Source organism: Collimonas arenae (assembly GCF_000786695.1).
Lineage (GTDB): Bacteria > Pseudomonadota > Gammaproteobacteria > Burkholderiales > Burkholderiaceae_D > Collimonas > Collimonas arenae_A.
In genome coordinates this window covers 1,786,014-2,016,699 of sequence record NZ_CP009962.1, presented here as the reverse complement: position 1 = coordinate 2,016,699, position 230,686 = coordinate 1,786,014, and the positions used below count along the sequence as shown (strand labels likewise).

The 230,686-nt window shown below is 58.0% G+C and carries 214 protein-coding genes, 3 tRNA genes and 1 pseudogene (2 of these 218 only partly in view); 93 read left to right on the top strand and 125 right to left on the bottom strand.

What is annotated here, in order from left to right; genetic code table 11:
- The 3 genes from mmsB to LT85_RS09165 all read right to left on the bottom strand — a co-directional run.
- Positions 1-731, bottom strand: the 5' portion of a protein-coding gene (mmsB, locus tag LT85_RS09175; RefSeq protein ID WP_038487728.1) for a 3-hydroxyisobutyrate dehydrogenase. It extends 163 nt beyond the left edge of the window; only the first 731 of its 894 coding nucleotides appear in the window; the start codon lies at positions 729-731; the stop codon falls past the left edge of the window.
- Between the two features lie 77 nt (positions 732-808).
- On the bottom strand, positions 809-2,317 hold the full coding sequence (locus LT85_RS09170; RefSeq protein ID WP_038487725.1) for a CoA-acylating methylmalonate-semialdehyde dehydrogenase: 1,509 nt from the start codon (positions 2,315-2,317) through the stop codon (positions 809-811).
- Between the two features lie 55 nt (positions 2,318-2,372).
- Positions 2,373-3,596, bottom strand: coding sequence for an ABC transporter substrate-binding protein (locus LT85_RS09165; RefSeq protein WP_038495628.1), 1,224 nt, complete (start codon positions 3,594-3,596; stop codon positions 2,373-2,375).
- Positions 3,597-3,768: 172 nt separating this feature from the next.
- Between LT85_RS09165 and LT85_RS09160 the strand changes: the two genes are divergently transcribed.
- Positions 3,769-4,689, top strand: a complete 921-nt coding sequence (locus LT85_RS09160) for a LysR family transcriptional regulator (RefSeq protein ID WP_038495625.1) — start codon at positions 3,769-3,771, stop codon at positions 4,687-4,689.
- A gap of 51 nt (positions 4,690-4,740) precedes the next feature.
- Here LT85_RS09160 and LT85_RS27110 read toward each other — a convergent pair whose 3' ends face one another.
- Positions 4,741-5,268, bottom strand: a complete 528-nt coding sequence (locus tag LT85_RS27110) for a hypothetical protein (RefSeq protein WP_253273705.1) — start codon at positions 5,266-5,268, stop codon at positions 4,741-4,743.
- A complete protein-coding gene (locus tag LT85_RS27105) occupies positions 5,261-5,917 on the bottom strand; it encodes a hypothetical protein (protein WP_253273704.1) in 657 nt (218 codons plus the stop codon). Before LT85_RS27105 ends, LT85_RS27110 begins: the two co-directional genes overlap by 8 nt.
- A 98-nt stretch (positions 5,918-6,015) precedes the next feature.
- On the opposite strand from LT85_RS27105, the gene LT85_RS09145 reads away from it, so the two are divergent.
- Positions 6,016-6,858 (top strand): GNAT family N-acetyltransferase, encoded by an 843-nt coding sequence (locus tag LT85_RS09145; RefSeq protein ID WP_081992195.1) that lies wholly within the window; start codon positions 6,016-6,018, stop codon positions 6,856-6,858.
- Positions 6,859-6,912: 54 nt separating this feature from the next.
- Here LT85_RS09145 and LT85_RS09140 read toward each other — a convergent pair whose 3' ends face one another.
- The gene (locus LT85_RS09140) at positions 6,913-7,485 is read right to left on the bottom strand and encodes a DUF1439 domain-containing protein (protein ID WP_038487712.1); all 573 of its coding nucleotides are present in this window, start codon (positions 7,483-7,485) and stop codon (positions 6,913-6,915) included.
- Positions 7,486-7,678: 193 nt separating this feature from the next.
- Here LT85_RS09140 and LT85_RS09135 point away from each other — a divergent pair, with 193 nt between their 5' ends.
- Together LT85_RS09135 and LT85_RS09130 are read left to right on the top strand one after the other, a co-directional pair.
- On the top strand, positions 7,679-8,023 hold the full coding sequence (locus LT85_RS09135) for a zinc ribbon domain-containing protein YjdM (protein ID WP_038495623.1): 345 nt from the start codon (positions 7,679-7,681) through the stop codon (positions 8,021-8,023).
- A gap of 141 nt (positions 8,024-8,164) precedes the next feature.
- Positions 8,165-9,463: a TAXI family TRAP transporter solute-binding subunit gene (locus LT85_RS09130; protein ID WP_038495620.1), complete on the top strand. Its 1,299-nt coding sequence runs from the start codon at positions 8,165-8,167 to the stop codon at positions 9,461-9,463.
- Between the two features lie 106 nt (positions 9,464-9,569).
- On the opposite strand, the gene LT85_RS09125 is transcribed toward LT85_RS09130, so the two are convergent.
- The 6 genes from LT85_RS09125 to LT85_RS09100 all read right to left on the bottom strand — a co-directional run bounded on the left by LT85_RS09125 (position 9,570) and on the right by LT85_RS09100 (position 16,488).
- Positions 9,570-10,232, bottom strand: coding sequence for an energy transducer TonB (locus LT85_RS09125; protein WP_038487710.1), 663 nt, complete (start codon positions 10,230-10,232; stop codon positions 9,570-9,572).
- A 148-nt stretch (positions 10,233-10,380) separates the two neighbouring features.
- Positions 10,381-10,710 (bottom strand): DHCW motif cupin fold protein, encoded by a 330-nt coding sequence (locus LT85_RS09120; protein WP_038487707.1) that lies wholly within the window; start codon positions 10,708-10,710, stop codon positions 10,381-10,383.
- Positions 10,711-10,731: 21 nt separating this feature from the next.
- Entirely contained in the window at positions 10,732-11,733 is a 1,002-nt protein-coding gene (locus tag LT85_RS09115; protein ID WP_038487704.1) for an XdhC family protein, read from the bottom strand.
- Positions 11,734-11,828: 95 nt separating this feature from the next.
- Positions 11,829-13,112 (bottom strand): c-type cytochrome, encoded by a 1,284-nt coding sequence (locus LT85_RS09110; RefSeq protein WP_038487700.1) that lies wholly within the window; start codon positions 13,110-13,112, stop codon positions 11,829-11,831.
- Positions 13,112-13,663 (bottom strand): (2Fe-2S)-binding protein, encoded by a 552-nt coding sequence (locus LT85_RS09105; RefSeq protein ID WP_038487697.1) that lies wholly within the window; start codon positions 13,661-13,663, stop codon positions 13,112-13,114. Before LT85_RS09105 ends, LT85_RS09110 begins: the two co-directional genes overlap by 1 nt.
- Complete coding sequence (locus tag LT85_RS09100) at positions 13,660-16,488, bottom strand: xanthine dehydrogenase family protein molybdopterin-binding subunit (protein ID WP_038487694.1); 2,829 nt, start codon at positions 16,486-16,488, stop codon at positions 13,660-13,662. The genes LT85_RS09105 and LT85_RS09100 overlap by 4 nt, the downstream gene beginning before the upstream one ends.
- A 323-nt stretch (positions 16,489-16,811) precedes the next feature.
- Here LT85_RS09100 and LT85_RS09095 point away from each other — a divergent pair, with 323 nt between their 5' ends.
- The gene (locus LT85_RS09095) at positions 16,812-17,936 is read left to right on the top strand and encodes a glycerophosphodiester phosphodiesterase (RefSeq protein ID WP_038487690.1); all 1,125 of its coding nucleotides are present in this window, start codon (positions 16,812-16,814) and stop codon (positions 17,934-17,936) included.
- Positions 17,937-17,988: 52 nt separating this feature from the next.
- Here the strand turns inward: LT85_RS09095 and LT85_RS09090 are convergent, their stop codons facing one another.
- From LT85_RS09090 to LT85_RS09065, 6 genes are all read right to left on the bottom strand, one after another.
- Entirely contained in the window at positions 17,989-18,840 is an 852-nt protein-coding gene (locus LT85_RS09090; RefSeq protein WP_038487688.1) for an ABC transporter permease, read from the bottom strand.
- A 211-nt stretch (positions 18,841-19,051) separates the two neighbouring features.
- A complete protein-coding gene (locus LT85_RS09085; RefSeq protein WP_052134948.1) occupies positions 19,052-19,897 on the bottom strand; it encodes an ABC transporter ATP-binding protein in 846 nt (281 codons plus the stop codon).
- 117 nt (positions 19,898-20,014) lie between these two features.
- On the bottom strand, positions 20,015-21,052 hold the full coding sequence (locus tag LT85_RS09080; RefSeq protein ID WP_038487685.1) for an ABC transporter substrate-binding protein: 1,038 nt from the start codon (positions 21,050-21,052) through the stop codon (positions 20,015-20,017).
- A 216-nt stretch (positions 21,053-21,268) separates the two neighbouring features.
- A complete protein-coding gene (recR, locus tag LT85_RS09075) occupies positions 21,269-21,865 on the bottom strand; it encodes a recombination mediator RecR (RefSeq protein ID WP_038487682.1) in 597 nt (198 codons plus the stop codon).
- A gap of 65 nt (positions 21,866-21,930) precedes the next feature.
- Positions 21,931-22,251 carry a YbaB/EbfC family nucleoid-associated protein gene (locus tag LT85_RS09070; RefSeq protein ID WP_014006791.1) on the bottom strand — a complete coding sequence of 107 codons (321 nt, stop codon included), beginning with the start codon at positions 22,249-22,251 and terminating at the stop codon, positions 21,931-21,933.
- 137 nt (positions 22,252-22,388) lie between these two features.
- A complete protein-coding gene (locus LT85_RS09065) occupies positions 22,389-24,557 on the bottom strand; it encodes a DNA polymerase III subunit gamma/tau (protein WP_038487678.1) in 2,169 nt (722 codons plus the stop codon).
- Positions 24,558-24,796: 239 nt separating this feature from the next.
- Between LT85_RS09065 and LT85_RS09060 the strand changes: the two genes are divergently transcribed.
- On the top strand, positions 24,797-26,443 hold the full coding sequence (locus tag LT85_RS09060; protein ID WP_038487676.1) for an isovaleryl-CoA dehydrogenase: 1,647 nt from the start codon (positions 24,797-24,799) through the stop codon (positions 26,441-26,443).
- Between the two features lie 181 nt (positions 26,444-26,624).
- Here the strand turns inward: LT85_RS09060 and LT85_RS09055 are convergent, their stop codons facing one another.
- The 4 genes from LT85_RS09055 to LT85_RS09040 all read right to left on the bottom strand — a co-directional run bounded on the left by LT85_RS09055 (position 26,625) and on the right by LT85_RS09040 (position 34,518).
- Positions 26,625-28,613, bottom strand: a complete 1,989-nt coding sequence (locus tag LT85_RS09055) for an alpha/beta hydrolase family protein (protein ID WP_052134945.1) — start codon at positions 28,611-28,613, stop codon at positions 26,625-26,627.
- A gap of 232 nt (positions 28,614-28,845) precedes the next feature.
- The gene (locus LT85_RS09050; protein WP_038487674.1) at positions 28,846-31,293 is read right to left on the bottom strand and encodes a penicillin-binding protein 1A; all 2,448 of its coding nucleotides are present in this window, start codon (positions 31,291-31,293) and stop codon (positions 28,846-28,848) included.
- Positions 31,294-31,411: 118 nt separating this feature from the next.
- On the bottom strand, positions 31,412-32,248 hold the full coding sequence (locus LT85_RS09045) for an alpha/beta fold hydrolase (RefSeq protein ID WP_038487671.1): 837 nt from the start codon (positions 32,246-32,248) through the stop codon (positions 31,412-31,414).
- 197 nt (positions 32,249-32,445) lie between these two features.
- Positions 32,446-34,518, bottom strand: coding sequence for a TonB-dependent receptor domain-containing protein (locus tag LT85_RS09040; protein WP_172656963.1), 2,073 nt, complete (start codon positions 34,516-34,518; stop codon positions 32,446-32,448).
- Positions 34,519-34,697: 179 nt separating this feature from the next.
- Here LT85_RS09040 and LT85_RS09035 point away from each other — a divergent pair, with 179 nt between their 5' ends.
- Positions 34,698-35,708: a helix-turn-helix domain-containing protein gene (locus LT85_RS09035; RefSeq protein WP_038495609.1), complete on the top strand. Its 1,011-nt coding sequence runs from the start codon at positions 34,698-34,700 to the stop codon at positions 35,706-35,708.
- An 8-nt stretch (positions 35,709-35,716) separates the two neighbouring features.
- Here LT85_RS09035 and LT85_RS09030 read toward each other — a convergent pair whose 3' ends face one another.
- From LT85_RS09030 to LT85_RS08985, 10 genes are read right to left on the bottom strand one after another with little or no spacing between them, the layout of a single operon-like run.
- Positions 35,717-36,493: a 2,3-dihydro-2,3-dihydroxybenzoate dehydrogenase gene (locus LT85_RS09030; protein ID WP_038487668.1), complete on the bottom strand. Its 777-nt coding sequence runs from the start codon at positions 36,491-36,493 to the stop codon at positions 35,717-35,719.
- A gap of 28 nt (positions 36,494-36,521) precedes the next feature.
- On the bottom strand, positions 36,522-37,358 hold the full coding sequence (locus LT85_RS09025; protein WP_038487664.1) for an ABC transporter ATP-binding protein: 837 nt from the start codon (positions 37,356-37,358) through the stop codon (positions 36,522-36,524).
- A complete protein-coding gene (locus tag LT85_RS09020) occupies positions 37,358-38,437 on the bottom strand; it encodes a FecCD family ABC transporter permease (protein WP_081992185.1) in 1,080 nt (359 codons plus the stop codon). Before LT85_RS09020 ends, LT85_RS09025 begins: the two co-directional genes overlap by 1 nt.
- Complete coding sequence (locus tag LT85_RS09015; RefSeq protein WP_216595053.1) at positions 38,434-39,492, bottom strand: FecCD family ABC transporter permease; 1,059 nt, start codon at positions 39,490-39,492, stop codon at positions 38,434-38,436. Before LT85_RS09015 ends, LT85_RS09020 begins: the two co-directional genes overlap by 4 nt.
- Positions 39,493-39,536: 44 nt before the next feature.
- Positions 39,537-40,448, bottom strand: coding sequence for an ABC transporter substrate-binding protein (locus LT85_RS09010; RefSeq protein WP_038487660.1), 912 nt, complete (start codon positions 40,446-40,448; stop codon positions 39,537-39,539).
- Positions 40,445-41,344, bottom strand: coding sequence for a siderophore-interacting protein (locus tag LT85_RS09005; protein ID WP_216595052.1), 900 nt, complete (start codon positions 41,342-41,344; stop codon positions 40,445-40,447). Before LT85_RS09005 ends, LT85_RS09010 begins: the two co-directional genes overlap by 4 nt.
- Positions 41,337-45,305, bottom strand: a complete 3,969-nt coding sequence (locus LT85_RS09000) for a non-ribosomal peptide synthetase (protein WP_038487657.1) — start codon at positions 45,303-45,305, stop codon at positions 41,337-41,339. The genes LT85_RS09005 and LT85_RS09000 overlap by 8 nt, the downstream gene beginning before the upstream one ends.
- Before the next feature lies 1 nt (position 45,306).
- The gene (locus LT85_RS08995) at positions 45,307-46,191 is read right to left on the bottom strand and encodes an isochorismatase family protein (RefSeq protein ID WP_172656962.1); all 885 of its coding nucleotides are present in this window, start codon (positions 46,189-46,191) and stop codon (positions 45,307-45,309) included.
- A gap of 25 nt (positions 46,192-46,216) precedes the next feature.
- Entirely contained in the window at positions 46,217-47,869 is a 1,653-nt protein-coding gene (locus LT85_RS08990; protein ID WP_038487651.1) for a (2,3-dihydroxybenzoyl)adenylate synthase, read from the bottom strand.
- Complete coding sequence (locus LT85_RS08985; protein ID WP_038487648.1) at positions 47,866-49,107, bottom strand: isochorismate synthase; 1,242 nt, start codon at positions 49,105-49,107, stop codon at positions 47,866-47,868. Before LT85_RS08985 ends, LT85_RS08990 begins: the two co-directional genes overlap by 4 nt.
- 357 nt (positions 49,108-49,464) lie before the next feature.
- On the opposite strand from LT85_RS08985, the gene LT85_RS08980 reads away from it, so the two are divergent.
- On the top strand, positions 49,465-50,592 hold the full coding sequence (locus LT85_RS08980) for a 3-deoxy-7-phosphoheptulonate synthase (protein ID WP_052135507.1): 1,128 nt from the start codon (positions 49,465-49,467) through the stop codon (positions 50,590-50,592).
- Positions 50,589-51,782 carry an MFS transporter gene (locus LT85_RS08975; protein ID WP_216595051.1) on the top strand — a complete coding sequence of 398 codons (1,194 nt, stop codon included), beginning with the start codon at positions 50,589-50,591 and terminating at the stop codon, positions 51,780-51,782. The genes LT85_RS08980 and LT85_RS08975 overlap by 4 nt, the downstream gene beginning before the upstream one ends.
- A gap of 135 nt (positions 51,783-51,917) precedes the next feature.
- On the opposite strand, the gene LT85_RS08970 is transcribed toward LT85_RS08975, so the two are convergent.
- On the bottom strand, positions 51,918-52,451 hold the full coding sequence (locus LT85_RS08970) for a metal-dependent hydrolase (RefSeq protein WP_038487643.1): 534 nt from the start codon (positions 52,449-52,451) through the stop codon (positions 51,918-51,920).
- 573 nt (positions 52,452-53,024) lie between these two features.
- Between LT85_RS08970 and LT85_RS08965 the strand changes: the two genes are divergently transcribed.
- Positions 53,025-53,651 (top strand): 3'-5' exonuclease, encoded by a 627-nt coding sequence (locus tag LT85_RS08965; RefSeq protein WP_038487640.1) that lies wholly within the window; start codon positions 53,025-53,027, stop codon positions 53,649-53,651.
- Positions 53,652-53,687: 36 nt separating this feature from the next.
- Here LT85_RS08965 and LT85_RS08960 read toward each other — a convergent pair whose 3' ends face one another.
- Together LT85_RS08960 and LT85_RS08955 are read right to left on the bottom strand one after the other, a co-directional pair.
- Positions 53,688-56,120: a DNA internalization-related competence protein ComEC/Rec2 gene (locus tag LT85_RS08960; protein ID WP_038487637.1), complete on the bottom strand. Its 2,433-nt coding sequence runs from the start codon at positions 56,118-56,120 to the stop codon at positions 53,688-53,690.
- Positions 56,121-56,142: 22 nt separating this feature from the next.
- A complete protein-coding gene (locus LT85_RS08955) occupies positions 56,143-56,940 on the bottom strand; it encodes a TatD family hydrolase (protein WP_038495595.1) in 798 nt (265 codons plus the stop codon).
- A 166-nt stretch (positions 56,941-57,106) separates the two neighbouring features.
- Between LT85_RS08955 and LT85_RS08950 the strand changes: the two genes are divergently transcribed.
- The 5 genes from LT85_RS08950 (at position 57,107) to LT85_RS08930 (ending at position 62,834) form a co-directional block, all read left to right on the top strand.
- Complete coding sequence (locus LT85_RS08950; protein WP_038487634.1) at positions 57,107-58,111, top strand: flavin reductase family protein; 1,005 nt, start codon at positions 57,107-57,109, stop codon at positions 58,109-58,111.
- 61 nt (positions 58,112-58,172) lie between these two features.
- A complete protein-coding gene (locus LT85_RS08945) occupies positions 58,173-59,123 on the top strand; it encodes a LysR family transcriptional regulator (RefSeq protein WP_038487631.1) in 951 nt (316 codons plus the stop codon).
- A gap of 269 nt (positions 59,124-59,392) precedes the next feature.
- Positions 59,393-60,676, top strand: a complete 1,284-nt coding sequence (locus tag LT85_RS08940) for an MFS transporter (protein WP_038487629.1) — start codon at positions 59,393-59,395, stop codon at positions 60,674-60,676.
- 73 nt (positions 60,677-60,749) lie between these two features.
- Entirely contained in the window at positions 60,750-61,436 is a 687-nt protein-coding gene (locus LT85_RS08935; RefSeq protein WP_038487626.1) for a DUF2848 domain-containing protein, read from the top strand.
- Positions 61,437-61,478: 42 nt separating this feature from the next.
- A complete protein-coding gene (locus tag LT85_RS08930) occupies positions 61,479-62,834 on the top strand; it encodes an amidase (protein WP_156117475.1) in 1,356 nt (451 codons plus the stop codon).
- Positions 62,835-62,868: 34 nt separating this feature from the next.
- Here the strand turns inward: LT85_RS08930 and LT85_RS08925 are convergent, their stop codons facing one another.
- The 6 genes from LT85_RS08925 to LT85_RS08895 all read right to left on the bottom strand — a co-directional run bounded on the left by LT85_RS08925 (position 62,869) and on the right by LT85_RS08895 (position 69,134).
- Positions 62,869-63,666, bottom strand: a complete 798-nt coding sequence (locus tag LT85_RS08925; RefSeq protein ID WP_253273703.1) for a DUF1223 domain-containing protein — start codon at positions 63,664-63,666, stop codon at positions 62,869-62,871.
- 84 nt (positions 63,667-63,750) lie between these two features.
- A complete protein-coding gene (locus tag LT85_RS08920) occupies positions 63,751-64,521 on the bottom strand; it encodes an SDR family oxidoreductase (RefSeq protein ID WP_038495589.1) in 771 nt (256 codons plus the stop codon).
- A gap of 11 nt (positions 64,522-64,532) precedes the next feature.
- Complete coding sequence (locus LT85_RS08915) at positions 64,533-64,832, bottom strand: 4a-hydroxytetrahydrobiopterin dehydratase (RefSeq protein WP_038487620.1); 300 nt, start codon at positions 64,830-64,832, stop codon at positions 64,533-64,535.
- 114 nt (positions 64,833-64,946) lie between these two features.
- A complete protein-coding gene (locus tag LT85_RS08910) occupies positions 64,947-66,002 on the bottom strand; it encodes a porin (protein WP_038487616.1) in 1,056 nt (351 codons plus the stop codon).
- A 326-nt stretch (positions 66,003-66,328) separates the two neighbouring features.
- Positions 66,329-67,672: an aromatic acid/H+ symport family MFS transporter gene (locus LT85_RS08900; protein ID WP_038487611.1), complete on the bottom strand. Its 1,344-nt coding sequence runs from the start codon at positions 67,670-67,672 to the stop codon at positions 66,329-66,331.
- Between the two features lie 292 nt (positions 67,673-67,964).
- The gene (locus LT85_RS08895; protein ID WP_038487608.1) at positions 67,965-69,134 is read right to left on the bottom strand and encodes a 4-hydroxybenzoate 3-monooxygenase; all 1,170 of its coding nucleotides are present in this window, start codon (positions 69,132-69,134) and stop codon (positions 67,965-67,967) included.
- Between the two features lie 136 nt (positions 69,135-69,270).
- Between LT85_RS08895 and LT85_RS08890 the strand changes: the two genes are divergently transcribed.
- Positions 69,271-70,191 carry a helix-turn-helix domain-containing protein gene (locus tag LT85_RS08890; protein ID WP_038487605.1) on the top strand — a complete coding sequence of 307 codons (921 nt, stop codon included), beginning with the start codon at positions 69,271-69,273 and terminating at the stop codon, positions 70,189-70,191.
- Positions 70,192-70,306: 115 nt separating this feature from the next.
- On the opposite strand, the gene LT85_RS08885 is transcribed toward LT85_RS08890, so the two are convergent.
- Together LT85_RS08885 and LT85_RS08880 are read right to left on the bottom strand one after the other, a co-directional pair.
- Positions 70,307-71,350: an asparaginase gene (locus tag LT85_RS08885; RefSeq protein ID WP_437177296.1), complete on the bottom strand. Its 1,044-nt coding sequence runs from the start codon at positions 71,348-71,350 to the stop codon at positions 70,307-70,309.
- A 377-nt stretch (positions 71,351-71,727) separates the two neighbouring features.
- Positions 71,728-72,540, bottom strand: coding sequence for an IclR family transcriptional regulator domain-containing protein (locus LT85_RS08880; RefSeq protein WP_437177286.1), 813 nt, complete (start codon positions 72,538-72,540; stop codon positions 71,728-71,730).
- Between the two features lie 178 nt (positions 72,541-72,718).
- Here LT85_RS08880 and pcaH point away from each other — a divergent pair, with 178 nt between their 5' ends.
- The 7 genes from pcaH (at position 72,719) to LT85_RS08845 (ending at position 78,077) form a co-directional block, all read left to right on the top strand.
- Complete coding sequence (pcaH, locus tag LT85_RS08875; protein WP_038487598.1) at positions 72,719-73,411, top strand: protocatechuate 3,4-dioxygenase subunit beta; 693 nt, start codon at positions 72,719-72,721, stop codon at positions 73,409-73,411.
- Positions 73,412-73,422: 11 nt separating this feature from the next.
- Positions 73,423-73,941: a protocatechuate 3,4-dioxygenase gene (locus LT85_RS08870; protein WP_038487595.1), complete on the top strand. Its 519-nt coding sequence runs from the start codon at positions 73,423-73,425 to the stop codon at positions 73,939-73,941.
- A gap of 21 nt (positions 73,942-73,962) precedes the next feature.
- Positions 73,963-75,384: a lyase family protein gene (locus tag LT85_RS08865; protein WP_052134933.1), complete on the top strand. Its 1,422-nt coding sequence runs from the start codon at positions 73,963-73,965 to the stop codon at positions 75,382-75,384.
- On the top strand, positions 75,381-76,643 hold the full coding sequence (gene pcaCD, locus LT85_RS08860) for a bifunctional 4-carboxymuconolactone decarboxylase/3-oxoadipate enol-lactonase PcaCD (protein ID WP_038487592.1): 1,263 nt from the start codon (positions 75,381-75,383) through the stop codon (positions 76,641-76,643). The genes LT85_RS08865 and pcaCD overlap by 4 nt, the downstream gene beginning before the upstream one ends.
- Positions 76,644-76,814: 171 nt before the next feature.
- Positions 76,815-77,069 carry a hypothetical protein gene (locus LT85_RS08855; RefSeq protein ID WP_038487589.1) on the top strand — a complete coding sequence of 85 codons (255 nt, stop codon included), beginning with the start codon at positions 76,815-76,817 and terminating at the stop codon, positions 77,067-77,069.
- 182 nt (positions 77,070-77,251) lie between these two features.
- Positions 77,252-77,791, top strand: a complete 540-nt coding sequence (locus LT85_RS08850; protein WP_038495580.1) for an NADPH-dependent FMN reductase — start codon at positions 77,252-77,254, stop codon at positions 77,789-77,791.
- Positions 77,792-77,876: 85 nt separating this feature from the next.
- Positions 77,877-78,077 (top strand): tautomerase family protein, encoded by a 201-nt coding sequence (locus LT85_RS08845; RefSeq protein WP_038487586.1) that lies wholly within the window; start codon positions 77,877-77,879, stop codon positions 78,075-78,077.
- A 59-nt stretch (positions 78,078-78,136) separates the two neighbouring features.
- Here LT85_RS08845 and LT85_RS08840 read toward each other — a convergent pair whose 3' ends face one another.
- The gene (locus tag LT85_RS08840; RefSeq protein WP_038487583.1) at positions 78,137-78,496 is read right to left on the bottom strand and encodes a DUF1304 domain-containing protein; all 360 of its coding nucleotides are present in this window, start codon (positions 78,494-78,496) and stop codon (positions 78,137-78,139) included.
- A gap of 76 nt (positions 78,497-78,572) precedes the next feature.
- Positions 78,573-79,223 (bottom strand): glutathione S-transferase family protein, encoded by a 651-nt coding sequence (locus tag LT85_RS08835; RefSeq protein WP_038487580.1) that lies wholly within the window; start codon positions 79,221-79,223, stop codon positions 78,573-78,575.
- A 362-nt stretch (positions 79,224-79,585) separates the two neighbouring features.
- Between LT85_RS08835 and LT85_RS25305 the strand changes: the two genes are divergently transcribed.
- On the top strand, positions 79,586-79,987 hold the full coding sequence (locus LT85_RS25305; protein WP_052134930.1) for a hypothetical protein: 402 nt from the start codon (positions 79,586-79,588) through the stop codon (positions 79,985-79,987).
- Between the two features lie 75 nt (positions 79,988-80,062).
- Here LT85_RS25305 and LT85_RS08825 read toward each other — a convergent pair whose 3' ends face one another.
- The 4 genes from LT85_RS08825 to LT85_RS08810 form a co-directional block, all read right to left on the bottom strand.
- Positions 80,063-80,278 (bottom strand): hypothetical protein, encoded by a 216-nt coding sequence (locus LT85_RS08825; protein WP_038487577.1) that lies wholly within the window; start codon positions 80,276-80,278, stop codon positions 80,063-80,065.
- A gap of 86 nt (positions 80,279-80,364) precedes the next feature.
- Positions 80,365-80,565 (bottom strand): hypothetical protein, encoded by a 201-nt coding sequence (locus LT85_RS08820; protein ID WP_038487574.1) that lies wholly within the window; start codon positions 80,563-80,565, stop codon positions 80,365-80,367.
- A gap of 152 nt (positions 80,566-80,717) precedes the next feature.
- The gene (locus tag LT85_RS08815) at positions 80,718-82,604 is read right to left on the bottom strand and encodes a S53 family peptidase (RefSeq protein WP_052134928.1); all 1,887 of its coding nucleotides are present in this window, start codon (positions 82,602-82,604) and stop codon (positions 80,718-80,720) included.
- Between the two features lie 1,197 nt (positions 82,605-83,801).
- A complete protein-coding gene (locus tag LT85_RS08810) occupies positions 83,802-84,719 on the bottom strand; it encodes a DMT family transporter (protein ID WP_038487568.1) in 918 nt (305 codons plus the stop codon).
- Positions 84,720-84,825: 106 nt separating this feature from the next.
- On the opposite strand from LT85_RS08810, the gene LT85_RS08805 reads away from it, so the two are divergent.
- Both LT85_RS08805 and LT85_RS08800 read left to right on the top strand, forming a co-directional pair.
- The gene (locus tag LT85_RS08805) at positions 84,826-85,779 is read left to right on the top strand and encodes a LysR family transcriptional regulator (RefSeq protein ID WP_038487565.1); all 954 of its coding nucleotides are present in this window, start codon (positions 84,826-84,828) and stop codon (positions 85,777-85,779) included.
- Complete coding sequence (locus LT85_RS08800) at positions 85,776-86,474, top strand: N-acetylmuramoyl-L-alanine amidase family protein (protein ID WP_253273702.1); 699 nt, start codon at positions 85,776-85,778, stop codon at positions 86,472-86,474. The genes LT85_RS08805 and LT85_RS08800 overlap by 4 nt, the downstream gene beginning before the upstream one ends.
- A 9-nt stretch (positions 86,475-86,483) precedes the next feature.
- Here the strand turns inward: LT85_RS08800 and LT85_RS08795 are convergent, their stop codons facing one another.
- Positions 86,484-88,067: an MFS transporter gene (locus LT85_RS08795; RefSeq protein ID WP_052134924.1), complete on the bottom strand. Its 1,584-nt coding sequence runs from the start codon at positions 88,065-88,067 to the stop codon at positions 86,484-86,486.
- A 112-nt stretch (positions 88,068-88,179) separates the two neighbouring features.
- On the opposite strand from LT85_RS08795, the gene LT85_RS08790 reads away from it, so the two are divergent.
- Positions 88,180-89,082 (top strand): LysR family transcriptional regulator, encoded by a 903-nt coding sequence (locus LT85_RS08790; RefSeq protein ID WP_038487562.1) that lies wholly within the window; start codon positions 88,180-88,182, stop codon positions 89,080-89,082.
- Between the two features lie 16 nt (positions 89,083-89,098).
- Here LT85_RS08790 and LT85_RS08785 read toward each other — a convergent pair whose 3' ends face one another.
- The gene (locus LT85_RS08785; protein WP_038487559.1) at positions 89,099-89,356 is read right to left on the bottom strand and encodes a hypothetical protein; all 258 of its coding nucleotides are present in this window, start codon (positions 89,354-89,356) and stop codon (positions 89,099-89,101) included.
- An 82-nt stretch (positions 89,357-89,438) separates the two neighbouring features.
- Between LT85_RS08785 and LT85_RS08780 the strand changes: the two genes are divergently transcribed.
- Positions 89,439-90,239, top strand: a complete 801-nt coding sequence (locus LT85_RS08780) for an AraC family transcriptional regulator (protein ID WP_253273701.1) — start codon at positions 89,439-89,441, stop codon at positions 90,237-90,239.
- Between the two features lies 1 nt (position 90,240).
- On the opposite strand, the gene LT85_RS08775 is transcribed toward LT85_RS08780, so the two are convergent.
- From LT85_RS08775 to LT85_RS08755, 6 genes are all read right to left on the bottom strand, one after another.
- Positions 90,241-91,587 carry an MFS transporter gene (locus LT85_RS08775; RefSeq protein WP_038487556.1) on the bottom strand — a complete coding sequence of 449 codons (1,347 nt, stop codon included), beginning with the start codon at positions 91,585-91,587 and terminating at the stop codon, positions 90,241-90,243.
- A 56-nt stretch (positions 91,588-91,643) separates the two neighbouring features.
- Complete coding sequence (locus LT85_RS08770; RefSeq protein WP_038487553.1) at positions 91,644-92,765, bottom strand: porin; 1,122 nt, start codon at positions 92,763-92,765, stop codon at positions 91,644-91,646.
- An 80-nt stretch (positions 92,766-92,845) separates the two neighbouring features.
- A complete protein-coding gene (locus LT85_RS26490; protein ID WP_156117474.1) occupies positions 92,846-92,986 on the bottom strand; it encodes a hypothetical protein in 141 nt (46 codons plus the stop codon).
- Positions 92,987-93,061: 75 nt separating this feature from the next.
- A complete protein-coding gene (locus tag LT85_RS08765) occupies positions 93,062-93,949 on the bottom strand; it encodes a sugar phosphate isomerase/epimerase family protein (RefSeq protein ID WP_038487550.1) in 888 nt (295 codons plus the stop codon).
- Complete coding sequence (locus tag LT85_RS08760) at positions 93,946-94,794, bottom strand: shikimate dehydrogenase family protein (protein ID WP_038487547.1); 849 nt, start codon at positions 94,792-94,794, stop codon at positions 93,946-93,948. Before LT85_RS08760 ends, LT85_RS08765 begins: the two co-directional genes overlap by 4 nt.
- Positions 94,787-95,671, bottom strand: coding sequence for a 4-hydroxyphenylpyruvate dioxygenase (locus LT85_RS08755; protein ID WP_038487544.1), 885 nt, complete (start codon positions 95,669-95,671; stop codon positions 94,787-94,789). The genes LT85_RS08760 and LT85_RS08755 overlap by 8 nt, the downstream gene beginning before the upstream one ends.
- 132 nt (positions 95,672-95,803) lie before the next feature.
- On the opposite strand from LT85_RS08755, the gene LT85_RS08750 reads away from it, so the two are divergent.
- The gene (locus LT85_RS08750) at positions 95,804-96,586 is read left to right on the top strand and encodes an IclR family transcriptional regulator domain-containing protein (RefSeq protein WP_038487541.1); all 783 of its coding nucleotides are present in this window, start codon (positions 95,804-95,806) and stop codon (positions 96,584-96,586) included.
- Positions 96,587-96,739: 153 nt separating this feature from the next.
- On the opposite strand, the gene LT85_RS08745 is transcribed toward LT85_RS08750, so the two are convergent.
- Both LT85_RS08745 and LT85_RS08740 read right to left on the bottom strand, forming a co-directional pair.
- The gene (locus LT85_RS08745) at positions 96,740-97,141 is read right to left on the bottom strand and encodes a VOC family protein (RefSeq protein WP_038487538.1); all 402 of its coding nucleotides are present in this window, start codon (positions 97,139-97,141) and stop codon (positions 96,740-96,742) included.
- A gap of 244 nt (positions 97,142-97,385) precedes the next feature.
- Entirely contained in the window at positions 97,386-98,006 is a 621-nt protein-coding gene (locus LT85_RS08740; RefSeq protein WP_038487535.1) for a TetR/AcrR family transcriptional regulator, read from the bottom strand.
- Between the two features lie 387 nt (positions 98,007-98,393).
- On the opposite strand from LT85_RS08740, the gene LT85_RS08735 reads away from it, so the two are divergent.
- The 3 genes from LT85_RS08735 to LT85_RS08725 all read left to right on the top strand — a co-directional run bounded on the left by LT85_RS08735 (position 98,394) and on the right by LT85_RS08725 (position 100,244).
- The gene (locus tag LT85_RS08735; protein ID WP_253273700.1) at positions 98,394-98,624 is read left to right on the top strand and encodes a hypothetical protein; all 231 of its coding nucleotides are present in this window, start codon (positions 98,394-98,396) and stop codon (positions 98,622-98,624) included.
- 62 nt (positions 98,625-98,686) lie between these two features.
- Positions 98,687-99,643 (top strand): 4-hydroxy-tetrahydrodipicolinate synthase, encoded by a 957-nt coding sequence (gene dapA / locus LT85_RS08730; RefSeq protein WP_038487532.1) that lies wholly within the window; start codon positions 98,687-98,689, stop codon positions 99,641-99,643.
- A gap of 7 nt (positions 99,644-99,650) precedes the next feature.
- Positions 99,651-100,244 (top strand): hypothetical protein, encoded by a 594-nt coding sequence (locus LT85_RS08725; protein ID WP_038487529.1) that lies wholly within the window; start codon positions 99,651-99,653, stop codon positions 100,242-100,244.
- Between the two features lie 100 nt (positions 100,245-100,344).
- Here the strand turns inward: LT85_RS08725 and LT85_RS26485 are convergent, their stop codons facing one another.
- Both LT85_RS26485 and LT85_RS08720 read right to left on the bottom strand, forming a co-directional pair.
- On the bottom strand, positions 100,345-100,515 hold the full coding sequence (locus LT85_RS26485; protein ID WP_156117473.1) for a PAAR domain-containing protein: 171 nt from the start codon (positions 100,513-100,515) through the stop codon (positions 100,345-100,347).
- Between the two features lie 35 nt (positions 100,516-100,550).
- Positions 100,551-101,042 carry an Hcp family type VI secretion system effector gene (locus LT85_RS08720; protein ID WP_038487526.1) on the bottom strand — a complete coding sequence of 164 codons (492 nt, stop codon included), beginning with the start codon at positions 101,040-101,042 and terminating at the stop codon, positions 100,551-100,553.
- Positions 101,043-101,658: 616 nt separating this feature from the next.
- Here LT85_RS08720 and LT85_RS08715 point away from each other — a divergent pair.
- The 14 genes from LT85_RS08715 to LT85_RS08650 all read left to right on the top strand — a co-directional run bounded on the left by LT85_RS08715 (position 101,659) and on the right by LT85_RS08650 (position 115,362).
- Positions 101,659-102,741 carry a calcium:proton antiporter gene (locus tag LT85_RS08715; RefSeq protein WP_038487523.1) on the top strand — a complete coding sequence of 361 codons (1,083 nt, stop codon included), beginning with the start codon at positions 101,659-101,661 and terminating at the stop codon, positions 102,739-102,741.
- A gap of 492 nt (positions 102,742-103,233) precedes the next feature.
- Positions 103,234-104,487, top strand: a complete 1,254-nt coding sequence (gene urtA, locus LT85_RS08710) for an urea ABC transporter substrate-binding protein (protein WP_038487520.1) — start codon at positions 103,234-103,236, stop codon at positions 104,485-104,487.
- Between the two features lie 459 nt (positions 104,488-104,946).
- On the top strand, positions 104,947-106,509 hold the full coding sequence (urtB, locus tag LT85_RS08705; protein ID WP_253273699.1) for an urea ABC transporter permease subunit UrtB: 1,563 nt from the start codon (positions 104,947-104,949) through the stop codon (positions 106,507-106,509).
- Positions 106,506-107,657: an urea ABC transporter permease subunit UrtC gene (gene urtC / locus LT85_RS08700; RefSeq protein ID WP_172656961.1), complete on the top strand. Its 1,152-nt coding sequence runs from the start codon at positions 106,506-106,508 to the stop codon at positions 107,655-107,657. Before urtB ends, urtC begins: the two co-directional genes overlap by 4 nt.
- Positions 107,654-108,508 (top strand): urea ABC transporter ATP-binding protein UrtD, encoded by an 855-nt coding sequence (urtD, locus tag LT85_RS08695; protein ID WP_052134917.1) that lies wholly within the window; start codon positions 107,654-107,656, stop codon positions 108,506-108,508. Before urtC ends, urtD begins: the two co-directional genes overlap by 4 nt.
- Position 108,509: 1 nt before the next feature.
- A complete protein-coding gene (gene urtE, locus LT85_RS08690) occupies positions 108,510-109,208 on the top strand; it encodes an urea ABC transporter ATP-binding subunit UrtE (RefSeq protein WP_038487516.1) in 699 nt (232 codons plus the stop codon).
- Between the two features lie 6 nt (positions 109,209-109,214).
- Positions 109,215-110,123: an urease accessory protein UreD gene (locus LT85_RS08685; RefSeq protein ID WP_081992177.1), complete on the top strand. Its 909-nt coding sequence runs from the start codon at positions 109,215-109,217 to the stop codon at positions 110,121-110,123.
- Positions 110,124-110,425: 302 nt separating this feature from the next.
- Complete coding sequence (locus tag LT85_RS08680; protein ID WP_038487514.1) at positions 110,426-110,728, top strand: urease subunit gamma; 303 nt, start codon at positions 110,426-110,428, stop codon at positions 110,726-110,728.
- A gap of 25 nt (positions 110,729-110,753) precedes the next feature.
- Entirely contained in the window at positions 110,754-111,065 is a 312-nt protein-coding gene (locus tag LT85_RS08675; RefSeq protein WP_038487511.1) for an urease subunit beta, read from the top strand.
- Positions 111,062-112,765: an urease subunit alpha gene (gene ureC, locus LT85_RS08670; RefSeq protein ID WP_038487508.1), complete on the top strand. Its 1,704-nt coding sequence runs from the start codon at positions 111,062-111,064 to the stop codon at positions 112,763-112,765. The genes LT85_RS08675 and ureC overlap by 4 nt, the downstream gene beginning before the upstream one ends.
- A 58-nt stretch (positions 112,766-112,823) precedes the next feature.
- Entirely contained in the window at positions 112,824-113,342 is a 519-nt protein-coding gene (gene ureE, locus LT85_RS08665) for an urease accessory protein UreE (RefSeq protein ID WP_038487505.1), read from the top strand.
- 14 nt (positions 113,343-113,356) lie between these two features.
- Positions 113,357-114,037 carry an urease accessory protein UreF gene (locus LT85_RS08660; protein WP_038495551.1) on the top strand — a complete coding sequence of 227 codons (681 nt, stop codon included), beginning with the start codon at positions 113,357-113,359 and terminating at the stop codon, positions 114,035-114,037.
- A gap of 46 nt (positions 114,038-114,083) precedes the next feature.
- Positions 114,084-114,713, top strand: coding sequence for an urease accessory protein UreG (ureG, locus tag LT85_RS08655; RefSeq protein WP_038487503.1), 630 nt, complete (start codon positions 114,084-114,086; stop codon positions 114,711-114,713).
- Between the two features lie 46 nt (positions 114,714-114,759).
- A complete protein-coding gene (locus LT85_RS08650; protein ID WP_038487499.1) occupies positions 114,760-115,362 on the top strand; it encodes a HupE/UreJ family protein in 603 nt (200 codons plus the stop codon).
- Positions 115,363-115,460: 98 nt separating this feature from the next.
- Here LT85_RS08650 and LT85_RS08645 read toward each other — a convergent pair whose 3' ends face one another.
- Positions 115,461-116,375: a hypothetical protein gene (locus LT85_RS08645; protein WP_253273698.1), complete on the bottom strand. Its 915-nt coding sequence runs from the start codon at positions 116,373-116,375 to the stop codon at positions 115,461-115,463.
- Between LT85_RS08645 and LT85_RS27100 the strand changes: the two genes are divergently transcribed.
- The 7 genes from LT85_RS27100 (at position 116,362) to LT85_RS08615 (ending at position 124,306) form a co-directional block, all read left to right on the top strand.
- Complete coding sequence (locus LT85_RS27100) at positions 116,362-116,619, top strand: hypothetical protein (protein WP_253273697.1); 258 nt, start codon at positions 116,362-116,364, stop codon at positions 116,617-116,619. The genes LT85_RS08645 and LT85_RS27100 overlap by 14 nt on opposite strands.
- 502 nt (positions 116,620-117,121) lie before the next feature.
- The gene (locus LT85_RS08640) at positions 117,122-118,291 is read left to right on the top strand and encodes a TolC family protein (protein ID WP_172656960.1); all 1,170 of its coding nucleotides are present in this window, start codon (positions 117,122-117,124) and stop codon (positions 118,289-118,291) included.
- A gap of 2 nt (positions 118,292-118,293) precedes the next feature.
- A complete protein-coding gene (locus tag LT85_RS08635) occupies positions 118,294-119,352 on the top strand; it encodes an efflux RND transporter periplasmic adaptor subunit (protein ID WP_038487490.1) in 1,059 nt (352 codons plus the stop codon).
- Positions 119,352-122,405 (top strand): efflux RND transporter permease subunit, encoded by a 3,054-nt coding sequence (locus tag LT85_RS08630; protein WP_038487488.1) that lies wholly within the window; start codon positions 119,352-119,354, stop codon positions 122,403-122,405. The genes LT85_RS08635 and LT85_RS08630 overlap by 1 nt, the downstream gene beginning before the upstream one ends.
- Before the next feature lie 152 nt (positions 122,406-122,557).
- Positions 122,558-123,430: a pirin family protein gene (locus LT85_RS08625; protein WP_038487485.1), complete on the top strand. Its 873-nt coding sequence runs from the start codon at positions 122,558-122,560 to the stop codon at positions 123,428-123,430.
- A gap of 189 nt (positions 123,431-123,619) precedes the next feature.
- Positions 123,620-123,988 (top strand): glutaredoxin domain-containing protein, encoded by a 369-nt coding sequence (locus tag LT85_RS08620; RefSeq protein WP_038495548.1) that lies wholly within the window; start codon positions 123,620-123,622, stop codon positions 123,986-123,988.
- Positions 123,989-124,057: 69 nt separating this feature from the next.
- Positions 124,058-124,306 carry a hypothetical protein gene (locus LT85_RS08615; RefSeq protein WP_038487482.1) on the top strand — a complete coding sequence of 83 codons (249 nt, stop codon included), beginning with the start codon at positions 124,058-124,060 and terminating at the stop codon, positions 124,304-124,306.
- 24 nt (positions 124,307-124,330) lie between these two features.
- Here LT85_RS08615 and LT85_RS25300 read toward each other — a convergent pair whose 3' ends face one another.
- Both LT85_RS25300 and LT85_RS08605 read right to left on the bottom strand, forming a co-directional pair.
- Complete coding sequence (locus LT85_RS25300; RefSeq protein ID WP_052134915.1) at positions 124,331-125,455, bottom strand: alpha/beta hydrolase family protein; 1,125 nt, start codon at positions 125,453-125,455, stop codon at positions 124,331-124,333.
- A gap of 117 nt (positions 125,456-125,572) precedes the next feature.
- Complete coding sequence (locus tag LT85_RS08605) at positions 125,573-126,478, bottom strand: DMT family transporter (protein WP_038487479.1); 906 nt, start codon at positions 126,476-126,478, stop codon at positions 125,573-125,575.
- A 132-nt stretch (positions 126,479-126,610) separates the two neighbouring features.
- On the opposite strand from LT85_RS08605, the gene LT85_RS08600 reads away from it, so the two are divergent.
- On the top strand, positions 126,611-127,054 hold the full coding sequence (locus tag LT85_RS08600) for an Lrp/AsnC family transcriptional regulator (RefSeq protein ID WP_038487476.1): 444 nt from the start codon (positions 126,611-126,613) through the stop codon (positions 127,052-127,054).
- Between the two features lie 26 nt (positions 127,055-127,080).
- Here the strand turns inward: LT85_RS08600 and LT85_RS08595 are convergent, their stop codons facing one another.
- Positions 127,081-127,986, bottom strand: a complete 906-nt coding sequence (locus LT85_RS08595) for a LysR family transcriptional regulator (RefSeq protein WP_038495543.1) — start codon at positions 127,984-127,986, stop codon at positions 127,081-127,083.
- A gap of 136 nt (positions 127,987-128,122) precedes the next feature.
- Between LT85_RS08595 and LT85_RS08590 the strand changes: the two genes are divergently transcribed.
- The 3 genes and pseudogenes from LT85_RS08590 to LT85_RS08580 all read left to right on the top strand — a co-directional run bounded on the left by LT85_RS08590 (position 128,123) and on the right by LT85_RS08580 (position 132,227).
- On the top strand, positions 128,123-128,989 hold the full coding sequence (locus LT85_RS08590) for a pirin family protein (protein ID WP_038487473.1): 867 nt from the start codon (positions 128,123-128,125) through the stop codon (positions 128,987-128,989).
- Positions 128,990-129,418: 429 nt separating this feature from the next.
- Positions 129,419-131,653 carry an NADP-dependent isocitrate dehydrogenase gene (locus tag LT85_RS08585; RefSeq protein ID WP_038487470.1) on the top strand — a complete coding sequence of 745 codons (2,235 nt, stop codon included), beginning with the start codon at positions 129,419-129,421 and terminating at the stop codon, positions 131,651-131,653.
- A gap of 65 nt (positions 131,654-131,718) precedes the next feature.
- A pseudogene (locus LT85_RS08580) lies at positions 131,719-132,227 on the top strand (GNAT family N-acetyltransferase).
- Positions 132,228-133,087: 860 nt separating this feature from the next.
- Here LT85_RS08580 and LT85_RS08575 read toward each other — a convergent pair.
- The 29 genes from LT85_RS08575 to LT85_RS08435 form a co-directional block, all read right to left on the bottom strand.
- Positions 133,088-133,163: transfer RNA gene (locus LT85_RS08575), tRNA-Gly, on the bottom strand.
- Positions 133,164-133,175: 12 nt separating this feature from the next.
- Positions 133,176-133,249 (bottom strand) — tRNA-Cys (locus LT85_RS08570).
- A 114-nt stretch (positions 133,250-133,363) separates the two neighbouring features.
- Positions 133,364-133,439, bottom strand: a tRNA-Gly gene (locus LT85_RS08565).
- 127 nt (positions 133,440-133,566) lie between these two features.
- Positions 133,567-134,163 carry a CDP-diacylglycerol--glycerol-3-phosphate 3-phosphatidyltransferase gene (pgsA, locus tag LT85_RS08560; protein ID WP_038487467.1) on the bottom strand — a complete coding sequence of 199 codons (597 nt, stop codon included), beginning with the start codon at positions 134,161-134,163 and terminating at the stop codon, positions 133,567-133,569.
- A 129-nt stretch (positions 134,164-134,292) separates the two neighbouring features.
- Entirely contained in the window at positions 134,293-136,161 is a 1,869-nt protein-coding gene (gene uvrC, locus LT85_RS08555) for an excinuclease ABC subunit UvrC (RefSeq protein WP_038487463.1), read from the bottom strand.
- A gap of 20 nt (positions 136,162-136,181) precedes the next feature.
- Complete coding sequence (gene nagZ, locus LT85_RS08550) at positions 136,182-137,261, bottom strand: beta-N-acetylhexosaminidase (protein WP_253273696.1); 1,080 nt, start codon at positions 137,259-137,261, stop codon at positions 136,182-136,184.
- Positions 137,258-137,650 carry a holo-ACP synthase gene (gene acpS, locus LT85_RS08545; RefSeq protein WP_038487459.1) on the bottom strand — a complete coding sequence of 131 codons (393 nt, stop codon included), beginning with the start codon at positions 137,648-137,650 and terminating at the stop codon, positions 137,258-137,260. The genes nagZ and acpS overlap by 4 nt, the downstream gene beginning before the upstream one ends.
- 11 nt (positions 137,651-137,661) lie before the next feature.
- The gene (gene pdxJ / locus LT85_RS08540; RefSeq protein WP_038487455.1) at positions 137,662-138,420 is read right to left on the bottom strand and encodes a pyridoxine 5'-phosphate synthase; all 759 of its coding nucleotides are present in this window, start codon (positions 138,418-138,420) and stop codon (positions 137,662-137,664) included.
- A gap of 58 nt (positions 138,421-138,478) precedes the next feature.
- Complete coding sequence (locus tag LT85_RS08535; protein ID WP_081992174.1) at positions 138,479-139,717, bottom strand: benzoate/H(+) symporter BenE family transporter; 1,239 nt, start codon at positions 139,715-139,717, stop codon at positions 138,479-138,481.
- Between the two features lie 58 nt (positions 139,718-139,775).
- Positions 139,776-140,615: a DNA repair protein RecO gene (gene recO, locus LT85_RS08530; RefSeq protein ID WP_038487453.1), complete on the bottom strand. Its 840-nt coding sequence runs from the start codon at positions 140,613-140,615 to the stop codon at positions 139,776-139,778.
- A gap of 32 nt (positions 140,616-140,647) precedes the next feature.
- Complete coding sequence (gene era / locus LT85_RS08525) at positions 140,648-141,574, bottom strand: GTPase Era (RefSeq protein ID WP_038487450.1); 927 nt, start codon at positions 141,572-141,574, stop codon at positions 140,648-140,650.
- Positions 141,571-142,605 (bottom strand): ribonuclease III, encoded by a 1,035-nt coding sequence (rnc, locus tag LT85_RS08520; protein ID WP_038487447.1) that lies wholly within the window; start codon positions 142,603-142,605, stop codon positions 141,571-141,573. The genes era and rnc overlap by 4 nt, the downstream gene beginning before the upstream one ends.
- Before the next feature lie 50 nt (positions 142,606-142,655).
- Entirely contained in the window at positions 142,656-143,024 is a 369-nt protein-coding gene (locus LT85_RS08515) for a DUF4845 domain-containing protein (RefSeq protein ID WP_038487443.1), read from the bottom strand.
- A gap of 39 nt (positions 143,025-143,063) precedes the next feature.
- Entirely contained in the window at positions 143,064-143,981 is a 918-nt protein-coding gene (gene lepB, locus LT85_RS08510) for a signal peptidase I (RefSeq protein ID WP_038487440.1), read from the bottom strand.
- Entirely contained in the window at positions 143,978-145,771 is a 1,794-nt protein-coding gene (gene lepA, locus LT85_RS08505) for a translation elongation factor 4 (protein WP_038487437.1), read from the bottom strand. Before lepA ends, lepB begins: the two co-directional genes overlap by 4 nt.
- A gap of 201 nt (positions 145,772-145,972) precedes the next feature.
- Positions 145,973-146,245 carry a glutaredoxin family protein gene (locus tag LT85_RS08500; RefSeq protein ID WP_038487434.1) on the bottom strand — a complete coding sequence of 91 codons (273 nt, stop codon included), beginning with the start codon at positions 146,243-146,245 and terminating at the stop codon, positions 145,973-145,975.
- 107 nt (positions 146,246-146,352) lie between these two features.
- Entirely contained in the window at positions 146,353-147,807 is a 1,455-nt protein-coding gene (locus LT85_RS08495) for a DegQ family serine endoprotease (protein ID WP_437177295.1), read from the bottom strand.
- Positions 147,808-147,858: 51 nt separating this feature from the next.
- Positions 147,859-148,857: a MucB/RseB C-terminal domain-containing protein gene (locus tag LT85_RS08490; RefSeq protein ID WP_253273695.1), complete on the bottom strand. Its 999-nt coding sequence runs from the start codon at positions 148,855-148,857 to the stop codon at positions 147,859-147,861.
- A 55-nt stretch (positions 148,858-148,912) separates the two neighbouring features.
- Complete coding sequence (locus LT85_RS08485) at positions 148,913-149,554, bottom strand: sigma-E factor negative regulatory protein (protein WP_038487429.1); 642 nt, start codon at positions 149,552-149,554, stop codon at positions 148,913-148,915.
- A gap of 67 nt (positions 149,555-149,621) precedes the next feature.
- Positions 149,622-150,224 (bottom strand): RNA polymerase sigma factor RpoE, encoded by a 603-nt coding sequence (rpoE, locus tag LT85_RS08480; protein ID WP_038487427.1) that lies wholly within the window; start codon positions 150,222-150,224, stop codon positions 149,622-149,624.
- 81 nt (positions 150,225-150,305) lie between these two features.
- Entirely contained in the window at positions 150,306-150,833 is a 528-nt protein-coding gene (locus LT85_RS08475) for a flagellar hook-length control protein (protein WP_253273694.1), read from the bottom strand.
- A 69-nt stretch (positions 150,834-150,902) separates the two neighbouring features.
- Positions 150,903-152,144: a beta-ketoacyl-ACP synthase II gene (gene fabF, locus LT85_RS08470; protein ID WP_038487425.1), complete on the bottom strand. Its 1,242-nt coding sequence runs from the start codon at positions 152,142-152,144 to the stop codon at positions 150,903-150,905.
- A 30-nt stretch (positions 152,145-152,174) separates the two neighbouring features.
- Positions 152,175-152,417 carry an acyl carrier protein gene (acpP, locus tag LT85_RS08465; protein WP_038487422.1) on the bottom strand — a complete coding sequence of 81 codons (243 nt, stop codon included), beginning with the start codon at positions 152,415-152,417 and terminating at the stop codon, positions 152,175-152,177.
- Between the two features lie 187 nt (positions 152,418-152,604).
- Positions 152,605-153,375, bottom strand: coding sequence for a 3-oxoacyl-ACP reductase FabG (fabG, locus tag LT85_RS08460; RefSeq protein ID WP_038487419.1), 771 nt, complete (start codon positions 153,373-153,375; stop codon positions 152,605-152,607).
- Positions 153,372-154,304 (bottom strand): ACP S-malonyltransferase, encoded by a 933-nt coding sequence (gene fabD, locus LT85_RS08455; protein ID WP_038487417.1) that lies wholly within the window; start codon positions 154,302-154,304, stop codon positions 153,372-153,374. Before fabD ends, fabG begins: the two co-directional genes overlap by 4 nt.
- A 92-nt stretch (positions 154,305-154,396) precedes the next feature.
- Positions 154,397-155,383: a beta-ketoacyl-ACP synthase III gene (locus tag LT85_RS08450; protein WP_038487414.1), complete on the bottom strand. Its 987-nt coding sequence runs from the start codon at positions 155,381-155,383 to the stop codon at positions 154,397-154,399.
- Positions 155,380-156,495, bottom strand: coding sequence for a phosphate acyltransferase PlsX (plsX, locus tag LT85_RS08445; protein WP_038487412.1), 1,116 nt, complete (start codon positions 156,493-156,495; stop codon positions 155,380-155,382). The genes LT85_RS08450 and plsX overlap by 4 nt, the downstream gene beginning before the upstream one ends.
- Positions 156,496-156,644: 149 nt before the next feature.
- A complete protein-coding gene (gene rpmF, locus LT85_RS08440; RefSeq protein ID WP_014006864.1) occupies positions 156,645-156,827 on the bottom strand; it encodes a 50S ribosomal protein L32 in 183 nt (60 codons plus the stop codon).
- Positions 156,828-157,050: 223 nt separating this feature from the next.
- Positions 157,051-157,551, bottom strand: coding sequence for a YceD family protein (locus LT85_RS08435; RefSeq protein ID WP_172656959.1), 501 nt, complete (start codon positions 157,549-157,551; stop codon positions 157,051-157,053).
- A gap of 124 nt (positions 157,552-157,675) precedes the next feature.
- On the opposite strand from LT85_RS08435, the gene LT85_RS08430 reads away from it, so the two are divergent.
- A complete protein-coding gene (locus LT85_RS08430; protein ID WP_081992748.1) occupies positions 157,676-158,317 on the top strand; it encodes a Maf-like protein in 642 nt (213 codons plus the stop codon).
- Positions 158,318-158,321: 4 nt separating this feature from the next.
- Positions 158,322-159,074 carry an SAM-dependent methyltransferase gene (locus LT85_RS08425; RefSeq protein ID WP_038487402.1) on the top strand — a complete coding sequence of 251 codons (753 nt, stop codon included), beginning with the start codon at positions 158,322-158,324 and terminating at the stop codon, positions 159,072-159,074.
- A gap of 463 nt (positions 159,075-159,537) precedes the next feature.
- On the opposite strand, the gene LT85_RS08420 is transcribed toward LT85_RS08425, so the two are convergent.
- From LT85_RS08420 to LT85_RS08405, 4 genes are all read right to left on the bottom strand, one after another.
- Positions 159,538-160,521: a S49 family peptidase gene (locus tag LT85_RS08420; RefSeq protein WP_038487399.1), complete on the bottom strand. Its 984-nt coding sequence runs from the start codon at positions 160,519-160,521 to the stop codon at positions 159,538-159,540.
- 43 nt (positions 160,522-160,564) lie between these two features.
- Positions 160,565-160,951, bottom strand: a complete 387-nt coding sequence (locus LT85_RS08415) for a Rieske (2Fe-2S) protein (protein ID WP_038487397.1) — start codon at positions 160,949-160,951, stop codon at positions 160,565-160,567.
- A 33-nt stretch (positions 160,952-160,984) separates the two neighbouring features.
- Complete coding sequence (locus tag LT85_RS08410; RefSeq protein WP_038487394.1) at positions 160,985-161,644, bottom strand: HAD-IIIA family hydrolase; 660 nt, start codon at positions 161,642-161,644, stop codon at positions 160,985-160,987.
- A 429-nt stretch (positions 161,645-162,073) separates the two neighbouring features.
- On the bottom strand, positions 162,074-163,180 hold the full coding sequence (locus LT85_RS08405; RefSeq protein WP_038487391.1) for an RluA family pseudouridine synthase: 1,107 nt from the start codon (positions 163,178-163,180) through the stop codon (positions 162,074-162,076).
- 600 nt (positions 163,181-163,780) lie between these two features.
- Here LT85_RS08405 and LT85_RS08400 point away from each other — a divergent pair.
- From LT85_RS08400 to LT85_RS08370, 7 genes are all read left to right on the top strand, one after another.
- On the top strand, positions 163,781-166,927 hold the full coding sequence (locus tag LT85_RS08400; RefSeq protein WP_038487388.1) for an Rne/Rng family ribonuclease: 3,147 nt from the start codon (positions 163,781-163,783) through the stop codon (positions 166,925-166,927).
- A 202-nt stretch (positions 166,928-167,129) separates the two neighbouring features.
- Positions 167,130-168,242 (top strand): GTP 3',8-cyclase MoaA, encoded by a 1,113-nt coding sequence (moaA, locus tag LT85_RS08395; RefSeq protein WP_038487385.1) that lies wholly within the window; start codon positions 167,130-167,132, stop codon positions 168,240-168,242.
- A gap of 117 nt (positions 168,243-168,359) precedes the next feature.
- Positions 168,360-168,917 carry a molybdenum cofactor guanylyltransferase MobA gene (gene mobA, locus LT85_RS08390; protein WP_253273740.1) on the top strand — a complete coding sequence of 186 codons (558 nt, stop codon included), beginning with the start codon at positions 168,360-168,362 and terminating at the stop codon, positions 168,915-168,917.
- Between the two features lie 11 nt (positions 168,918-168,928).
- Entirely contained in the window at positions 168,929-170,251 is a 1,323-nt protein-coding gene (moeA, locus tag LT85_RS08385) for a molybdopterin molybdotransferase MoeA (RefSeq protein WP_437177285.1), read from the top strand.
- Positions 170,252-170,281: 30 nt separating this feature from the next.
- Positions 170,282-171,574: an MFS transporter gene (locus LT85_RS08380; protein WP_038487382.1), complete on the top strand. Its 1,293-nt coding sequence runs from the start codon at positions 170,282-170,284 to the stop codon at positions 171,572-171,574.
- A 77-nt stretch (positions 171,575-171,651) separates the two neighbouring features.
- Positions 171,652-172,170: a GNAT family N-acetyltransferase gene (locus LT85_RS08375; protein ID WP_052134908.1), complete on the top strand. Its 519-nt coding sequence runs from the start codon at positions 171,652-171,654 to the stop codon at positions 172,168-172,170.
- Entirely contained in the window at positions 172,157-172,756 is a 600-nt protein-coding gene (locus LT85_RS08370; protein WP_038487379.1) for a nucleotidyltransferase family protein, read from the top strand. The genes LT85_RS08375 and LT85_RS08370 overlap by 14 nt, the downstream gene beginning before the upstream one ends.
- Positions 172,757-172,845: 89 nt before the next feature.
- Here LT85_RS08370 and LT85_RS08365 read toward each other — a convergent pair whose 3' ends face one another.
- Positions 172,846-173,109: a hypothetical protein gene (locus LT85_RS08365; protein WP_038487376.1), complete on the bottom strand. Its 264-nt coding sequence runs from the start codon at positions 173,107-173,109 to the stop codon at positions 172,846-172,848.
- Between the two features lie 423 nt (positions 173,110-173,532).
- Between LT85_RS08365 and LT85_RS08360 the strand changes: the two genes are divergently transcribed.
- Genes LT85_RS08360 through LT85_RS08340 form a run of 5 tightly spaced genes read left to right on the top strand, consistent with a single transcriptional unit; the run spans position 173,533 to position 179,789 of the window.
- Positions 173,533-175,776, top strand: coding sequence for a TonB-dependent hemoglobin/transferrin/lactoferrin family receptor (locus LT85_RS08360; RefSeq protein ID WP_038487373.1), 2,244 nt, complete (start codon positions 173,533-173,535; stop codon positions 175,774-175,776).
- Positions 175,777-175,803: 27 nt separating this feature from the next.
- Positions 175,804-176,901, top strand: a complete 1,098-nt coding sequence (locus LT85_RS08355; RefSeq protein ID WP_052134905.1) for a hemin-degrading factor — start codon at positions 175,804-175,806, stop codon at positions 176,899-176,901.
- Between the two features lie 56 nt (positions 176,902-176,957).
- Entirely contained in the window at positions 176,958-177,806 is an 849-nt protein-coding gene (locus LT85_RS08350) for a heme/hemin ABC transporter substrate-binding protein (protein ID WP_081992746.1), read from the top strand.
- A gap of 19 nt (positions 177,807-177,825) precedes the next feature.
- Positions 177,826-178,935, top strand: coding sequence for a FecCD family ABC transporter permease (locus LT85_RS08345; protein ID WP_038487367.1), 1,110 nt, complete (start codon positions 177,826-177,828; stop codon positions 178,933-178,935).
- 38 nt (positions 178,936-178,973) lie between these two features.
- Positions 178,974-179,789, top strand: a complete 816-nt coding sequence (locus tag LT85_RS08340; protein WP_038487364.1) for an ATP-binding cassette domain-containing protein — start codon at positions 178,974-178,976, stop codon at positions 179,787-179,789.
- Between the two features lie 29 nt (positions 179,790-179,818).
- Here LT85_RS08340 and rmuC read toward each other — a convergent pair whose 3' ends face one another.
- The 9 genes from rmuC to LT85_RS08295 form a co-directional block, all read right to left on the bottom strand.
- Complete coding sequence (gene rmuC / locus LT85_RS08335; RefSeq protein ID WP_038487361.1) at positions 179,819-181,294, bottom strand: DNA recombination protein RmuC; 1,476 nt, start codon at positions 181,292-181,294, stop codon at positions 179,819-179,821.
- A 21-nt stretch (positions 181,295-181,315) separates the two neighbouring features.
- Positions 181,316-181,765, bottom strand: a complete 450-nt coding sequence (locus LT85_RS08330) for a group II truncated hemoglobin (RefSeq protein WP_038487359.1) — start codon at positions 181,763-181,765, stop codon at positions 181,316-181,318.
- A gap of 60 nt (positions 181,766-181,825) precedes the next feature.
- On the bottom strand, positions 181,826-184,327 hold the full coding sequence (locus LT85_RS08325; RefSeq protein ID WP_156117655.1) for an ABC transporter permease: 2,502 nt from the start codon (positions 184,325-184,327) through the stop codon (positions 181,826-181,828).
- Positions 184,327-184,911: a DUF4126 domain-containing protein gene (locus LT85_RS08320; protein WP_038487353.1), complete on the bottom strand. Its 585-nt coding sequence runs from the start codon at positions 184,909-184,911 to the stop codon at positions 184,327-184,329. Before LT85_RS08320 ends, LT85_RS08325 begins: the two co-directional genes overlap by 1 nt.
- A gap of 271 nt (positions 184,912-185,182) precedes the next feature.
- On the bottom strand, positions 185,183-186,274 hold the full coding sequence (aroC, locus tag LT85_RS08315; protein WP_038487351.1) for a chorismate synthase: 1,092 nt from the start codon (positions 186,272-186,274) through the stop codon (positions 185,183-185,185).
- A gap of 146 nt (positions 186,275-186,420) precedes the next feature.
- A complete protein-coding gene (locus LT85_RS08310) occupies positions 186,421-187,524 on the bottom strand; it encodes a nucleoside hydrolase (RefSeq protein WP_052134904.1) in 1,104 nt (367 codons plus the stop codon).
- Positions 187,525-187,586: 62 nt separating this feature from the next.
- Positions 187,587-189,473, bottom strand: a complete 1,887-nt coding sequence (locus LT85_RS08305; protein WP_038487348.1) for an MFS transporter — start codon at positions 189,471-189,473, stop codon at positions 187,587-187,589.
- A 199-nt stretch (positions 189,474-189,672) separates the two neighbouring features.
- Entirely contained in the window at positions 189,673-190,092 is a 420-nt protein-coding gene (locus LT85_RS08300; RefSeq protein ID WP_038487345.1) for an NINE protein, read from the bottom strand.
- Positions 190,093-190,203: 111 nt separating this feature from the next.
- Positions 190,204-190,650, bottom strand: a complete 447-nt coding sequence (locus LT85_RS08295) for a CBS domain-containing protein (protein WP_038487342.1) — start codon at positions 190,648-190,650, stop codon at positions 190,204-190,206.
- Between the two features lie 251 nt (positions 190,651-190,901).
- On the opposite strand from LT85_RS08295, the gene LT85_RS08290 reads away from it, so the two are divergent.
- The 3 genes from LT85_RS08290 to LT85_RS08280 are packed head-to-tail and all read left to right on the top strand — an operon-like array spanning position 190,902 to position 193,482.
- Positions 190,902-192,233: an O-acetylhomoserine aminocarboxypropyltransferase gene (locus tag LT85_RS08290; protein ID WP_038487339.1), complete on the top strand. Its 1,332-nt coding sequence runs from the start codon at positions 190,902-190,904 to the stop codon at positions 192,231-192,233.
- A 1-nt stretch (position 192,234) separates the two neighbouring features.
- Entirely contained in the window at positions 192,235-193,110 is an 876-nt protein-coding gene (locus LT85_RS08285; protein WP_038487336.1) for an alpha/beta fold hydrolase, read from the top strand.
- Between the two features lie 51 nt (positions 193,111-193,161).
- Positions 193,162-193,482, top strand: a complete 321-nt coding sequence (locus LT85_RS08280) for a DUF962 domain-containing protein (protein ID WP_038487333.1) — start codon at positions 193,162-193,164, stop codon at positions 193,480-193,482.
- A 261-nt stretch (positions 193,483-193,743) separates the two neighbouring features.
- On the opposite strand, the gene LT85_RS08275 is transcribed toward LT85_RS08280, so the two are convergent.
- Entirely contained in the window at positions 193,744-195,057 is a 1,314-nt protein-coding gene (locus LT85_RS08275; RefSeq protein WP_052134902.1) for a YihY family inner membrane protein, read from the bottom strand.
- Positions 195,058-195,154: 97 nt separating this feature from the next.
- Between LT85_RS08275 and wrbA the strand changes: the two genes are divergently transcribed.
- From wrbA to LT85_RS08250, 5 genes are all read left to right on the top strand, one after another.
- Positions 195,155-195,784, top strand: coding sequence for an NAD(P)H:quinone oxidoreductase (gene wrbA / locus LT85_RS08270; RefSeq protein WP_038487330.1), 630 nt, complete (start codon positions 195,155-195,157; stop codon positions 195,782-195,784).
- Positions 195,781-196,221: a DUF2069 domain-containing protein gene (locus tag LT85_RS08265; RefSeq protein WP_253273693.1), complete on the top strand. Its 441-nt coding sequence runs from the start codon at positions 195,781-195,783 to the stop codon at positions 196,219-196,221. Before wrbA ends, LT85_RS08265 begins: the two co-directional genes overlap by 4 nt.
- A gap of 420 nt (positions 196,222-196,641) precedes the next feature.
- On the top strand, positions 196,642-198,054 hold the full coding sequence (locus LT85_RS08260) for an FAD-binding oxidoreductase (RefSeq protein WP_038487327.1): 1,413 nt from the start codon (positions 196,642-196,644) through the stop codon (positions 198,052-198,054).
- A 122-nt stretch (positions 198,055-198,176) separates the two neighbouring features.
- Positions 198,177-199,718 carry a DUF1800 domain-containing protein gene (locus LT85_RS08255; RefSeq protein WP_038487324.1) on the top strand — a complete coding sequence of 514 codons (1,542 nt, stop codon included), beginning with the start codon at positions 198,177-198,179 and terminating at the stop codon, positions 199,716-199,718.
- Between the two features lie 21 nt (positions 199,719-199,739).
- Positions 199,740-201,083, top strand: coding sequence for a DUF1501 domain-containing protein (locus tag LT85_RS08250; protein WP_038487321.1), 1,344 nt, complete (start codon positions 199,740-199,742; stop codon positions 201,081-201,083).
- 8 nt (positions 201,084-201,091) lie between these two features.
- Here the strand turns inward: LT85_RS08250 and LT85_RS08245 are convergent, their stop codons facing one another.
- Both LT85_RS08245 and LT85_RS08240 read right to left on the bottom strand, forming a co-directional pair.
- Positions 201,092-201,892, bottom strand: a complete 801-nt coding sequence (locus tag LT85_RS08245) for a LytR/AlgR family response regulator transcription factor (RefSeq protein WP_081992164.1) — start codon at positions 201,890-201,892, stop codon at positions 201,092-201,094.
- Between the two features lie 147 nt (positions 201,893-202,039).
- Positions 202,040-203,167, bottom strand: coding sequence for a histidine kinase (locus tag LT85_RS08240; protein ID WP_081992161.1), 1,128 nt, complete (start codon positions 203,165-203,167; stop codon positions 202,040-202,042).
- A 174-nt stretch (positions 203,168-203,341) separates the two neighbouring features.
- Here LT85_RS08240 and argH point away from each other — a divergent pair, with 174 nt between their 5' ends.
- The 6 genes from argH (at position 203,342) to LT85_RS08210 (ending at position 209,879) form a co-directional block, all read left to right on the top strand.
- Positions 203,342-204,736: an argininosuccinate lyase gene (gene argH, locus LT85_RS08235; protein WP_038487320.1), complete on the top strand. Its 1,395-nt coding sequence runs from the start codon at positions 203,342-203,344 to the stop codon at positions 204,734-204,736.
- A 529-nt stretch (positions 204,737-205,265) separates the two neighbouring features.
- Positions 205,266-206,423 (top strand): ABC transporter substrate-binding protein, encoded by a 1,158-nt coding sequence (locus LT85_RS08230; RefSeq protein ID WP_038487317.1) that lies wholly within the window; start codon positions 205,266-205,268, stop codon positions 206,421-206,423.
- Between the two features lie 169 nt (positions 206,424-206,592).
- A complete protein-coding gene (locus LT85_RS08225) occupies positions 206,593-207,474 on the top strand; it encodes a branched-chain amino acid ABC transporter permease (RefSeq protein WP_038487314.1) in 882 nt (293 codons plus the stop codon).
- A 40-nt stretch (positions 207,475-207,514) separates the two neighbouring features.
- A complete protein-coding gene (locus LT85_RS08220; protein ID WP_038495501.1) occupies positions 207,515-208,384 on the top strand; it encodes a branched-chain amino acid ABC transporter permease in 870 nt (289 codons plus the stop codon).
- Positions 208,384-209,145 (top strand): ABC transporter ATP-binding protein, encoded by a 762-nt coding sequence (locus LT85_RS08215; protein WP_172656958.1) that lies wholly within the window; start codon positions 208,384-208,386, stop codon positions 209,143-209,145. The genes LT85_RS08220 and LT85_RS08215 overlap by 1 nt, the downstream gene beginning before the upstream one ends.
- A complete protein-coding gene (locus tag LT85_RS08210) occupies positions 209,142-209,879 on the top strand; it encodes an ABC transporter ATP-binding protein (RefSeq protein WP_038487308.1) in 738 nt (245 codons plus the stop codon). The genes LT85_RS08215 and LT85_RS08210 overlap by 4 nt, the downstream gene beginning before the upstream one ends.
- Before the next feature lie 123 nt (positions 209,880-210,002).
- Here the strand turns inward: LT85_RS08210 and LT85_RS08205 are convergent, their stop codons facing one another.
- Both LT85_RS08205 and LT85_RS25295 read right to left on the bottom strand, forming a co-directional pair.
- Positions 210,003-210,584, bottom strand: a complete 582-nt coding sequence (locus LT85_RS08205; protein WP_156117471.1) for a hypothetical protein — start codon at positions 210,582-210,584, stop codon at positions 210,003-210,005.
- Positions 210,585-210,599: 15 nt separating this feature from the next.
- The gene (locus LT85_RS25295; protein ID WP_156117470.1) at positions 210,600-211,457 is read right to left on the bottom strand and encodes a hypothetical protein; all 858 of its coding nucleotides are present in this window, start codon (positions 211,455-211,457) and stop codon (positions 210,600-210,602) included.
- A 296-nt stretch (positions 211,458-211,753) separates the two neighbouring features.
- On the opposite strand from LT85_RS25295, the gene LT85_RS08195 reads away from it, so the two are divergent.
- On the top strand, positions 211,754-212,305 hold the full coding sequence (locus LT85_RS08195) for an AmiS/UreI family transporter (protein WP_253273692.1): 552 nt from the start codon (positions 211,754-211,756) through the stop codon (positions 212,303-212,305).
- Between the two features lie 3 nt (positions 212,306-212,308).
- On the opposite strand, the gene fos is transcribed toward LT85_RS08195, so the two are convergent.
- From fos to LT85_RS08170, 5 genes are all read right to left on the bottom strand, one after another.
- Positions 212,309-212,719, bottom strand: a complete 411-nt coding sequence (gene fos, locus LT85_RS08190; RefSeq protein WP_038487305.1) for a fosfomycin resistance glutathione transferase — start codon at positions 212,717-212,719, stop codon at positions 212,309-212,311.
- A gap of 12 nt (positions 212,720-212,731) precedes the next feature.
- Complete coding sequence (locus tag LT85_RS08185) at positions 212,732-213,109, bottom strand: nuclear transport factor 2 family protein (RefSeq protein ID WP_038487302.1); 378 nt, start codon at positions 213,107-213,109, stop codon at positions 212,732-212,734.
- 117 nt (positions 213,110-213,226) lie between these two features.
- Positions 213,227-213,733: a hypothetical protein gene (locus LT85_RS08180; protein WP_367379795.1), complete on the bottom strand. Its 507-nt coding sequence runs from the start codon at positions 213,731-213,733 to the stop codon at positions 213,227-213,229.
- A 20-nt stretch (positions 213,734-213,753) separates the two neighbouring features.
- On the bottom strand, positions 213,754-214,278 hold the full coding sequence (locus tag LT85_RS08175; RefSeq protein WP_038495491.1) for a hypothetical protein: 525 nt from the start codon (positions 214,276-214,278) through the stop codon (positions 213,754-213,756).
- Positions 214,279-214,472: 194 nt separating this feature from the next.
- Positions 214,473-215,042 (bottom strand): Spy/CpxP family protein refolding chaperone, encoded by a 570-nt coding sequence (locus LT85_RS08170; RefSeq protein WP_052134896.1) that lies wholly within the window; start codon positions 215,040-215,042, stop codon positions 214,473-214,475.
- Between the two features lie 233 nt (positions 215,043-215,275).
- Here LT85_RS08170 and LT85_RS08165 point away from each other — a divergent pair, with 233 nt between their 5' ends.
- Together LT85_RS08165 and LT85_RS08160 are read left to right on the top strand one after the other, a co-directional pair.
- A complete protein-coding gene (locus tag LT85_RS08165; protein WP_052134894.1) occupies positions 215,276-216,241 on the top strand; it encodes an ABC transporter ATP-binding protein in 966 nt (321 codons plus the stop codon).
- Positions 216,238-217,545: a hypothetical protein gene (locus LT85_RS08160; RefSeq protein ID WP_038487296.1), complete on the top strand. Its 1,308-nt coding sequence runs from the start codon at positions 216,238-216,240 to the stop codon at positions 217,543-217,545. The genes LT85_RS08165 and LT85_RS08160 overlap by 4 nt, the downstream gene beginning before the upstream one ends.
- Here LT85_RS08160 and tal read toward each other — a convergent pair whose 3' ends face one another.
- The 6 genes from tal to LT85_RS08130 form a co-directional block, all read right to left on the bottom strand.
- The gene (gene tal, locus LT85_RS08155; RefSeq protein WP_038487293.1) at positions 217,546-218,511 is read right to left on the bottom strand and encodes a transaldolase; all 966 of its coding nucleotides are present in this window, start codon (positions 218,509-218,511) and stop codon (positions 217,546-217,548) included. It abuts the gene before it with no gap.
- 42 nt (positions 218,512-218,553) lie between these two features.
- Complete coding sequence (gene xylB, locus LT85_RS08150) at positions 218,554-220,026, bottom strand: xylulokinase (RefSeq protein WP_437177294.1); 1,473 nt, start codon at positions 220,024-220,026, stop codon at positions 218,554-218,556.
- A gap of 43 nt (positions 220,027-220,069) precedes the next feature.
- Entirely contained in the window at positions 220,070-221,059 is a 990-nt protein-coding gene (locus LT85_RS08145; RefSeq protein WP_253273737.1) for a LacI family DNA-binding transcriptional regulator, read from the bottom strand.
- 72 nt (positions 221,060-221,131) lie between these two features.
- A complete protein-coding gene (locus LT85_RS08140; protein WP_038487287.1) occupies positions 221,132-222,070 on the bottom strand; it encodes an ABC transporter substrate-binding protein in 939 nt (312 codons plus the stop codon).
- 90 nt (positions 222,071-222,160) lie between these two features.
- The gene (locus tag LT85_RS08135; RefSeq protein WP_038487285.1) at positions 222,161-223,147 is read right to left on the bottom strand and encodes an ABC transporter permease subunit; all 987 of its coding nucleotides are present in this window, start codon (positions 223,145-223,147) and stop codon (positions 222,161-222,163) included.
- Positions 223,148-223,205: 58 nt separating this feature from the next.
- A complete protein-coding gene (locus LT85_RS08130) occupies positions 223,206-224,753 on the bottom strand; it encodes a sugar ABC transporter ATP-binding protein (protein WP_038487283.1) in 1,548 nt (515 codons plus the stop codon).
- Positions 224,754-225,231: 478 nt separating this feature from the next.
- Between LT85_RS08130 and cfa the strand changes: the two genes are divergently transcribed.
- Positions 225,232-226,395, top strand: coding sequence for a cyclopropane fatty acyl phospholipid synthase (gene cfa / locus LT85_RS08125; protein WP_038487281.1), 1,164 nt, complete (start codon positions 225,232-225,234; stop codon positions 226,393-226,395).
- Between the two features lie 71 nt (positions 226,396-226,466).
- Here the strand turns inward: cfa and pmbA are convergent, their stop codons facing one another.
- Complete coding sequence (pmbA, locus tag LT85_RS08120; RefSeq protein ID WP_038487279.1) at positions 226,467-227,831, bottom strand: metalloprotease PmbA; 1,365 nt, start codon at positions 227,829-227,831, stop codon at positions 226,467-226,469.
- A 76-nt stretch (positions 227,832-227,907) separates the two neighbouring features.
- Here pmbA and yjgA point away from each other — a divergent pair, with 76 nt between their 5' ends.
- From yjgA to LT85_RS08100, 4 genes are all read left to right on the top strand, one after another.
- Positions 227,908-228,525: a ribosome biogenesis factor YjgA gene (gene yjgA / locus LT85_RS08115; protein ID WP_038487277.1), complete on the top strand. Its 618-nt coding sequence runs from the start codon at positions 227,908-227,910 to the stop codon at positions 228,523-228,525.
- Positions 228,506-229,129, top strand: a complete 624-nt coding sequence (gene mog / locus LT85_RS08110; RefSeq protein WP_052134892.1) for a molybdopterin adenylyltransferase — start codon at positions 228,506-228,508, stop codon at positions 229,127-229,129. The genes yjgA and mog overlap by 20 nt, the downstream gene beginning before the upstream one ends.
- 42 nt (positions 229,130-229,171) lie before the next feature.
- Positions 229,172-230,206 (top strand): TRAP transporter substrate-binding protein, encoded by a 1,035-nt coding sequence (locus LT85_RS08105; RefSeq protein ID WP_038487275.1) that lies wholly within the window; start codon positions 229,172-229,174, stop codon positions 230,204-230,206.
- Positions 230,207-230,293: 87 nt separating this feature from the next.
- Positions 230,294-230,686: the 5' portion of an alpha/beta hydrolase gene (locus LT85_RS08100; RefSeq protein ID WP_038487273.1), read on the top strand. It continues 276 nt past the right edge of the window; the window shows 393 of its 669 coding nt (coding positions 1-393); it begins with the start codon at positions 230,294-230,296; its stop codon lies beyond the right edge, outside the window.

The window sequence follows — 230,686 nt, the reverse complement described above, 5'->3', positions numbered from 1 at the left end:
AGGTCAACGCCGAAGCCGCCGCTATAGCCTTTCGATGCGGGCGCATTTTCCATCACGCCGGGACAAGGGTTGTACACTTCCAGCGCCCAGTTACGCCCCGAGCTCTTGGCCATGATTTCCGACAGCACCTTGGGATCCATGCCGTTCGCCATACCCAGCCGGATCGCTTCCGAGGTGCCGATCATCAGTATTCCCAGCAGCATGTTGTTGCACACCTTGACGGTCTGGCCGCTGCCGTTGTCGCCTGCGTGAAAGATCGCCTTGCCCATTTTCTCCAGATAAGGCTTTGCCGCGGCGAAACCCTCATCCGAACCGCCGACCATGAAGGTCAGCGTGCCCGCCAGCGCCCCGCCGGTGCCGCCGGAAACCGGCGCATCAAGCATGGTGAACCCCTTGTCGCGGGCCGCTGCCGCGACCTTGCGCGCAGCATCCGGGGCGATGGTGGAACAGTCGATCAACAAGGTGTCTGGCGCGGCCTGCGCCAGGATACCGCTGGCGCCAAGATAGGCCGATTCGACGTGACGGCTGGCCGGCAGCATGGTGATGACAACCTTGGCAGCGCCAACCGCTGCAGCCAGGTCGTTGCCTGTGCTGCCGCCGCCAGCGGCAAATTTCTCGACGCTGGCGGCGACCAGGTCATGGCCGCTGACTTTATGCCCGGCCTTGACCAGGTTTAGCGCCATTGGCAGGCCCATATTGCCCAGGCCGATAAAAACGATTTCGTGATTCATGTCATGCCTCTCTTTTAGTGATCTTGTATCGCTTCGTTCAGCTGCCTGGGTTAGCTTGGCTAACCCAGGCTACGAAATCATTTCATGGAGATTGTCGTGTTGATTTCACCGCCATCGGCGTCCGGCGCAAACCAGCGCGCGGTCACTGTCTTGGTCTGCGTCCAGAATTGCACCGCCTGCTTGCCGTTCGGACCGAGATCGCCCAGCTTCGAAGCCCGTGAGCCTGTGAAACTGAAATAAGCAACCGGCACAGGAATCGGTACGTTAATGCCAACCTGGCCAACGTCGATCTCGTTCTGGAACTTGCGTGCCGACCAGCCCGACGAGGTGAAGATCGACGTGCCGTTACCGTTCGGATTGGCGTTGATAAAAGCGATCGCCTCGTCTAGCGTTTCCAACTCAACTACGCACATGGCCGGGCCGAAGATCTCTTGCGTATAAATATCCATTTCCGCAGTGACGCCGGAGAAAATCGTCGGGCCGACGAAATTGCCGTCGGGGTAACCGTCAACCTGACAGTTGCGGCCGTCCAGCAGCAGCTGTGCGCCCTGTTCCACGCCGGAACCGATCAGGCGCTCAGTGCGCGCCTTGGCGGCTTTCGAAACCATCGGACCGAGGTCGGCTTTGCGATCGCTGCCCGGACCGATTTTCAGGCCGCGCGAGCGCTCGACGATTTCCGGCAACCATGAGCGTGCCTTGCCGACCAGCAGCACCATCGAGTTCGCCATGCAACGCTGGCCGGCCGCGCCAAACGCCGCACCCAGCAGATTATTGATGGCTTGGTCCTTATTCGCATCCGGTAACACTATGCAATGGTTTTTCGCGCCCATCATGCATTGCGCACGCTTGCCGGCCTCACCGGCGCGGCGATAGATATGGGTACCGACATGGGTCGAGCCGATAAAGGAAATTGCCTTGATATCAGGATGGTCGCACAGCATGTTGGCCACATCGGGGCCGCCATGCACCACGTTCAACACGCCCGGCGGCAAGCCTGCCTGCTGCGCCAGTTCGACCAGGAACAGCGATGACGAAGGATCTTGCTCGGACGGCTTGAGGATAAAGGTATTGCCACAAGCGACCGCCACCGGGAACATGAAGCAAGGCAGCATCACCGGGAAATTGAACGCGGTGATGCCGGCGCCGACGCCGAGCGGCTGGTTGATGGTATAGACATCGACGCCGGTGGCTGCATTCTCAGCCAGTTCACCCAACTGCAGCGACGTGATGGAACAGGCGTGCTCAACCACTTCCAGACCGCGCATGACTTCGCCTTCGGCATCCGGCAAGGTCTTGCCGTGCTCACGGGTGATCAGTTCAGCCAGCGGCGCAATGTTTTCACGCAGCAGCTGTTGGAACTTGAGCATGATGCGCATGCGCTGCGCCAGCGATGTGTTGCGCCAGGTGGCGAACGCCTGCTTGGCGTTGGCTACCGCGTGGTCGACTTCCGCCTTGGTTGCGAACGGCACTCGCGCCACGACTTCCTGCGTGGCCGGATTGAGAACGTCACGCCATTCGGTGCTGGCGGATTGCACGGCTTTGCCGCCGATGTACAGCGGGACGTTTGGGATAGTTGCGGTGGACATGATCAAACCTCAGAAATGAAAATTCAACATCTATAAAATCGGCAAGGCCGAGTCCTTATTTCGCCAAGGAACAAGAAGCATCCATTGGCTTGAACGCTTGTTGCGCAGGGATTGTCGACAGCAGCTTGAGGTAATCCCAAGGCGCTTTCGATTCGGCCGGCGTTTTAACCTGGTACAAGTACATGTCATGGATCACCCGGCCGTCCGGACGGATCGAGGCATTGCGCATGACTGCGTCATGAATCGGGATCTCGCGCATTTTTTGCGTAACCACTTTCCAGTCATGCGATTTGGTGGCCGCCGCGGCTTTCAGGTAGTGATAGACGCTGGAGTAGACGCCGGCATGCACCATGGTTGGCTTGTTGCCTTTGTCCAGCGCTTCGAAGCGCTTGGAGAAAGCGCGCGTATCGTTGTCGAAATCCCAGTAGAAACCGTCGGTATAAATCAAGCCTTGCGCATCGTTGAGACCGAGCGCATGGACATCCGACAAGAACACTAGCAAGGCCGCCAGGCGCTGGTTCTTGGTGCCAACGCCAAATGAACGCGCCTGCTTGATCGCGTTGACCGTATCCTGACCGCCGTTCGCCAGGCCGATCACTTGCGCTTTCGAACTCTGCGCCTGCAGCAGGAACGAGGAAAGATCGCTGGCGTTCAAAGGATGGCGGATCGAACCGACCACGGTGCCGCCCAGGCTCTTGACGACGTCGCCCGCATCTTTCTCCAGCGACTGGCCGAAGGCGTAATCAACGGTCACGAAATACCATGACTTCTGGCCCATCTTGGTTAATGCGGCAGCGGCGCCCGCCGCCTGCGAGTAAGTGTCGAACATCCAGTGGAAACCGTTAGGCGCGCATTCTGCGTTGGTCAGTACTGTCGTGGCTGGGCCGCTGTACATGGCGATGCCGCCTTTGTCGCGGATCAGGCGTTGCACTGCCAGCGCCACCGAAGAGTTGGTCAGGTCGGCAATCGCATCGACCTTGTCGCGGTCTATCCATTCACGCGCCTTGGAAGCCCCAATATCGGCCTTGTTTTGATGATCAGCCGTTAGCAACTCGATTTTCATGCCCTTGCATTCAGCCTTCATGCAATCCTCGATGGCCATCTTGGCTGCCACTACCGAACCCGGACCACCCATCGCCGAGTACGGGCCCGACATGTCGGTCAGGATGCCGACCTTGTACACATCGCTATCCTGCGCCAGGGCATGCCCGGCCGCCGCCAAAGCCATTAACGAAAAGATCACAGCCGAACCACCTGCAAGCAGCTTACGCGTTGTCATCGTTGTCTCCTGTTTTTCAGCATAGGCCGTCAGGGCGGTCCGCATGCCGATTTTTATAAATTTTCTGTAGAGACATTCTGCATGTGCATTATTATTGGGACAATAGACATTAATTCACAACGGCTTTGCATTTATGCAAAGCGAGGACGGTCAGATGAAATCAACAAATGCCATGCTGGACTGGGACAACCTACGGGTGTTTCTGGAGCTGACGCGTAGCCAGGGGCTGGTGGAAGCGGCAAAGAAACTCGGCATCGACCACTCGACCGTATCGCGCCGCATGCGCCGCTTTGAGGAACAGGTCGGCAGCCAGCTGTTCGAACGCAACAACCAAGGCTACACGCTGACCGCGGAAGGCCACCGCCTGATCGAATATGCGGAAAAAATGGAAAGCACCGTGTACGCCGCCGCCGAGGAACTGAGCGGCCACAACCGCCTGCTCTCCGGCCAGGTCCGGCTCGGCGCCACCGAAGGTTTCGGCACCTTTGTGCTGGCGCCGCATCTGGCGCATTTCTGCGCGCGCCACCCGCACATTACCGTCGACTTGCTGCCGGTGCCGCGCTTTGTCAACCTGTCCAAGCGCGAGGCGGACATCGGCGTCACCATCGAACGCCCGCAAAGCGGCAACTACGTCGTCACCAAGCTGACCGACTACCTGCTCAAGCTGTACGCCACCCGTTCCTATCTGGAAACCCATGCGCCTATCAAGACGCTACAAGACTTGAACAGCCACGCTTTCATCGGCTATGTCGACGACCTGGTGTTCAGCGAAGAGCTGCGCTACAAGGAAAACGTCGCCCCGGCCGCCTTCCGCGCCTTTCGCAGCACCAGCGTCATCGCCCAATACACCGCAGCGCGCAGCGGCCAGGGGCTGGCGATCTTGCCATGCTTCCTGGCCCAGCAAAGCGAGGATCTGGTGCCGGTGCTGGATGGACAGGTCGACATAGAGCGGGCTTTCTGGCTAGTGGCGGCGACCGAAACCCGCAACGTGGCGCGGGTAGCCGCACTGTGGCGCTATCTGCGCGAGGTGATCGAGCCGAACCGGCCATTCCTGATGGGCGAATCGCGGGAGATGATTTATCAGCCGGATTAGTGCCTGTTCATATGCAATGTTCATATGCAAGACAGGTGGAGAACGATTGCGCTATCGATGCGGGGAAATACAGTTATTGATGAATGCGTGCACTTTTTGCGAAGCGCCGGCAGGAATATCCAACGGAAAACCGATGAAAACAGGTGCATCCCGCGCGGTCCTCATCGCGTGACCAATCGCATGGCTAGCGGCTATCCGGCTTGCCTGCGCTTGCGTCAGCGTGAAGAAGGTTTGAATCTCGCCTTTATTGGCAACCACGCTGTCAGGATCCTGCAAGGGCATCATATCGCCGTCGACAATCAACGAATGAACCAAGCCGCCGCCCGCCATACCCGCAGCCTGGTCGCCGACCTGATAAAAGGTGAACATCAGGATTTTGTCCTTGTCGCACATGAACGCAATCCTTCCTCGTCCATATGCCGTGTCTTGCGTGCCGCGTAGATATTCGCCGCCATCGGCCACTTCGAGCGCCCAATCGGCGGCTTGCCGGCCATTATTGACGACATTCAACGCCTTCAACTCCGCCTCGCTCAGCAGGTAGATCCCCTGCTCGCCCTTCTGCACCAGCAGGTCAAGCAAGCCCTGTCCTACGCCCATGCCTCGAATGTAGCGCGATCCCGGCCGAAACGATTTGCCCTGTGTCGAGATCGCCGGCAACCGGCCCGGAAGAGCGCGATACGCGATGCACGCCGTACTGCGAGCCCTCGCTCACATAGCGATAAACGCCGCCCAGAAAGGCCAGCGAACAGGCGCTATAGCAAACCCCGGCGGTAATCACAGGCGATGCCGGACGCGCGCCGTTTTGGCCATTGCGGCTCGCCACATAGCGCCCGATATGCGTGGCAGCACCAGCTTTCCGGAGAAGCTGCCCAATTTCCATGCCCGCCAATAAATCGCCGCCGGTTGAATCCAGGTAGACGTCAACGCCCGCCGACCCGGTCTGCCGCAAAGCGGCGGCGATGCGCTGCGGCGCGCCGACATCGATTTCTCCCTGAAGATTCATGATCCACGATGAATTCGGATTGCCCGCTGAGAAATCCGGCCTGTCCAAATGCACGGTCATGACGCCGGCGCTGACGCCGCCAGCGCAAAGGAATATGGAAACACCAACAAGATTGCGCAGTGTAGAAAACATGAATTCCATTCCATTTTTATGGGTTGTCCAGACATTTTGAATGGAATCATAAATCAGATTGGCGCTCAATCCACGACGGTGCGGTTCCATCACGAGAGCTTGGTCTTCTCTGCGCTTGCTTGAAATTCCGGCCCACCGTAATATCGCTTCACAGACATCTTAGGCTTTCCCGACTCCCACCTGTACCCGCCATGATCTTAACTGGACCTGAACTCGCTTCCGCACTTGAGCAAGCCGAAGCGAGCCATTTGACAAGGCAAGTCGAGACCTATCGCACATTGAGCGAACATGCCGGATCGCAGGTCGTTGTCGTCGCGGGCGGAGTTGCTGCCATTACCGAGCCGGCTTTCGGACGCAAGCTCAATCACGTTACGGGACTTGGCATGGGTATGCCAGTACTTGCCGGGGATTTGCAGGACATCGAACGCAGGTACGCTGCCCTTGGGCTGGAGACCCAGATCGACATTTGTCCACACACCCACGGCAGCACGCTAGCGATTCTGGCCGAGCGCGGCTACGCAGCCAACGCCTTCAGCAATACTTACGTAAGATACCTGACGCCGGCGGATACCGATACGGCCAGTGCCGGGATCGAGGTATGCAGCGATAAAGCGCTGGTGGGCGCTACGTTTGTCGCGGATTCAGTTGCGGGATTTTCAGTGCAAACGGTGAACCGGCCGCGCATTCTGCTGGAAGCGCTGGCGCAGATTGCACTACGCCGCAGCGATACATTGCTTTTTCCCGCGGCCCTGGATGGGCAGGTCGCCGGCACGGCAGGAATGAGCCTGATAGAGACGCCCGCCGGCTTGCTTGCGCATTTGTACATTGCCAGCACCCTGCCTGCATATAGAGGACGCGGGATTCAACTTGCGCTTTTACGCGCCAGGTTAACCGCGGCGCGCAACGCAGGTTGCACGCTCGCCAGCGTCACCGCGCGACCGGCCAATACAAGCGCGCGCAACACCGAGCGAGCAGGTTTCAGCCTGGCTTATACCAAGGTGACTTTTATCAAGCCCTTGAGTAATCAATCCTAAGGCTTGTTCACATTTGATTTGAGAGATGCGTTCAAACCAAAACGTGTGCTGGCACTAGGTTTCGTTAATCTGCACCGCGATGCCGTCCGTCTGCACGGTAATCTCGCCAGGCTCGAAGGTTTTGCCGTTCAGTCGCAGCTCATCGGCTGTAAAGGTATAAATCGGATAATCCTTCAGCACTTGCTCGGCAACCACAGCGCCAATCTGGTTCAATTGCTGCTTGTACTGTGGCGGTACGCTGCTGAAATCAATGGTGTCGACGGTCGGACTATCGAGGCGGATGGCGCGTGCGGCGCGGTCGTACTTCAAACGGCTGCTGAGGGTAATCGTTCCATTTAACGGCGTCGGCAATAGCAGCGGACTGACCACGCTGACATTCACCAGCGTCACCACGCGGTTCTGCGGAGAGTTAAGGCTCAATTGCGGACTCTTCAGGTCGACGTTGAACACCTCGGCGTAGCGCAGGCGCAATGGAAACTTGCGCGCCATTGTGGTCTGCAATTGCTGCTGCGTAAACGTGTACTCGTTGGACCAGATGTTATAACCGGCCCAGGCGCTGGCGGCAATACTCAGCGAGCTCAGCGCACCCAGCGCCAGTAGCGATTTGATCAACATGCGTCGTTTCATAGGGACTCTTGGCACTTTCAAACATGAAATGGCAGACGCCATTATTCTAACCAACCGAGCTTCGACCATTGTGCGCCAGAAAAAATCCCTTGTTTTATGTGCCGCCCACTGTGGAAAAACAGGCAATTTTGATGGCAGGCGGTATACTGGCAACCCTTTTTACGGTTTCAGCCTTATCCCGAAAGACAACACCATGAACGCTCTGCCAGCCTGTCCCAAATGCAACTCCGAATTCACCTATGAAGACGGCGGCCTCTATATCTGCCCGGAGTGCGCGCATGAGTGGTCGGCACAGGCGACTGCCGATGCAGGCGGCGACGGCGCCAAGGTTTACCGCGACGCGGTCGGCAATGTCCTGCAAGACGGCGATACCGTCACCGTCATCAAGGATCTGAAACTGAAGGGTTCAGGCGGCGTGGTGAAGGTCGGCACCAAGGTAAAGAACATCCGCCTGGTCGACAGCGATCACGACATCGACTGCAAGATTGACGGTTTTGGGGCGATGAGCCTGAAATCGGAATTTGTCAAAAAAGTATAACGCTACGGGAGCCTGGCCTGCTCAGGCTCTCTGCCGTAAATCCTGAAGTCGCAGTCTGGTTTTCCGAGTTGCCCAACCAAGCGCTTTCCATCGACCATGCCAAGACATCATCCAGCGCTGCATCGCATCCATAAACCGCCTATGACGCTGCGCCGCCTGCGCTTTCTTATATTCGGCGCGATCGTTTTGCTGGCCGTGGCGGGCTGGGGGCTGGTCATCGTTCTCAAACCTGCAATCCAGCGCACGATTGTCATCACCACCGGCGCCGACAAGGGTATCTACAGCGGTTTTGCCGCACGCTATGCGCCGCTGCTGAAGCGCGAAGGTATCAACCTGGATATCCGCAGCTCGTCGGGGTCTGTCGAAAATTATCAACGGCTGAAGGATCCCGACAGCGAGTATGAAGTCGGCTTCATCCAATCCGGCACCACCACGCCGTTGCCGAGCGACCAACTGCAAACTATCGCGGCCGTGTCGTACGAACCGATCTGGGTGTTTTATCGCGGCGACGTCGCTATCAACCGGTTGGCGCAACTGCGCGGCAAGCGGATTTCCATCGGCGTTCCCGGCAGCGGCTTGCTGACGGTATCGCGCGTGCTGCTTGGCTACAGCGGTGTCAACGGCGATAACGCTACCCTGCAGGAAATGGATGCAGACAAGGCCTATCAGAGCCTTGAAAACGGCCAGCTGGATGCCGCCTTCTTTATCGGCAGGCCAGACGCGCCGATGCAGCAAACGCTGCTCAACAGCAATCTGAAGCTGATGAGCTTTGCCCAGGCCGACGCGCTGGTGCAGAAATTTCCTTCGCTTTCTAAAATCGTCTTCCCGCGCGCCTCGACCAGCGTCGCCGATGACCTGCCGCAAGCCGACGTGACGCTGCTGGCTGCCACCGCACTGCTGGTTTCCAAAGACACCCTGCACCCTGCGCTGGCCTATCTGTTGCTGGAAGCGGCCAATTCCGCGCATGCCCGCGAAGACTATTTCACGCCACGTGGCGTGTTCCCCAATCTGAACACGGATGACTTTCCCATATCCGACGAAAGCACGCGCTACTTCAAATCCGGCCGCCCTTTCCTGCAGCGCTACTTGCCGTTCTGGCTGGCTAGTTTCATCGAGCGGCGCCTGCTGATCCTGCTGCCCTTCATGGCGCTGCTGTTCGGCCTTCTGAATGCGCTTCCACGCATGTTCGAAGCGCGCATGAAAAACCGGCTGATAGTCTGGTATCAGGAAATCAAGTCGCTGGAAGATGAGATATGGCAGAACCAGCAGGCGACAGCGGAGCAGATCGCGCAATGGCGCGAGGACATCGAAAACATCGACGCCAACGCCAGCCGGATCCAGATTCCACAGCGCTACTTCCGGGATGTGTACATGCTCAAGCAGGCAATCCGTGTGGTGCGTGACAGGATTTTGCAGGCAGCCGAAAAAGCCGGCAGATAAAGCCGGAAAGCAAACGCTACTACCGCTTCGGCGCCGCAATTTTCCAATAGCATGTTCCGCCAACCCGCCGTCGCCGGATCAACCGCTCCTTGCCTGCCCCCTTGGATCATTCCATTTTCCAGACATATTCCATTCTGGTAGCCGACTGCACCGGCTGGCCATCTGCCATGGCGGGAGTGAAATGGCACAGGCTCCAGGCTTTCAGCGTAGCCCGATCCAGTTCTTTGAAGCCGCTGCTTTTTTCAATCGTAGCGTCGACGACGCTACCGTCGGCGCCGATGATCAGTTTCACATTTACCGTACCCTGTTCTTCGTTACGCAGGGACGTCCGCGGATATTCAGGTTTTTCGCAATTCCCCGTGACGCGCGCACTGGTGTGCGCCGGTCCTGCGGGAGCTTGGGGCACCGCTGCCGGAGCAGGCTGGGCGACGGAAGTCGGCAGCTCGTTGGTCGGCGGCTTGACATTGGTGACAGCGGCAATCACGTTTTCCTGTGGCTGCGGCTGTACCTTGACCTCAGGCGGCGGCACATAAGGTGGCGGCGGTGCGGCCGATTTTGGCGGTGGCGACGCCGGTTTCTCGGGTGGCGGAGGTGGCGGGGGCTTGATTTCGGGGATGATCGTGGTGATGACCGGCTCCTGGATCACCTCGACGACTTTACGGGCCAGACCTGTCACCAATGCATATACGACGACGATATGCATGAGAAGCACTACGCTGAAGCCGACTAGCTTCCTGGTCGGCCGCTCCGGATTCATCGCGAAATCCATTGGAGGACTCCCATCTGTCCGCCTGGCGTTCCCTGTCTCGCCATGGTGACGGGGCCCAGACATCGACAACGCCCGCTTATGGCGGATTGTCTACTTTCATACTAGCAGCTTGGGCGCGACAGTAAAGGAAACAGCGCAAAATTACGGGTCAATCGACCACGAACAGCTTCGCGCCGGTTTCGGTAAAAGACCTATGCGGCTCCGCACCATCGGCGACCTGGTAGCTCATCCCCGGTTTCAGCAGGAATTTGCGGCCGTCCTCGAGTTCGGTGTGCAGTTCGCCTTCAAGGCAGAACAGCACATGGCCTTTGACGCACCAGTGATCGGCCAGGTAGCCCGGTGTATATTCCACCATGCGTACCCGGATACCGCCGAAATGACGGGTCCGCCAATACGCCATGCCGTTTTCGCCCTTGTGCTCGGTGCGTTCAACGCTTTCCCAGTCAGTGGTACCGAACGGGATATCAGTCATCTTCATGCTTTTCCTTTTGATACAGAATCAAGGCCGGTCGACCATTCGTAAATCATTGCCACCAATCGCGCAGCTGGAAAGCGAGGCCGGCACGCTGCCGCGATTGCGCAGCATCACCAGCTCTGCCAGCACCGACACGGCGATCTCCGCCGGTGAGCGGCTCCAGATCTGCAAACCGATCGGCGCATGCAGCCTGTCAATCTGTTCGCTGTTGACATCCAGCGTTAGCAATCTTTCCTTGCGCGCTTCGGTGCTTGCCATCGAGCCGATGGCGCCGATGTAGAAGGCGTCGGTTTTCAGGGCTTCCATCAGCGCCATATCGTCCACTTTGGGATCGTGGCTCAGAGTGACGATGACGGTCCGGCGGTCCGGCTTGAACGCCAGCACGACATCGTCCGGCATACCGTCCAGCCAAGTGACGCCGTCAGCTTGCCAGTTGCGGCGCTGCTCTTCCCGCGGGTCGCTCAGGTAGACCGAGAAATCCAGCGCCGGCGCCATCTGCGCCAGGTATTCCGATACCTGGCCGGCGCCAATGATTAGCAAGCGCCAGCGCGGGCCGAATACCTGCACCAGTTCCTGTTCGTCAAAACGTAGCGCAAAATCGGCGTCGGTGGCTTCGATATGGACCGCGCCGCTACGCATGTCGAGGCGGCGTTGTACCAGCCGGCGGCCGCTGACTGCTTCCAGCAACGGCGTCAGCGCGGCGGCATCGGCCAGCGGCTCGATCACCAGTTCCAGCGTACCGCCGCAAGGCAGGCCGAAACGGCGCATCTGTTCGGCGCTGATACCGTAGCGCACCAGCTCTATTTTTTCTGGAAATGCGGCGTTAAAACGTTGCATCAAGTCGTCTTCGATACAGCCGCCCGACACCGAGCCGGTAAAATCGCCGGCGTCGGTAATCGCGAACAGCGAACCGAGCGGACGCGGCGCCGAGCCCCAGTTGCGGACCACGGTCACCATGGCGACCCGCTTGCCTTGCTGTAGCCAGCCGGCGGCGCTCTTCAGTACTTGATAGTCGACTGCATTCATACCGCTGGATTCCTCTTTTAATTCTTATCAGTGTAATGAAAAACAGGATCGACCGCTTGCACGGTAGACCCTGTCAAAAGACCAGTTGCAAACGCTTAGTGCGCGGCAGTAGTCAGCCTCAAGGCTTTGATCTGGCCGGCGTCGACGTTGGCCGGCTGGCCGCCCCAGGTCGCGCGCAGGAAATTGGACAGCTGCGCCAGTTCCTTGTCGCTCAGCTGGCCGCCAAAACCAGGCATATCCTGCAGGCTTTCCGTACCGGGGAATTTTTGCGCTTCGATCCCGTCCAGCATCGCTACGATCAGGTTATGCGGATTCGCATTGCGTACCGTCGAATTGCCCTTCATCGCGACCGCAACGTGCGGCTTGCCGTCACCCTGGAAACCGTGGCAGCCGGCGCATACCGCTGTATACAAACGCTTGCCGGCGTCCAGTTCAATGGCGTCTGCGGCGATGGTCTTGACCGGTTCCGGCGGCAACGGCTTGTCGCCCATCAAATAAGTCGTGACCGCAGTCAGGTCTTCCTTGCTCAGATACTGCGTACTCAGATGCACCACCGGAAACATCTCGCCGTAAGCCGAACCCTGAGGCGCGATGCCGGTGGCGAAGAAAGTCTGCAAGTCTGCTGCAGTCCAGCCCACTACCGCCAGGCCGGCCGGCGTGATATCCGGTGCGGCGACGCGGCCGAGAGCCGAGCCGGTCAAGGATTTCGACAGATCCAGCTGGCCGAATTTCCCGCGTGGCGTATGGCACTCCGCGCAGTGGCCTAAGGCATTGCTCAGATACTGGCCGCGCAGCCACATGGCCGACTGGCCGCTGGAAGCATCGCTCAATTGATCTTTGAGGAAAGGCACATTCCAGAACATCATGCCAAAGCGCATGTTGTAAGGAAATTTCAAATCTGGATCACGGGTCGGCACCGCCACCGGCTTCTGCTGCATCAGGAAGGCGTAGATGGCGTCGCTGTCGGCGCGGGTCATCGAGCGATACGAGGTGTACGGCATCGCCGGATACAGATGCTTGTCCGGCGTGACGCCATCATGCAGCGCCTTGTAGAACTGATCGGCGCTCCAGTTGCCAATGCCATGCTGCTTGTCCGGCGTGATATTGGATCCGTAGAACTTACCGAACGGCGAAGCCAGTTCGACGCCGCCGGCGAATGGCGCGCCTGTAGCCGTAGTGTGGCAAGCGGCGCAATCCGCTGCCTTGGTCAGGTAGCGGCCAAGAGCAATCTGGTCGGCGCTGCCGGGCTTGACCGCGCTTTGACTGGTTGCCGAAGCGGCTGAACTGCTCCCGCTGTCACAAGCGCTCAACAACGCTGCCGCCAGCACCGGCGCGGCCAGGCCGAACAGTGCTTTACGAAAGGATGGGACCTTGGTCATCACTTGGCATCCTTTACCAGTCCCGGCGTGCTGAGCACCACTTCCTTCACAGCGTCGAAGTAGCGCACATAACCGGTACAACGGCAGATATGATCGTTCAATTCTTCGGTAATGGTCTCATCCAGCTGCGCCTTGGCGACCGGCTGGCGTTTGAGTTTTTCCATCAATACTGTCGCTGCATTGACGAAGCCCGGCGTGCAGTAGCCGCACTGGAAGCTGTAATGTTCCAGAAATTTCTGCTGGATAGGCGACAGCGCCACCACTTCGCCTTGTTCGTTGCGCTGGGCATGGCCTTCCACAGTACGGACTTTCTTGCCTTCGAAGAAATGCGCGCCGGTGATGCAAGAGCGCACTTCTTCGCTGCTACCGTCCGGTTTATCGAGAATCACCACGCAAGCGCGACAAAGACCTTGGCCGCAGCCGAGACGCGAACCGGTGAGGTCCAGGTATTCGTGCAGAAAGTCGATCATCATGATCCCTTCCGGCACCGGCACAGGACCGACCGGCTTGCCGTTGATATGCATGGTGATGGGGTGAATGGTCATGCTCATGCCAGAGCCTCCTGAATATGTTGTTGAGTTACCGGCAGGTCGGTGAATCGATGGCCGATGGCGTGGGCAATGCCGTTGACGATGGCGCCGACGACCGGAATCATCACCACTTCGGCGATGCCTTTGGGCGGATCGGTCTCGGTCAGCGGCGGCAATATGTCGCTGGTCTGGGTCCAGACTGCGACATCCTTGGCGCGCGGCAGCTGGTAGCGGTTGAAGTTCCAGCTGCCATTGCCGGGACCATCTTCGTATAACGGCAGAAACTCATGCAAAGCGTGGCCGATTCCCATCGCCAGGCCGCCTTGCAGCTGGCCGGAAACCAGTTGCGGCGACAGCATGTTTCCGCATTCCATGATCGAATGGTGGCTCAGCAACTCTACCTTGCCGCTGGCTTCATGCACGGCCAGTTCGACCAGCGTGCCGACTGCGCTGTAATACGTGACGGCAGCGTTGTTACGCTGGGTTGGCGGAATGAATACCTTTTTGCGGTTCAGTAAGTCGTAACCGCCGCCAGTCGTCTGCCTGGCTTTTTTCTCCTTGCTGGCGCCCTCGCCGTAACGCACCGACAAACCATCCAGCGGCACCCGCACTACATTGCCGAGAATCTCGAAATCGGCTTCAGTCCATTGCCAGCGATTGAAAACGTGCACCGTAGCGCCAGTCACCAGCCCCAGTTCATGGGCCTTCTTGACCAGTTGTTCGTAAGGCAGCGCCTCCAGGCCAGCGGCCGACAACTTGCCGTCGACCCAGCGGGCATCCTCAACCCGTATCACCAGCGGCGCCGCCTGGCCGCCGCCGATACCCTGGCTCCAGATCGCCATCGCTGCCGGCCACAAGCCGTGCATGAAGATCACTCGCGCCGCTTCGCGCGTGCTGTGGGTGAAATAAAAGGCCGAATTGGTGGCGCTGGACGGCGAAGAATAACTAGGCGACCAGCGCGGATTGGCCGACAGCTTATCTTGATCGGCCTGGCTCATGATGTAAGGATCGCCACTGGTGACAACCGGCAAATCGCTCCAGTCGGTGATCGAGGTACGCACTTCGTGCGCCGGCTTGCCCAGCCATTTGGCGCAAGCGATGGCTTGCGAAGTGGACATGCCGGTACCGATTTCTGCAGCGCTGTGCGACAAGTGGATCTGGCCGTCTGCGCTGATCTCGACCTTGGCGAACGAAGCCTCGGCGCCAGTGCCGAAATCCTTCTGCACGCAGGCAAAGCCGACGCCGTAGCGATAGCCCGGATGAGCCGCCTCGTATTCGGCCTTCTTCTTGCCACGATTGCTCCACAAAGGATGGATCTTGGCCTTTTGCAGGACTTCGTCGACCCGGATCGCACCGGCAGGTATCGCACCCTGGGTGTTTTTCATGCCGGAGCGCAGCGCGTTTTTCAAACGGAAATCGATCGGATCGAGATTCAGCTTTTCGGCCATTTCGTCGATCATCATTTCCGTCGCCGCCATGCTTTGCAAGGTGCCATAGCCACGTGCCGAACCGGCGTCAATTGCCCGGCTGGCGATGGCGACAGCGGCCAGGTCGTTCTTCGGGAAGTAGTAAATCGATTGCGCTGCAGTGGCACCCACCATCGCCACCGATGGCGAGAAATTGGCGCGGCCGCCGCCGTTGGCCTCGAACTCACCTTTGAACGATTGCAGCAGGCCCGTTTTGCGATCGACCGCAATCCGGTAATGCATCTTGAAGGCGTGGCGCTTGATCGATGTCTGGAACTGCTCGTAGCGGTCGTTGGCCAGCCGTACCGGCTTGCTATCCGCATACAGCGAAGTCAGCAGGCCGTAGAACGGGAAGTTGTAATGATCCTTGGAACCGTAGCCAACCGTATAGCACGGATGCAGGAATAATTTCTTCAGCGGGAACTTCGCTTTCTTCAGCATCTCGACAGTACTGTCGACGACTTCTGCCGGCGACTGCGTCGGCACCACCATGTGCAAGGCCTGATTGGCGCTGTCATACCAGCAGTTGGCGTTGTCCGGCTCAAGCGCTGCAGTATCCACCGACTGCGTGTTGTAGTTGCGCTCCATCACAAGCCAGTCAGCCGGCGGATGATCAAGCTGCTCCTGGATCTGGGCGGCATGGAACATGCCCTGCTCGCCCAGTTTGCCGTGCTCTTTGCCGTCCGGCCAGACCGGCTGGTGCTTACGCATCATGCTCGGGAATACCGGCGCATCCTTCAGGCTGGAGTACACATCGTCATCGAAGGAAGTGGCGCCGCCCACCCGCACAAAACGGAATGTGCCCCAGGGATCGCGCTCCAGCGGCCCTGTAACCGGACCGTACTGGATCACTTCATGCTTGAATTGCAGCTTGTCTTTGGCGAAACGGAATCTTGCGAAATCGTTATAGATCAGGATGGCCACGGCATGGCCCAGGTAGGCCGGAGTCTTGCCGGCCGGCAGCAGCATGTCATCGCCATAAAACGCCGGGAACGCCAGGCCGTCGCGCGCAAGGTCGGCGGCGGTGACCACGCGGTCCGGTTTCAGCTCATCGCCCAACAGGCTGAGATCGAAACCGAGGAAACTACGATCGGCCTTGGTGGCGCGCAGGATGAAGGCATGCGCCTGCTGGTTCGGCCAGTGCGGCATGTCGCGTGCGCGTATATCGCGCGCAAACACTTTGGCGCCGGTGACCTTGGCGATACCATCGATACGGAATTTAACCTGACCGCTGCCGCTGTCCCACTGGATGGGTGTCAGGATTTTTTCTTCGAACAGAGCGGCAAATGCCTTGCCGCCGATTGGCGCTATATATACCGATACCCCGGCCACCACGCTGGCCTTCAAAAAACCACGACGCGAAAGGTCGAGTTTTGTCATGTATTTCTCCTCAAAAACCAGGGAACACCCCCACCAACACAGCCGTTTTAGTCGCTGGCGGCGGTCGCGGATGTCCATAAGATCCATCAAAAGCCCCTGCCGGGCATTCATCTGGGGGTCGGCATTTTATTACATTGGAGAACAGACAACATAAGCACAATGACATGATGAGAATAGGTCATTTAGTGGCATGCGCAATCGGATTTGTATTTAATTGTTATAAAACATACTTTAGCGACCTGTGAGAGCTTGAAAAATTGTCATTTCATTGTCACAACTTACTTATAGAATCGGCCATTATTCCCAACCTATTCTGCCCAATCATGAACCCAATACACATCCTTAGCTTGCCTCTGGCGTTAGCCGCCGTGTTTTCCATCTCGGGCTGCGGTAGCGGCGGCGGCGAACTGTCGTCCAACAAGCAGATCCTCGTGATCGGCCATCGCGGCGCCAGCGCTCTGCGGCCGGAACACACCTTGGCCTCCTACACCAAGGCGATAGAAGATGGCGCCGATGTCATCGAACCGGACTTGGTCGCGACCAAGGACGGCTTCCTGATAGCCCGCCATGAGAACGAAATCTCGGGCACCACCAACGTTGCTGCTATTGCCAAATTTGCCGACCGTAAAACCAAAAAAATGATAGATGGCAATGCATTGGAAGGATGGTTCACGGAAGACTTTACTCTGGCCGAAATCAAGGAATTACGCGCCAAGGAAAGAATCCCCCAGATTCGCCCGAACAACACTCAATACGATGGCCAGTTCGAAGTTCCTACCCTGACGGAGATCATCGCTCTCGCCAAGAGCATGTCCGCCAAGACCGGCCGCACCATTCACCTCTATCCGGAAACCAAGCATCCAAGCTATTTCCAGTCGATCGGCCTGCCGCTGGAGGATCGCTTGCTGACGGTGCTGGAGCAAGACGACTACAGCGCCAAACGCGCTACCATCTTTATCCAATCATTTGAAACCGCCAATCTGAAATCGATACGCACGAAAATCGGAAAGAGCCACCCGAACTACCAGCTGATTCAATTGATGGACGACGCCAAGGTACAACCGCCAGACTTTGTGCTGGCCGGCAGCAAGCGTACTTATGGCGACCTGATGACTGCCGCTGGCATGTGGGAAGTCGCCGCTTACGCAGATGGCGTCGGTCCCTACAAACTCAGCATCATTCCGCAAGACAGCAAAGGCAACCTGGGCAAACCTACCGCGCTGGTGAGCAATGCGCACGAAGCCGGACTGCGCGTGCATCCTTACACCTTCCGCCCGGAGAACAATTTCTTGCCGGCCGACCTGAAAAGCAACGGCTTGCCCGCCACCCGCAATCCTGATGGCTTGGTCACGGAAATCCAGACTTACCTGAAAGCTGGCATAGACGGCTTTTTTACCGATGACCCGGCAATCGGCAGGCTTGCGGTAGATAGCTTCAAACGGAGCTGAGCGCTCCTTTCTTCTCCGTGTGCGGCCGCCAAGCGACTGCACAGGATCCGACTTACAAACGTTCTGTCTCGCCGCTCTTCGGCTGCCACTTCATCAGGCGCTTCTCGATCATCCCTACTACTGTATCCAGCACCAGCGCAAAAGCCGTCAGCACCAGGATGCCGGCAAACACCGTGTTGATGTCAAACGCCCCCTCCGCCTGCAGGATCAGATAGCCGACGCCACGTGCGGAGCCCAGGTATTCGCCGACGATCACACCGACAAAAGCCAGCCCGACCGAGGTGTGCAAACTCGAAAACACCCAGGATGTGGCCGAAGGCAGGTACACCGTGCGCAGCAGCTGGCGCTGGTTAGCGCCCAGCATGCGGGCGTTGGCCAGCACCACCGGGCTGACTTCCCTGACGCCTTGATAAACGTTGAAGAACACGATGAAAAATACCAGCGTCACCGCCAGCGCCACCTTGGACCAGATGCCAAGCCCGAACCACATCGCAAAAATTGGCGCCAGGATCACGCGCGGCATGGCGTTGGAAGCCTTGATATAGGGATCGAGAATGGCCGAGGTCAGCGGCGACAGCGCCAGCCACAAACCGACGGCGAGGCCAAAGACGGTACCGATGCCGAAGGCCAGCATGGTCTCAGTCAAGGTAACTAGCAAATGCGCATAAATCTCGGCGGGAAAAGTCAGCGTGAACCAGGTGTGATCGCCGAAGCCGATTTCCAATGTGCCGCTGCCAACCGTAAACCATTGCCAGACACGCTGCAAAACCTTGACCGGTTCGCCAAAGAAAAACGCGGTCTGCGGATTGCGCGTGGCCAGATGCCAGAGAGCGAAAAACAGCAGCAGCACCAGCAACTGATAGATCCGCAGGTTCCTGTAACTAGGTTTGAGGGCTTTCCACATGATTGCGCTTATCCTTGTCCTTATTATTGCTAAGAGGCTGTTGCGAACACACCTGGCGTTGTTGCCCTTGTTAGGCACGCCCGGGCTTGCAAGCCCTGGGCGTTCCGCAGGCAGACGACAGTGTCGTCCGAAATCCCTGCTACACCCTCCTGGCCTTACTGCTCGTACTGTCTTCGTCGGCGCGCCTAGCCATCTGTGTTCGCAACAGCCTCTAAGCGATTTTCTTTTGCTGCTGGTAACCCTTTAGCACTTCATCCCGCAGCACGCTCCATATTTGCTGGTGCAGCTCGACAAAGCGTGGCTCGTTGCGAATCTCAGCCACATCGCGCGGGCGCGGCAGGTCAATCACGAACTCCCCTATCGGATGGGTGCCCGGCCCTGCCGACAGCACGATCACCCGGTCCGACATGGCGATCGCTTCATCGAGATCATGCGTAATGAACAGCACCGCTTTACGTTTGGCGCTCCACAACTCCAGCACTTCGTTTTCCATCAGTTGCCGGGTCTGGATATCGAGCGCTGAAAACGGCTCATCCATGAGAATGATGTCGGGATCAAGGATCAGCGTCTGCGCCAGCGCCACGCGCTTGCGCATGCCCCCCGAAAGCTGATGGGGATAGCGGTCGCCGAAGCCCTGCAAACCAACCCGCGCCAACCACTCCTCACCCAGCTGACGGGCCTTGGCTTCGTCGGTTTCGCGATACTGCAAGCCGGCGATGACGTTTTGCAACGCACTGCGCCAGGGCATCAGCGCTTCCGCCTGGAACATGTAGCCGGCGCGGCGATTGATGCCTGCCAACGGCTCGCCGAACACCTTGACGCTACCCGACGACGGCTGCAACAAACCGGCGCCGACATTCAGCAAGGTCGATTTACCGCAGCCGGTCGGACCGACCACGGACACGAACTCACCCGGCGCAATCGACAAGCTGGTGTCGGCCACCGCGGTATAGCGTTGCGAGCGATCATCCTTGGAGACGAACGTGCAACTGACGTTATCGAGGAAAAGAGCCGGAGCCGGAATCGAAATCGGACTTGGAATTGAAGCGGAAGTCATAAGAGATACGGCCTGAGCCGAAGAAAATTTCAACGGGAGCCGTTCACAATGCAACATCGACGCTGCACGCCGTCCGTCACGCTACCTAGCGCACGGACAAACGCACAGCACCCTTGATTACTTGTATTTGGCGTCAGCCTTCTTTACAAACTCATTCGTATAAGTTTGCGACAGGTCGATATTCTTGCCAGCCAGTTCAGGATCGAATGCCTCCAGCGTATGCAAGGCGACTTTCGCCCCTTCGTCCGGGATCAGGCCGTCTGGCGAAAGCGCTTCGCGCACCTTCATGAACGCATCGATGTACAAGGCACGGTCGCCCAGCTGGTAGCTTTCCGGCACGACTTTAACAATGTCTTCCGGGCCAGCCTTCTGCAGCCACTTCAACGCACGCACCATGGCATTGGTCAGGGCCTGCGTGGTGTTCGGGTATTTCTTGATGAAATCGGCGGAAGCGTACAAGGTCGCCGCCGGCATCGGACCGCCGAAGACAGCGTTGGTGTCTTTCAAGGTACGTGTGTCGGAGATGATCCGGATCTCGTTATCCTGTTGCATCATGGTGATCAGCGGATCGAGATTGACAATCACGTCGATCGAACCGGAACGCAGCGCAGACAAGGCGCCTGCCGAAGCGCCGACGCCGATGTATGAGACATCGGTTGGTTTCAGGCCACCTTTGGCGAGCACGAAATTGGACATCATGCTGGTCGAAGAGCCCGGTGCGGTAACGCCGATCTTCTTGCCTTTGAGGTCGGCAATCGTCTTGTAGTTAGGCATGGTCTTGTTGGAGACGCCCATGACGATTTGCGGCGCCCGGCCTTGCAACACGAACGCAGTGATGCGCTGGTTCTTGGCCTGCATGCTGATAGTGTGCTCGAACGCGCCCGAAACCACGTCGGCGCTGCCGCCGATCAGAGCCTGCAAGGCCTTGGCGCCACCGGCGAAATCGGAGATTTGTACATCTAGGCCTTCATCCTTGAAATAGCCGAGCTGCTCGGCGATGGTCAAAGGCAGGTAGTAAAACAGGTTCTTGCCGCCGACTGCGATGGAGACCTTGGTCTTCTCGGGCGTCTGCGCAAAAAGATTGTTGTTGAATGTCAGGTAACCGGCCAGGAACAAACAAAGTGCAATAGCGAACTGCTTCCAGCTTAATTTCATGTTGTCTCCTCATGATACTTATTCAGGTTCAATGCTAATTGCGTTGGCAATATCTTTCGCCTAACCCAAGCAAAATAACAGAATTTTCGTTGTGCGGGGGCAAACTATGCTGACAGCCTGAAAACATTCTCCACGAAAGACACGGAAAGCACGAAATACACGAAAGAAACCTGCGGGTTTTTCTCGTGCTTTCCGTGCTTTTCGTAGACGATGGTTTTACGTAGAACGACGATCCAGCATGGCGCGGGCGATGGTGCCCGCGTCGACATATTCCAGCTCGCCCCCCACCGGCACGCCGCGCGCCAGACGGCTCACCTGCAGCCCCCGGGCTTTCATGGTTTCACTGATGTAGTGGGCGGTGGCTTCGCCTTCGTTGGTGAAATTGGTGGCCAGCACGACCTCTTTCACGACACCGTCTGTGGCGCGGCCCACCAGCTTTTCCAGCTGGATGTCTTTGGGGCCGATACCGTCCAGCGGCGACAAACGTCCCATCAGCACAAAGTACAGCCCCTTGAAGGTCAGGGTCTGTTCAATCATCAGTTGGTCAGTCGGCGTCTCGACCACACATAGCAAAGTCGGATCGCGTTCGGGATCGAGGCAGGTTTCGCAGACCTCGTTTTCGGTGAAGGTATTACATAACGCGCAATGGTGGATCTGGTCGACCGCCTGAGTCAGCGCCCGTCCCAACAAGGCGGCGCCGTCGCGATCGTGCTGCAGCAAGTGATAAGCCATGCGCTGCGCCGATTTGGGACCGACGCCGGGCAAGTGACGCAAGGCCTCAGTGAGTAAAGTCAGGCTGGAAGGAGCTTTCACAGATGGCCTTGGTTCATACAGCGCTCGGCAACGGGGGGATCAGAAGGGCAGCTTCGAATGGAAGCTTAGAACGGAAGCTTGAAGCCAGCTGGCATGCCAGCGGTCAGACCCGACATTTTTTCCGCCGACAGCGCTTCTGCCTTGCGCACTGCGTCGTTGAAAGCAGCAGCCACTAGGTCTTCCAGCATGTCCTTGTCGTCAGCCAGCAGCGAAGCATCGATCGCTACGCGCTTGACGGCGTTCTTGCACGTCATCACGACTTTCACCAAGCCTGCGCCCGATTCACCTTCAACTTCGATCAAGGCCAGTTGGTCTTGCATCTTTTTCATATTGTCTTGCATTGCCTGGGCTTGTTTCATCAGCCCTGCCAGTTGGCCCTTCATCATGGTATTTCTCCTAAAAAAACGAATAATTAAAACGAATAATTAAAACGAATAATTCGACGAATAATTCGACGAAAAATTTAATTGTAAAGAAGACAGCGGCCGCTACTCTGTACTCTGGCCGGCCATGCCAATCCAACCTACTTCGCTTCACCCAATGGTTTGATTGATCCCGGCACAATCGACGCCCCGAATTCACGCATCATGCTTTGAATGAAGGGATCGTTTTTCGCGGTCTGCTCCGCCAGGCGCTGACGCTCTGCCTGCGCTGCCATTGCTTGCGCGTTGGCAGTGTGACGCACCGTGCCTAGCTCGGTTTCCACTTTGACCGGACGACCGAAATGTTCGGTCAGCGCGGTCGCCAATTTATCAATACTGCCAGCCGAACGCAAGGTATCGAAAGGAATACGCAAATAAATCAGCGCGGCGACGCCGCTGCTGTCGCACTTGATCAGTTCGCTCTGCTGCGCCAGTTGATGCGCCACGCCGCGCACCGACAAACTTGATGCCAGCAACGGCCAGTCGCCATCCCAATTCAGATTGGCGTCGGGCTGCAGCACCAGCGGCGGTAAAGGTTCTGCTGGCGGCGTTTCCACTTGCTGCACCACAGGTTCCGGACGCGGCGTCTGGCGCGAGTTACCGGCGCCATTACCATTATTACCCGCTGCGGCGCGCGATGACGTCGCTTGCATCGATTGCGAATACGATTCAGTTTTTTTTTCAGCCGCCGAACTGGAAAATTCGGTATCAGGCAAATCCATAGGCAACGGGATCTCTTCCTCCCATGGCGGCACCGACGAATTTTGCGGTTCATAGGCGGGCGCTACAGGCCGCGGCGCAACTGCTGCCGGTGGACTTGCCGTCGCCACAGGCGCAGATGCTGCAGGTGCCGGGGCAACCGCAGGCTGCGCTGGAGCAGGACGAGCTGTTCCGCCCTTGCGCGACGAAGCGGCCGCACGCGCCGCTTCAAGCGCCGCCCTGGCCGGACTCATGGCGCTGGTGTCGGGACGCACTGCCGGTGCGCTGGTGCTGATGGTCTGCGGCGCACTACTCAAACGGGCGGCGGTAGCGGCAGGTGCGGCTACAGGCGCAGCCGCCGGCGCCGTGGCTTGCGCCATCGCAGTCGGCCTGGATGCCGCCACCTGGGCCGCAGGCGTTGCGCTAACCCGCGACCGGCTGGCCGATGGCGGCGTCACGATGCTGCCGTCGGCTTGCGGCCGGAAGGCCAGCATGCGCAGCAAGGTCATCGAGAAACCGGCGTATTCGTCCGGCGCCAAGCCCAGTTCATTGCGGCCGTGGACAGCGATCTGGTAAAACAGCTGCACTTCTTCGGCATCGAACAACGATGCCAGGCGAATCACTTCTTCGCGTTCAGGCAAATCTTCCGCAAGGGCCGCCGGCACGCTTTGCGCCAGCGCAATCCTGTGCAGCAAGGTACCGAGATCCTGCAGCGCGGCGCTATATGACAGGCTGCGGCTGGCCATATCGTCGGCAACCGCCAGCAAGCCGGGGCCGTCTTTTTGCGCCAGCGCATCTAGCACGCGGATCAGATAAGACTGGTCCAGCGCACCAAGCATGCCCTGCACCGCTTCCAGCGTCACCTTGCCGGCAGCATAGGCAATCGCCTGGTCGGTCAGCGACAGCGCATCGCGCATCGAGCCCTGGGCACCCTGCGCCAGCAAGCGCAAAGCGGGCGTTTCAAATTCGATTTTTTCCTGGCCGAGGATATTATCCAGATGACTGATGATGTGGCCTGGCGGCATCTGCTTCAGGTTGAACTGCAGGCAGCGCGACAACACCGTCACCGGAATCTTTTGCGGGTCGGTAGTGGCCAGGATGAACTTGACATGTTCAGGCGGTTCTTCCAGCGTCTTCAGCATCGAATTGAAGGCGTGGTTGGTCAGCATGTGGACTTCGTCGATCATGTAGACCTTGAAACGGGCGTTGGACGGCGCGTACACAGCCTGTTCCAGCAACTGCGCCATTTCATCGACGCCGCGATTCGAAGCGGCATCCATCTCGATATAATCAACGAAGCGGCCGGCATCGATCGCCACGCAGGCGTCGCATACGCCGCACGGTTCCGCAGTAATGCCGCCCTTGCCGTCGACGCCGATGCAATTCAGCGATTTCGCCAGGATCCGCGACAAGGTCGTCTTACCTACGCCGCGCGTGCCGGTAAACAGATAGGCGTGGTGCAGACGCTGTTGTTCCAAGGCGTGCGTCAAGGCCCTTACGACGTGTTCCTGGCCGACCAGCGTATCGAAACTTCTGGGGCGATATTTACGGGCGAGAACTTGGTAGGACATAGAGGCGAATAAGGTCTGCTTGTTGTGAAGTACAAGCAGCATTTTACCTGACAGACGAAGTAAACATGCTTTTTAAACTTGACGCCTTGCCGGCGGCAGCGATCGCTGCCCGGTCCGTCCGCCAAGGGATTGAACGCAGCCTCTAAATAATTGCAGAAAAGCAGCTACCCGCAGGCTTCGGCAAGGGGTAAAGTCAAGCGATACGGGGCAACATCCTCACTAAAACCAGGAGATCAGGCATGCAAGGGCACACCCACGAAGTCACCAATCAGGTCGCTGAACTGTATGGCAACAATCTCTATCTTGACGATACCATTCTGCAAACCGGCGTCCAGCGCCTGCACGGTGAATGGAAAGCCGCAGAACTGGCTCGCTACGGCGCCGAGCTGGGCAGCAAGGAAAGCTGGCAACTGGCTGAGCTGGCCAACCGTCATCAGCCCGAACTGCATACCTTTGACCGGACCGGCAACCGGATTGATTCGGTCGAATTCCATCCCGCCTGGCATGCCCTGCTAGGCATGCTGCGGCGCGAGGGGCTGCACGCCCTGCCCTGGATCAAACCGCAACCCGGCAGCCATGTGGCGCGCGCCGCCGGCTATTTCCTGCACGCCCAGTTGGAAGCCGGATCGCTCTGCCCGACCACCATGACCTTCGCCTCGATCCCGGTACTGCAGCAGGAGCCGGCGCTATTTGCCGCCCTGCAGGCAAAATTGTTGTCATGTGAGCATGACAGCCGCGATCTCTCCCTGGAATACAAGCATTCGATCCTGATCGGCATGGGCATGACGGAAAAACAAGGCGGCTCCGATGTGCGCAGCAATACCACGGTCGCCACCCCGCTTGAAGGCGGCGGCGGACGCGGCGCCGGCTATCTGCTGACCGGCCATAAATGGTTTTTCTCGGCGCCGATGTGCGATGCGCACATGGTGCTGGCGCGCACCGAGATGGGGCTGAGCTGCTTTTTCGTACCGCGCTGGCGGCTGGACGGCAGCAAAAATGCTGTACAGATCCAGCGCTTGAAAGACAAGCTTGGCAACCGCTCCAACTCCAGCAGCGAAGTCGAATTCCAGGAAGCTTTCGGCATCATGGTCGGCGAGGAAGGACGCGGCATCCCGACGATTATCGAAATGGCAAACCATACCCGCCTCGATTGCGTCATCGGCTCCGCCGGCCTGATGCGCCAGGCGCTGGTGCAGGCGCTGCATCATGCACGCCATCGCAGCGCTTTCGGCCGCAACCTGGCGGAACAGCCGCTGATGCAAAACGTGTTGTCTGACCTGGCGCTGGAAAGCGAAGCGGCGACCTTGCTGATGCTGCAGCTAGCCAGCGCTTTTGAACATCCTGACGATCCCTTGCAACGCGCCTGGCGTCGCATCGTCACGCCCGCCGCCAAATTCTGGGTCTGTAAACGGGCGCTGGAGTTTACCGGCGAATGCATGGAAATCTGGGGCGGCAACGGGTATGTCGAAACCGGGCCGATGGCGCGCTTCTATCGTGAAGCGCCGGTCAACTCGATCTGGGAAGGCTCTGGAAATGTGATGTGCCTGGACGTGCTGCGCGCGATTGAGCGTGAGCCGGATGGCTTTGGACTGCTGCTGGCGCAACTGGGGGAAACCGCCAGCAGCCATCCCGGCCTGCGCACCATGCTGGACGACTTGATGAAGGATCTGGCCAGCCCCGTGGAGCAACGTGAAATGCTGGGTCGCCGCTTTGTCCAGCGCCTGATATTGACGGTGCAAGGAGCGCTGATGCTACAACACGCGCCAGCGGTGATTGCCGAAGCCTTCATCGCCAGCCGCAGCGAAGCGATGGGCGGACGCGTATACGGCACCCTGGCGGCGCCGCATTTGCAGAAAATGATACTTCAGCGTACCTGGGCAAGCTAGTGGGCTGTCACGGTGAAATTAAGAGTGAAGGACGCGCAGGCGGCGTGCAGGGCAAGCGGATGGCCGCCCCGGGCACAGCGCAGCGATAGTGGGCTATCGTGAGCATGTGCAACGCCGCCATGCGCGGCGTATGCGTGGCAGGCACTCTCGATCTCACTGTGACAGCCCACTAGATTGCAGATTACGGCTTGCCGATTTGCTGGCCCAGGAATTTCTCGACGTGAGTCCAGAAATCGACATTGTTTTTCTGTAGCTGCCAGCCATGTCCTTCTTCCGGATACTCAAGCCACTCGACATTGGGGTTGGTGGCCTTGACCGCATCGCGGAATTTGGTGCCGTGTATTATCGGCACGCGCTGGTCGGAACCGCCGTAGGCAAGTAACAAAGGCTGTTTGATGCGCGCCGCATTCTCCAGTGGCGACGTTGCCTTCAATTGCGCGGCATCCTTTTGCTGATCGCCAACCAGGACCGGCATGCCATACTTCAAATATTCGTTGGACATATCGCTCCAGCTGACGTTGTACATGAGATTGATGTCGGTCACCCCCACCCATTCAAAGCCGCAGCGATACAGGTCGGGATCATTGATCAGTCCCATCAGTGTGGCGTAGCCGCCATAGCTGGCGCCTGCAATGCAAATCCGCTTCGGATCGGCAATACCTTGGGTGATCGCCCATTTTGTGCCGTCGGCGACGTCATCTTGCATCTTTAATCCCCACTGCTTCCAGCCGGCCCTGAAGTGGTTCCAGCCAAAACCGGTGCTGCCGCGATACTCGGGCTCAAGCACCGCATATCCACGCGATGCCAGAAACTGCACTTCGCGATTCCAGCGCCAAGCACCGTCGCGGACGTAAGGACCGCCATGCACCAACACCACCAGCGGCAGGTTTTTCTTGCCGGCATTGACAGGCATGGTCAGATACGCAGGGATTTCCAGTCCGTCGCGCGCCTTATAACGCACCATATCCTTGCCCGACATCTGCTGCGGATTGATCTGAGGCATGGAACTGCCCAGCATCGTCAGCTTTTTCGTCACGCTGTCATACAGGAAATACACCGTCGGCTGCACATCGGAAAACGATTGCACCAGCACATACGGCGCCTCGGCATGATCTGCAACGCTGATCTGGTTGACCGTGGACGGAAGCAAATCATTCACCGCCTTCTGCATTGCCTGCATTTGCGGATCGAACCATTTAGTGTCGTCGGCGTCGGTTTCAAAACGCACGCCCAGGAATTTTTTATCGTCATGCACGATGGCGCCGGAAAAATCATAGCCCTTGAGCGACACCAGCGGCTCCGGATCAATACTATTCTTGCTTAAATCGTAGCGATACAGCGACGTTTTGTCGGTGCCTTGGCGGGAAGTCACATACAGACTGCCGTCCGGCCCTAAAAAATACGGTGTGAAGCCGTGGCCGGTATAGGCATTGAACTCAATCAGCTTGCGCCAGCTTTTCTGTTCCGGATCGCGATAAAAAACCGCTTCCATATCGCCATCCAGGGTGGTGACAACTCGCGGCTCGCCTTGCCAGTCCATGAGCCAGCCGGTAGTCATGCCCGGGCGGTCGACCATGGTGGCATGCCCGGTGACAGTATTGAGCCGGAGCAGGTGCACGGGCTTGATATTCCCGCTACTGGGAACGTCGATCTGGCCGACATAGATATCCTCGGAATTGCGGATGGTCGCGTACAAAAAAGTATTCCACGGCAAGGCTCCGCGTACCGTGCTGCTTTGCTGCTGCCGGTCACGCAAAACCAGCTGGCGGAAATCCGTACCATCGCGATTGACCGCGTATAAGCCGTTGGCTTGGGTCCGCTCGCCCACCGCGATCGTCCTGTCGCCTGCATCGAACACCAACCGGTCGTTGTTGACCCAGCGGAACTGATGAATGTCGGCGCCTTCGAAGCTGGCGATCACTTTTGGCGTACGCTCGACGACATCCATCATGCCCAGCCGTACATAGCCGTTCTTGGTCGGCACCAGCATCGCCACATAGCGGCCATTCGGCGATAACTGGGCGCTGACAAGGGTCGGGTAGGCAAAGAAATTGTCAATGCCGGGCAAACCGGCCGCCACTTGTGCAACAGCCGTGCCGCAGAAGATAGACGTACACAACACCAGTAAAACGGGGAAACGGCAGATTCGGTGTAGGCGGCTGAAAAACATGAGGCATTCCTTCTGGCTGGCGATTGTTGAATAACCAAGAACAAGCAAAAAAACGCTTGATAAAAAGATAGCAAATACGGAACTGCCCGTAGTGTATTTGTCTTTTCCAAAAAACACTATATCTCCAAAGAAACAAATCCAGCATTCTTTGAGGATAGATTTTTCCCTAAAAAAAACCGGCAATACCCTCCAGGAGTATTGCCGGTTTACTTATCGTTCCCTCAATGCAGCGTCAGTGTCCGCTAAACAGTTTGAGAATATTTTGCTTCTCATCCTCTTGCGATGTAGTTGGCGCAGCACCCGGCGGTGCGGCTGGCGCCGGAGGCAGCGGTACGCCGTCCGGGCCGATCTCCACCGGCGCTGCGCTGGCGCCCAAGCCTATCGAGGCGATGAAGCCGTTGCCTGGCGTGAAATTATCAAAGTAGAACTCACCGTTGATGGTGCTGATACCAGGTGGCATCGGCATCTGGGTTTCCGGTACGCCACGCAAGGCGCGGCCCATGTATTCGGTCCAGATCGGCAACGCCAGTTGTGCGCCGAATTCACGGCTGCCCAGGCTCTTCGGCTGGTCATAACCCATCCACGCCACCGCAACCAGGCTATTTTGATAACCGGCAAACCAGCCGTCAAACGCATCGTTGGTGGTACCTGTCTTACCTGCCAGGTCGGTACGGTGCAGCACATTGGTGCCGGCGCCGGTACCGCGCTGCGCCACCGATTGCAGCAAGCTGGTCATGATGAAGCTGTTACGCGGATCCAGCACCCGCGTCGCATTCTGGCCGGCGATTTGCGGCTCGACCTTGGATAGCACGGTGCCGCGGGCATCGGTCACTTGCGAGATCAGATAAGGATTGACGCGATAGCCGCCGTTCGCCAGCACCGCATAGGCACCCACCAGTTGCAACGGTGTAACCTGCCCCGCTCCCAATGCCAGAGGCAGATAAGGCGGGGTTTTGTCGACGTCGAAGCCGAAATGGCTGGTGACGAATTCCTGTGCATATTTCACGCCGATCGAATCCAGGATGCGGATCGACACCAGGTTCTTGGAGCGCTGCAAGCCGGTGCGCATCGGCATCGGGCCGTCAGGCTGGTCGTCATCCTTAGGTTCCCACATAGGCTGACCGGGACCGCCGGGAAAGGATACCGGCGCATCGTTGATGATCGTAGCCGGACCGAAACCCTTTTCCAGGGCGGAGGAATAGATGAACGGTTTGAAGGTCGAACCCGGCTGGCGCCAGGCTTGCGTCACGTGGTTGAATTTGTTCTGGTTGAAATCGAAGCCGCCCACCAGCGAGCGGATTGCTCCGCTTTGCGGCGTCATCGACACCATGGTCGCTTCGACTTGCGGCAACTGCGTGATCTGCCAACCCTTGGCTGTGTTGATAACGCGGATCACCGAACCCTTCTGGATCTTCAAATTTTTGCTGGCTTTCGGGCTCAAGCCAGCAGCCGCGAGACGCAGGCCCTCGCTGCTGATAGTGACGGTGCTGTCATTGCGCAGCATCGCCTGCACCTGTTTAGGATCGGCGCTCAGCACCACGGCTGGCAGGATATCGTCATTGTCGGGCTTGTCTTGCAAAGCATCGTCGATCGCCTGGTCGCGCTCGTCGCCGGGAGCCGGCAGATCGATAGTCGCTTCAGGACCGCGATATCCGTGACGCCGGTCGTAATCCATAACGCCCTTGCGTACCGCATCATAGGCAGCGGTCTGGTCGGCTGAATTCAACGTGGTAATCACGTTCAGGCCGCGGGTGTAGGTATCGTCCTTGTACTGCGCGTACAACATCTGGCGCACCATTTCGATGGCATATTCGGCGTGCACGCTGTAGTTGTTACCCTTGGTCTTGACCTGGATATCTTCCGCGACGGCTTGATCGTATTGCTGCTGGGTGATGAATTGCAGATCGAGCATGCGCTTGAGGATGTATTGCTGGCGTATGTGCGCACGCTTCGGATTGACCACCGGATTATAGGCAGAAGGCGCTTTCGGCAAACCGGCCAGCATCGCAGCTTGCGCCAGCGTGATGTCCTTCAGGTCCTTGCCAAAATAAGTACGCGCAGCTGCCGCAAAACCAAACGAGCGCTGCCCCAGATAAATCTGGTTCATATAGACCTCAAGGATCTGGTCCTTGGTCAGCGCTGTCTCGATTTTGTAGGCCAGCAGGATTTCATAGATCTTGCGGGAATAGGTTTTTTCGCTGGACAGGAACACATTGCGCGCCACCTGCATGGTGATGGTGCTGGCGCCTTGCGAAGCGCCGCCATGCATGATGTCGGTCAGGCCGGCGCGCAAGATACCGATGACATCGATACCGCCATGCTGGTAGAAACGCGCATCTTCGATCGCCAGCACGGCATTCTTCATGTCGGCAGGAATGTCGTCCAGTTTGACCAGGCTGCGTCGCTCTTCGCCGAATTCGCCGATCAGGACATGGTCGGAGGTGTAGATGCGTAACGGCACCTTGGGCTGATAGTCTGTGATGGCGCCCAGGTCCGGCAGTTGCGGCGTCATGACCACCAGCGCGTACGTCAGCAACAGCCCGCCGATGACCACGCCCGCCAGGAACAGGCCGCCCAAAGTAAGCAGCAGCGCATTCGCTACGCTGCCCTTGCCGTTTTGCCTGGTATTGCCGGAGCGGGAGTTGTTTGGTTCTTGCTTGGTTCTGTTTGTTGATGACATAGCAATATTCGATGGAAATAGCCCTGTATCCTACAACAAGCTGAGCCTGAAACCTCGAATCTGCAGAAAGTCGGCTAACAAATTGCAGCTAACAGACCACTGATTGCGCTCTTGCAGGCTACTTCTGGTGACGCCGGTTTCGTACAGTACCGGAGGTTAACAGGGATTCAATCATCTGACGCGTGGTGGCCGCAGCAAGTTCCGGCGACTCCATCGGAAACAGGTGGCCGCCCGGGATTTGCTTGAAATACTTTCCGACCAGGCGCTTGGTCGCATCCAGCCCGGCCTGGCGGCATTCGACCGAATCGACGCCGCCGACAAAGCCGATCGGCACCGGAAAGCCGCTTTTGAGCACGCTGCCCATGTTGTGTGGCAGGGTGCGGTAGACCGCGGTTTCGATATCGCGCCGGAAGCGCAGCACCATATTGCCCTGCTCTTCTTCCAGCCCGTAAGTGATGTAGTCGCGCAAGACTTCCGGCGCCCAGTTGGCAAACACCTGCTTGCCTGCGAAGTGCTGATAAGCCGCTTCGGCACTAGGCCAGAGGTTGCGTCGTTTGACTGAAAATTTTGCCTGCGACACCTGATTATCCAACCCCAGTGCTTTGGCGCCACGCAGCAAGGTGGCTCGCCAGCCGACCACTACCGGCGTGTCCAGCATCACCACGCAACTCACGAGATCTGGCCGCCGTTGCGCCGCCAGCAAGGCCAAGCCACCGCCCATCGAATGACCGACCAGGATCACCGGTTGCGAATAACGCGCCGCCAGCTCGTCGATCAGTTCCTGCACCAGCGCCGGCCAACCGTCGGTGACTGGATATTTGGGATTGTGGGCATGAATATCGAGCGAACGAACGTCGTAGTCGCGCCGCAGAAAGTCCAGGAACTGGCGATAAGTACCTGCGGGGAAACTGTTGCCGTGAACAAAGTGCAAAATCGGGTGAATCGGATCAGTCATAAATAAGACAACAAACCTGTTTTGATGGGGTCTTATTTAAAACCGAAAGTTGCGATGCGACAAAGGGAATATTAGAGCCGCTGCTCGGCTCAGGAGGCTCAAAAAAAACATCCCCATGTCGTCCAGCCCATGGGGATGCCCTTACAGCGCAGATCACGGCAACAGCTATCATCGCGCCGATGCCTGTCTGGCGGCCATCAGAAACGCGCGTTCATGCCCAGCCACAGGCGCCGGCCTTCGTCCACCAGCCAGTTACCCTTGATGGTGGCGCGCGGCCTGCGGTCGACATCGACCACCTTGTCGGTCACGTTCAACAGCGAGGCATTCAGCGTCAGCATCTTGTTGACGACATAGGAAGTGCCCAGATCGAAGGTGGTAGTGGCCGGACGCGTGCGCACGCCGGCGCCGCCATTGCGGTAAGCCGCCCAGAACTGTTCGCTGACATAGTTGACGCGGGCAAAGGATGAAACTGCGTCGCTAGGCTGCCAGTCAAGCTTGAGGTTGGCGGCATGCTTGGGCGTCTTGTCTAGCGGCTGTCCCTTCAGGGAACTGCCGTTAAACGCCGTTTCGCCGTCGCTTTCGCGCTTGGAATCGGTGTAGGTGTAATTGCCCGACAGCTTCCAGGCATTCGACAAAGGCACTGTCGCACCGAACTCGACGCCGCGAATATTCACCTTGGCGATATTGTTGTAGGTGTACAAAGGCAATCCGGTCAGAGGGTCATTGCGGCCAGCATAGTCGCTGACGATCTTGTCCTTGAAGTCATTGTTGAACACCGTCACGCTGCCGCTCAGGCCGTCCGGGCCATCGTAACGCAAGCCGATTTCCTGGTTGACGCTGGTTTCGGCCTTCAGGTCCGGATTGCCATACAAGACGCCAGGCATCGAAGTCGGACCGCCGCTCGACATCACGTAGCCAGCAGAACTCTGACGCAGATTGGGCGCACGAAAAGCCTTGGCGACGCCGCCGCGCAAGGTCAGCGTCGGCGACAACTGATACACAGCATAAGCACGCGGGTTGAAATGCTGGCCATACTTGTCGTCGTGGTCCAGACGCAAGCCGCCGGTCAGCGACAGCTTGCTGGTGAGGAAATACTCATCCTCGGCGAACAACGCCCACGACTTGCGCGTGATCGAACCAGGATTGACATAGTTCAGCGTTGTCTTGCCAATCCGGGTCGGACTTTCAGCAGCAGTTCCGTCCAGCTGGTTATGCGTGTACTGGCCGCCAACTTTCAGGATATTAGTGGTAAACGGCAGCGTGGCTTGCGCATCGAGAATGGTGTTGGTGATCTTCGGGCTGGCCAGCGCTGCCTCCGGACCGGCCGGACCCGCGGTCTTGCTGCTGGTCTTGCCGATTTCCTGATACAGGCTGACGCCGGTGTTGCCGAAAGCCCAGCGGCCATCGTGCGTCGCCGCCCAATGGGTGCGCGTATCTTCCGAGATGGTCTGGCTGTCGTCGGTCGCCAGCGATTTGCCCGGCGTATAAGTACGTTTCAATGCTTTATGACCAGCTTCCAGCGTGATGTCCTGGTTGCTGGCCGGCTTGATGCCTAGCTTGGCGGTCAGCGCGCGGGTATCGGTCTGGGCGGTGCCGTCGACCACCCTGTCTTCTTCGCGCGTGTTCAGGTTGCCATACAACTGCAGGCCGACGACGTCGTCCTTGATCGGTCCCGCCAGATAGAAATCGCCCTGGTATTCATTGCCAAGGTTGGAGCGTCCTTGCAGGATGGTGCTGGCATTCAGCGCCCCGCCCCATGTCTTCGGTACTTTGCGCGTGATGATGTTGATCACGCCGCCGATCGCATCCGAGCCATACAGAGACGACATAGGGCCGCGCACCACTTCGATACGTTCGATTGCCGCCAAAGGGGGAATCAGGCTGGACTGGATGCCGCCCGTGCCGCGGGAGCTGGTTTCCCGCGTACCCTGGCGTTTGCCGTCGACCAGAATCAGGGTGTATTCGCCGGGCATGCCGCGAATCGAAATATCTTTGGAATTATTGTCGCCACCGACAATGCTCACGCCTTCCAGATGGCTGACGGCATCCTGCAGGTTGGCGAACGGTTGCTTCTCCAGCTGCTCGCGCGTAATCACGCTAATCGAGGCTGGCGCCTCCTTGATCTGCTGCTCATAACCGCTGGCGGTGACCACGACCTCTTTCAAGGTGGTTTCGGCGCAGGCCGTACCGGCGCTCAGCACAACCCCACCGCACAGCGCCGGGAGCGCCAATGCACATTGCATGGTGCTTCTTTTTAACTTCACATTCATGTCGTACAACCCCCTCGTAGTTTTCATTAGCAATTTTTATTGATAATGATTTGCATTAGCATTTAGTTTTTAGTATTCTGACATGAAGAAAAACGCATTACCTTTGCCGTAAGCACAAAGACCTTTGTGCAAACGGCATTTGTTACGGAATTTTGCAAACAACCTATGGACAAGCCACAGTGACCGCGCCTTCGGATACGCACCAGCAGTTGCTGACCCGTGAGCAACTCAGCGCCCGCAACCGCCAGTCGGCGGTTAATCATCAAATCCTCAATCCAGTGCTGGAGCCCGGCTCTGCCGTACTCAAGGGCAGCTTCGAAGTGACCCGCCTGCGCGCCGGCCTGGTGCTGCATCGCGCCGATGTCGAAGACCTGCATGCGATGACGATCCAGGCCACCCTCAGCCCGGGCATGACTCTGGCGCTGGTGATGGACGGCCGCGCCGATATTTCCTATGGCAAGCAACGCTTCCTGCTGGGTCCGCGGTGCGATGCCGGCGGCAATCTGCTGCGCGAAGGCGTGCTGACCTCTTTTGCGGAAACCGATTCCTTCAGCCGCCGTTCACAGCGTGGCGGCAGCGAGCGCACCGTCAGCATCGGCATGACGCCGGAATGGCTGGAAGACGGCCTGGCGGAATTCGCCAGCCACGCCTCCGTGATGGCCTTCAACCGCCGACATTTGGCATCCCTGACCTGGCGGCCTTCGGCCAGAGCGATTGCGCTAGCCGAACAGATGTTCCGGCCGCCCCGCCATGTCGGCAGCCTGCATCACCTGTATTTGGAAAGCCGGGTGCTGGAGTTCTTGATCGAAGCCTTGAACGCCTCGTCGCTGGCGCTCAAACCACAGCAGCACAAGGGCCTGCGGCTAAAGGAATATCAGCGCATCGATCGCCTGCGCGCCCTGCTTGACAGCGGCGAGGCCGATCAGATGTCACTGGAGCAGATCGCAGGCCAGGCCGGCATCAACGCCAACACCATGCAGCGTCAATTTCGCGCCATATGCGGCAGCACTGTCTTCGAATACCTGCGCGACCGCCGTCTGCAGCAGGCGCAACAGGCGCTGGAACAGGATGGCGCCAGCGTCAGCGAAGCTGCAGCGATTGCCGGTTACAGCAACCCGGCCAATTTCGCTACCGCCTTCAAGCGCAAATACAGCATTACGCCGAAACTGGCGCGCGCACGCTTGTCCTGATCCGCCACTCAGGCGCCAAGAGTAGCGCCGCCATCCACGCACAGTTCATGCATGGTGATATGACGGGCGCGCTCCGAGGCCAGGAAGATCACGGCATCGGCAATATCGGCGGCATCGGCGATACGGCGCAATGGAATCCCCAACCGGAACTGTTCCAGCGCACCGTTGATGACTGCCTGCTTGTGTTCTTCGCTGGTCCACAACTGGCGCTGCATGGCGGTATCGGTAGATCCCGGCGACACCACGTTGCAGCGGATGCCATGCACCGCCAGCTCCAGTCCGAGGCAACGGGTAAAATGCGCGGAAGCCGCCTTCGATGCAGCGTAGGCAGCCATGTGCTGGCGCGGGACTGCCGAGGCATTCGACGCCACAGTCACGATCACGCCACGTCCACGCGGCGCCATACGGTTGGCGACAGCACGGCACATACGGAAAACGCCGCCGACGTTGACATTGAAAGTCTGCTCCCAGTCGGCATCGCTGCAATCGAGCGCAGACCCGAGGCGCAAGATGCCGGCAGCGTTGACCAGAACGTCTATATGGCCTAGCTCTTGTTCTACCCGTTCTACTGCGGCATTCACTGCTGTGCTGTCGGTGACGTTGACGCCGATGCCCAGCACTTGCGCACCGTTGCTGGCTAACGCGTCTACCTGTTGCGCCAATGCTTGCTGCTGCACATCAAACAACGCCAGCTTGGCGCCCTGCTGCGCCATGGCTTGCGCGACAGCTGCGCCTATGCCCTGCGCTGCACCGGTAATCAACACTACTTTGCCTTGAAATTCCATATTATTTTCCTTGAATGATTAATCAGGTTTACGCAACAAGCGCGCTGTCGGCATTTGCGCGAGCCGCAATGACAGCACCATGCGCCGCCACTGGCACCACCACCGGCGCCCCATCGCCCGGCGCCGCCAGCACGTCGGCTTCGACTTCATACAGTTGCCGCACCAGCTCCGGCGTGACGATATCCCGCGCTGCGCCGCTCGCCAGGACACGGCCATTGCGCATCGCTACCAGGGTGTCGGCATAGCGCGCCGCCGCCATCAGGTCGTGCAGAACCATGACCACGCCACGTCCTGCCGCAGCCAGCAAGCGAATGCGGTTAAGGACATCGACCTGGTGCCCCAGGTCCAACATGCTGGTCGGTTCGTCCAGCAACAGCAGCGGCGTTTCTTGCGCCAGCACCATCGCCAACCAGCAGCGCTGGCGCTGGCCGCCGGACAATTGCTCCAACGGACGTTCCGCCAGCGACATCACGTCGGTCGCCTGCATGGCGTGGCGCACCGCTCGTTCATCGTCGGCCGACCATTGCTGCAACAAGCCTTGGTGAGGATGACGCCCATAGCGCACCAGGCCGCCGACGCTGATCCCTTCGGGCGCTTGCGGCGCCTGCGGCAACAAGGCCAGACGGCGCGCAGCCAGCTGTGGACGCAACTGCCACAGATCGTCGTCGCCGATTCGAACCACGCCCTGGCTCGGCTTGTGCAGACGCGCCATGCAGCGCAGCAGGGTCGACTTGCCGCAGCCGTTGGGGCCTACGATCACCGTGACTTTTCCCGGATCGATGCGCAAGTTGATGCCATGCAGTACCGGCATTTTTTGATGGCAGGCGTACAGGTCTTGCACCATCAGTGTCTGTTCATTGCGCATTACATTTCCTTCTTACGTTCACTCAGCAACAGCCACAGCAGGAAAGGCCCGCCCAGCAGATTGCAAATCACGCCGACCGGCAGTTCAGCCTTAGCCAGCAGCACCCGTCCCAGCGTGTCGGCGCCGACGACCAGCACCGCGCCCACCAGCGCAGCGCTGAACAAGGCGATGCGGCCGCCGCCAACCAGCCGCTCAGCGACAAACGGCGCCGCCAGAGCGACAAACGCTATTGGTCCGCAGACGCCGACCGCCAGCCCGGCCAGCAGCACCGCGCTCAGCAGCGCCTGCCATTGCGTGGCCCGTACAGGCAGGCCGAGGCCTCTGGCAATCTCCAGATCGAAGCGCAGCAGCGCCAGACGCCGTGTGCATAACAGCGTCAACGGCAACAAAATCAGCAATCCGACCGCCAACGGCGCTGCGGCAGCATAAGAGCGGCCATTCAGGCTGCCGATGCTCCAGGCGTACAGCGAACTGGCGTGCATCAGTTCCTGGCGCGACAGGGCCAGCTCGGTTACCGCGCGCAACAGACTGGACAAGGCCAGCCCGACGATCAGCAAGCGCTGCCCGCGCCGCCCGAGGTTGCCGGAAGCAATCAGCAGCAGGACTACCGCACCCAGCGCGCCCAAAGGTCCGACCCACCAGGGGCCGAACATACCGGCCGCGCTGCTGATCAGCGCCACGAATACGCCCAACGTGGCGCCGTCGGCTACGCCCAACAGATCTGGCGTCGCCAGGCGGTTGCGCGTCAAGGCTTGAATCAGACAACCTGCGAGCCCCAAGGCAACGCCCGCCAGCAGGCCGACCAGTATCCGCGGCAAGCGGAATTCCAGCACCAGCAATTGCAAGCCCGGCGCGCCCTGGCCGCGCAGCGTCGTCAGGACCTGCTGTGGCGAAAGCCAGCTCGAACCAGCCATCAGCGCCGCGCCGACAGCGACTATCAGCAACCCGCACAGGCAGCAACCGACCCACAAGGAACGGCGCGCATACATCAGGGAGAAACGACCACGGCGCCATAGCTGCACACCGCTTTCCAGCACCGCTGGCTGCGGGCTCTTTGTGGAAGGAAAGGAGGTACTCATAAGGCTGCTCCGTTTTGCCACGCCCTGGAGCGTGCCAGCCAGATCAACAAAGGTGCGCCTGCCAGCGCAGTCATCACGCTGATGGGCGTCTCGAACGGCTGCACCGCCAGCCGCGCGGCCAGATCGGCCGCCAGCAGCAACGCCGCGCCCAGCCAGGCTGCGATCAGCAATTGCGTCGCCAATCCCGCCTGGTACGAAGGCGGCATCAGGGAACGCGCCAGGAAACGCGACAAATAAGGCGCCAGCAAGCCAAGAAAACCGATCGGACCAGCCAGCGCCACCGCGCTTCCGGTGAGCAAGGTAACGCTCAAGGCCACGCCGAGCCGTACCGGCAAAGGCCGGTGTCCCAACGAACGGGCGATATCGTCGCCCAACAGTAATGCCGACAAGGGCCGCGCCAGCAACAGTGCAGAACACCAACCCGTCAGCACCACCGGCGCCGTCCAGCGCACCATATCAGGTGTGATACCGGCCAGCGACCCGAGCACCCAGAAACGGTACTGGTCGTAACCTGCCAGCTGCGACAGCAGGATAGCCGAGCTGATGCCGATAAAGGTGGCCCCCAGCGCAACCCCGGCCAGCACCAGCCGTAACGGCGCCGCCGCATGATGGCCAACCTGCGCCACTGCCAACACACACATATTGCCCAGCAAGGCGCCGAGCCCGGCCCACAGCAGATAGCCGGGGCCGTTCTCAACACCGGCCCAGGCAATGCCAATCACCACGCCCAATGCTGCGCCGGCATTCACGCCCAGCAAGCCAGGTTCAGCCAGCGGGTTGCGCGTCACGCTTTGCATCAGCATGCCAGCCACGCCGAGAGCGCCGCCAACCAGTACGGCCGCGACCATGCGAGGCAAACGCAGGCTCAGCAGCACCGTCTGCAACTGACCATCGCCGCGCGCAACCGCATCGCCCAGCAGAAAAGCCAGGGCCTGCCCCGGTCGTATCTGGCCAGCGCCGACCAGCATGGACGTCAGCGCCAGAAGCGGCACCGACAACAACAGTGACAGCAGCAATACCCGGCGCAGCGCCGGGCGATCTACAGATTCATGCACACAAACTCCGGGAAGTTGCTTCTATCGACATAGATATATTCAGCCTAGTGGGGCGTCATGTTTTTTTCGATATCGTTCAGGATTGCCAGCGCCGCCAACGGGCCGCCGGGGCTAGTCCACAAGGAACCGTCAACCGCCACCATGTGGCCCTTCTGCACCGCACCCAATTGGCGGAAAGCGGGGCTTTGGCGCGCAGCCGCCAAGGCGTCGTTGGCCTGGCTGGTATTCAGAGTGCCGACAAACAGCCAGTCGGCGTCGATGCGTGACAAGGCTTCCAGGCTCAACGGTGGCGAATGGGCAACACCAGCCTGCATCTGTGCCGCCGGCCGGCGCAATTTCACGTCTGCCAACACCAGGCTGGCGAAAGCGTCTTTCAACATATAGGCCGGCCCCTGCGGATTCCAACGCACCACGCTGACGGTCGCGTCAGCGTGGTCGCCGAGCTTGACGCGTACGCTGTCGGCGCGGCGCTGATAAGCGCCCAGCAGAGCTTCCGCTTCGGCGTTGCGGCCGACCACGGCGGCGATGCGGCGCAAGGCCGTTTGCCAGTTTTCACCCTGCTTGTAGCTGACCACGGTCGGCGCAATCTTGCTCAGCTGCCCTAGCAGTTCCGGATCCGGCAAGCTGCCGACCAAGATCAGGTCCGGTTGCGTACCGATCACCAGATCCAGTACCGGGCTGCCGAAGTTGCCGACGCTGGCGATGCCGCTGACAGCATTGCCCAGATAATGCGGCATGGCGCTCTGGCCACGGCCGTTGGTGGCGCCGACCGGTTTGAGTTTGAGCGCCAGCAGCGAATCGAGGTCGATTTCAGACAGCGCCAGCACGCGTTGCGCCTGCGCCGGCAACACGACTGTGCGGCCGGCTGCGTCAACCACGCTGCGTTCGGCGCCAAAGGCGGAAAATGACAGGCACGCCAGGGCGAGCAATACAATGCGAATAGTGCGCAAATTCATTGGGTGGTTTCCTTCATGTTGATAGCAGCCGGCTCAGAGCCGGCACCGTTTTCTTCGGCCAGTTCAAACGCATCCATGATGCGGTGCCGTTCGGTGTGATAAGCCTCTTCGGTATGTTCGTCCTTCCAGTAAGGCACCGCGTACATGACGCGGCGCGGCACCGCGCGTTCTTTCAGCAGGTACTCGCGCAGGGCCACCACTTGCGTGCTTTCGCCCGCTAGCGTCACCGATACGGAAGAAGATGGCCAAACCAGTTCACGCACGTGGTCCAGCAGCAGCGTGCTGCTGCCCGCCGGCGCACCCTGGCGCGACAGCCAGTGCACAGCGACGCCGGGAGGATGACGCAACGCCTGGATTTCGCTGCGGTCTGGCACTTCGATCAAGGCAGTGCCGTGGGCATGCTCAGGCAAGGCGCCCAGTACCGCGGCTACAGCGGCAAACGCGCTAGGATCGCCCAGCACCAGAAAATAGCCGGCGTCAGGCACAAAGCGTGGTGGCCCACCCGGTCCGGCCACGCCAACTGCCGTGCCGGTGACTGCATGCAAGGCCCAGCTGGAAGCCGGGCCGTTATCGCCATGTAAAACGAAATCGATATCCAGCTCGCCCGCCTCAGCGTCGTAGCGGCCAACCGTGTAGGTGCGCGCAATCGGCCGTACATCGTCCGGCGGCCATACCGGACCGTCCGGCCCAAGGGTTGGCAAGACCGGTTCGATCTGGCCGGGACGCGGCAGCAGCAACTTGATGTGCGCGCCGTTGCTGTCCGGCGGAAAGCCTGCCAGCGCCGCGCCGGCCAGAGTAATGCGGCGCATGTGCGGCGTCAGTTGCAGAGTGCGGCGCACGCGCAGCATGCGCGGCGGAGTACGCGGCGTGGCCGCAGAAACAGGAGTTTTACTCATGATCATTTTTCCTCATGGTTTGAAGGCTCAGACGCCTGGCCAGCTCGCGGCCGATATGCGCCAGCGGTGCCGGCTTGCTCATGCCGATATGGGTGCTGTCGATCTCGACCCGCTCCATGCGGCCTTCCACATATGGCTGCCAGCCGCGCCAGTCAGGTGCTTCCGGGGTGCGCCGCGAGGCATGGAAGAACAGCAAATCGCCTCGGTAGGATTCATGCCGCAGGTCACGGTATTGCAACATGCCATGCAAGGCCGTCTGCAACAGCCGCGCCATGCGCGCATCGTCGGCGTTCGCCAAGGTACTGTCCGGTTGCCGGAAGCGCGCCAGCATGGCCTCTTCGGACAGGGCATCGCCATTGGCGTCCAGCGGCGAAGCGCCGATCACATCCAGCAAGGTCAGCAAGGCATCGCGCTCCTGCGGCAACGGCTTGCCCTGCCAGATATCGCTGGGATAGGCATCCATCATCGCCAACATGGATACTTCCTCTCCTGCCGCCTGCAGCTTGACCGCCAGCGCATGGGCGATACCGCCGCCCGACGACCATCCCAGCAACCGGTACGGTCCCTGCGGCTGTACGCCGCGCAGCAACGCCAGGTAGCCAGCCACCTGCTCGCCGACCGACGCCGGCGCAACGCCGCTGATGCCTTGCGCCTGCAAACCGTAGATCGGCATGTCCGGCAGCTGCATGGTGAGGCCTAGGTAGCACCACGACAAGCCTTCCGCCGGATGTACGCAAAACAGGGCCGGGCCGACGCCGCGCTGGATGACCAGCAAAGGCGCAAACTCAGAGCCGGCTGCGGCCGGCGGCGGCGGATGGCCGGCCAGCGTACTGAGGGAATGCGCCAGCGCCGTCACCGTGCGATGGCGAAATAATGCCGACACGGCGATTTCCCGCTGCAGGACGATGCCGAGCCGGTTAGCTGCCTGGATCACCTGCAGGGACTTGCCGCCGAGTGCGAAGAAATCATCCGACAACCGCACCGTGTTCACGCCCAGCACCTCACGCCAGACTGCCATCACGGTTTGCTCCAGCTTGCTGGCGGCAACGTCAGGCTGCTCAACCTCGATCTCTGCAGGCAAGGCAGACAACGCCTTGCGATCGATCTTGCCGTTGGCGTTGCGCGGCAGCTGCGGCAAAGCCAGGTAACAGCTTGGCACCGCTACCGCCGCCAGACGTTCAGCCAGGAAAGCCTGCAATACTGCCGGCGCCGGCAAGGCCGGTTCGATCGCCAGGCAAGCCACCAGCCGCTTACCGCCATCTGCCAGCGCTTGCGCCACGACCGCCGCTTCGCGTACACCGGGGTATTGCAGCAAGGCAGCTTCGATTTCCAGCGGATCAATGCGGTGGCCGCTCAGCTTGAACTCATCATCCAGCCTACCCAGATAGCGCAGCTGTCCGTCATGGCCCAGCAACACGCGGTCGCCGGTACGGTAGGCACGGCAGCGGCCGCCCTGTTGCCCATCAGTTTCCAATTGCACGAAGCGCTGCGCAGTCAGCTGCTCACGGCCAAGATAGCCGCGCGCCAGTCCACCGCCCAGCAAACACAGTTCACCCGTTGCGCCGTACGCTACAGGACGCAAGGCAGCATCGACCACCGCAATCGCCACGCCCGGCAAGGGCTGGCCGATAGGCACCATGTCGCCTTCAAAATCAAGCGCTTCTGGACCAGCCAGTTGCGCAGTAGTGCAGATCACAGTGGCTTCGGTGGGGCCGTAGGTATTGAGCAACACGACATGCGGCGGCGCCGAATTGCGCCAACGCGTCACCCGCTCCGCCAGCGCCGCCTCGCCGCCGATGATCAGCAGCCGCACGCTATCTGGCAAGGCCGCCTCATGCTGGCTGATGCAAAAACTGAGTTCATGCCAGAACGCCGTCGGCAAGTCCAGCACACTGACCTGCAGTCGCGCACAAGCCTGCAAGAAGCGCGGCAGCGATTCCAGCATCTCGTCGTTGCGCAGGATCAGGCTGGCGCCGTTACACAGGCTCAGGAAAATTTCTTCGACGCTGGCGTCGAAATGCAACGGTGAAAACTGCAACACCCTGTCCCGCGCCGAGAGCTGATAACGTACCGTAGCTCCGGCCACAAAATGCGCCAGGGCGTCGCGCCCGATCATGACGCCGTTCGGCCGGCCGGTGGAACCGGAGGTGTAGATCACATACGCCAGCGCATCCGCGGCGACGGTGACAGGCTCGCTCAGGGGTGCAATGTGCGACTCGTCGCCATCGTCCAGGCACAGCAGCGGCAAACCGGCGTCGACCTTGCCGGCATGGCGACGCTGCGTCAGCACCAGCAACGGTCGGGCATCTTCCAGCACTGCGGCGATGCGCAGCGCCGGGCCGTCGGGATCGAGCGGCACATAGCCGGCGCCGGCCCACAGGATGGCTAGTAAAGCCACTACCGTATCCGGTGCACGCGGCAACAGCAACACCACACGGCTGTCCGGCTGCACGCCGCGTTCATGTAAACGGGCGGCCAGTTGCTGCACGCGCGCCAGCAGTTCCGCATAAGTCAGCGTCACATCGTCCTGCGCCAGGGCGAGCTGATCCGGCGTATTGGCGGCATGCCGGCGCAAGGCGTCCAGTACCGCTCCCGGCGGCTGGCCCAATACGGGGCCGGACAGCAGCGCCGGTTCGGCGGTATCCAGTGCAGCCAGCGGCAGCGTAGCATTTCGCGCCGGGTCTGCCAGCAGATCCAGCATCGCCAGCAGGCTGGCATGCAGCTCAGCCAGCGTGGCGCTGTCGTAAGCATCGGGATTGGCTTCGACATCCAGCCGAACGCCATCGGCGCCGGGCGCCACCACGATAGAGAGATCTTCCACCGGGCCGGCCGAGATGGGATGGGAATGCGCGCTCAGGCCGCCGAATGCCAGCGGCCGGTCGAACGGCATCAGGTTGATCACCGCGCCAAACAGGCGGCGGCTGCGCTCATTGAGGCCGAGATCTTGTTTCAGTTGTTCATAGCGATAACGCTGGTGCGGCCGCAAAGCGCGCATTTCAACAGCGACCTGCTGCGCCAGTTGGCCCAGTCCTACGTTGCGATCGATCCGCAGATGCAAAGGCACGATATTCATCACCATGCACGGCACGCTCAACGACACGGAATCAAGCCGTCCCATCACCGGCAAACCCAAGGTAATTTCGTTCGCGGCGGTCCGCTGCTGCAACCAGGCGGCGATGGCGGCAATCAGCCAGGCGCTCCAGTCGACCCCGGCAGCACTGGCGGCGGCCTGCCATGCGGCCAAGCTAGTGGCCGGCAGAGTACAACGCAAACGGCGCACGCTATGCGCTACCGGCTTGGCCGGCGCCAGCAGCACCGGCGCCGGGACATCCTTGAGGCGCTCGCACCAGAAATCGCGATCACGTACATAAGCAGAGGAAGCCTGGTAATCCCTGTCCTCCACCACCACCGGCGCCAGTGCACTGGAGCGCACCGGCGGCGGCACCTTGCCTGCGATGTTGGCCGAATACAGGTCGGCTACGCGCTGTGCCAGCAAGGCATAGCCGAAGCCGTCGAGCGCCACGTGATGAACACGCAGATACCACAGCGTGCGCGCGGCGCCCAGTCGCAGCAACGCGCTAGCAAACAAGGGGCCACGCTCCAGGTCTGCGATCTGCAACAGGTCGGCCTGCATCCAGCGTTGCGCCGCTTCAAACGGCGCGTCGGCAGCGCTGAAATCCAATTGCTCCAGCTGCCAGTCGCGCTCGATGGCCGGCGTTTGCCGGACCTGCGTACCGTCGCTGGCGTAGCGCTGATGCAAGGCATCGCACTCAGCCACCGCCTGCTGCAACGCCGCGACGAAGGTCGCCTGTTCCAGCGCACCATGTATTTCTACCGCTTCGGCGGTCCAATAAGCGGGACTCTCGGGGGCCAGTTGCTGGCCCAGCCAGATGCCGTACTGTGCCGCCGACAGCGGCAGCGGCGCCGCTTCATCCAGCGGCTCCTTGCGAGCGATATCCATCCTAGTTGCTCCGCGGCTGCGCCAGCAGGCCCCACCAGTCGGCCAGCGTCGGCTTTTCAGCCAGGTCGACGAAAGTGAGGCTGGACCCGCCACGACGCCAGCGCTCGACCAAACTCATCAGGCGGATCGAATCCAGGCCTGCGTGCAGCAGATGATCGTCAGAGTGCAGATCGGAGGCCGGCATCTGCAGCAACTGCGCAACCTCTGCCTGCAACGCGGCCAGGCTGACCGGCAAGATACTGGCGGGAGTCGGTTGCAACGCTGCAATCACATCCTGCGCACTGCTGACCACACCGCAGCGTTGCGATACATAATCCAGCGCCATGGCGTGCTGTTCGGCGGAGAAGTCGGCCAGCGCATCGCCCACCAGGAATGGCTGGATGTCGTTCATGAACGCGTCTGCACTAGTCATCAGGCAGCCGATATGGGCATACACGCCGCACACAATCAGCTGATCACGACCCTGCGCCTGCATGCGCTGCAGCAGGTCGCTGCGCACGAAGGCGCTATAGCGCCACTTGACCAGCACGGTATCCTGTTCGCGCGGCGCCAGCGGCGCCACCACCGGCGCCCGATACGGCTGCGCAGTCAAGCCGGGGCCCCACCAGTCTTGCAGCAGGCCGCGCTGTTGCGGCGCTTGCTGTGCAGGCTGCGCGGTGTACACCACCGGCACGCCGACGGCGTCGCAGGCGGCGCGCAAGCGACCGATATGTTCCAGCAAGGCCGGGATAGGCTCTGCCTGGTTATCGTAAAAATCGAGGAAATATTCTTGCATGTCGTGGATCAGCAGCACGGCGCGCGCCGCATCCGGTTTCCAGTCGACGCGGTTGGTGGGCATGGCGCCAGCAGTTGGCATTGGATAGGAAGCGATTCTTGGAATACTCATGATGATGTCTGGATCTGTTCAATGGTTAAGATTGGGAGCCGGCCTTGGCCAGCTGTTCTGCAATGCGTTCGCGCAAGACGCGCTTGTTGACCTTGCCTACGCCGGTCTTGGGAAAGCGGTCGACGAATTCAATGTGGTCTGGAATCTTGTAGTGCGCGATGCCGCGCTCGCGCAGGAAGCCGGTCAGTTCCATGGCGCGTGGCGTCTCGCCGCGCGCGATCACGAAGGCGCAGCTGCGCTCACCGAGGTAGGCGTCCGGCATCGCCACCAGGGCGACGTCGTGCACAGCGGGATGCGCCAGCAAATGGTTTTCGACTTCATCCGCGGCCACCTTGTCGCCGCCGCGGTTGATCTGGTCCTTGGCGCGGCCTTCCACCACCAGGTGACCGGACGGCAACTGCGACACCAGGTCGCCGGTACGATAGAAACCGTCGACGGTGAAGGCGCGCGCATTGTGCTCATCCGCCTTGTAATAACCACGGATGGTGTAGGGGCCACGCGTCAGCAAGTGTCCGATCGCGCCAGGTACGACATCACGGTCTTCGTCGTCCACTACGCGCACTTCGTCGGCAACGGAAATCGGCCGCCCCTGAGTCGAGGCGAGCAGCTCTTCGCTGTCATCGCGGCGGGTGTAGTTGACCAGCCCTTCGGCCATGCCGAACACCTGCTGCAATGCACAGCCCAATACCGGCTGCACGCGCCGCGCCACTTCTGCAGTGAATTTTGCACCACCTACCTGCAACAACTTCAGGCTGCTCAAATCGTGACGCCGATCGCCGTTTCCTACCGCGTCCAGCCACACCATCGCCAGCGGCGGCACCAGTGAAGTCAGCGTGACTCGCTCGGCTTCGATCAATGGAAAAGCGTCATCCGGGCTGGCGCGCCGCGCCATCACCACGCAACCGCCGGCATACAGGACGCCGAGCGTGCCGGGAGAGCTGAGCGTGAAGTTATGCGCCACCGGCAATGCGCACAGATAGACAGTGTCCGGCGTCAGGGCGCAGATGTCGGCGCTGGCGCGGATGCTGTACAGGTAATCGTCGGGCGTACGTGGAATCAGCTTGGGCAGGCCGGTGCTGCCGCCGGACAACTGTAGAAAGGCGACATCGTCGGCGCGTGGCTCGGGAAATGTAGCGGGATCGTCATACAGGCTGTCAAGCGCGCAAAACTCCTCCGCCTCTCCCACGACGATCACGTGTCGCAGGCCAGCCTGCTCGGCCTGGACTTGCCGCGCCAGCTGGCGATAATCGAAGCCGCCGTCAATATCGGCGATGATGTATGCAGTAGCTTCGCTGTGCGCGCAAAAATAGCTGATCTCGGTGCGCCGATGGGCCGGCAAGGCAAGCACCGGCACCGCCCCCAGCCGGAACAAGGCAAAGCATACGGCGAAAAATTCGGCGATGTTTGGCAATTGCACCACCACCCTGTCGCGCGGGCGGATGCCGAGCCGGTTGAAACCCGCCGCCAGCTGGTCGCTGCGACGATCCAGCTCAGGATAACTCCAGCGCTGCGCGCCGCATACCAGCGCCAGGCGCGCCGGAAATAGCTGCGCGCGCCGGCGCAGCATGGCGCCGAAGGTCTCTCCGGTCCAGTAGCCGGCGGTGCGGTAAGCCGCCGCGGCCTGCTCCGGCCAGGGTGTAAATCCCGGCAAATAGCCGGACTGGTCGGCTTTGCTCATGACGCCGCCTTGACCTGCTCGTCTTCCAGCATCAGTTCCAGATTCATCGCCGCTAGCATGGTGCGCAGCTTGGCCGAGGTTTCCAGGAGTTCCAGCTGCGGCTCTGAGCCGGCAACGATGCCGGCTCCGGCATACAGGGTCGCGCTGCCGGAGCCGACCTCGGCGCAGCGCAGGGTCACCGCCCATTCGCCATCGCCCTGGCTATCGCACCATCCCACCAGGCCGGCGAAATAACGGCGGTCGAACCCCTCCGTATCTGCGATGAACTTGGCTGCCGGCGCCGCCGGATGGCCACAAACCGCCGGCGTTGGGTGCAAGGCTAGCGCCACTTCCAGCGAGGTGGTGGCGAGGTCGGCCAGCTCGCCGCGCACCTCCGTACCCAGGTGCCACATGGTGGGCGTCGCCAGCAAACTTGGCGTCGCCGGTACTTTCAGGTTCTTGCAATACGGCCGCATGGCGGCCGCCACTGCGTCAACCACCAGCGCATGTTCATGCAAATCCTTGACCGATTGCAGCAAGCCATCGGCACGGCGGCGATCCTCGACCGGATCGGCGCTGCGCGGAATTGAACCGGCCAGAGGATGAGACACCAGTTCGCGGCCATAACGCGCCAGCAGCAGTTCGGGACTGGCGCCGATCATGGTGCGATGCGCGCCGTCTTTTTCAGCTTCGGCCAAATCGACAGCGAAGGTATAGCCGCGCAGGTTGCGCGCCGCCAACCGTTGTAGCAAAGCTGGAATGTCGATCTGGGCATCCAGCGTCAACGAGCGCGACAGTACGGTTTTTGCAAAGCGAGTATCGCGTATGGCAGCCAGCGCACTACGCACATTGTCGCGATAACCTTCTGGCGTCGGCTGCATCAATGGCGGCGTCGACAACTGGGCGCCAGTGGTTTGGCCCGCCGGATTCAGGGCCGCCACCGCACTGTCGACGCCAGCGCCGCTGGCTAGCTGCTGCGGCATGTACAGATAGGGCGAGGCTGAACTGCCGTCCAGACGGAATGGCAGCACCCCCATCAGCACGGCAGGCGGCAAGCCTTCGCGCCCGGCTTCCTTGAGCCAGGCTGCCGCATTGGCAGCGATCTGGCCAGGTTCGCATGGCGGCATGACCACCTTGACGCCGTGCGCCAACAGGGAACGCCGAGGCGATGCAAAAAATGTCGCCCCTGCCTGGTAGTGCTGAAGCAGATCCGCGGCGCTAGCCTGCTTTAAAAAACCATGATGAAGTCTGTCGTTCATGATGACGATCCTCGCAATTAACGGTGATGGCATGGCATTCCGCTAGCCGGATGAATGATTGCCCTGTTCGCCAGCAAGGCGAATGCCGCGTCCGCACGGGACTGTCCGGATTGCCTGCTGCGCGATGAAATCCGCGCTGTTTACCCGCCCCGCCCAATGCAGATCGGGCAGACGGGGGCCTTGCGCAAACGAGCCCTGTGTAACCAAATGTAATTCGGATTGTAAATGCAAATGATAATGATTTGCAATTGATTTATTAACCAAATGGAATTAATATCCATTCCAGACATGCCGTTCATCTCGCATCCAGCCCCGCAATTCGTGCTGCCACCGCAGCCGCACCTACTGAGCACCCTCATGAAAAGAGACCAACTTGTCGTCGACGAAGAAAATTTCCTCAACCTTGCCGGCATCGATCCCATGCCCTCGCCTGCCGAACTGCGCAAGCAGCTGCCGATTGATGCGCTAGCCGCGCAAACAGTCAGCATCGGCCGTCGCACGGTGCGCAATATCCTGGAGCGGCGCGATCCGCGCCTGCTGGTAGTGGTCGGCCCCTGCTCCATCCATGATCCGAAGGCTGGACTGGAATATGCGCACCGGCTGCAACAATTGGCGACGGAACTGGCCGATACGCTGTACATCGTGATGCGTGTGTATTTCGAAAAGCCGCGCACCAGCATCGGCTGGAAAGGCTTGATCAACGATCCTGACATGGACAACACTTTCCGCATCGCCGACGGCATGCAACACGCCCGCAACTTCCTGCTGGAAGTCAACCGGCTCGGTTTACCGGCCGCCGCCGAAGCGCTCGACCCGGTCTCGCCGCACTACCTGGGAGAACTGATCAGCTGGGTGGCGATCGGCGCCCGCACCACAGAATCGCAAACCCATCGCGAGATGTCGTCCGGCCTGCCGATGCCGGTCGGTTTCAAGAACGGCACCGACGGCGGTGTCGAAACCGCCGTCAACGCGATCTTGTCCACCTCGCGCCCGCATGCCTTCCTCGGCATCGACAGCGACGGCCGCGCCGCCATCATTCGCACCCGCGGCAACGCCCACAGCCACCTAGTGCTGCGCGGCGGCAGCAGCCGTCCCAACTACGACAGCGTCAGCGTCGCCATGGCTGAAGGCGCTCTGGCCAAGGCCAGGCTGGCGCCCAACATCATCATCGATTGCGCCCACGGCAATTCCAGCAAGGATCACCGGCGGCAAGCAGCAGTGCTGAGCGACCTGGTACACCAGATCCGCCGGGGCAACCGCAGCATCCTCGGCAGCATGATCGAAAGCTTCCTGGAGCCGGGCAACCAGCCAATTCCATCCGACCTGACACAGCTACGCTACGGCTGCTCGGTAACTGACGCTTGCGTCGACTGGGACGCCACCGCCGCCATGCTGCGCGATGCAGCCGCGCAACTGCGCGACGCTTTGCCGACCCGCATCAATACCGATACCGCTCCCCATACATGCACCACTGGAATGCAATGAAACAGCTGTCACCCACCCAGGCCATTGCCATCGTCGCCGCCATCCAGTTCATCTACATCCTCGACTTCATCATGCTGCTGCCGCTCGGCCCCGACTTGGCGCAGGCGCTGGCTTTCCCCAGCGACAAACTAGGCTGGCTGTCCGCGGCCTACACCTCTGCCGCTGTAGTTTCAGGATTACTCTCGGTACGTCTGCTGGATCGCTTCGATCGTAGATCTGTCTTGCTGCTGGCTTTCGGCGCCGTCGGCCTGTGCACGCTGGCGGCCACCTTCGCCAGCAGCCTGTGGACGTTAATGCTGGCGCGCGGCCTCACCGGCTTGTGCGGCGGCCCGGCGATCGCACTGGGAATGGCGATCATCATCGACAGCACGCCGCCGGAACGGCGCGGACGCGCCATCGGCAAGGTCATGCTAGGGTTTTCGGTCGCGGTCATCGCTGGCGTTCCGCTGGCGCTGGAACTGGCGCGCTGGGGCGGCTGGCGCTTGCCGTTTTATGCCGTCGCCGGACTGGCTGCGCTGGTTTGGCTGCTGGCGGCATGGCGCCTGCCCAGCTTGCGCGCCCACCTTACGCATCCGCGCAAACACCCGGTCTCGGCGCGGAGCTTGCTGGCCCAGCCTGCAGTCCGCACAGCTTGCCTGGTGCAGGCGCTCAGCCAATTCTCCGCCTTCCTGGTGATCCCGCAATTCTCCGCTTACCTGCTGCTGAACCTCGGTTTCCCGCGTGAGCGCCTAGGCATGCTGTACTTCGCCGGCGGCATCACGGCGATGGTGACGGTTCAGTTGCTAGGCCGCCTGGCCGACCGCGCCGGACCTATGCCAGCGGCAGCCATTGCCTCGCTCGCCTTCTGCGCCGGTCTCACGCCGTTTTTCGGCCTCGATGCGCTACCGCTGGTGCTACCCTTCGTACTGTTCATGGCAGGCAACGCCGGCCGCAACGTCACCCTGGCCGCTCTCACCAGCCAGGTGCCAGCTCCACATGAACGGGCGGGCTTCATGTCCTTGCAAAACATCGTGCAGGATCTGGCGATCACTGCTGCTGCAATAACTTCCAGCTTGATGCTGGGCGAGACGGCGGATGGTAGGCTGAGCGGCATGAGCGTGATAGCGTCATTGTCGGCAGTGCTGGCGCTTATGGTGCTGTGCGTATTACCACGCTTGCACAGGCCATTGGTCGCGGCTGCTTCAAAGTAATAGGAATCGGGTCCAAAAAAATCGCTTCGGCCGATAGTGCCTCAATGACGCCAGTAACGAATTCTTCGTCGTCTAAGGCACGAAGCCTGAACTAGCAGGGACAATATACCGTTCTGTCACGGATAAAATTTATGCCTACCTCATGGCTACCCGGGTCAGACCTTCGACATAGTGCAAGGCGACGGAGTGGAACCATGCTCGGTCCGCCACCGTTGCGGCGGCAAGCCAGGCGGCACTGGTAACAATCCAGTCGCAGCGGCCACTTTTCCATAGATTCAAGGAATGACGCCAGGATATCCACAACCACGGCACACCCAGCGGATTTGGCCAGTCTGCCAGGAGATGCATGATGCCGCCGACGGCAAAACCAAAAACGAGGGCCATCCAGTGAAAGTAAGGTAGCGCCTTGTATGACAACACTAGCAAGGCAATCCAGGCAATACCCCAGTGCGTGAGCGTCCGATGCGGAATCCATGAATAGCGGCCGCTGCCTGACCGCCACCAGGATAGCTCCATCCAGTCGGGAGCGCCGCCGCCGGAGTATCCCGTCAAGAGCGCCAGGAAGCTCCAAATATAAAATGGGCCTGCAATGCCTGCCTGGGAAACCATGGCTGCAGCAATGACCCCGGCAGCCCACCCGGTATGATCGTGTGCTGGTTTAGCGGCCATGGGATAGCTTTAAAGTGTTACGGTCGTCTTGCAAGTGTATATATCTAAAAGGGATTGATATCGGTAGACGCCAGCAGCGGTTTCGTCAACGCTGCCACAGTTTGTTGCCGTTCCAGAAGCCAACAGGCAACGCCATGTGAAACAGCGTCTATGGTGGGGGATCGATTGGGCAGGTATCGCCTTGGCGCCCGCAGTTTACCCGAGATTACCTACGCTGCGTGTCGCCGAACGTTCATCTGCTTTTATCGGTTCGCCGGCTGAATCAATAGAGGGAAACGTCAGGTTCATGATATCTTTCGCGCTGGACAAAGCGACTGGAACCAGGCTGCTGATGCGTGACAGTCGGACAGTGATTCAAAGTGGCCATATGCAATCAGTCTCAACCACTTTCAACCACTTCTGCTAGAAGCTCTTTCTCCTCAAGGATTGAATGAACACCGCGAGTAGCCAAGCTCTTGGAAAGGAGCGTCGTCAGTACACGCAGGACTTTGCCGCCCGCGTTGTTGGGAATGGAGTTCTGCTGATACATCTTGGGGAGCAGCCCAGTGAAATTAAGTTTAGAGGAAGAGGCGCATGGAAGTCGTTGCAGTAATCGATTTTGAAACAACCGGTTTGTCACCAGCACAAGGTGACCGCGCAACGGAGATTGCCGCTGTGATTTTGGAGAATGGGAAAGTCGTCGACCGGTATCAGAGTCTGATGAATGCAGGAGTTCGCATCCCGTCGTTCATTGAAGGACTGACGGGAATCTCTGATGCGATGATTCGTAAGGCGCCTCCGGCAGCAGAGGTTATGCAGGAAGTATCAGACTTTGTCGGCGACTACCCCTTAATTGCTCACAACGCATCGTTCGATTGCAAGTTTTGGGATGCCGAACTAGCGCGCATTCAGCGGAGCCGACAGCAGGAGTTCGTCTGCTCCCTACTGCTTTCGCGCCGGCTCTTGCCGCTCGCGCCCAGCCACAAACTTAGCGTTCTGGTTGAATACGCGAGTCTCCCGATTGCTGGCCGATATCACCGAGCACTGGCCGATGCGGAGATGGCAGCGAGTCTCCTTGTCCGGTTGCTGGAGGAATTGCAGGATCGTCACAAAGTGAACGATGTTTCAATTGAGCTGCTTCGCAGGATTCAACGTACTCCCAAGAATCAAGTGGACAAGTGCCTAGCACAGCAACGAGGCCAAGCGGTCGCAGTGCTGTAGCGCAGTCAGCCGGAATGTCGGTTACCAGTTTTCGGCTTAACGCCCATACCAATACCGGCGATGCTGGTTCCTGTAAGTATCCGCCATCACATCATCCCCGAATTTCAACAAAATCGCTCCTCCCTCGTCATTCCGGAAAGCCGTCACGCCGCGTTCCCGATAACGTTCCGCCACCTGCTGTTTAGGATGATGAAACCGATTGCGATACCCGACCTGGAACAATACGATTTCCGGATCGACCTCCGCCAGGAACGCCGCCGTAGATGACGTTCCGCTGCCATGGTGCGGGGCCAGCAGCACAGTGGACCGTAAATCCTCACCATAACGGGCGACCAACTGCCGCTCCTGCGCGGCTTCGATATCCCCGGGCAGCAAAATGGTATGCTGGCCATGGCTGACCTTGAGCGTGCAGCTGACCATGTGCGGCTTGCTTTTTTGTTGCGCTGCCGATGCCTGGTACTGTTCAATATTCGGATACAACATTTCAAACTTCATCTTCCCCCATTGCCACGCCTGCCCTTCGTGGCAATGTTGATGATCGGAAGCGGCCTTGACAATCGGGTGCCGCGGCGGCAGCGATGAATACACAACGCCGACCTTGACGGCATCCATGACCGACAAGGCGCCGCCGGCATGGTCGTTGTGGACATGCGAAATCACCATGGCGTCCAGCGCCGTGATGCCACGCGCTCTCAGGTAAGGAACAATGACGCGGCTGCCGGCGTCCGATCCGGGCGAATAATAGGGGCCGCTGTCATACAGCAAACGTTGATCTGCGGTTTCGACCAGTACAGCCATACCTTGGCCGACGTCGAGAGCGGTAACCCACATTTCGCCGGCAGCCGGACGGCTACCGTTATCCAGCAACAAAGGCAGCCAGCCGGCCAGCGCCAACCAGCGTAACGGCCAGCCGCGCGGCGCAAGTAACCACAGGGTAGCAAGCAGCGCCAGGGCAAATGTCCAAGTTTGCGGCGTCGCCGACTGCCACACGGCAAATGGCAACGTACTCAACCAGCCTAGCAGAAGTGCTAACTGCTCTACCAGCGTATGAGCGACGCGCCACAGCCAGACCGACAGCGGCGCCGGCAACATGCTCGCGATCAGCGTCAGAGGCGTGACGACCAGGCCTACCAACGGAATCGCCACGGCATTGGCCAAGGGCGAAATCAACGATACGCGGCCAAACAATAAGACCGTCAGCGGCAACAGGCCGATGGTCACCGCATATTGGGTAGCTCCGGCAGCACGCAATCCTCGCCACCATTTGGCGAGGATTGAGCCGGTGTCGCTGGTAACCGCTAGCCTGCGGCCAACGCTGGTATACAGGATCACGCCGACCGCACAGAACGATAGCCAGAATCCGGGCCACAGCACTGCCCACGGATCGATCAGCAGCACGACTGCGAGCGCAAAGCAGAGTACGTGCGAAACGCTGGCGATACGGCCGCTCCACAAGGCCAGCGCCACCACCAACAGCATGTAGAGAGTGCGTTGCGCCGGTATGCCGAAACCAGCCAGTAATACATAGACCAGGGCTGCTAAGGCGCCGCTCAATGCAACTACTTTTTGCGTCGGCAACAGCAGCGGTAAGCTGGCACGGGTGAAAAAGGAACGTCGCCATAAACTCGCCATGCAGGCGGCGAACATACCGGCAATCATCGTGATGTGTAAACCGGAAATGGCGACCAAATGGCTGATGCCGGTGCGATTGAATATTTCCCAGTCGGACTGATCGATGGCGCGCTGATCGCCAATGGCCAGCGCGACCAGCACGCCAGCATAACGATGTTCGGGCAATGCGTCCAGGATGCGCTCGCGCAAGCTCTCACGCAAGCGTTCGATCACATTTCCGACACTGAATACAAACGGCTGTAGCTGCTGATTCTTTGCACTCTGGTTGCGGTCGGAATAGACATAACCGGTGGCGCGCAGATTGCGTTCCAGCAGCCATGCTTCATAATCGAACGCGTAAGGATTTGCGTTGCCATGCGGACGCTTCAAGCGCACGGTCAATTGCCAGCGTGCGCCTGCAGTGAGTTGGGACAGCGGCGCTAGCGCCTGGTCGCCGTTACGATACCAGGCTAGCGCCAGCCGCCGAGGAATCACTGGCGACTCGCCATTCTGCCCCAGTATTTTTTCAACGGAAAAAGTGAAACGAACTCCCGTTTCAAAATGCGATGGCAAACTATCGACTGTACCAATCACGGTGACATTGCGCCCTTCCCATTCCGGCGCCAATTCTTGCTGCAAATAATAATGTGCGAACGATGCCGCCCAGACGATTCCAAATAGTATTCCCGCCAACATTCTGGCGAAAAACCTGAACTGCCAATAGGAGATTTTATAAGTGGCGAAAACCAGCGATATCGCCAACACCGTCAAACCACACAACAATCCGATCGCTGGCAATGCGCTCTGCATTTGCAAAACAACAACACCGATGACAAAGCCAATGATGACGCTTCGCATCAGGCGCGCATTCCTGCTGTGTTTAGATTAACGCAGCCAGACGCGGCAATGCCGCGCAGGCATTGGCGGCAGTTGCCTGCGCCAGTTCGGCCGGCGACATGCCGCGCAGTTCGGCCAGCACAGCGCCGATACGGGGAATTTCCTGGGGCTGGTTGGTGGCTGGGTGCAGCCACGCGGGGGACATGTCCGGTGCGTCGGTCTCCAGCACCAGGGCGTCGAGCGGCAGATCAACCGCCAACCGACGGATTTGCAGTGCACGCGTAAATGTCATGGCGCCGCCGAAGCCAAGCCGGAAACCCAGGCCGATGAACGCTTCGGCCTGCTGGAAACTACCATTGAACGCATGTGCAATGCCACCCTGTACTTTGATCCGGCGCAAATATTTGAGCAGGATGTCTTGCGAACGCCGCACATGCAGCAAGACCGGCAAACCGAATTCGCGCGCCAGCTTTAATTGCTCAACATAGAAATGTTCCTGCTTTTCGCGCAAGGGGCCACGGTCCATGCCCGGGACGAAGAAATCCAGGCCAATTTCTCCGATTGCCACAAAACGCGGATCGGCCATGGCGGCGCCGATGGCCTCGCGCAACGCCTGCAAGTCAGCATCATCCGCGTGTTCTACATACAGCGGATGTATGCCCAGCGCGTAGGTACAATTGGGTATTTGCGCGGCTAGCGCCGCAACTTTTCCAAAATTGGCGCGTTCCACTGCAGGGATCACGATCCACTTTACCTGCTGCTGCGCCGCAGCCGCAGCGATCTGCGCCTGTGCGCCGCCGAATTCAGCGGCATCCAGATGGCAATGCGTATCTATCCACATCGTACGACCCTTGGTATATGGCCAGGCATCGCCCGGCAAATTAATAGATTGATATCGTAGCATGTGAAAACCTTGCCACCTATAAGGCTAACCATAAACAATCCCTCGCGTCAGCGCAGAGCCTGATAACATGATGCCAAAAAGTATTCGTTAGAAAGCAACGTAGATGTCCATCGCAAATCAGCCGTCACCCTCGTTCGACCAACGTGAATTCCGCAACGCCCTGGGAACCTTCACCACCGGCGTTACCATCATTACTGCTTGCCAGGCCGACGGCAAACTGGTCGGCGTCACTGCCAACAGCTTCAACTCGGTCTCGCTCGACCCGCCGCTGGTGCTGTGGAGCCTGGCCAAATCCTCTAACAGTCTGGCAGCCTTCGAAGTTGCCGAATATTGGGCGGTGCATATCCTGTCGCACGACCAGGACCAGCTGGCCACCCATTTCAGCAAACGCGCCCACGATAAATTCGCCGGCCTGCACGTCGAATCCGGCATGGGCGGTGCGCCGCTGCTGGCCGGCTGCACAACTCGCATGGAATGCAAGACGGCCTATCGCTATGATGGCGGCGACCATATCATCATGGTCGGCGAAGTGATGCATTTTGAACATTCAGATATCGCTCCGCTGGTCTACCAGCGCGGTAACTACGCCATCGCCACACGCAAGGAACTGGCCGATGAGGCAGAAGCCCTGATCAAGGCCACTGCGGCATCGAGCAGTTTCGATGAAAATTCGATGAGCTATCTGCTTGGCAGCGCCTATTTCCATTTATACGGAAAGTTGCGCGAATTCGGCGCAGCCAAGGGCTTGAACGATGCTGAATTTTTCGTGCTGAACACGCTGGCAGCGCGTGACGGCCGGAGTTTGGCAGAGCTGAACCGGCTGTTCGCCTACGCTGGCCATACGCCGCTGATCAATGTCCTGGACGACATGACAGCACGCGGCCTGTTGGACATTGCAGTAGATAAAGGCGAACGCAACGAACGCGGCCTGTTTTACCTGACCGCAATCGGCCGCGACCTGGCGCAGGCAATCGGTGATAGCGGCAAACAGACCGAACTGGAATTGTTGAACAGCCTCGGCATGGTCGATACTATTGCCCTGCGTACCTTGCTCCGGCGCTTCATCGCCCTGACTGACGAGAGCAAGCTGCCACTGGATAACGAATAGGCCGGCTGGCGGCGATGCGCTACACTAAAGCCTGTTCCCTCACCGCCTCCCGGTATCACCGATGAACATCCGCTTCCTCGAAACCTTCGTCTGGCTGGCAAAACTCAAGAATTTCCGGCTGACGGCAGAAAAACTGCATACCACGCAAGCGGCGGTGTCCAGCCGCATCGCTACGCTGGAGCAGGATTTCGGCGTGCGCCTGTTCGATCGCGGCGCCCGTGAAGTAGCCCTGACCACCGACGGCAGCAAGGCGCTGGTATATGCCGAGCGCATCGTCAAGCTGATGCGGGAAATGAAGGACGACATGTCGGCCAAGGATAACTATTCCGGCGTGCTGCGGATAGGCGTGATCGAATCGATCGTGCATAGCTGGTTCCCGGACCTGATCGGCCGTATCCACAAGTTGTTTCCGCAGTTGGAAATCGAAATCGCCAGCGACACCACGATTCATCTGCGCGAACAATTCAGCAAAGGCGATCTCGACCTGGTATTGCAGGCGGAGCCGGTGATAGCGCCGAATATCCGCAATCTCAAACTGTGCGAATTCCCGATGCGCTGGGTTGGCAGCGCCAAACTCGATATCGGCAACGAAACCCTGAGCCTGTCCGATCTGGCGGCCTTCCCGCTGGTCAGCTTCGCCCGCAATTCCGGGCCGCACATGTTGCTCGAACAACTGTTTTCCGACAGCGAACGCGGTTCACTGCATATCAACTGCATCACCTCGGTGGCCACCATGATCCGGCTGGTCAGCGACGGTTTCGGCGTCGCCGTGGTGCCGCCGGCGATCATCCAGCGTGAACTCAACGACGGCAGCCTGCAACAACTGCGGGTTGACGCCGATTTTCCAGCGTTGCTGCTGATGGCCTCGTTCCGCAACGATCCAGAGAATGCACTAACCGAAACCATCGCCAGCATCGCCCAGGAAACCGCCTCTGAATTCGCACTGAATTGGGGACCGGAAATTGCCAGGTTGCCGGCCGAGCCGCTGGAACTACCGTTTCCAACTATGTAGTTTTCAGCCATGTAGTTTCCAATCATGTAATGCGCACTGTTGCAACAAAGCACCAATAATGCCCGCGGCCCTGCTGCGCGCCCCATTTTTGCTCATAAGATTTTTCAATCAATTGCGCTGACAATTTCTTGTTGGACAGCCGCCAGCCCCTTACGCATACTCGATTCATCCGGTACTTGCCTGCAAGCGCCGGTGACGGCCGTCATAGAAACGCCGCTTCATCCTTCACCGCCAGCGGCGAAGCAGAATCCATTATCGGGTGACATCCTATGAGCAATATCAATACAAGCGCTGCAGCGCTGGAAGAGACCTACAAGAAAATCGCCTGGCGATTGATTCCTTTCCTAGTCTTCCTGTTCGTGCTGGCCTGGATCGACCGGGTCAACGTCGGTTTTGCCAAGCTGCAGATGCTGCAAGACTTGCAATTCAGCGAAGCGGTCTATGGGCTAGGCGCCGGCATTTTCTTTATCGGCTATTTCCTGTTTGAAGTACCGAGCAACCTGCTGCTGGAAAAAATCGGCGCCCGCAAAACGCTGGCGCGCATCACCATCCTGTGGGGGCTGACCTCGATGGCGATGGTATACGTAAAGACGCCAACCGCGTTCTATATCATCCGCTTTTTCCTAGGCGTATTCGAAGCCGGCTTTTTCCCCGGCGTCGTGCTGTACCTTACCTACTGGTTTCCCGCCGAGCGCAGGGCTCGTGTAAATGGCCTGTTCATGACTTCATTCGCCATCGCCGGCGTAGTCGGCGGCCCGATTGCAGGATTCATCATGAGCACCATGGATGGCGTTGGCCACTTCGCCAACTGGCAATGGCTGTTCCTGCTGGAAGGCATACCATCGGTGATCGCTGGCATCCTCGTACTGATCTACCTGCCGGAAAAGCCAGTCAACGCCAAATGGCTGACTACCAGCCAGCAGCAAGCTGTGAGCAACGCGCTGGCGGCGGAAAATCACGGCGGCAAGCATGCTTCGCTGCGCGATGCTTGCCTGAATTCGCGTGTCTGGATCTGCGCAGCGGTGTATTTCTGCGTGGTCAGCGGCAATGCCACGATCGCCTTCTGGTCGCCATCGATCATCAAGGAAATCGGCGTGGTCGGCAATCTGCAGATTGGCCTGATCTCCGCTATCCCGTTTTTGGCCGGCACCATCGCCATGGTCTGGAACGGCATTCATTCCGACAAGAGCGGTGAGCGACGCTTGCATTGCGCCATTGCCACGCTGGTGGCCAGCATCGGGCTCATATTGACTGGATTTTTCCTTGGCAATGCAGTGCTGGCGTTGTGCGCACTGACCTTGGCGGCAGCAGGCATCCTTGCGGCGTTCCCCGTGTTCTGGTCGATTCCCGCTGCGTTCCTGACCGGCACAGCGGCAGCGGGTGGCATCGCATTGATCAACTCGATCGGCAACCTGGCCGGCTTTGCCGCGCCGTACATGATCGGCTCGCTGAAGACGACTACCGGCAGCCTGTCTGCAGGACTGTATTTCGTCGCAGCGCTGGAGTTCACTGCAACCGTGCTGGTCCTGGTGTTTATCAAAAAAGTCCGCTAATCCCTATTCCTCAGCGTGACGGCCGGCACATCGGCCGGAACCGTCACGTTCTATTTTTTAAGGTTGAATTTTCATGCACATCTCTTTTCAGGTAGAAACCGAGCAAGGCTCACGCCAACTCGATACCGACATCCATACCCTGATCGTGGCCGGCTGGGCCGGACGCGACCACGCCGCCATCGAGCATCACATTGAAGAACTGGCCGCGCTAGGCATCTCGCGTCCAAGCGCGGTGCCACTGTATTACCGCATCGCCAGCAATCAGCTGACGCAAGCGCCGCAGGTGCAGGTGGTGGGTCCGGATTCTTCCGGCGAAGTAGAAACCTTCGTCTTCGCCGCCGAGGGAGAACTGTACGTCAGCATCGCCTCCGATCACACCGACCGCAAGCTGGAGGCGCACAGCGTGGCGTTGTCGAAGCAAGCTTGCGTAAAGCCGGTAGCCACCAGCGCCTGGCGTCTGGCCGACGTCGCCGCATATTGGGACGAACTGGTGATCCGTTCCTATATCGAAGAGAATGGCGAACAAGTGCTGTACCAGGAAGGTCCGCTGGCATCCCTGCGCACGCCGCAAGACCTGATCGCCGGGTACACCCATGGCGCCGCGCTGCTGCCGGCCGGCAGCGGCATGACATGCGGCACCGTGGCGGCGATCGGCTGCATCCGTCCGGCACAGTCATTTACAATGGAGCTGTTCGATCCACGCCGGCAACGTACGCTGCGCCATCATTACGAGGTTGAAGTGCTGCCGGAAGTGGCGTAAGCCGCGGGGCTCCAACCTGCTTCATCTAACTTGCGAGAATCTATGACTACCAAGCTGCCTACTCTACACTCTCTGTCTGAAGCGCTGCGCAACAATAGCGTCAGCTCGGTGGATATCACCGAAGCGGCGCTGGCGCGCGCGCTGGATCCGGCCGGCGAAGGCCGTAGGGTATTCACCGAAGTGTATGCCGCTCCGGCGCGCGCGGCGGCGCAGGCGTCCGACCTGTTGCGCGCCAGCGGCCAGGTGCGCTCGCCAATCGACGGCTTGCCGATTTCGGTCAAGGATTTGCTGGATGTCGCCGGCAGCGCTACCCGAGCCGGCTCCGTAGCATTGAGCGATGCCGCGCCAGCCGGCGCGAGCGCGGTCGTCGTGCAGCGGCTGGTTGCTGCCGGCGCCGTCATCGTCGGCCATACCAACATGACCGAATTCGCTTATTCCGGCCTTGGTATCAATCCACATTACGGCACGCCGCGCAATCCTTGGGACCGCGCCACCGCACGCATACCTGGCGGGTCGTCCTCCGGTGCGGCAGTGTCGGTCAGCGATGGCATGGCGGTGGCGGCTATCGGTTCCGATACTGGCGGCTCAGTGCGTATCCCGGCCGCACTATGCGGCCTGACCGGCTTCAAGCCGACTGCGCGCAGGGTTTCACTGAAAGGCGTGCTGCCGCTCTCGGCGCAACTGGATTCAATTGGTCCGATCACAGCCAGCGTTAGCTGCTGCGCGGTGCTCGACGCCATCCTCGCGGGTGAATCGATACCTGCGCTGAAGCCATTCCCGCTGCGTGGACTGCGCCTGGCATTGCCGACCACGCTGGTGCTGGACGGGCTGGATAACCAGGTAGCGGCGGCATTTTCCCGTGCCCGTACAAGGCTGCAGGCAGCCGGCGCGCTGATTGAAGAGATAGAAATTCCGGAATTTGCCAGCGCATCGGCGATCAACGCAAAAGGCGGCTTTACCGCGGCTGAAGCCTACGCCTGGCACCGCGCACTGATAGCAGAACGCGCCGCCAGCTACGACCCGCGCGTGATTTCACGCATCTTGCGCGGCAAGGAAATCAGCGCGGCAGACCTGATCGACCTGTTTGCCGCACGCAAGCAATGGATCGCCGCAGTCGAGCAGCGCATCGCTGGCTACGACGCTCTGATCATGCCGACCGTGCCGATCATAGCGCCGGCGATTGCCGCGCTGGAGGCCAGCGATGAAGCGTATTTCGCCGCCAACGGCATGATCTTGCGCAATCCTTCGCTGATCAATTTCCTGGATGGCTGTGCGCTCTCGCTACCTTGCCACGCCGCCGGCGAAGCACCGGTTGGCTTGATGCTGGCGGGCGTGGCCAACCAGGACAGAAAAATCCTGGAAATCGGTTTGGCGGTTGAGACAGTGCTGAATCCTTAGACCGGACCAGCGAAGGCTGCATTCTTTCGGTGACTCAGTGATCTACCGGCAGCCTCGCCACTTGCAGCACTTCCCCGCTGCTTGCATTCTGGACGAAAGCGACAATACCGAAGCGATCGGCGCGCAAGTCCTTGGCGATACCGTCGAGCGCGATCTTTTCGTTGACTTGCACCATGCCGTTCTTGAGGGCGAACGGCCCCAGCCAGCGCCGCACCACGTAATCGTGATGCAAGGTCACGCCACCGTTCTCGCCGGCAGCCACATTCGACACCAGCTTGTTCTCATAGAGCGCGACATAGGCGTTAAGCGGATCTTTCGAGTCCTGCCGCAGTTTGATGCTGGTGGAGAGATCAAAATCACGCGCCGCAGTGCTCGTCAGTTTGATCGCGATATCGGCCGGCGACGGCTGCGCAGCGATTTTGTCGATGGCCGCGTCGAAAGCGCTGCCTGAACTCCAGCGCCGCAGTTCACGGCCACCGGCAAATATTTCCGGCGTATATACCACTTTGTTGTTGGTATATCCAGCGAGCTCCTGCTGCCGCAGGGTGAAGCGATGATCGCCAAAGCGGTCTTTCCAGCCGAGATTGTCCCAATAGTCGACATGCAGGGCCAGCGGCACCACGCGGTCCGGTTTGGCCTCGGCGCCAAGCCTGGACAACCACTGGTCGGCGGGCGGACAGCTGTTGCAGCCTTCGCTGGAATACAACTCAACCAGTGCCACCCTGTTGGCCGGACTCCGGGCCACGTATTCGGCGGCGTGGGTAGTTGATGAAATACCGAGCGCGAACGCGCTCAGTGCAAAAGTAGTTGCGATGTTGATAAAGATAGGCACCTGTGTCTCCCGGCTGGTCATGTGAAGCTTGGTCGCACTGCAAGCCATTTCCTTACACACGCTCCTGATCTTCGTTCCGGTTATCTATGGCGCCCGATAAAGATTGATCACATCCTTGTCAACCCGCACCAGGTTTTGCCCGGCATCAACGGTAAATTCAGCGCCGTTAAATGATTGCCTTGTCAACAACAAGATAGCGTCCGCGATTTCCGTGGTCGGCGCAATATAGCCAAGTGGCGTCGAGCGTGCCGAGGAGTACTCAAAATCGGCCTGGGTCTGGTCGCCGCTGGGCGTCATCAGGCCAGGATACAGCGCATTCACCCGCAACACCGGAGCTGCAGACATCGCCAGCATCGCAGTCAGGTTGCCGAGCGCTGCCTTGGCGACCGTATAGCTGAAATCTTCCGGATGAAAATTCGCCTGCACCTTCTGGTCCACCACATTAATCACCACGCCTTGCTGGGCGCGCTGGCTGGCTTGACGGTAAAAGGCCTGGGTCAGCAGCAACGGCGCACGGCAATTGACTTGCCAGGAGCGCTCCAGATCGTCCAGCGCAAAATCGGCCAGCGTATCCGGAAAGAAAATAGCGGCGCAATTGACCAGCACATCCAGCCGGCCAAAGCTGTCATAAGCGGCGGCCACCATCGCCGTCAATTGCGACGGCGACTGCAAGTCCGCCTGATGTACGATGGCGACGCCGCCTGCGGCTTCAATCGCTTGCACGGTCTCCAGCGCCTCCTGCTGCGAGCCGCCGTAGTGCACCACCACGGCATAGCCCGCCGCGGCGAAGCGCTCAGCGATCACCCGCCCTACCCGCTTGGCGGCGCCGGTGATCAATGCAACCGGTTGGTTCATGGCGGCCTGCTTCAATGCTTGGCGGCAGCGCCGGCGCCATCCATGAATTTGGCCAGACGGACATCGAGGTCGGTAACGCCATTGGCGTCATGCGTCGTCAATTGCACGACCACGCGGTTATAGACATTCGACCATTCGGGATGATGATCCATCTTATCTGCCAACAAGGCGACCCGGGTCATGAAACCGAAGGCGGCGTTGAAGTCGGCAAACAGGAAAGTCTTTTGAATCGCATCGCGGCCTTCAACCGCAGTCCAGCCGGGCAAATCTTGAATGGCGACGGCGGCGCCGATGTGGGTAGAGTGTGGCATGACAGTATCCGTTCGAGAAAACCATCATTTTATAACCGGAAGCCCCTGAATGAAAAAAAGATGCAATCCGGCGCCGGTTTAGATACCGATACCGCCGGATTCTTCATGCCTGGCCTAGAACTTGTGGCGAATCCCGACTATCAGCGCGCGCGGATCGGAGCCGAGGCCTGCTGCGGCGACCTCGCTGCCGTTCGCCGAACCGACGCCAAACCCGGCGCCGGCATCGTTATTGACCCTTGAATAACCGGTGTACAAGGTGGTGCGCTTGGACAGATCGTAGTCATACACCAGACCGTAGCTGCGCGAATTGGCGTTGGCTGCGCTCTTGTTTTTCAGGCTGCCGTAACTGAAATTCAGGCGGCCGCCGCCCAAGGGCACATCCATCGCCACGGACCAGAAGTCATAATTCGGAATAGCGGCGCTACTGAGATCGTTGCGCACCGTTTCCAGCAACAGATAGGGTTTCACCACCGAAAAATCGTAGGAGACAGCGGCCGCAATGTTTTTAGTGATGTTGTCCGGCGCTGCGGCGGTTTTACGTTTGGAGACGTAGCTCAGCGCCGCTGCCAGCGGACCATTGTCATAGTTGGCCTGGATGTTCAACAGGTTGCCGTAGGATTTGCTCGCCGCCGGCACCGTCGTGTTTTCGCCCAAAGCGTAGAACAGCGTCATGCTCACGCCATGGAAAACCGGCGATACATACTTGATCGAATTATCCAGCCGCACATCTTCAATGGCCGGCACATAAGCCGCCGGTCCATCGCCGAAACCCACCGCATGCGTAGTGAACTTGACGTACATCGAATGCAGCGGTTCGTATTGCCGTCCAAGCGTGACGGTGCCGGCGCTGGAACCCAGGCCGACGAAAGCCTGGCGGCCGAACAGCAAGCCGGTCTGCGCCAATGTACCGTTGTCGACGTTAAAACCATTTTCCAAGGTAAACAAGGCTCTCAGTCCGCCGCCCAAGTCTTCGCTGCCGGTGAATCCGATCCGGCTTTGCGCCAGGCTGCCGCTTTGCACGCGGCTCATACTGTCCTTGCCGTTATTGGCGAATTCGATGCCGCTATCGACGATGCCGTAGATGGTGACATTGCTGCTTTGCGCGTGCGCTGCGCCGGCCACCGCTGCAAGAACAGAAAGGGCAGAAAGGACAACAAGTGCTTTTTTCATGGTTTTGTCTCCGGAGTTTTTTATAGTGAAAGCGTGCTGCAGGAAAAAATGGCAATGCGCGTCCCGGCGAAGCCGAACTTCGCCATTGAATGCAGGACATGGAAGCCGGCTCGCAGAACGCAAGCGCGGCTAAGTAAGAGGCTGTTGCGAACACAGATGGCTAGGCGCTCCGACGAAGACAGTACGAGTAGTACGGCAAGGAGGGTGTTGCAGGGGTTTCAGACGACACTGTCGTCTGCCTGCGGAACGGCCCGGGCTTGCAAGCCCGGGGGCGCCCTGCAAGGGCAACAACGCCAGGTTAATTTCGCAACAGCCTCTAAGTGTGTTTAGCCGCTCATGCTGAGCTGCCCATGTGCACGCAGATGCAGATGCTTGAACAGCAGCGCTGCGGCGGCCACGAAGGCCGGCAAGGCCAGCAAGCTGAAAATGGCGCTCAGGCCCCAGCCGAATTGCAGCAGCTGGCCGCCGATCGCCGCGCCGAGAATTCCGCCGAGCCGGCCTATTCCCAGCATCCAGGCAACGCCGGTGGCGCGGCCCTGGGTTGGATAGAAGCCGGCCGCCAGCGCCGGCATCGAGGATTGCGCGCCGTTCATGCACAGGCCTGCAACAAACATCAACACGCCGAGCAGCACGGCGTCGCCGGTGCCGTGACCGATGGCATAGACGAAAATGCCTGTCAGCACGTAGGTGATCGCTATCGCCTTGTGCGCACTCATGCGGTCCATCAGCCAGCCCACCGCCAGCGTGCCGATCACGCCGCCGAGCGGAAACAAGGCGGTAATGGTACTCGCCTGCGCCAGTGAAAATCCGGCATTCTTGATCAGGGTCGGCATCCAGCTGGTAAGCAGGTAAAAAATCAGCAAACCCATGAAATAGGTCAGCCACAGCATGACCGTGCCAAAGCGGTAGCGCGCCGAGAAAATCACCGCCAGCACAGTCTTGCCGGCCAGCGCTACCAGTTCGGGAACAGTAAAACTGTCCTCAGTGGTGATCGAGCCTGGCGCGATCCGGTTCAGCACTGCGGCGATCTTGCTGTCCGGCCAGCGCCGCACCACCATGAAACGCGGCGATTCCGGCAACTGCAATAACAGCAGCGCCAGCAGCAGCGGCAGGCAGCCGCCGACAACGAACATGCTGTGCCAGCCGTAGCGCGGAATCATCCAGGCCGCCACAAAGCCGCCCAGCGCCGAGCCGAGGGTGAAGCCGCAAAACATGGTGTTGACGATCATTGAGCGCCGGCGTTGCGGCGCATATTCCGACATCAGGGTGACCGCATTCGGCATCGCGGCGCCCAGGCCCAGCCCGGTCAGGAAACGCAAGAAGGTAAGTATCTGGATCGAACCGGCAAACGCCGACATCAATGTCCAGAAACCGAACAGCAACACCGACGCCAGCAGCACCTTCTTGCGGCCGATACGGTCAGCCAGCGGCCCGGCCAGCAATGCGCCTATCGCCAGGCCGACCAATGCTGCACTCAGCACCGGCACCAAAGCAGCCTTTTCCACGCCCCATTCCTGGCTCAACGCCGGCGCCAGGAAGCCGATGATCGCGGTGTCGAAGCCATCGATGGCGATGATCAGGAAACACAGCCCCAGGATCAGCCATTGATAGAGAGAAAATGGTTTTTCGTCGATGAATTTCTGGACGTCGACAGCAGCCCGGGCGCTCATGTCGCGCTCCCGGAGAGTAAGTGAAAGATGCAAACGACACGAAGCTGTCGCGAACACATGGTGGTGCGCATTACGTTGTCTCCTGAATGTCCTATTCTTATATTTACGCCGCCGAAGCTGACCGCTTGTGCTTCAACGCCGCTTTTTATAACCGGTATGTCCCGCACAAATCCTTGCGTGCCTCCGGTTTGCTGAATACTAGGGCTTGCCCATGCGCGCATCAAGACGGCGATGTTGCGCGGCAAGCGTTTATCGCACAATCTGTGCGATAAACGCCCAAAACACTCCTGTTTTACATAGCCAAGCCAACATAGTTCTCCGCCAGCGCAGTCGCGGCGGCGCGTGAACTGACGACATATTCCAGCTCGGCTCGCTGCAACTCCTGCTGGAACGGCGAGGCATCGGCGAAAGTGTGCAGCATGCTGGTCATCCACCAGGAAAAATGCTCCGCGCGCCACACTCGCTTGAGCGCTGTTGCGGTGTAGCCGGCCAACAACTCTTGATTGCCCTTACCGTAAAACTGTTCGAATCCACGCGCCAGCAGCCGCACATCCGACACTGCCAGATTCATACCCTTGGCGCCGGTCGGCGGCACGATATGTGCGGCGTCGCCAGCTAGGAACAGCCGTCCGTATTGCATGGGTGTGGAAACAAAACTGCGCATGCCGATGATGTTCTTCTGGAATATCCGGCCTTCCTTCAACGCCCAGCCATCTTCACACGCCAGCCGCATGTTCAGTTCTGACCAGATACGGTCATCCGACCAGTTGCTCACGTCATCCTTGGGGTCGCACTGGAAGTACAGGCGCTGTACCGTCGGCGAGCGCGTGCTGACCAGTGCAAAGCCGCGCTGGTGCTGGGCATAGATCAATTCATCCGATGACGGCGGCGCTTCGACCAGTATGCCGAACCAGCCGAAGGGATAGCTGCGCTGGAAATCCTGGCGCGGATTCTCTGGAATCGCCGGCCGCGAAATACCATGGAAGCCATCGCAACCGATGATGAAATCGGCGCTGAGCACGCCAGGCTCGCTTTGATGCGTATAACGTACCGAGGGCGTCTCGTCATGGAGGTCGTGCAGACTGACATCGCTGACCTCGAACAGGATTTTTCCATCAGCGGCAAGACGAACAGCGACCAGGTCTTTGATCACTTCATGCTGCGCGTAGACGGTAATTGCACGCCCGGTCAGCGCCGTCAGGTCGATACGATGGCGGCGACCGCCGAAGGCCAGCTCTATGCCATGGTGCACCACACCCTCACGCTGCATCCTTGCGCCGACGCCACTCTCGGTCAGGATATCCATGGTTCCCTGCTCCAGCACACCGGCGCGGATAGTGGCTTCTATGTCATTACGGCTGCGGCTTTCCAGTACTATCGATGCGATACCGCTCAAGTGCAACAGATGCGACAGCAACAGGCCGGCGGGGCCGGCGCCGATGATGGCTACTTGCGTTTTCATTCGTCTTCTCCATGTTTATCAATTTTTTAAATCCCTGCTGGCTATAAATCCTAGTCCAGGCAGGCTTGGTAAAAAATGGATGAAAGGGAGAAAAACTTGTACTATTTTGACAGACACCTTTTCACAAGGACAAGATATGCGCGCCCGCCAGCCACTAAAAGAAGCCGCAGCAAGAGACATCCCGCAGTTCGCTTTGTATGGGGAAAACACGGCGATAACGAACGCTGAATTCGTCCATATCGAATTGATAGAAACCCGTAGCCGGCTGCACGACTGGCATATCCAGAACCACACCCACCCGGGCCTGTTCCAGATCCTGTTTTTATTCGCCGGCGAGGTACGCGCCGAGATCGACACCGCGCTCTGGGAATGCGAGGGGCCTGTGGTCATCACCATCCATCCTTCGGTGGCGCATGGCTTCGATTTCTCGAAAGAAGCACAAGGCTTTGTCTTGACGGTAGACCAGAATCTGCTGTTTGGCGACGAAAGCGGCGCCCATGCTGCGATGTTTTCCACCATCTTTGTCGAACCGCTGGCGCTCGATCTGAGCGCCAGCGACGAGACCCGGCAACGGATTGAAGCCCTGTTGCGGCAATTGATGACGGAAGCATCCTGGCCGCGTGAGGGACATACGCTGATGCTGGAATGGCTGGCGCGTAGCGTGCTGTTGCTGCTGGTACGCCTGCATTCCGATCACCGCTCGGCGGACCGTACCGGCCGTCACGATTTCGAACTGTTCAGCCGTTTTCGGGCTGCGGTTGAAGAGCATTACAAGGAGCAGTGGCAAGTCAGCCGCTTTGCTGACCGCTTGCACGTCAGCGAAAGCCGCCTGAACCGTCTGTGCCTCAGGCTCACCGGCAAATCGGCGTTCGACATGATCCAGCAACGCCTGATGCTGGAAGCCAGGCGCAAGCTGACCTACGTACCGTCAGGCGTGGCCAGCATTGCCTACGAATTGGGATTCCAGGATCCGGCATATTTCAGCCGCGCGTTCAAGCGATATACCGGGATGACGCCGAAACAATTCCGGCAGCAGGCTACTGATAATGGCCAATAAAGTCTGTACGAAGGGTAAAAATTTCGCGACAGCTTGGGCTTTCCCACCGCTGGATCAGAGACTCGGATGCAGACAAAGGTTGGCGGCCAGCCACCAACCTGCCAACCACTCCCGCTTAACGGTCGAACGCGGCCTGCAGTTCGCTTTTGCTGGTTTTTCCCTCGTGCAGCAACAACATGAGGAGCAGGCGCGCCTTTTGCGAACTCAGATCACCTGCCATCACGGCACCGGCATCAAAGGTCGTCTTGCCGCCACCAGGAAAACCGTATAGCGGTATGGTGCGTCCGTTATACACACGCGTCGAGATAACCACAGGAACATTCTTGGACAAGGCATATTTCACTGCGTCGAACATGGAAACATTCATGTTTCCCATGCCTACGGCCTGCACCACAATGCCCTTCGCGCCTTGGTCTACCGCGTAGCGCATCAACGCTCCGTCGGCGCCGCCAAACATAGGCAAGATTTCTACGCGCGGCATGTCGCCCGAGCCAATGTCGATGTGCTGACGACGCAACGGCGTACGTGAAAATACCACCTTGTCATCCCACACTTCACCCAGGAAACCGAAATCGCCGGACTTGAATGTCTCCACGTCGCCGGTATGGGTTTTGGTCACGCTGCGCGCAGCGTTGATCTGATTGTTCATTGCCACCATCACACCTTTGCCTTTGGCGTCGGGGCTAGTGGCAATACGAATTGCGTTGAGCAGGTTGCGCGGCCCGTCGAAGTCAGACTCCGACGCGTTGCGCTGGGCGCCAATCAATACAACGGGTTTATCGGACTTGACTGTCAGGTCGAGCCAATAGGCAGTCTCTTCCATCGTGTCCGTGCCTTGTGAAATCACCACACCCGACACTTCTTGCCTGGCAAGGGCGTCATCGACCGCCTTGGTCAGGCGCGACCACCATTTCGGCTCGACGTAGTTGGCCGACATGTTGGAGAAATTGTTGACCTCGATGGTTGCGTACTTGGCCGCATCGGGCACGGTTTTCATCAGGTCGTCGCCAGAAATTGCAGGGACGACTCCCTTTGTCACGGGATCGACTTTCATGGCAATGGTGCCGCCGGTAGCGATGAACTGTACGACGGGCTTGCCTTGCGCCAGCGCTGCGCCGGATACAAGACAACATGCCAGCAGAGCCAGAATGGGACGCATCGGCTTCGCCATGCGGCGCAATGCAGTTATCGAGTTATCCGGCTGTTGATTTTCGAGGGTGCTCATGAGGTCTCCTGATTGTGTGCTCACTGAAACGACTTGCAAATTTGCAAACGATGGGGTCAGCATGGACTTCTTCTTTTAGACTTACCCCAAGGCGGCATGTAGCAGACATCGTGCCAACCAAAGGGACACGCACCAAATGCTGCAAGATGCTGATTTGCTTTGCTTCTTTCCGTTGCCGTTGTCCGTCATTTGCGAAAATCCGGAATTTTGCGCCGGGCTCGTGCGGCTTTCCGCAAGATCAACGTGCCGGGACAGGCTTTGCCGACGCTAGTCTGCAAAACACGTTTGATATCGTCTTCAAGCCTGACAATCTAGAGTAAAGCCGCCAGCTCAACCTGTGCTTTTAGCAAGGGCGGCAAGCAGCGTTCGATGATTTCCTCGACCGGCATGCGCGCGGCATGCACGCTGATATTCATCGCCGCCACGGTATCGCCACGGAAGTTACGCAACGGCACGGCAATTGTCCGCAAGCCAAGTTCCAGTTCCTGGTCGACTATCGCGTAACCCTGGGCACGGGTGCGCGCCACTTCCAGCAATAACCTTTCCTTGTTGACGATGGTGAAAGAGGTGATCTGCTCAGGCTGCAGACGCGCCAGCAAGGCTTCGATTTCCTGCTGCGGCAGGCTGGCCAGCAGCACCCGGCCGTTGGCGGTGCAAAACGCCGGCACCCGGGTCCCCGGCTGCAAGGTCGCCGACACCACGCGCCCGGCGCTTACCGCAGCCACGCACACCAGCTCGTCATGATCCAGCACGCCGGCGGAAGCCGCCTCTTCCAGCGAATAAGCCAGGCGATACAGCAAGGGCTGCACGATGCGCGGCAAACGCGCTGAGTGCAGATAGGATTGCCCCAAGCGCAGCACCTTGGGTGTCAGCGAAAACAGTTTCTGCTCGTGACGGACATAGCCCAGATGCGCCAGGGTAATCAGGTATCGGCGCGCAGCGGCGCGAGTCAGGCCGGTGCGTTGCGCGACTTCGCTGATGGTGAGGCGCGAACGTTCCTGATCGAAGGCTTCGATCACCTGCAAGCCCTTTTCCAGGCCGGCAATCAAGTCGCGCTTTAATGGCCCTTCAGCCTCTGGCAAGTCAGTTTCAGGTGGCATATCAGCAGGAAGACGAGTGGTCATAGAATAAAACTGGATTTTGGGCGATTATCGCACAACAAGGGCGTTATGCGATTACAGCCGACATTCCACGGCTTGATCGCTCATTTTTCATTACCTATCATAGTCTCACCAGCTAACGAAACAAGCATTTGCGCGAATAACGCACAACATGCACCGCCAACCAACAAGGAATGCCTTCGTGAAATTCGACACCATCGCCAGCGGCGTCTATCCGGAATTGATTTACCCACCCTACCGTTCCACCGTCAAGCGCGGCCCGACCCAGCCGGCGCTACGCATCCACAGCGCCGATGCCGTGCAAACCAATCTGGCGATGCACGCCAGCCTGCTGCTGCCGCACGATATGGACCTGACCGCACAAGGCCAGGGGCAGCCTATTGGTGAAAAAATCGTCGTCAGCGGTCGCGTGCTCGATGAAGATGGCAAGCCGGTCCGCAACTCATTGCTGGAAGTCTGGCAATGCAATGCCGCGGGCCGCTATTGGCACAAGCGCGACCAGCATGACGCGCCGCTCGATCCTAATTTCTACGGCCTCGGCAAGATGCTGACCGGCGATGACGGCCGCTACCGTTTCGTCACCATCAAGCCGGGTCCTTATCCTTGGGGTAATCATGACAAAGCATGGCGGCCGGCGCATATCCATTTCTCCCTGTTCGGCAATGTCTATGCGCAACGCCTGGTGACCCAGATGTATTTTCCCAGCGATCCCCTATTCGACTACGATCCGATCTTCCAGAGCATTCCCGACCAGGCTGCGCGCCAGCGCCTGATCTCGCGCTTCAGCATGGAACAAACCGTTGGAGACCAGATGCTCGGCTATGAATTCGACATCGTCTTGCGCGGCCGCAATGCCACGCCCATGGGTCTTTAAGGAGCAACGACATGAGCAGCAATATCACCACCTCGCAAACCGTCGGCCCATTTCCGCATGAAGCCTGGCGCTGGGCTTTCGACGCTACCGCCACATTGCACGGCAGCGCAGCAACCATCGTCGTCAGTGGCGTCATCTACGATGGCGACGGCACACCCATCAACGACGCCATCATCGAAGCCTGGTTGCCGGACGCCGTTGCCGCCGAACAGGCGCAAGCGATTCCCGGTTTTCGCCGCGTACCCAGTGATGACGACGGCGCTTTCAGCATTGAGGTCTCGTTGCCGGCCGCCCCTGTCAGCGGAAAGCCGGTAATGTTCGTCACCGTGTTCGCGCGTGGGCTGACCAGGCACCAGTTCTGCGCCGTGTTCCTGCAGGACGATCCCGGCCTGGCGCAATCCGAAATCCTGCTGCAAGTCCCCGCCGAACGTCGCGGTACGCTGATTGCACATAAACAGGCGCAAGGCCAGTATCGCTGGGATATCCGGCTGCAAGGCGAGCAGGAAACCGTGTTCTTCGATTATGCTTGAGCGCACAACAACGGAGGCTCTGTGAGCGTTTCGATTTTCGACAGTTTCCTGACCACGCCGGAGATGATCGCCGTCTTCGACGACACCGAAATCGTACAAGGCATGTTCCGCTTTGAAGAAGCGCTGGCGCGCGCGCAGGCCGCCGAAGGCATGATTCCCGACACCGCGGCGCGCGCTATCGCCAGCGTCTGCAATGCGCAGTTGTACGATATACCAGCGCTGGTCAATGCCAGCCGCCGCGCAGGCAGTCTGGCGATCCCGCTGGTCAAGGAACTGACCAAGACGGTCGCGTTGTTCAATCCAGAATCCGCCAACTACGTGCACTGGGGCAGCACCAGCCAGGACGTGATCGACAGCGCCATGGCGCTCGCCACCGGCAAGGCGCTGGCATTGCTGGATCAGCGCTTGCAAAGCTTGATCAACCAACTGTTGCATCTGGCCGGGCAACATCTGGCGACGCCAGTGCTGGCGCGCACCTTGATGCAACCGGCGCAGGTCACCAGCTTCGGTTTCAAATTGTTGAACTGGACTGCGCCGTTATTGCGGTCGCGACTGCAATTACGCACCGTTGCCGCGCGCGCCCTGCGCGTACAGCTTGGCGGCGCAGTCGGCACCTTGGCGGTGATGGGTGCGCAAGGTCCGGCCGTGGCGCGCAGGGTTGCGCAAAATCTTGGACTAGGTGCAGCAGAACATGGCGCCTGGCATACCCAGCGCGATGAATGGGTGAGGCTCGGCCTGGAAATCGCGGTGCTGGCTGGCAGCCTGGGGAAGATCGCCACCGACCTCAGCCTGATGGCGCAAGGCGAGATCGGCGAACTGGCTGAACCTTCAGGCAACGGCCGCGGCGGCTCGTCCGCGATGCCGCACAAGCGCAATCCGGTTTCCGCCATGATCGCGCTGGCTGCGGCGACCCGTACGCCGCAGCACGCAGCGGCGCTGCTGGCCAGCATGGGCCAGCAGCACGAGCGTGGGCTCGGCAACTGGCAAGCCGAACTGGCGGAATGGCCAGCGCTATTCCTGAGTACCCATGGCGCCTTGTGTGCGCTGGATGAAGCCATGGCGGGCCTGCATGTGGACAGCGCCCGCATGCTGGAAAATATCAATGGCTTGCGTGGACTGATCTTCGCCGAGGCAGTGGCAGCCTATCTGGCTTCGGCGATCGGCCGTCCGCAAGCGCATGCAATGATGGAAGAACTCACGCAGCAGGTGATGGCAAGCGGCCAGGACTTGGCAACGCTGACGATTGCGGCCATCAGGAAAGATCCCGACCTGCGCGATAAAACCGACCTGGCTCACCTGCAAACGCTATTCGATCCTGTCACCGCCACCGCCGCAGCCGAGCGTCTGGCGCACCAGCAGTTACACGACTTGCAAGAAGCCGCTGCGGCGCTGGAACTGCGCGCAGAAAATCCCATCCCTTCCAATACCGAGGTGTCTCAATGAGCTACGATCCGATCGACCATGATTTTGAACGCGGGCTGGCGAATCGCCGCCAGATACTCGGCGACGCCTGGGTGGACCGTTTACTCTCCAACGCCACCGGTTTCAACGCGGAATTTCAACACCTGATCACCCGCTTCGCCTGGAACGAAATCTGGGGTCGCCCGGGGCTTGATCATAAAAGCCGCCGCATCATCGTGCTGGCCACCACTATCGCACTTGGCCGCTGGGAAGAGTTCGAGCTGCATACGCGCGCAGCCTTGCTCGGCGACGACGGCAACCGCCTGACGCCGGATGAGTTGAAAGAAGTGTTGATGCAAGCAGCGATCTATGCCGGCGTCCCTGCCGCCAATACCGCATTTACGCATGCACAGAAAATCTTGAGTGAAATCGGCGCGCAAATCGACTATGCGCCGATCCCATCGGCGCCTGCCGCCAGCAGCCATCCCGGCATCGGCAAACAAGGCAGGACCGGCAGCAAGCCGTCTTTACACTACACCGTGCGTGCGCCGCGCCACGGAAAAGCGCCGCGCCATACTGTCGTGCTCAGCCATGCCCTCGGCTGCGATCTCAGCATGTGGGACAAGCTTGCCAATCAGCTCGCCGCCGATTGCCGCGTGATCGCCTATGACCACCGCGGTCACGGCAGTTCAGACGCCCCGGCTGCTCTGTATTCCATTGTAGAACTGGCCGACGATGCAGCGCGCCTTTTGCGTGAGTTGGACAGCGGGCCGGTAGTATGGATCGGGTTGTCGATGGGCGGCATGGTCGGCCAGGAACTGGCGCTGCGCCATCCCGCCCTCGTCAGCGCATTGGTGCTGGCGAATACCACGTCAAGCTATCCCGATACAGCAAGGGCTGTCTGGCAGGAACGTATCGTGACAGTGCGGGAGCAAGGCTTGGAAGCGATCGCCGACGCCGTCATGGGGCGTTACTTCCACGATGCCTACCGGACTTCGCATGCAGCCGCCGTGGCGCGCTTCCGGCAGCGTCTTGTCAGTACCGACGTCGATGGCTATGTCGGCTGCTGCCATGCCGTCGGTAACGTGGAAATCACCGAGCGTTTGCCCCAGATCGCCGTGGCGACGCTGGTCATTGCCGGCGAACTGGACCAGGGTACGCCGCTGTCCATGGCGCAAGCGCTTGCCAGCGGAATTCCGCAGGCGCGCCTGCAGGTAATCAAGGATGCATCCCACCTGAGCGCAGTCGAACAACCGCAGGCCTTTGCCGACATCGTCATAGAGTTTTTGCGGACGCTGTGAATATGCCCCGGCACTTGATCTATTCCGCCAAAAGATCAACAATTGTTTCTGCCGGATGTTTTTCACAAGTTTGTCAACCGACCGCCCGGCCACTTGCGTTAATGAGCTGAACAATGAGTTGAAAACCGGCGCAAACGCCGCCATCAACCCTTGACGAAATAAGGAGACATCATGAACTCGAAAAGCATTGCTGTAATGTTATGCGCGCTGGCGCTGGCCGGCACCACCGGCGCAGCCAGCGCCAAGGGTTGCCTGAAAGGCGCCGCCGTAGGTGGCGTGGCTGGCCACTATGCAGGACATCACGCCGTGGTTGGCGCAATAGGAGGTTGTGTCGTCGGACACCACCTGGCCAACAAAAAGGCCGCCGACCAGGCTGCTGCCGCACATGCCGCCTCTCCTGCCGCGCAACCGGCCCCGGCCAAGTAAGCAACAGATAAACATTTTTGACTTGCCGGGCCGCAAGCAGGCTTTGGCGAAAACCTGACAGCAAGCCCGCGCCGAAGAAGATTCGCGCGGGCCTGTTTTTTATGCTGTAGAAAAGCCAGCCCTGCCAACAGCCGATGACGCTTGTTGGCATAATGAATGCCCTTGTACAGACTATGGGCACCATGAATTTCCTAGCAATCTCGGGCAGCCTGCGCGCCGCCTCGCACAATTCCGCCTTGCTACGCGCCCTGGCTCGCCTGGCCCCGGCCGGCATGCACATCGAGCTCTATTGTGGCCTCGGCGATCTGCCTCTGTTCAATCCTGACATTGAAGCCAGCGATCCGGCTCCGGTCGCAGACCTGCGTACCCGCATCATGGCCGCCGATGCGCTGCTGATCGCCAGCCCTGAATATGCGCACGGCATCACCGGCGCGATGAAGAATGCGCTCGACTGGATGGTCGGTTGCGAGGCTTTTGTGCTTAAGCCGGTGGCCTTGCTGAACGCTTCGCCACGGGCCGTACACGCGCAGGCATCCATCAGGGAAATAGTGACGATGATGTCGGCGCTGATCGTCGATGAAGCTAGCGTCACGGTACCCATCCTTGGCGCTAAACTCAGCGAAGATCAAATCGTAGCGCACCCGGAGATTTCTGTGACCTTGCGCGCCTCGCTGGCGGCGCTAAGCGACGCCGTGGCTGACAGCCGCGCAGAGCGCCGATAATTTTTACCTTGTATGATCGAATCCAGCTGTCAGCTATTACCGGCTGCATGCTCCTCCAAACGTCGTCTTATAAGGAAGCAACGACATGCCATACGTCAATATTCAAATCACCAAGGGCGCCAGCCGCCAGCAGAAGGAAGAACTGGTCAAAGATGTCACCGCCTCCCTGGTGCGCGTGCTAGGAAAAAAACCTGAACAGACGCACATCGTGATCCAGGAAATCAATGAAGACGACTGGGGCTTCGGCGGGATGCTGTCGGACGACTACAAGAAGCTGCACGGCTGAAGAGTGACCGGCTTCCCGGTTGCCGGGAAGCCGGGATACTACGCATGCCAACAACCGTTCTATCGCAGCGCCAGTAACAATCCCAACGCGATTGCGGCAGGCAAGGCCTGGATGAACAGGATCTTCCGGCTCACCGTGAGCGCGCCGAAAATACCGGCGACGATCACACAGGCCAGGAAAAATATCTTGATCGACAGACCCGCGCCGCCAAGACACAGCCCCCAGGCCAGGCCTGCCGCCAGAAAACCGTTATACAAACCTTGATTGGCGGCGAGCGCCTTTGATGCGGAAGCAAACTCTTGCGTCAACCGGAACGTCTTAAGGCCGAACGGCTTATCCCACAAGAACATCTCAAGCACCAGAAAATAGACATGCAGCAAAGCGACCAAGGCGATCAGCAGATTGGCGACAGTATTCAAAACGGACTCCCTTATTATTTAATTGATTAATTGATGAATGCGGCGCATGCGTAGCAAGCACTCTCGATACTGTCTACTATGAAGCCGATTCGGCCGGCTTGGTCTGTTGCGCTGCCAATTCTGCATCCAGCGCCGTCACCCTTTGCACCGCCGGGCGGGCGTTGACCCTGTCTATATACGCCTGGATCACCGGCGACATCGGCACGATCTGGAAGCCGGTAGTCCACGTCAGCGCGGTGCCCCACAGGACATCGGCGGCACTGAATTTATCTCCAAGGATGTACGGCCCCTTCTCCAGTTGGTCGGTCAAGGTCTTCAGCATGGTGTCGAAGTCGCCGTAAGGCAGCATCGAGGCCGCTGCCGGAGCAACCTTGCGCGCCCGATCGACCACTGCCGGTTCGAAACAGGAGCCGTAATAAACCATCCAGCGCAGATAAGGGCCGCGCAAGGGATCGTCAAGCGCCGGCGCCAGGCCTTTATCCATATACAGGTCAGCCATGTAAAGGAAGACGGCGGGCTGTTCGGTGATCAGCGCCTCGCCGTGCCTGATCGCCGGCACTTTGCCCATCGGGTTGATGGCCAGGTAGGCAGCGCCACGCTGTTCTCCGGCTTTCATGTTGAGGACGTGCAGTTCATAGTCTGCACCAAGCTCTTCCAACAAAATGCGTGCGCCCTTGGAACGCGTATTTGGGCAATGGAAAAGAGTAACGCGACGGCTTTGTGTCATGACGCTTTCCTTTTAGTTTTTTGTGCGGCGACTGGAATTCGTAATATATCTCAAGGATAGATGACACATTAAGAAACAAACCGTGAATATCTCCCTGCCAAGGTAGTCGAAAACCTCTATTTTCCTTCCACAAAAGCCTGCGTCATTAATCTATTGACAAGCAAATCCCGCCATCGCAGGGAATAGCGCAAATCGATTCTTCTTCATAGAGAAAACCCCGCAGAAATACCAGCTATTTCGCACGTCAGGGACAGCATTATTCTGTAAATGGGTAATGAAAATTGTAAGTAAATGCACAGGACACATTTTTATCGACCTGGCTTCGTACAATCGATAGCACTGAACTCATTCAGGAGCGCACTATGAAACAGCAACTCAGCATCGCAGCAATCATCGCCGGACGTTTTTCGTCTTTCGTGAAACCGCTGTCAAAGAACCAGGGCGATTCCAATGTCATCCTCAAGAATGCACCGCCTCCGGCCAAGCCGGAAGCCGCGCCGCACTCGCGCGCCGGACTGGTGTGGAGTCCTGGTTTCTGGGATTACGTCGATGGCTGGTACGTATGGGAAGCCGGCCACTGGGAACTCGATCGCACCGATCAGCAATACCTCAAGCCGGGCTGGCAAAAAGTCATCCATGGCTGGAAGTTGCAACGTGGCGAATGGCAAGTGAAATCGGTTAATTTCATCCGCAACGCGGCGACGGCCAAAGAGCAGGATGGCAATGCAAGTTCGCAATACGATCCGCTGGCGGCGTTCCGCTAAGCGCTGAAAAAACAGCACGGCAGTGACCGCAGACAAAAATCGCCACAATGTGGCGATTTATTTGTACCACCAGATCTATCCTACCCGCGTCACCAGCACATCACGGCGTGCCTGACTGCGTTCCTGGCAACGGAAGCAAATCCAACGTCGGGATTTATTGCGCATGACGAAATCGCCTTCAGTTACCGCCACTTCGCCCTGATGATGTGAGCAGAATCGTTTGCCTGTCACGTTCGCTGTGGCCTGGGTAACCAGCGCCAGCCGGTCTTGTCGTTGCAGATATGCGGTCATTGCTGATTCTTCCTTCTACAAATACTTGTCTGCCTGCCCGCGTGCAGAGCCCAGCACCCGGAACGCAGAATTTTCTAGTGCCGTCACTATTTCCCGAACGGATTGATATTGACGGCGTCTTTCGGCTTTTCCGACGTACCCGCTGCGTTGACGCCATGGTCTTGCGCCGCAACGACGGTCGCATCATGGTCGGCAGCGCTCGAATCCTCCGCTGCCCAAACGGCATAAATGCCGCCAAGGCCAAGTACCAGGGCGGCGATCAGCCAGGCCAGATTCGATTTGTTCATGTCAGTTCTCCGTACGCCATCGCAGTTCTGTCAAACCACTTTATGCCGCTCAGTCTTGCCACTGTCACTTCGTCACCGCTGCAGACCAGAATGGCCGCAGCGGCGATGTCATACACGCCTTCTACAAAATACCCGAGAGATTCATATGCGAATTAACGCGCAAAATCCGAAGTATTCTTGATGAAGGTATTCAGGTTGGCGATGTTCAGGCTACCGAAACCTGTCGTCGCGTCCCAGCCCTTGCCTGCTTTATAGCCATAGGAACTGCTGGCGCCGTTGGTGCCCGAAATGACGTCATGCAGCAAAGAGGCATTGGCAGCCAATGGGAAATACTTGTAGAAGCTGGCTGCCGGGAAGCCCAGCGCGTTGCCGTTGGCCGATTGCAGACGGGCCCAGGTGCCAGTGAAAATCGGCGCTGCAAGGCTGGTGCCGCCTACTGTTCCGGTTTGGCCGTTGTAGTAAATGGTGGCGCCGCTGGCGCTGGCTGCATCAAAAGCGATGTCCGGCAGGCCACGGGTAGTCTTGCCAGCTGTGATCACGCCTTTTTGATAACTAGGCGCAGCTTCGTATTTGCTGAAACCGCCGCCTGTTGCCCACAAGCGCTTGGTCGGATCGGAATCACCCTGGCTGTCGTAGACGCCGATAGGGCTCAGTCCTTCATTCCACACCGTTTCGCTGCTGTATGCACCGGCATTGGTATACAAGGTGGTGCCGCCGACGGCGATCACGTATGGCGAACTGGCGGGCTCGCTGACGTCATAGGTCGATTTGTTTTTCGGTACGCCAGGCGCTCCCGAAATCGAGCTGGTCTGGCAATTGTAGGTACCGGCGTCGCCTGTCGAAATCGAGAAGGTCTGGCCTTGCGCAACAGCTTGCTTGAACACATTATCGTCCGCAGCCTGGGTGCCGTCGCTATGCGTATCCGATTCGCAGCCGCCGAGCGATACGTTGATGACTTTCGCCACGTTGTCCGTCACCGCCTTGTTATACGATGTCGTGATGCTGCTGAACTGCATGTCTGGCGATGCGTAGAAAATCAGTTTCCTGACGCCGCCGGAAGTACCGGTGATGGTCTGGCTGTCCAGGTTCCATTCGACCTGGCCGGAAGTATCGCTATAGTCGCTGCCGGAAGGGCCGGTTTGCACCACCGAAGTACTGACAGTAGCGAGACCCTTGGCTGTCGTGAACGCCTTCAGGTCGGTAATGGTCGGCGTGATATCGCCTTCGGAAATGATGCCGACTATAGTGTTCGAACCGGTTGGCGTGCTGCCTGCGTTATAGATTGCAGGAAATTCCGCGGGGCTATGCGGTGTGGCCACCGGCGTCGCACTTGGCTTGGCCGTGGCTTGCAACCTCGCACTGCCTGCTGCATCCGGCACGAAACGATGGTGAGTCTGGGCGATAGCAACGTTTTGCAGGCCCAGCACCGAACCGACGATACCGCTAAGGGTTGCCGGTACTTGCGCTGCGTCTGTATTGGCGAATACTTTGCGGCCGTCTTGCTGGAAACGTTTCAGCGCAGTGCGAAAGCCGGTTTGCACCGTCGCGGCAGTGCCGTCGGCGGACACCAGCTGGCGATTCGGCGAAACCGAGATATTCACAAAACCGGCTTTGCTCAGATGCGCGACTACTGCGGCGACATCTTTTTCAGTCGGTGCGTATTTTTCAGCGAATTGAGCGGATGTCAGGAATTTTCCGTAGGAAGCGCTGCCTGGCGTACGCAGCTCTTGCAGGAACTGATCGAGCTGCGCTTCGTTGCGCAGGTTCAGGCTCAGCGTCACATGGACCGGCTCGCCTTGCGCCAGCTGCACGGCGGACTCTGCCGGCGTTTGCACGCTGGCGTCGGCAGCCACGCTTTTTTGATTGGCTTGCACCTGCGGCAAAAACGCCTGTGTCTTGGTAGCTACCCAAGTGGTGTTATCCACCACGGCTGCATGCGCGGCCATGGATGCAAACACCAGCGACAGCGCTAACGACAACGCCGTAACCTGGGGAATCTTGAAACTTCCTGCTACTTTCGCTGATGATTCCGATTTCATACTCTTATTCCTCTTGAAAAGAACAGATAAGGGACGCCGTGGCCTTGCATGGTGATCTGCAATGCAAAGATTGATTGGCGCTGGTGTCTGCATCACGGATGGTGATGCAGCGGATAACGAGACTAGTGCGTAACTAGTCCGTTAAGGGGTTGGCGGCAGCGTTAACGCTACCTGTGCCGGAAGATGGGGAAGCTGTACAGCAGCAAATTTCGTCTGGCGACGAATGCAAATGCGGTGATTTCAAATTGAGTCTGGCGCAAATCATGGGACTTCCCTCTTGAGGATAAACGCCGGCATCCATGACTCTTTTGGAGTGGACGCCGCGTGAAAAATCAAAGCTATGCAACCTGTTTCCACAACTTAAACATGTTTTTTCGATGAATCAGAGTAAATCATTTATTTCCAAGTGGCAATATAAAATGTTCTGATATTTTCTTCTATCGAAGCGCATATTTCGTTTGCGCCTTTCGACCGGTGAAAACTATATTTCATCGCGTGCATGGTGATCCATTGCACAAAAACACATCAGCGCCAGCAGCGCTGACAGTTGGAAAAAAAACGTTCCGCCCGCGCGAGCAGGCGGAACAAACGGCGGGAGCACCGAGGATATTGGGCCAGACAACGTCTCCATAAACGCTTGCTTTATTTCCGTAAAAAACCGGAAGGAATCTTCTCCTGAAGCAGATCCCAAGCAAACAATTTACTATTTAATATTTATCTATTTTTTAGGTGTCGCAAAAACACAAATCAGGTACGTAAATATCAAATTTATGTTTCTATAACATTTACAGCCCTATGAAAACCATCTCATAAACATACAGGTCTGTATAGTTTTGTTGGGCCAATAATATGACAGCTGTTTGCACAAGTAAACAAAATTTATTAGAACGTTTTATCTTCTTCAAATCATTTAGTTGGCATCTGATAAAGGATTAATGTGCACGCCGTCATTTGAATGTCAAATATTGCACCGGATAATTGATGCGCCTGGAATGCGGCCGCAGGATTGGAGGAATGCTGTTTTCGCTGATGATTCGATGGAATATGCCCGCGTTTTGAGGGGTTAATGCGGAATTGATGCGCGTTTTGCGGATCGGGATGAAATGGTGTTCCCGTATCCTATGGCTGATTATTTTGAAAACCAAATGTCATACGATGGCGGCAATCCGCTCGCACGTGTTACATACCGACAGCGATTTATTTTGCCAGCCGCGCAAAAAATATCGAGCGCGGCAAAGTCGCCCACAATGTCGCTCCGACAATCAGGCCGCCGCCGACCCAGGACAAGAAGCTGAGCTGCTCGCCCAGCCAGAATACGGCAAACAAAGCGCCGAATAACGGCTCGCTTCCCATCAGCAAGGAAACCCGCGTTGGATCACTTTGCCGCACACCATAATTCTGTGCAAAAAAGGCAAAGATGGTGCAAAACAGTACCAGGTACAAGGTGCAGATCCAGAAACCGGAAGCGCTCGGCAACGGCGGCAACCCATTCCGCATGAACAGGGCTGCAATCAGAAAGCAGCCTAGCCCGACCACACCCGATTGCACCGCCGTCAAGGCCAGCGTCGACATGCTCTTGTTGTGCGTCAGGCGCTTGGTCATGCATACCATCAAGGCGCGCAACAAAGCCGCGGCCAGTATCAGGCCGTCACCCAGGTTGAGTGCCAGACTACCGCCATAGGTGAGTAACCAAGTGCCGAAGAGCGATACGAACGCCATCAGGAAAGCGCTTCCGCTCGGACGCCGCGCCATCACCAGCCACTCGACGAAAGGCGTAAAGACAACAAACAAGCTGATCAGGAAAGCGGCGTTGGACGCCTTGGTTTGGGCCAGGCCAAAAGTTTCGCATATAAATATGGCAAGCAAGATCAGCCCCAGCGGCAGCCCGGCGCGCAACGCTGCCCTGCCTTGCGGTTGCGCCAGTTGACGCAAGCTCGGCAACAATAGCAAAAAAGTTATGCTGAAGCGCAGCGCCACGAAATCTAGCACCGGATAGAAAACCAGTGCCTGCTTGGCCACGCCATAACTGGTGCCCCAGACCACGGCGACCAGCAATAGCAGCAAGTCGGCGATCCAGATTTTTTTTGAGGAGAAAGTAGGGAGTGATTTTGTCACTTGGTTTTACGCGGACTGGTGTCGGGCATGGAGGCTTATTATGTTTTATTTGGACAAATACGATAATCTGTCAAATCGGAACAACTCTTGTACCCAACTGGAATAAATGAGCAATCATCGATACATCAAGCTGATGCCGGACATGGCCGTGTTTGTGCGTGTGGTCGAGACCGGCAGTTTCTCCGCTGCAGCGCTGGAACTGGGCATGACGCCATCGGCCGTCAGCCGCCAGGTATCGCGCCTGGAGCAGGCGCTGGCGGTCCGGCTGCTGGAACGCACCACGCGCAAGTTGCGCCTGAGTGAATCCGGCAGCGAGACTTTCCTGCGCTGCCAGGACATGGTCAACGCCGCCAGGGCGGCGACGGAAGTCGCGGATAAATTCGTAGCGCTGCCGCGCGGACTGCTTCGGGTCGGCATGCCGAAAGCGTTCGGCAAGTCGGTAGTCGCGCCACTGATACCCGGCTTTCTTGCGAAATATCCGCAAATCGATATGCAGTTGATCCTTAACGACCGACAGCTCAACCTGATCAACGACGATGCCGACCTGGTGATCCATATTACCCAGCACCCAACCGAAGGTTTGGCGGCGCGCCCGCTGATGTCGGTTGAACAAGTGTTATGCGCCACGCCGGCATACCTGGCGCGCCATGGCACCCCGCGCCAGCCGCAAGACTTGTGCGGCCATAGCTGCCTGTCGCTGGGAGAAAATCCAGGCGATGCCGACTGGCGGTTCTTGCGCAAGGGCGAGGCCACCATCGTCAAGGTCAGCGGCCGCTACGTCGTCAATCACAGCGAGGCGCGGCTAGCAGGCGTACTACAGCATCTGGGCATCGCTTGCCTACCTTATTTCACGGCACGCAGCGCGCTCGAACAAGGCTTGGTGAAAGCACTGTTGACCGACTGGGAATTTGTCTCCGCCTACCAGGGCACTGCGTATATACAATATCTGCCGACGCGCTATCTGGCCCCTAAAATGCGCGTCTTCATCGACTATCTGGTTCAGCATCTGGAAGCTGACCTGAAACCATCGGCCCGGCAACGGCTGACGGCAAACCCGTGAAGCGCTCTCATCGCAGCAAACGAATTCTGCTGCTGGCTTGCCTGTATGGCATCGCCAGCGCCTGCATTGCGCAACAGGTCGTGGTCGATACCGGCCACACTACCGAACATCCCGGCGCAGTCGGGCACTACGGCAAGCGTGAATTCGACCTGAACCGGCAACTGACGACCGCCCTGATCCAGGCCTTGCGCGTGAAAGGGTTGAGCGTGACCGATGTCGCGGCAAGCGGTTCGCCGGCATCTCTGCAAGCGCGCACCAAAGCAAGCAACGGCGCGGCGTTGTTCATCTCCATCCATCATGACTCGATGCAGCAAGCCTGGCTGGATGCCGGCAGGAGCCGTGAATTTTCGGGTTATGCGCTGTTCGTTTCCGCCAGCAAGCCGCACTATGCACGCAGTCTCGCTTGCGCAAAAGACATCGGCCACGCTATGCAGGCGATCGGCGAACATCCGTCGCTGTACCACGCGACGCCGATTCCCGGTGAAAACCGGCCCTTGATCGACCGCGCTTTAGGGATTCACCGCTTTGACGATCTGGTGGTATTGAAAACCGCGGAATCGCCGGCGCTGCTGCTTGAGGTCGGAGTACTGGCTAATCCCGACGAAGAGGCGCGCCTGGCGACGCCGCAATTTGCCGATCGCGCGGCAAATGCGATTGCCGACGGCATCCGGCAGTGCTTGCCGTCGCAGCAATAACACCCTGCTTCACGCGACTTCGGTTTCTTCAGCGTTGACGACAACCTGAGACTGACGCAATGCCGGTGCATGGTGACTACCGAGAAAGCCGAACACCACTGCCGCCGAGAGCACCGTGATCGCCGCCAGGATATACAGCAGGAGATGAAAGGCGTCGCCGTAGCTTTGCATCAGCAACGCACGGCTGGCATGCGGCAGCAATTGCAATGCGTGCGGCATATCTCCCATCGCCAGCCGCTGTGCTGCTTCGGCCATCTGCGGCGCAGCGGCCGGATTTGGCGTCAAGCCACGCAAACGGGTGTGTACCAGCGCAGCAAGAATTGCCGCCACTATCGCCAGCGCCACGCCCTCGCCTGCTACCCGCGTGGTGCTGAAAATGCCAGCGGCCATGCCGGCGCGCTCTTTCGGCACTACGCTGATCGCCAGGCCATCCATCAACCCCCACGGCAAACTGATGCCGAAACCTATGGTCAGCATCGGCAGCAGCAACAGAGCAGCCGGCTGGCCCGGCCCGAATTGCGCCAGCCATGCCAGGCCGGCGGCACAGATCAGCAAGCCTGCGCCGGAAATCACGCCGGCTGAAATCCAGCGCGTCAGCATGCCGGCGATAAACGGCACAATCAGCATCGACGCAGACAAGGCCACCATCATCTGCCCCGCCTGCATGGCGCTGTAGCCTTCAATGCCGATGAACCGGATCGGTAGCAATACTTGCAGCACCACATAGGAATAGGCGGGAGCCGCCGCCAGGAACTGGACGCCGACGAAACGCGGATAACGAAACAGCGACAAGTCCAGCATCGGCCGCCGCACCCGGTTCTCGATCATGACAAAGGCGACCAGTAACAGCAGCGCGGCGCCAAGCAGCAACAGCGTCAGGCGACTGCTCCAGCCGGTTTCGGGAATCCGCAGCACGCCATAAGTGAATAAGGTCAGGGCCGCAGTGAAGCTGATGGCGCCGGGCCAGTCAAGCCCGCTGGCGCCAGGGTCGCGCGACTCCCTGACGCAACGCAAGCCTGCCACCAGCGCCAGCGCCGCAATCGCCGCCACCCCCAGGAATATGGAGCGCCAGCCGAGACTGTCGATCATGGTCCCCGCCAGCACCGGTCCGAAAGCCAGGCCGACGCCAAAGGTGGTGCCCAGCAAACTGAAGGCGCGGGTCCGGGCATGGCCGTCGAATTCTTGCGCCAGTGTTGCCATTCCACCCGAAAAAGCCGCTGCGCCAGCCACTCCCTGCAGTGCGCGCAATACATCTAGCCAGACGATATCGGGAGCCAACGCCAGCGCCAGAGAACTCAGGGCAACGCCGGCAATGCCGCCGATGAACAAACGCTTGCGTCCATAGGTGTCGGCCAGCGCGCCAGCCGCCATAAGGCAACTGCCGAAGGCCAGCATGAAGGCATTAGTGATCCAGTTAAGCGCTATCGGGCTGCCGCCGAGCGCCTTGGCAATGGCCGGCATCGCTACCGCCGGACCGGTGAAACTGAGCGGCATCGCCAGGGCTGCCAGGCAGACTGCAGCCAGCACCAGAAATGGCTGGCTGGGCCGCTGAGCAGCGTATTGTGCGGTGAGTTCAGGGGTGGAATTGGTCATGTCGGCATCCTTTTCAGATCGAATGAGATGAATGATATAGTGGCTTTAATCATCGATAAATCATGCATATGTCCAATATATACGGACAAAATGTCGTCAATAAGGAGTCAAAATGGATAGCCTGAGTGGACTCGCCGCCTTTGTTCAGGCCGCCGAAACTTCCAGCTTTGTCGCCGCCGGCCGCCAGTTGGGCGTATCGGCTTCCGCTGTCGGCAAGAGCATTGCGCGGCTGGAAGCAAAACTCGGGGTGCGTCTGTTTCACCGCAGCACGAGGCAGATCCGGCTAACCGACGAAGGCACGCTGTTTTTCGAGCGCTGCAAAGGCATCCTGGACGATATCGAGGATGCGGAAAACGCGTTGCTGAAATCGACCGAGGCGCCACGCGGCCGCCTCAAGATCAGCTTGCCGGCGATCGGCTACCGGCTGCTGACCCGGCAATTATCGGCATTCATGCAAACCTATCCGGAAGTCGAACTGGATCTCGACTTCAGCGACCGCATGGTCGACGTGATCGAAGATGGATTCGATGCAGTGATCCGCAGCGGCAGCTTGCCCGACTCGCGCCTGATGGCGAAAAAGCTATGGCCATACAATTTTGTGGTCTGCGCCTCGCCCGAATACCTACGCCGCCACGGCCAGCCGGCACAGCCGCAAGATTTGCTGCAACATGCTTGCCTGCGCTACAAATTCCTGGCCAGCAGCAAGCTGCAAGACTGGGCCTTGCGTCAACCGCCTGGCGTTCCCGAGTTGCGAATTCCCGCCACCCTGACCTGCAATAACATCGAGGCCTTGCTATCCGCTGCAATCAACGGGCTCGGCCTGGCCTACCTGCCTTCGTTCGTGGTGCAAGATGACTTGATCGAAGGCCGCGTGCGCAGCGTGCTCGACGACTACGCGATTAGCCATGGAAGCTTCTCGATCCTGTGGCCGTCTAGCCGCCACATGCTGCCGCGGCTAAGAGTTTTTGTTGATTTCCTGAGCAAGAACTTACAGCAGCAGGACTCCGGAAAATAGCCAACGACAGCGGCGGCTACCCACGATGCCGCACTACGAAATCGCGCAAAGCCGGATCGCGCAGCTCGAACAAATCGAAGAGGCCAAGCGCATCGAGCGCCGCTAGCGCTCCAGCCATATGCGCCTCGGCTTCCTCGCGTCTGGCGACAGTTGCAGAGGGATCGAGGAAAACCCTGGCGTTCGCCAGGAATGCGCCGACCGTGCCTTTGCGCACGATAGTGCCGTTGAATTCGCCGCTGTCTAGATGATCGGGGAGTAAGTCTTCTGCGCGCATGATGGGCTTTCGTAAGGGAGGAGACATCAGTATCCGATATCTCCCTTGGCGCAGCTTGCTCGGCCAGGCCATAATGTATCGCATGCACGCCACCAATCAACCTCTGATAGATCCACACCGCAGCAATATGCATGACGGGCCGAGCGTCATCGCGATGGTTTGCCGTAGCGCCGATTTGCGCGATACGCCGCGTCATAGCCACGCTCGCGGCCAGCTCATCGCCGCCAACAGTGGCTTGCTTACCATCGATACCGATACGGAACGACTGGTGGTGCCGCCCAGTCATGCGGTCTGGGTACCATCCGGCAGGCTGCATAGCCTGCGTTCGCACGGTCCGTTTGATGGCTGGAGCGTCTACGTATCGCCTTCTGCGGACGTGGTTCTTCCAGGGCAAGCATTGGTGATGCGTATTTCGTTCCTGTTGCGCGCAGCGGTACTGCGCGCCGCCGGCTGGTCCGACACTCTCATGCCGGATGCAGCCCAAGCACGGGTGCTATCCGTGATCCTCGATGAAATCGCCGGCCTGCCAAGGGAAAGGCTGGCGTTGCCGTTACCCTCAGAACGGCGCCTGAAGAAGATCGCTCAAGCCATCGCCGACGATCCGGCTGACAGCCGCACCCTGCCGCAGTGGGCGGAATGGGCGGCTATCGCTCCCAGAACCCTGACCCGGCGCTTTGCTGCCGAAACGGGCATGCCATTTTCAGAATGGCGTCAGCGGGCTCGGCTGATGCGAGCGCTTGAATTGCTGAGCGCCGGACAATCCGTGACCAGCATCGCCATCGATCTCGGCTATGACAGCCTGAGCGCCTTCATTGCCATGTTCCGGCGCACGATGGGCGTATCGCCCAGTAAATACCTGGTGGACCGCGACCGTAGCTTGTAGCTCAGTACTTACCTAGCTCCGCCATCGGCGTGCGATACGTTTCTTTCGCCGTCGCCGCCGAAATCGCCGCGATCACGGCGGTAAGGCTGACGAAGACAGCCACCGGCATCCAGCCGTTTGCGCCCGCCCCCTGGATCGCCGCGCTGATGGTCGGCGCAAAACCGCCCAGGCCGAAGCCGATCTGGGTACCTATCGCCATGCCAGACAAGCGCACCCGCGTATTGAACATTTCACCGTAGAGCGAAGGCCAGACGCCATTGGCCGCGCTATAGACCACGCCGGACAACAACAAGCCGAAAGTGAAGATGAGCGCAATATCCGCCTGGTGGATACTCCACAGGTAAGGCCAGACCAGGACTGCCGAACCGAGCGCGCCGAAGATGAACACCGGTTTGCGGCCGATGCGGTCGGACAGGATCGCGAAAGCCGGGATGGCTGCCAGCGCCACCACGTTGGCCAGGATCAACACCGTCAGCATGGTGGCGCGCGGAATGTGCATGGTATTGACCGCATACGATAGCGTGAAAACGCTAAAGATCGTACTGACCACCGAGATCAGCGCTGCGAAGATCACCCGCAGCAAAGCTGCCTTATGTTCGCGGAACAAGACGGCAATCGGCAGCTCGTCCGATTGCTGGGATTTTCCGTCATTGAATGCGGGCGTTTCGGGCAAGGTGCGGCGCACCCAGATACCGACCATCACCACAACCGCACTGAGGAAAAAGGGGATCCGCCAGCCCCAGGACAACATCTGCTCTTCCGGTAATGCAGAAACCGGCAAGAACACCAGGGTCGCCAGGATCAGGCCGGCCTGGGTGCCGCTCAAGGTAAAGCTGGTGAAGAAAGCGCGGCGATGCGCAGGCGCATGCTCCAGCGTCATCGAATTAGCGCCCGCCTGCTCGCCCGCTGCCGACACACCCTGCAACATCCGCAATACGACCAGCATGATCGGCGCAGCGATACCGACCTGGCCGTAAGTCGGCAACAGGCCGACCAGGAAAGTAGAAACGCCCATCAGCAGCAGGGTAAACGTGAGCACTTTCTTGCGGCCGTATTTATCTCCTATATGGCCCAGCACCACGGCGCCGATCGGCCGCGTTATATAAGCCACGCCAAAGGTGGCGAACGCCGCAATCGCAGCGGTTGCCGGGTCGAATGAAGGAAAGAATATCTTGCTGAACACCAGCGCGGCGGCAGTGCCGTAGATAAAAAAATCATAATACTCGACAGCGCTGCCTATCCAGCTGGCCAAGGCCGCCTTGCGCGATGAGCGGGTCGACGTTGGGGTCGGAGCCGCTGCGGCAGCGGCCTGTGTGGAAATCTGTTGCGTTACAGTAGATGGTGACATGCGATCCTCGATGATCTATGGATGTATATGCGGTTTCTATAAAGAAGGCAATGCTCTTAGAACCGGTGCAGAATGCCGGCCTGCAGGCCGATCAGGCTCTTGCCGTTGATATCGGCTCCGGCAAGATTGGCCGTGGGTCCGGCTGAGCCGCTGAAACGAAAGCCAGCGTTGGCGTCGTTCTTCATGTAGTTGGCGAAACTGTAAAGCGTGGTGCGCTTGGATAAATCGTAGTAGCCGCCGACATTGCCGCCCTGCGCGCCCGCGCCGCCACCGGAACTATCCTTCATCACGCCGTACAAGGCTCCAATACGCAGTTGAGGGCTAAGGCGGTAATCGGCTGAAACCTGGTAAATGTTGTACATGCGTTGCACATTGGCGTTATTGCCGGAAAACGCATTGTTCGGAATACTGACGTTATTGAGAATCGCTGCGGCATTGTTGCCATTGGCGTTACCGGTGACGTTATTGCTGCGCACATAGGCGAAGTAAAGCTTGCCGCCGCCGTAATCGTAATCGGCATAGAGATTGTGATAGACCACCTTGTCGGCAAACGCAGCCTGCGCCGCCGGCTTGGCCCACAGGCCGGCATAACCGGCTCGGTAAGGCCCGTTGCTGTAGTCTACGGCGAGCTGATAAACGCCGCGCGCGCCTACGCTTTCACTGGCGGTTTCAGTCATCGCGTAATGAGCATCCAGCTGGAAGCCGGCCATGCGCGGCGACTTGTAGGAAATATCGTTGTCGTAGCGCGACGGCACGCCGAAACTGTTGATAAGCGAGCCGTAGGTGGTGCGCTCGGTATAGTCGATGGCGCCACCGATAAAAAATATCGCCGTATTCTGGCGTCCGACGCGGAACTCGCCGACCGGCGTGTTCATGCCGATCCATGCCTGGCGGTCGAACAGGCGGCTGGCATCCGCAGCTGCGCCCGTGTTGGCGTTTAAGCCTTGCTCTAGCGTAAACTTGGCCTGGTATCCATTGCCCAACTCCTCGACGCCGCGCAAGCCAAGACGGCTGCGCAGGATGGCGCCGTCGTTCAGACCGGTGACGCTGGCGCCGCTGCTGCTGTGGATGTAGCCCAGATACTGGTCGATATCGCCATACAAGGTAACGTTGGGCTCCGCTTGCGCAAAGACGGAACAGCCGGCAAGACTGCAGGCGGCAAAGATCTTTCTCTTCATGACATCTCCATATGATTTATTTTTATGTTTGACTGCAAGACGCGTCTCAGGTTGAGTGCGCCATGGTTGCTCCCGAGTGTTTAGCGAAGCGGGAGCTCTTCGTGATGCGTATCGACCGTATCGACGCTAGCCGCTTTACGCGCTTTGCCAAGACGCGCATTGGCCTGGCGGCGGGGATAAGCGCCATCAGAAAACAGAGCGGATTTCGGGTGTGAGGTCATGCTGTCTCCTTCTTTAAGCCGCATTGTTTTTTGTTATTCGCGGCTGTTTTTATGATTGTTATGATTGCCTGGCAACTACGCCATGGTCGGGTGATCCGCCGTCGGCTGTCGCACCTGCAGGCTGCGTCGCAGCACTTGATCGGTCACCCACTTGGCGGCACGATGCGCGCGGCGGGCAACGATCTCGGGCGACAGCTGCAAATAATCGTCATTGAATACTTCGAAGCTGTAATCGCCACGATAACCGCCGCGATCCAGCCGGCGCAGCAAGTCGGACAGCTCTTTCGAATGCGCGCCCTCTCCCGGAAATACGCGCAGATGGCGTGCTGTTTCCAGCCGCTCTTCGGCGCTGCGGATATCTCGCCACATGAAATCGGACAGCTGCACCATGGCGATCTTGTGGCTCGGTATGTCCGTCAAGCCATCAAAGTCGGCCTGATTGGCCAGCATGTGAAAGGAGTCGATCACCACACCCAGGTTGGCATGATCCGCCAGCTCGACCGCTTCCCAGGACTGCATATATTGATTGACGTGACGTCCCCAGGACAAGGCTTCATAACCGATTCGCACGCCAAGCGGCACCGCCAGCGTCGCCAGTTTGGCCAGGTGCTGCGCGATCAGCGGCAACTCTCCGCTGGCATGGCTCGACGTACTTGAACACACCATCAGCAGAGGCGCGCCGACGGCCCTGCACAGTTGCAGCAGATTTTTGGCGATATCGAGCTTGTACTCGTGCAAAGCGCCGGACAAGCCTTCAAAATCGCGCATCACCTGGATGCCGGTAACGCGAACGCCGCTGGCTTTCACCAGCCGCACCGCTTCTTCCAGGCCGCCCGCATGACCTGCCAAGTCCTTGGCCCACAACATGATCTGCGAAAATCCTGCCGCCCTGGAAGCCTGCAGTTTGGATTCCAGCGGACCCGCCATCGTAATGCTGTCCATACCGAAATGACTGAGATTCATATCGCCTCCAAGGCGCGGAACACATCCGAGGACACGCCCGGAAAACCGAATAGCTCCAGGTACAAAGGCGATTGTTCGATCATCATCTCCCTGCCTTTCTGGATACGGCAGCCGCGCCGCTGCGCTTCCAGCAGCAAGGACGTCATCTCGATTTTCATGCCGCAATCGGCAACGATGCAGGCGGGATCTATGCCTTGCAGGTCAAGCGGCAAGGGATCGCCGGCATACATGCCGAGCGGGGTCGAATTGACTATCAGGTCGTAGCCTTCGGCCTGCGGCTTGCCTATCACCACCCGGGTGACCGGGAAGGCCTGTTGCAAGCGTGTTTGCAAGGCAATCGCCTGCGATAAACGGTTATCGTAGATCGCCACATGGCCGATGCCGCGTGCAGCGAGCGCAGCCGCGACCGCACAGCCGACGCCGCCGCTGCCGACCACCAGCGCCCTGGCCCGCGGCCAGTCGAACGGGGTGTCGCCACAGGTGCGGTCGAAGGCGCGGATAAAGCCTTCGCCGTCGATCAGGTCGCCCACCAGCGCCTGACCATCCGCTGCCCGGTAAATGGCGTTGCAAGCGCCGGCCAGCGCTGCGCGCGTCGTTGGCAGGTCCACCGCCGCCACGCTCATCGGCTTGTGCGGGATCGAGACAAAGATGCCGCCGACATTCTCCGCCGCCATCAGCATGCGCACCGCCGCGATATACGCATCCGGCGCGATCTTGAACGGCACTACGCGGGCGTCGATGCCTTGCTGTTTAAAGTAGGCGTTGAACAGTGCCGGCGCCTTGACTTGCTCTACCGGCCATCCGATCACCGGAAAAATGCGGGTAGTACCCGAAATCTCAAGCATGTTGCGGCTCCCGCTGGCTGACCACCAGTTCGAAACTGACGCCGCCTTTGTAGAGCTGCGTCAACGCACCCTTGGCGCTGACTTGCGCCGATTCACGGTCGATGAAAACGATGCCGCGTTGCTTCAGTTGCCGCACTGCGTCCAGCACATCCGGCGTGCCGAGGCCCACGCGGATCAATTGCTCATCCCACTGCAAACCGGCAGCGCCGTCAGGCGGCTCCACCAGTTGCAGATAAAAACTGTGGCATGGACTTTCCAGCAAGACGCCCTTGGGCAGCACACCGAAATAACGGCCTTGCGGCAGCGGCCTGAAGTCCATCAGCTGCTGGTAGAAATCGATCCATTCGGGAGAACGATCGCGGCCGATGGCTTGCACCACGCCGAAGAAATGCATCCCGGCCAGCGCCGGAGGATTCGCAGGGGCGTTGGAGATCGGCTTGAAGTCGACGTCGTAAATGGAAAAATCGCGGAAACGGTCGACAAAATACAGGATCGAATCACCTGCTCCATGCACCCCCGGGATATTCAGTTCCATCACGCCGGCGCGGGTCTGGATCGCCCAGGCGCCACTCTCGATTGCGTGGCGATAAGCGGCGTCGGCGTCGCGCACCCGCAATGCAATTGCGCTGATAACGGTTGCCTGTACTTCCGCATCGCTCTGCGGCAAAGAAGCGGGATCGGCATTGACGATCACATTCATCGTCCCTTGCCGGTACAAGGTGACTTCGCGCGAACGATGGCGCGCAGTTGGTACGAACCCGATTTGCTCCAGCAAAGCGCCCAGCGCGAGCGGCTGCGCTGTTGCATATTCGATAAATTCAATGCCGTCTATGCCAAGCGGATTATTCGGTTCCGGATTGTGTTCTTGCGCAGTCATGCTGGTCCTTGGCTGAAATAGTCAGGCCCAGTATAGGAAGCCGCGCCAGTGAAAAACAGAGCGTAAAACCTGTTATATTGCGCTAATCGCGCATCCTGCGCGATTAGCGCGCATTTTTGACATTATCTGCAGATGAAAAAACCGGAATTGCTGGAAGTCGAAGTCGCCAAGCGCGACTTGATCGACGGCCTGATCAAAGGCATCGACGTCATCACCGCCTTCAACGACGACACCGTACGCCTGACCGCCAGCGAACTGGCGGAAAAGGTAGCGTTGAGCCGCAGCGCGGCGCGCCGCTATCTGCTGACGCTGGTGCATATCGGCCTGGCTGCGACCGACGGCCGCAGCTTCTGGCTAACGCCGAAAGTACTCAACCTGGGACGCTCGTACCTGGATTCGGCGCGCCTGCCGCGCGCCATCGTGCCCTTCCTGCAGCGCCTGACCTTGCAGTTGCAAGAGTCGACCAACTATTCGGTGCTGGAGGGCGACGACGTGGTGTACGTCAGCCGCGTCAATGCGCCCCGCCTGCTGACCACGGGCTTCGAACCGGGGACGCGTTTGCCTGCCTATACCTCGACCGCCGGCCGGGTGCTGCTGTCGGCGCTACCGGACGCGGAGTTGCAGGCCTACCTGGAACGCATCGAGCTGGTCGCCTATACCCACCTGACCATTCTCGACAAGCAACAGCTGCTGCGCGAATTGCTGGCAATTCGCGTAGATGGTTTCGGCGTTACCGAAAACCAGTATGAAATCGGCCTGCGCGGCATTTCGGTGCCGATCAAGAGCCGGCGCGGCACGCTGATCGGCGCCTTGAGCGTATCCATGATGATTTCCAACAGCTCGCGCGCGGAAGCGACGGCACGTTGCGTGCCGGCGCTGCAAGCGATCGCCAACACCTTGATGATGTGGGTCTGACAAGGGCACTGCACTCAGGTGTAAAGAGTCACTCTCGATGCACTGCTTGAAGAATGGCTGAGCCGATAAACCTGCAGTGCAGCTGACAAAGCTACGCATCATGCGGCCCTCCTCAATTTCTGTTGATGCTTGCAAAGATCCCTATCGCGGGTTCTATGAAAACAACTTTTCAAATTGATCCTTCTGCATATCCGCGCGGGTGGTCACCTCGACCTGGACGCCGCCAGGCGTGCGACAAAAGAATCGCGATCCACGTGAATTATTAAAGATCTCCGTCTCCATGCGGACGCCACCTTCCAGGAATTCCTTATAGAGAGCATGGACGTCATCCAGGCTGTCGACCTCCAGGCCGAAATGGAAGCCTTCCGGCCAAACCGGGATCTCTTCCGCCACGTGTTGCAGAACAATGTCAAAGCCATTCAGCTTGAGCAGGCAACTCTCTCCAGCAACGGCCACCTCGCAGCCGAGGTATTTTTCGAAAAACGCCGTCGTCTCGGCCACGTTGGTTGTGGGAAAACTCAGGTGGTTCAGCTTTGCTTCTGTATGGATATTCATGATGATCTCGCAGACGGGTTTAAATACGGAGTAGATGGAGATACCGCTGTCCGGCCCCTGCGACGCAGCGCCGATCGTGCGACTCTCCAGGGTTTTTATTTTACGAGTAATTACTCGTCTTCAAAACTCGCATTGAGTTCCCTGCCCGTCTGCAGCTCGCGCCATAGGAAAGGCGGAATATCTCCGCCGCACCAGCCTGGGCGATTACTCGCTTTTCGACACCGCCTTTATCTTTCCTGCGATTTCAAGGCTGACGATCCACGATCCCTAAGTATCCGAACAAGGCGCGGCCAACTCGGAACTCCAGAGCTTCGCGGTCTACTTCTCCGCGCTCTCCGGCTGCATCGACGATGGCGCGCACGATGGCGATGAGATCGCCAGCCGCTATCTCGATGTTCGGCTGCGGCGGAATATCCTCATGGGCCAGAAGCTGTTGAATCAATTCACTCATGGCAGTGATGAATGGCGCCAGTTCTTTGGCAATGGGAGGGCGGTTTTCCTCGAAGTCGAGCAAACGGGCGAGCGTCGGCCGACGCAGTTGCTGATGAACGGAGGCGGTAATCAGATGCTTCAATCCCCTCTGGCCCGTTGGCTCGTTCAGCGCGCCTTCAGCCTCTGCAAAAAACACGGCGCGCTCACGCTGGCAAAGAGCGACGATAATCGCATCCTTGCCGGGAAAATACTGATACAGGGAACCGACGCTAACACCTGCGCGCTGCGCGACGTAATTGGTATTGAGTCCATCCAGGCCCTTGGCTTCAAGAATGCGGGCTGCCGCTTCAAGGATCGTGGCAACGGTTTGTTCGGCGCGCGATTGCTGCGGAATCTTGCGCGGCTTTAATGATTGGCGTTTCTTTGTCGCCACGGAGTCACCTATTAAAAAGCGAGTAAGAGCTCATATTACACGGACTGCCAGATGGCGTATTTACAAATTTGTCTGCGCATCTGACTATCACGCTCTATGCCATGTAGTCGCCGCAGAATCGGTTGGAGCGTAAAAGCCGGCATCGATTTTTTACGTATTTTTTACATGCAGATCATTCCTTTTTAGAGAATCTTTACGTGTTGGCTGCTAATCTGTAACTACCAAAACGACCAGTAGAACCTATCTATGAATCCGGTAATTTCAGCAGCATCGACCTGGCATTTCTCATTGCTTCCAGAAACAGCATCACAAAAAGCGCAAGCACCTTCCTTGCCTTTCCCGCTCCGCCTCAAGCGTCACAAAAATCCCACTCCGCAAAAAGAATGCATGATGCTGATCACCGTCGATACCGCATCAGTTTCCGACTTGCGCCGTGTAATCGTCAGCACCTGCGGCGACCTCATGATCTACATGCGCGTCAAGCCGGTGGAACATGCCAGCAAAATGAAATTCTGGCTCTGCCTCAACAAAAAATCGATCGACTCCGTCATCGGCAACATCATGCGGGTTCTGCCGCAGGCAGAATTCGGCCGCATTACGCCGATGCTTCCGGCATAAACGCCACTCCCCCGCTTTCTATTGCGGAACACATTCTCAACTCTTATTGAAATCAGAACATCATGACCACCTTTGAAGGTATCTGGGTTCCTCTCGTCACGCCCTTTCGTCAAGGCAAGCTGGATCTCTACAGCGCACAGCAACTGGCAGTCAGCCTATCCAGCGCCGGCATCCACGGCCTGGTAGTCTGCGGCACCACAGGCGAAGCGGCGACCTTGAACGAGCATGAACAAGACAAACTGCTGTGCGGTGTGATGGAAGCGGTACAAGGCCGTTGCCCTGTGGCGATGGGCATCAGCGGCAGCGACACCCGCGCCGTCGCCGAAAAAATAAGCCACCTCAATGCGCTGCAACCGGCTGCTTTCCTGGTCTCGTCACCATCGTATGTGCGACCGTCGCAAGAAGGCCTGCGCTTGCATTTCGAAGCAGTCGCCGCCGCTGCGGATAGCCCTGTCATCCTGTACAACATTCCTTCGCGCACTGGCGTCAACATCGAACCGAGTACCGTAATCGCGCTGGAGCGCCAGCCAAACATCCTCGCCATCAAAGAATGCGGCGGCAACCTGGCGCAAACCATGGAACTGGTTCATCACAGCAGCCTGAAAATCCTGTGCGGCGACGACGCCATGCTGTTCAACACGCTCTGCCTTGGCGCCCACGGCGCAATTTCCGCTGCCGCGCATATCCGGACTGACCTGTTCGTGCGCTTGTTTGAACTCGTGCGGGCCGGACAGATAGAGCGCGCGCGTACCTTGTTCAAGCAATTGCTACCGGTAATACAACTGCTGTTTTCGGAACCGAATCCAGGGCCGGTGAAAGCCGCGCTGGCGCTGCAAGGCCACATCCAGGACGAATTGCGCTTGCCGATGACACCGATGTCGGCGGTAGGCCGCGTCAAACTGGCCCGCGCGCTGGATGAACTGATGGCGCTGCCGTTCGCAATGAAAATAGAAAAATCCGAATTTTCCGTCAGCAGCAAGGCCAGCGGAAAATCAAGGCAGCTGGGCTTGGTGAGATGAGCGCTTCATGATCCTGACTATCGCTTCTGAACATGTAGCCACCACATCCTCCGATATCGCCGATTCATTGGCGGCCTCTCTGGCGCGGCGGCGGGCGCGCGCTGGCCGTAATGTATTGCTGGTCTATCAAAATCCGGCGATGACGCCAAAGCAGGACACTACGACCGACTGGCTAGCGACGGAAATCAAGACCGGCGCGGAGATCCGTACGATCACCGTCAACGATATCGGCGTTGAACTGGCAGCAGCCAAAAGCCGCTATCACGACATCCTGGTCCATCTGCCGAAACGCCCCGACGCTGGTTCACATACCGTGCTGGCGGGCGCTGACCTGGCTTTGTTCGCCATCCCGGCCGATGAGTCGCATGGAGATAGCCAACTCACCGCCAGCGTCTATGCCGCCAGCATCCGCAATCCAGCCTTGCAATTGCTGGTGCTAACCGAAGACAATGCTGCCGGCCGCAGCATCATGTCGGCGCTGGCAAAAAAAATCGCGCATATCCGCTTCAGCAATCTTTCTGCGAAAAGACGCGACGACGTCACAATCAGCGCCCTGTACCACGTCATTTACGCAAACTGCGCGGCGACTTGCGCTTCATAAACGGTGGCTGTTTTCCACCGTTAAGCGCAGTGAATGATTCTCTTTTTGCATGTCAATTCGGCTTTTGCGACTGGGGAATTGTTCTTGCCTTGTTCTGTGATTAGCCGACAGATGCGCTACCGCTCCCAATCAGCTTGCAGCCGCATTCAGTTTGACAATCATCTACCGCCACCGGGACCCCGCCCACGGTAAAGGTAGGGTGATCATCAAGAATGATGCTTAGGTTGAATCTGCCATTGCATTCGAGACATACGCAAAAAAGCCGCAGCATCCAAATGCCACGGCTCTCACTGCCAAATCAAAGAATTACACGACCTTGTTGGTCGACAGATCCCAGCCGCCGGACGTGTTGCCGCCGGAGCCGCCACCGATTTTTTGCTGGGTGTACTTCCATTTGACCTTGGAGTATTTCAGACTGACGGACTCGTTGAGAACATCGCCTTCTGCGACGGATGGGGTCACGTCGGAAATCAGCACGTTGGACAGCTCGATTTCAAAATACTTGATGCGGTCGCCTTTGCCGTCGGCGCGCAGGAATTCGAACTTGGCGCTGTCGATGGTCTTGCCGGAAGAGCAGTTTTGCAGCAGCAGCGGCGAAGCCAGGTCAGCGATCTTGGTGATCACGATATCCTTGTGCTCGCAACGCTCGGCAGTGTGGCCGCCGCCGGTCGATGCCGTGGCCGATTTCGGTTGCAGCACTTCCCATTGCACCGATTTGCATTCGATCCAGTCTTTATGCGCGCCGTCGGTCGACTCGCCTTTGATGCCGCTAATTTGCAGATATACGTCGATTGCCATGGTGATTCCCCTTATTCAATTAAGTTGAGACATTGCGGCCGCCGGCCATAGCTGTGCATGGCAAAACAGAAGCTTCTGTCTAGAAAATAATACGAGTACGGCACTGCTATAGATACTGGCATGCCCTTCCTATACTGCGGAACAAGGACAGAGGGCAGTCGGAAGGTAATACGGATGACCGCAACAATAACTCTACACTCAACCTACTTGCCCAATTGCAAATAATTGTGAAGTTGGTTACGGCAGTCTGTTATTGCCAGAACGCAATATTATCATTATTCAAATCTGGCAATTGGTCAAATTTGGCGTCTGTACGGTTTTTTTACAAAATCCGCATACAGCGCATCCGGCGAATGCTTAGGGAGACAATGCACAAAATATCTTCATATTTAATATGTGGCTAAAAACAACGCTTGGCATCGAAAGTTGTCAGAAAATAGGCCATCAGCCGCATGTGCGGCGGCCGAATTAACATAACCACAACACAACGTGCACCGCAGCGGATAACAACAAGCTTGATGATCAAACCGCCTACTAACAGGTATTTTGTAAAATTAGCAATATTTCTACACATGCAACGCTTGCAAAAAAAGCTTGATACGTGTCCAATCGCCTTATGAAAATTTCCCCTGCACTCCCCATTTGGTCCATCGCGGCCCCGATCGCCGGCTGGCTCTTGCTTGGCGGCGCCAGTTTTAATTTCGGTGGCTTCTACACATTATTACTGGTTGCAGGCTTGCTCGGCAGCGTATTGGCGGCCGTGTACCACGCCGAAGTCGTAGCGCACAAGGTCGGCGAACCTTACGGCACGCTGGTGCTGGCGTTGGCGGTAACGCTGATCGAAGTAGCGTTGATCGTCTCGCTAATGCTGGCCGGCGGCGAAGAAACCACCGGACTGGCGCGCGACACCGTATTTGCCGCCATCATGATCATCCTTAACGGTATCGTCGGCATCTGCCTGCTGGTTGGCGCCAGCCACCATAAAGAGCAGAGTTTCGGCTTGCTGGGGGTGAGCGCCTCGCTGGCGACGCTGGCGGCGATTGCTGTGTTGACGCTGGTGCTGCCCAATTACACGTCCAGCGCGCTGGGGCCGTTCTACAGCAAGAGCCAGTTGGCGTTTATCGCCATCATCTCCCTGATCCTGTACGGGACTTTCGTGCTGGTGCAGACCGTGCGGCATCGCGATTATTTCCTGCCGCAGGAAGCGGTTGCCGACGAAGACGTGCATGCGCCGCCGCCATCTGGCAAAGTGGCGGCCGTCAGCGCCGGTCTGCTGCTGGTATGCCTGGGCGCAGTGGTGTTGTTGGCCAAGTCGCTGGCGCCTGCCCTGGAGACCGCGGTCGCCAGCATCGGCGCTCCCAAGACGCTGGTTGGCATCATCATCGCTGCAGTAGTATTGTTGCCGGAAGGTTTGGCGGCAGTGCGGGCGGCACGCGCCAACCGCTTGCAGACCAGTCTCAACCTGGCGCTGGGCTCTGCGCTGGCGAGTATCGGGCTAACCATTCCGGCGGTAGCGATCGTTTCGCTGACCACCGGCCTGACCTTGTCGCTCGGCCTGGACATCAAGTCGACCGTGCTGCTGCTGCTGTCATTCATCGTCGCCACCCTGTCGCTGGGTACTGGCCGTACCACTGTGATGCAAGGTACCGTGCATCTGGTGATTTTTGCGGTGTATTTGTTTACAACGATTGTTCCCTGATTAAACAAAGAGCTTTGCTCTTCGCGCTATCGCGGCTTGGATTGATACAATCCAAGCCGGCTGGCTTGCAATGCCCTGAAACAGACCAAACCTCTCCGCCCGGCCTTCCGACCTTCCCGATTTCTGCACTAACTCGCAGCATCAACGCGACAGCCTTGGGCTTGTTTCTTTTCTAGCACCAGTTTGGTGCTCAGCTTCCGCACCAAAATCAGATCTCACCAAATTCGGGCGCAAACCCGGGGCGCGAACCTGCGCCAGCATTATTCAAATCCAAATTTCAGCGGCGAAATCGACGCCACGCGCCTTGCCATGCGATTGGCATGCATTCTGCTAAAGGGATGCTGTAGTCGCTGCATCCCGGCCCCATGCCTGCTGCCCTGAGGCGCGCTGCTTTCTTCATTCGTTTGTTTGTACTGATTCTGTAGTTTGCTTTACTGCTAACGCATAGTTCAAAGAGTCTAAATAGTTCATCATCCACAGGGAGAAAAGATCATGTCACGTCGCACCATTTTGAAAGCCACCGCACTCGGCGCTTTCGCCCTTGCCGCCAGTTCCTGGCTGCCATCTGCGTTTGCTGCGGACACCATCAAGGTCGGCATCCTGCACTCCTTGTCCGGCACCATGGCAATTTCCGAGACCTCGCTGAAAGACGTCGCCTTGATGACCATCGCCGAGATCAATGCCAATGGCGGCGTACTGGGCAAGCAACTGGAACCGGTGGTGGTAGATCCAGCCTCCAACTGGCCGCTGTTCGCCGAAAAGGCGCGCCAGCTGATCTCGCAAGACAAGGTCTCGGTGGTGTTCGGCTGCTGGACTTCCGTATCGCGCAAATCCGTCTTGCCGGTATTCAAAGAGCTCAACAGCCTGCTGTTCTACCCGGTGCAGTATGAAGGTGAAGAACTTGAAAAAAACGTCTTCTACACTGGCGCCGCGCCGAACCAGCAAGCGATCCCCGCCACTGAATACCTGATGTCGAAAGAAGGCGGCGGCGCCAAGCGCTTCGTGCTTCTCGGCACCGACTATGTCTATCCCCGCACCACCAACAAAATTCTGCGCGCCTTCCTGCACAGCAAGGGCGTCAAGGATAGCGACATCGACGAGGTGTACACACCGTTCGGTCATTCCGACTATCAAACCATCGTCGCCAATATCAAGAAATTTTCGGCAGGTGGTAAAACCGCAGTGATCTCCACCATCAACGGCGACTCCAATGTGCCGTTCTACAAGGAATTGGGCAATGCAGGCCTGAAAGCCACCGACGTACCGGTAGTGGCCTTCTCGGTCGGTGAAGAGGAATTGCGCGGGGTCGACGCCAAACCGCTGGTCGGCCATCTGGCGGCCTGGAATTACTTCGAATCAGTCAAGAATCCGGTGAATGCGGCTTTCATCAAAAAGTGGAAAGCCTATGCGCTGGCCAAGAACCTGCCTAACGCCAGCACCGTGGTCACCAACGATCCGATGGAAGCGACGTATGTCGGCATCTACATGTGGAAGCAGGCAGTAGAAAAGGCCAAGTCGACCGATACCGACAAGGTGATCGCCGCCATGTCCGGCCAGAAATTCAAAGCGCCGTCAGGCTATGAACTGGAGATGGACGCCACCAACCATCATCTGCACAAACCGGTGATGATTGGCGAAATCAAGGCAGACGGCCAGTTCAACGTGGTCAACAAAACCAAGACCACGATCCGCGCCCAGCCATGGAGCCCATACATCCCTGGCAACGAAAGCAAACAAAAACTTTAAAACCGACCAAGCCAGGGCCATTGAAGTTGCCGTTGCTTTTGAAGTTGCCGTTGCTTTTGAAGCCCGCATGCGGACGTTGCCAAATGTGGCGCGTGACAGTCGGGAATTATGGGACACATGTTTGAGCGAAGCGAGTTTGTGTTCCATCCGACTGGCAGGCGCCCATTTGGGGACCTGACCGAAGGCAACGGCTGTGCGGTCGCCTTTCTTTGCTTACTTTCTTTGGCGAAGCAAAGAAAGTGAGCGGCTGCCGGGCCGCCCCCGGCTTGCATCCACGGAGTTGCAAACGTTTTCGAATGCTACCGAACGTACTCAGTGGCCCGTTAATTGGGGTCAGAGTAATTTTCGGCGATAAGACTGCCGAAAAAAAACTCTGACCCCAATTAACTGCTTCTTCTGGTGGGTCTAAAAAGACTAATGAAAATCTCGAGAAAAATTCTTTTCGCCGTAGCTCTCTGCATGCAAGGCATACTCGCCCATGCGGCGATCGACCCCGCATTGCTCAAGCCACTGGCCGGCGACGATCCCGACGCGCGCATCGCCGCCGTCAACCAGATCTCCGCTCTCGCCAACGACGATGCGCTGAAAATCCTCAACGCACTGAACACCGATGCTCTCTACGCCAGGCCAGACGGCACGGTGCTGATTATCGACGACACAAAAGCATTCAATCCAGCCAACGACCAAACGCTAGCCACACCCGACGACGCCGAGGGCATCAGCGTCAACAACCGCCTGCGCGGCGTGGTGGAAGGCGCGCTATCGGGACTCAAGCTGTTTTCCAGCAACCGCAAATTGCGCATTGCCGCAGCAACCGACCTGATGAAAAATGCCGATCCGGCGCAAATTCCGCTGATCAGCAAAGCGCTGCACAAGGAAAGCGATCCCGAGATCCAGGACATTCTGCAACAAGTCATCGCCACCGCCAACCTGCACTCGCCCGATGCAGCTATCCGCAAGGCAGCGGTGCAAACGCTGGCCGCCAGCACCAACGCCAATATCCGCCCTGCCCTGCAAAACCTGCTCAACAAGAATTCCGACGGCAGCTATGTCGAAACCGATCCCGCGGTGCGTATCGAAGCGGTGCGCACGCTAGGCGTATTGGACCGCCATCTGGCCACCGTCGATTTCATCGGCAAGGTGTTCTACGGCATCTCGCTTGGCAGCGTGCTGCTGCTGGCAGCGCTCGGGCTGGCGATCACCTTCGGCCTGATGGGCATCATCAACATGGCGCATGGCGAACTGCTGATGATCGGCGCCTACACTACCTATATGTGCCAACTGCTGTTCCGCCAATATTTTCCGGCGGCGCTGGACGGTTACCTGCTGGTCGCCCTGCCGGCGGCGTTCATCGTCACTGCCGCCGTCGGTATCCTGCTGGAACGGCTGGTATTGCGCTGGCTGTATGGCCGGCCGCTGGAAACCTTGCTCTGCACCTGGGGCATCAGCCTGATCCTGATGCAAACGGTGCGGTCGATTTTCGGCGCGCAAAACGTCGAGGTCGCCAATCCGAGCTGGATGTCGGGCGGCGTTACCGTGCTCGGATCGCTGGTGCTGTCGTATAACCGCATCGTGATCATCTTCTTTGCATTGTTTGTTGTGCTGGCAGTGTGGCTCATCCTGAACAAGACCAGACTGGGACTGTTTGTCCGCGCCGTCATGCAAAATCGCCGTATGGCGGCCTGCGTCGGCGTCTCCACCGGCAAGATCGACATGATGACCTTCGGCCTCGGTTGCGGCATCGCCGGGCTGGGCGGCGTCGCGCTGTCACAATTGGGTAACGTCGGCCCCGATCTGGGGCAAGGCTATATCGTTGATTCCTTCATGGTGGTGGTGCTGGGCGGCGTCGGCCAGCTGGCCGGCACAGTGATCGCCGCCTTTGGCCTGGGCGAAGTCAATAAATTCCTGGAGCCGATGGCCGGTGCGGTGCTGGCCAAGATCGCGATCCTGGTGTTCATCATCGTCTTCATTCAAAAACGTCCGCAAGGCCTGTTTGCGCTGAAAGGCAGGAGCGTCGAATGAAATCCGCATCCATGCAAATTTCCATGGCGAAAACGCCGCTCTTCTCTCGTCTGGCCTGGACCGGCATCGTGGTCTGCAGCGTGATCCTGGCCATGCTCCCGGTACTCAACCTGGCGTTTCCGAACGGCCATACCTTACACATTTCCGGCTACACGGTAGCGCTGGTCGGCAAATTCATGTGCTATGCGATGGCGGCGCTGGCGCTGGACCTGGTGTGGGGTTATACCGGCATCCTGTCGCTCGGCCATGGCGTGTTCTTCGCACTGGGCGGCTATGCCCACGGCATGTACCTGATGCGCGCCATCGGCCGTGACGGCGTCTATCAAAGCAACCTGCCGGACTTCATGGTGTTCCTCGACTGGAAAACCTATCCCTGGTTCTGGTCGTTGACCGATCATTTCTGGTATTGCATGGCGCTGGTGGTGCTGGTGCCGGGCGTACTGGCGTTCGTGTTCGGTTACTTTGCCTTCCGCTCGCGCATCAAGGGCGTATATTTTTCGATCATCACGCAGGCCATGACCTTCGCCTTCATGCTGCTATTCTTCCGCAACAATACCGGCTTCGGCGGCAACAACGGCTTTACCGACTTCAAGCGCATCCTCGGCTATTCGATTACCGCGCCGTCGACCAAGGCAGTGCTATATCTGATTACGCTGGCCTTCCTGCTGGCTGCGCTGGTATTGTGCCGCTGGATCGTGACGTCGAAACTGGGCCGGGTCTTGCAGGCCGTGCGCGATTCCGAATCGCGCCTGATGTTCATCGGCTACAACCCGCTCTGGTTCAAGCTGTTTGTCTGGACCTTGTCAGCAATATTGTGCGGTATCGCCGGCGCCTTGTACGTGCCGCAGGTGGGCATCATCAACCCTTCGGAAATGTCGCCGGCCAATTCGATCGAAATGGTGATCTGGGCGGCTGTCGGCGGCCGCGGTTCACTGGTAGGACCGATCATCGGCGCCTTCTCGGTGAACGGCTTGAAAAGCTGGTTCACGGGCGCCTTTCCCGACTTGTGGCTGTACGCGCTTGGCCTGATCTTTATCCTGGTGACGCTGTTCATGCCGCAAGGAATTCTGGGATTGGCAGAGAAAGTAAAGAACAAGTTGAAAAACAAACCAGCTCCCGAACCTGACGGCAGCAAGGAGGCGGCATGAGCCAGATCTATAACCCGGCGCAGCCATCGGAAAACGTCGACAACACGCATCACGCCGACTACGGCACGTCGTACGCACGGATCAAACCGGAAGGCGTCGACACCATTCACGGCGCCATCCTGTATCTGGAAAACATCACGGTCTCGTTCGACGGTTTCAAGGCGCTGAACAATCTCAACCTGGATATTTCGGTAGGGGAACTGCGCTGCATCATCGGCCCCAATGGCGCCGGCAAGACCACCATGATGGATGTCATCACTGGCAAGACCCGTCCGACCGCAGGCACCGCGTTCTTCGGCCAGAGCATCGACCTGACCAAACTGACAGAATACGACATCGCCCACGCCGGCATCGGCCGCAAGTTCCAGCGGCCGACGGTGTTTGAGCAACACACCGTATTCGAAAATCTTGAGCTGGCGATGAAGATGGACAAGCGCGTCAAGACCACGCTGTTTTTTCGGATGAGCTCGGAGCAGGTCGACAAGATCGATGCCTGCCTCAGACTGATCCGGCTCAACGGTAACGAACGACGGCTGGCCGGTTTGCTGTCGCACGGACAGAAGCAATGGCTGGAAATCGGCATGCTACTGATGCAGGAACCGCAATTGCTGCTGCTGGATGAACCGGTGGCAGGCATGTCCGACGCAGAAACCGCGCGCACTGCGGAATTGCTGAATGAATTGCGCGGCAAGCATTCGATCATGGTGGTCGAGCACGACATGGGCTTTGTGGCTGAGATCGCCCAGCAGGGCAAGGTCACGGTACTGCACGAAGGTTCGGTGCTGGCGGCCGGCAAGATGTCGGAAGTCCAGGCCGACGAACGGGTAATCGAAGTCTATCTTGGACGCTAACATGCTCAACGTTGAACAACTGAACCAGTACTATGGCTCCTCGCACACGCTGCGCGGCATTACCCTGTCGCTGGAAAAAGGCAAGTGCCTGGCTCTGCTCGGCCGCAACGGCGTCGGCAAAACCACCTTGCTGAAATGCCTGATGGGCGTGCTGCCCAGCGCCAGCGGCAAAGTAACGCTGGAAGGCCGCGACATCACCAGCCTGAAGCCGCACCAGCGCGCAGCGCTAGGAATTGCCTACGTGCCGCAAGGCCGTGAAATATTCGCCCGCCTGTCGGTGGAAGAAAACCTGCTGATGGGAATGGCCACCAAATCCGGCAAGAAGGCTTTGCTGATCAAGGATGAGGTCTATGAGCTATTCCCGGTGCTCAAGGAAATGCTGCACCGGCGCGGCGGCGATCTCTCCGGCGGCCAGCAGCAGCAGTTGGCGATCGCACGCGCATTGCTGGCAGAACCCAAGCTGATCATCCTGGACGAACCGACCGAAGGCATCCAGCCCTCCATCATCAAGGATATCGGCCGCGTGATCCGCTTGCTGCGCGAGCGCGGCAATATCGGCATCCTGCTGTGCGAACAGTATTTCGATTTTGCCCGCGACCTGGCCGACAACTTCGTGGTGCTCTCACGCGGTGAGGTAGTGGCCGCAGGCAGCCAAGAAAGCATGGATGACGAGAGCGTGAAACGACACTTGGCGGTATAGTGCCGCATGGATAATTTCACGGCATCGCCGCTACCGGCCTCAAATAATCTATCCCCTGCTCCTGTGCTCGCCGGACAAAACCAGAGCGGCGCCAACCAGGCCTGGCTGTCGCTGCGCTTTGCCGACGACCAGGGCACCACGCGCTTGCTGGACCGTGCTCATTACGGTCCCTTGCGCGTGCAAAAGGCCCTGTATCCGGAGCACGTTTCGATCTGCCACGCCATCATCGTCCACCCACCCGGCGGTGTTGTGGGTGGTGACGAATTGACAATCAAGGCCAGCGTCGGCCAAGGCGCACATGCTTTCCTCACCACGCCCGGCGCCGCCAAGTGGTACCGGGCCAACGGCAAGGTATCGCAGCAACACGTGCAGCTGCAGGTTGCCGATGCGGCAACCCTGGAATGGCTGCCGCAAGAAACGATTTTTTTCGACCAAGCCGAGGTTGCGCTAGAACACCAGGTCGAGCTGGAAGGCGACGCTCGCTACATCGGCGGCGAGATCCTGTGCTTCGGCCGCACCGCCTCGGGGGAATCGTTCGACAGCGGCCGCATTTCGCAGCAGATTAGTATCCGCCGCGACGGCAAATTATTATGGTTTGAACAAGGCGTGCTGAACGGCGGCGGCACGGCCATGCAAAGCCGCCTGGGACTGACGGACTGTACCGTCTGCGCCACCCTGATCGTGGCTGGCAAGAGCTTCCCTGCCAGCGTGGTGCAGCAATTGCGCGACCTCGCCAGCCAGCTTTCCGACGGCAGGGCCAGCGTCGGCGCGACCCAGATCAAATCGCTACTGGTGTTGCGCCTGCTGGGGCATTCGAGTGAACTGGCAAGACAATGGATGATGCAGGCGTGGCAAGTCATTCGCCCCGAACTACTTGGGCATGAAGCGCATATACCGCGTATCTGGAACACTTGATGATCGGGCGCTGTGGAACATGATAGAACGGAGCATTAAGCGGATCACTAAGAGGCTGTTGCAAACACAGCTGGCTAGGTGCGCCGACGAAGACAGTACGAGTAGTACGGCTAGGAAGGTGTAGTAGGGGTTTCAGACGACACTGTCGTCTGCCTGCGGAACGACCCTGGCTTGCAAGCCCGGGGGCGCCCTGCAAGGGCAACAACGCCAAATGTGTTTGCAACAGCCTCTAAGCACTGCAACACCCTCCAGCGCCGTTATTTGAAGTCATCGCAAAAGAAGAACAAGGAAGAGAGAACGATATGGACCTGACGCCAAGAGAGAAGGACAAACTGCTGATATTCACTGCCGCTTTGCTGGCTGAACGGCGGCTGGCACGCGGCCTGAAACTGAACTATCCGGAAGCCATCGCTTTGATCAGCGCCGCCATCATGGAAGGTGCGCGCGACGGCAAAAGCGTGGCCGAACTGATGTCCTATGGCAGCAAGATCCTGACGCGCGCCGACGTGATGGACGGCATCCCCGAAATGATCCCGGATATCCAGGTTGAAGCCACTTTCCCCGACGGCAGCAAGCTGGTCACCGTGCACCATCCGATTCCATAAAATAATGAGATAACTGGAGAATGTCATGATCCCAGGAGAAATGCTGATCCAGCCGGGCGACATCGAACTCAATGTCGGCCGCCGCTGCAATACCGTGACAGTGGCCAATAGCGGCGACCGGCCAGTCCAGATCGGCTCGCACTTTCATTTTTACGAGGCCAATCCGGCGCTGCTGTTCGAGCGTGAGGAAGCTTACGGCATGCGCCTCAACATTGCCGCCGGCACCGCGGTCCGTTTTGAGCCCGGTCAGAAGCGCACAGTGGAGCTGGTTGAGCTGGCGGGCGAGCGTGTGGTGTATGGTTTTAATGGCAAGGTCATGGGAGCATTGAAGAAATGAGCAAAATCTCGCGCCACGCTTATGCAGAAATGTTCGGTCCGACCACCGGCGACCGTATCCGCCTGGCGGACACCGAACTCTTTATCGAGATTGAGAAAGACTACGCAATCTACGGCGAAGAAGTGAAATTCGGCGGCGGCAAAGTGATCCGCGACGGCATGGGCCAGTCGCAACGCATGCACAAGGATGTGATGGACACGGTGATCACCAATGCGGTGATCGTCGACCACTGGGGCATCGTCAAGGCCGACATCGGCATCAAGGACGGCAAGATCGCCGCCATCGGCAAGGCCGGCAATCCGGATATCCAGCCGGACGTGACCATGGTGATCGGCGGCGCCACCGAAATCATCGCCGGCGAAGGCAAGATCGTCACCGCTGGCGGCATCGATACTCATATCCATTTCATCTGCCCGCAACAGATGGAAGAGGCTTTGATGAGCGGCGTCACCACCATGCTCGGCGGCGGTACCGGTCCGGCGGCAGGTTCATTCGCCACTACCTGCACCTCCGGCCCCTGGCACCTGCATGCAATGCTGTCGGCAGCCGATGCCTTTCCCATGAACCTGGGCTTCATGGGAAAAGGCAACGTCAGCCTGCCCGGCCCGCTGGAGGAGCAGGTGCGCGCCGGCGCCATCGGCCTCAAGCTGCACGAGGATTGGGGCTCGACCCCGGCCGCCATCGATAATTGCCTGACTGTGGCCGACCGCATGGACGTACAAGTGGCGATCCATAGCGATACCTTGAACGAGGGCGGCTTCCTGGAGCACACGCTGGCGGCGTTCCAGGATCGCACCATCCATACCTTCCATACCGAAGGCGCCGGCGGCGGCCATGCGCCGGACATCATCGCCGCAGTCGGCAACAGCAATGTGCTGCCCTCCTCCACCAACCCGACCCGACCGTATACCGTCAATACGCTGGACGAGCACCTGGACATGCTGATGGTCTGCCATCACCTGGATGCAGCGATTGCAGAAGATGTGGCGTTTGCCGAGTCGCGCATCCGTCGCGAGACCATCGCCGCCGAGGATATCCTGCATGACATTGGCGCCGTCAGCATGATGTCGTCCGATTCGCAAGCCATGGGCCGGGTCGGTGAAGTCATCATGCGCACCTGGCAAACCGCGCACAAGATGAAAGTCCAGCGCGGCGCGCTGCCCGAAGACAGCGGCAGCAAAGCGGACAATTTCCGGGTCAAGCGCTACATCGCTAAGTACACCATTAATCCGGCGATCACGCATGGCATTTCGCATGTGGTGGGCTCAATCGAGGTCGGCAAGATCGCCGACCTGGTGCTGTGGAAGCCGGCCTTCTTCGGCGTCAAGCCCTCTACAATCTTAAAAAGCGGCATGATCGCCGCAGCGCAGATGGGCGACCCGAATGCCTCTATTCCGACGCCGCAGCCGGTGCACTACAGGATGATGTTCGGCGCTTACGGCGGTGGACTCAAGACTTCGCTGACCTTTGTGTCGCAAACTGCCTATGACGATGGCATCGGCGAGCGCCTGAAGTTGAACAAGCCAGTGGTGGCGATCCGGGATGTGCGCCATTTGCGCAAGCATCACATGATCCACAACAGCGCCACGCCGCACATGGAAGTCAACCCGGAAACCTATGAAGTACGGGCCGACGGCGAGCTGCTGGTATGCGAACCGGCTAGTGTGCTGCCGATGGCGCAGCGTTATTTCTTGTTCTGATTTCTCTTCTTTATCCTCTTATCGACTCTTATCGATTCTTATTTTTTCACGGCAAAAGATGTTAATCCTCAATACAAAAGTAGAACATGCCGACCTGGTCGAAGGCGAACTGATCCTGCCCTACGACTTGCGTGAGAAGAGCCGCCTGCGCGCCAACCTGAGCAACGGCGAAGAAGTCGGTGTGTTCACGGTGCGCGGCACGGTGCTGCGCCATGGCGACCTGCTCAAGGGCACGGACGACGCCGGCAGGCAGCGCGTGGTCAAGATATTAGCTGCAGCCGAAGTAACCTACCGCGTCGAATGCCAAAGCCAGCACGCTCTGCTGCGCTGCGCATTCCATCTGGGTAACCGTCATACGCAGGCGCACGTAGGGGACGGTTTCCTGCGGATACGCAAAGACCCCGTGCTGAAAGAAATGCTGGAAGGGCTCAATGCCAATGTGACCGAAGAACTGGCGGCGTTCGAGCCGGAATCCGGCGCCTACGGTGGCGGGCATCATCACCATGGCGACGGCTTGCTGGCGCCGGTGCCTCTGCGCCAGAAAATCCATCGTCCGGGCGATGAAACCGGCAGCTGAGCCTGATGCACGACATGCATGCCACCGAACTCATCCATCTGCTGCAGCTCGCCAGCCCGTCGCTGCCGATAGGCGCCTACAGCTATTCTCAGGGGTTGGAAACCGCTATCGATAAAGGCTGGGTCAAGGACCCGGCATCGGCCCGCGGCTGGATCCGCGACAACTTGCAGCAAGTGGTGGCGGTATTTGAAGCGCCGGTGCTCTGGCGTCTGCTGCAAGCATTCGAGCGCCGCGATGGCGCTGCGGTACAGCTCTGGACTGAACGCTTCATCGCCTCCCGCGATACCGCCGAGTTCCGCGCCGAAACCATCCAGATGGGATTTTCCCTGGGCAAGCTGGCGATCGAATTGCAGATCGGCGACGCTGCGCTGCTGGCCATCTTGCAAGCGCAGCCGGAACTGCCGCTGCCTACTGCTTTTGCGTATGCCGCAGTAGCGTTGCAAGTGCCCCATGAAGCGGCGTTACTGGGCATGCTGTTTTCCTGGGCTGAAAACCAGGTGCTGGTATGCGTTAAAACGATTCCACTGGGACAGGTGGCGGGCCAGCGCCTGCTGCTGTCTTTACAGCCAGAGTTGCAGATTGCGGCGGAGCGCGCGCAAAACCTGGCCGACCATGAATTATCCAACTGGGCGCCGGGGCTGTCGCTACTGTCGATGCAGCATGAAGAGCAGTACAGCCGTCTCTATCGCTCCTGAAACCAAACATTCACTATTTTTAAGCGAACCGCAAAGCGAGCCAAGAATGAGCACTTCCTCCACGTCAAATCCCCTCCGCGTCGGCATCGGCGGCCCGGTCGGCTCCGGCAAGACCGCCCTTTGTGAAATGCTGTGCAAAGGCATGCGCGATCACTACGACATGGCCGTCATCACCAACGACATCTATACCAAAGAGGATATGGAAATCCTGCTACGCGCCGACGCCCTGCCGGCCGAACGCCTGATGGGCGTCGAGACCGGCGGCTGCCCGCACACAGCCATCCGCGAAGACGCCTCGATCAACCTGGAGGCCATCTCCCGCATGAGCGCGGATTTTCCCAACCTCGACTTGATCCTGCTGGAATCCGGCGGCGACAACCTGGCAGCAACCTTCAGCCCGGAGCTGTCCGACCTCACCATCTATGTGATCGACGTTGCCGGCGGCGAAAAAATCCCGCGCAAGGGCGGCCCCGGCATCACCCGCTCCGACCTGCTGATCATCAACAAGACCGACCTTGCGCCCTATGTCGGCGCCAATCTCGACGTCATGGCGCATGACGCAAAACGGATGCGCGGCGAACGGCCGTTCATTTTCACCAATCTGCGCAGCGGCGACGGCGTGGAACAAGTGATCGCTTTTATCCGCAAGCAAGGCTTGCTGGATCAACCCAAATAAAAGCCTGGAATACACAACACCCATCACTTTTCCCAAGGAGCCCACCATGTCCCACTTCTCCGCCAGAACCTGCGGGCGCGCCACCGCATTGCTGATTGCTGCATTCGGCGTCACGTCGGCATTCGCCCATCCCGGCCACCCCGACGCCTTCGGCTTCAACGACGGCTTTACCCACCCGTTTTCCGGCATCGATCATTTGCTGGCCATGCTGGCAGTCGGTTTATGGGCGGCGCAAAACAAACGCTCTGCACAATGGGTGTTGCCACTGGCCTTTCCGGTGATGATGGTGGCTGGTGCGTTGCTGGCCTTTGCAGGCGTCATCATGCCTGGCGTGGAAACCGGCATCGCCGCCTCTGTCGCCCTGCTAGGTTTGCTGATCGCCTTCGCCATTCGCATGCCGGTATGGGCCAGCGCCAGCGTGGTATCGGTATTTGCCTTGTTCCACGGTTACGCGCATGGCAGTGAATTGCCTCACGGCGCCTCAACCTTGTTCTACGGCTTCGGCTTTGTGGCGGCGACTGCGCTCTTGCATTTGTCTGGCCTAATAATCGGCATCACTGCAGGTCGGAAAATGGCTACGCCGGCAGCGCGTGCGGGCGGCATAGCCATAGCGGCAGTTGGCGGCTATTTGCTTAGCGGAGCATTCTGAGGAACGGCATTGTCGTGCTCTCACAAGACCTCGCCGCACAGGCTTACATGGCGGCGAGGCCGTAATAGCACCTTTCAACATCTGCGCTGCCGGGTTTTTTACGGAACCACAAATGCGATGCCGTGAGGATCCTGCAGCGCGGACGCTACGCCGATTCCGACTACGACCGGTGTGAGATGGCCGGTAGTCTTGTCCAATTGCATGACCTGGCCTTGACCGGCGCTATAGGCATCACCCTTTTTAAACGCTGCGTCTACGCGATAAGTCGTATTTGCTGCATCAGTAAATAGCATGAAGGTATTACCATTGGTTCCGGCAGCGGGAACGAACCGCGTGTCATCGACAAATTCCGTCGGTCCGTCCTTGTCGTTATAGAGCGTGAGCGACAAAACGCTGACGGTTTGCGATGGGCCCGGATTGCTGATGAAGACCAGCTTGCCGTCGGCCTGGCTATCCAGCACGAGATTGCCGGAAGGATCGGTCTCCATGGAATCCGGATCGCTCAGCGCGAGCTGAACCTGCTTGCCGTAGCTGGGATTCGTGGCGCCGCCGACGGAGGGCGTGATATCGGTCGCCATGGCGTTGCCTGCCAATACGGGCGCCACGTCAAACGTAGTGCCATTGGCATTCAACGTGAGCGCAACCACCGTCGGCGCCGGCGTACCGGCAGTGGCGGGAGCAGAGGCACTGACGTAGACCACGCCATTGATCAATTGCATGTCGTCGAAGCCGCCGCCATGTGCGGTCGGATTGACCGTGGCGGTGTAGGTTTTCTGGCTGCCGGACGCCAGATCGATAATCGTCAGCATCGGATTGCCATCCTCGTTTGCCAGGGCCCACAAAGCATTCGTATCCTTGCGCCCCAGCAGGCCGTCGACGTGCCCTGGCGCAGTAAACGTTTTGACTGCACTCCCCTTCAAATCATACTGAACGATCGCATTGGTAATGCCAGGCACCGAACCATCTTTCACTTCTCCCGCATTTTGATAGGCAATATATATGCTGCTGCCCATCTGGATAATTGAATCGGGCTTGCTGGTGGCAGAAGGAGCTTTTGTGAAAACCGACAGCGTGAAGCCGGTTGCCGTCGCCGTATTGGGGACCGGAGCCAATGCAGGTGTCGCTGCCCCCGTTGAAAATGTATCACTGCCGCCACCGCCGCAAGCAGCCAGCGACAGAGAAATTGCGATCATCAAAACAGGATTCATTTGTTTAATTTTCATGGTGTTTTCAGCCTCGGATAATGAGTTAGGATGATATTTTCATTTCATCGCCGGTTTACGGTGAACCGATCGCGCGCCTTACCTGGATATCCAATATCGCTTCGTTTTATGACCTGATAGTTACAAGGAGGCTCCCGCGTCACACACTGGCAACACCGAACGATGAAAAGCTCAAGCTAAGCTCCAGCTAAGTATCAAGTGCTAGCAATTTTTGAACATTGCCATTTCTCATGCACCGGCAGCATTTGCGCGCCATCTAATTTCCAGCTAACTCTAATCGTCTAAGCTTGGCAGCAGGCTTGCTTTAATGGAAAGCGGCTGTTCTTTTGCAGGCTGACCAAGACATGACGAAAAAGTATGGATTAGCACTACTTCTCCCACTGGCATTGACCGCTTGCACCAGCTATCAACCCTTGCCCTTGGCAGATAAGCCGACCTGGACAACCGACCTTCCTCACATTGCAGTTGCGCCCCACCCTCTGGCGCTGCCGCCCTTGGCGGCACACCCTTTTGCGCCTGGTCCGGATGGGCTGGACATGACTGATGTTGCTATTCTTGCCGTGGTCAACAACCCTGACCTGAAACTGGCGCGCGACGATGTCCATATCGCCCAAGCACAAGCATTTTCCGCATCGCTGCTGCCCGACCCTCAGCTAGCCCTTTCGGCTGACTTCAAGCTTCATCCCGATCCCGGCTCATCGCGCGGCTATTCGATCGGACCAAGTTATGATTTCGGTAGTTTGCTGACACGCTCAACCATCCGTCGGGCGGCAGAAGCCGATGCCGGCAAAGCCGATCTCAACCTGCTGTGGCAAGAGTGGCAAGTCATTGCGCAGGCACGCATGCTTTTCATCAAACTGACGCAGGGTGCAAAACTGCAGGAGATATTGCAGCGGCATGACGACTTCCTGCAACTGCGCGCTTCACAAAGTCAGGAAGCCCTGAGGCAAGGCTTAATTACCTCCGACATCGCAACCGTCTTTTTGACCGCGTCGCAAGATCTCAAGCGCCAGTCGAACGAGCTGCAACGGCAGCAAAACCAGGCCAGGCACGATCTGAACGCATTACTGGGACTGGCTCCATCGGTCGCTGTCCGATTGCATGGAACTGCGGAGCTGCCGGCGCTGGACACCGATTCGATCAACCGCATATTGCCTTCCTTGGCTGCGCGCCGTCCAGACCTGATGGCGCTCAAAAGCGGCTATGCGGCGGAAGACCAGCGCTACAGGGCCGCCATCATCGGCCAGTTCCCAGCCCTTACCATCGGCCTGACGCGTGCGCGCGACACCAGCAATGTCAGTTCGCGCGGGTTTAACGTTTCCCTGTCGCTGCCGATCTTCAACAGAAACCGAGGAAATATCGCGATTGAACAGGCAACTCGTGAAAAATTGCATGACGAATATCAGCAACGGGTGAATCTCGCGTACTCGGATATCGACAAATTACTGACTGAACAGGAAATCAATCGGCAGCAGATGAGCCAGGTCATGGCTGGGCTGCAACAGTTGCAGCAGCAACGAGAACGCATGCTTACTGCTTTCCAGGCACGCAATGTCGACGCATTGATGCTGACCAATCTGGACACCGCACTGTTGGCCAAACAGACTGAAAAAAACGCGTTGGAGCAGGCCATGCTCGAACAACGGGTAGCGCTGCAAAGCCTGATTGGCGGCGAGCTGCCGACACAATCTCAAGGAAAGTCATAAGCATGAACAAGAAAATCATTTATATCTCCGCAGGTTGCGCCGCAGGCGTGCTGGCCGTCACCGCCGGTATTGCGCTCAGCGTCAGCCCAAAAGCCGCCGAGGTGGCTGCTCCCGAGCCGTCGGCCCAGGTCACTGTGCAAGCGCTGCAGAAAAAAAACATGTCCTTGATCTTGACGGCTTTCGGCGACGTTGCGCCGGGGCTCACGCAAACCATCAGCAGCGCCTTTCCTGCGCAGATAACGCGGCTCGCCGTATTGCAAGGACAACTGGTCAAGAAAGGTAGCCCTCTTGTGGAACTGGCCAGCGACCCCACCACCAGACTCGCCTATCAACAAGCACAAAGCGCCAGCACGCTGGCCGCCGCGGAATTCACGCGCATTGAAGCCTTGATGAAATTACAGTTGGCGACACAGTCGCAACTGGACGCAGCGAACAAAGCCCGGCAGGACGCCACAGCGGCGCTGGAAGCACAAAGAACGCTGGGTGGCGGCAGCGCGGCAGTAACGCTGACGGCGCCGGCCGACGGTATCGTGCTTGGATTGACTGCCGCGCAGGGAGACCGGATCCAGCCGGGCGCGCCAGTCATGCAATTCGGCGTCACCGCCAACCTGAAAATATTGCTGGGCGTCGATCCTGCAGATGTGTCGCGCATTAAGAAAGGCATGGCTGTGACGCTCTCGCCGCTAGCCGATCCGAAGACGAAAATCCAGTCGACAGTCAGCGAAATACAGAATCTGATCGATCCAAAAACCCAGCTCATCAGCGTCGTCGTCAAAGCGCCTGCCGATCCGCGCCTGGTCCCCGCCATGCGTGTACGCGCCGAGATCACGACAGAGCAGGAACAGGCGTTCGAAGTGCCGCGCCAGGCCGTGCTTACCGACGCACACGGCGCTTACCTGTATCAAGTCAAGGGACATCTGGCACATCGGGTTAACTTGCGCAGTGTGCTGGACAATCGCGAAACGCTTGGCGTCAACGGCGACATCGATCCCGCCGCACCGCTGGTGGTGCTAGGCAATTATGAACTGCAAGATGGCATGCCGGTAAGGGAGACGCGCTGATGAGCGTCGCTTCCTGGATCAGCAGTCATCGCCGTTCGATCTTGTTCTTGATGGCAGTATTGGCATTGGGCGGCGCGATCGCAGCGTTTCAGTTGCCAACTTCCTTATTTCCCACGGTCGATTTCCCGCGCGTAGTCGTCTCGCTCGATGCTGGCGACCAGCCGCCGCAACAAATGGAAATGCTGGTAACCCGGCCGGTGGAAGAAGCCGTGCGCCGCGTGCCCGGCGTGAAAAATGTCCGCTCTACCACCGCGCGCGGCTCAGCCGAAATATCGGTCAATTTCGACTGGGGCCTCGATATGGCCTCAGCCACCTTGCAGGTAAATGCAGCCACGGCGCAAATCATGTCGCAACTTCCGCCTGGCACCGTGGTGCAAACCAGGCGCATGGATCCGACGGTATTTCCGATCATCGCATACAGCCTGACCTCGGCCACGGTTTCTCCCGTCAAGCTGCGCGATCTTGCTGATTATCAATTGCGCCCCCTGTTATCCGGTGTGCCTGGCGTTGCGCAGGTACAAGCCATCGGCGGCGCGCTGGAAGAGTATCAGGTTGAGGTCGACCCGCAAAAACTGCTGGTCCGCAGTCTGACTGCGGACGATGTCGCGCGTACGCTGTCGGCCAACAATGTCATCAATGTCGTCGGCCGGCTGGAAGACCATTACAAGCTATATCTGGTGATGTCGGAAGCGCGTCTGCAGACTATAGAACAGATTCAGCAGACAGTACTCAGCAGCGGCGTCAACGGCGTGGTGCGGGTACAGGATGTCGCAACGGTCAAGCGCTCCACAGTGCCGGAATGGATCAGGGTTACCGCTGACGGCAGGTCGGCGGTATTACTGTCGATTTACCAGCAGCCAGGCAGCAACAGCGTGCAGATCGCCAACGACGTCAAGACCAAGTTGCGCGATTTCCAGTCGCAACTGCCGGCCGGAGTCAGTATCGCCAACTGGTACGACCAAAGCGAGCTGGTGACGGCTTCCGCCTCGAGCGTGCGCGATGCGATCCTGATCGGCATCGGCCTGGCGGCGCTGGTGTTGCTGGTATTTCTGCGCAATGTCAAGATTACCCTGATCGCCGTGATTGTCGTACCCGCCGTGCTGGCCACTACCGTAGTGGTGGTGTGGCTGCTCAACATGAGCTTCAATATCATGACGCTGGGCGGGATGGCTGCCGCAGTCGGGCTGATCATCGATGATGCCATCGTAATGATTGAGCATATTGTAAGAAGACTACACGGCAGCAAAGAGGCCGTGGCCAATAATGTGATGAACTCTGCATTGGAATTCTTCCGGCCTTTGCTGGGCTCCAGCGCTTCCACCTTGATTATCTTTGCGCCGCTGGCCTTCCTGAGCGGCGTCACCGGCGCCTTCTTCAAGGCTTTGTCGGTCACCATGGCGACCAGCCTGTTTATTTCTTTCTTGATTACATGGCTTGCTGTGCCGGTGCTGGCGTCAAAATTTCTTAACGAAAAAGATGCCAATGCAGATCAGAACGGCCGCATCACATTGTGGTTCCATGAAAAATATACGCGGATAATGCTGCGTTTGCTCAAACAGCCTGTGCTGGTGCTGCTGGCCGTCATCCCTCTGCTCGGCGCCGGATACATCGGCTTTCAGCATGTCGGCTCGGGCTTCATGCCATCGATGGACGAAGGCGGTTTCGTCCTGGACTATTACACCGAACCGGGAACGGCTGTCACCGAAACCGACCGGCTGGTGCGGCAACTGGAAGCCATCGTGCAACAAAATCCGAACGTGCAGACCTATTCGCGCCGCACCGGAACCGGCCTCGGCGGCGGTATCAGCGAGCCTAACCACGGTGATTTTTTCGTTCGCCTGAAACAAGGGAAGCGTCAGCCTGTGGACCAGGTCATGGAACAGATCCGGGCTCGCACCGAACAGGAAATCCCCGGCTTGCATACGGAAATGGCGCAGCTCATGGAAGACTTGATCGGCGATCTGACAGCAGTACCGCAACCGGTGGAGATCAAGATTTTCTCCGCTGACCCGAAAGCGCTCAGCGGCATCGCCACCAAGGTCGCTGCGCGCATTGCAAAGATCAACGGCGTGGTGGATGTCAAGAATGGCATCAATCCTGCGGGCGATGCATTACAAGTGCACATCGATCCGCTCAAGGCCGCCCAGGAAGGACTGGATCCGGCCGCCGTCACCAAAACGCTGTCCGATAGCTTGAGCGGCAACGTCACTACCCAAGTCATGACCGACGTCAAAACTATCGGCTTACGGGTAAGACTGCCGCAAGAGATGCGCCAGACTGACCAGGACCTTGGCTTGTTGACGGTACGCGCGCCAGATGGTCATCTGCTACCTTTGAAACGTATCGCCAGCATAGACAAGCTGACCGGGCAGGCAGAAATCAACCGTGAAAACCTGAAACAGATGATTGCCGTGACCGCCCGTATCAGCGGCAGGGATCTCGGTTCCGTGATCACCGATGTCAAGAAAGAACTGGCCCAGCCGGGCTTGCTCCCGCAAGGTTCCTACTTTCAACTCGGTGGCCTGTACGAACAACAGCGGATCGCCTTCCAGGGACTGATGACCGTGTTTGCCGCCGCCGCCGTGCTGGTTTTCCTGTTGCTGTTGTTTATGTATGAAAGCTTCCGCCTGGCCGGCGTCATCCTGTTTACGTCGCTGATATCTGTCTCGGCGGTATTTGTCGGCTTGTCGCTGACCGGCATCGATCTGAACATCTCGGCAATGATGGGGATGACCATGATCATCGGGATCGTCACCGAAGTCGCGATTTTCTATTTTTCCGAACAACAGGATCTGATGCGTTCGACAGACCGCATCTCTGCGTTGATTGAAGCCGGCAAGAATCGCATGCGGCCAATTGCCATGACCACGCTTGCCGCCATCCTCACCTTGCTGCCCCTGGCGCTTGCACTGGGTGAAGGATCGGAGATGCAGCAGCCGCTGGCGATTGCGATCATTTCCGGCCTGCTGGTGCAGTTGCCGCTGGTCCTGGTGGTGATGCCGGTGATTTACAGCACCTTGAAACGAGAGGATATAAAACGGCCTGGCGCCTGACTCCGCCAGAAACATTAATTTCTTGTCATGTCACGCGCGTCCGGCGTGCAATAGGATGTGCGCAGGCGCGATACCGTTACAATAGCCAGAGATAAATCTGGGACAAATCCCCCGTAGCGGTTTTTGCCCACTTGAACGGAACAGGACAAGATATGACTACATCGATTGCATACCGTATCCCCGGCCGCGCCCGCGATCTGGGCGAACTGGTGGTTCGCCGCGTGCTGCCGGCCGGCCACCACCAGAGCGTCGGTCCGTTTTTGTTTTTCGATCATATGGGGCCGGTAGAATTTGCCAGCGGCCAAGGCATCGACGTGCGGCCGCATCCGCACATCGGCCTGGCGACCGTAACCTATCTGTTTGAAGGTACGATCCGCCACCACGACAGCCTTGGCAATGACCAGGAAATCATTCCTGGCGACGTTAACTGGATGACTGCCGGCCGCGGCATCGTCCATGCCGAACGCACGCCTGCGGCGCAGCGCGCCAATGGCTGGCGCCTGCACGGTATCCAGACCTGGGTGGCGCTGCCGCTGGCCGACGAAGAATGCGCGCCGGCATTTGCCCATCACCCGGCTGCCAGCCTGCCTCTGATACGCGGCGACGGCTATCAGCTACGCGTGATTGCGGGTCGCGCCTTCGGCCAGGAAGCCCCGGTTAAAGTCAGTTCGCCAACTTTGTATGTCGCCGCTGAAATGACGGCGGGAGCGGAATTCATACTGGCGCCGGAATATCCGCAACAAGCCGTCTACGTCGCCAGCGGCAGTGTCGCCATCGATGGCGAAGCGCTGGAACTGGGCGTACTGGCGGTACTGGAACCAGGTGTTGCGGTAAAGATCATCGCTAGCGAAGCGGCCCAGGTCATGCTGCTGGGCGGTGCGCCGATCGATGGCCCGCGATCGATCTGGTGGAATTTCGTAGCCAGCAAACCGGAACTGATCGAGACCGCCAAACAGAACTGGCGCGAGCAGCGCTTTGATCCCGTCCCCGGGGACAATGAATGGATTCCGTTGCCGGAAGCTTGAGCAACATCCGGCGCGATCCGAAAAATCCATCTGTGTAGCGGCGGAAAACTGTCGAGGAACGAAAAAGCCTGATTGCCGCTGCAATCGGGCCTTTTTCATGGTTCTTCACGGATCGCCAGGATCGACGGATAATGTGCAATGATGCAGATCTTATGCAGCAATCACGCCACCACAACCCGGAAAGCCACCATGACCCGCAACGTACTCGACGAAGCCCATATTCATCCAGCGATCCGCCAAAGCATCGCCGACAAGCATGCCGATATCGTGCAGGAAGTACAGGCGGCTGTGGCAAGCAACAAGGTGGTCGTGGTCGGCATGACGCAAAACCCTTTTCCGCGAAAAGCGCGCAAGGCGCTAGAGGCGATAAACGCGCCTTTCAAGTATCTTGAATATGGCAGTTATCTCAGCCAGTGGAAGCGGCGCAATGCGCTCAAAATGTGGACCGGCTGGCCTACTTTCCCCATGATATTCGTGAAAGGTACGCTGGTGGGCGGCGCTACCGACCTGCAACGCTTGATCGACAGCGGAGAATTTGCAAGGATGACGGCGGATTAATGCCAGAGCTTCGCAGTTGTATTCTCAATTGTATTATTTATCACCAACGACTGAAAACCGGCCCATAACATGGACGAACTGAACCTGCTTCAATCCAGCGGCCTCTCCTTGCCAAGTCCGGCCTATCTTTTCGGCGCAATTATTTTCGGCATTATTGGCTTTGCCGCCTATCGCTACGGAAAAAAAACTACTCTTAGCTACCCGAAATGGATCGGTGTTGCGTTGATGCTTTACCCCTATGCCATTTCAAGAACGTGGCTGCTGTACCTGGTCGGCGCCAGCTTGTGTTCGGCTTTGTATTTCTTCAGGCATCAATAAGGAGTCCTGCCGCCAGCTATGCTGCTAAGGGACGCGCGCAAAACCTTTCTCGGTAAGCCATGCCGCCATGAGACTGAAATATTCAGGCGCTTCCGGCGCCTGGACGCTGAGCGCCTTCGGATCGACCTGGGATTCCGGCGACGCCGAAAGCATCATATCGTGGTCGGCGCCGGCGATCACGGCAGTATGGATGTTGGGGTATTTCGACGCATTCTTGCGCAAGATATCGGCAGATAATTTCGCCGGCACCCATGGATCGTTCGCGCCATACATGATCAAGGCAGGCGCACGTACGGCGTCGAGCGTTTTAAGCGGGTCGTGCGCCATTTCTTTCGCCCATCGCGATGTGTCGGGATCCTTGAATGTCTTATCGAGATAGATCAAGCCGAACCACGGTTTGCCAACGACCGCGTCGAGCCTGGCCTGCGCTGTCACCCGGTCAAGCTTGCCGCGCTCGAACTCGTCGACGGCAGTGCGGGCAGCGACGGCCATATCCACATCGGCTTGCGTATATCCTTTGATCCGCAATATATTGGCCACGGCGAAGTTCATCTGGACGTCGGGCGTGGTCAGCGGCGCCGAGATGGAAATGGCAAATGCGGTCTGCGGGCTGCGCGCGGCGGCGAGCAAGGACAACCATCCGCCCTGGCTCAGCCCCCAAAAACCGATGCGGCCAGGATCGATACGGGCATCGTGCGCCAGCATCCGTTGGGCCGCAATGCCGTCGTCCGCCAGGACGTTGTAGTCGCTGTCGGCGAGTGTGCCGCCCGATTTCCCGCTGCCGCGCCGGTCATAGACAAAGACAGCAATGCCAAGCGGCGGCAAGGCTTGAATCAGGTGGCGATAGAGCGCGAGGTCGCGCGTTGCCACCGATGCGGCATGGAGCACCACGACGGCGGGAACCTTGCCCGTCGCTTGCGGGGCGTAGAGCGTCCCGCTCAGTTCGACCTGGCCGTTGTTGAAATGTTTTTCCGAAACCGTTACCGTGGTTGAGGCCGGCGCGCTCCACAATTCCGGTTGAGCGGGCCGCGTGTCTTGTGCCTGCGCTCCCATCGTGGTGGTGGACGTTAGCAGCACGAGCAACGCAGTTCGGAACGCCGTCAAACCAACTGAAAAATTTCTCGATACAACTGTCTCGCGTGGCGCCATTCTGTGAACTCCTTTGCTTGAGATCGCAATATCATAATCGAAACACACAAACAAGGGCTTGCCCTACGCACATCGATCGCTTCAAGCAGCAAGCGCCTCCCGCGTGCACAAAGGATGTCAACGAACAGGGCGGGAATCTCCGGTATCAAGCCTGGACTTCCACAATGACCAGCCGAGGTTCATGCCGGCGGCAGCCACCAGGATGGCGGCGGCGCCAAGCAACTGGGTCAGTTGCAGCCGATGGCCGAAAGCCAGGTAATCGACCAGGATGGCGACAATGGGATAGATGAAGGACAGCGAACCGACCAGATGGGTCGGCAGTTTCTGGATCGCGCCGTAGAGCAGGATATACATCAGTCCGGTATGCACCACACCCACCGTCACCAGTATGCTCCACGAGCGGATATCGCCGGGTAATGTCGACAGATGGGCGAAAGGCGCGAGCATCACGATACCGACACAGACCTGGATCAAGGCAATCAGGTGCGGCGGCGTCCCCGCCAGCTTCTTGATGATAATGGCGGCGATGGCATAGAAAAACGCCGCGCCAAGCGCCATCAGGATACCGGCAAAATAATTACTGCCGCTGGACGCAGCGTCGGGTTTCGCCAGCACGATCAGCAGCATGCCGGCAAAAGCAATCAGCAGCCAGGTGAGCTTGGCGATGGTCAGGCGTTCAGAGAAAAAGACCGCGCCAAGCGCAACCAGCATGAAGGGCTGGGTGTTGTAGACCGCAGTGGAAATCGAAATTGACGCACGCGAATAGGATACAAACAGCAGCAGCCAATTGAGCACAATCGCCACGCCGCCAAGCGCCGCCAGGCCCAGCAAACGCAGATCAAGAACGCCGCGCAGCAATCCCAACGCCGCACATACCACCAACAAGGTCAACGCGCCGAACACGCAGCGCCAGAACACCACATCCAGAACCGCTTGACCCGAGACGATGACAAACCAGCCTATCGTCCCTGAAATCACCATGGCCGCCGTCATCTCGACTGTGCCGCTTACCTTCTTGTCCATGCATTGCTCCGGAAACCGTCAGGCATTGATCATCGCATTTTGCAAACGCGTTTTCCATGCCTTGCAAAAGGAAGTTCTGAGGATATGCCTTACTATATAAGGAAATATCGACAATTCCCTAAGGAATCGAAAATGCTGAACAATATCGACCAGCGCATCCTGGAAACGCTGCAAAGCGATGCACGCATTTCGCTGAAAGAGCTGGCCCTGCAAGTCGGACTTTCCTCGCCCAGCGTTTCTGAACGGCTGCAGCGCCTGGAAGAACGCGGCGTCATCCGCGCCTTCACCATCGACATCGATCCGCAAGCGCTAGGCTATCAGTTACAGGCCATCGTGCGCATCCGGCCTTTGCCCGGCAAACTGCAGATCGTCCAGAAACTGATTGAGCAGATTCCCGAGTTTTGCGAATGCGACAAGGTGACCGGCGAAGATTGTTATATCGCCCGCTTGTTCGTACGCTCGATCGCACAGCTCGACGAAATTATCGACCGGATTGCCGACAAGGCCGAAACCAACACAGCCATCGTCAAATCACAGCCGATCAAGAGACGGCCGCCGCCATTCGGCATAGCCTGAAACCACAATCGCAAGCGTCAAAAGCGTCAATTCTCGTCGAGCACAGCGAAGCGCTGCGCAAGATAATCAATCAGGCTACGCACTGACGGCAGCAAGCCGCGGCGGGATGGAAACACCGCATGGATGATCTCGTTGCGCGGCGCCCAGTCCGGCAGCAGGCGCAGCAAGGTACCCTGCGCCAGTTGGTCACGCACCATCGTTACCGGCAACTGCACGATGCCGACGCCTGCCCGCGCCGCATCGCGCAAGGCGATCATGTCGCCGGTAATGAAACGCGGCGTGTGATGCACACTGGCTTGCGCACCCTCAGGGCCGAGCAAATTCCAGACATGATTCTGTTGCGGCGCACCTAGCGCCAGGCTCGGCCAGTCATTCAGATCGGCCGGCGCCCGCGGCAACGCACGCCCCGCACACAGCAAATGACTGGCAACCAGGCATTGGCTGCTTTCCGCCAGCGCACGCATTACCAGATCGCTGTCGGGAATCGGCGGTGGCCGCACGCGAATCGCAACGTCTATTGCATCGGCCACCAGGTCGACCCGGCGATTGGTAGCTTCCAACTGCACGGTGATGCGCGGATGGCTAACCATGAAATCTGCCAGCATGACGCTGACATTAGCTTGTAGCAAGGTCACCGGGCAACTGATCCGAACCACGCCGCGCGGTTCGGCGCGGGTGACTTCGATTGCATCCTGGGCGCACTCTGCCTCCACCAGCATCGCCTTGCAATGCTCGTAGTAAGTCTGGCCGACTTCGGTGACCGAGAAATGGCGGGTAGTGCGCTGTAGCAAACGCACGCCCAGCCTTTCCTCCAACAGGGCGATGCGGCGGCTCAGTTTCGATTTTGGCATGCCGAGCGCGCGACCCGCCGGGGCGAAGCCGCCATGGTCGACTACCTGAACATAGTAGTAAAGGTCATTCAAATCCTGCATTGCATTTCCCATTGGATTCATTTCATTGTTCATTAAATAGAACGCTGAATATGAATTTTACACTCTACCGCCACCATCGTTCCTCATCTATCCTTCTTACATCAACAAATTTTGCAACCTTTGCAAGGAAATGGAAATGAAGAAAGTCCTCGGTGTCTATAGCGCTCCCCGCCCTCACTGGGTAGGCAACGGCTTTCCGGTGCGCTCCATGTTTTCCTATGACAGCCACGGCAAGCAACTAAGCCCGTTCCTGCTGCTGGATCATGCCGGACCGATTGATTTCGCCCCTGCCAACAAGCCACGCGGCGTTGGTCAACATCCGCATCGCGGCTTTGAAACTGTCACCATCGTCTATAAAGGCGAGGTAGCGCACCGCGACTCGACCGGCCAGGGCGGCCTGATTGGTTCCGGCGATGTGCAGTGGATGACGGCTGGCGCAGGTATCTTGCACGAAGAGTTTCATTCGGAAGAGTTCACCCGTACCGGCGGCGCGCTGGAAATGGTGCAGCTGTGGGTCAACCTGCCGGCCAAGGACAAGATGACGGCACCTGGCTACCAAGCCATCCGTAATGCCGACATCCCTGTGGTGGCGTTGCCGGACCAGGCCGGTACCGTACGCGTGATCGCCGGCAGCTTCGACGGCCACGCCGGACCGGCTCACACCTTCAGCGCCATGAATGTGTGGGACATGCGGCTGAACGCGGGCGGCATTACGGAACTGGCGCTGCCGGACGGCTGGAACTCGGCGTTGATTGTGTTGCGCGGCACGGTGCTGGTGAACGGCGAAACAGTGGGACGCGAGTCGCAAATGGTTCTGCTGGATACCAGCGGCAGCAAGGTCGCGCTGGAATCTAACAACGACGCCGTGGTGTTGCTGCTCAGCGGTGAACCGATCGATGAGCCGATCGTCGGCCATGGCCCGTTCGTGATGAACAGCGAAGAAGAAATTGCCCAAGCCTTCACGGACTTCAAGAACGGGCGGTTTGTGCCAGCGCCGCAATAGGCAGCTAGCCAAGTCGTACAATAAATATCCTGTCGGCCATTTTGGCTGGCAGGATATTTTTTTACCTATTGTTTTCACGTTTCCACTATGGGTAAAACCCGCAGCCAACAAAAAATATTTCCTCAAAGCCATTTTCAAACAAACGCATTACGCCGCTGTGCCCCACTCAGGTGCAGCACGCCTCCATAACTCTCCATTGCATGTCATTCGCTAACATTTTGTTGGTGCTAAAACCGAACTGCGAATAAACTTCATCCTTTGAGATGAAATTTCATCCCTTGGGATGGATCTAGCGTTCATCCAAGCACGTATTGCCCGCCAAAATTGGCAATCTGCAAACTAATTCAGCGCGTCCTTAAGTTTGGTGAAAGCAAACACCAATATCATGTGGCGGCACCAACCAACGCATCAACCGCTAGGAGAGTTACAGTGACTGCAAGTAAATCGACCATCATCTACACCCTGACTGACGAGGCGCCGCTTCTGGCGACGGCTTCTTTCCTGCCGATTATCAGGACTTTCGCCGCGCAGGCCGGCATCGACGTCGTCCAGAGCGACATCTCGGTAGCCGCACGTATTCTTGGGGAATTCTCCGACAACCTGAAACCCGAGCAGAAAGTGCCGGACAATCTGGCCGAACTGGGCCGCCTGACGCAAAATCCTGACACCAACATCATCAAGCTGCCGAACATCAGCGCTTCGGTACCGCAACTGGTTGCGGCGATCCGCGAACTCCAGGCTGGCGGCTACAACATTCCTGACTTCCCGGAAGATCCGAAGACCGATGAAGAAAAAGCGATCCTGAAGCGCTATTCGAAGATCATCGGCAGCGCAGTCAATCCGGTGCTGCGCGAAGGCAACTCCGACCGCCGCGCGCCAGCCGCAGTCAAACGCTTTGCCCGCAAGCATCCGCACTCGATGTCGAAGTGGAGCCCGGCATCGCGCACCCACGTTTCGCACATGCACGGCGGCGACTTCTACGCCTCTGAAAAATGCATGACGCTGTCCAAAGCTTGCGACGTCAAGATGGAACTGGTCACCAAAGCTGGTGAAACCATCGTCCTGAAGAACAAGGTATCGTTGCTGCAAGGCGAAATCATCGACAGCATGTTCATGAGCAAGAAAGCCCTGTGCGCGTTCTACGAAGAACAGATGGAAGATGCCCGTGAAACCGGCGTCATGCTGTCGCTGCACGTCAAGGCGACCATGATGAAAGTCTCGCATCCGATCGTGTTCGGCCATGCCGTCAAGATTTTCTACAAGGATGCTTTCGCCAAGCATGGCAAGCTGTTTGAAGAACTGGGCGTAAACGCCAACAACGGCCTCTCCAGCGTCTACGACAAGATCGCCACCTTGCCGGAATCCAAGCGCGATGAAGTCATCAAAGACTTGCACGCCTGCCACGAACACCGTCCGGAACTGGCGATGGTCGATTCGGCCAAGGGTATCTCCAACCTGCACGCGCCGAACGACGTCATCGTCGACGCCTCGATGCCGGCCATGATCCGCCTCGGCGGCAAGATGTGGGGAGCGGACGGCCGTCCGAAGGACACCAAGGCGGTGATCCCGGAAAGCACATTTGCCCGCATCTATCAGGAAATGATCAACTTCTGCAAGACCAACGGCGCCTTCAATCCGACTACCATGGGCACCGTGCCGAACGTCGGCCTGATGGCGCAAAAAGCCGAAGAATACGGTTCGCACGACAAGACTTTCGAAGTGCCTGCCGACGGCGTCGCACGCATTGTCGACTTTGACGGCAATGTACTGCTGGAGCAAAACGTTGAAGAAGGCGACATCTGGCGCATGTGCCAGGTCAAGGACGAGCCGATCCGCGACTGGGTCAAGCTGGCGGTTAACCGCGCCCGTTTGTCCGGCATGCCGGCAGTATTCTGGCTGGACGAGTATCGTCCACATGAAGCCGAGCTGATCAAGAAGGTAAAGACTTACCTGAAGGATTACGACCTGACCGGTCTCGACATCCAGATCATGTCGCAAGTCCGCGCCATGCGCTACACGCTGGAACGCGTGATCCGCGGCAAGGACACCATCTCGGTGACCGGCAACATCCTGCGCGATTACCTGACCGACCTGTTCCCGATCATGGAACTGGGCACCAGCGCCAAGATGCTGTCGATCGTGCCATTGATGGCTGGCGGCGGTATGTTTGAAACCGGCGCCGGCGGCTCTGCGCCTAAGCACGTCAAGCAACTGGTGGAAGAAAACCACCTGCGCTGGGATTCGCTGGGCGAGTTCCTGGCGCTGGCGGTTTCGCTGGAAGACGTCGGTATCAAGACCGGTAACAACAAGGCCAAGATCCTGGCAAAAACCCTGGACGACGCCACCGGCAAGCTGCTCGACAATAACCAGTCGCCATCGCCACGCACCGGCGAACTGGACAACCGCGGCAGTCAGTTCTACCTGTCCCTGTACTGGGCCCAGGCGCTGGCGGCACAGACCGAAGACGCAGAACTGCAAGCGCATTTCGCGCCACTGGCCAAAGCCTTGACTGAGAATGAACAGAAGATTGCTGCAGAGCTCAAAGACGTTCAGGGCAAGGCCGTGGATATCGGCGGTTACTTCCTGCCAGACCCTAAGAAGGTGGAAGCAATCATGTGCCCGAGCGCTACCTTCAATGCGGCGTTGAGCGCAGCGCGGGGCTGATAGTAGATGTAGTAAGCGAAGTAAAGTAACGCGGATCTGCACGATGCTGCAGATCCGCAGATGTCATGCATATAGAAATACGTCCCGAAGCACAGGCTGATATCTCAGCCATCGAACGGCTTACCACCACCGCATTCCTGCATGCTCCGCATGCCAGACATACTGAACAAAATTCATCGTAAATGCCCTGCGCATAGCAAAGCAGCTTTCAATTTCTCTGGTCGCCGAGAATGAGGCAGGCATTGTTGGCCATGTCGCGCTGTCGTCGGTTTCCATCTCGGATGGAGCAAGCGATTGGTACGGATTGGGGCCGATCTCCGTCTTGCCCACGTATCAAGGTCAAGGCATCGGCGCGGAACTGGTCAAATCTGCTTTGTCCGAACTACGGCGCATGGGCGCTGCCGGTTGCGTGGTGCTTGGCGATCCCGCCTATTATCACCGCTTCGGTTTCCTGGCAACGCCTGCACTGCTGTTCCCAGGCGTACCTGCCGAATACTTCCAGGCCATTTCACTCAACGACAGTTGGCCGTCCGGCAAAGTGAGCTATCACCCTGCATTCAATGCCCTCGCATAAAAAACGACCAAAGTGATTAATCAGTCCCGCCAGATACTGCGTGGACTGTCGCCGATTAAGACATCTGGATAAATCTTTTGATACGAAGCCCTGCACCAATGAAAAACGACCCGATCGCGTAAGCGAACGAGTCGTTAAATAAATCTGGTAATGATTGCGGGAACTGGAATCGTGTTGTTATATTTTGAAGAATGGCAGTTGCTGCCGGCATTTTTTATCGATAAAGGAGAAGACTCCCGAAACCCAGTCCTATCTGGAAAGTGGCCCCGGCGAAAGGTGAATCTGCTCGTTTATCGACTCTTCAAAATACTAAGCTCACGCTCAAAGAAATACGGTGGATACCGGCATTCTTTACCGATAAAAGAGAAGACTCCCGAAACCCAGTCCTATCTGGAAAGTGGCCCCGGCGAAAGGTGAATCTGCTCGTTTATCGGCTCTACGAAAGAATACGACTCAGTTCAAAAAAAATACTGCGAACACCAGCATTTCTTACCGATAAAAGAGAAGACTCCCAAGACCCAGTCCTATCTGGAAAGTGACCCCGGCGAAAGGTGAATCTACTCGTTTATCGGCTCGATGAAGAATACGGATCGGCTCAAAAAATGCTGCGGACGCCAGCATTCCTTACCGATAAAGGAGAAGACTCCCGAAACCCAGTCCTATCTGGAAAGTGGCCTCGGCGAAAGGTGAATCAACTCTTGTATCGGTTCCAGGAAGGAAAACGAAGTGTCACGTAGTGGCGACTCCAAGACAATCATGCAGACGTGAAAACACCACGTTGCACATCAGGAGAAAAATCAAGGTGGGATTTTTTTACTGAACCGGCAAGGAAGACATCATCATCTTCCTTGCCTGGCATTTGGAGCGGGAGAAGAGGCTCGAACTCTCGACCTCAACCTTGGCAAGGTTGCGCTCTACCAACTGAGCTACTCCCGCGTAAGGAGTTTTTGGAGGCGGGGGTCGGGATCGAACCGGCGTAAACGGCTTTGCAGGCCGCTGCATAACCACTTTGCTACCCCGCCAGGGGTGTTGCGCCAAAATACTAAATCAATATTGGTGTATCAACCTTCTACAACCAATACATCGTTCACACTTAATAAAAAAAGGAAGCTTTACCAGCTTCCTTTTTTTGAATCTGGAGCGGGAGAAGAGGCTCGAACTCTCGACCTCAACCTTGGCAAGGTTGCGCTCTACCAACTGAGCTACTCCCGCATTTGTTTCTTTTTTACTGCGCCGTTTTCTGCATCAACTACAGAGACGACATTATAGTTGATTTACAGAGTTTGTCAACAAATTTGAAATTTTTTAACTAACTTTTTTCAAATCACCGACTTTTACTTCACTGCTTGTTGTTTTCGCCGCTTACCGCCGTGCTTTCCTTGATCAGTGGCCAAGCTTTACGCAAATAGTAAAACATGGACCAAACCGTAAGCACCGCTGCAATCAACAACAGCACCTGACCCCAGAAACGGGTATCGACGCCAAGCAGATCGCCATAATACAACAACATTGGGATTGCCACCATCTGTGCGGTAGTTTTAATTTTACCGATGGAACTGACCGCGACCGATTTCGATGCGCCTATCTGCGCCATCCATTCACGTAAAGCGCTGATAGCAATCTCGCGGCCGATAATCACAAAGGCGATGATCGGATCTACGCGCCCCAGATGCACCAGCACCAGCAAGGCGCCGGCGACCATCAGCTTGTCGGCGACAGGATCGAGAAAAGCGCCGAAGGCCGACGTCTGGTTCCAGCGCCGCGCCAGAAAACCGTCGAACCAGTCAGTCACTGCGGCGACAATAAAAATGACGGTTGAAGCCAGGCCCAATTGCAATGTTGAAAAACCGAGATCCGGAAGATAGAAAACGCCAACCACCAGCGGGATTAACGCAACCCGTAACCAGGTCAGTAAAATCGGAATATTAAAGGGCATAAAAAGGCATAAATAGTTTTATTGGCAAGGAACCGGCTGTCCATATTCTAATTATCTAGGAGTATGACGCCGTTGGGAAATAAAACCTGCAAAAGCAACAAGCAGACGCTTAACATGCAACAACAGGTCCTAATGCAACTGTCGGTAGATTTCTTCCGCCAGTTGTCGTGATATCCCCTCAACCGACGCAATATCTTCGATGCTGGCGTCGGCTACTCCGCGCAAGCCGCCGAAGCGCGCCAACAGTTTCTGGCGACGTTTAGCGCCGACCCCTTCGATTTCCTCCAGCCGCGAACTCTGGCGCACCTTGGCGCGCTTGGCGCGCATGCCAGTGATAGCGAAGCGATGCGCCTCGTCGCGGATCTGCGCAATCAGCATCAAGGCGGCGGATTCCTTGCCGAGTTCGCGCGCCGCGCGGCCATCTGCAAAGATCAGCGTTTCCAGCCCGACCTTGCGCCCCTCCCCTTTGGCGACACCGACAATCAGGCTGATATCCAGACCGAGTTCCGCCAGTACCTGGCGCGCCATTTCGACCTGCCCCTTGCCGCCGTCGATGAGGACGATATCCGGCATAACGCCGTCGCCATTGGCTACTTTTTCGTAGCGTCGCATCAACACCTGGCGCATGGCTGCGTAATCGTCGCCAGGGGTGATGTCCTTGATGTTGTAGCGCCGGTATTCACCGTTTTGCATCGCATGGTGATGGAACACCACACACGAAGCCTGGGTTGCTTCACCGGAGGTATGGCTGATGTCGAAACACTCGGCGCGCAGGGTGTCGATATCATCGACTTCGAGCCCGAGCACCTCGACCAGCGCCCGCGTCCTGGCTTGTTGCGAGCCCTGCTCCGACAACAACCTGGCGAGCGAAATCTCTGCCCCCTTGTGCGCCATCTCCAGCCATTGCCGGCGCTGTCCCTGCGGCTGGAACAGGAGATTGATGCGGTGGCCGCACTGCTCCATTAGCGCCACCATCAGGGCCGGCTCATCAAATTCGGTATTCAGGATCAGAGTGCCGGGGATGAACGTGTCGATATAATGCTGCGCCATGAAGGCCCTCAGCACCGCCACCTCAATCGAATCGCCTGCGACCTCGTCCGGACTGGATAAAGCGCCATCGACGTGGCTAGGGAAATACGCCCGGTCGCCCAGATGCCGGCCGCCGCGCACCATCGCCAGGTTGACACAGGCGCGCCCACCCTGGACGATGACCGCGATAATATCGATATCGCTGTCGCCCACTGTTTCCATGCTTTGCTGGTGCAGAACGCGCGACAGCGAAGTGATCTGGTTGCGCACGCCGGCGGCCTGCTCGAACTTCAGTTCGTCAGCAAAAGCGTGCATCTTTTTTTCCAATGCCGACAATACTTCCGTCTGCCGGCCGCGCAAGAATTTGGCGGCGTTGTCGACGTCGGCCAAGTAATCCTCACGGCTGACCAAATTCACGCACGGCGCGCTGCAGCGCTGGATCTGATGCAAAAGGCATGGCCGGGTACGATTGGCGAAGACGCTGTCTTCACAGGTGCGCAACAAAAAAACCTTTTGCAAAATCTGCATCGATTCCTTGACCGCCCAGGCATTCGGAAAAGGACCGAAGTACTGGTTCTTTTTGTCGACAGCACCGCGATAGTAGGCCATGCGCGGATATTCCTGGCCACTGATCTTTAGATAAGGATAGGATTTATCGTCGCGAAACAGAATGTTGTAGCGCGGCTGCAAAGACTTGATCAGGTTGCTTTCAAGGATCAGTGCTTCGGCTTCACTACGCGTCACCGTAGTCTCCAGCCTGGCGATACGCTCTACCATCATGGCAGTGCGCGGGCTGGCCAGGTTTTTCTGGAAATAACTGGATACCCGTTTCTTCAGGTCGCGCGCCTTGCCGACATACAGGATATTGTCGGCGGCGTCGAAATAGCGATACACGCCAGGCAAATTCGGCAGCTTGGCGACGGTCTCTAGCACCACCGCACGCGGGTCGGGAATTTCAGCTTCGGTCATGATTCTGGATTCTCAAGCATTTACGCCAGCAGTGACTGTACCAGCGCCTTGGCCGCCAGATAGCGCGCATCAACTTGCAATGCCTGCCAGTCCAACGCTGCGGATTGCGGCATCAGTGTGGCGAGACGCGTGCGGGATAATGCTGCCCGGCGATCGTCGCGTGCAATACGCAACCCGGCCAGCAACTGGTCAGCCTTGTCCGGCGAATTGCAGATCAGGACCATGTCGCAACCGGCCTTCAGCGCAGCCTTGGCGCCATCCAGTACGCCACCGGCGGAACCGGCTGCTTCCATACTGAGATCGTCGCTGAAGATGACGCCATCGAAACCGACATCCTTACGCAAGATGTCCAGCCATTTTTTGGAGAAGCCGGCAGAATGCTTGTCTACCTTGGAATAGATCACATGCGCTGGCATCACCGCAGCCAGGCTCATGCCGAGCCAGTCATATGGCTTGACGTCTTGCTCCATAATCTGTTCCAGGCTGCGCTCGTCAACCGGTAACGACAAATGCGAATCGCCTTCGACAAAACCGTGGCCGGGAAAGTGCTTGCCGCAATTCGCCATGCCGGCCAGCGCCAGGCCATGATTCAGGCTCTTGGCCAACAAGGTCACCACACGCGGGTCGCGATGGAAAGCGCGTTCGCCGATGACCGTCGAACCGCCATAATCGAGATCAAGTACCGGGGTAAACGACAAATCGACGCCGCAGGCGCGCAACTCGCTCGCCAAGACGAAGCCGACTGCTGTGGCAGCCTTGGTCGCGGCCAATACATCGCGATCCCATTGCTGTCCCAGCACACGCATGGCAGGCAGGCGGGTAAAACCGTCGGTACGGAAGCGCTGGACGCGGCCGCCTTCATGGTCAACCGCAATCAATATGCCTGGACGTGCGACATGAATCGCCGCCGTCAGCGCCGTCAGCTGGGCACGATCCTGGTAATTGCGGGTAAATAAAATCACACCGCCGGTCAGCGGATGCCGGATGCGGCGGATATCGTCCTCGCTCAATACAGTGCCTACCACGTCCAGCATGACCGGACCGAACATCTGCTTGTCTACGGTGTGTCCGCTTGCCCCACCACTCAAACCACTACTCATTTTTTCTCCACGATGACGAAAGCGACCGCGTATTCCACTTCATCGGTAATCGACACCTGCGCGGTCAAGCCCTTCTGTTGCATGTATTCTTCCAGCGCGGGGTTCACCACCACGATCGGCTTGCCGCCGGGCGCATTTAATGTTTGCATGGCGCGCCAGGTCATCGGCATTTTCATTCCCAGTCCGAGCGCCTTGGAAAACGCTTCCTTGGCTGCAAAGCGCGTCGCCAGGAAACGGATGCCACGCGCTTCCACCTTAGCCTTGCGCTGTAAGTATTTCTCCATCTCTTGCGGGCCTAGGATCTTCTCTGCAAAACGATCGCCGTTACGCTGCAATGCCGCCGCTATGCGCGGAATCTGGATGATGTCGGTACCGATGCCATAAATCATTGCGAACCTCTTTATTTTCCCAAGCGCGCTTTCACCATCAGCGCCTTCATTTCGCTTACCGCCGCTTTCCAGCCGACGAACACCGCATGCGCCACGATGGCGTGGCCGATGTTCAATTCTGCGATATCGGGAATCGCCGCAATCGCCTGCGCATTGGTGTAATGCAGACCATGACCGGCATTCACCTTGAGGCCACGCCGCACCCCCTCTTGCACTGCTCGCTGCACCCGCTCCAGCTCGCTGCGTTGTTCCGTCTCGTCATGCGCTTCAGCGTAACGGCCGGTGTGCAACTCAATCACCGGCGCGCCAATTTCGGCTGCGGCTTGAATCTGATCGGCTTCCGGATCGATGAACAGACTGACGCGGATGCCTTCGCCTTGCAGCTGGCGCACTGCCGCTTGCACTTGCGTAAAATATTTCACCACATCGAGGCCGCCTTCGGTCGTCAGTTCATGACGGCGTTCAGGCACCAGGCAAGAATCCTGCGGTTTGATCTTGCAGGAGAAATCGATCATTTCCTGGGTCACCGCCGCTTCCAGGTTCATGCGCGTGTGCAACTGCGGACGGATCATTTCAACGTCTGCATCGCGGATGTGGCGGCGATCTTCGCGCAAATGCAAGGTGATGGCGTCAGCGCCAGCTTCTTCCGCCTGCAAGGCCGCTTGCAACGGGTCCGGATAGGTGGTGCCGCGCGCATTGCGCAAAGTGGCGACGTGATCGATATTGATGCCAAGGTCGATGATCGACGATGTTGGATTGAGATAGCTCATCGGATGCTCAGGTGATGGGTGGGTTTATCAAGTATCAGGTATCAAGATTGCATTAATTCTAGTGCGATGGCAATGCGGGCGATACGGTATCCGGCACTGTCATCGCCGGCGCCAGCTGCTTGTGCTGCTGCAGCAATTGATCATGACGCTTCCAGTTCAAGACAAAGAATGCCAGGGCGCCAGCCACCAACCCCCAGAATGCCGCACCGACACCAAACAACGTGACGCCGGAAGCGGTTACCAGGAATGTGATCAAGGCCGCTTCGCGCTGGACGTCGTTAGCCATCGCCATCGTCAGGCTGTTGGCGATCGTACCGAACAGGGCCAGTCCGGCAATCGCCAGCACCAGCTCTTGCGGAAATGCAGCAAACAAGGCGCAGACGGTAGCGCCAAAGACGCCCACCAGCAAATAGAAGCCACCCGCCGCCACAGCCGCCCAATAGCGTTTGGCCGGGTCTTCATGGGCCTCTTTGCCCATGCAGATGGCGGCAGTGATTGCTGCCAGGTTCAGGGAGAAACAACCGAATGGCGCCAGCACCAAAGTAGTCAGCCCGGTCCAGGTTATCAACGGTGAAATCGGGGTATCGTAGCCGGAAGCGCGTATCACCGCGACGCCCGGCGCATTTTGCGACGCCATGGTTACCACGAACAAGGGAATGCCGACGCCGATGATGGTCGACCACGAAAAGCTCGGCATGGTAAATACCGGCCTGGCCCAGGCGAAATGAAAATGATCGAAATGCAGCAGGCCGCGGCTAGCGGCCAGCGCAACGCCGATCAGCAACACGATAATGATGGCGTAGCGCGGCAGCCAGCGCTTGCACAGCAGGTAAGCGACAAACATCGCAAAAACCATCACGAATTGCGGTTTCATCGCCATGAATACATTCATGCCGAAATGGGCCAGGATACCAGCTAGCATCGCGGCCGCAATCGACAGCGGAATCTTGCCCATGGCACGCTCGAACCAGCCAGTGACGCCGCCTAGGGTAATCAGGGCGGCAGCGAACATGAATGCGCCGATTGCTTCCGACATAGGAATGCCGGACAAGCTGGTAATCAGCAAGGCAGCTCCTGGCGTCGACCAGGCGGTTACTACCGGAGCCTTGTAGCGCAGCGACAAACCGATGCAGGTCAGCCCCATGCCAAGGCCAAGCGCGAGCATCCATGAACTGATTTGCTGCGGTGTAGCGCCGGCAGCCGCGGCTGCTTGCAAAACGATGACTGCGGAACTTGTGAAACCGACCAACACTGTTACAAAACCGGCGGCAAGACTAGACCAAGGGAAATTTTTCATCGGCGATTGATGGCTATTGGTTAGCTGAAGACGGTATCCGCGTAGTTTATTAAATAAATTACAACTGCATCAGGTCAATCAGGATCTGGCGTGTGTTCAATGGCGCGCCACCCAGATGATGGGCCAGCAAGAAGCGCATCAGCACCTTGCTTTGCGCCTGCGTAGCGACATCGCTGTAATCTTCCTGCTCCATGTCCAGCAGAGTCTTGCCGGAAACCCGGGGCCAGGAATCGGCTGCTCGTGCAACGCGTGGCCCGCGCTCAGGATCGACCACGTAGCTTTCGGCTGGATCGACAGGCTGGCGGCTACTGGTACAACGCGTGAAATCGCCGGCAACTCCGGTCTGCTTGAGCAGCGCTCTTTCGAACTGGCGCAGCACAATAGGCGCCGGCTCCAGATGGGCCAGCTGATTAAGGGTTGTGACGTAATGATTGAACAAGGCAACATGCGGATCATCACGCGCGACCAGTTTCACCAGCAGTTCATTCAGGTAGAAACCACACAGCAGCGCCGATTTTTCCAGCGGCAGCAGACCGCCAACCCATTCGGCCGCGATCAAGGTACGGATTTCTGATTTGCCGCTCCAACTCAGCGACAACGGCTGGAAGGTTTGCAGAACGCCGCGCAACTTTGACATCGGACGCTTGGCGCCTTTGGCGACCAGCGCGATGCGGCCGTAATCGCGGGTGAAAACATCGATGATGAGGCTGGTTTCGCGGTGCGGATAGCTGTGCAGTACGAACCCGGGCTGTGCAGTGACACGCGTATCTTTTTCCGGTATCCGCGCCCGTCGCTTGGGAACGACGGCAGCAGTAGCAGCAGGGCCGGGAGCAACGCTGATCAGGACAGCGGCATCTTCCGGCAGCGCTTGCTCTGCATCAGCGATGATCGCATTCATGTGGGCGTCAGGTTGCGTGGGTTTCGGACGATTTACTCGTAGCCGTAGGCGCGCAATCCCGCTTCGTTGTCGGCCCAGCCGGATTTAACCTTGACCCAGATTTCCAGATAGACCGGACCGCCGAACAAGCGCTCCATGTCGAGCCGCGCCTGGGTGGAAATATCCTTGAGGCGCGCGCCCTTCTGGCCGATCACCATGGATTTGTGGGTATCGCGCTCCACCAGGATCGCCGCAAACACACGACGCAGATCACCTTCCAGCTCGAATTTCTCGATCAGGACGGTACTGGTGTAAGGCAGTTCATCGCCGACAAAACGGAAAACTTTTTCACGAACGATTTCAGCTGCGAGGAATTTCTCGCTACGGTCGGTAATGTCGTCTTCACCGAACATCGGCGGATTTTCCGGCAGGTGCTTGCGGATTTCGCCTTGCAGGTTATCCAGCTGGAAACGCAGCTTGGCCGAGACCGGCACCACTGCCGCGAAGTCACGCATGGCGGCGATTTTCTGGGCAAACGGCAGCAGCACGGCCTTGTCCTTGACGCGGTCCGACTTGTTGATGACCAGGATGCAAGGCACGTTGGCGGGTAACAAAGCCATTACCTGCTGGTCGGCCGGGCCGAAGGTACCGGCTTCGATAATGTACAGGATGACGTCGGCCGCGGTCAGCGTGGTGGTCACGGTGCGATTCAGCGTCTTGTTCAGCGCATTCGAGTGACGCGTCTGGAAACCCGGCGTATCGACATAGACGAATTGTGTATCGGCCACGGTCTGAATGCCTGTGATCCGGTGCCGTGTGGTTTGCGCCTTGCGCGAGGTAATGCTGACCTTGGCCCCGATCAGTTCGTTCATCAGGGTCGACTTGCCTACGTTGGGGCGACCGACAATCGCTATGTAGCCGCAACGAAAATCAGCTGCCGGCGTTGCTGCGGTCGATGCCTGGGGTGTAGAGTCTGTCATGCGGTTTTCGATTTACTCGTAGTATGAGGTGTTGCATTAGGGGTAGTTACAGCTGCGGCAGCGTTGGCTGCCGCAACAACGGTTTCGACGGCTTCTGTTGCAGTAGAACCTGGCTTTGGTGCGGCGGCTGTTTCAGCACCACCATTGGCCGTCGCGACATGCGCCGTCACATGGGCTTTAGCGGCAATCTTTGCCGGCGGCGCTTCAGCGACAATTTTTTCCTTGGCTGCAGCCGGTTTGGCTGCGACGGCTTCATCCGCCGCCGTTTCAGGCGCATCCGGCTGAATCGTTGCAATGCCGCTCAGTTTCAATTGCGCCGTACGCGGCTTGGCTTTTTTGGCTGCCCCGGGTACTTTGACAAAGGATTTTTGCACCGCTTCCAACGCCAGCTTGGCTGCGGCTTGCTCGCCAGCGCGACGGCTGCCGCCACTGCCGAACACCTGGATATCCAGTTTAGGCACCAGGCACTCAATTTCAAATTCCTGATTGTGCGCAGCGCCGTGTGTCGCCACCACGTTATATTGTGGCAAAGCGATTTTTTTCCCTTGCAGGTATTCCTGCAACAGGGTCTTGGCATCCTTACCCAAGGTCTTGGGATCGACCGTATCAAGGATTGGAATATACAGGGCGCGAATCACATCCCGTGCGGCATCGAAGCCGGCATCCAGGAAAATCGCACCGAACAAGGCTTCAAGCGTATCGGCCAAGATAGAAGGCCGGCGGAAACCGCCTGACTTCAACTCGCCTTCACCCAGCCGCAGGAACTGCGACAATTCCAGCCTTTGCGCAATTTCATATAACGATTGCTGCTTGACCAGATTGGCCCGCACGCGCGACAAATCGCCTTCATCGATCTTGGTATAGCGGTCAAACAACAAAGACGCGACGACGCAGTTCAAGATCGAATCGCCGAGGAACTCCAACCGTTCGTTATGCAAGGTGCTATGGCTGCGATGCGTCAAGGCCTGCTGTAGCAAGCTAGCATCTTTAAACGTGTGGCCTAGCCGATTTTGCAATAACATGAGATCCATTTTTTTCGTCGACACTTGCTGTCGTCGTCTGCTGCTGTTAATCGACTACCTTAAGGCTTGGCGGTACTACCGGCATAATCAATCAGCAGGCTGACTGGCCCGACCAGCGGGATTTTCTTCTGGTACGCAAAACTGATCTGGACATCGTCGCCGTTCTTGGTGATATCCAGATCCTTGCCAGCGATCGCGTCGATATAGCCCACTTCAGCCTGCTTGTTAAACGCATTCTGGATTTCCTGCACCGTGGTGCCCGCAGTCCTGGCGCTGGCAATTGCCTTTTTGATCGAGAAATACTCGATCGTGGTCGGCGTCACCTTCGCCACCAAGACACCAATACAGCCGAGTACCGCCAAAATTACAATCAAGCCAAATAATGTGACGCCTTGCTGCTTCCGTGGTGCTCCGGACATTCTTGTCATCCCTGACTCCGCTTTCGACTTAGTTAAAGTTTATAAAATTTACTTGAAAAAAGTACCGATACGTTTGAAATTACCCAGATTCATCCAGACCAGGAATGCCTTTCCGACAATGTTTTCATCCGGTACGAATCCCCAATAGCGGCTGTCTTCGCTGTTATCCCGATTATCCCCCATCATGAAATAATTTCCAGCAGGAACTGTACAGGTGAAACCTTCCGGATTATAAGAACAGGCATCCTTATTAGGAAAATCCATCACGCCTTCCAGCGAAATCGGCGGCCGGTTGCTACGCACTGCGATTGTATGTTGCACATTTGACAGGTTCTCCGTGTATTGCTGGGAGTAATCCAGACTGTCTTCATTCAGGTAATCTGGCAACGGCGCATAAGAAAGAGCTTGACCATTAATTGTTAAGCGCTTGTTTTGGTAAGTTATTTTATCACCGGGCACCCCTACCACGCGTTTGATGTAGTCGAGCGACATATCCTTCGGATATTTGAACACCATCACATCGCCGCGCTGCGGATGATTCATCTCGATCACTTTTTTATTGATGATCGGCAGACGGATACCGTAAGTGAATTTATTCACCAGGATCAGATCACCCACCAGCAAGGTCGGCACCATCGAACTGGAAGGAATCTTGAATGGCTCGTACAGGAACGAGCGTAAAAAGAAGACCATGGCGATCACCGGGAAAAAACTGCCCGAATATTCAACCCAGGTCGGTTGGCGCAACAGGTCTGCTTCCAGCGCCGCGCGTCCGCTGTTTTCCAGCTTGATGCCATCCGCGCTCAGCTTGGCGTTGCGCGCGTCGAATTCGGCCAGCGCAGCGTCGGCCTTGGCGCGCCGTTGCTTGCTCAGATAGAAGCGGTCAAAAAACCAAATGACGCCGGTGACAATCGTTAAAACAAACAGGATTAATGCGAAATTTCCTAAGATTGATTGCAATGTCATTTTTCATCCACTTGTAAAATTGCCAGGAATGCCTCTTGCGGGATCTCAACGGAACCCACTTGTTTCATACGTTTTTTACCGGCCTTCTGCTTTTCCAGCAATTTGCGTTTGCGGCTGATGTCGCCGCCATAGCACTTGGCCAGGACGTTCTTGCGTAGCGCCTTGACGTTTTCACGTGAAATGATGTTGGCGCCGATCGCCGCCTGGATAGCCACATCAAACATCTGGCGCGGAATCAGTTCGCGCATCTTGGCAGCCACGGCGCGGCCGCGGTACTGGCTGTTGGCGCGATGGACGATGATTGCCAGGGCGTCGACTTTTTCGCTGTTGATCAGCATGTCGACCTTGACCACGTCGGCAGAACGGTATTCCTTGAATTCGTAATCCATCGAGGCGTAGCCACGCGAGGTCGATTTCAGGCGATCGAAGAAATCGAGCACCACTTCGGCCATCGGGATTTCATAGGTCAGCTTGACCTGTTTGCCGTGGTAACTCATGTCGACCTGCTGGCCGCGTTTCTGGGTGCACAGCGTGATCACCGAACCCACATACTCTTGCGGCATATACAAATTGACGGTGACGATTGGTTCACGCACTTCTTCGATATTGGACGGATCCGGCATCTTGGACGGGTTATCCACCAACATGACAGTACCGTCGCGCTTCACCACTTCATAGATCACGGTAGGCGCAGTGGTAATCAGATCCATGTCGAACTCGCGCTCGAGTCGTTCCTGGACGATTTCCATATGCAGCAAACCGAGGAAGCCGCAACGGAAACCGAAGCCCAGCGCCTGCGAAACTTCAGGCTCATATTGCAATGCAGCGTCGTTCAGCTTGAGTTTTTCCAACGAGTCGCGCAACGCATCATATTGATTGGCTTCGACTGGGAATAAACCGGCAAACACCTGTGGCTGCACTTCTTTAAAGCCGGGCAGCGCTTCGGCGGCGGGCTTGGACGCCAGCGTGACTGTATCGCCGACCTTGGCTGCCTTCAATTCTTTGATGCCGGCGATGATGAAGCCGACCTGACCGGCGGAAAGCGATTCGCGTGACTGCGATTTAGGCGTAAATACACCAACGCTTTCCGTCAGATGCTGAGAGCCGGTGGCCATCAGCAGGATCTTGTCTTTCGGACGCAACGTGCCGTTCTTGATCCGCACCAGCATCACGACGCCGACATAGTTATCGAACCAGGAATCGACAATCAGCGCTTGCAAAGGAGCGCCTGGATCGCCTTTCGGTGGCGGCACTTTGAGAATCAGCGATTCCAGCACTTCGCGCACGCCAAGACCCGTCTTGGCTGAGCAATGCACCGCATCCTGAGCATCGATGCCGATGACGTCTTCGATTTCAGCAATTGCATTATCAGGATCGGCGGAAGGCAAATCGATCTTGTTAAGCACCGGCACCACTTCCACGCCGAGATCAAGCGCCGTGTAGCAGTTGGCCACGGTCTGGGCTTCCACACCCTGCGAGGCATCGACCACCAGCAGCGCGCCTTCGCAGGCCGACAGCGAACGGCTGACTTCATAGCTGAAGTCGACGTGACCCGGAGTGTCGATCAGGTTCAGGTTGTAGATCTGCCCATCCAGCGCCTTGTACGATAGCGCCGCAGTCTGGGCCTTGATCGTGATGCCGCGCTCGCGCTCGATATCCATCGAGTCGAGTACCTGCGCCTCCATTTCGCGATCGGACAAGCCGCCGCAAGACTGGATGATACGGTCCGCCAAGGTAGATTTACCGTGGTCGATATGGGCGATGATGGAGAAATTACGGATGTTGTTCATTGACAGACGCGATTACAAAAAAGGCGCTCTGAGCCGGGCTAAGCACTAATGCCGCCCAGGCGAGCGCCTTTTATGACAGGTTATTCAGTGCCGCCATTTTACCGGATTTCAGAGGGGAAAAACCGACAAATCAAAGGCTTGAGACGTTGCCGCATGGCAGTTATAGAAAATTCACAGCAATTATTATTAATTATATAATAATCAGTCGTTTAAAAATCGCTTCACCGCTTCCCCGTCAAGAAAATAGTGGCAAAGCTGTACTGCCTCTTGTCCATCTTTGTTGCCCATCAGTACAGGCACCAACTCATCGTACTTCGCCACCAACCCGGGATAGGCGTCGACATCGATCACATCGACGGCAAACCAGCTGGCATCTTTTTCATCGACTGGCCGCAAAGCCAACAACGCCTGCAACATGTCTTCGCACAGGTGGCAGTAAGAGCGGCCATATAAAGTGAAATGCGGGGTCGACATGGATTCAGGTTATTTTCTGGCGATCAAACAGAGCGAGAGCAGCCCTGGAAAACAAAAAGCTGCAGATCCGGACGACCTGCAGCCTCTGACAAACAACGCCGATTAAATCAACTACCCGGACGCAATGGTACGAATTGCGACGATTCGCCACGGCGCACCAATAGCACAGCCATTTTCTTCGGCTCCAGTTTGGCCACCAGGGCGTTGAATTGCTTGGCGTCCTTGATATCGGTATTGTTCAAACGCTGCACCACATCACCGGCGCGCAAGCCGACCCGCGCCGCGCTCCCTTCCGATGATTCGATCAGAACCCCGCCATCCACGCCCAGCTCTTTCTTCTTGGCGTCGTTCAAATCGCTGACGATCAGGCCAAGTGCATTCGCGACCTGCTGCTCCTTCTTCGGCTTGGCATCATCATCCGTGGCGACTTTGTCAGCAGCCAGCTCCGTAATCACAATCGGGAAGTCGCGGCTGCTACCCTTGCGCCAGACACTGATGGTGCCGCGCGCGCCGGGCTTGGTGTTGCCGACCAGACGCGGCAAATCGTTGGCCTTGTCAATCGCGGTACCATTGAATTTCAAGATGATGTCGCCAGCCTGCAAGCCCGCCTTGGCGGCAGGACCATCCGGCTCGACCCGGGCCACCAGCGCGCCTTCAGCCTTCGGCAAGCCGAGCGACTCAGCCACATCCTTGGTGACCTCGCCGATTTGCACGCCGATACGGCCGCGGGTAACCTTGCCCGAGGTTTTCAGCTGGTCCGACACGCGCATCGCCTCGTCGATAGGCACTGCAAACGAAATCCCCATGAAGCCGCCGGAACGGCTGTAGATTTGCGAATTGATGCCGACCACTTCGCCGCGCATATTAATCAGCGGACCGCCGGAATTTCCGGGGTTCACGGCGACATCGGTTTGAATCAGCGGCAGGTAGTCGCCGGTATCGCGTGCTTTGGCCGAAATGATGCCGGCCGTAACGGTGTTTTCCAGGCCGAACGGCGAACCGATCGCCAGCACCCATTCGCCGGCCTTGATCTTGTCGGAATCGCCCATTACCAGGCGCGGCAAATTGGCGCCGTCGATTTTCAACAGCGCCACATCGCTGCGGGTATCGGCGCCGATCACCTTGGCCTTGAATTCACGCTTGTCGGTTAGGGTGACATAGACTTCACTGGCGCCGTCGATCACATGCGCATTGGTCATCACATAACCGTCGGCCGAAATCACGAAGCCGGAACCAACCCCGCGCGGCACTTCTTCCTGTGCCTTGGGATCAGCCTTGCGGCCGCGCTGACCGGGAACTTGCGGACGCGGCATATTAGGAACCGGAACACCGAAAAAACGACGGAAAAATTCCTGCATCTCGTCGTCGCTAGGGTCGCCGGAATCGCCTTGGCCGGAACCGGTCTTGACCTTTTCAGTGGTGCGGATATTGACTACGGCAGGACCGGTTTTTTCAACGATATCGGTAAAATCCGGCAAGCCGGCCACTGGGGCGGCGACTGCCTGGGGTCCGACACCAACCATTGCAGGAACAAAAAAAGCGGCAGTCGCAGTGACTGCCATTGCAGATAAAACGCCACGAACCGGTCCAAGCATTTTCATAGACATAAAGTTTTATTTGTTTTTGAGTTCAATCGAATTCGCCACCTGTCGCATCGCTGCCGGCGGCACGTCGCCAACAATCGTTAACCAATAATCTCCCTGCCGCTTGCCAACGATATTCAGTGCTCCCTGCTGCAAGGAACCCTCGGTACGACTTTGGCTACCCGGTTCGATAAAGATCGAAATCGCCACCAGCCCATCCGAAAAAATCAGTTGCGACACCTCTCGTCGCGCCGCAGGCGCCGGTGCGCTGGCGCCACTCTTGGCTGCCGGAGGCGGTGCATCCACCACCATGCGCTTGAGCTCGCGTACTTTCTTGAAACCGGCAGGCATGCCGGTCACGGTCCACTCATTCAGATTGGCCGGATTGATGACATTGCTTTCTGTGTGCCAAGTATTGGTATTACCAAAACTCGGCTTCAGACTGCGATGATCAACATTGCCTATGCCAATCTGGGTGAACGAAATCTGTTCGATGATTTCATTCTTGCCGTTCAAGGTCTGCGCGCGCAACAGCAAGCCGGAATTCTTTTCCGCCCACAGCTTGTAGCCGTAGCGCATATTGTCCTTCGGCTCCAACAACACAGCCTGGCAATCGAAACCGGCAACGCGCCCGATTTCACCCATTCTTATATTGTAGTAATCGTTCAGGTCAGACGGCAGCGCCGCCAGGATGGCAGGAAAACCGTCCTGGGTGACGCGCTTCTCGACTATCTTGGTTTTAGTCTCCGGCATATAGCCGGTCACATCTTCATTGCGCCGGATATACTCGCGCGGCTGACCGTCGAGGATTTCCAGTTTTTCTATTTCATTGCGGCCTTCGAGCACATGCGTAATACGCGACGTACGTATCTGGTTCGCCTGTTGGTAAATGAAGGTGCCGGAATAATTCAGTTTTTGCGCCGCCGACTGAATTTTTTTCAGTAAAGCCTGCGCATCCTGCTTGTCGGCGGCATTTGCCGCCGTATTTCCGGCATCCAAACCTTCCGCCTGGGCGGAAAGCACTATCATGAACGACAGTAAAACTCCCAGCAAAAATCGCGTCTGCGCTCGCGTCTGCCGCATATTAATTATCAGCATCAGGCGCAAATTTGGCTGGCCGTGCGTATTGCGCAGCGCTATAAAGGGATGGAGAGAAACGCTGATGCGCCGACAGATATTCATCCATTCGCGAATCACGCAACACTTCTCCGGCATGCGTCATGACACGAACGTCGCCAGCAGAGGATGCAAGGGCCAGTTGCGGCGTTGCCACCACAGCAGACGTCGGTGTCGGTGCCGGGGCCGTACCACTCACCATGGCCAGTTGCGGCGAGATGATGAATGCAGCAGCAGCCACCGCGGCGGCAGCCATGCCGGGAAGGGCAAACCGCTTGATACTGCGCCTGCCGCCTATCACATTGACATACACAGGCTGGCCGCCACCGACAGCGATTTGCTCAGAAGGCTGCACGGCGACGGCCAGAGGTGCGGCAATGATCGCCGGCTCAGCATCCAACAACGCCGACATGCGCGTGGAAAAGCCCGCACTCATAGTCAGCGCCATGTCGTCCGAACGCATGATATCGCCTATCTGATGATAGACATCCCATGTATCGCGGCCGTCTGCTTGACGCAAGGCCGCCAGCGCCATATCCACATAAGCACTGGATAACTCCCCATCAGCCAAGGCAGAGATCTGCTCTTGGGTCATATCTTTGGTATTCATAAGTCACCTTAAACCTGGCCAACCCCTTCGTTCCCGAAAAACCACTATCTGTTTTTTAACAACGTTTTTACCAACGTTTGTCGATGGCCGTACCCAGCAATGGCCTCAACTTATCTGCGATAGCTTCCCGTGCCCTAAATATCCGACTGCGTACCGTACCTATTGGACACCCCATCGCCTCAGCAATTTCGTCATAGCTCAAACCCTCGATTTCGCGCAAGGTGATCGCCGTACGCAACTCTGCCGGCAAAGCCTCCATTGCAGTATTCACGGTTTGTGCTATCTGCCTGGTGGCCAGCAAAGATTCCGGAGTGTTTATATCCCTTAGTTGCTCGCCGTCGTCAAAAGTTTCTGCTTCTTCTGAATTTGCTTCAGTTGAAGTAGGCGCCCTGCGGCCCTGGGTCACCAAATAATTCTTGGCAGTATTGATGCCAATGCGATACAGCCAGGTGTAAAAGGCCGAGTCGCCCCTGAACTGAGGCAGTGCACGGTAAGCCTTGATAAAAGCTTCCTGCACAACATCCTCAGCTTCTGCCTGATCGCGCACCAGCCGCGAAACAAGACGCATTAGCTTTCGTTGGTATTTGATAACCAGCAGCTCGAACGCCTTCTTATCGCCACGCTGAACGCGTTCGACAAGCAGTTGATCAATTTCGCGTTCTGTCGTCAATCCCCATTCCCTTGTTTTGTTGCGACGTGCATACGGGTCCGGACATAGATAGTAAGCAATAGCATAAGTTCAATGAAAAGCTTATTCATTAGCCAATCCGGTGACCCCTGCTTTGTCCGCGCCGTTCTTACGGTTCGCATGCGCCGCTATCCAGCGGCACGCCACGGACAAAACTCTAAAGGAATCTTTAGAAACACAATCAGGCAGTATAGCGATTGTTCGGACTGAGCCGCTAGCCAATCGAAGGCGCAGCAACAGTAAATGTGACCAGATGGTGGTCCCTTGTAGCAATTGTGCCGGCATCAACATCGGTGCCGAGACCTGATTTGCATTTATAGCAACTGGCTTGGCAATTTCAGCAATCTGAATTTGGCCGGTGCCGGAAACATCAATTTGAATTGTGCGCCGGTCTCGATAGTAGCGCAGCATGCCATAAGCCGCTGCCAGCACGCATAGTGTGGCCAGAGCCAGACGTTCAGGCAATAGCAAATTGCCTACAATACCGCATGCTATCAATGCACCGATCAGTCCAACCAGCGTGCATTCAACTACTACCAGGACAAACAACAGCCTGGATGGCTTGATAACAGCGGAGAGAGCAATCGACATGACAGCTAACTTGAAACGAATTTTGAACCGGTCGCCAGGGAGACCGGTTCAAAGCACAGCTGCAAAAGTTTAAATTTTGCCAAAAACCAGAGTGCCATTCGTGCCGCCAAAGCCGAATGAGTTTTTGACTGCGATGTCGATCTTCATATCCCGTGCTGTATTTGCGCAGTAATCAAGATCGCACTCAGGATCCTGATTGAAGATATTGGTGGTTGGCGGGGAAATCTGATTGTGCAAAGCCAGTACAGTGAATACCGACTCCAAACCACCTGCACCACCCAACAAATGCCCGGTCATCGATTTGGTGGAATTCACCACCAGCTTATAGGCGTGATCGCCAAAAGCTGCCTTGATGGCATCTGTTTCATTTTTGTCGCCCAAGCCAGTCGACGTGCCATGCGCGTTCAGGTACTGCACCTGGTCGGCATTGACGCCTGCATCGCGCAAGGCACTGCCAACGCAACGGCGTGGGCCATCGAGGCTTGGCGCCGTCATGTGATAAGCATCGCCGCTCATGCCGAAGCCGAGCAATTCCGCATAGATTTTGGCGCCACGCGCCTTGGCATGCTCGTATTCTTCGAGCACCAGCACGCCGGCGCCCTCGCCCAGGACGAAACCGTCCCGATCCTTGTCCCAAGGACGGGAAGCGGTAGCGGGATCATCATTACGCGACGATAAGGCGCGTGCCGATGCAAAACCGCCGACGCCCAGCGGCGACACGCTGGATTCCGCGCCACCTGCAATCATCACATCGGCATCGCCGTACTGAATCATGCGGCCGGCCGCACCGATACAATGCAAGCCGGTAGTACAAGCAGTCACAATCGCCAGATTCGGTCCTTTCAGACCGTATTTGATCGATAGATTGCCGGAAATCATGTTGATGATCGATGCCGGGATGAAGAACGGACTGATGCGGCGCGGGCCGCGGTTAGTCAGTTCGGCATGTGTTTCTTCGATCAAAGGCAAGCCACCAATGCCGGAGCCGATGATGACGCCTATCCGCTCAGCATTAGCTTCAGTTACTTCCAGGCCACTATCTTGCATCGCCTGCATTCCCGCCGCCATGCCATAATGGATAAACGTATCCATATGCCGTGCTTCTTTGGCCGGAATGTAATCTTCGATATTGAAGCCCTTCACTTCTCCCGCAAAGCGCGTGGAAAAAGCAGTGGCGTCAAACTTGGTGATGGTTGCGATACCCGATTTGCCTGAGATAATTGCGCTCCACGCATCGGCAATAGTATTGCCGACCGGTGAAATGCAACCCAGGCCGGTTATCACAACGCGGCGTTCACGTGTGCGGCTCAAGCGGTTCTCCTGGATACATTCAAAGCGTGCTTAGGCTGCCTTGACGTGGGCCTTAGCGTAATCAATTGCTTGTTGCACTGTAGTGATCTTTTCAGCTTGTTCGTCAGGGATTTCCATTTCGAACTCATCTTCCAGTGCCATCACCAATTCAACGGTGTCGAGCGAATCAGCACCCAGATCGTTGACAAACGACGACTCGATCTTGATGTCAGCTTCTGCGACGCCCAGTTGCTCAGCGACGATTTTTTTAACGCGTTGTTCGATATCGGACATGTGATGCCTCCATTAGGTTACAGAAAGTGCGCGCATTTTAGCAGGTTTGCGCATTGAAAATTTACTTTCGACATTAGTCTTTAATATTTAACAAAACCAAGTCAAAAGCTTCTAAATAACTACTACTTACATTCAACTCTAAAACAAGCCTGGATCAAGCCACTGGAAAAAGCCTGAAAATCCCGGCCTAACTCATGTACATGCCGCCATTCACGTGCAAAGTAGTGCCTGTGATATAGCCGGCTTGCGGCGATGCCAGGAAAGCCACTGCCGCAGCAATATCCTCTGCCGCACCCAGGCGCCCCAATGGGATCTGTTGCAACAAAGCAGCGGTTTGCTGCTCACCCAAGTCCTTGGTCATGTCAGTATCGATAAAGCCCGGGGCGACGCAATTGACCGTGATATTGCGGCTGCCGATCTCGCGCGCCAGCGCCCGACTCATGCCGGAAACACCAGCTTTGGCCGCTGCATAATTCATTTGGCCAGGATTGCCTGCCGAACCGACCACCGAAGTAATGTTAATGATGCGACCAGCCTTGGCCTTCATCATGCCACGCAAGACCGCTCGCGACAAACGTGCAACGGCGGTCAGGTTGGTGGCAATCACGGCATCCCACTCTTCGTCCTTCATGCGCATTGCCAGCTGATCCTGGGTAATGCCTGCATTATTGACAAGAATTGACAAACCGCCAAATTCTTTCTGCGTCAACTCTACTGCTGCGGCACAACCTGCAACGTCATTGACGTTCAGGACAATACCTCGACCGCTGCCAGACTGACCTGCCTGCATGTATTCCGTAATGGCGGCTGCGCCGGCGTCCGAGGTCGCGGTGCCGATCACCTTGGCTCCGCGCTTGAGCAATTCCAGCGCGATTGCACGACCGATGCCGCGCGAGGCGCCGGTAACCAAGGCCACCTGGCCGATTAGGTCTTGTACTACTGTATTCTGTAAAGTCACTTGAATGTCTCCAACATCTTATCCAGCGATGCCTGATCGAGAATCATGTCGCTGATCAGGCTGTCATTAATACGCTTGGTCAAACCAGCAAGAACCTTGCCTGGGCCGCATTCAATGACATGCGTGACGCCCTCGGCGGCAATTTTCTGTACCGTTTCCACCCAACGCACCGGGCTTGCCGCCTGCCGTACCAGCGCATCCTTGATAGCCTGCGGATCACTGACGATAGCGACATCGACATTATTGATCAACGCAATCTGCGGCGCCGAAAACACCAGGTCTTGCATGTAATCACGCAGACGATCCGAGGCCGGCTTCAACAGCGAGGAATGAAATGGGGCCGATACCGGCAATAGCAAGGCACGCTTTGCACCTTTTTCTTTCGCCGCCGCACAAGCGCGCTCAATTGCGCCCTTGTGCCCGGCAATCACCACCTGCGCAGGCGCATTGAAATTCACCGCTTCGACGACTTCACCCTGCGCGGCAGCCAGACAGACTGCACGCACGTCATCATCCGACAACCCCAGAACCACCGCCATGCCGCCCTGTCCGACAGGGACCGCTTGCTGCATAGCCTGCGCACGAAAACGCACCAGCGGCACGGCATCCTTGAAGGCGATCACGCCTGCGGCGACCAACGCCGAATACTCGCCCAGGCTATGGCCAGCCACCAGCGCCGGCGCTTTACCGCCCGCCGCCAACCAGGCGCGATAGCAGGCAACCGCCGCAGTCAGCATGACCGGCTGCGTATTAGTGGTCAGGTCCAGCTCTTCTTTCGGTCCCTCGGCAATCAACTTGCCAAGATCAAACTGCAGCGCCTCAGAAGCCTCTGCAACCGTGTCTTTTACTACCGGGTTATTGGCGAAACCGTTCAACATGCCAACGGCCTGCGAACCCTGGCCCGGGAAAACGAATGCGAATTTATTCATGCCTTACCTATGGGTATCAATTTTATTATTCGACAACACGCCGGAAGATGCCGGCGGTTAAAGCGCTACCTGTCGTGTACGCGGCAATGTGCTTACATGCGCGCCAGGATGGCGCCCCAGGTGAAGCCGCCGCCGACACCTTCCATCATGACATTCTGTCCAGGCTTGACACGGCCATCGCGCACCGCGTTGTCCAGCGCCAGTGGAATCGATGCCGCCGACGTATTGCCGTGCTGATCGACCGTCACCACCATGCGTTCATTATCCAGCCCCAGCTTGCGGGCGGTGCTCTGCATAATGCGGATATTGGCCTGATGCGGGATCAGCCAGTCGATCTCGGACGCCGCCATGCCGGCGATTTGCAGCGCTTCGTTGGCGACCTTTTCCAGCACCGAGACCGCCAGCTTGAATACCGCCTGGCCGTCCATGTACAAGAAAGCACTACCCTCGACTACGCCCGAACTCACCTTGCCTGGCACGCAAAGAATATCTTTATAGCGGCCATCTGCATGCAACTTGGTGGCCAGGATGCCAGGCTCGGCTGAGCCGCTCATGATTACCGCGCCAGCGCCGTCGCCAAACAGCACGCAAGTGGTGCGATCTTCGAAATTCAGGATCCGCGAAAAAACCTCAGTGCCGATCACCAGCACATTTTTATGTGCGCCGGATTTGATAAAACTGTCAGCTATCGATACCGCGTAGACAAACCCGCTGCAGACGGCCTGCACGTCAAATGCTGCGCCGCCGGTGGTAATGCCAAGCTTTTGCTGCACAACGCAGGCAGTGCTAGGAAAGCCACCGAAGTAATCCGGCGTCGAGGTAGCGACGATAATCAAATCGATATCGTCAGCTTGCATGTGCGCCATATCCAGCGCCTGCTTCGCTGCCGCGACAGCGAGATCACTCGATTGCACATCGGCTTCAGCATAGTGGCGTGCAGCGATGCCGCTGCGCGAAAAAATCCATTCGTGGGATGTTTCAATTCCCTTCGCAGCGAGCTGCTCGGTGAGCTCTTGATTGCTCACCCGCTTCGGCGGCAAATAGCTGCCCGTACCGACAATTTTGCTAAATGTAGTCATGCTGTCTTTTGTTGGGTTGATTCAGTATTGACGATTTCACCGGCACCCTCACCCGCGCCTGCTTCGGCAGCCCTAGGCGCAGCATCGGCTTGCGGCATCAGCTCCGCAATCGTGGTTGCAATACGAGACAATACATCATATTTGGCTGCGTCGAATGCGCGCTGTATGGCCCATTCGTAGCCATAGGCGTCGGCGCCGCCATGACTCTTGAAAACCAGCCCGCGCAAGCCGAGCAAGCTGGCGCCGTTATAACGTGAAGGATTAAGGCGGCGCGAAATGGCCTTGATGGCGCCGGTTGCAATGACAGCCCCCAGCATGTTGAGAATGCCGCTTTTGAATTCGGTGGTCAATACGGTCTTGACGAAGCGCCCCAGCCCTTCAGACGCCTTGAGCGTGACATTGCCCACGAAACCGTCGCAAACAACGATATCGGTAGTACCTTCGTAAATGTCGTTGCCTTCGACATTGCCGTAGAAATTCAAAATGCCTTTTTCGTGATCCGCTCGCAGCAATTCAGCGGTCTGCTTGACCACCTCGTTACCCTTGATATCTTCTTCGCCGACATTCAACAAACCGATAGTCGGCCGCGGCTTGCCTTCCATGGCCGATACCAGCGCCGACCCCATCAAGGCGAACTGATGCAAATGCTGCGGTTCGCAATCGACGTTCGCGCCTAGGTCGAGCATGTAGGTCGGGCGGTCTTTTTGATTCGGCAGCAGCGTGCAGATCGCCGGGCGGTCTACGCCATGCAAGGTTTTGAGCAAATAGCGGGAAACCGCCATCAAGGCGCCAGTGTTACCGGCTGAGACGCAAGCCTGCACCTGCTCGTCCTTGACCAGACGCAGGGCAACACGCATCGAGGAGTCTTTTTTTCTGCGCAATGCAGTTTCGATGGAGTCGTTCATCGTCACCACTTCGGATGCATGCAGTACCGTCAGCCGCGGATGGGTGCCGGCCTTGTGCTTTTTCAGCTGGGCCCGGATTTCATCTTCGAGACCGACCAATACCAGCTCAGCCTCAGGCTGGCGATTGGCGAATGAAACAGCGGCTGGTACGGTAACCGATGGGCCATGATCGCCACCCATACAGTCAATAGAAATTTTAATTGTCATTGTTTTGATTCAGTGCCTACTCTAACCCCGACATTATGAGGCAGATTGAGCGCGATTCAAAATGACGCAAGGATTTATTACGCATACAAAAACGGCGCTACTGAGAAAAACTCATCGCGCCGCCTTCAACCTGCATCACAAGAACAGAATTACTCGTCGTTCTTGGTCTTCAACACTTTACGACCACGGTAAAAGCCGTTCGGGCTGATGTGGTGACGCAGATGTGTTTCACCAGTCGTTGGCTCGATAGCCAGCGGAGGTGCAACCAGAAAATCGTGGGCGCGATGCATGCCGCGCTTCGATGGGGTCTTCTTATTTTGTTGAACTGCCATGATAACTCCTGCTTTCTTAAGATCTTAAAGTTTAACATATCCAACCCTCAGAACAGGGAAAGGCTGGATACTCCTGCCGCGTTTGTATGCGCGGATTTTACTACCTATTGCCACACCTTAGTCACACATCATCAAAATCACACTCTACGACTGTGAAAATCAGCGCGACAAATTTACCGCAATTCTTTATCGAATCCGTGACAGATTCTATTTACTGCATTGTTTATTGCTGCTTCAAATTCTTGAGCATCGCGAACGGCGATTCTTTTTTACTGCTCTTCAGCCCTTCCAGCGCAGACGGGTCTGGACAAACCGGATGCTTGGGCGAGAGCGGCAAGGCCAATAAGGCCTCGTCTTCAATCAATTCAATAATATTCAGTGATTTAGTGCCGACGATGACATCGATTTCATCATTATCAAGCAGCGCATCGATCTCATCGGCGCTTTCTTCATCTTTTGCCAATACCAGCACGGATTCCGCATCGATATCGAAGGCAAATGGGGTCAAGCAACGTTGACACATGATCTTGATTGCGCCGGTGACCGACATCGTCAATTGCGGATGCCCCAAGGAATCAACGCCACCTATCAGTACCCAATGGAGCACGCCGGAGCGGTCTGCCGACTCATCTGCCAGGCGACTCAGGTCGGCCACAGCGATTTCGCCTTCACGGCGCTCTTTATGGCGCGAATACTCAAAGGCGTCGATTATAAAAGCACTCATAATAACGCTGAACCCAGCCGAACCCGGAAAACCTGCGATAATAACAGCCTTTCCCTTTATTCGTCAAAGTGTTAGCGCATTTTCCGGCTTTTATCGCCGAGCAGGCGCTCAAATGGCGAAAATCATGGCCTCTTTACAACAGACGACTGCATCCGACATGCTACCACCCTTGCCGCGCCTGATCCTGGGCTCCAGCTCCAAATACCGCAAAGAATTGCTTTCCAGATTACAGATTCCTTTCGAGGTCATGGCGCCGGATATCGAGGAAGCCCCGCTCCCCGGCGAAACACCCGAAGCCACTGCACTGCGCCTGGCGCTGGCAAAGGCGCGCGCAGTGGCGCTGGCTGTGCCGGGCACATTGGTGATCGGCTCAGACCAGGTCGCCACGCTGGACGGCGAACAGATCGGCAAACCTGGCAATCACGGCAATGCATTGAAACAATTGCAGAAAATGCGCGGCCACCGCGTAATCTTCCATACCGCCCTCTGTCTTTGGGATGGACGAGAACAGCAGGCCGAGGCCGCCGCCCAGATAGAAAACGTCCAGACATTTGTTACCTTCCGCGATCTGCCTGACGCCGAACTGGAAGCGTATTTGCACATTGAACAACCCTACGACTGCGCCGGCAGTGCGAAAAACGAAGGGCTGGGCATCGCCATTCTGGAAAAAATAGAAAGCACCGATCCGACGGCATTGACCGGATTGCCATTGATCGCGCTGACCAGTATGCTACGCCGCGCCGCCCTTCCGTTTTTCACAAAGTAGACCCATGCCAGGCATCCTGTATTTAATCCCCAACACCCTTGGTCAAAGCGACGCCGATCTGGCGCAACCGCTGGCCGCCATCATTCCGATTGAAGTTCAGGCGCAGACCGCCAGGCTCGATTATTTCATTGCCGAAAATGCAAAGACCACACGCGCGTTCCTGAAACTGGTGAACGCCGTCCAGCCGCTGACCAAGCCGCTGCAGGAAATCCAGATCGCCGAACTGAATGTGAATACCGCCAGCGCCGCGTTGCCAGCCTTGCTGGCGCCGATCCTTGCCGGCCAGGATGCTGGTCTGATTTCAGAAGCCGGCGTGCCCGCAGTCGCAGATCCCGGCGCAAACCTGGTTCGCCTCGCGCATGTCCATAACATTCAGGTCAGACCCCTGGTCGGCCCGTCTTCGCTGCTATTGGCGGTCATGAGCAGCGGACTCAACGGCCAGAGTTTTGCCTTCAACGGTTACCTGCCGACCGACGCCGACCAGCGCAACAAACGCATCAAGGCCCTGGAACTGCGCTCGCGCCAAGACCAGCAGACGCAGCTGTTCATTGAAACGCCGTATCGCAATGGCGCTTTCCTCGAAGCGCTGGCCAACAACTGCCAGCCCGGCACGCTGATCTGCGTCGCCACTGACTTGACGCTGCCCTCGGAAACCATCCGGACACAAACCGCCGCCAAATGGAAAACAGCATTAGCGGCTGGCAAACATCCAGATTTTCACAAGAAACCGACTGTATTTTTATTTTTGGCGCAGTAACTTTCTGTCTGCGCACTGTCAGGATTTACGCGCAATCAAACCAGCTCCCCCAATGCAAAACGGCATCGGTATTGCGCCGACGCCGTTCTTGCTAGCCTCGAAAGACAGGGGGTGAGAAGTCGAAAACTTCTCGGTGCCGCATCCGCGATGCGGTGGGTTGTCCAGTAATCAAAAATTATTCCAATGCAAGGGGTTGTATTGCAGCTGGAATGATTTTTTGCTACCGAAACAATTTTAACTGAGTGGCCAACGAGTTTGCTATTCCGATATTCGCCTCCTCCGTTCGCTTTTCCTTTAGTTCCTTTAATATATGCCAGGATCACGAAGATACAAGGCGAATTACGGTAATACGGTATTACGTTATAGCGCTTTCAACATTCGCTTTTCATAAAAAAACCCGCCGGCAATTTCTTGCGGGCGGGCTGTTGAATAAAGCTTAACGCTAAAATTCAATACGAAAAATTCAACGCAAGCTTGGCCTTACTTCATTCGCCAGCGACTGCACCACGCCAGCCCCCATCGCCACACCGAATTTTTTCAGCACGCGCTCAGGCAAACCTTCACTCTTGGTGTAATCGACGATATCTTCCTGCTTCAAGACATCGCGCGCAACGCTGTCCACAGTGCCATAACCATCGGCAAGCCCCATATCAATGGCTTTGGAACCGCTCCAGAACAAGCCGGAGAAAGTTTCGGGCGTTTCTTTCAGGCGGGCACCGCGGCCCTTGCGGACGACGTCGATGAACTGCTGGTGAATTTCGGCCAGCATGGTTTGCGCATATCCTTTTTGGGTTGCGCTCATCGGGCTGAACGGATCAAGGAAGCCCTTGTTCTCCCCGGCCGTCAACAGGCGCCGCTCAACGCCGACCTTGTCCATCAAGCCGGTGAAACCAAAGCCATCCATCAGCACGCCGATGGAGCCAACGATGCTGGCTTTATTGACATAAATTTTATCGGCCGCAGCTGCAATGTAGTAACCGCCTGAAGCACACATCTCGTCGACCACCACATACAGTGGCTTGTTCGGATATTCCTTGCGCAAGCGCGTGATTTCATCGTTGATGATTCCCGCTTGTACCGGGCTGCCGCCTGGGCTGTTGATACGCAAGATCACGCCGACCGAATCATCGGCGGCAAACGCATTATCGAGCGCGGGCACAACCACGCTGGCCGAGCCGTTGCCTTCCGATTCGATCGCGCCATTGATCTTGACCAGCGCGGTATGGGCGCCGACAGTTTGCGTATCCGAACCTTCGTAATTCATGCCCAGCCAGAATGCGAAGCAGACCACGGCAAGCAGCGCCAGCTTGAAGAAAATACCCCAGCGGCGGCGCGCACGCTGCTCTCGCAACGATGCAAACGCCAGCTTCTCCAACAGCTCACGCTCCCAGCCGGCCTTTTTTTCCAGCCCTGCGGAACCCACACTATCAAACTCGTTATTGCTCATGGTGCTCACTCACGTCAATTATCCAAGATCATTCAATACCTCGTCAGGCAATTGCCGGCCGCACGTATTCATCAGGGATCCAGAACACCTGATCATTGCTTTCTTCAACTAAAATCTTGTGCAAACGGCCACCGCGGCAGGGACCGCCGGCGCATCTTCCTGTCTCTGGCTCATACACTGCGCCATGCGTGGCGCACATCAGGTACAAGCCGCTGGATTCGAAAAAATCGCCCTCGTTCCAGTCCAGCTCCATCGCCACATGCGCACAACGATTCAGGTAAGCATGCACCACATTGTCGTAGCGAATCGCAAACGCCACCGCGTCGTCACCCCAGGCGGTTACCGGAAAGCGCACGCCCTTGCCGCGCTCAGCCAATGCGGATGAGGCGCAGATGGGAATCCGCAGACTATTTACGGCTTGTTCAGACATCGCGCAACACCCTCGTTAACATGGAGCCGTGCATCAAGCGTTATTGATCAGCCAATCGTGCAATTGCGGCGTTGACGTCGCACTGAACAATGGCTTCAAGGCATTCAGCTCGTGCGCCGGATGTGCGCCGTACTGGACGGCGATCCCCGCAGCGCCCGCATTGATTGCCATTTGCAGATCATGCGTAGTATCGCCGATCATCACGGTGCGCTTCAAATCCTGGCCCAGTTCACGCGTCAGCTCCTGCAGCATGGCCGGATGCGGCTTGGAGAAGGTTTCGTCGGCGCAGCGCGTAGCATCAAACACCGATAGCAGCTTGGTTTCATGCAAGGCGCGATTCAGCCCGACCCGGCTCTTACCGGTCGCAATCGCCAGGAAATAACCTTGCTGCGACAGATCGGCCAGCATTTCTCGCACGCCATCGAACAGGGTCAGGTCCTGGTCCTGCGCCAGATAATGATAGCGATAGCGCTCCACTACCCGCGGATACTGGCTCGCCTCCAAGCCCGGCATCGCCATCTGCAATGCCTCACCCAGACCAAGTCCGATTACATGCGCGGCAGCTTTGTTGTCTGGAATCGGCAATCCCAGATCCTTGGCTGCAGCCTGGATACACTTTACGATGATGGCGGTACTGTCCATCAAGGTGCCATCCCAATCAAAAACGATTAAATCAAAATTCTTTCGCGCCATATAACCCGGCAATCGCTTGCCGACTCCTGTTCGTGGATTTCGAGGCTGTTGCACACGCATCTGGCATTGTTGCTCCTCATAGCCATCTGTGTTTGCAGCAACTTTTTGGGCCTATTGACATATGATTTGGGAGTGCGAACGCGCGGCAGGCGTTGCAGGCCTAGGCGCAGCGACGCGACGTAGCGGTGCTACGGCAAGAAGCTGCAACAACGGCATGCGACGCCTGCAGCCGTTCCCGGAGGGTTCAAACCAAACCGTGCGCTGGCGGCGTTGCATGGCGTAGCTGGGGCTTCAGCCCCAGCTACGCCATGCGCCTTGCCAGCACACGGCTTGACTTGAACGCATCTCCCAAATCATATGTCAACAGGCCCTAGTTTGCCGATCAGTAATTAACTGCGCCAAACCAATAGATAAATACTAACTGATATTTTAATCGCCCGTAGTACGCGATGGCGCGGAAGCAACATTATCCGATTTCCCATCAGGCAAACTTTTCAGGAATTTTTCACATTCCGGCGGCAACGGCGCTTTCAGGGTTATCGGCTTGCCTGTCTCAGGGTGGGCGAACGTAATCTGATAAGCGTGCAAAAACATCCGTTTCAGCGCGATGCGCGAACCGTCGGCTTTTTGCAAGGCGCGATTAAGGGCAAAATCGCCATATTTATCATCGCCGGCAATCGCAAAGCCGCTGGATGACAAATGCACACGGATCTGATGGGTGCGGCCTGTCTTCAGTTCTGCCTCAAGCAAAGCATAGTCGCCATAACGGCGGATCAGGTTAAAGATCGTGTGGGACGCCTGGCCATCGGCCTGAACCCGCACACGGCGCTCGCCATCCGCCGCCGTATACTTATGCAAAGGCAATTTAATATGCTGGCGCTCGTTTTGCCAATCGCCATGCACCAATACCAGATAGCGCTTGTCGGTATCGCCTTCGCGCATTTGTTCATGCAAATTGGTCAGTGCCGAACGTTTCTTTGCTAACAATAGAATACCGGACGTATCGCGGTCTAGCCGGTGCACCAGCTCCAGGAACTTGGCTTCCGGGCGCGCAGCACGAAGTTGCTCAATGACGCCATAGCTGACGCCGGAACCGCCATGCACCGCGACTCCTGCTGGCTTGTCGATCACCAGCATGTGATTATCTTCCAGCAATATTTTGAATTCAGCGCCTGGCACCATTTGATCTTGCTTTTCAGCAATTCGAATCGGCGGCACACGAATAACGTCCCCTTCGATCAAACGATAAGTCTGATCGATACGGCCTTTATTCACTCTCACTTCACCCGAACGCAGCACACGATAAATGTGGCTCTTCGGCACTCCTTTGCAAATACGCAACAAAAAATTGTCGATCCGTTGACCGGCATCCTCTTCCCCAATGGTCAGCAACTGCACTTGTAAAGGCGCTGGCGGGGCCTGCACCTCTTGCTTTACGGCTACTTTGGGTTCGGCCTTATGCTTGGACGCGGCTTGTGTCCGCGCCTCGGGGCGAGACTTGACTCGCCCTCCAGAAAATCTCGCTAAGTCCTTCATTTTGAATATATAATTGTTCCGCAACTGTTCAGAAACAGTTGCTGGTGTAAGAATAAAAAGACCATTCTACACAGGGGCGTCCCCATCAGCCTCGCCAATTTGCAAATTTGATGGGAAATGTGTACGCATCACCCCTGCGCGAGTCAAGGTCGCACCGTTGTTGTCATCGGATAGCGCGCACGGATGCTGAACAAGAATGTCTGGATGATTAGGATAAAGTCCGGCGAGCCCGATGCGATTAATCGCGACGGGCTCGCCGGTTGATGTAGTGCTTATAAATTTGTCGATTAACTTTACTGAAACCAATGCTTCATTTGGCTCTATCAAGCTGCTCACCGCCAGGCGTCATGCTCGCGTTCCGCGAACTGCAAGACGCTGTACCGGTGCACGCTGGTAGTAATCAGTAAAACGACAGCACTGCATCCGCGCCTGTGCATTGCGCCCTGCTTACGCAGATCAGGCGCTGACACACCAAGGCAATTCTCTCCCACGGACACTCCGTTCTCGCGTACATCCCTGTACTTTTTGGCGCTGACAGAATGCTGATGAACAGCATCATTAAGCGCCATTGAATTGACCCAAGGGTCACGGAGCGAAAAAATGAAACGCATGTTGTTTAATGCTACGCAGCAAGAAGAACTGCGCGTGGCTATTGTTGACGGGCAAAAGCTCATCGACATCGATATCGAAACCACCGGACGCGAACAACGCAAGTCCAATATCTACAAAGGTGTGATTACCCGTATCGAGCCGTCGCTGGAAGCCTGTTTCGTCAACTACGGTGAAGAGCGTCATGGCTTCTTGCCGTTCAAGGAAGTTGCCCGCACCTACTTTAAAGAAGGCGTCGACGTCCGTACCGCATCGATCAAGGAAGCCCTGCGCGAAGGCCAGGAAATCATGGTCCAGGTGGAAAAGGAAGAGCGCGGCAATAAAGGCGCCGCCCTGACCTCTTTCGTCTCGCTGGCTGGCCGCTATCTGGTCCTGATGCCGAACAATCCACGCGGTGGCGGTGTTTCCCGTCGCGTCGAAGGTGAAGATCGCCAGGAACTGCGCGAGACCATGGACAAACTGGACCTGCCAAACGGCATGTCAGTGATTGCCCGCACCGCCGGCATCGGCCGTAATGTTGATGAATTGCAATGGGACTTGAACTACCTGATGCAACTCTGGCGCGCTATCGAAGGCGCCGGCACACAAGGCAACGGCGCTTTCCTGATTTATCAGGAATCGTCCCTGGTAATCCGCGCGATCCGTGATTACTTCCAGCCCGATATCGGCGAAATCCTGATCGATACCGACGAAATCCACGACCAGGCGCAGCAGTTCATGGCGCACGTCATGCCTGACATGGTGCACCGCGTTAAGCGTTATCGCGACGATGTGCCGCTGTTCTCCCGCTTCCAGATCGAACACCAGATCGAAACCGCGTATTCGCGCACCGTGCCACTGCCATCCGGCGGCGCCATTGTGATCGACCATACCGAAGCGCTGGTTTCCGTGGACGTCAACTCGGCCCGCGCAACCCGCGGCGGCGATATCGAAACCACGGCATTCAACACCAATTGCGAAGCCGCTGAAGAAGTCGCCCGCCAATTGCGCTTGCGCGATCTGGGCGGCCTGATCGTGATCGACTTCATCGACATGGAGAATTCGAAGAACCAGCGCGAAGTCGAAACCCGCCTGAAGGATGCTCTGCGCTATGACCGCGCACGCGTCCAGATGGGCAAGATTTCACGCTTCGGCCTGATGGAACTGTCACGCCAGCGCCTGCGTCCGTCACTGTCGGAAGGCAGCCACGTGACTTGCCCGCGTTGCAACGGCACCGGCCATATCCGCGATACCGAATCCTCGGCCCTGCAAGTCCTGCGCATCATCCAGGAAGAGGCAATGAAAGAGAATTCGGCCGCGATCCACGTCCAGGCCCCGGTCGACGTCGCCGCTTTCCTGCTGAACGAAAAGCGCGGCGAGATCCTGAAGATCGAAACCCGTCATCGCGTCGGTATCATCCTGATTCCGAACAAGCATCTGGAAACCCCGCATTACAAGCTGGAACGTCTGAAACACGACGATCCTCGCCTGGAAGAAACCCAGGCCAGCTATGCCATGGCAGAGCAAGCCGATACCGATATCGGCTACAGCAAGACCCAGAAAGAGGAAGGTAAACCGCGTCAGGAAGCAGTGGTCAAGGGCATCACGCCAGACCAGCCGGCGCCTATCGTTGAGCGCAAGCCCGCCGAAGCACGTCCGACAACGACCGCGGCGGCAACCGCCCCTGCCGAAGCAGGTTTCCTCAGCAAGATCTTCGGTTTCTTCTTCAGCAAGCCTGTAGCGCCTGTAGCTACACCGGCTGCGACTGCGGAAACCAAGGGCGCGCAACAGCGTGACCGTGGCGATCGCGGCGGTGACCGCAACAATCGCGGCCAGCGTGGCCGTAACCGTGGCGGCCGTAACCGCGATGGCAGCGCCCCGGAAACACGCGACGACAGCACCAAGAAGCCAGTGGTGACCGAAGTCGCAGAAACCAAGACCCAGCAAGCTCGTCCGCCACGTCCTCCGCGCGAATCGAAAGAGCCAAGAGAACAACGCGAAGGCAGCGAGAGCAAGTCGGAAGTCCGCAATGAAAACAAGCGCGAGCGCAACGAGCGTCCACCGCGTCCGCCACGCGAAGAGCGCAAGGAAAACCTGAGCGAAGTCAAAGTCGATGACATCTTGCTCAAGGCCGGTGTAGTCGCCACTGCAGGTGTTGCTGTTGTTGGCATTACTGAAGCGGCAGAACCGGCACAGATCGATAGCGGCCGGATTGAAACCAAGGCTGAAGGTGACGAAGAACCACGTCGCCGTCGCCGTCGTGGTGGCCGCAACCGCAACCGTCGTGATCGCGATACAACAGATACTGCTGAAGGCAGCAGCGAAGGTAGCGAGGACATGGAAGCTGGCGAAAGCGGTGTAGCTGATGCAGTTGCAGCGCCGATCGATGTCACTCCAGTCGCAGCTCCTGCAATGGTCCATGAGGCCGCACCGGTAGTCCCACAACCAGTCGCTGCGCCTGCCCATGCAGAAGCCGTCGGCAACGACGTGCCGATGATGGCCTCCTCTGTTCCGGTATCGCAAGAAATTGTAGTTCCGGCCCATCTTGAGACGATTGCTCCGACAGTCCTGTCGAACGCTATCGCCGCACCGCTGGCGCCGCAAGAAGTTGCACCTGTAACGGAAGTCGCCCCGGTGGTTGCAGTCGAACCAACTCCAGTGTCCGCACCAGTGTGGATTCCGGTTGCGCCAGCACCGACAGTTGCCGAGCCTGAAGCAGTGGTGGCAGCGCCAGTAGCAGCAGATCCAGTGGTAGAGCCGCTGGTGACGACCATTACAGCGCCAGCCCCGGTTGAGCATGTTGCACCGCAGGTCGAAGCACCGGCAGCGGTCGTCGCCGAAGCTGCGCCAGTTGTGATTGCCGCAGCTCCTGCAGCTGTTGTGCAAGTATCGGTAGAAGCAGCACCGGCAGCACCTGTGGCGCCTGCCGAAGTCAAGGCTGCCGTATCGAGTTCCTCGCCTAAGGTGGAAGATCTGCAAACCGTTCTGGCGGCGGCAGGCCTGACATTGGCAGCGACCGACCCGAACAAGCTGCGTGCTGCGCAGGAAGCTACGGCCAACATCGTCGCTGCACCACGCGTACCTCGTGAACGCAAGGCAGTGCCGGTCCAGGTCAGCGAACCACTGGTGCAGATCGAAACCCAGCGCTCGCAGTCCTAAGCCAGCCTGCGCCGCCGGCAACATGGCGGCGTAGCAAGATGACAAGACAACAAAGGGAGTCTACGACTCCCTTTGTCACGTCTGGCGTCATACACACTATCTGTAACCTGCTGAAGCCAAAAGCCGATGGCCATGGTATCTTGTGGAAGTTACCATCTAGTATAGAAGTACGAGATTTTGCATACCTGCCAAGAAACACATCATGACTAAAAAAGTCATCCCGCTGATCGATAGCCGCAATTTCTTGCCGCCGACGCTGCCCTCCATACTTGAAACGCCTACCGGCCTGATAGCGGATGAATTAGGCAGGCCGCTGCACGACTTGCGCATCTCAGTGACTGACCGCTGCAACTTCCGCTGCGTCTACTGCATGCCGCGTGCTGTGTTCGACAAGGATTATGCGTTTCTACCGCATACCGCCTTACTGTCATTTGAAGAAATTACCCGTCTGGCTAGCCTGTTCGTCGCCCACGGCGTGCACAAGATCCGCCTGACCGGCGGCGAACCGCTGCTGCGCAAGCACATTGAAAAACTGATCGCCATGCTGAGCGCGCTGAAAACGCCGGATGGCAAAGAACTCGACCTGACTCTGACCACCAACGGTTCGCTGCTGGCTAAAAAGGCGCAGGCACTGAAAGACGCCGGTTTGAAACGCGTCACTGTGTCGCTGGATGCGCTCGACGAATCCATCTTCAAGCGCATGAACGACGCCAATTTCCCGGTAGCCGAGGTGCTGCACGGACTGGATGTGGCGCACCAGGTTGGACTCGGTCCGATCAAGGTCAACATGGTGGTCAAGCGTGGCGTCAACGAACAGGAAATCCTGCCGATGGCGCGTCATTTTAAAAATACGCCGTACATTCTGCGCTTCATCGAATACATGGATGTGGGCGCTTCCAACGGCTGGAAAATGGATGAAGTGGTGTCTTCCGCCGAAGTAGCGCAATTGATCCAGACCGAATTGCCGATGCAGCCGGTCGCCGCCAACTATCTCGGCGAAACGGCGCAGCGCTGGCGCTATGTCGACGGCGGCGGTGAAATCGGCCTCATTTCCAGCGTCACCCAAGCCTTTTGTCACGACTGCTCACGAGCGCGCCTGTCGACTGAAGGTAAGCTGTACACCTGCCTGTTCGCCAGCGCCGGTCACGATCTGCGCGCCTTGCTACGTAGCGAAGGCAGCGACCGTGAAATCTCGAGTGTCATCGGCCAGCTGTGGCGCGCTCGCGATGACCGTTACTCCGAATTGCGCACGCAAAACACCGAAGGATTGACGCCGTCCAGGAAAAAAGTGGAAATGTCATATATCGGCGGCTGAAATCGGCGGCTGTAGAAAGCACGAGGCCACGCTTTGCAAATCCAGGATCCACCTGCTTCATTGAGCATCACTAGTTGTGTCACCGGCCTAGTTATCGCCGGCGGCCGCGGTTCGCGCATGGGCGGTATCGACAAGGGCCTGGCCATGCTCGGACAGCAAGCCATGGCCGCCCATGTCATATCCCGCCTGGCGCCGCAAGTCAGCACCCTGATCATCAACGCCAACCGCAACCAGAGCAGCTACGCCGCGTTCGGCCATCCCGTCTGGCCGGATGAACAAGCCGATTTCGCAGGCCCGCTAGCCGGCTTGCAAACCGGCCTGCGCCACTGTATGACGCCCTACCTGGCGACAGCGCCTTGCGACTCGCCCTATCTGCCGCTCAATCTGGTGCAAGTCCTGGCGCAAGCCATGCAACATGCCGATGCCGACCTGGCGGTAGCCACTACAGTCGACGAGCGCACCAAGGCAATCCAGCCGCAACCGGTATTCATGCTGCTGAAAAGCAGTTTATTGACCGACCTCAATGACTACCTGGAAGCCGGAGGACGTAAGATAGAGGCATGGTATCGCCGCCTGAACTATAGCGAAGCGCTGTTCAGCGACGCAGACGCCTTTCGCAACATCAATACCGAAGAACAATTGCAGCAGAACGCCACTGGCAACGACAACGCATAAAGAAGAACAATTTGAACATCTCCAGCCGCCCAGCCCAGCCGTCGCTATCAGAACTGACCAGCGAATTGACCAGCTGCGTTTCCGGATACGATCCGCAAGCCATGCCAGTCAAGCAGGCGCAGGCCATCATCCACGCCTTCATCACGCCGGTCGGCGCTATTGAAAAAGTCGCCCTGCGCAGCGCACTGGACCGAGTACTGGCGAGCGATATCATCTCGCCCATCGACGTGCCCGCGCACGACAACTCGGCGATGGACGGCTACGCCTTTAACTCGGCCGACCTGCGCCACGATGCGGATACCGTGCTGACAGTCGCCGGTACCGCTCATGCTGGCCGCGCTTATGAAGGAACCGCGTCCAAGGGCCAGGCAATTCGCATCATGACAGGCGCACTGATGCCGGTTGGCCTGGATACCGTGATTCCGCAAGAATTCGTGCACGTCGCCACGGGCACTCCGGCCACGTCAATTACTATCCCTGCTGCCGCAGTCCGGCCAGGCGCCAATTGCCGCCTGGCCGGCGAAGATCTGAAAGCAGGTACGCCGGCCATATGCAAAGGCCGCATCCTGCGTCCTGCCGATCTCGGTTTGCTGGCCTCCCTGGGTATCGCTGAAATTCCGGTACGGCGACGGTTGCGCGTCGCCTTTTTCTCGACCGGCGACGAATTGCGCTCGGTCGGTGAAATACTGGATCCAGGCTGCGTCTACGATTCCAATCGCTACACCTTGTACGGCATGCTACAACGCCTCGGCTGTGACATCATCGACATGGGAGTAATTGGCGACGACCCGGTCGCACTCGAAGCTGCATTCCGCAGCGCCTGTGAAAACGCCGACGCGATCATCACTTCTGGCGGCGTCTCGGTTGGCGACGCCGATCACACCAAACAAATGATGGCGCAGCTGGGTGATGTCGCTTTCTGGAAAATCGGCATGCGCCCTGGCCGGCCGCTGGCGTTCGGCCGGATTACTTCCGGCGGCAAGCAAGCATTGTTTTTCGGCCTGCCCGGCAACCCCGTGGCAGTGATGGTCTCATTTTATTTTTTTGCACGCGATGCGCTTTTGCAAATGATGGGCGCGCAAGCCCAGACCTTGCCACTCATGCGCGCTACTGCTGCGGTCAATATCCGCAAGCGTCCCGGCCGCACGGAATACCAGCGCGGCATCCTCAGCATGACGGATGGCCATTGGACGGTACGCCCCACCGCCGCCCAGGGTTCCGGTATTTTACGGTCGATGGCGGAAGCCAACTGCATGATCGTGCTGGCGCATGATCAGGTGGACGTAGCCAGCGGCGACACAGTCGAGGTAATATTGTTCGATGGCTTGATCTGATCCCCGGCGCGGGCCACCTACAATAAAAACATGCTCGGACAATACAAGCACAAGCTATTGCAGCTGGGTCGGCCCTTCATTCTGGTACTGGTGAGCGAGATGGCGACGCTGAGTGCACTCCTGCTCGGCAACATCACTATCGCCTGGTGGATTGCCCAACATGGCGGCGCCCGCGACCTCGCGACCTTTGGCGTGATAGTGGCCGGCGCCAGCTTGCTTGCCATCCCACTGCTCTCCCCTTTAGGCGACCGTTATCCAAAAAAGCGCCTGATGGCGATCGGCTTTGTCGCCATCGCGTTTGAAAGTGTGGTGCTGGCATCGCTGGCGCAAGCGCATTTTTACCACCTGTACGTCATCATCGCCTGCGAGATGATCGGTGTGTGCGCCATGGCGATCATCATCCCATGCATCCAAACCATCGCATCGGAACTGGTCACCGCAGAAAAACTGTCTCTCGCCATGAGCATGCAGAAAGTCAGCGGCTCTCTCGGCAGCATCATGGGCCCGGCGCTTGGCGGCAGCGTGATCGCCACCGCCGGTATCCCCAGCGCGCTCTGGGTGCATGTGGCGCTACTGCTGATCGCGGCGCTTGCCGCCACCAAACTACCCAAGGCTTTGACAACGAACAAACCGGCGGCGCTCGGACTCGTGCAATGGCGGCATGAATTGCAAGCAGGCTTGCACGCCAAATGGCACATACCGCTGGAACGGCACTGGACGCTGGTCATGCTGGTCATCGGCGTATTTTATGCCCCCGCTATCGGCATGATGGCAGCCTTGAGAGTGACTAGCCTGGGACTGTCCGCCTTTTGGCTGGGAGCGACCAACATGGGCATCATGTCCGGCATGTTCCTCGGTTTTCTTGGTTGCGCTTCTTTTTTCTCAAGAAAACTGGGACGCTTTCACGCCCTGATAGGTGCGACTCTACTGCGCGCCACCGCACTTCTGGTAGTAGGCTTGACGGCATCGCCATTGCTGCTGGCAACTGCATTTTTTTTGCTCGGCATCTCACAATCGACCACGCAATTTGTCGGCGTCACGCATCGCTTGCTCGCGATGCCGGCAAATTACCGGGCACGGCATGCCTCGGTCAATACCTTGGCGTGGCAAATTTCATCGACGCTGGGACCAGCGGTGGCAGGCATGGCTTTATTACACGCTTCGGTGGCGCAATGCTACATACTATTCGGCATCTTGATCGCGCTGTGTACGATAGGCCTGGCGCTGATTCCGAAAATGCGCGCCTTCCTCAGTCTCGATCACGATACGGCGACAGGCTGGTATCAACGAGAATACCCAGCCGCATTCCGGAACTATAATTAGTCCGCATGACCGTGTGAATTTCGTGTGCCCCCAGGCAGACAGACGTATCTTTCTATATTTTCATTACAACAGAAACCATGACCGTAGCTGCTGAGTTGACGCCGCCTATATTTGACTTTCGCTCCGCTGCCAGCAGCGATGCTGCGGCAATCAGCGGCCTGATCCAACAGTTTTTACATGAATTCGCGATCCATCCAGAGAGTACAGGGACCGAAAAATTCATCGAGTCGATCTCACCTGAAGCCGAAACACGTTATATCGCCGACCCGCGCTATCAATATATCGCCGCGTTTGAAGACAAGCAACTGGCTGGCTTCATCGCCCTGCGCGACGGCAGTCATGTCTTTCATTTATTTGTATCCCCGGCGTTCCAGCGCCGCGGTTTAGCTACTCGGCTTTGGCAGATGGCAAAGGCAGCAGCGCTATCCGTTTCAAAACCAGAATGTTTCACCGTGAACTCCTCGCCATTTGCTATGCCTGTGTACACGCGCTTCGGCTTCAAAGAAATCGGCCCGAAAACTGAAGCACATGGCATTCATTTCATTCCCATGCGCCTGCAATGCATGGAATGCACATGTGACGATGGAACACCTTAGCCAGTTAAAAGAGATGTTGCGCGCCGATCCGGAACGGCGGCGTATCTTGACGCTAGTGGATGCCTTGCGCCTGCCTGATTGCTGGGTTGCAGCGGGTTTCATCAGGAATGCCGTCTGGGATGTCTTGCACGGACGCCCCCCATCCCCGTTGTCCGGCGACGTAGACGTCATCTGGTTCGATCCAAGCCAGAATGACGCAACTATCGACCTGCAGCTGGAAGCGCGCCTGAAGGATGTAGACAATTCAATCGCCTGGTCTGTAAAAAATCAAGCGCGAATGCATGTGCGCAACGACGACGCACCTTACCAGTCAAGCAGCCACGCGATGCGCTTCTGGCCGGAAACTGCAACTGCGGTAGCAGTCAGGTACGCCAACAACAACAACAACAACAACAACAACAACAACAACAACAACAACAACAACAACAATATCGAAGTCGCCGCACCGTTCGGACTGAAGGACCTGTATGCAGGTGTTATCCAGCCGACGCCTCGCTTCGTCGGAGAGAAACATGCTTTGTTCGAGCAACGCATGGAAAACAAAGAATGGCTTGCACGCTGGCCTTTACTACGACGTGCAATTTGAAGTGGTTTAAAACCAAAACCGGACATCAATCATCAATTTCAGATCGATGTCCGGCTGAAAATCACGCGAGGGGTATAAGAACGCCGGCGTCAGAAGGTATTACATTGAAGTAAACCAGGATGACCAAAGCAGGTCGTGGTCGTCGGATAGCGTTGTGCATTATCTTTCGTATCCAGCTTCAACACACAATCGCGCCATTCGTTGGAATTGCCTTTGTATCCCATCCGTTCACAAGCCGGGCCATAAATGTGCATCATTTGATCGACGTCGCGTTGCGCCTGCAGCGAACGTTCTGCATCTGTGGCACAGCCAGCCAACATGGCCGCTACCGCCAAGAACATGAGTTTGCGCATAATAAGCTCCTTGCTTTTCAGGCCCGTTGAGAGCCTTGATGTTTTTCAATTTTTTTTGTAATGGCGAGCAAATACGCAGGAAACCAAGGCTACCCGCGCATGCAATGCTGTGTTCATAGTATAGGACAGAGCGCCGTGCATCTCCATTTCCGTCAATGCACATTTGCTACCAGATGTAACTATGAGGAAAGTTAACTTGTCCTTCGATTTGCTGAAGGAGTCCATGACGTGAATTTATCATACAAATCCACAAACAATAATGATTCTCATTTATAATTAGGTTTGTGCACTACGCTTCCTGCCGTATTGTCCATCTCAGACTCTCTCTTTTCAGCCAGCCGCACCCCAAGCGTTGCCAGCCATTAAACATGCTGCTTCGTTTTGGAGTTCGACGCTTTGCCCAATTTACATTCATCCCACCCAATGCAACCGACGCTGCGCAAACTGCCTGCGGCCGTCAATTTTGCCATCTTCGCCATGGTCACCGCGTCCGCGCCAGTGCTGGCGCAAAGCACGACCCAGCCGCCGCTGTTGGCCGGTAACTACGCCGCCAACCATACGTTCGATGAGATCTCGGTAACCGCGACCCGTAGCGAAACCGCAGTGTCGCAAACCCCCAGCAGCATCTCAGTCATCAATGCCGCCACCATTGAGGAACAACAACCGAAGGACGTCAAGGATCTGCTGCGCTACGAACCCGGCGTTACTGTCAGGCGCGGGCCTTACCGCCCGACATCGGCGGCGACAGCCGGCGGCCGCGGCGGCAACGAAGGCATCAACATTCGCGGCCTGGAAGGCAACCGTATCCTGCTGATGGAAGACGGCATACGCCTGCCAAGTTCGTTCTCGTTCGGGCCATTGGAAGCCGGTCGCGGCGACTATGTGCAAATGGACATGTACAAGCGCGTGGAAATCCTGCGCGGGCCGGCATCGGCCATGTACGGCAGCGACGGCCTGACCGGTGCGGTCAATTTCATCACCAAGGATCCGGCCGACTTTTTGAAGATTTTCAACAAGCCGACCTATTTCTCGATCAAGCCCACTTACGACTCCACCGATGGCAGCACCTCGACCACCGCCGTTGCTGCGTTCGGCGGCGAGCGCTTTGAAGGCTTGCTGATTGCCAACAAGCGCGACGGCCACGAAGTTGACACCAAGGGCACGCGCAATATCCTCGGTCCTAACCGCGATACTGCGAATCCGCAAAACGTCCATGGCAACGCCCTGCTCGGCAAACTGGTCTTCAAGGCCAGCGCACAGGATACATTCACTGCCGCCATCAGCCACCAGGAACAGAAGACCGACTCGGACGTGCTTTCCGCCATCACCAAAAGCACTCTGGGGTTGCACGCCGACGACAAACTTGAACGCAATCGTTATAGCCTGGCTTACGATTTCAAGGACAGCGCCGGCCGCTATTTGCAGAATGCGCACACCCAGCTTTACTTCCAGGACGCCAAGAACCATCAGTTTTCCTACGAAGACCGGTTCCCCACAGTGGACCGCACGCGCGATAACACCTATCAGGAACGCACCGTCGGCGGCTCGGCGCAAGCAGAAAGCAACTTCGCCACCGGCACGCTGCAACACAAGCTCGTGTATGGTTTCGACGTCAGCACGGCGCGCATCAGCGGCCTGCGCAACGGCACCATTCCGGGTACCGGCGAATCTCCGTTTCCCAACAAGGCTTTCCCGAACACAGACTACACGCTGTTCGGCAGCTTCCTGCAGGACGAAATCCGCGTGTCGCAGAACGGTCCTCTCAGCATCACGCCTGGGCTGCGTTTCGACGGCTACCGCCTAACGCCGGATGAAAACGATCCGGCCTATACCGGCAAGGCAACCAAATCCAGCGGCAATGCAGTATCACCACGACTGGCCGTAATGTACGAAATCAACCCGGCGTTGCTGCCCTATATCCAGTATGCGCGCGGCTTCCGCACACCAACTCCGGACCAGGTCAACAATAGCTTCGGCAATCCGATGTACGGCTACGCCACCATCGGTAATCCAGATCTGAAACCGGAAACCAGCAACACCTTTGAAATTGGCTTACGCGGAAAACTGACCGGCGGCAACGACGTCCTGCGCTACAGCATGGCCGCATTCACTGGGCGCTACAGCAACTTCATTTCGCAGGAAATAGTAGGCGGCAGCGGCCGGCCATTTATCGACCCGACGATCTTCCAATACGTTAACCGCGCCCGCGCCCGCATCAGCGGCGCCGAAGCAAGAATCGATTGGCAACTCGCCAATGGCCTCGGCGTCAAGGCCGGCCTGGCCTATACCAAGGGTCATACCGAGGGCGCCGACGGTAGCAGCACGCCGCTTGATACAGTCAATCCATTCATGGCCGTGTTCGGCTTGCGCTATGAGCCGAGCGATCTCTGGTACGGCCAAACCGACTTTATCTATCAAAGCACCAAGCGCCGCAGCGACATGAGCAAACAGACTGATTTCACACCGCCGATGGCGTTCGTGGTCGATCTGCGCGGCGGCTACAACATCAGCAAGAATGTCGCGCTATATGCCGGCATCCATAACCTGTTCAACCGCCAGTACTGGAACTGGTCTGACGTCCGCGGACTGGCTGACAACTCGACAGTCAAGGATGCCTATACCGCGCCAGGCCGTAGCTTTAACGTCGGCTTGAAATTCCAATACTAAATCCACTTCCCGGACAAGGAGAAAACCATGCTTACCACCCGCAATCCGCAACAACATCAACAGAAACTGCGCGAAGAGTTCTTGAACGCCAAGCGTGAAAAGAAATTGCGCAACCGCGACGCTGCGGCCGCCATCGGCATTTCTGAAGGCGAAGCAATGGCCGCCTGCGTTGGCTTCGAAGCAATCCGGCTGCTGCCGCGCTTTGTCGAACTATTCGAAGAAGTGCCGCTGCTTGGCGCCGTCATGGCGCTCACCCGTAATGACAGCGTGGTGCATGAAAAGGATGGCGCTTATCAAAAGATGAGCCACAACGGAGAAGTCGGGCTGGCGCTGGGCGAAGTAATCGATTTGCGGATTTTCTACAAACAATGGCGCTTTGCCTGCGCCGTGATTGAAGAAATTACGCGCGGTCCGGAAACGAGCTTGCAAAAAAGCCTGCAATTCTATGATCTGCACGGTGAAGCTGTGCACAAGGTATTTTTGCGCGAGCACAGCGACCATGCAGCTTTCGACGCCCTGGTGGCGCGCTGGCGCGATCCGGAACAACTGCCCGGCATGACAGCCGAACCGCTGCCGCCGGCGACCATCGATACAGCCGATGCCGAAATCGACGTCGAAGGATTCCGCTCGGCCTGGCAAAGCATGACCGATACCCATCAGTTCTTTGGTTTGCTGCGCGACTTCGGCGTCAGCCGGCCCCAGGCGCTACGGCTGGCGCCGCCGCAGTTCGTTCGCCAGGTCGACAATAGTGCGACCCGCAAAATCCTGGAACAGGCCGCCGCCAGCGCCCTGCCGATCATGGTCTTCGTCGGTAATCGCGGCATGATCCAGATTCACTCCGGCGCGGTGTCCAACGTCAAGATCATGGGTCCTTGGCTGAATGTACTCGCCCCTGGTTTCAACCTGCATTTGCGGGAAGACATGATCGCCTCCAGCTGGGTAGTCAGCAAGCCGACCAGCGACGGTGAAGTCACTTCGCTCGAACTGTTCGATCATGACGGCAATACCATCGCCATGCTGTTCGGCGTACGCAAACCTGGCCAGCCAGAGCTTCCGGCATGGCGTGCGGCTGTGATGAGCTTGCCGCTGAAAAGCAATGAAATCTCCGAGGAGGCCCAGGCGTGAAATATACCGTCAACGCACAACGGCGACTGCTTTTGGGAAGCACCGCAGCCGGCTTGATGCTGGCAGCGCTTCCCGTTCGCGGCGCGACGCAAGCAACAGCATCAACCCAACCGCGGCGCGTGGTAGTGGCCGGCGGCGCGATTACCGAGATAGTCTATGCGCTGGATGCCGGCGCATTCCTGATCGGCGCCGACACGACCAGTACCTACCCGGCAGCAGCCATGGCGCTGCCGAAAATGGGCTATCAACGCGCGTTGTCGGCTGAAGGCGTGCTCTCGCTGCATCCTGACCTGCTGCTGGCGTCGGCTGATGCAGGACCGCCGACCACGCTGAAGCAGATTGCCGCTGCCGGCGTGCGCGTGATCCGGTTGGGCGAACGGCATGACGTCGATACCGTGCGCGAAAAAATTACCGGCGTAGCCTCAGCGCTGGCGCTTCCTGACCGTGGCAAGCTGCTGTTGAAAAATTTCGACGATCAATGGCAGGCTGCATTGGCAAGCGTCGACAAGCAACGCCAGGCAAAACCGCCACGCGTACTGTTCATCCTGAGTAACAGCGGCACCCAGGCAATGGTGGCTGGCCAGGAGACGGCCGCCGACGCCATGATCCGCTACGCCGGCGCCGTCAACGCCACGACCGATGCATCTGGAAAAGGCTTCAAAGGCTACAAGCCATTAACCGCAGAGAGCGCCGTTGCCAGCGGCGCCGACATCCTGATGATTTCAAGCGAAAACCTGGCCGCCATCGGCGGCATTGAGCGTTTGTTGAACAGCCCGGGATTGTCGCTGACACTAGCCGCAAAGACCCGGCGCGTAGTCGCCGATATGGATACGCTACTGCTGCTGGGTTTCGGCCCTCGCCTGCCACTAGCATTGACACAATTGACTAGCCAGCTTTACGCCTGACTTTACAACGATCATCGCAATGTCATCTTTCTTCTCCAGCGCCCTGCCCGGCGCCACAACTGCCGCCGCAACGCAAGCAACCGGCTCTCCACGCAAAGGGCGGCAACGCGTAGTGCTGCTGGGGCTGTTACTGTTGTTGATTGTCACTATATTGCTCTGCGCCGCGCTTGGCGCTTATCAAATCGACCCATGGCGCATCCCGCGTTTGCTATGGCCGACCGCACAGCTGGATGCGGTGGATATGCAAACCCGTGCGGTGCTGCTCGACATCCGCCTGCCACGCGTATTGCTGGCCATCCTGGTGGGTTGCGGTTTCGGCGCCGCAGGTAGCGCCATGCAGGCGCTATTCCGTAATCCACTTGCCGATCCGGGCCTGATCGGGGTCTCCAGCGGCGCTGCTCTCGGCGCCGCGCTGACTATCGTCCTCGGCACCACGCTGTGGCCAAATGCGTTGCACACTGTCGGTATCTACGCGCCAATGCTGGCCGCTTTTATCGGCGCCCTGGCGGTCGCCATGCTGGTGTATCGCATCGCCGCAGCCCGTGGCCGCCTGGCGCTGCCGTTGTTGCTATTGGCAGGTATCGCCATCAACGCCATTGTCGGCGCGGCCATCGGCTTGCTGATCTATGTCGCCAGCGACGACCAGTTACGTACACTGACCTTCTGGGACCTGGGCAGCCTGGCCGGCGCACAGTGGTCCTTGCTGGCAGTGGCAACGCCGGTCGTCATCTTCAGCATTGCTGCCCTGGCACGCCATTCGGCCGCGCTCAACGCCATGTTGCTGGGTGAGGCCGAAGCCATGCACCTGGGTGTCCCGGTACAAGCAATCAAACGTCAGGTACTGATCGCCAGCGCTTTGTGCGTCGGCGCGTTGGTAGCGTGCACCGGCACAATCGGCTTCATCGGCCTGGTGGCCCCGCACTGTATTCGCCTGGCCTGCGGGCCAGATCAGCGCGTGGTGCTGCCGGGAGCGCTGTTGTTCGGCGCAATCCTGACCCTGGCAGCGGACTTGATCGCACGCACCGTCGCCGCACCGGCGGAAATGCCGCTGGGTATCCTCACAGCCTTGCTGGGTGGGCCGTTCTTCATGGTGCTTCTGTGGCGTCGGCGCGGCCAGCTTGGCCTTTAACTCATCCACCTAGCGATAAATTCTTCGGGAGCATAAATATGCTAATCGCAAACGATCTTTCTCTGCGGCGCAGCGAAAAAAATATCCTGCGCAATGTGAATCTGCAGATCCAGCCAGGTCAGATCGTTGCCCTCCTTGGCCGCAACGGCGCTGGCAAGAGTACTTTGCTGAAAGCCATGTCGGGTGAATTCCATGGCAATGTGCAGAATAGCGATGCGCAGCTGACCGGTTATATATCGCTCAACGTCACGCCGCTGGAACAGTTCACCCCGCAACAGCTGGCGAAGTCTCGCGCGGTGCTACCGCAAAGCGCACAGTTCTCGTTTCCCTTTACGGCGATGGAAATTGCCTTGCTGGGCCGCTATCCGCATGGCGGCGGCACCAGCATGAATGACCGCCTGATTGCGATGGAAGCATTGGCGCTGGCCGGCGCTGCGGCGCTGGCGGAGCGTGACGTCACCACGCTCTCTGGTGGCGAGCTGGCACGCGTGCAGTTCGCCCGTGTTCTGGCGCAACTAAGACCGCAAGACACTGATCATCAAACACAACCGGCAGCGCGCTATCTGTTGCTGGATGAACCGACCGCAGCGCTGGACCTGGCGCACCAGCATCAGCTGCTGGGTACTCTGCGGCATCTGGCGAAAGAATGGAACATGGGCGTGCTGGCGATCATGCATGACCCCAACCTGGCGGCGCGCTACGCCGACCAGCTGGCTTGGCTGGCCAACGGCACCTTGCTGGTGCAAGATACGCCGACGCTGAGCATGACGCCGCATATTGTCAGGACTTGCCTCGGCATCGATGTCGAAGTCATCCGGCAAAGCGGCAAGCCACCCTTCGCGATGCCGGCTTGAAGTTCTGCTCCCTTTAATAGCAGGGCAATTCAACTTTCATCGTCGGCTAACAAATCCGGTTCTTTTCCAAGAAGCCGCTGCGCCGCTTCGCTTGGCAAGGCCTCCACCGATTTCAGTTTGCGCGCCATCTGACGGCTGCGTACTTCTGCCTGGTCGATATTCTTGGCGGCGCGTTCCAGCGTCAGCTTGGTGGCGGCGAGCACGTCGCCGAACTTGCCGAACTCGGTCTTGACCGCGCCCAATACTTGCCACACTTCCGACGAACGCTTTTCCAACGCCAATGTGCGGAAACCCATTTGCAAGCTATTCAGCAACGCCGACAGCGTCGAAGGTCCGGCGATGCTGATCCGATGGACGCGTTGCAATTCATCGGCGAGGCCAGGGCGGCGCATGACTTCGGCGTACAGGCCTTCGGTCGGCAAGAACAGGATGGCGAAATCGGTGGTCAGCGGCGGCGACAGGTATTTCTCGGCAATGGTCTTCGCTTCGCCGCGCACGGCGCGCTCCAGCTCCTTTGAAGCCAGCGCCACGCCTTCGGCATCGGCGCGGTCGGCAGCTTCTGCCAGCCGCTCGTACTGTTCTTTCGGGAACTTGGCGTCGATCGGCATCCATACCGGCGTGCCGCCGTCGTCGTTGCCAGGCAGCTTGATGGCAAACTCGACCCGTTCGCCGCTGCCTGGCACGGTTTCCACATTCTTGGCGTACTGCTCAGGAGTCAGCACTTGCTCCAGCAGCATTTCAAGCTGCACTTCGCCCCAGGTGCCGCGCGTCTTGACGTTGGTCAGCACGCGCTTGAGATCGCCGACGCCAATCGCCAACTGTTGCATCTCACCGAGACCTTGATGGACTTTTTCCAGGCGGTCAGAGACGATCTTGAACGACTCGCCCAGGCGTTGCTCCAGCGTCGCATGTAATTTCTCGTCGACGGTCTTGCGCATTTCTTCCAGCCGCAGGCCGTTGTCGTTTTGCAGATCCTTGATCTTGGCTTCCAGGGTGGCGCGTACTTCGGCCATCCGCTGCGCATTCGATTCGGTCAGCGCTGCCAGCGTCTGGTTCAGGGTATCGCCGAAACGCTTGAGCGACTGCGCCTGTTCTTCACGATTGGTCTGGGCCTGTTGGTTCATCGCCAGCCGCATGCTATCGAGCTGCTGGGCGTTGGTTTCATTGAGCTTCACCAACTGCTGCGCAAAGGTGTCGATCTGGTTGTTCTGCAAGGTGGCGACGCTGGTCATTTGCGCCGCCAGCGTTTGTTGCAACTGGCCAAAATTGCCGCCAATTTCCTGCCGCATGCTTTGCGCGCTGGTTTGTACCTCGCCGCGCAGATCACGTTGCTGGCGCTCGCCACGATCTTGTTGATCTTGCTGATGGCGTTGCAAGTCGTTCTGCAATTGCGCCAACTGCTGCGCCGGATCCACGCCGCGCGCACTGCGCAAGATGGCAATGATCTGCAACACGATGATCACGCTGGCAACAACGATCAAGACTAGCAATTCTGATGAAGGCATGGGGTTTCTACATTCCTGAAATTATTGCGGGGTGTCGAGGGTGTAATCGGGCTTATTGCGCATCCAGTCCGCGGTCTGGAAGAAGGAAGTCAGCAAACGCTCCTGCAGCCATTCATCCATGCCGACATCCTGCATCGCCAGCGCCATGCAACGCAGCCATTGGTCGCGCTCGGGCGAGGCGATCCCGTATGGCAGATGGCGCGCGCGCAGGCGCGGATGGCCGAATTGTTCAATGTACAAATCGGGACCGCCGCTCCAGCCGGACAGGAACCAATAGAACTTGTCACGCGAGCCATCGAGGCTGGTCGGGTGCAGAGCCCGGATCACGGCAAATTGCGGTTCCAGGTCCATCAGGTCGTAAAAGCGGTCGACCAGTTCTCGCAGCTTATCGGCGCCGCCGATCAGGTCGTAGATACTGGCCTGGGATTGCTCCTCAGGCGTGTGAGCAGGAGCGGTGTGTTCAATAGTCATAAGGAAATAATGATAGCGTAAGCCGACATTATCCCCGAAATGACGGGATCAGGTGCTGGTTCAGGCCTCGCGCAGCGTTTGCAACGGTGGTTGGTTCAAGACATTGCGCAAGCCGATCCAGCCGCCAGCAAAGGTGCAGGCAGCACCGATCGCCATTCCCGCCAGCCACACCAGCGGGCTGAAGGTCCAGGTAAAACTGAACACATATTGCGCCAGCGCCCAGCCGATGGCGGCGGCGCCGCTTGCCGCCAGAAAACCGGCAAGACTGCCGATCAGACCGAACTCTATCCATTGCGATTGCGACAACTGCTTGCGGGTTGCTCCCAGCGCGCGCAACAGGCCTGCTTCGCGGGTGCGCTCATCTTGCGAACCAACCAGCGCCGCATACAGCACCAGCGCGCCCGACACCAAAGTGAAAAGGAAAAGGAATTCGACCGCTGCCACCACCTGGTTGATCACGCTCTGGATCTGCTTGATGACACTGCCAATATCAACCACGGTCAGGTTTGGGAAATCGCGCGTCAGCTGGTTACCGAAAGCGGCATGCGCATCCGGCAGGTTGAAGGCGGTGATCCAGGTTTGCGGCATGTCTTTCATCAGGGCAGGATTCAGGATCACGAAGAAATTGACCCGCATCGATCCCCATTCCAGCTTGCGTATGCTGGTAATCGGCGCACTGACCAGTTGCCCGGCGATATCGAACTGCAGCCGGTCGCCCAGCTTCAGGTTCAGGGTCTTGGCCAGTCCCTCCTCCACAGAAGCGGCGGGTTGCGTATCGTCAAACCAGCGGCCGGCGGTGACGGTGTTCTGCGGCGGTACTTGCTGCATGGTGGACAGGTTGAATTCGCGATCTACCAGGCGCTTCGCCTTGTCCTCAGGATAGGTGTCAGCGGTGATCGGCTTGCCGTTGACCTGGGTCAGGCGGCCACGGATCATGGGGGAGAGTTCCGGCCGGGCGATGCCGATGCCCTGCAAACGCTGGCTGATCTCGGCACGCTGGTCATCCTGGATATTGATCACGAAACGGTTAGGCGCATCGACCGGCGTCGCTTGTTGCCAGGCCCCGATCAAATCGCCGCGAATCACCGTCAGCAGCAGCAAGGCCATCAAACCCAGCGACAAGGCAACGATCTGCACCACTGTGGCCACCGGGCGGCGTTGCAGCGCTGTCAGGGCGAAACGCCAGCTGGGATGGCGCGACAAGCCGCGTACATGACGCGAAGCTTTCAACGCCAGCCAGCCGAGCAAAGCGAACAGGCCGAAACCGCCCAGGAATCCCAATGCAGTCAGCAAACCCAGTTTCAAATCCCCGGCTTGCCACAACAGCAAGCCGATGAATGTCAGCGTACCGAGAATATAGGTGAGAAGCACCATCGCCTGCGGCGCATCTTGCTCACGCCGGATCACGCGATTATGCGGCACATTGCGCAATTGCAGGATAGGAGGCAAAGCAAAGCCGACCAGCAGCAGGATGCCTGTGACCAGCCCTTGCAATGCAGGAATTGCGCTGGCAGCCGGCAAGTCGCTGGAAATGAACTTTCCCAGCAGTTCCAGCAGCATGAAATGGGCGCCGAAACCCAGCAACACACCGATGATGCTGCCGGCCACGCCGATCAGCAGGAACTCCAGCAAATACAGTTGCGTTACCTGGTTCTGCGTCATGCCGAGACAGCGCAACATGGCGCAGGCATCCAGATGGCGCAACATGAAACGGCGTGCCGCCATCGCCACGGCAACCGCTGCCAGCAAGGCCGACAGCAAACCTACCAGCGACAGGAACTGCTCGCCGCGATCCAGCGTCGCCCGCATTTCGGGACGGCCGTTTTCCAGACCCTCGATACGCACACCCTTGATGTTTTCACGGGCTATATCGCTTTCGACCCATTTCTGGAAATTCTGTATTTGCTGCCCAGCTCCCGCCAGCAACAGGCGATAGGTGACGCGTGAGCCGTCCTGGATCAGGTTGGTGGACGCCAGGTCGGCCATGGATAACATGACGCGCGGCGCAAAATTAATGAAGCCGCTGCCGCGGTCCGGTTCGATCACCAGCACTTTGGCAATCTTGAAGGTGCTGTCGCCCAGCTTGAGCGGATCGCCAACGTTGACGTTGAGCGCCGTCAGCATATTGACGTCCAGCCATACCGTGCCGGGGGCTGGCGTCTGGCGCGTCGTTTCATCGGCACCGCCGGGAGCATCGGAGACAGTCAGGTTGCCGCGCAAAGGATAACTGGGGGTGACCGCCTTCAGCGAGGCCAGCTGCGACCTGGCGTTATCGCCATCGCCGGCGATCGCCATGCTAGGGAAAACCACGGTATCGGCCAGGGTCAGGTGACGCCGCTCGGCTTCGGCGCGCCAGTCTGGCGCAATGCGCTGATCGGCGGAAATCAGCAGATCCGCCCCCAGCAACTGATGCGCATCCCGGCTCAGGCCGGCGCGCATGCGGTCGACAAAGAAACCGACAGCAGACAAAGAGGCAACTGCAACAATCAAGGCCACCAACAAGAATCGTAATTCGCCGGCGCGCCAGTCGCGCTGGGTCATGCGTAAAGACTGCAATAGAATCATGTAGCTAACCTTTGAAAGACCCAGCGTATGCTGCGCCATAACTTAGGCAGCAGCCAGATCGCAAATACAAAAAACAGGATCAGGAAGGCGAACAGCAGCCAGGGATGGAAAAATGCCGCCCACAAGCCGCCCAACACGGTCGCGTCCTCGGAAAACGATGCAGTCCAGTTGCTCAGCGGTTCGGGGCTGGTATTGATCATCGCGCGGCTGCCGGCCTTGGTAGCATGAGCGCCCAGGGCAAAAGTACCGCCGACCAGCGCCGCTACCGTAGTCCAGGCTGGATCCATGTGGCCCATGGCGGCGACCGCGAGAATGGCACCGGCTGGGATCCGGATGAAGGTGTGGACAGCATCCCAGACTGAATCCAGTCCCGGAATCTTATCCACCAGAAACTCGATCGCCGTCAACAAGCCGGTTGCGCCGATCACCCAAGGCGACTCCAGTATCTGTAGCGCCTGCGGCAAGTCAATCCAGCCCGCGCGGCCAAACCAGCCGGCGATAAAAAGCGCCATGTACAGGCGAATGCCGCTGGCCCAGGACAAGCCGCCAGCGAGGGCGGCACTAGAAAGTGTATCGAGCATGATGTCCCCTTCTCTCCGGATGCGATCTGACGTCGGTTTCAGACGGTCTTGGCGTACTTCAGGTTTTTAGAAGCACAATATCAACAAGCGTAACGTAAACCTACGCCAGCCGCGCAAGATTAGCCAGTGCGATTGCAAAATCGATCTTGCGTTGAGGTCCGGACGCAACCGGCGTCAGCAGGAAACGGCGCGCCAATGCTGCCGGCGCGCGATTCTTGCCAGGAAAATCTGGGGAGAAATGGCCACCGGAACAGGGTGGCCATAGCGGAAATTACTGCGGATCAACCAGCCGTTCGACCTTTACATCGCCGCATTGGGCACGATGACGCAAGGCGTGATCCATCAATACCAGCGCCAGCATGGCTTCGGCGATCGGCGTAGCGCGAATGCCGACGCAAGGGTCGTGGCGGCCGAAAGTCTCGACAGTCGCCGGGTTGCCCAGCTTGTCGATCGACTGCCGCGGCGTGCGGATGCTGGAAGTCGGCTTGATGGCGATCGAGACGGTGATGTCCTGGCCGCTGGAAATACCGCCCAGGATGCCGCCGGCGTTATTGGTAAGGAAGCCGTGACGGGTGATTTCATCGCCGTGCTGCGAGCCCTTTTGCGCCACGCAGGCAAATCCGGCGCCGATTTCAACGCCTTTGACGGCGTTGATGCCCATCATGGCGTAGCCGATCTCGGCATCCAGCTTGTCGTACAGCGGCTCGCCCAGGCCGACCGGCACGTTGGACGCCACTACATCGATACGGGCGCCGCAGGAGTCGCCATCTTTCCGCAAGGCGTCCATATAGGCCTCCAGTGCGTCGATCTGGCTGACGTTGGCGGCAAAAAATGGATTGTTGGGTACGTGGTCCCAGGATTCAAACACGATAGGCAACTCGCCCAGTTGGCTCATGCAGCCCTTGAACGTGGTGCCGTACTGCTGTTTCAGCCATTTTTTGGCAATGGCGGCAGCGGCTACTGCAGGCGCTGTCAGGCGGGCCGACGAACGGCCGCCGCCGCGTGGATCGCGGATGCCGTATTTTTGCCAGTAGGTGTAATCGGCGTGTCCGGGCCGGAAAGTCTCGAGGATATTGCCGTAGTCCTTGCTGCGCTGGTCCTGGTTTCGGATCAACAGCGCAATCGGGGTGCCGGTAGTCTTGCCTTCGTAGACGCCGGACAGGATTTCGACCGTATCCGGCTCCTGGCGCTGGGTAACATGGCGCGAAGTGCCAGGCTTGCGGCGATCGAGATCCGGCTGGATATCGGCTTCGGACAGTTCCATGCCCGGTGGGCAGCCATCCACTATACAGCCGATGGCCGGACCATGGGATTCACCGAAATTGGTTACGCTAAACAGACTGCCGAAGGTATTGCCGGGCATGATTATCCAGATAAAAAAGGGCTGAAAACCATGATTTTACCAGTGCAGCAGGTTTGTTAGTTAGCCTGGCATCGTAGAAATTATCTTTTTGGCATTTAAAATGCCACTCAGCTTAAGTTCGCGCGCCTCAAGCCAAGCATTTCAACTCAAGGCAGCTTGGCAAGCTGGGTTGTCAGCAGATCGAAAAAACCTTGGGTATCGCCCTCGGTAACCCAGCGCGCATTCTCCGGCCGTTTGGTCGCATTGTAATAATCGACCACGGTTTCACCGAAGGTCGGCCCTTCCCGGGTATCGACTTCCACGTTCACCATGCGGCCTTTGAACATCTCCGGCTTGAGCAGGTAGCCGATGGTGGTGGCGTCATGCACCGGTCCACCCGGCAATCCATATTGTTTGATGTCATGTTCGACATAGGCATCGAGGATGTCTGCGGCGATCTTGCCGGCCTGGTTGCCGATCTTGCGCAACCGTTCTATGCGCTCCGGACTGGTCAGCATCTTGTGCGTGACGTCCAGCGGAATCACGGTCAGCGGCAAACCGCTCTTGAATACGACATCGGCAGCGTGCGGATCGGCAAAAACGTTGAATTCCGCTGCCGGCGTGATATTGCCGCCATTGAAATGGGCGCCGCCCATCATGATGATTTCCTTGATGCCCCGCTTGATCTCGGGATTCTCAATCAAGGCCATGGCCAGGTTGGTTTGCGGCCCCAGGGTCACGATCGTGATGCTTTGCGGTTTTGCCGCCAGCAAGGTCTCGATCAGATATTGCACCGCCTGACCTTTGGCCAGCGGCTGCTTCGGCTCGAAAATCTTGACGCCGGTGACGCCTTCTGCGCCGTGCACTTCGGCAGCATAGATCGGCGTACGCAGCATAGGCCGCGAGCTGCCGGCATAGACCGGCACATCCGGCCGGTTGGCCCACTCGCGCACCATGCGCGCATTGCGCGATGTGTAGCGCAACTGGACGTTGCCGGCCACCGTGGTCAGCGCCTTGACGTCGAGCCGGTCGCGCGCGGACAGGGCCAGCAACAAGGCGATCACGTCGTCGGCACCTGGATCGGTGTCGATAATCAGCGGGACAAGAGCGGTTGGAGCAGCAGCTGTGTCAGCAGCAAAGGTGGTATGCATGGGCAAGGTACTCATCAATAAGCTGCCGGCCAGCAGCTTGCCGCCATTGGTCAGGAAGCGACGGCGTGCGGATTGCACCGATACGGCATCATCTAACAGGCTATTTTTCAGTGTTGTCATTCTTTGTCCTTTGTCCAGATCATCATGCTATTCGTCGTCCCAATGCATCTTTGCCGGCACGCCTATTTCCACTCGCCACGCAAAACCTGCACCTGTTGCTGCAGAAATTCAGGGGTGGCCTTGCTGGCCGCCACCGCTTCGCCAACTGCCAGTTGCAGCGCCGATAAAGGTCCGCGCTTGAACGAACGGTGAAAAGGGTTGCCCGCGCTACGGGTCCACATGCTGCCCCACAAACCACGCAAAGCCATCGGGATCACCGGCACCGGCGTGCGGTCGACAATTTTCTTGATACCGCCACGGAATTCGTTCATTTCGCCGGTGCTGGTCAACTTACCTTCAGGGAAAATGCAAACCAGGTCGCCGTCCGCCAGTGCTGCGGCGATCTGGTCGAAGGCGCGCTCCATGAGTTCCGGATTTTCCTTGGCCGGCGCAATCGGAATCGCCTTGGCGGTCTTGAACAGCCACGCCAGCACCGGTACCTTGAAAATCCGGTGATCCATGACAAAACGGATCGGCCGCGGGCTGGCCGCCATGATCACGATCGCATCGACATAACTGACGTGGTTACACACCAGCACCGCTGCACCTTCTTCTGGAATACGGTCACGGTTGACGGTGGTGACACGATGGATGGTATGGATCAGGATCCAGGCCACGAAACGCACCAGGTACTCCGGCACGACGGTGAAAATGTAGATTGCCACAATGGCGTTGAGAATCGCCGTCACCAGGAAAATCTGCGGAATGGTGAAACCGAAGCTCAGCAAGGTCAGCGCCACCAAAGCCGCCACCACCATGAACAAGGCGTTCATGATATTCATGCCGGCAATCGTGCGCGACAGATGCTGGCGGTCGCAACGGGTCTGGATCACTGCAAACAATGGCACGATGTACAAGCCGCCGAACAAGCCGATCATCACGCAGTCGAACAGGATACGCCAGCTGCCGTGTTGATGGATGAAGCTGCCCATGTCGACCGCGGCGGTATTGGTGTAACCCAGGCTGGCCAGGAACAGATCGAGACCGAACACCGACAGGCCGATCGCGCCAAACGGCACCAGTCCGATTTCCACCTTGTGGCCCGACAAGCGCTCGCACAGCAGCGAACCAGCGCCGACGCCCAGCGAGAACACCGTCAGCAGCAACACGAAGACGCTGTGGTCGCCATGCAGGTAATTTTTCGCGTACAAGGGAAACTGCGCCAGAATGATAGCGCCGTAGAACCAGAACCAGGAATTGGCCAGCATGGCCAGGAATACCGGCCGGTTTTTGCGGGAGAAGCTCAGGTTGCGCACCGTTTCGGTGATCGGATTCCAATTGATCTTGAGCTCCGGCTCGGCGGCCGGCGTCAGCGGAATGCCACGGCTGAACAGCCATCCAAGCACGGCGATGGCGACCGTGCCGCCTGCGACCAGTTCGATTCCCCACGGCTTGTGAACCACCAGCACGGCGCCCAGGACTTCACCCAGCAGGATGCCGACGAAGGTGCCCATCTCGATAATGCCGTTGCCGCCGACCAGCTCGTTCGGACGCAACTGCTGCGGCAGATAAGCGTATTTGACCGGGCCGAAGATCGTCGAATGAACGCCCATGCCGACTACCGCCAGGACCAGCAGCCACAGCGTGTGCGTCATCCAGCCGACAGCCGCCACCGACATGATGATAATTTCCAGCACCTTGACATAGCGCGCCAGGCGCGACTTCTCGAACTTGTCGGCAAGCTGGCCGGCGGTCGCGGAAAACACCACGAACGGCAGGATGAACAGGCCCGGAATCAGGTTGTTGAGTACGTTGACGTCCATCTTGGTCCAGCTGATCGCTTCGTAAGTGAGGATCGTCAGCAGCGCGGTCTTGAATACATTGTCATTGAAGGCGCCAAAAAACTGGGTCCAGAAGAACGGAGCGAAACGTCGCTGGCGCAACAGGGAAAATTGACTGGATTTGGACATAGATGGGCTAGGGGAAAGCTGCGCGATATGGATATGGCAGTGGTGAATAGTTGATGGTTTTATAGAACTGGCAAACAAAGGCCAGCGGCTGCATTGCTGCCGGCATGCGTCGCCAGTCCTGCGAGAACGCCCTTGCGTAAGTCCCTGTGTCGTTTATCAAACCTCTGTGGGCCTGCGGCCACAAATAAGCGGGCAACTACTATCCGCGTTGCGCATTTTTCATCGATATCTGGTCGTTCAATGTCCAGAAGTCATACAGCACGCCGAACATCAACAGACCGCCGGTGAATAAATAAAGAATCCCGGTTAGCCACTTACCCTGATACATCCGGTGCACGCCGAAGAATCCGAGGAAGGTCAGCAGCAACCAGGCCACGCTGTAATCGACGGGACCTGAGGTGAAGCGCAAATCTGCATCCCGGTTCATGCCCGGCACCAGGAAAACGTCGATCAGCCAGCCTATTCCAAACAATCCCAGTGTAAAAAACCAGATCGTGCCGGTGACCGGCTTGCCGTAATAAAAACGATGGGCGCCGGTAAACCCGAAAATCCATAACAGATAACCGAGGACTTTACTATGCGTCTCGACCGAGGAACCGTCTGGGCGGATAGTGTTCATGAATAAAATCTTTCAAATCGATAAAAATACTGCGTACTGCCCAAATCTTTACAAAAAAACCGTTTGCGGCATCTTGCTGCCGCAAACGGCTCTTCGCCAATTGGATAAATATTATTCTTCGCTGGTAGACGGCCAGTCGCGGATATAGGCTTTCAGCATCTTGTTTTCGAAGCCTTGGGCATCCAGCACGGCTTTTGCCACATCATAGAACGACATAATGCCCAGCAAGGTCTTGGCATCCATCACCGGCACATAGCGGGCATGACGCTCCAGCATGATGCGGCGCACCTCGTTGACTTCGGTATCCGGCGTCACGGTAATCGGACTGTCGTCCATATGCTTGCGCACCGTATTGCTGCCGACCGCGCCACTGTTCTGATGAATCGCGTTGAGCACCTCGCGGAAAGTCAGCATGCCGACCAGCTCGCCAAACTCCATTACTACCAGCGACCCGATATCCCTTTCCGCCATCGTGTTGACAGCGTCGATCATCGGCGTTTCCGGCGTCACGGTGTAAAGGATATCGCCTTTGACTTTGAGAATTTCAGATACTTTCATGGGTCCATCCTGCCTTTGCGTTGGTTGCGGGCTGCTCTTAAAACCGTAGCGAGCAGCTCAAGGACTGGTCAAGAAGCGCAACTGTACGAAGGTACAGCGAACATCGCAGACCAGAGATTACGGCGCGCAACAGGTTTTTAGAGTTACCCTTATGCTTGTATGCAGAATGTAGCGTAAGCCAGAGCAAAAATCTACCGCGCAGCGCAGCATCCGCCCCTATATATCAAAAATAGAAGGAGATCTCCTACATCATGAGCAGCCCCCATTATCCCGGCTTCGACACCCTGTCGCTGCATGCCGGCAGTGCCCCCGATCCTGCCACCGGCGCACGCGCCACACCGATTTATCTGACTTCTGCCTTTGTTTTCAAGGATTCCGACCACGCCGCCTCTCTGTTCAACATGGAACGCGCCGGCCACGTTTATTCACGCATTTCCAATCCAACCAATGCGGTGCTGGAAGAACGCATCGCAGCGCTGGAAGGCGGCGTCGCCGGGATTGCCGTCGCCAGCGGCCAGGCTGCCATGCATCTGGGCCTGATCACCATCGCCGGCGCCGGTTCGCACGTGGTGGCGTCGCGCGCCCTGTATGGCGGCTCGCATAACCTGCTGTCTTACACCATGAAGCGTTTTGGCATCGAGACCACCTTTGTCGATCCCGGCGACATCGACGCCTGGCGCGCGGCGATCCGGCCGAATACCAAGGTGCTGTTCGGCGAAACCCTGGGCAATCCGGGGTTGGATGTTCTGGATATTCCACGTATCGCCGCCCTGGCGCATGAAAACCATCTGCCGCTGATGGTGGATGCCACGTTCACCACCCCGTATTTACTGCGCCCTTTCGATCACGGCGCTGACCTGGTATTCCATTCCGCCACCAAATTCCTGTGCGGCCACGGCACGGCAGTCGGCGGCCTGCTGGTCGACGGCGGCACCTTCGACTGGCAGCAAGCCTATGACAAAACCGGCCGATTCGGCGAATTGTGCGAGCCGTATGAAGGATTCCATGGCATGGTATTTTCGGAGGAATCGACGGTCGCGCCGTTTTCTCTGCGCGCACGGCGTGAGGGCTTGCGTGACTTTGGCGCGGTGATGAGCCCGCATAATGCCTTCGCTATCCTGCAAGGCATAGAAACACTCGGACTGCGCATGGAAAAACATGTCGCAAACACACGCAAGGTGGTTGAATTCCTGGCGACGCATCCCGCAGTGGAGTCGGTGGCGTATCCGGAACTGCCTTCGCATCCGGGATATGCACTGAGCAAGACGCTGCTGCCTAAAGGCTGCGGCGCAGTGTTCTCGTTCAACCTCAAGGGTGACCGCGCCGCCGGCCGCCGCATGGTGGAATCGCTCAAGATCTTTTCCCACCTGGCCAATGTCGGCGATGCCAAATCGCTGGTCATCCACCCGGCTTCGACCACCCATTTCCGTGTGCCTAGCGAACAACTGGCTGCCTCGGGCATTGGAGAAGGAACGTTGCGCCTGTCGATCGGCCTGGAGAATGTCGAGGATCTGATTGAAGACCTGGCGTTTGGGCTAAAGATGTCTCAGCGTGTTGAACGCACCGAACGGAAGGAGAAATAGAATGTTATTAAAAACACACTTCCGCGGCGCCGATCACGACACCTATTGCTACACCGGCGGCAAAAGCTTCGACCCGGCGCTACCGACCGCCGTCTTTATCCACGGCGGCCAGAACGACCATTCCGTCTGGATCCTGCAAACCCGCTACTTCGCCCATCACGGCTTTGGCGTGCTGGCGGTGGATTTGCCGGGACACGGCCGCAGCCAAGGGCCAGCACTGGCCACGATCGAAGAGTTGTCCGACTGGCTGTCCAGTCTGCTGGACGCCGCCGGCGTCAACAAGGTCATCCTGATCGGCCATAGCATGGGGTCGCTGATCGCACTCGAAAGCGCAAGTCGGTCCGGAGAATCAACTCGCATTGCCGGTATCGCGCTGGTCGGTACGGCTTATCCGATGAAAGTCGCCGACGCTCTGCTGGACGCCGCCAACAACGACCAGCAAACCGCAATCGACATGGTGAATATCTGGTCGCACTCCACCATCTCGCCGAAGCCGTCCGCTCCCGGCCCCGGTTTTTACGTGCAGGGCGCCAGCCAGCGCCTGATGCAGCGTATCGCCAGCCAGTCGGCCGCCAGACCGACCGTGTTCTATACCGATTTTGCGGCCTGCAACGCCTACGCCAACGGCGAAGCCGCAGCGCACGCAGTCGCCTGTCCAACGCTTTTCTTGCTCGGTCAGCGCGACGTCATGACGCCGGCCAAAGCTGCGGCGGGCCTGATTGCTGTCATCAAGCATGCCAAGGTAGTGCAAGTGGGAGCCAGCGGCCATGCCCTGATGGCGGAACAACCTGACGCGGTACTTGAGCATCTGTTCAAATTTGCAACGATAGCAGCGCTCTCCTCCATGCCGGTTGCGCCGTCCACTACAGGAGGCTAAGCTTAAGGCATAACAATGCAATGAATGGTGCGACGATGATAAGGAGAGGCAATGCCAACCGTACTTGAAAAGAAATACGACACGTTCGCAGAGTTCTACCCGAGCTACCTGAGCCAGCACAGCAACCGCACCTGTCGCCAGCTGCATTTCGTCGGTTCGACGCTGGCGCTGGCGTCCGTGGCTGCGCTGGTGTTTACCGGCAATACGTACTGGCTGCTGGCGGCGTTGTTGTGCGGTTACGGCTTTGCGTGGGTCGGCCATTTCGCATTCGAAAAGAACCGGCCGGCGACCTTCAGGCAGCCTTTGTATTCTTTTCTCGGCGACTGGGTGATGTACTGGCAAATGCTGAACGGAAAAGTATCGTTTTACTAATTATGTGAAATGCTGTTCACGACAATGTGAACCATTCTCCCCTAGAATACGTTTCTTTATTTTTAGACATCGCCATTCGCGGATGCCGTGGCAACAGGAGCTTTTATGGGAATATCGGATAGCGCATCGGCGGCATTATTAAAGGAACCAGGCAAGGCTGAAGCGACGCCGGCACCGCGACGTCTGCCCAAACCCTCGTTTTTGATGAACTACACGCGGCCGACTTATCCCGGCAGAGTAAGCGTGAGCTATTTCTGGATTTTAAACCTGCCGCAGGGCAGGACTCTCAAGGTGCGGGTCGGCTGATTGCCTCTGCGTAAAATGCGCCGCCAGGGTCTGTTCAAGACCGTGTTCAATGGCGCTTTCAACCCTCTGCTCCAAGCCGGTATCGACGACTCTCCCGGCAGCCGGATTCCAGACGAACATGCGATAAATATCCGCTAGCGTCAGTTGTTCCGTATTCGCCAGCAAAATCCAGCCATCGACGCAGATCTGCACCTTGCGTCCCCACTGGCTACGGGCCGGCATTTCAGTCTGCACGCTTCCTACCCAGCCGGCCTCCAGCATCTGCTGCAGCAGGCTTTGTGACTCATCGAAGCCAAGCCTGGTGACGCGCCGGATCTGCCCCGCGTCGACCGCCGCCGAATCACCTCGGGTACGCGCCTGATACAAGACCTGCAACACTGCCATGGCGTCGACAAAAGCACTGCCGGGAGACGGCACGTGCCACCAGCGCTCGTATTTCACCACCGGCAGCGCCGCCGCCAGTAATGCACCCAGCAACGTAATCATCCATAGCATGTAGATCCACAGCAGGAAAATCGGCAAGGCTGCCAGCGCGCCGTAAATCATGGTGTAAGTGGGAAACTTGAGGATGTAGGCAGCGAAGATGCGCTTAGCAATTTCGAAAGCAATACCAGCCAGCAAGCCGCCCCAAATCGCATCGCGCCAGTCGACACGCTGGTTCGGCACCGCTACATATAACAAGGTAAAGGCACCGGTGGTCAGCGACACCGACAACAAGGTATAGAACCAGCGGCCGATCCAGCTCACCACCAGGCCGTTGGCAGCCGCCGACAGATAGGAAGTGACGGTGATCGAGATGCCTATCAACAAAGGTCCAAGGGTAATGATGGCCCAGTACACCAGCACCCGATGAATCCATGGCCGCTGGTTTTTTACGCGCCAGATGCGATTGAACACGTGATCGACGGTCGACATGGTCAGCACCGAGGTGACGATCAAGGCCACGCCGCCGACTGCCGACAAGCGCGCCGATTTGGTGGCAAACTGGTTCAGATAATCGAGAATGGTGTTGGCGATACCCCGCGGCATCAGGTTATGCACGAAATACTGCTCCAATGAGGCGCGGAAGGTGCTGAACAGCGGAAAAACCGTAAAAATCGCCAAGGCGATCGTCAGCATCGGCACCAACGCCAGGATAGTGGTAAAGGTCAGGCTGCCGGCCACTTGCGGCAAGCGCTCCTCGTCCAGGCGGCGCGCCGCAAAACGGAACAGATCGCGTAATTCCGCCCAGGACAGGCCGCGTAATCTGGAAAACTTTATTGACTTCATGCGTTACCTAATTTTGGCCGCCGCGGCGAATGATGAAACCGTGCCAAGCGAGCGTTTCGCACCATGAATTGGCGCTAAAGCGCCCTATAATACCAAAATGAACTCATCCAACATTAACGTTAATACACCGATTCTGGTTTTGTACTATTCACGCCATGGATCGACCCGCAAACTGGCCGAGCTGATCGGCCAGGGAATCGACTCGGTCGCCGGCTGCGAAGCCCGCCTGCGTACTGTGCCAGCGGTCTCCACCGTGACCGAAGCCAGCGCCCCCGACATTCCCGCCGAAGGCGCCCCGTATGTAGAACTGGCGGATCTGCAAGAATGCGCCGGCCTGGCGCTGGGTTCGCCCACCCGTTTCGGCAACATGGCCTCCGCCATGAAGTATTTCTGGGACGGCACCAGCACCGACTGGCTGGCCGGCACGCTGGCAGGAAAACCTGCTTGCGTGTTTACCTCCACCGGCAGTTTGCATGGCGGCCAGGAATCGACGCTGATGTCGATGATGACACCCTTATTGCATCATGGCATGTTAATCATGGGCCTGCCTTACACCTTGCCTGAATTAATGACCACAGCCAGCGGCGGCTCGCCCTACGGCGCCAGTCACTGGTCCGGCATGAACGGCACGCATCCGATCTCCACAGAAAGCCGCACCTTGGCCATAGCCCAAGGAAGGCGCCTGGCGCAAACCGCCTTGAAGCTCAACCCAGCGGGGGCAAGATGACTACCAAACTGAAACCCGACACCGCAACCCACCCCCTGCCGCACGCCGCGCGTCAACCGCGCTTCTTCTATTTCGGCGCGGTAGGCAGCCTGCTGGCCCTGATCGCATTGGGCGTGGCATGGGAACTGTTCCTGGCGCCGCTACGTCCTGGCGGTTCCTGGATGGTCCTGAAAGTATTGCCCCTGCTCTTCCCCCTGCGCGGCGTCCTCAAGCGCGACGTCTACACCATGCAATGGGCCTCGATGCTAATCCTGATCTACTTCACCGAAGGCATAGTCCGCGCCACCAGCGACAGCAACCTGCTCAGCGCCAGACTAGGCTGGCTGGAAGTGGCCCTCAGCACACTATTTTTCTTGTGTACGATTCTGTATTTGCGGCCGTACAAAAAGGCAGCGAAGGAAGTAGCGCAGCAAGCAATTAAAAAAGCGTCGCAGTAAATCAGGCGCCAACGTTGAAATAACAAGGCTGCAGCTTTTGAATTTGCAGTTGCTTTTGAACTACCCCGCATTGAGAACTTGCCAAAAGAGGCGCGTGCCGGTCGGGAATTGTGGGGCACATGTCTGAGCGCAGCGAGTTTGTGCCCCACCCGGCTGGCACGCGCCTCTTTTGGGGACCTGACCGAAGGGAAGGCAAGGGCTTTGCGGTCGCCTTCTTTTTGGTTAATTTTTCTTGGCGAAGCAAGAAAAAGTGACTAGCTGCCGGGCTACCCCCGGCCTGCATCCACGGAGCAGTAAATTCTTTATTTACAAACGCACTTACTCCGTGGCCCGTTAATTGGGGTCAGAGTAATTTACGACGATAAGGCTGTCGTAAAAAAACTCTGACCCCAATTAACTCATACAGCGAAATTTTACGAGATGAACAACGACGCATTCCTTGCTGCCTGCCGCCTGGCCATTGGCGAAGCCCACGTCCTGACCAACAACGACGACAAGGCCGCCTACCTGACAGACCAACGCCAACGCTACACAGGCGAAGCAATCGCCGTAGTCAAACCCGCCAACACCAAAGAAGTCGCAAAACTAGTCCAACTCTGCGCACAACACAACATCCCCATCGTCCCCCAAGGCGGCAACACCGGCCTGGTGCTAGGCAGCGTCCCCGACCAAAGCGGCAAGGCGATCGTCCTGTCGCTCAAGCGCCTCAACCGGATCCGCGCAGTCGACCCGGTCAATCACACCATCACTGCAGAAGCCGGCTGCATCCTGCAACACGTGCAAGAAGCCGCAGCCAATGCAGGGCGCCTGCTTCCGCTGTCGCTAGCCGCCGAAGGCAGCTGCACCATCGGCGGCAACCTTTCCACCAACGCCGGCGGCACCGCCGTCCTCCGCTACGGCAACACCCGAGAACTCTGCCTCGGCCTGGAAGTCGTCACTGCCCAGGGCGAAATCCTGCACGGACTGCGCGGACTGCGCAAAGACAACACCGGCTACGACTTGCGCGACCTCTTCATCGGGGCCGAAGGCACGCTGGGCATCATCACCGCCGCTGTCTTGAAAATCTTTCCGCAACCCAAAGCCCAACTGACGGCCCTGGCGGCGTTGCAAACTCCGGCAGACGCACTACGCTTACTCACGCTGGCGCAAAGTCATTGCGGCGCCACCCTGACCGGCTTCGAACTGATGTCCGACCTATGCTTGCAGCTGGTTGCCAAACATTTCCCGCAATTGCAATTCCCTTTCAACCAGCGCCATCCCCAGTATGTGCTGCTGGAACTCTCAGACAATGAATCCGCAGAGCATGCCGGCAGCTTGCTCGAATCCGTTATCGGCGCGGCGCTGGAACAAGGCATCTGCCAAGACGCCGTACTGGCCAGCTCCAGCATCCAGTCGCGCGCCCTGTGGCAACTGCGCGAAAGCATTTCCTCGGCGCAGGCCAAGGAAGGCAAGAACATCAAGCACGACATCTCGCTCCCGATTTCACGCATCGCCGAATTCATCGCCGACACCGACGCCTTGTTGCAAGAAAATTTCCCCGGCTGCCGCAATGTCACCTTTGGCCATCTTGGAGACGGCAACCTGCATTACAACGTTTCGCCGCCACTGAATATCCCGGCGGAGCAGTTCATCGAACGCCAGGCCGAGATCAATCGCGTGGTGCATGACAATGTTCACCGCATGAATGGTTCAATCTCGGCCGAGCATGGCCTGGGCGCGCTGAAACGCGAAGAAATCCTGCGCTATAAATCGCCGGTGGAAATCGCCCTGATGAAAACCATCAAACAGGCACTCGACCCCTTGAACCTGATGAATCCAGGGAAAGTGATCTAACAAGGGCTTGGTCACGCGCCGGGAATGTTGCCGCCTTACAATCTGTTACACCGCTGCTGTCGGCGCATGTCCGCAACCAGTCGTTAACCCGGGACGTAAGATCAACGTGCATAAGGCCGGACATGACCTCGACCATAAAACTTCCCGGATTGCTGGCGATGACGCTGGCGCTGAGTTGCGCCAGCGTCATCGCTCAGGCGCAAACCGCCCAGATGCCGTTGAACGACTCGGAAAAGGCATTGCATGTGCTGAACCGGCTAGCCTACGGCCCGCGTCCCGGCGACGTTGATACGGTCAGGCACATGGGCGTCAAGCGCTACATCGACCAGCAGTTGCGCCCCGACAGCCTGCCATTGCCAGAGGCCTTGTCGAACCAGCTCTCCACCTTGCCGACTTACCAACTCAACGCCACCCAGCTTTACCAGCAGTACGGCCCGCCCTCCTTCCCGCCCAATAGCGCAACGCCCGAAGAAAAGAACATGGCGCGCCAGCGCGCCAACAAAGACATTACGCCGCAAGTCCATTTTGCGCGCTTGTGGCAAGCCACAGAAAGTCCCCGCCAGTTGCAGGAAGTGATGAGCGAATTCTGGTTCAACCATTTCAATGTATTCGAAGGCAAGGACTGGGTCCGTTACTGGAACGGCGAGTACGAAAGGGATGTATTGCGGCCGAATGCCCTCGGCAATTTCCGCCAGTTGCTGGGCAGCGTCGCCCATCATCCGGCCATGCTCTACTACCTGGATAACTGGCTCAGCAGCGGCGTCAACACGCCGGAAGCCAAAGGCCGGTTTAAAGGTCTCAACGAAAATTACGGCCGCGAATTGCTGGAACTGCATACCATGGGCGTCGACAGCGGCTACACCCAGGCTGATGTGATCTCGCTGGCGCGCATCCTGACCGGCTGGACCATCGATGAAAAAGGCATGAAAGACGGCCAGGCAGCCTTCGTGTTCAATCCGCGCCGCCACGATTTCGGCGACAAAGTTTTTCTCGGCCAGACCATCAAGGGCAGCGGCGAACAGGAAGGCGAACAAGCTCTCGACATACTCGCACGCCATCCCGCAACCGCCCATTTCATCGCGATCAAACTGGTGCAATATTTCGTCTCCGACAAACCGGAACCTGCCCTGACCGAGAAGCTGGCGCGCCGCTTTCTCGCTACCAATGGCGACATCAAGGCAGTACTGCGTACCTTGTTCGATAGCCAGGAATTCTGGGCACGCAGCAATTACCAGACGCAGTTCAAGACACCTTATCAGTATGTCGTCTCCTCGCTGCGGGCGACGGCGACGCCGGTATTGAATTACAAGCCGATCGACGGCGTCCTCAACCAGCTTGGACAACCCATGTACGGCTGGCTGACGCCGGAGGGCTACAAATTCTCCGAGGAAGCCTGGCTCAATCCGGATGCTTTGCTACGCAGGATCAATTTCGTCAATGGCCTGAGCAACGGCAAGTCGCCGATAGCCCGCGCGGAAACGCCGCCGCTGCCGCCCGGATCGCCGCCGCCAGTTCCCCTGCCCACGACACCCGTCGACCCGCAGCAACTGATGCAAACCCTGTCGCCCGCGCTGGCGCCGCATAGCCTCGCCGCCATCACCGCCGCACCGCCCAATCTGCAGGTCGGCCTGATACTCGGCGGCCCTGATTTCATGAAAAGATAGTTAGAGCGTTAGGAACCTGATATGAACCGTCGCGATTTCATCCGCCATCTCGGCCTCACCACCAGTGGCGCCATCCTGATCCCGGTCGGACTGTCCGGTTGTGTAGTCGCGCCGCCTAGCAAGCCGCTGGCCAAGGCCAAGCCAACGCCACCGGTCGGCATCGCCACCGGCGCCGACAGCCCGCTCTCCTATGGCAATCCGCTGCAACGGCCACATACAACCGGTGACGGAACGCCACGCATGGTGGTGGTGTTCCTGCGTGGCGCGGTAGATGGATTGAACGTGGTGGTGCCGCATGGCGATCACAACTATTACAAGGCGCGGCCGACGATTGCAGTCTCCCGTCCGGGCACGCAAAACGGCGCGCTCGACCTCACCGGCTACTTTGGCCTGCATCCGGCGCTGCAATCGTTGCTACCCTATTGGGAAGATGGCCGGCTGGCTTTTGTTCACGCTTCCGGCTCGCCCGACGTGTCGCGCTCGCATTTTGAAGCCCAGGATTACATGGAGACCGGCACGCCGGGCGAACACAATACCCGCGACGGCTGGATGAACCGGATGTTAGGCGTGATGCCGCCATCGCAATCGCCGATGCAAGCGCTGACGCTGGGCGAATCGGTGCCGCGCATCCTGACCGGCCGCGCCGTGGTCGCCAACATGCCCACCGGCCGCGATGCTACCCGGCCAACCCTGATAGACAAGCCCGAAGTCAGCCAGGCTTACGCGGCGCTGTATGCCCAGGATGCGGCGCTCGGCAAGTCCTACCGCGACGGCATTTCGGCGCGCAAGGAGTTGCTGGCCGACGCCAACAGCACAGAACAAAAAGCGGCCAATAATGGCGCGCCTCTGCCGAACGGCCTATCGATCGATACCGCACGCCTGGGCCGCCTGATGCAAGGCAACCCGGACATCCGCCTCGGCTTCGTCGCTGTCGGCGGCTGGGATACCCATACCAACCAGGGCAATGGCGCCGGCCAGCTGGCCGGGCGGCTGCGGCCGCTGGCCGATGGCTTGGCCACGCTGGCGCGCGAACTGGGGCCGGCTTTTAACGACACAGTGATTGTGGTGATCTCGGAATTCGGCCGTACCTTCCGTGAAAACGGCAACGGCGGCACCGATCACGGCCACGGCAACGCCATGTGGCTGTTGGGCGGCAATGTACGCGGCCGCACCATCCACGGCTACTGGCCGGGCATCGACGATAAATCCTTGAATGAAGGACGCGACCTGGCCGTCACCACCGACTTCCGCGCCGTGCTGGCCACGCTGGCGGAAAAGCATATGCGCATCGGCGATCCGGCCATGCAGAAACTGTTCCCGCAATATGCCGCTGGCATGCCGCATGCGATGAACTTGCTGGTATAGCTGCTGATTTATCGCACCAGCGCCTTGATCACCGCCCATTGCCGCCTTGATATCGGCAGCCGGTGATCGATGTCGCGCAGGATGACTTGCCAGACTTCCTGCGGCTTATCGGCGTCGCCTTCGCCGTCCGCGAGATAAATACCCCGTTCAACGCCGACGATGGCGTTACGCGCCACCAGCGCATTGCGATGCACACGCACAAAGTGGGCCGCCAGCTCTTCCTCGATCGATACCAGCGAATCCTCAATCAGGTATTCCTTGTTTTTAGTGCGCAAGGTGACGTACTTCAGCTCCGCCTTCAGGTACAGCACTTCCGTCATCGGCACCAGCGACATGCGGCCGCGCTCCTGCACGGCGAAATGCTGGCGCGGCAAGGCAGCCGGTGCGGCGGCTTCAGCATTGGCAGCCGGCGTCTCCGGTGACGCACGGCGCACACGGCTGGCGCGCGCGATGGCTTGCGCCAGACGCGCAGCGCGCACCGGTTTGACCAGATAATCGAAAGCCTGCACCTCAAACGCATTGAGTGCGTAATCGTCATAAGCGGTCACAAATATAAGCAAGGGCGGCTCAGCCGTGCCTGCCTTGTTCATCAATTGTTCGGCCAGTTGCAAGCCGCTCATGCCGGGCATTTGCACATCCAGCAACACCAGGTCCGGCGCGGTGGCGGCAATCCCTTCCAGCGCAGCCTGCGCATGGGCAGCTTCCCCAACCAGATAATGCGGGCAATCGGCGACGATGTCGGACAACAGCGTGCTCAGTCTGGCGCGCGCAGGGGCTTCGTCGTCGACAATGAATATGCGAGGAATCATGACGGATTATTATGATTTGCGAATAGGAGCTATGGGGCAATGGGAGCAATGTTCTCTCAGGAAAACATTGTCCACGAAAACACGGAGGACACGAGAAATTTCTTTACCTGTTTCGCGTCTTCCGCGTTTTCGCGAAAATATATTTCATCAGCCGTTCTGCGGCTTGGCCTGTGCCGCTTTCACATAAGGAAAACTGGCGCGCACCTCAAACTGCCCGAGGGTACTAGCCGTGGTCAACTGCGCTTCAACGTCGTAAAGCAGCGCCAGCCGTTCACGGATATTCTCCAGCGCCATCTGGTTCCCTTCCGGCAGCGCGGCGACTCCCTTGCCGCTATACGGATTGTAGGGATTGGTAATGACGATCTCGATCCGCTCCAGCGAATAGCTCAGCTTGATACGGATCAGCGCCGGTTCGGTGCTCGGTTCGACGCCATAGTGGACGGCATTTTCTATCAGCGGCTGCAACAGCAAGGTCGGAATCTGCGCCCGGTACACCACTTCATCGCTGATGCCGTCACGCTCCCACTGCACCCGCAAACGATCGCCCAAGCGTATTTTTTCGATCGACAGATATTGCCGGCACAGGCGGATTTCCTTTTCCAGCGTCGTCATGGCGCGACCATCGCGCATCAATACCCGGATCAAATCTGCCAGATCTTCCAGCGCTGCCTCGGCCCGCCGTGGCTCGGTGCGGATCAGGGACAGCACGGCATTCAGGCTGTTGAACAGGAAATGCGGCCTGATCCTGGCTTGCAAGGCTTGCAAGCGTGCTTCCACCAGCACCGGCGAAAAAGCCCGTGCGCGCATTTCGAAATAGTGCTGCAAGCCGATTCCGAACAAGGCCGCCACCAAGGCCACGCGCGTCACGCCGCCGGCCGCGCTGAGATGGGAAAAGCCGTTCAGGAACCAGTCGAATCCGGATAGCAGCCGAATCACCGCCACCATCACCAGCGCCGGCGCCAACGCGCACAGCAGTCGTTGCACTACAAGGGAAAAGCGGTGGCCGATCCGATGCAAGCCACACAATATGGATAAGGACAAAAAACAGGCCGGCTCAACCAGCATGGCCGATTCGACAAAGCCGTTGACGGCAGCTACGAGACCATCGGTGCGCAACAAAATCGCCGCCATGACCGCCAGATTTACCGCAATCAGGGCGCGAAACACCACGCCAAGGTTGCAGCCGTCGGGAATCACCACTGCACCGGGCTGCTGCGCCAACGCGTTGTCGGCGGCATTATCCGCGGCATGGTCTGAGGAGAGGGATTCTGGCATTAGTTGATTTAAAAACAATCCGAAGCTGGTTATAAAGCGCATACCCAAGCGTGTATCTAAGAAGATATTGCGCCAAAAAATGTCTCTATCAAGCTGACACAGTCGGTTTCAGGAGGCAGTGATTTATAATCGCATAATTCATCGCTCACCTAACGCTCGGTTCAATACTCAATTATGACAGCACAACTCTCCAAAAAAGGCGAAGCTTGGTCGGCTCGTTTTTCCGAACCCGTCTCTGATCTGGTCAAACGTTACACCGCCTCTGTATTTTTCGACAAGCGCCTGGCTGAGGTCGATATCCAGGGTTCGCTGGCCCACGCCGAGATGCTGGCATATCAAAAAATCATCAGCGCCGACGACTACGCAGCGATCAAGAAGGGCATGACCCAGATCCAGGATGAAATCGCCGGCGGCAAGTTTGAATGGCTGCTGGATCTGGAAGACGTCCACCTGAACATCGAAAAGCGCCTAACCGAACTGGTGGGCGATGCCGGCAAGCGCCTGCATACCGGCCGCTCCCGCAACGACCAGGTCGCCACCGACATCCGCCTGTATCTGCGCGGCGCCATCGACGACATCAGCGGCCTGCTGCGCGACCTGCGTCTGGCCCTGCTGGATCTGGCCGAACAACACGCCGACACCATCCTGCCCGGCTTTACTCATATGCAAGTAGCACAGCCGATCACTTTCGGCCATCACATCCTGGCTTACGTGGAAATGTTCGGGCGCGACGCCGAGCGCATGCTGGATTGCCGCAAGCGCGTCAACCGCTTGCCGCTGGGCGCCGCCGCACTGGCTGGCACCACTTTCCCGATCGACCGTCAACGCGTAGCGACAACGCTCGGCTTTGACGATGTCTGCCGCAATTCGCTGGATGCCGTTTCGGATCGCGACTTCGCCATTGAATTCTGCGCCGCCGCCGCGCTGGTGATGACCCACGTCTCGCGCATGTCGGAAGAACTGGTGATCTGGATGAGCCCACGCATCGGCTTTATCGACATCGCCGACCGCTTCTGCACCGGCTCTTCGATCATGCCGCAAAAGAAAAATCCCGACGTGCCGGAACTGGCGCGCGGCAAAACCGGCCGCGTCAACGGCCACCTGATCGCCCTGCTGACCCTGATGAAAGGCCAGCCGCTGGCTTACAACAAGGACAACCAGGAAGACAAGGAACCGCTGTTCGATACCGTCGACACACTCACCGACACCTTGCGCATCTTCGCCGACATGGCGCGCGGCATCACGGTCAAACCGGAAGCGATGCGCGCTGCGGCGCTGCAAGGCTACGCCACCGCCACCGACCTGGCCGACTACCTGGTCAAGAAGGGCCTGCCTTTCCGCGACGCCCATGAAGCAGTGGCGCATGCGGTGCGCAGCTGCGTCGACCAAGGCTGCGACCTGAGCGATCTGTCGCTGGATCAGCTGCGCACATTCTCGCCATTGATCGAGGACGATATATTCCAGGTGCTGACGCTGGAAGGTTCGGTCGCGGCACGCGATCATATCGGCGGCACGGCGCCACGTCAGGTGCGTTTGGCGATCCAGCATTTGCGCCAGCAACTGGCTTGATACACACGGACATAGCGGCAAGCGCAATGCTTGCCGCCATGCCGATTTGGCATGACGGCCGCTGACATAAACAACCAACGCCGGGTATAATTGCCAAAAATCACGCAATACCTCTCCAAAACCGACCAAAAGTCGCAGCACCCCCGCGTAAAACATCCGCTTTACCTGGCTCGTGAGTAGTGTGCGTGGTGTTCCACACATGCTGAAAACCCATAAGCGGCGCTTTTTTTGCGCCAGGTATCGTTGCCAATCCTCCCGATATAGTCTTACTATCGCTCCGGTTTGCGTCTAGCCTGACACAAAAAATCACCACTTCTGGGCTTCCATCAGGTACGAAACACCGCGCTGTGCGCCCGGAATTTCTGAACGAAAATCCCTTATACTTTGTTCACCTTTGGCGCGTCTCTGCGCGCGCCGGAATAAAAACGCTGGCGGCTTCTGGCGGCTTCCTGCTACATAATGCCTTTCGGCCGCAAGGTCGGGCATCACAGGACGTCACTATAAAAACGGTCTCTTGGAGGATATCGAAATGCAATTCAACACCATCTTGAAAACACTGCCGTTGCTGATGCTCACCACTGGCCTGGCCAGCGCCGCCCAAGCGGCTGACGTCAAGCTCGGCCTGGCCGCGGCGCTGACCGGCCCTGCCGCTAAATACGGCGTCGCCATCAAGAACGGCTTTACGCTCGCGGCCGATGAAGTCAACGCCGCCGGCGGCGTCAACGGCAACAAGCTGCAACTGCTTATCGAAGACGAGCAAGGCAAAAAAGAAGAAGCCATCAACGTCTTCAAGAAACTGATCTTCAAGGACAAGGCGCTGCTGGTCTTCGGCCCGACCCTGTCTAACTCAGCCTTTGCCGCCGACCCGATCGCCAATGCCGCCAAGGTCGTCGCCTTCGGCACCAGCAACACCGCCGACGGCATCACTGCCATGGGCCCGTTCACCTTCCGTAACTCCGTCATGGAAGCCGACGTCCTGCCGGTCACTACCCGTGCCGCAGTCAAGCATTTCGGCATCAAGAAAGTCGCCATCATTTACGGTAACGACGACGCTTTCACCAAGAGCGGCTACGACGTCTTCAAGGCCACCCTGGCCGACCAGAAGATTCCAGTCACGACTACCGAAGCCTATGCCAAAGGCGACGTCGACTTCAAGGCGCAGCTGACCAAGATCAAGGCATCCAATCCTGACGCCATCGTCTGCTCCTGCCTGACCGAAGAAGCCGCCAACATCATTCTGCAAACCCGCGCGCTGGGCATGAAGCAGCCGTTCATCGGCGGCAACGGCCTCAATTCGCCGAAGCTGTTTGATATCGCCAAGGGCGCTGGCGACGACACCATCATGGGTAGCCCATGGTCGCCGGAAAACCTGACGCCGGCCAACAAGGCGTTCATCGCCGCCTACAAGGCAAAATTCGGCAGCGATCCCGACCAGTTTGCAGCGCAGGCCTATGACGCCTTGCATGTGGTCGCCGACGCTCTCAAGAAAGTCAAGCTGAGCGGCGCCATAGACAAGGACCGCATCGCCCTGCAGCAGGCACTGCCTTCGGTAACGATTGAAGGCGCCACAGGCAAATTCGCCTTCCGTAAGGCGCCGCCAGTAACCGGCAAGGAAGTCGGCTACGACGCGCAGCAGGAAGCGATTGTGAATATCGCCAAGGGCGGCAAGTTCATCTTGCTGAAGTAATCCCGACAGCCGTTGTCACCGGCGATAACGGCCATCGCAAACAATGAAACAATTGGGGTCAGAGTCGAATATTCTTGCAAAATAATATTCGACTCTGTCCGAGCGACTCTGTCCAAGCGAATCTATCCAAGCGGCTCCGCCCCTGATTGAATTAAAGAAAATTCCCTCCATGCTTGAACAACAACTCATCAACGCCCTCTCGCTGGGCAGCGTCTATGCGCTGTTTGCGCTAGGCTTCACGCTGGTTTTCGGCGTGCTGGGCGTGATCAATTTATCGCACGGCGCTATCTTCATGCTGGGCAGCTATGCCGCGCTGCTGCTGGTGGAACATCTGGCGCTGCCGCTCTGGCTGGCGATGCTGGCTGCCATGCTGGTTTCCGGCCTGATCGGCCTCGCGGTCGACTATCTGGTGCTGAAGCCGCTGCGCGCGCGCAACGCACCGCATCTGGCGCCGATGATTGCAACCATTGGCGTCGCCACCATCCTGACCAGTCTGGCGCAGGGCTTGTTCGGCGCTGAAAACAAGCGCTTCCCGGTCGGCACCATTCCGGAAGAAAGCTATAACTGGGGCAACCTGCATGTCACCGCGGTGCAAATCGGCATCGTCGTGATTTCCTTCGTCCTGATGCTGGTGCTGCTGGCGGTCATGCGCCGCACCCAGCTTGGCCGCGCCTTGCGCGCCATCGCCGAATCGCCGAAAGCCGCTTACCTGCTCGGCATTAACGTCGAAGGCCTGTTTTACCTGACCTCGTTTGCAGCCGCTGCCCTTGGGGGCGCTGCCGGCGTGCTGGTCGGCCTGTCGTTCAATGCCATCACGCCGTTCATGGGACAGCCGATGCTGCACAAAGGCATCGCCGTCATCATCCTGGGCGGCATGGGCGATATCCGCGGCGCCATGATCGCCGGCTTGTTCCTCGGTTTTGCCGAAGTGCTGACCGTAGCTTATATATCCAGTGATTTCCGCGATGCCGTGGGATTCGGGTTACTGTTTTTGATCTTGCTGGTCAAGCCTTCCGGGATGTTTGGCAAAGTACTGGAAAGGAAGGCCTGATATGACTGAACTTCTGACAACCATCGGCGCAGCCGGTTTCATGGATTGGTGGGACGGTTTCTGGTCAACCTATAACACCGTGATTTTCAGTCTCGGCGTCAACGCGATGCTGGCGCTATCGATCTATGTCACCTTGTCCTGCGGCCTGCTGTCGCTGGCCAATGCCGCTTTCATGGGCATCGGCGCTTATGCCGCATCGCTGATCAGCATGCAAACCGGCTTGCCGTTCCCGGTGGCGCTGGCTGTGGGCGGCGCGCTGCCTGCATTGGTGGCGCTGGTGATCGGCATCCCGACGCTACGCTTGTCCGGCGTCTATCTGGCGATGGCGACCCTTGGCTTCGGCGAGGTGGTGCGCGTGATTGTGCTGAATATGGACATCACCGGCGGCCCGCTCGGCCTGAATGGCATACCTCTGAAAACCGAGTGGTGGCATATCGTCCTGCTGCTGGCGCTTACCTTGTACATCCTCGCGCGCATGCGCCGCTCGAAAATCGGCCGCGCCTTCGAAGCCATCAAGGAAGATGAGGTTGCGGCACGCCTGATGGGCGTCAATGTCGCCGGCTACAAGCTGCTGGCGTTTGTCATCGGCGCCGCTATCGCCGGCGTCGCCGGCGGCCTCAACGCCCACTACACCTTCACGATCGGCCCCGGCAACTATGCTTTCGAAAACGCCGTCGAGATATTGACCATGGCCGTATTCGGCGGCACCAGCAGCCTGGTCGGCCCGACCATGGGCGGCATGATACTGACCTTGCTGCCGGAAGCGCTGCGCGATTTCAACAGCTATCGTTCGGTGGTAAACGGCCTGATTCTGGTATTGGTGATTCTGTACCTGCCCAAAGGTATTTGGGACCCGCGCCGGATGCGCGGTTTTTTCCAGCGTAAATCGCAAGCTGGAGGAATTAACTGATGCTGCAACTTAAAAATATCAGCAAGAATTTCGGCGGACTGCAGGTTCTGCAAGACGTTAATTTCAATGTGCCGCAAGGTGGCATCTTTGGCCTGATCGGCCCCAACGGCGCCGGCAAGACGACTGTGTTCAACCTGATCACCGGCTTGCTGCGCGCTTCTGGCGGCGCTATCGAATTCGATGGACAGGATATCGGCAAGGTCGCACCGCACAAGATCACCGAGCGCGGCATTGCCCGCACCTTCCAGAACATCCGTGTGTTCAAGGAAATGACCTTGCTGGAAAACGTCGTGGTCGGCATGCACGATCACATGGTCTATAGCTTCGGCAGCGTGCTGCTGAATCTCGGCGGCTATCGCAAGATCGAAGCGCAAGCGCGCGAACGGGCGCTGGAGCTGTTGTCCTGGGTCCGCCTTGATCACAAGGCGCAGATGCTGGCCGACAGCCTGTCCTACGGAGAGCAGCGCAAGCTGGAATTCGCCCGGGCGCTGGCGACCAAGCCGAAACTGCTGCTGCTGGACGAACCGGTGGCCGGCATGAATCCCGCAGAAAAAACCGAGCTGATGACGGAAATCCTCAACATCAAGCAGCGCGGCTTCAGTATCTTCATGATCGAACATGATATGCGTTTCGTGATGGGCCTGTGCGACCGTATCGCGGTGCTCAACTTCGGCCGCATCATCGCCGAAGGCAGCCCCGACCAGATCAAGAATAACCAGGAAGTGATTGAAGCCTATCTGGGCAAGGAAGACGCCGAATGATGGCTACAGAAACCACCAGCGCCACACCGATCCTGCAAGTGAAAGACCTTGCGGTTTCCTACGGCCATATCGAAGCCGTCAAAGGCATCGACCTGACGCTGAACGAAGGCGAAATCACGGCGCTGGTAGGCGCCAACGGCGCCGGTAAAAGTACCGCCCTGCTGGCCATTTCCGGCCTGCTCAAGCCGCAACGCGGACAGATCCTGTTTGACCGGCAAGACCTGACCAGCCTCTCACCGCACAAGATCGTGCAGAGCGGCGTGGTGCAAGTCGCCGAAGGCCGCGCCACGCTCACCACCCTGAGCATCGCCGAAAACCTGGCGCTGGGCGCCTATACCCGCAAAGACAAGACCAACATCGCCAAGGACCTGGACTGGGTCTATTCCCTGTTCCCTGTACTACAGCGGCGCAAGGATGGCCTCGCCGGCAATCTCTCCGGCGGCGAACAGCAAATGCTGGCGATCGGCCGCGCACTAATGGCCAAGCCACGCGTGCTGTTGCTGGATGAACCATCAATGGGATTGGCGCCGCTGCTGGTGCAAGAAATCTTCCGCATCGTGCAGGAAATCAATCGCACCGGGCTGACGATTCTGCTGGTGGAGCAAAACGTCCGCCAGGCATTGCGGATTGCCCAGCGTGGTTATGTACTGGAGACAGGCAAGATTGTGCTGGCGGACAGTGGCAGTAACCTGTTGAACAATCCGAAAGTGCTGGAAGCGTATTTGGGTGGCTGATTTGGCTAAAGTCATCGCACCGCCAAGTGCGGCCACCTGGCTGACGCGTCAATTCAATTCCAACAAAAAAACCCGTTAACTTACGCTAACGGGTTATTGGTGGCTACAAGCGATTTAACTATATCAAGCCTTCAGACCACATTCTTTGTCTAAATCGGTCGCGACTTTTCTTAACAAATTGTTCAGCGCATAGTTCAAAGTGGTGACGTACTCCGAATCGGCGCCCCACATATTGGTTTTGTCGCCGGACGAGCGGTAGGTCCGGCTCTCGACCTTGCCATCCGGACGCGTGTAATCCATCTTGAGCACTACAGTACCGAACAGCTTCATGCCAACCTGCCAGGTGTAAGCGCGGATAATCTTGGGTGTAAGCGTAATCGCAGCCTGCCCATCTGCTGCATCCGGCTTAGTCACCCGAAAACCAAAGTCGCTGAGATTTTGCAAGCCGGCGGTAGCCCAGGCGGCAGCATCGCCGCTGAGCAAAGGGCTAGTGATATTTACTCCCAACGTGTCTTTATTCTGCCTTTCATCAACCACCGGAATGATCTTCAGCGCACACGTGTGCGCCATCGCCGCCGGACGCACATCGGTCGCAATCGAATCGTATTTCATGTCTAGAGGTTTATGTTCGACGACTGCGTCGGCCCATGCAGACTGCGCCAATGCCGCTGCAAACATGAAGGAGATGCAAGTGAGTTTTTTCATTGAATAATCTCCCGATCAAGGCAAAAGTGAATAGAGACCACCGCTGGCGCCGCGGACAATCACGCGCTCACCGTGCTTATCGACTAGCGTGCCCCTAATACTCTTACGGTCAGGCGATGCATTTTCGCCAAAATTGAACTTGACGTCGATTTTTTCCGCTTGGGCGGAAGCCGGCGCATTTTCCTTGATGTCAATCGCCAGCATGGCAAGCGTTTCCTGGATACCTTCTTTCAGTTTGTCAAAAAACGGCTTACCGCCATCCATCCCCCAGGCCTTGGCAGATTGCTCACTGCCATTACCCAGCGGCGCCGATTGATATTTCATCAAATTTTTATAGACTGGCTGCTGCCCTCCCTTTATCCATAGGGCGGAGGATGTGACAAGATTGAGGGAACGCAAATCTGTTGACAGATAATAATCGGTGGAAATGAATAACTGCGCTTCACCATCGCCCAGATTCTGAACGACCTGAAGTACTTCTTTGGCTGGCATTGCACGCGCCGTGGTCACGACATTTGTTACCTTTAGAGGAAATTGCTCATGCAACTGTCGAGTCAACTCCGGCCAGTAAAGAGCGCGAAAATCGTAGTCTTCAAGCGATTCGTACATGCTATCCATCGCTACCTGCAAACGCGCTTGCCGTGAATTTGTAATGGAGGCATCGATCAGCGCCGGAATCAATCCACCGCCGAGAGCGGCAGAAACCGTCGATGGATCGGCCTTGGCAATGACTTCGTCCTGGACTACCAGGCTGCGGGCGCTGACGGTTTGGATTTTTTTGGCATTCTCCTGACTGAGCGGAATGTACTGCGGCGCGGCGCATCCTGCCAAGCCGATGGCGACCGTCGCCATGGCTACTATGCTTCTGAACATTTTTCCCCCTGATTTGAGATGATTATTTTTTTAGCATGTAAATATAACGTAATTTATATTGTTTTTGGGAAATTAATTATCCATGCCTGTAGCCCCCGTACTTTGACAGCGACAAACTGCTGCACGCAACTTCAAGGCTGGCGAGAACAATGCGTAACCATGCGCATTCAACGAACGATTAGGGTAGTTAACATCGGACCAGCAAGTACCTAGGCGCATATCGCGCACAATTTCAAGTCAGATATTCCTATGAGCCTTATTCGCTGGCGCCTCCCCTGCACCCAAGCGCAGCCGCTATGCTGCGCGCACGCCTGATTCAAGCGCCAACAACCATCAATAGTCTTCAAGGGAAATACTTCATGCTGGGCATTGCTCTACTCTTCATCGGCGCAGTGCTGGTAGTCAACGGCGTCGGCCTGACCGGTCGCATCGAAGCGCGTGAAAACGCCGTCTTCAATTTCCTTGTCGGTTCCCTGGCGCTGACGATCAGTTTCATTGGCCTGGTCCGCAGCACCGACAACGCCGGTTATCTGAGTGTTGCCGCAGGCTTGCTGTTTGCCTTCACCTACCTGTACCTGGCTGTGGTGCAGTGGAAGAACATGAGCGGGAAAGGATTGGGCTGGTACTGCCTGTTCGTTGCCATCAACACGTTGCCGATGGCCTGGCTGGCGGTAGCCCAGGATATGCGTTCAACCGTGATGTGGCTGACCTGGGGCGCCCTGTGGTTCTTGTTTTTCCTGGCGCTGGCGCTGCAGAAGACCATCCGCTCCCTGGGTTGGATTACGGCGCTGATCGGCATCTGTTCTTGCTGGATTCCAGGCTTTCTGATGCTGGCCGGCCGCTGGTAGCTTTCAGTCGAAAAACTGCATACCCGCGTAAGGCTGGTCACGGCAAGCGCTTAAGCGGCTTGCCAGATCGCCGACATGCGCTTCCAGCTTGTGGCCGTCGGGATCAAGAAAATAGAACGACGCGCCTTCGCTGCGATTGTCCTTCCATTCATCGACACCGGCTGCGCGCATCGTGCTGACAAAATCCGCAAAGGAACTCGCCTCCGCCGTGAATGCATAGTGGGTATAGTCTGCGCCGGGCGCGTTGGTCCGATTCGGATCGAGGGATAGGCATAGCCAGAGTCCGCCTGTGGAAAGATAAGCGCCGCTATCCCAGCGCGCATGCAGGCGCATGCCCAGCGTTATCTGATAGAAATTCACGCTGCGGAAAAGATCGCTTACCGCTAGCGTGAGATGGTTTAGTCCGTTCAGCATGCTCGCCCGGTGCTACGAAAGGATGTTCATCCTGATTTCGCCAGGCGCAAAGGACGCTTTCTGAATCAGACCATGCGCCACCTCATACACACACAACATCTCCATGGTACCGACACCATCAGGAAAATTGCGGGTAATCAGCTCGTAGTCAATCACCAGATTTGCCATGACCGTACGGTTGAGCAAGCGCGCATGGAGATCTGGTTCGGCGAACCGGGTCAGGAAGCGCGGCCGCATTTGGGCGTGCCCACGCGCCAGAAGCTCGCCATGCAGTGCGTACTGCTCTGCATCGGGCGCATAAGTCAGCAACAAGGCGTCAATATCTTTAGCATTATAGGCATCGAGTTGTGCCTGGACGATATCCTGCGGGGTGTTTGAATAGCTGGTCATTTTTGCGATGAAAGTGAAGAAATGGGAACGCGTTCCTGTCGCCAGGAACCTCACTATACATTTCAATTCAATCGCCGTTAGTCTCAATCAATAATTGGCCACAGCCATCCGCCGATCCTACTGCAAACTTCCCCACCGCTCCACCGCAGGCTCTGCCACCGCCCAGCGCCAGATATCGTTGCTGCGGCAGGCGCTGCCGGTATACCAGGCGCGCTTCAGCTTATCACCCTCGCCGCTGTCAACCGACAGCAGCACTTCCTTGCACAACGCCAGCGGCGTGTCGATCAGGCGAACCACGCGCACTTCACCGTGTTCGTTGGCGTAAGGGATTTGATGGACGATAGCCCAGCGGCTAGCGTGGCCGACTTCCAGGTTGCCAACCACCGCGGCGATCTCGTCCTGCTCGCCCTTTTGCCAGTTGCGAAAGATATATTTGGTGGTGGCGTCGGTGGCAGCCTGGACGCCGATGCCGACGGCATAGCCGACCGCCGGATTGGAGGTGACTGCGCCGCTGGCAACGCCGGCAGCAGCGCCCGCAAAACCCCCGATGCTATTGCAACCGGCAAGCGCCACGGCGGCCAGCAATACTGCCGCGCTGGCCATCGCTTGACGCGAGGACGACAATGCCAAGCTCCTCCGCAGCGTCATTGCAACGCTCCCCAGCGCTCGGTGGCGGGTTCCGCTGACGCCCATTTCCAGCCCTGGCCGGCACGGCAGATGGTGGCCACATAAAATTCGCTGTCCGGATTGTTAATCTTGCCTACCAGGCCATCGACGGAAAACACGATTTCCTTGCAGCTCATGCCTTCACTGCTAATGATGCGGCTGACCGTGACCCGGCCGCGCTCGTTGTCTTCGATCGGCAGTGAATGTTCGATCTGCCATTTGGCGACGGCGCCAACCGCCAATTCTCCGCCCGCCTTGGCGATGGCGTCCTGTTCTTCACCGTGTATCTTGCGCTGCTCATATTGCACGCCGGCGCGAGCCGCAGCCTGAACGCCGAGACCGATACCGGTCGCCACCGCCGCGTTATTGGTCACCTTTCCCGCCAGCGCGGTACCGGCGACGCCAGCAGCGGCGGAACTACCCTCGGTCAAGACCGAACTACAGCCGCTCAATCCGACCACCACGCATAACGCCAGCAAACTACCTATCCGTTTTAACCGCATTCCACCATCCACTAGTAAGCCATCGATCTGATCGACGATGCATTGACAGACATCCGCCGGAGCGGTTGCAAACATTCTAGAGGAGAAAAACCGCTTCCAAGCCGATCAAGGTATGGCAATTTGCAAATTTTTGTTAAATCTTGGCGAGAAAAAAGACCATCGCAACAATGACATCAGACGATGTCCGCATGAGATTACGAGCCGCCTCCCATAGGCGAACCGCCGCCACCCATGCCGCCCATGCCTTTGCCTCGTCCCTTGCCGGAAGATTTGTCCTTCGGCACCACCGAGCTGCGTTCGCAAGAGGCCGAATCGACGCGTTGCAAACGGTCGGCCAGGAAGGCCCGCGCCGTCTGCCGCTGCGAATCGTCAAGCGCGTCGTTCATGGTCAGCCACAACTCGCGCAACTGGCGGCCATCCTGAAGCGACTGAGCCGCTTCCGCATCGATTGCGGCAGACAGCTGGCGCAGGTCGATCGCCGGATTACTCAAGCCGCTAGCCATATTCGCCTGGATATCATGCTGCCGTTTTTCCTTATCGTTGATGATGGTTTTCGATTTACCCTCCAACTGCCGCCACAAGGTTTGCTGGTTCGGGTTCAGGTGCAGATCATCCTTCACGCCATCGGCCACCGACAGCAGATCCTCGCTGCGAAAATCCATCACCGGCGAAGCCATCGCCGGCGAGACCATATTCAAGGTCAAGCCGGCCATGACAGCCAATGAACCCATCTTTAACGCTGATACGTACTGCTTTCCGTGCATTGCAATCTCCTCTAGCTGAATAGATCATTCGAATCGGGTATTTGTCGGACATTTGTCGGGTATTTAATCGGAGTTGCCGCGCCGGCGAGACAGGTGAATCATTTGGTAACAGCTGGCCGGTTATTGATACAGCACGTTGCCGGGCGCAATTTACCGCTTTCGATGCGGATTGCTTTATTATTGGCAACTTACATTGCTATCATGTCCACATTGTCTCTATAAGATCGACTCCCATGATAAAAATCTCTGGTCTTACCTTCGATTATCCCGGCCATCGCGCCCTGCACCAGGTCAGCCTGGAAGTCGCCGCCGGCAGCGTGACAGCGCTGGTCGGCTCCAACGGCGCCGGAAAAACCACTTTGATGCGCTGTATCGCCGGCCTGGAAACCCCGCTCGCCGGTTCGATCAACGTCGCCGGCATGGATGTGCTGGAGCAGCCGCGCGAAGTACATCGGATCATGGGTTATCTTTCCGATTTCTACGGCCTGTACCAGGCGCTGACTGTGGCCCAGTGTTTTGAATATGCGGCAGCGGCCCAAGGTTTGCCTGCACCGGCCATCCCGCAGGCGATACAAACCACCGCGCAGCAACTGGGTCTGACAGATCGGTTGCAGCAAACCTGCGACAAGCTGTCACGCGGCTTGCGCCAGCGGGTCGCCATCGGCCAGGCCATCATTCACGCACCGAAGATCCTGCTGCTGGACGAACCGGCATCAGGGCTCGACCCGGAAGCCCGCGCCAGCCTGGCCGGCCTGTTCCGCCAGTTGCAGGCGAATGGCATGACGTTGCTGGTGTCGTCACATATCCTGGCCGAACTGGATGAATATTCGACGCATATGCTGGCGCTGCGCGAAGGCCGCGTGCTGGAGTACCGCGCCCTGATTCACGACAACAGTCAGCACGCTCCGCAGAAATCACTGCGAGTAACGCTGGCGCAAGCAGATGCGAGATTGTCAGCGCAACTGGCGACCGAACCGGCGCTGCAAGTCACCGCAAGCAACGAACATAGCGCTGATTTCAATTTCAGCGGCGACGAACATGCCCTGGCTGCCCTGCTGGCGCGCCTGATTGCATCCGGGCTGCCGGTCTGCGGTTTTAGCGATCAGAAAGAAAACCTGCAGCAGTCTTATCTGCGCTCGGTCGCCACTTATGAAAATGGACAAACCAATCACTTATCCAAGACAGGGAGCGCATCGTGATCAATCCTGAATTCAAGCGTAACCTGTGGCTACAGTTTTCCCTGCACCGGCTGATCGCCATGCCTGCCGTCCTCGGGCTGGTGTTTTTTACACTCAGTATGGCAGGCAGCAATTTCCCAGGCGGGATCCCACTAGACAGCGTAGCGTTGATTTTATTCGGTGGCATCGTCTGCCTGTGGGGCACCCGCAGCGCCAGCAATGCCGTGATTGATGAAATTCGCGACAAGACCTGGGATCAACAACGCATGAGCGCGCTCGATCCGTGGACCATGACCTGGGGTAAATTGTTTGGCGCCACGGCCTTCAACTGGTATGGCGGGATTATCTGCCTGGCGATATTTGCGATCACCGCTGTCACCAACGCGCATAGCATGACCATAAGCGGCGCCCTGACGCTGGTAGCGTTGGGAATCCTGATGCATGCCTCGACCATTGCCCTCAACCTGCATCTGATGCGCAGCGATATACGGGCGGTGCAACGCGGCGGCATCGCCTGGGCGGTGGTCGTCATTACGGTCATGTTCGCGCCGCCATTCCGGTCCCACTTCGACACCAGCGTCACGTGGTGGGGAGCAAGCTATGCCTACGGTCCCTTCCTGCTAAGCAGCATGGTGTTCCTGGCGGCTCTGGGTGTCTTCGCTGCATGGCGCAGCATGAACAGCGCCTTGCAAATCGCCACCATTCCATGGGCCTGGCCGTTGGGGTGCTGCCTGCTGGCGGCATATATTGCCGGCTTTGCCGATGGCGCGAGCTTGCTGTGGGTCGGTTTGCTGCTGGCGATGGCAATGACCTATGCGGCCTTGTTCACCGAAGAAAACGATATCGCGCTCTGGCAGCGGATTGTCGCGCGGCTGAAGACCGGCAACTGGCAGGGATTTCTCCGCAACCTGCCAATCTGGCCAAGCTCGCTGGCTTTGGGGTTTTGCTTTGCCTTGCTTCTGCTATTCAACCACAACCAGATGCCGCCCTTCAATTTGCCGCCGGATTTCAGTTACAGCTCTTTGCTGGCGCTAACGCTGGCCTTGATGTTGCTGCGCGATAGCTGCGTCTACCTGTTTTTTGCGTTTTCCGGAAAAGGAAAACGCGCCGGCGCCACCACTATCTTGTACCTGGCCATCATCGACGGCCTGCTGCCGTTCATGGCGCATTTCATGGGATCGGAAGTATTGGCGAGATTTTTCATGCCGATACAATTCGGCAACGCCTGGCTCATGCTTGGCATCGCCGTGGCACATGCGGTTTTAGCTATCGCATTGCTCGGCTGGCGCTGGCGCCAGCGAGCTTTGAAAGACGATTCAAATTAATCAGCCGCGCGCCGATGCTAGCAAACCCTCGATGATCTTGTCGAGCTTGACGGCATCGGCGGCAAAACCGCGTATCCCCTCCGCCAGCTTTTCAGTCGCCATCGCATCCTCATTCAGTGCGTAGCGAAATTCGGCCTCGTTGTAGCTGACAGCACGCAAATCGGCCTTGGCGGCGGCATCCTTATCCAGCGCCAGCGGCATCTCAGCATCGCTGCCTTGCAGTTGCGCCAGCAGTTCCGGGCTGATGGTGAGCAGATCGCAACCGGCCAGCGCCGCAATCTGGCCGACGTTGCGGAAACTTGCGCCCATTACCTCGGTGTCTATCCCGAAGCGTTTGTAGTAGCTATAGATCTGCGCCACCGACTTGACGCCGGGATCATTGGATAAGGTGTTGGCGGATTCATCCCAGGCAGCGCCGGCAGATTTCTTGTACCAGTCATAGATACGGCCGACGAACGGCGAAATCAGGCGTACCTTGGCGTCGCCGCAGGCCACCGCCTGGCAGAACGCGAACAGCAGCGTCAGGTTGCAGCGGATGCCATCCTGTTCCAGGATGCGCGCGGCCTGAATCCCTTCCCAGGTCGAGGCGATCTTGATCAGCACGCGCTCGCGGCCAATGCCGGCGGCTTCATACAAGGCCATGATGCGGCGCGCGCGCGCCACCGTGGCCGCCGTGTCGAAACTCAGGCGCGCATCGACTTCGGTGGAAACACGGCCCGGCACGACTTTCAAAATCTCCAGCCCGAAGCGCACCAGTACCTGGTCGACGATCTGGTCGAGTTGACTGTCGGCATGGGCGGCAACTGTTTCAGCCAGCAAGGGGGCATAGTCGGCTTGCTGCACGGCTTTCAGGATCAACGATGGATTAGTGGTGGCGTCGCGCGGCTTGAACTGCGCCAGTTGCTTGAAATTACCTGTGTCCGCGACAACGGTCGTGTACTGCTTCAATTGTTCCAGCTGATTCATGGGCTAAACCTTTGCTTTATAAAATGAATAAAATGTCATACATCAATCGTGGAGGGTTTGCGCCGCTGTCAATAATCCACGGAACTGCTGATAGCGCGCCTGCAACATCGGCTGTTGTGCAAGCATAGGAAAGAAGCGTTCCTTGACCGGCATGCCGCTCTGTAGCAAATCACCGCCTCGTCCATACGCCAGGAAACCCAGCTTGGCCGCGCCTATGCACGCGCTCAACTCGCTGCCCGACAAGGTGTAGATTTCCCTGTCGACGATATTGGATAACAATTGCGCCCAATAGTTGCTGCGGGCGCCGCCACCGACCAGCGCGCAAGCACCGACCGTTGCTCCGGCCGCATGCACCGCATGCATCGCGTCCAGCAAACCGAAACCGACGCCTTCCAGCACCGCGTAACCGAGCGTTGCCGCAGTGCTATCGTAACCCAGGTTCATGAAGCCACCACGCAACAAGGGATCATTGTGCGGCGTCCGCTCGCCGGCCAGATAGGGCAGGAACAGCGGCACGGCGGCGGATACCGGCTGCGTCTGCGGCAAACCGGCTTCGACCATTTGCAGCAAGGTTTGCTCGTTTTCCTGCCCTAACAAATTGGTGACCCAGCGCAGACAACTGGCGCCCGCCAGCATGGCGCCCATGGTGTACCAGCGCTGCGGCAGCGCATGACAAAAACTATGGACTGCGCTGGCAGGATTACCCGCTACATGGCCGGTGATGGCGACGATCGCCGCGCTGGTGCCCAGCGTGATGAAGCCGTGACCGGCGTCAATGGCGCCGATGCCGACCGCAGATACCGGATTGTCGCCACCGCCACCCGCCACCAGCAATTGCCGACGCAGTCCGAGCTGTCCCGCTGCCTCGGCATTCAGGCCAGCTGCAGCAGCTGAGCCTTCGACCAAACGGGGCAACTGGCTCAGTTGCAATCCGCACGCTTGCACCATCGGTTCGAACCAGTCGCGCTTGCGCACATCCAGCCACAGCGTGCCGGCGGCGTCGGACATATCGCTGACACGTTCGCCGGTCAAGCGCAGTCGCAGGTAATCCTTGGGCGACAGGACGCAGGAAATGTCGCTAAAAACCTGCGGCTCATATTGTTTGATCCACAACAGCTTGGGCGCCGTCAGTCCGGCCATCGGCAAGCTGCCGGTGATTTCAGAAAATTCGGGATGTTCCTGGTGCAGCCATTGCGCTTGCGCGATGGCGCGCGAATCGTCCCACAGGATCGCCGGGCGCAACACACGGTTAGCCTGATCCAGCAGGACCGCACCGTGCATCTGCCCGGACAGGCCGATGCAGCGCACCCGGCTGTAAGCGTCCGGCTGGGATTGCCTTAACTGCTGCAATGCCGCCAGGCAGGCTTGCCACCAGTTTTCCGGATCCTGCTCTGACCAGCCCGCTTGCGGCCGTGAAATCACCAGTCTGATCCCGGCGTGCGCTACGACGGTACCGCACTCATCCAGCAGCACCGCTTTTAGCTCGGACGTGCCGAGATCAATCCCGAGCGAGATGGGACTACCCATAGATTTTCATTTTCTTTAGAAGGAATCAGATTCAAAGACATCCGCATGAATTACGCACACGCAACGTCGGCGCCAGCCGTACGATCTGCTTCTTGCCGACCGGGTCTTCGATCCGCTTCATCAGCAACTTGACGGCGCGCATGCCAAGCTCCTTGACCGGTTGCGCCATCACCGTCAGGCGCGGCACGAAGAAATCGGCCCAGTCGAAATCATCGAAACCGACCAGCGCAATCTGCTCCGGCACATCGATCCTGGCGTCGCGCAGCGCATGCATGGCGCCGATGGTCATCAGGTTGTTGGCGGCCATGATGGCGGTCGGCGGCTCTGCCAGGGTCAATAACTGGCGAGTTGCAGTGCGCGCCGGTTCGCTGCTGGATTCGCCGCTGACCACCAGCGCCTCGTCAAACGGCAGTTTTGCAGCAGCCAACGCCGCGCGGTAGCCGTCGATCCGCTCATCGGTGGTGGTCAGGCCGGCGCGGCCTGAAATAAGGGCAATGCGGCGATGGCCGTGTTCGATCAGGTGGCTGACCAGCTCTTGCGAAGACTTCTTGTTTTCAACGCCAACCTGGTCGAATCCCTGCGCCATCAGGCGGTCCACCAGCACTGCCGGAATCTCGTTGGCGCGCAGGTATTCCAGCGCCAGGTGCTGCGGATCGGCGGATGGCGCCAGCAAGATACCGTCGACCCGCCGATGGTGCAAGGCTTTGACCGCGCGCAGCTCCTGCTCGGGATCGTCTCGGGTATCGACATACAGCATCATGATGCCGTGCTTGGCGCACTCGGTTTCAATCGCATGCACGGTTTCGCTGAAATAATGGTTGGAGAGAGCGGAAATGGCGACGCCGATGGTGTTGGAGGTAGAACGCGCCAGCGAGCGCGCCAGCGTGTTGGGTATGTAGCCGAGCGCCTGGATCGCCGCCTCCACCGCGCGCACCGTCGCCGGCCTCACCTTGCGCGTGCCATTCAAGACGTGCGAGACCGTCGAGGTCGATACGTTCGCAATTCTTGCGACATCATCCATGGTTGCCACTGTGTTCTATCTCCTCTTTTTACAATGGGCGGTTACCGGGTTTCGGCAGCCGCCTTGCTTGTCTTATCGCTTGCTGGACCAGCCTTTGTAACTGGCGATATTATCCTTAGTAATCAGCACCGGCGCCAGCAATAGGGTTGGCTGAGCCGGACGCTTGCCGTTGAGGATGTCATAGCCGACCGCCACCGCGTCCTGCGCCTGGGCCCAAGGATCCTGGCTGGCAGACGCTTTGATCGCACTATCTGTCTTCAGCACCGCTTCGATATCCGGTGCACCGTCCACCGAAGTGATGATGATGCCGCTGCGTTTCAACTGCTTGGCAGCCAGATCGCTGCCGATCGCTTGCGGATCGTTGATGGCGAACAGACCATCGATTTTAGGGAAGCGCGTCAGGTAGCCTTGCATCGCATTGAGGCCGCCTTCGCGGGATCCCTTGCCATCCTGGTCATCCGACAGCACCTTGATACCCGGCGCGGCAGTCAGCACAGTCTTGCAGCCTTTGACACGATCGATCACCGAAGTCACCTGCGGCCCGTTCTGGATGATCACATTACCCTTGCCGCCCAGTTTCTCGACCAGATATTTGCAAGCCAGCTTGCCAGCCATTTCGTTATCGGTCTGCACCGTCGCATCGACGCCTTTGGCGCCGACGTCCACCGCCACCACCACGATGCCCGCCTTTTGCGCTTTCTTGATGGCCGGCTCAATTGCCACGGGATCGGTGGCGTTCAACAGGATCAGATCGACTCCGGCCGAAATAAAATTATCGATCTGGGTGAATTGTTTGCTCAAGTCATAATCTGCGGATACCGCAGTGACCTTGACGTTGGGATTGATCTGCAGCGCCTTGGCCTTGGCGCCGTTAGCCAGCGTCACGAAATAAGGATTGCCGAGCGAGCCGACCGTAATGCCGACCGATTTCAGTTCACGCGCCTGTGCCGATGCCGAAAATGCCAGTGCTAGCGTAAACGGAAGAATTGCTGCGAGAGCGAGTTTTTTCATGATGGTCCTGTCTCCAGTTACTGGTCATATAAAAATCCGGACGCTGCGACCAGCTTGCCGCGCCCGGTGGTCTCTTAATATAAATGCGCCTCAGGTCCGTGCGCCCGACTGGCGATAACGGTCCAGCCCCACAGCGCCGATAATCACGATGCCCTTGATGATGTATTGCCAGATATCGGATACGCCCAGCAACACCAGGCCGTTGGTCAGCACCGCAATGATCAGCGCGCCGATCAAGGTGCCGCCTATCGAGCCGACGCCGCCGGTAAAGCTGGTGCCACCCAAAATCACCGCGGCGATCGCATCCAGCTCGTAGGATTGCCCAAGCTGCAGACCATTGGCAGCAGACAGGCGCGAGGCTGTCATCACCGCACCCAGGCCAGCCAGCAAACCGGACACTGCATACACGAACAACAGCACTTTCCAGACCTTGATGCCGGACAGCCGCGCCGCCTCGTGATTGCCACCTACCGCATAAATCTGCACGCCGATCACGGTACGGCGCAGGATAAACCAGGACACCGCCACCACCAGCAAGGCGATAATCACCAACCACGGCACGCCAAGCACTGAATCGTTGCCGATAAAGGCAAATGGCAAGTCGGGATTGAAGACGGTTTTGTCGTCGGCCAGTAACCGCGCCAGGCCACGCATGGCAGTCAGAGCGCCCAGCGTGACGATGAATGGCGGTAGACGCATGAAGGCGATCAACACGCCGTTGGTCAAGCCCAGCAGCAAGCCGAAGCCGACGCCTGCCGCAATTCCCAGCATACCGAACTGCGGCGACAGCGACGCCAGCATCGCCACCACCGCCGAAGCCGCCAGGATCGCACCCACCGACAGATCGATGCCGGCGGTCAGGATGACGAAGGTCATGCCGGCTGCCAGAACGATGTTCACCGATGCCTGCTGGGTAACGATCGACAGGTTCTGCACCGTGAAGAAATTTTCGCTCATCAGGGCGAATCCCAATATCAGTAGGAGCAGCACCGGCAGCATGCCGACCGTGCGTAACAGACCGCGCACCTGCTCGCGCTTGCCGACCACCTCGGCCGTGAGGTTGCTGCTTGTACCCATGATTTGTGTCTCCTTGCTATTCTGATTCATGATTATTCTGTCCAGACGTTTGTACGGCTCAGGCCGCCTGCGGCTCTACCTGCTGCGCGCCGGTCGCCAGTTCAATAATGTTTTCCTGCGTGATCTCGCGCCCAGAATGGCCGCCCAGTTCCGCCACCAGCTGGCCTTCGCGCATGACCAGCACGCGGTCCGAGGTACCGACGATTTCCGGCAACTCGCTGGAAATCACCACCACGCCGACGCCAGCCTTAGCCAGCTCATTGATGATGCGGTAGATTTCCGACTTGGAGCCGATGTCGACGCCACGCGTCGGCTCATCGAGGATCAGCACGTGCGGTTTGATTTCGAGCAAACGCGCCAGCAATACCTTTTGCTGGTTGCCACCCGACAGCGCGCCGACATTGACGCCACCCGACGCAACCCGGATCGACAAGGACTTGATTGCTTCCGCCGAGCGTTGTGCGCCGCGACGGCGGTCCAGCACGCCGCCGTAGCGCGAATCGGGTACACAGGCGCAGACATTGATGTTGTCGCGCACGCTCATGTCGAGAAACAATCCTTGCGCCTTACGGTCTTCGGTCAGATAGACGACGCCGGCGCGGATCGCATCGGTCGGGCCACGCAAGCTGGCGATTGCCTTGCCCGCCACTTCGAGCGTGCCGGAAATGCGCGGGTTGGCGCCAAAAATCAGACGCGCCAGTTCGGTACGCCCTGCCCCCACCAGGCCAGCGATGCCAAGCACCTCGCCGGCATGCAGATCAAAGCTGCAACCCCGGACCCTGCCACCATCAGCCATGTCGCGGACCCGCATGACCACGTTACCGGGATCGTAAGGCGCATGTTCTTTTTTGTAGAAACCGGAAAGGTCGCGGCCCACCATCATTTTCACCAGCGCCTCAGCCGATAGTTCTTCACGTTCCAGCATGCCGACGTGCTTGCCATCGCGCAGCACGGACACGCGATCGGACAATTCGTAGATCTCGGCCATGCGATGGCTGATATACACAATCGCCAGCCCTTCTTGGCGCAACTGGCGGATCAGTGCGAACAAACGGTCAGTCTCACGGGAGGACAGCGGCGTGGTCGGCTCATCCATGACCAGGATGCGCGCATGGGCATGGATCGCGCGGGCAATTTCCACCAGCTGGCGCTCGGCAATCGACAAGGTGCTGACCTTGGTCTGCGGCTTGAAATCGGCGCCGAGACGGAGCAAGACATCGACGCAACCCGCTTCCATCGCCTTGCGGTCGACGGTCCAGCCGCGCTTCAGCTCACGGCCGAGGTAGATGTTTTCCGCCACACTCAGGTTCGGACACAGGCTCAGCTCTTGATAGATCACGGCGACGCCGAGTTCTTTCGCTGCACGCGGGCCGTAGTTGGCCACCGCCTTGCCATCGATCCGGATCTCGCCGCCGGCATCCGCTGAATGCGCGCCGGACAGGACTTTCATCAGGGTCGACTTGCCTGCGCCGTTTTCGCCCATCAAGGCATGCACTTCGCCGGCGAAGACGGTCAGGTCGACTTCCTTCAATACACGCAAACCGCTGAAGGTCTTGGAGATGCCGCGCATCTCCAGGATGGGTGTTGCATCTGACGCTGATTTCATGAGTGCCCCCTGAAACTGACTGAATACTCAATCTCATACAAACGCGAATAACAGGATGGAAGCATAGGCATGCCGTCAAGCAATCGCCAATAGACGACAGCATCCTGATGTGAGCGAATGCTCAATATAGATATTTTTTGACAATGGATGGCGAGGTCGGATCGCCTCGTGGAAATACGGGATTTTCATTTGTCTCCAAGCGTTTATGCTTTTTTACCTAGGCCACCTCGACCGGGAAATGTAGCCGGCGACCTGATTTGAAACCAATATTAGTGCAAAGCAAGCGCTTGCGCAAGCGCTTGCTTTTTTTGCCGTCGAAGTCAGCCTAATCGAACTTAACGCTTTCTTGACCTCAACCTGGCAAAGCAGTGCTACCCTTTACCTCCGAGCTTCCATGACAGAATTCCGCTCATAAAGCTGCCTCACGCAAAGATTCCATCCGTGTCTAAATAACTCCAACTAAAAAGGGAATTACTGCATGAATAATGTGAAAGCCGGCCAGCCAACGCCAATGATCCCAGATACGAATAGCGCGAAAATCATCAGCAAATTATTTGAGCACGCCGATATCCGCCTTAACGGCGACCGGCCCTGGGACATGCAAATCCACGATCCGGCGTTCTTTCAAAAGATGTTTGCGACCTGGGAGCTTGGCATCGGCGAGTCGTATATGGATGGCGACTGGGATTGCGAGCAGCTGGATGAATTCTTTTTCAGGGTTACCAGCCACGACCTTGAGCAAACGGTGGTCGGTCCGGCAAAAATCGGCTTCTTCCTGGAAATCCTGCGGCAGAAACTCTTCAACCTGCAAAGCCGCAAGCGCGCTTTCCAGGTCGGCGAACAGCACTACGACATCGGCAACGATCTGTTTGAAAAGATGCTGGATTCCAGCATGACATATACCTGCGGCTACTGGCCCAAGGCCGAGAACCTGGAGCAGGCTCAGTTGCATAAACTTGACCTGATCTTCCGCAAGCTCGAACTAAAGCCAGGCGAACGCCTGCTGGATATCGGCTGCGGCTGGGGCGGCCTGGCGCGTCATGCAGCGCAACACTATCAGGCGGAAGTGGTCGGCATTACGGTTTCTAAGGAACAGCAGAAGCTCGCGCAGGCAAGGTGCGCCGGACTGCCGGTCACGATCGAACTGATCGATTACCGCGAGCTCACAGGGCAATTCGACAAGATCGTTTCAGTCGGCATGTTCGAGGCTGTGGGCGCAAAAAATTACGACGAATACTTCGATGGCGTCGACCGACTGCTGAAGGCGGACGGCCTGTTCCTGCTGCATACCATCGGCAACTACGAGACTGAAAAAAAGCGGGATGTCTGGCTCGACAAGTACATTTTCCCGAATGGCCACTTGCCATCAGCCAAGGAAATCACCTATGCGCTGGAAGGAAAATTCCTGATCCAGGACTGGCACAATTTCGGCCAGGACTATGACCGCACACTGATGGCATGGTGGGATAACTTCGACCGCGCCTGGCCGCAGTTGAAGGACAAATACGGCGAGCGCTTCTATCGGATGTGGAAATACTTCATACTTTCTTCGGCGGGATTTTTCCGTTCCGGCCAAGGACAGTTGTGGCAACTTGTACTGAGCAAGCGCGGGCACAATACCACTTACCGCTCAGTACGCTGAACTCGACACGTCAAATCTATATGCACGCCGGACAGCAGGGTTGGCACGCATGCCCACCCTGCTGCGACCGCTCAATTGCCGGCGACAGTCATGCTTTCAATCAAAACCGAACCAGTCTGCTTGGTGCCGCGAATCAGCGTGTCGGCGCCGATGGCGACGATTTGCGCCAGCATGTCTTTCATGTTGCCGGCAATCGTGATTTCTTCGACCGGGTATTGGATAACGCCCTTTTCCACCCAATAACCGGATGCGCCGCGCGAATAGTCGCCGGTGACATAATTGGTGCCCTGCCCCATCAGTTCGGTGACCAACAAACCGGTATCCAGCTTCTTCAGCATCGCCTTGAAGTTATCGGTAGATTTTGTCAGCGACGAAGTCATGCTGAGGTTATGCGAGCCGCCGGAATTGCCGGTGGTTTTCATGCCCAGCTTGCGCGCCGAGTAGGTCGACAGGAAGTAGCCCTGCACCACGCCGTCCTTGACCACGTCGCGACGCTGGGTCTTGACGCCCTCTTCATCGAAAGGGGCCGAACCGACCGCGCCGATGACATGCGGATCTTCGACGATCTGGATATGCGGCGCAAATACCGACTTGCCCAGGGTATCGAGCAAAAATGTGGATTTGCGATACAGCGCACCGCCCGACACCGCCTGTACGAATGCACCCAGCAAACCGGCCGCCAACGGCGCCTCGAACAGCACCGCGCATTTGCGGGTATCCAGCTGCCGCGCATTCAGGCGCGCCAGCGCGCGCTCTGCGGCGTAGCGGCCGATTGCTTCCGGCTTGGCAAGTTGCTTGGGATCGCGCATCGACGAATACCAGTCGTCGCGCTGCATGTTGCTGCCTTTTCCTGCGATAGGCGCTACTGAAATGGTATGCCGCGAGAAAGGATACCCCCCCATGAAACCGCGCGAATTGGCGCTGACAAAGTGCGATTGCTGGGCGTAGACGCCGGCGCCTTCACTGTTGGTGATGCGCTTGTCGACGGCAAATGCTGCTGCTTCGCAACGTTTTGCCAGTTCCACCGCCTCTTCGGCCGAGATCAGCCAAGGCGAACACAGCTGCAAATCCAGCGGATTCATTTCCAAAGTATCAACATCCGGCAACCCGGCGCAGTCGTCTTCTGCCGTGAAGCGGGCGATGTTGTAGGCCGCCTCGACCGTATCCTGCAAGGCTTTGGCTGAAAAATCGGAGGTGCTGGCATTGCCGCGACGGGTATGGCCTTCCTCACCCAGGTAGACGGTGACGCCCATGCCCTTGTCCTTGTTTTGCTCGATGGTTTCGACGCTGCCCTTGCGCACGCCCACCGATAAACCACTGCCTTCGCTGATTTCAACCGCTGCGCCGGAAGCGCCTTTTTCCCGCGCATAACGCAACACATCCTGCGCCAGCTGTTGTAATTGGTCTTGACTATGGATAAATACGGAGTCGCTCATGGGTCGGTTTTCTTCGAATAAGGTATAAAAAGGGTATCATAGCAGTCGTTTACAGTAAGGAAGCACCCTTAACATCATGCCAAATCCGAATCGGGGCTCCTGCGGCTTTCAGTCCAGCGAGTTCGAACAAGAATACGACCGTCCCTCCAAGTCACAACTCAAACGCGAGATGACTGCATTGCAGAAGCTCGGCGAAGAACTGATCGCCGAATCGCGCGACCGCGTCAAGCGCGTGCCGATGCCGGAAGATGTGCGCGACGCCATTCTCGAATGCCAGCAAATCAAGGACCACGAAGGACGCCGCCGCCAGACGCAATACGTCGGCAAGAAAATGCGTACGTTGGAACCGCACGAAATCGCAGAAATCCAGAAAACCCTGGATAGCTGGAGAGGCCTGTCGAAAGCCGACACCGCCGCCATGCACGCGCTGGAGCGCCATCGCGACCGCCTGTTGAAGGACGACGGCGCGCTGACCGAGTTGCTGGCGCAGCATCCGGAACTGGATGTGCAACACGTGCGCACCATGATCCGCAATGCCCGCAAGGAACAAGCCGAGAACAAACCGCCGAAAGCCTATCGCGAAATTTTCCAGTTGCTGAAGCAGTTGCAAAAACCGTCGGCTGACGACGGCGACCTGGCTGACCTGGATCTGGATGACGACGACGATCACTACGATGCCCGCCACGAATCTTGAACCAGTGCAGGCAGCAAGCTTGAAAATCGGCCTGGTGTCGATTTCGGACCGCGCCAGCACCGGCGTCTACCAGGACCAAGGCATTCCAGCCTTGCAAGACTGGCTGGCGGCTGCGCTGACCAGTCCATGGCATGTCGAAACCCGATTGATTGCCGATGAGCAGCCGCTCATCGAGCAAACCTTGATCGAACTCGCAGACCGGCACCATTGCGACCTGATCCTGACCACCGGCGGCACCGGCCCTGCACGGCGCGATGTGACGCCGGAAGCGACGCTGGCGGTGGCGACCAAGGAAATGCCCGGTTTTGGTGAACAGATGCGGCAAATCAGCCTGCAGTTCGTACCGACCGCGATCCTGTCGCGGCAGGTCGCCGTGATTCGCGAAACTGCCGATCATGCCGCACTGATCCTGAATTTGCCGGGGCAACCGAAAGCCATCAAGGAAACACTGGAAGGCCTGAAAGATGCCGACGGCAAGCAGAAGGTGTCCGGTATTTTTGCTGCGATACCTTATTGCATCGACCTGATCGGCGGTCCGTATATCGAAACCAATGAAGCGGTGTGCAAGGCGTTCCGGCCCAAATCGGCGATCAAACCTGCATAAGCGCAGCTTCTTCACCTCCACTCTTTTCAGCGGACAGCATCCATGTTGCCAGCGGCTCTCGTCAAACTTAGCAAACCCGGTCTTAGACAAACCTTGCAAACCTTGATCCTGCCAGTCCTGACGCTGGGCTTGCTATCGCCGCTGGCGGCGCAAACACTGCATCTGATCAACGAATATCCGGCGACTTCCGTCACCGCCGCCGCCGATTTGCAGTTTGCGGAAAACGTCAAACAATTGGCCGCGGCGCTGCCGTCCGGCTCTCTTACCGTCGTCACAGAGCAGGAAGCGCAAAACCCGTTCAAAGGCAGCGCCCAGGTTAGTGCGCTAAGCGAAGGTAAAGTCGAGATGGCGACGCTGTTTGCCGGCATCGCCGGCGCGGCCGATCCCTTCTTCCTGTTGTCGTCGCTACCGTTTACCGTCAACAGTTTTGACGAAGCCAAAGCGCTCGCAAATTGCGCGCAGCCGGCGGTCGAACAACATTTACGCAAGTTGAACGCTCATCTGCTCTACGTCACGCCCTGGCCGCCGTCCGGCATCTGGTCGGCGACGCCGGTCACGAACCAGGCGTCGCTACGGGCGCTGCGGATCCGCACCTACGACGACAACAGCCGCGGCGTGTTTGAACAAGTCGGCGCGCACAGCGAGAACCTGCCGTTCTCTGCGGTGCCGGCCAAGCTGGCTGGCGGCGAGCTGAACGCTGTGCTGTCATCGGGCGATGGCGGCGCAGGTAACCGTTTGTGGGACCAGCTGAGCAACTTCAGCGCCATCAGCTACGCCATCCCGCTCAGCTACACTGTGATCAACCAGGACGTCTGGCAACAGTTGAAGCCGGAGCAGCAGGCACAACTGAGCGAGGCCGCCAAACGCACTTCCGACGTATCCTGGGGCCAGGTCAAGGATCGCATCGAAGCCAATTATGCACGCATGCGTGAGCATAAAATGACGCTCAACCTGACGCCGGCGCAAGAGATACAAGACAGCCTGCGCAACGCGGCGCGCAGCCAGGTCGCGGCATGGCAACAGAAAGCCAATGCCGGCGACATCGTCGGACAATGCCTCAAAGGCAGTCCGCAATAAGGCTGCAGTCAGATTTCCGTGGCTTCAATGGATCAGTTTTTACGCATTTAATTCAATCAAACATTTACCTTTCACCCGGACCAAGCCATGTCTAGCACTCTTGAAACCCTGGAAATCTCCACTTCCGACAGACCAACCGCAGCCGTCATCTGGATGCACGGCCTCGGCGCCGATGGCTCCGATTTCGTCCCTATCGTCAAGGAACTCGACCTCAGCGGTTGCCCCGGCATTCGTTTCGTATTCCCGAGCGCGCCAGCGATTCCGGTGACTATCAACAACGGCTACGTGATGCCGGCCTGGTACGACATCCTGACCACCGACCTGATCCGGCGCGAAGATGAAGGCGGCCTGCGCAAATCGCAAACCGAGATCGAAGCCCTGATCGCGCAACAGATCGCCCTCGGCATCGCCGCAGACAAGATCGTCATCGCCGGATTTTCGCAAGGTTGCGCGATGGCGCTGCAAACCGGCTTGCGCTAC

Bases quoted from the DNA above. Each gene is read 5' to 3' on its own strand.
- LT85_RS08400 (WP_038487388.1), top strand. From the start codon at position 163,781: ATGAAACGCATGTTGTTTAATGCTACGCAGCAAGAAGAACTGCGCGTG.
- LT85_RS08680 (WP_038487514.1), top strand. From the start codon at position 110,426: ATGGACCTGACGCCAAGAGAGAAGGACAAACTGCTGATATTCACTGCC.
- LT85_RS08855 (WP_038487589.1), top strand. From the start codon at position 76,815: ATGAACTCGAAAAGCATTGCTGTAATGTTATGCGCGCTGGCGCTGGCC.
- lepA (WP_038487437.1), bottom strand. From the start codon at position 145,771: ATGAACAACATCCGTAATTTCTCCATCATCGCCCATATCGACCACGGT.
- LT85_RS08535 (WP_081992174.1), bottom strand. From the start codon at position 139,717: ATGAAAAATTTCCCTTGGTCTAGTCTTGCCGCCGGTTTTGTAACAGTG.
- LT85_RS08595 (WP_038495543.1), bottom strand. From the start codon at position 127,986: ATGCAGGATTTGAATGACCTTTACTACTATGTTCAGGTAGTCGACCAT.
- LT85_RS09065 (WP_038487678.1), bottom strand. From the start codon at position 24,557: ATGTCCTACCAAGTTCTCGCCCGTAAATATCGCCCCAGAAGTTTCGAT.
- LT85_RS09125 (WP_038487710.1), bottom strand. From the start codon at position 10,232: ATGGATTTCGCGATGAATCCGGAGCGGCCGACCAGGAAGCTAGTCGGC.
- LT85_RS08720 (WP_038487526.1), bottom strand. From the start codon at position 101,042: ATGGCAATCGACGTATATCTGCAAATTAGCGGCATCAAAGGCGAGTCG.
- LT85_RS26490 (WP_156117474.1), bottom strand. From the start codon at position 92,986: ATGACCTCACACCCGAAATCCGCTCTGTTTTCTGATGGCGCTTATCCC.
- LT85_RS25300 (WP_052134915.1), bottom strand. From the start codon at position 125,455: ATGGCGCCACGCGAGACAGTTGTATCGAGAAATTTTTCAGTTGGTTTG.
- LT85_RS08970 (WP_038487643.1), bottom strand. From the start codon at position 52,451: ATGGCCGCTAAACCAGCACACGATCATACCGGGTGGGCTGCCGGGGTC.
- LT85_RS08145 (WP_253273737.1), bottom strand. From the start codon at position 221,059: ATGGATGATGTCGCAAGAATTGCGAACGTATCGACCTCGACGGTCTCG.
- LT85_RS26485 (WP_156117473.1), bottom strand. From the start codon at position 100,515: ATGCTGCGGCTTTTTTGCGTATGTCTCGAATGCAATGGCAGATTCAAC.
- LT85_RS08215 (WP_172656958.1), top strand. From the start codon at position 208,384: ATGCTGCAACTTAAAAATATCAGCAAGAATTTCGGCGGACTGCAGGTT.
- LT85_RS09135 (WP_038495623.1), top strand. From the start codon at position 7,679: ATGAACGCTCTGCCAGCCTGTCCCAAATGCAACTCCGAATTCACCTAT.
- LT85_RS08195 (WP_253273692.1), top strand. From the start codon at position 211,754: ATGCTGCGCGCACGCCTGATTCAAGCGCCAACAACCATCAATAGTCTT.
- LT85_RS08175 (WP_038495491.1), bottom strand. From the start codon at position 214,278: ATGCGGTTAAAACGGATAGGTAGTTTGCTGGCGTTATGCGTGGTGGTC.
- LT85_RS08590 (WP_038487473.1), top strand. From the start codon at position 128,123: ATGAAGAAAGTCCTCGGTGTCTATAGCGCTCCCCGCCCTCACTGGGTA.
- LT85_RS08260 (WP_038487327.1), top strand. From the start codon at position 196,642: ATGAACAACGACGCATTCCTTGCTGCCTGCCGCCTGGCCATTGGCGAA.
- LT85_RS08630 (WP_038487488.1), top strand. From the start codon at position 119,352: ATGAGCGTCGCTTCCTGGATCAGCAGTCATCGCCGTTCGATCTTGTTC.
- LT85_RS08275 (WP_052134902.1), bottom strand. From the start codon at position 195,057: ATGAAGTCAATAAAGTTTTCCAGATTACGCGGCCTGTCCTGGGCGGAA.
- LT85_RS08985 (WP_038487648.1), bottom strand. From the start codon at position 49,107: ATGAACGACAGACTTCATCATGGTTTTTTAAAGCAGGCTAGCGCCGCG.
- LT85_RS08450 (WP_038487414.1), bottom strand. From the start codon at position 155,383: ATGACTACATTTAGCAAAATTGTCGGTACGGGCAGCTATTTGCCGCCG.
- era (WP_038487450.1), bottom strand. From the start codon at position 141,574: ATGACAGACTCTACACCCCAGGCATCGACCGCAGCAACGCCGGCAGCT.
- cfa (WP_038487281.1), top strand. From the start codon at position 225,232: ATGAATAATGTGAAAGCCGGCCAGCCAACGCCAATGATCCCAGATACG.
- LT85_RS08170 (WP_052134896.1), bottom strand. From the start codon at position 215,042: ATGCACGGAAAGCAGTACGTATCAGCGTTAAAGATGGGTTCATTGGCT.
- LT85_RS09110 (WP_038487700.1), bottom strand. From the start codon at position 13,112: ATGACCAAGGTCCCATCCTTTCGTAAAGCACTGTTCGGCCTGGCCGCG.
- wrbA (WP_038487330.1), top strand. From the start codon at position 195,155: ATGAACTCATCCAACATTAACGTTAATACACCGATTCTGGTTTTGTAC.
- LT85_RS08755 (WP_038487544.1), bottom strand. From the start codon at position 95,671: ATGACTGCGCAAGAACACAATCCGGAACCGAATAATCCGCTTGGCATA.
- fabD (WP_038487417.1), bottom strand. From the start codon at position 154,304: ATGAATAAATTCGCATTCGTTTTCCCGGGCCAGGGTTCGCAGGCCGTT.
- recO (WP_038487453.1), bottom strand. From the start codon at position 140,615: ATGAATGCGATCATCGCTGATGCAGAGCAAGCGCTGCCGGAAGATGCC.
- LT85_RS08130 (WP_038487283.1), bottom strand. From the start codon at position 224,753: ATGAAATCAGCGTCAGATGCAACACCCATCCTGGAGATGCGCGGCATC.
- moaA (WP_038487385.1), top strand. From the start codon at position 167,130: ATGACTAAAAAAGTCATCCCGCTGATCGATAGCCGCAATTTCTTGCCG.
- LT85_RS09040 (WP_172656963.1), bottom strand. From the start codon at position 34,518: ATGAATGTGAAGTTAAAAAGAAGCACCATGCAATGTGCATTGGCGCTC.
- pgsA (WP_038487467.1), bottom strand. From the start codon at position 134,163: ATGCCCTTTAATATTCCGATTTTACTGACCTGGTTACGGGTTGCGTTA.
- urtE (WP_038487516.1), top strand. From the start codon at position 108,510: ATGCTCAACGTTGAACAACTGAACCAGTACTATGGCTCCTCGCACACG.
- LT85_RS08485 (WP_038487429.1), bottom strand. From the start codon at position 149,554: ATGAATACCAAAGATATGACCCAAGAGCAGATCTCTGCCTTGGCTGAT.
- lepB (WP_038487440.1), bottom strand. From the start codon at position 143,981: ATGACATTGCAATCAATCTTAGGAAATTTCGCATTAATCCTGTTTGTT.
- LT85_RS09030 (WP_038487668.1), bottom strand. From the start codon at position 36,493: ATGGAATTTCAAGGCAAAGTAGTGTTGATTACCGGTGCAGCGCAGGGC.
- uvrC (WP_038487463.1), bottom strand. From the start codon at position 136,161: ATGACCGAAGCTGAAATTCCCGACCCGCGTGCGGTGGTGCTAGAGACC.
- LT85_RS08345 (WP_038487367.1), top strand. From the start codon at position 177,826: ATGTCATCTTTCTTCTCCAGCGCCCTGCCCGGCGCCACAACTGCCGCC.
- LT85_RS08635 (WP_038487490.1), top strand. From the start codon at position 118,294: ATGAACAAGAAAATCATTTATATCTCCGCAGGTTGCGCCGCAGGCGTG.
- mobA (WP_253273740.1), top strand. From the start codon at position 168,360: ATGGGCGGTATCGACAAGGGCCTGGCCATGCTCGGACAGCAAGCCATG.
- LT85_RS08790 (WP_038487562.1), top strand. From the start codon at position 88,180: ATGGATAGCCTGAGTGGACTCGCCGCCTTTGTTCAGGCCGCCGAAACT.
- LT85_RS08360 (WP_038487373.1), top strand. From the start codon at position 173,533: ATGCAACCGACGCTGCGCAAACTGCCTGCGGCCGTCAATTTTGCCATC.
- LT85_RS08140 (WP_038487287.1), bottom strand. From the start codon at position 222,070: ATGAAAAAACTCGCTCTCGCAGCAATTCTTCCGTTTACGCTAGCACTG.
- LT85_RS08765 (WP_038487550.1), bottom strand. From the start codon at position 93,949: ATGAATCTCAGTCATTTCGGTATGGACAGCATTACGATGGCGGGTCCG.
- rpmF (WP_014006864.1), bottom strand. From the start codon at position 156,827: ATGGCAGTTCAACAAAATAAGAAGACCCCATCGAAGCGCGGCATGCAT.
- LT85_RS09085 (WP_052134948.1), bottom strand. From the start codon at position 19,897: ATGACTTCCGCTTCAATTCCAAGTCCGATTTCGATTCCGGCTCCGGCT.
- LT85_RS08475 (WP_253273694.1), bottom strand. From the start codon at position 150,833: ATGTCGATTGCTCTCTCCGCTGTTATCAAGCCATCCAGGCTGTTGTTT.
- LT85_RS08405 (WP_038487391.1), bottom strand. From the start codon at position 163,180: ATGAAGGACTTAGCGAGATTTTCTGGAGGGCGAGTCAAGTCTCGCCCC.
- LT85_RS08425 (WP_038487402.1), top strand. From the start codon at position 158,322: ATGCCAGGCATCCTGTATTTAATCCCCAACACCCTTGGTCAAAGCGAC.
- LT85_RS08410 (WP_038487394.1), bottom strand. From the start codon at position 161,644: ATGGCGCGAAAGAATTTTGATTTAATCGTTTTTGATTGGGATGGCACC.
- LT85_RS08920 (WP_038495589.1), bottom strand. From the start codon at position 64,521: ATGAACCAACCGGTTGCATTGATCACCGGCGCCGCCAAGCGGGTAGGG.
- LT85_RS08770 (WP_038487553.1), bottom strand. From the start codon at position 92,765: ATGAAGAGAAAGATCTTTGCCGCCTGCAGTCTTGCCGGCTGTTCCGTC.
- LT85_RS08205 (WP_156117471.1), bottom strand. From the start codon at position 210,584: ATGAAAAAACTCACTTGCATCTCCTTCATGTTTGCAGCGGCATTGGCG.
- LT85_RS09115 (WP_038487704.1), bottom strand. From the start codon at position 11,733: ATGAATGCAGTCGACTATCAAGTACTGAAGAGCGCCGCCGGCTGGCTA.
- LT85_RS08685 (WP_081992177.1), top strand. From the start codon at position 109,215: ATGGATAATTTCACGGCATCGCCGCTACCGGCCTCAAATAATCTATCC.
- LT85_RS09170 (WP_038487725.1), bottom strand. From the start codon at position 2,317: ATGTCCACCGCAACTATCCCAAACGTCCCGCTGTACATCGGCGGCAAA.
- LT85_RS08780 (WP_253273701.1), top strand. From the start codon at position 89,439: ATGCACGCCACCAATCAACCTCTGATAGATCCACACCGCAGCAATATG.
- LT85_RS09045 (WP_038487671.1), bottom strand. From the start codon at position 32,248: ATGACTGATCCGATTCACCCGATTTTGCACTTTGTTCACGGCAACAGT.
- ureE (WP_038487505.1), top strand. From the start codon at position 112,824: ATGTTAATCCTCAATACAAAAGTAGAACATGCCGACCTGGTCGAAGGC.
- LT85_RS09160 (WP_038495625.1), top strand. From the start codon at position 3,769: ATGCTGGACTGGGACAACCTACGGGTGTTTCTGGAGCTGACGCGTAGC.
- LT85_RS08955 (WP_038495595.1), bottom strand. From the start codon at position 56,940: ATGTGGATAGATACGCATTGCCATCTGGATGCCGCTGAATTCGGCGGC.
- LT85_RS08350 (WP_081992746.1), top strand. From the start codon at position 176,958: ATGCTGGCAGCGCTTCCCGTTCGCGGCGCGACGCAAGCAACAGCATCA.
- LT85_RS09060 (WP_038487676.1), top strand. From the start codon at position 24,797: ATGCAAGGGCACACCCACGAAGTCACCAATCAGGTCGCTGAACTGTAT.
- LT85_RS08895 (WP_038487608.1), bottom strand. From the start codon at position 69,134: ATGAAAACGCAAGTAGCCATCATCGGCGCCGGCCCCGCCGGCCTGTTG.
- LT85_RS09010 (WP_038487660.1), bottom strand. From the start codon at position 40,448: ATGAATTTGCGCACTATTCGCATTGTATTGCTCGCCCTGGCGTGCCTG.
- LT85_RS08365 (WP_038487376.1), bottom strand. From the start codon at position 173,109: ATGCGCAAACTCATGTTCTTGGCGGTAGCGGCCATGTTGGCTGGCTGT.
- LT85_RS08815 (WP_052134928.1), bottom strand. From the start codon at position 82,604: ATGAAATCGGAATCATCAGCGAAAGTAGCAGGAAGTTTCAAGATTCCC.
- LT85_RS25305 (WP_052134930.1), top strand. From the start codon at position 79,586: ATGAAACAGCAACTCAGCATCGCAGCAATCATCGCCGGACGTTTTTCG.
- LT85_RS08775 (WP_038487556.1), bottom strand. From the start codon at position 91,587: ATGTCACCATCTACTGTAACGCAACAGATTTCCACACAGGCCGCTGCC.
- LT85_RS09090 (WP_038487688.1), bottom strand. From the start codon at position 18,840: ATGTGGAAAGCCCTCAAACCTAGTTACAGGAACCTGCGGATCTATCAG.
- rnc (WP_038487447.1), bottom strand. From the start codon at position 142,605: ATGGATCTCATGTTATTGCAAAATCGGCTAGGCCACACGTTTAAAGAT.
- urtB (WP_253273699.1), top strand. From the start codon at position 104,947: ATGCAAGGCATACTCGCCCATGCGGCGATCGACCCCGCATTGCTCAAG.
- LT85_RS08185 (WP_038487302.1), bottom strand. From the start codon at position 213,109: ATGACCAGCTATTCAAACACCCCGCAGGATATCGTCCAGGCACAACTC.
- LT85_RS09025 (WP_038487664.1), bottom strand. From the start codon at position 37,358: ATGCGCAATGAACAGACACTGATGGTGCAAGACCTGTACGCCTGCCAT.
- LT85_RS08675 (WP_038487511.1), top strand. From the start codon at position 110,754: ATGATCCCAGGAGAAATGCTGATCCAGCCGGGCGACATCGAACTCAAT.
- LT85_RS08870 (WP_038487595.1), top strand. From the start codon at position 73,423: ATGAGCAGCAATATCACCACCTCGCAAACCGTCGGCCCATTTCCGCAT.
- LT85_RS09165 (WP_038495628.1), bottom strand. From the start codon at position 3,596: ATGACAACGCGTAAGCTGCTTGCAGGTGGTTCGGCTGTGATCTTTTCG.
- LT85_RS08850 (WP_038495580.1), top strand. From the start codon at position 77,252: ATGAATTTCCTAGCAATCTCGGGCAGCCTGCGCGCCGCCTCGCACAAT.
- LT85_RS08245 (WP_081992164.1), bottom strand. From the start codon at position 201,892: ATGATTCCTCGCATATTCATTGTCGACGACGAAGCCCCTGCGCGCGCC.
- LT85_RS08435 (WP_172656959.1), bottom strand. From the start codon at position 157,551: ATGAGTGCTTTTATAATCGACGCCTTTGAGTATTCGCGCCATAAAGAG.
- LT85_RS08805 (WP_038487565.1), top strand. From the start codon at position 84,826: ATGAGCAATCATCGATACATCAAGCTGATGCCGGACATGGCCGTGTTT.
- LT85_RS08735 (WP_253273700.1), top strand. From the start codon at position 98,394: ATGATGCTGATCACCGTCGATACCGCATCAGTTTCCGACTTGCGCCGT.
- fos (WP_038487305.1), bottom strand. From the start codon at position 212,719: ATGCTGAACGGACTAAACCATCTCACGCTAGCGGTAAGCGATCTTTTC.
- LT85_RS08835 (WP_038487580.1), bottom strand. From the start codon at position 79,223: ATGACACAAAGCCGTCGCGTTACTCTTTTCCATTGCCCAAATACGCGT.
- LT85_RS08820 (WP_038487574.1), bottom strand. From the start codon at position 80,565: ATGAACAAATCGAATCTGGCCTGGCTGATCGCCGCCCTGGTACTTGGC.
- LT85_RS08105 (WP_038487275.1), top strand. From the start codon at position 229,172: ATGTTGCCAGCGGCTCTCGTCAAACTTAGCAAACCCGGTCTTAGACAA.
- LT85_RS08330 (WP_038487359.1), bottom strand. From the start codon at position 181,765: ATGACTATTGAACACACCGCTCCTGCTCACACGCCTGAGGAGCAATCC.
- pdxJ (WP_038487455.1), bottom strand. From the start codon at position 138,420: ATGAGCTATCTCAATCCAACATCGTCGATCATCGACCTTGGCATCAAT.
- LT85_RS08745 (WP_038487538.1), bottom strand. From the start codon at position 97,141: ATGAATATCCATACAGAAGCAAAGCTGAACCACCTGAGTTTTCCCACA.
- LT85_RS08960 (WP_038487637.1), bottom strand. From the start codon at position 56,120: ATGCGAAGCGTCATCATTGGCTTTGTCATCGGTGTTGTTGTTTTGCAA.
- LT85_RS08265 (WP_253273693.1), top strand. From the start codon at position 195,781: ATGACTACCAAACTGAAACCCGACACCGCAACCCACCCCCTGCCGCAC.
- ureG (WP_038487503.1), top strand. From the start codon at position 114,084: ATGAGCACTTCCTCCACGTCAAATCCCCTCCGCGTCGGCATCGGCGGC.
- LT85_RS08625 (WP_038487485.1), top strand. From the start codon at position 122,558: ATGACTACATCGATTGCATACCGTATCCCCGGCCGCGCCCGCGATCTG.
- LT85_RS08310 (WP_052134904.1), bottom strand. From the start codon at position 187,524: ATGACAACACTGAAAAATAGCCTGTTAGATGATGCCGTATCGGTGCAA.
- urtA (WP_038487520.1), top strand. From the start codon at position 103,234: ATGTCACGTCGCACCATTTTGAAAGCCACCGCACTCGGCGCTTTCGCC.
- LT85_RS08515 (WP_038487443.1), bottom strand. From the start codon at position 143,024: ATGACAAGAATGTCCGGAGCACCACGGAAGCAGCAAGGCGTCACATTA.
- LT85_RS08210 (WP_038487308.1), top strand. From the start codon at position 209,142: ATGATGGCTACAGAAACCACCAGCGCCACACCGATCCTGCAAGTGAAA.
- LT85_RS09105 (WP_038487697.1), bottom strand. From the start codon at position 13,663: ATGAGCATGACCATTCACCCCATCACCATGCATATCAACGGCAAGCCG.
- LT85_RS08885 (WP_437177296.1), bottom strand. From the start codon at position 71,350: ATGCGTCCCATTCTGGCTCTGCTGGCATGTTGTCTTGTATCCGGCGCA.
- LT85_RS08225 (WP_038487314.1), top strand. From the start codon at position 206,593: ATGCTTGAACAACAACTCATCAACGCCCTCTCGCTGGGCAGCGTCTAT.
- rmuC (WP_038487361.1), bottom strand. From the start codon at position 181,294: ATGCCTTCATCAGAATTGCTAGTCTTGATCGTTGTTGCCAGCGTGATC.
- LT85_RS08600 (WP_038487476.1), top strand. From the start codon at position 126,611: ATGCTGAACAATATCGACCAGCGCATCCTGGAAACGCTGCAAAGCGAT.
- LT85_RS08660 (WP_038495551.1), top strand. From the start codon at position 113,357: ATGCATGCCACCGAACTCATCCATCTGCTGCAGCTCGCCAGCCCGTCG.
- mog (WP_052134892.1), top strand. From the start codon at position 228,506: ATGCCCGCCACGAATCTTGAACCAGTGCAGGCAGCAAGCTTGAAAATC.
- LT85_RS09055 (WP_052134945.1), bottom strand. From the start codon at position 28,613: ATGTTTTTCAGCCGCCTACACCGAATCTGCCGTTTCCCCGTTTTACTG.
- LT85_RS08990 (WP_038487651.1), bottom strand. From the start codon at position 47,869: ATGAGCAAAGCCGACCAGTCCGGCTATTTGCCGGGATTTACACCCTGG.
- urtC (WP_172656961.1), top strand. From the start codon at position 106,506: ATGAAATCCGCATCCATGCAAATTTCCATGGCGAAAACGCCGCTCTTC.
- LT85_RS08935 (WP_038487626.1), top strand. From the start codon at position 60,750: ATGCACATCTCTTTTCAGGTAGAAACCGAGCAAGGCTCACGCCAACTC.
- LT85_RS08950 (WP_038487634.1), top strand. From the start codon at position 57,107: ATGTCCATCGCAAATCAGCCGTCACCCTCGTTCGACCAACGTGAATTC.
- LT85_RS08650 (WP_038487499.1), top strand. From the start codon at position 114,760: ATGTCCCACTTCTCCGCCAGAACCTGCGGGCGCGCCACCGCATTGCTG.
- LT85_RS08220 (WP_038495501.1), top strand. From the start codon at position 207,515: ATGGATTGGTGGGACGGTTTCTGGTCAACCTATAACACCGTGATTTTC.
- LT85_RS09005 (WP_216595052.1), bottom strand. From the start codon at position 41,344: ATGAGTAAAACTCCTGTTTCTGCGGCCACGCCGCGTACTCCGCCGCGC.
- LT85_RS08495 (WP_437177295.1), bottom strand. From the start codon at position 147,807: ATGGCAGTCACTGCGACTGCCGCTTTTTTTGTTCCTGCAATGGTTGGT.
- argH (WP_038487320.1), top strand. From the start codon at position 203,342: ATGACAGCACAACTCTCCAAAAAAGGCGAAGCTTGGTCGGCTCGTTTT.
- LT85_RS08370 (WP_038487379.1), top strand. From the start codon at position 172,157: ATGGAACACCTTAGCCAGTTAAAAGAGATGTTGCGCGCCGATCCGGAA.
- LT85_RS08965 (WP_038487640.1), top strand. From the start codon at position 53,025: ATGGAAGTCGTTGCAGTAATCGATTTTGAAACAACCGGTTTGTCACCA.
- LT85_RS09070 (WP_014006791.1), bottom strand. From the start codon at position 22,251: ATGATGAAGGGCCAACTGGCAGGGCTGATGAAACAAGCCCAGGCAATG.
- LT85_RS09100 (WP_038487694.1), bottom strand. From the start codon at position 16,488: ATGACAAAACTCGACCTTTCGCGTCGTGGTTTTTTGAAGGCCAGCGTG.
- LT85_RS08795 (WP_052134924.1), bottom strand. From the start codon at position 88,067: ATGACCAATTCCACCCCTGAACTCACCGCACAATACGCTGCTCAGCGG.
- LT85_RS08285 (WP_038487336.1), top strand. From the start codon at position 192,235: ATGTTATTAAAAACACACTTCCGCGGCGCCGATCACGACACCTATTGC.
- LT85_RS08320 (WP_038487353.1), bottom strand. From the start codon at position 184,911: ATGCTCGATACACTTTCTAGTGCCGCCCTCGCTGGCGGCTTGTCCTGG.
- LT85_RS08355 (WP_052134905.1), top strand. From the start codon at position 175,804: ATGCTTACCACCCGCAATCCGCAACAACATCAACAGAAACTGCGCGAA.
- LT85_RS08620 (WP_038495548.1), top strand. From the start codon at position 123,620: ATGACCCGCAACGTACTCGACGAAGCCCATATTCATCCAGCGATCCGC.
- LT85_RS08930 (WP_156117475.1), top strand. From the start codon at position 61,479: ATGACTACCAAGCTGCCTACTCTACACTCTCTGTCTGAAGCGCTGCGC.
- tal (WP_038487293.1), bottom strand. From the start codon at position 218,511: ATGAATCAGCTGGAACAATTGAAGCAGTACACGACCGTTGTCGCGGAC.
- LT85_RS09020 (WP_081992185.1), bottom strand. From the start codon at position 38,437: ATGAGTACCTCCTTTCCTTCCACAAAGAGCCCGCAGCCAGCGGTGCTG.
- LT85_RS09130 (WP_038495620.1), top strand. From the start codon at position 8,165: ATGACGCTGCGCCGCCTGCGCTTTCTTATATTCGGCGCGATCGTTTTG.
- LT85_RS08295 (WP_038487342.1), bottom strand. From the start codon at position 190,650: ATGAAAGTATCTGAAATTCTCAAAGTCAAAGGCGATATCCTTTACACC.
- LT85_RS08255 (WP_038487324.1), top strand. From the start codon at position 198,177: ATGACCTCGACCATAAAACTTCCCGGATTGCTGGCGATGACGCTGGCG.
- LT85_RS08430 (WP_081992748.1), top strand. From the start codon at position 157,676: ATGGCCTCTTTACAACAGACGACTGCATCCGACATGCTACCACCCTTG.
- aroC (WP_038487351.1), bottom strand. From the start codon at position 186,274: ATGCCCGGCAATACCTTCGGCAGTCTGTTTAGCGTAACCAATTTCGGT.
- LT85_RS08910 (WP_038487616.1), bottom strand. From the start codon at position 66,002: ATGAAAAAAGCACTTGTTGTCCTTTCTGCCCTTTCTGTTCTTGCAGCG.
- pmbA (WP_038487279.1), bottom strand. From the start codon at position 227,831: ATGAGCGACTCCGTATTTATCCATAGTCAAGACCAATTACAACAGCTG.
- nagZ (WP_253273696.1), bottom strand. From the start codon at position 137,261: ATGAGTAGTGGTTTGAGTGGTGGGGCAAGCGGACACACCGTAGACAAG.
- LT85_RS08305 (WP_038487348.1), bottom strand. From the start codon at position 189,473: ATGTCCAAATCCAGTCAATTTTCCCTGTTGCGCCAGCGACGTTTCGCT.
- pcaCD (WP_038487592.1), top strand. From the start codon at position 75,381: ATGAGCTACGATCCGATCGACCATGATTTTGAACGCGGGCTGGCGAAT.
- LT85_RS08975 (WP_216595051.1), top strand. From the start codon at position 50,589: ATGAAACAGCTGTCACCCACCCAGGCCATTGCCATCGTCGCCGCCATC.
- LT85_RS08615 (WP_038487482.1), top strand. From the start codon at position 124,058: ATGGACGAACTGAACCTGCTTCAATCCAGCGGCCTCTCCTTGCCAAGT.
- LT85_RS08880 (WP_437177286.1), bottom strand. From the start codon at position 72,540: ATGACCACTCGTCTTCCTGCTGATATGCCACCTGAAACTGACTTGCCA.
- dapA (WP_038487532.1), top strand. From the start codon at position 98,687: ATGACCACCTTTGAAGGTATCTGGGTTCCTCTCGTCACGCCCTTTCGT.
- LT85_RS08995 (WP_172656962.1), bottom strand. From the start codon at position 46,191: ATGAGTATTCCAAGAATCGCTTCCTATCCAATGCCAACTGCTGGCGCC.
- LT85_RS25295 (WP_156117470.1), bottom strand. From the start codon at position 211,457: ATGTTCAGAAGCATAGTAGCCATGGCGACGGTCGCCATCGGCTTGGCA.
- LT85_RS08900 (WP_038487611.1), bottom strand. From the start codon at position 67,672: ATGAGCGCCCGGGCTGCTGTCGACGTCCAGAAATTCATCGACGAAAAA.
- plsX (WP_038487412.1), bottom strand. From the start codon at position 156,495: ATGACAATTAAAATTTCTATTGACTGTATGGGTGGCGATCATGGCCCA.
- LT85_RS09120 (WP_038487707.1), bottom strand. From the start codon at position 10,710: ATGAAGATGACTGATATCCCGTTCGGTACCACTGACTGGGAAAGCGTT.
- LT85_RS08605 (WP_038487479.1), bottom strand. From the start codon at position 126,478: ATGGACAAGAAGGTAAGCGGCACAGTCGAGATGACGGCGGCCATGGTG.
- LT85_RS08490 (WP_253273695.1), bottom strand. From the start codon at position 148,857: ATGATAGTGCTTTCCGCCCAGGCGGAAGGTTTGGATGCCGGAAATACG.
- LT85_RS08915 (WP_038487620.1), bottom strand. From the start codon at position 64,832: ATGCCACACTCTACCCACATCGGCGCCGCCGTCGCCATTCAAGATTTG.
- ureC (WP_038487508.1), top strand. From the start codon at position 111,062: ATGAGCAAAATCTCGCGCCACGCTTATGCAGAAATGTTCGGTCCGACC.
- LT85_RS09140 (WP_038487712.1), bottom strand. From the start codon at position 7,485: ATGAAACGACGCATGTTGATCAAATCGCTACTGGCGCTGGGTGCGCTG.
- LT85_RS08640 (WP_172656960.1), top strand. From the start codon at position 117,122: ATGACTGATGTTGCTATTCTTGCCGTGGTCAACAACCCTGACCTGAAA.
- LT85_RS08785 (WP_038487559.1), bottom strand. From the start codon at position 89,356: ATGCGCGCAGAAGACTTACTCCCCGATCATCTAGACAGCGGCGAATTC.
- LT85_RS08375 (WP_052134908.1), top strand. From the start codon at position 171,652: ATGACCGTAGCTGCTGAGTTGACGCCGCCTATATTTGACTTTCGCTCC.
- LT85_RS09080 (WP_038487685.1), bottom strand. From the start codon at position 21,052: ATGAAATTAAGCTGGAAGCAGTTCGCTATTGCACTTTGTTTGTTCCTG.
- LT85_RS08715 (WP_038487523.1), top strand. From the start codon at position 101,659: ATGAAAATTTCCCCTGCACTCCCCATTTGGTCCATCGCGGCCCCGATC.
- LT85_RS09095 (WP_038487690.1), top strand. From the start codon at position 16,812: ATGAACCCAATACACATCCTTAGCTTGCCTCTGGCGTTAGCCGCCGTG.
- LT85_RS08980 (WP_052135507.1), top strand. From the start codon at position 49,465: ATGAAAAGAGACCAACTTGTCGTCGACGAAGAAAATTTCCTCAACCTT.
- LT85_RS08380 (WP_038487382.1), top strand. From the start codon at position 170,282: ATGCTCGGACAATACAAGCACAAGCTATTGCAGCTGGGTCGGCCCTTC.
- acpS (WP_038487459.1), bottom strand. From the start codon at position 137,650: ATGATTTATGGCATCGGTACCGACATCATCCAGATTCCGCGCATAGCG.
- LT85_RS09000 (WP_038487657.1), bottom strand. From the start codon at position 45,305: ATGGATATCGCTCGCAAGGAGCCGCTGGATGAAGCGGCGCCGCTGCCG.
- LT85_RS09145 (WP_081992195.1), top strand. From the start codon at position 6,016: ATGATCTTAACTGGACCTGAACTCGCTTCCGCACTTGAGCAAGCCGAA.
- LT85_RS08725 (WP_038487529.1), top strand. From the start codon at position 99,651: ATGATCCTGACTATCGCTTCTGAACATGTAGCCACCACATCCTCCGAT.
- LT85_RS08230 (WP_038487317.1), top strand. From the start codon at position 205,266: ATGCAATTCAACACCATCTTGAAAACACTGCCGTTGCTGATGCTCACC.
- acpP (WP_038487422.1), bottom strand. From the start codon at position 152,417: ATGTCCGATATCGAACAACGCGTTAAAAAAATCGTCGCTGAGCAACTG.
- LT85_RS08825 (WP_038487577.1), bottom strand. From the start codon at position 80,278: ATGACCGCATATCTGCAACGACAAGACCGGCTGGCGCTGGTTACCCAG.
- LT85_RS08165 (WP_052134894.1), top strand. From the start codon at position 215,276: ATGATAAAAATCTCTGGTCTTACCTTCGATTATCCCGGCCATCGCGCC.
- LT85_RS08135 (WP_038487285.1), bottom strand. From the start codon at position 223,147: ATGGGTACAAGCAGCAACCTCACGGCCGAGGTGGTCGGCAAGCGCGAG.
- LT85_RS08415 (WP_038487397.1), bottom strand. From the start codon at position 160,951: ATGTCTGAACAAGCCGTAAATAGTCTGCGGATTCCCATCTGCGCCTCA.
- yjgA (WP_038487277.1), top strand. From the start codon at position 227,908: ATGCCAAATCCGAATCGGGGCTCCTGCGGCTTTCAGTCCAGCGAGTTC.
- LT85_RS27100 (WP_253273697.1), top strand. From the start codon at position 116,362: ATGCTGCTGCCCATCTGGATAATTGAATCGGGCTTGCTGGTGGCAGAA.
- LT85_RS08890 (WP_038487605.1), top strand. From the start codon at position 69,271: ATGCGCGCCCGCCAGCCACTAAAAGAAGCCGCAGCAAGAGACATCCCG.
- LT85_RS08645 (WP_253273698.1), bottom strand. From the start codon at position 116,375: ATGGGCAGCAGCATATATATTGCCTATCAAAATGCGGGAGAAGTGAAA.
- LT85_RS08420 (WP_038487399.1), bottom strand. From the start codon at position 160,521: ATGAGCAATAACGAGTTTGATAGTGTGGGTTCCGCAGGGCTGGAAAAA.
- LT85_RS08845 (WP_038487586.1), top strand. From the start codon at position 77,877: ATGCCATACGTCAATATTCAAATCACCAAGGGCGCCAGCCGCCAGCAG.
- urtD (WP_052134917.1), top strand. From the start codon at position 107,654: ATGAGCCAGATCTATAACCCGGCGCAGCCATCGGAAAACGTCGACAAC.
- LT85_RS08760 (WP_038487547.1), bottom strand. From the start codon at position 94,794: ATGCTTGAGATTTCGGGTACTACCCGCATTTTTCCGGTGATCGGATGG.
- LT85_RS08340 (WP_038487364.1), top strand. From the start codon at position 178,974: ATGCTAATCGCAAACGATCTTTCTCTGCGGCGCAGCGAAAAAAATATC.
- LT85_RS08940 (WP_038487629.1), top strand. From the start codon at position 59,393: ATGAGCAATATCAATACAAGCGCTGCAGCGCTGGAAGAGACCTACAAG.
- LT85_RS09050 (WP_038487674.1), bottom strand. From the start codon at position 31,293: ATGTCATCAACAAACAGAACCAAGCAAGAACCAAACAACTCCCGCTCC.
- LT85_RS08290 (WP_038487339.1), top strand. From the start codon at position 190,902: ATGAGCAGCCCCCATTATCCCGGCTTCGACACCCTGTCGCTGCATGCC.
- LT85_RS08240 (WP_081992161.1), bottom strand. From the start codon at position 203,167: ATGCCAGAATCCCTCTCCTCAGACCATGCCGCGGATAATGCCGCCGAC.
- LT85_RS08250 (WP_038487321.1), top strand. From the start codon at position 199,740: ATGAACCGTCGCGATTTCATCCGCCATCTCGGCCTCACCACCAGTGGC.
- LT85_RS08750 (WP_038487541.1), top strand. From the start codon at position 95,804: ATGAAAAAACCGGAATTGCTGGAAGTCGAAGTCGCCAAGCGCGACTTG.
- LT85_RS08300 (WP_038487345.1), bottom strand. From the start codon at position 190,092: ATGAACACTATCCGCCCAGACGGTTCCTCGGTCGAGACGCATAGTAAA.
- LT85_RS08500 (WP_038487434.1), bottom strand. From the start codon at position 146,245: ATGTCGACCCCGCATTTCACTTTATATGGCCGCTCTTACTGCCACCTG.
- LT85_RS08280 (WP_038487333.1), top strand. From the start codon at position 193,162: ATGCCAACCGTACTTGAAAAGAAATACGACACGTTCGCAGAGTTCTAC.
- LT85_RS08945 (WP_038487631.1), top strand. From the start codon at position 58,173: ATGAACATCCGCTTCCTCGAAACCTTCGTCTGGCTGGCAAAACTCAAG.